Source organism: Saccharothrix stipae, from assembly GCF_054781895.1.
This window is the reverse complement of sequence record NZ_BAAGTN010000022.1, coordinates 1-230,686: the sequence shown is the minus strand read 5'-3', so window position 1 is coordinate 230,686 and position 230,686 is coordinate 1. Positions and strand designations below refer to the sequence as shown.

Annotated in this window: 203 protein-coding genes and 1 pseudogene (1 of these 204 cut by a window edge); 103 read left to right on the top strand and 101 right to left on the bottom strand. The window is 72.7% G+C overall.

What is annotated here, in order from left to right; translation table 11 throughout:
* Positions 1-3,790: the 5' portion of a hybrid sensor histidine kinase/response regulator gene (locus ACYVLT_RS36020; RefSeq protein ID WP_461124635.1), read on the bottom strand. 653 nt of this gene lie to the left of the window's left edge; the window shows 3,790 of its 4,443 coding nt (coding positions 1-3,790); the start codon lies at positions 3,788-3,790; its stop codon lies beyond the left edge, outside the window.
* 95 nt (positions 3,791-3,885) lie between these two features.
* Here ACYVLT_RS36020 and ACYVLT_RS36015 point away from each other — a divergent pair, with 95 nt between their 5' ends.
* Entirely contained in the window at positions 3,886-5,319 is a 1,434-nt protein-coding gene (locus ACYVLT_RS36015; protein WP_461124634.1) for a PP2C family protein-serine/threonine phosphatase, read from the top strand.
* A gap of 72 nt (positions 5,320-5,391) precedes the next feature.
* Positions 5,392-6,129, top strand: coding sequence for a maleylpyruvate isomerase family mycothiol-dependent enzyme (locus ACYVLT_RS36010; RefSeq protein ID WP_461124633.1), 738 nt, complete (start codon positions 5,392-5,394; stop codon positions 6,127-6,129).
* Between the two features lie 37 nt (positions 6,130-6,166).
* Here the strand turns inward: ACYVLT_RS36010 and ACYVLT_RS36005 are convergent, their stop codons facing one another.
* The 3 genes from ACYVLT_RS36005 to ACYVLT_RS35995 form a co-directional block, all read right to left on the bottom strand.
* The gene (locus ACYVLT_RS36005) at positions 6,167-7,579 is read right to left on the bottom strand and encodes a High-affinity nickel-transporter (RefSeq protein WP_461124632.1); all 1,413 of its coding nucleotides are present in this window, start codon (positions 7,577-7,579) and stop codon (positions 6,167-6,169) included.
* Entirely contained in the window at positions 7,576-8,838 is a 1,263-nt protein-coding gene (locus tag ACYVLT_RS36000; RefSeq protein WP_461124631.1) for a tetratricopeptide repeat protein, read from the bottom strand. The genes ACYVLT_RS36005 and ACYVLT_RS36000 overlap by 4 nt, the downstream gene beginning before the upstream one ends.
* Positions 8,839-8,904: 66 nt before the next feature.
* The gene (locus ACYVLT_RS35995) at positions 8,905-10,476 is read right to left on the bottom strand and encodes a DUF4331 domain-containing protein (RefSeq protein WP_461124630.1); all 1,572 of its coding nucleotides are present in this window, start codon (positions 10,474-10,476) and stop codon (positions 8,905-8,907) included.
* A gap of 258 nt (positions 10,477-10,734) precedes the next feature.
* Here ACYVLT_RS35995 and ACYVLT_RS35990 point away from each other — a divergent pair, with 258 nt between their 5' ends.
* Genes ACYVLT_RS35990 through pcaC form a run of 7 tightly spaced genes read left to right on the top strand, consistent with a single transcriptional unit; the run spans position 10,735 to position 16,082 of the window.
* Positions 10,735-11,532 carry a CoA transferase subunit A gene (locus tag ACYVLT_RS35990; RefSeq protein WP_461124629.1) on the top strand — a complete coding sequence of 266 codons (798 nt, stop codon included), beginning with the start codon at positions 10,735-10,737 and terminating at the stop codon, positions 11,530-11,532.
* A gap of 23 nt (positions 11,533-11,555) precedes the next feature.
* Positions 11,556-12,278, top strand: coding sequence for a CoA-transferase subunit beta (locus tag ACYVLT_RS35985; protein WP_461124643.1), 723 nt, complete (start codon positions 11,556-11,558; stop codon positions 12,276-12,278).
* A gap of 36 nt (positions 12,279-12,314) precedes the next feature.
* Entirely contained in the window at positions 12,315-13,037 is a 723-nt protein-coding gene (gene pcaH / locus ACYVLT_RS35980; RefSeq protein ID WP_461124628.1) for a protocatechuate 3,4-dioxygenase subunit beta, read from the top strand.
* Entirely contained in the window at positions 13,030-13,629 is a 600-nt protein-coding gene (pcaG, locus tag ACYVLT_RS35975; protein ID WP_461124627.1) for a protocatechuate 3,4-dioxygenase subunit alpha, read from the top strand. Before pcaH ends, pcaG begins: the two co-directional genes overlap by 8 nt.
* Positions 13,604-14,977: a 3-carboxy-cis,cis-muconate cycloisomerase gene (pcaB, locus tag ACYVLT_RS35970; protein ID WP_461124626.1), complete on the top strand. Its 1,374-nt coding sequence runs from the start codon at positions 13,604-13,606 to the stop codon at positions 14,975-14,977. Before pcaG ends, pcaB begins: the two co-directional genes overlap by 26 nt.
* Positions 14,974-15,723, top strand: coding sequence for a 3-oxoadipate enol-lactonase (pcaD, locus tag ACYVLT_RS35965; RefSeq protein WP_461124625.1), 750 nt, complete (start codon positions 14,974-14,976; stop codon positions 15,721-15,723). Before pcaB ends, pcaD begins: the two co-directional genes overlap by 4 nt.
* A complete protein-coding gene (gene pcaC, locus ACYVLT_RS35960) occupies positions 15,720-16,082 on the top strand; it encodes a 4-carboxymuconolactone decarboxylase (protein WP_461124624.1) in 363 nt (120 codons plus the stop codon). The genes pcaD and pcaC overlap by 4 nt, the downstream gene beginning before the upstream one ends.
* Before the next feature lie 87 nt (positions 16,083-16,169).
* On the opposite strand, the gene ACYVLT_RS35955 is transcribed toward pcaC, so the two are convergent.
* The 6 genes from ACYVLT_RS35955 to ACYVLT_RS35930 all read right to left on the bottom strand — a co-directional run bounded on the left by ACYVLT_RS35955 (position 16,170) and on the right by ACYVLT_RS35930 (position 20,042).
* Positions 16,170-16,868 (bottom strand): DUF3618 domain-containing protein, encoded by a 699-nt coding sequence (locus ACYVLT_RS35955; RefSeq protein ID WP_461124623.1) that lies wholly within the window; start codon positions 16,866-16,868, stop codon positions 16,170-16,172.
* Positions 16,844-17,302, bottom strand: coding sequence for a phage holin family protein (locus tag ACYVLT_RS35950; protein WP_461124622.1), 459 nt, complete (start codon positions 17,300-17,302; stop codon positions 16,844-16,846). The genes ACYVLT_RS35955 and ACYVLT_RS35950 overlap by 25 nt, the downstream gene beginning before the upstream one ends.
* The gene (locus ACYVLT_RS35945) at positions 17,289-17,975 is read right to left on the bottom strand and encodes a hypothetical protein (RefSeq protein WP_461124621.1); all 687 of its coding nucleotides are present in this window, start codon (positions 17,973-17,975) and stop codon (positions 17,289-17,291) included. Before ACYVLT_RS35945 ends, ACYVLT_RS35950 begins: the two co-directional genes overlap by 14 nt.
* A 216-nt stretch (positions 17,976-18,191) precedes the next feature.
* On the bottom strand, positions 18,192-18,566 hold the full coding sequence (locus tag ACYVLT_RS35940; protein WP_461124620.1) for an SSI family serine proteinase inhibitor: 375 nt from the start codon (positions 18,564-18,566) through the stop codon (positions 18,192-18,194).
* A 124-nt stretch (positions 18,567-18,690) separates the two neighbouring features.
* A complete protein-coding gene (locus ACYVLT_RS35935; RefSeq protein WP_461124619.1) occupies positions 18,691-19,440 on the bottom strand; it encodes an SDR family NAD(P)-dependent oxidoreductase in 750 nt (249 codons plus the stop codon).
* 62 nt (positions 19,441-19,502) lie between these two features.
* Entirely contained in the window at positions 19,503-20,042 is a 540-nt protein-coding gene (locus ACYVLT_RS35930; protein ID WP_461124618.1) for an MOSC domain-containing protein, read from the bottom strand.
* 82 nt (positions 20,043-20,124) lie between these two features.
* On the opposite strand from ACYVLT_RS35930, the gene ACYVLT_RS35925 reads away from it, so the two are divergent.
* Both ACYVLT_RS35925 and ACYVLT_RS35920 read left to right on the top strand, forming a co-directional pair.
* Positions 20,125-20,361 (top strand): hypothetical protein, encoded by a 237-nt coding sequence (locus ACYVLT_RS35925; RefSeq protein ID WP_461124617.1) that lies wholly within the window; start codon positions 20,125-20,127, stop codon positions 20,359-20,361.
* A gap of 168 nt (positions 20,362-20,529) precedes the next feature.
* A complete protein-coding gene (locus ACYVLT_RS35920; RefSeq protein WP_461124616.1) occupies positions 20,530-21,516 on the top strand; it encodes a LacI family DNA-binding transcriptional regulator in 987 nt (328 codons plus the stop codon).
* Positions 21,517-21,552: 36 nt separating this feature from the next.
* On the opposite strand, the gene ACYVLT_RS35915 is transcribed toward ACYVLT_RS35920, so the two are convergent.
* From ACYVLT_RS35915 to ACYVLT_RS35905, 3 genes are all read right to left on the bottom strand, one after another.
* On the bottom strand, positions 21,553-22,188 hold the full coding sequence (locus ACYVLT_RS35915; RefSeq protein ID WP_461124615.1) for an MBL fold metallo-hydrolase: 636 nt from the start codon (positions 22,186-22,188) through the stop codon (positions 21,553-21,555).
* A 322-nt stretch (positions 22,189-22,510) separates the two neighbouring features.
* Complete coding sequence (locus tag ACYVLT_RS35910; protein ID WP_461124642.1) at positions 22,511-24,238, bottom strand: ABC transporter ATP-binding protein; 1,728 nt, start codon at positions 24,236-24,238, stop codon at positions 22,511-22,513.
* The gene (locus tag ACYVLT_RS35905) at positions 24,235-25,947 is read right to left on the bottom strand and encodes an ABC transporter ATP-binding protein (protein ID WP_461124614.1); all 1,713 of its coding nucleotides are present in this window, start codon (positions 25,945-25,947) and stop codon (positions 24,235-24,237) included. The genes ACYVLT_RS35910 and ACYVLT_RS35905 overlap by 4 nt, the downstream gene beginning before the upstream one ends.
* A gap of 177 nt (positions 25,948-26,124) precedes the next feature.
* Here ACYVLT_RS35905 and ACYVLT_RS35900 point away from each other — a divergent pair, with 177 nt between their 5' ends.
* The 5 genes from ACYVLT_RS35900 (at position 26,125) to ACYVLT_RS35880 (ending at position 44,354) form a co-directional block, all read left to right on the top strand.
* Positions 26,125-27,453, top strand: coding sequence for a lysine N(6)-hydroxylase/L-ornithine N(5)-oxygenase family protein (locus ACYVLT_RS35900; RefSeq protein WP_461124613.1), 1,329 nt, complete (start codon positions 26,125-26,127; stop codon positions 27,451-27,453).
* A gap of 116 nt (positions 27,454-27,569) precedes the next feature.
* Positions 27,570-28,580, top strand: coding sequence for an iron-siderophore ABC transporter substrate-binding protein (locus tag ACYVLT_RS35895; protein WP_461124612.1), 1,011 nt, complete (start codon positions 27,570-27,572; stop codon positions 28,578-28,580).
* A gap of 88 nt (positions 28,581-28,668) precedes the next feature.
* A complete protein-coding gene (locus ACYVLT_RS35890) occupies positions 28,669-42,096 on the top strand; it encodes an amino acid adenylation domain-containing protein (RefSeq protein ID WP_461124611.1) in 13,428 nt (4,475 codons plus the stop codon).
* Entirely contained in the window at positions 42,093-42,287 is a 195-nt protein-coding gene (locus tag ACYVLT_RS35885; protein WP_360450460.1) for an MbtH family protein, read from the top strand. Before ACYVLT_RS35890 ends, ACYVLT_RS35885 begins: the two co-directional genes overlap by 4 nt.
* A 297-nt stretch (positions 42,288-42,584) precedes the next feature.
* A complete protein-coding gene (locus ACYVLT_RS35880) occupies positions 42,585-44,354 on the top strand; it encodes an nSTAND1 domain-containing NTPase (RefSeq protein WP_461124610.1) in 1,770 nt (589 codons plus the stop codon).
* 1,140 nt (positions 44,355-45,494) lie between these two features.
* Here the strand turns inward: ACYVLT_RS35880 and ACYVLT_RS35875 are convergent.
* Complete coding sequence (locus tag ACYVLT_RS35875; protein WP_461124609.1) at positions 45,495-46,076, bottom strand: snapalysin family zinc-dependent metalloprotease; 582 nt, start codon at positions 46,074-46,076, stop codon at positions 45,495-45,497.
* Between the two features lie 199 nt (positions 46,077-46,275).
* On the opposite strand from ACYVLT_RS35875, the gene ACYVLT_RS35870 reads away from it, so the two are divergent.
* Together ACYVLT_RS35870 and ACYVLT_RS35865 are read left to right on the top strand one after the other, a co-directional pair.
* The gene (locus ACYVLT_RS35870) at positions 46,276-46,857 is read left to right on the top strand and encodes a PadR family transcriptional regulator (protein ID WP_461124608.1); all 582 of its coding nucleotides are present in this window, start codon (positions 46,276-46,278) and stop codon (positions 46,855-46,857) included.
* Positions 46,854-48,029 carry an FAD-dependent oxidoreductase gene (locus tag ACYVLT_RS35865; protein ID WP_461124607.1) on the top strand — a complete coding sequence of 392 codons (1,176 nt, stop codon included), beginning with the start codon at positions 46,854-46,856 and terminating at the stop codon, positions 48,027-48,029. Before ACYVLT_RS35870 ends, ACYVLT_RS35865 begins: the two co-directional genes overlap by 4 nt.
* Here the strand turns inward: ACYVLT_RS35865 and ACYVLT_RS35860 are convergent.
* Positions 48,016-48,486, bottom strand: coding sequence for a GNAT family N-acetyltransferase (locus tag ACYVLT_RS35860; protein ID WP_461124606.1), 471 nt, complete (start codon positions 48,484-48,486; stop codon positions 48,016-48,018). The two genes, ACYVLT_RS35865 and ACYVLT_RS35860, sit on opposite strands and share 14 nt — an antisense overlap.
* Positions 48,487-48,546: 60 nt before the next feature.
* Here ACYVLT_RS35860 and ACYVLT_RS35855 point away from each other — a divergent pair, with 60 nt between their 5' ends.
* Positions 48,547-49,206, top strand: coding sequence for a TetR/AcrR family transcriptional regulator (locus ACYVLT_RS35855; protein WP_461124605.1), 660 nt, complete (start codon positions 48,547-48,549; stop codon positions 49,204-49,206).
* Here ACYVLT_RS35855 and ACYVLT_RS35850 read toward each other — a convergent pair.
* A complete protein-coding gene (locus tag ACYVLT_RS35850) occupies positions 49,133-49,702 on the bottom strand; it encodes a TetR/AcrR family transcriptional regulator (RefSeq protein ID WP_461124604.1) in 570 nt (189 codons plus the stop codon). The two genes, ACYVLT_RS35855 and ACYVLT_RS35850, sit on opposite strands and share 74 nt — an antisense overlap.
* A gap of 91 nt (positions 49,703-49,793) precedes the next feature.
* On the opposite strand from ACYVLT_RS35850, the gene ACYVLT_RS35845 reads away from it, so the two are divergent.
* Entirely contained in the window at positions 49,794-50,219 is a 426-nt protein-coding gene (locus tag ACYVLT_RS35845; protein WP_461124603.1) for a DUF4267 domain-containing protein, read from the top strand.
* Here ACYVLT_RS35845 and ACYVLT_RS35840 read toward each other — a convergent pair.
* Together ACYVLT_RS35840 and ACYVLT_RS35835 are read right to left on the bottom strand one after the other, a co-directional pair.
* On the bottom strand, positions 50,137-51,027 hold the full coding sequence (locus ACYVLT_RS35840; RefSeq protein WP_461124602.1) for a class I SAM-dependent methyltransferase: 891 nt from the start codon (positions 51,025-51,027) through the stop codon (positions 50,137-50,139). The two genes, ACYVLT_RS35845 and ACYVLT_RS35840, sit on opposite strands and share 83 nt — an antisense overlap.
* A 138-nt stretch (positions 51,028-51,165) precedes the next feature.
* Complete coding sequence (locus ACYVLT_RS35835; RefSeq protein WP_461124601.1) at positions 51,166-51,765, bottom strand: TetR/AcrR family transcriptional regulator; 600 nt, start codon at positions 51,763-51,765, stop codon at positions 51,166-51,168.
* 141 nt (positions 51,766-51,906) lie between these two features.
* Here ACYVLT_RS35835 and ACYVLT_RS35830 point away from each other — a divergent pair, with 141 nt between their 5' ends.
* The 3 genes from ACYVLT_RS35830 (at position 51,907) to ACYVLT_RS35820 (ending at position 55,646) form a co-directional block, all read left to right on the top strand.
* Positions 51,907-53,037: an NADH:flavin oxidoreductase gene (locus tag ACYVLT_RS35830; protein ID WP_461124600.1), complete on the top strand. Its 1,131-nt coding sequence runs from the start codon at positions 51,907-51,909 to the stop codon at positions 53,035-53,037.
* Positions 53,038-53,418: 381 nt separating this feature from the next.
* Positions 53,419-54,279 (top strand): WXG100 family type VII secretion target, encoded by an 861-nt coding sequence (locus tag ACYVLT_RS35825; RefSeq protein ID WP_461124599.1) that lies wholly within the window; start codon positions 53,419-53,421, stop codon positions 54,277-54,279.
* On the top strand, positions 54,279-55,646 hold the full coding sequence (locus ACYVLT_RS35820) for a hypothetical protein (RefSeq protein ID WP_461124598.1): 1,368 nt from the start codon (positions 54,279-54,281) through the stop codon (positions 55,644-55,646). The genes ACYVLT_RS35825 and ACYVLT_RS35820 overlap by 1 nt, the downstream gene beginning before the upstream one ends.
* Before the next feature lie 39 nt (positions 55,647-55,685).
* Here the strand turns inward: ACYVLT_RS35820 and ACYVLT_RS35815 are convergent, their stop codons facing one another.
* Together ACYVLT_RS35815 and ACYVLT_RS35810 are read right to left on the bottom strand one after the other, a co-directional pair.
* Positions 55,686-57,185, bottom strand: coding sequence for a hypothetical protein (locus ACYVLT_RS35815; protein WP_461124597.1), 1,500 nt, complete (start codon positions 57,183-57,185; stop codon positions 55,686-55,688).
* Positions 57,186-57,283: 98 nt separating this feature from the next.
* Positions 57,284-58,189, bottom strand: coding sequence for an NADP-dependent oxidoreductase (locus tag ACYVLT_RS35810; protein ID WP_461124641.1), 906 nt, complete (start codon positions 58,187-58,189; stop codon positions 57,284-57,286).
* A 60-nt stretch (positions 58,190-58,249) separates the two neighbouring features.
* Here ACYVLT_RS35810 and ACYVLT_RS35805 point away from each other — a divergent pair, with 60 nt between their 5' ends.
* Both ACYVLT_RS35805 and ACYVLT_RS35800 read left to right on the top strand, forming a co-directional pair.
* Positions 58,250-58,879: a TetR/AcrR family transcriptional regulator gene (locus ACYVLT_RS35805; RefSeq protein ID WP_461124640.1), complete on the top strand. Its 630-nt coding sequence runs from the start codon at positions 58,250-58,252 to the stop codon at positions 58,877-58,879.
* 91 nt (positions 58,880-58,970) lie between these two features.
* Positions 58,971-59,588 carry an FMN-dependent NADH-azoreductase gene (locus tag ACYVLT_RS35800; protein WP_461124596.1) on the top strand — a complete coding sequence of 206 codons (618 nt, stop codon included), beginning with the start codon at positions 58,971-58,973 and terminating at the stop codon, positions 59,586-59,588.
* A gap of 20 nt (positions 59,589-59,608) precedes the next feature.
* Here the strand turns inward: ACYVLT_RS35800 and ACYVLT_RS35795 are convergent, their stop codons facing one another.
* Positions 59,609-60,655 (bottom strand): helix-turn-helix transcriptional regulator, encoded by a 1,047-nt coding sequence (locus ACYVLT_RS35795; protein WP_461124595.1) that lies wholly within the window; start codon positions 60,653-60,655, stop codon positions 59,609-59,611.
* Positions 60,656-60,742: 87 nt separating this feature from the next.
* Between ACYVLT_RS35795 and ACYVLT_RS35790 the strand changes: the two genes are divergently transcribed.
* Entirely contained in the window at positions 60,743-61,195 is a 453-nt protein-coding gene (locus ACYVLT_RS35790; RefSeq protein WP_461124594.1) for a cupin domain-containing protein, read from the top strand.
* Entirely contained in the window at positions 61,183-61,596 is a 414-nt protein-coding gene (locus tag ACYVLT_RS35785; protein ID WP_461124593.1) for a DUF1304 domain-containing protein, read from the top strand. Before ACYVLT_RS35790 ends, ACYVLT_RS35785 begins: the two co-directional genes overlap by 13 nt.
* Here ACYVLT_RS35785 and ACYVLT_RS35780 read toward each other — a convergent pair whose 3' ends face one another.
* Positions 61,597-63,159, bottom strand: a complete 1,563-nt coding sequence (locus ACYVLT_RS35780; protein ID WP_461124592.1) for a PstS family phosphate ABC transporter substrate-binding protein — start codon at positions 63,157-63,159, stop codon at positions 61,597-61,599. It abuts the gene before it with no gap.
* A gap of 175 nt (positions 63,160-63,334) precedes the next feature.
* Here ACYVLT_RS35780 and ACYVLT_RS35775 point away from each other — a divergent pair, with 175 nt between their 5' ends.
* Genes ACYVLT_RS35775 through ACYVLT_RS35765 form a run of 3 tightly spaced genes read left to right on the top strand, consistent with a single transcriptional unit; the run spans position 63,335 to position 66,167 of the window.
* Positions 63,335-64,336, top strand: a complete 1,002-nt coding sequence (locus ACYVLT_RS35775) for a FecCD family ABC transporter permease (RefSeq protein WP_461124591.1) — start codon at positions 63,335-63,337, stop codon at positions 64,334-64,336.
* The gene (locus tag ACYVLT_RS35770) at positions 64,333-65,361 is read left to right on the top strand and encodes a FecCD family ABC transporter permease (protein WP_461124590.1); all 1,029 of its coding nucleotides are present in this window, start codon (positions 64,333-64,335) and stop codon (positions 65,359-65,361) included. Before ACYVLT_RS35775 ends, ACYVLT_RS35770 begins: the two co-directional genes overlap by 4 nt.
* Complete coding sequence (locus tag ACYVLT_RS35765; protein ID WP_461124589.1) at positions 65,358-66,167, top strand: ABC transporter ATP-binding protein; 810 nt, start codon at positions 65,358-65,360, stop codon at positions 66,165-66,167. The genes ACYVLT_RS35770 and ACYVLT_RS35765 overlap by 4 nt, the downstream gene beginning before the upstream one ends.
* A gap of 38 nt (positions 66,168-66,205) precedes the next feature.
* On the opposite strand, the gene ACYVLT_RS35760 is transcribed toward ACYVLT_RS35765, so the two are convergent.
* From ACYVLT_RS35760 to ACYVLT_RS35750, 3 genes are all read right to left on the bottom strand, one after another.
* Positions 66,206-67,033, bottom strand: coding sequence for an SDR family NAD(P)-dependent oxidoreductase (locus tag ACYVLT_RS35760; protein ID WP_461124588.1), 828 nt, complete (start codon positions 67,031-67,033; stop codon positions 66,206-66,208).
* A gap of 3 nt (positions 67,034-67,036) precedes the next feature.
* On the bottom strand, positions 67,037-67,807 hold the full coding sequence (locus ACYVLT_RS35755) for a carbon-nitrogen hydrolase family protein (protein WP_461124587.1): 771 nt from the start codon (positions 67,805-67,807) through the stop codon (positions 67,037-67,039).
* A gap of 142 nt (positions 67,808-67,949) precedes the next feature.
* Entirely contained in the window at positions 67,950-69,482 is a 1,533-nt protein-coding gene (locus ACYVLT_RS35750; RefSeq protein WP_461124586.1) for an MFS transporter, read from the bottom strand.
* Between the two features lie 127 nt (positions 69,483-69,609).
* Here ACYVLT_RS35750 and ACYVLT_RS35745 point away from each other — a divergent pair, with 127 nt between their 5' ends.
* Genes ACYVLT_RS35745 through ACYVLT_RS35725 form a run of 5 tightly spaced genes read left to right on the top strand, consistent with a single transcriptional unit; the run spans position 69,610 to position 75,690 of the window.
* Positions 69,610-72,771 (top strand): BTAD domain-containing putative transcriptional regulator, encoded by a 3,162-nt coding sequence (locus ACYVLT_RS35745; protein WP_461124585.1) that lies wholly within the window; start codon positions 69,610-69,612, stop codon positions 72,769-72,771.
* 48 nt (positions 72,772-72,819) lie between these two features.
* Complete coding sequence (locus ACYVLT_RS35740) at positions 72,820-73,164, top strand: lycopene cyclase domain-containing protein (protein ID WP_461124584.1); 345 nt, start codon at positions 72,820-72,822, stop codon at positions 73,162-73,164.
* Positions 73,146-73,466, top strand: a complete 321-nt coding sequence (locus ACYVLT_RS35735) for a lycopene cyclase domain-containing protein (RefSeq protein ID WP_461124583.1) — start codon at positions 73,146-73,148, stop codon at positions 73,464-73,466. The genes ACYVLT_RS35740 and ACYVLT_RS35735 overlap by 19 nt, the downstream gene beginning before the upstream one ends.
* Positions 73,463-74,161, top strand: a complete 699-nt coding sequence (locus ACYVLT_RS35730; protein WP_461124582.1) for a class I SAM-dependent methyltransferase — start codon at positions 73,463-73,465, stop codon at positions 74,159-74,161. The genes ACYVLT_RS35735 and ACYVLT_RS35730 overlap by 4 nt, the downstream gene beginning before the upstream one ends.
* Complete coding sequence (locus tag ACYVLT_RS35725; RefSeq protein ID WP_461124581.1) at positions 74,158-75,690, top strand: FAD-dependent oxidoreductase; 1,533 nt, start codon at positions 74,158-74,160, stop codon at positions 75,688-75,690. Before ACYVLT_RS35730 ends, ACYVLT_RS35725 begins: the two co-directional genes overlap by 4 nt.
* 109 nt (positions 75,691-75,799) lie before the next feature.
* Here the strand turns inward: ACYVLT_RS35725 and ACYVLT_RS35720 are convergent, their stop codons facing one another.
* Positions 75,800-75,934 (bottom strand): hypothetical protein, encoded by a 135-nt coding sequence (locus ACYVLT_RS35720; RefSeq protein ID WP_461124580.1) that lies wholly within the window; start codon positions 75,932-75,934, stop codon positions 75,800-75,802.
* A gap of 157 nt (positions 75,935-76,091) precedes the next feature.
* Positions 76,092-76,808, bottom strand: coding sequence for an LLM class flavin-dependent oxidoreductase (locus ACYVLT_RS35715; RefSeq protein WP_461124579.1), 717 nt, complete (start codon positions 76,806-76,808; stop codon positions 76,092-76,094).
* Positions 76,809-76,876: 68 nt separating this feature from the next.
* Here ACYVLT_RS35715 and ACYVLT_RS35710 point away from each other — a divergent pair, with 68 nt between their 5' ends.
* Entirely contained in the window at positions 76,877-77,155 is a 279-nt protein-coding gene (locus ACYVLT_RS35710) for a GNAT family N-acetyltransferase (RefSeq protein ID WP_461124578.1), read from the top strand.
* 9 nt (positions 77,156-77,164) lie between these two features.
* Positions 77,165-78,163 carry an MBL fold metallo-hydrolase gene (locus tag ACYVLT_RS35705; RefSeq protein WP_461124577.1) on the top strand — a complete coding sequence of 333 codons (999 nt, stop codon included), beginning with the start codon at positions 77,165-77,167 and terminating at the stop codon, positions 78,161-78,163.
* Between the two features lie 180 nt (positions 78,164-78,343).
* Here the strand turns inward: ACYVLT_RS35705 and ACYVLT_RS35700 are convergent, their stop codons facing one another.
* A complete protein-coding gene (locus ACYVLT_RS35700) occupies positions 78,344-79,099 on the bottom strand; it encodes an alpha/beta fold hydrolase (protein WP_461124576.1) in 756 nt (251 codons plus the stop codon).
* Positions 79,100-79,173: 74 nt separating this feature from the next.
* Here ACYVLT_RS35700 and ACYVLT_RS35695 point away from each other — a divergent pair, with 74 nt between their 5' ends.
* Positions 79,174-79,785 (top strand): TetR/AcrR family transcriptional regulator, encoded by a 612-nt coding sequence (locus ACYVLT_RS35695; protein WP_461124575.1) that lies wholly within the window; start codon positions 79,174-79,176, stop codon positions 79,783-79,785.
* On the opposite strand, the gene ACYVLT_RS35690 is transcribed toward ACYVLT_RS35695, so the two are convergent.
* From ACYVLT_RS35690 to ACYVLT_RS35680, 3 genes are read right to left on the bottom strand one after another with little or no spacing between them, the layout of a single operon-like run.
* On the bottom strand, positions 79,782-80,219 hold the full coding sequence (locus ACYVLT_RS35690) for a response regulator (protein WP_461124574.1): 438 nt from the start codon (positions 80,217-80,219) through the stop codon (positions 79,782-79,784). The two genes, ACYVLT_RS35695 and ACYVLT_RS35690, sit on opposite strands and share 4 nt — an antisense overlap.
* Complete coding sequence (locus ACYVLT_RS35685; RefSeq protein ID WP_461124573.1) at positions 80,216-81,706, bottom strand: sensor histidine kinase; 1,491 nt, start codon at positions 81,704-81,706, stop codon at positions 80,216-80,218. The genes ACYVLT_RS35690 and ACYVLT_RS35685 overlap by 4 nt, the downstream gene beginning before the upstream one ends.
* A complete protein-coding gene (locus ACYVLT_RS35680) occupies positions 81,706-82,896 on the bottom strand; it encodes a PP2C family protein-serine/threonine phosphatase (RefSeq protein WP_461124572.1) in 1,191 nt (396 codons plus the stop codon). Before ACYVLT_RS35680 ends, ACYVLT_RS35685 begins: the two co-directional genes overlap by 1 nt.
* 132 nt (positions 82,897-83,028) lie before the next feature.
* On the opposite strand from ACYVLT_RS35680, the gene ACYVLT_RS35675 reads away from it, so the two are divergent.
* Positions 83,029-83,730: a lysophospholipid acyltransferase family protein gene (locus ACYVLT_RS35675; protein WP_461124639.1), complete on the top strand. Its 702-nt coding sequence runs from the start codon at positions 83,029-83,031 to the stop codon at positions 83,728-83,730.
* Between the two features lie 3 nt (positions 83,731-83,733).
* Here ACYVLT_RS35675 and ACYVLT_RS35670 read toward each other — a convergent pair whose 3' ends face one another.
* Positions 83,734-84,186: a YkvA family protein gene (locus ACYVLT_RS35670; protein ID WP_461124571.1), complete on the bottom strand. Its 453-nt coding sequence runs from the start codon at positions 84,184-84,186 to the stop codon at positions 83,734-83,736.
* Positions 84,187-84,305: 119 nt separating this feature from the next.
* Here ACYVLT_RS35670 and ACYVLT_RS35665 point away from each other — a divergent pair, with 119 nt between their 5' ends.
* On the top strand, positions 84,306-84,947 hold the full coding sequence (locus ACYVLT_RS35665) for a jacalin family lectin (RefSeq protein WP_461124570.1): 642 nt from the start codon (positions 84,306-84,308) through the stop codon (positions 84,945-84,947).
* Entirely contained in the window at positions 84,947-86,314 is a 1,368-nt protein-coding gene (locus ACYVLT_RS35660; protein ID WP_461124569.1) for a trypsin-like peptidase domain-containing protein, read from the top strand. Before ACYVLT_RS35665 ends, ACYVLT_RS35660 begins: the two co-directional genes overlap by 1 nt.
* 138 nt (positions 86,315-86,452) lie before the next feature.
* Here ACYVLT_RS35660 and ACYVLT_RS35655 read toward each other — a convergent pair whose 3' ends face one another.
* From ACYVLT_RS35655 to ACYVLT_RS35625, 7 genes are all read right to left on the bottom strand, one after another.
* Entirely contained in the window at positions 86,453-87,256 is an 804-nt protein-coding gene (locus ACYVLT_RS35655) for a hypothetical protein (protein ID WP_461124568.1), read from the bottom strand.
* A gap of 4 nt (positions 87,257-87,260) precedes the next feature.
* Positions 87,261-91,670: an nSTAND1 domain-containing NTPase gene (locus ACYVLT_RS35650; protein WP_461124567.1), complete on the bottom strand. Its 4,410-nt coding sequence runs from the start codon at positions 91,668-91,670 to the stop codon at positions 87,261-87,263.
* A 249-nt stretch (positions 91,671-91,919) separates the two neighbouring features.
* Positions 91,920-92,642: a D-Ala-D-Ala carboxypeptidase family metallohydrolase gene (locus ACYVLT_RS35645; RefSeq protein ID WP_461124566.1), complete on the bottom strand. Its 723-nt coding sequence runs from the start codon at positions 92,640-92,642 to the stop codon at positions 91,920-91,922.
* Between the two features lie 249 nt (positions 92,643-92,891).
* A complete protein-coding gene (locus tag ACYVLT_RS35640; protein ID WP_461124565.1) occupies positions 92,892-94,649 on the bottom strand; it encodes an NAD(P)/FAD-dependent oxidoreductase in 1,758 nt (585 codons plus the stop codon).
* The gene (locus ACYVLT_RS35635; protein WP_360450623.1) at positions 94,646-95,485 is read right to left on the bottom strand and encodes a ferredoxin; all 840 of its coding nucleotides are present in this window, start codon (positions 95,483-95,485) and stop codon (positions 94,646-94,648) included. Before ACYVLT_RS35635 ends, ACYVLT_RS35640 begins: the two co-directional genes overlap by 4 nt.
* A gap of 221 nt (positions 95,486-95,706) precedes the next feature.
* Entirely contained in the window at positions 95,707-96,459 is a 753-nt protein-coding gene (locus tag ACYVLT_RS35630; protein WP_461124564.1) for a DUF4142 domain-containing protein, read from the bottom strand.
* Between the two features lie 12 nt (positions 96,460-96,471).
* Entirely contained in the window at positions 96,472-97,050 is a 579-nt protein-coding gene (locus ACYVLT_RS35625) for a hypothetical protein (protein WP_461124563.1), read from the bottom strand.
* 178 nt (positions 97,051-97,228) lie between these two features.
* Here ACYVLT_RS35625 and ACYVLT_RS35620 point away from each other — a divergent pair, with 178 nt between their 5' ends.
* The 3 genes from ACYVLT_RS35620 to ACYVLT_RS35610 all read left to right on the top strand — a co-directional run bounded on the left by ACYVLT_RS35620 (position 97,229) and on the right by ACYVLT_RS35610 (position 99,754).
* On the top strand, positions 97,229-97,792 hold the full coding sequence (locus tag ACYVLT_RS35620; protein WP_360450632.1) for a sigma-70 family RNA polymerase sigma factor: 564 nt from the start codon (positions 97,229-97,231) through the stop codon (positions 97,790-97,792).
* Positions 97,793-97,796: 4 nt separating this feature from the next.
* Entirely contained in the window at positions 97,797-98,531 is a 735-nt protein-coding gene (locus ACYVLT_RS35615; RefSeq protein WP_461124562.1) for an anti-sigma factor family protein, read from the top strand.
* A gap of 314 nt (positions 98,532-98,845) precedes the next feature.
* Entirely contained in the window at positions 98,846-99,754 is a 909-nt protein-coding gene (locus tag ACYVLT_RS35610) for an NAD(P)-dependent oxidoreductase (protein ID WP_461124561.1), read from the top strand.
* Here the strand turns inward: ACYVLT_RS35610 and ACYVLT_RS35605 are convergent.
* The gene (locus ACYVLT_RS35605; protein ID WP_360450641.1) at positions 99,707-100,051 is read right to left on the bottom strand and encodes a DUF742 domain-containing protein; all 345 of its coding nucleotides are present in this window, start codon (positions 100,049-100,051) and stop codon (positions 99,707-99,709) included. The two genes, ACYVLT_RS35610 and ACYVLT_RS35605, sit on opposite strands and share 48 nt — an antisense overlap.
* A 483-nt stretch (positions 100,052-100,534) precedes the next feature.
* Between ACYVLT_RS35605 and ACYVLT_RS35600 the strand changes: the two genes are divergently transcribed.
* A complete protein-coding gene (locus ACYVLT_RS35600) occupies positions 100,535-101,293 on the top strand; it encodes an ABC transporter ATP-binding protein (RefSeq protein WP_461124560.1) in 759 nt (252 codons plus the stop codon).
* Positions 101,293-103,830, top strand: coding sequence for an ABC transporter permease (locus ACYVLT_RS35595; protein WP_461124559.1), 2,538 nt, complete (start codon positions 101,293-101,295; stop codon positions 103,828-103,830). The genes ACYVLT_RS35600 and ACYVLT_RS35595 overlap by 1 nt, the downstream gene beginning before the upstream one ends.
* 82 nt (positions 103,831-103,912) lie before the next feature.
* Here the strand turns inward: ACYVLT_RS35595 and ispH are convergent, their stop codons facing one another.
* From ispH to ACYVLT_RS35570, 5 genes are all read right to left on the bottom strand, one after another.
* Positions 103,913-104,839, bottom strand: coding sequence for a 4-hydroxy-3-methylbut-2-enyl diphosphate reductase (gene ispH, locus ACYVLT_RS35590; protein ID WP_461124558.1), 927 nt, complete (start codon positions 104,837-104,839; stop codon positions 103,913-103,915).
* 240 nt (positions 104,840-105,079) lie between these two features.
* A complete protein-coding gene (locus tag ACYVLT_RS35585) occupies positions 105,080-106,120 on the bottom strand; it encodes a family 2 encapsulin nanocompartment cargo protein polyprenyl transferase (RefSeq protein ID WP_461124557.1) in 1,041 nt (346 codons plus the stop codon).
* 214 nt (positions 106,121-106,334) lie between these two features.
* Positions 106,335-107,744 (bottom strand): family 2B encapsulin nanocompartment shell protein, encoded by a 1,410-nt coding sequence (locus ACYVLT_RS35580; RefSeq protein ID WP_461124556.1) that lies wholly within the window; start codon positions 107,742-107,744, stop codon positions 106,335-106,337.
* 30 nt (positions 107,745-107,774) lie between these two features.
* Positions 107,775-109,181: a family 2B encapsulin nanocompartment shell protein gene (locus ACYVLT_RS35575; protein WP_461124555.1), complete on the bottom strand. Its 1,407-nt coding sequence runs from the start codon at positions 109,179-109,181 to the stop codon at positions 107,775-107,777.
* A gap of 434 nt (positions 109,182-109,615) precedes the next feature.
* Entirely contained in the window at positions 109,616-110,479 is an 864-nt protein-coding gene (locus ACYVLT_RS35570; protein ID WP_461124554.1) for an alpha/beta hydrolase family protein, read from the bottom strand.
* Positions 110,480-110,649: 170 nt separating this feature from the next.
* Here ACYVLT_RS35570 and ACYVLT_RS35565 point away from each other — a divergent pair, with 170 nt between their 5' ends.
* The 4 genes from ACYVLT_RS35565 to ACYVLT_RS35550 are packed head-to-tail and all read left to right on the top strand — an operon-like array spanning position 110,650 to position 115,546.
* Positions 110,650-113,142 carry a LuxR C-terminal-related transcriptional regulator gene (locus ACYVLT_RS35565; RefSeq protein ID WP_461124553.1) on the top strand — a complete coding sequence of 831 codons (2,493 nt, stop codon included), beginning with the start codon at positions 110,650-110,652 and terminating at the stop codon, positions 113,140-113,142.
* Between the two features lie 12 nt (positions 113,143-113,154).
* Positions 113,155-113,571 (top strand): acyl-CoA thioesterase, encoded by a 417-nt coding sequence (locus tag ACYVLT_RS35560; protein ID WP_461124552.1) that lies wholly within the window; start codon positions 113,155-113,157, stop codon positions 113,569-113,571.
* Positions 113,568-114,668 carry a zinc-binding dehydrogenase gene (locus ACYVLT_RS35555; RefSeq protein WP_461124551.1) on the top strand — a complete coding sequence of 367 codons (1,101 nt, stop codon included), beginning with the start codon at positions 113,568-113,570 and terminating at the stop codon, positions 114,666-114,668. The genes ACYVLT_RS35560 and ACYVLT_RS35555 overlap by 4 nt, the downstream gene beginning before the upstream one ends.
* A 59-nt stretch (positions 114,669-114,727) precedes the next feature.
* Positions 114,728-115,546 carry a cyclase family protein gene (locus ACYVLT_RS35550; RefSeq protein WP_461124550.1) on the top strand — a complete coding sequence of 273 codons (819 nt, stop codon included), beginning with the start codon at positions 114,728-114,730 and terminating at the stop codon, positions 115,544-115,546.
* 61 nt (positions 115,547-115,607) lie between these two features.
* On the opposite strand, the gene ACYVLT_RS35545 is transcribed toward ACYVLT_RS35550, so the two are convergent.
* Positions 115,608-117,068 (bottom strand): protein adenylyltransferase SelO, encoded by a 1,461-nt coding sequence (locus ACYVLT_RS35545; protein WP_461124549.1) that lies wholly within the window; start codon positions 117,066-117,068, stop codon positions 115,608-115,610.
* A 118-nt stretch (positions 117,069-117,186) separates the two neighbouring features.
* Here ACYVLT_RS35545 and ACYVLT_RS35540 point away from each other — a divergent pair, with 118 nt between their 5' ends.
* From ACYVLT_RS35540 to ppk2, 3 genes are all read left to right on the top strand, one after another.
* Positions 117,187-117,396 (top strand): DUF2795 domain-containing protein, encoded by a 210-nt coding sequence (locus ACYVLT_RS35540; RefSeq protein WP_360461047.1) that lies wholly within the window; start codon positions 117,187-117,189, stop codon positions 117,394-117,396.
* A gap of 200 nt (positions 117,397-117,596) precedes the next feature.
* On the top strand, positions 117,597-118,739 hold the full coding sequence (locus ACYVLT_RS35535) for a trypsin-like serine peptidase (protein ID WP_461124548.1): 1,143 nt from the start codon (positions 117,597-117,599) through the stop codon (positions 118,737-118,739).
* A gap of 139 nt (positions 118,740-118,878) precedes the next feature.
* The gene (gene ppk2 / locus ACYVLT_RS35530; RefSeq protein WP_461124638.1) at positions 118,879-119,847 is read left to right on the top strand and encodes a polyphosphate kinase 2; all 969 of its coding nucleotides are present in this window, start codon (positions 118,879-118,881) and stop codon (positions 119,845-119,847) included.
* Positions 119,848-119,963: 116 nt separating this feature from the next.
* Here the strand turns inward: ppk2 and ACYVLT_RS35525 are convergent, their stop codons facing one another.
* On the bottom strand, positions 119,964-121,280 hold the full coding sequence (locus tag ACYVLT_RS35525) for a serine/threonine-protein kinase (protein ID WP_461124547.1): 1,317 nt from the start codon (positions 121,278-121,280) through the stop codon (positions 119,964-119,966).
* A 132-nt stretch (positions 121,281-121,412) separates the two neighbouring features.
* Between ACYVLT_RS35525 and ACYVLT_RS35520 the strand changes: the two genes are divergently transcribed.
* Both ACYVLT_RS35520 and ACYVLT_RS35515 read left to right on the top strand, forming a co-directional pair.
* Positions 121,413-122,390 (top strand): hypothetical protein, encoded by a 978-nt coding sequence (locus ACYVLT_RS35520; RefSeq protein ID WP_461124546.1) that lies wholly within the window; start codon positions 121,413-121,415, stop codon positions 122,388-122,390.
* Between the two features lie 171 nt (positions 122,391-122,561).
* Entirely contained in the window at positions 122,562-122,957 is a 396-nt protein-coding gene (locus ACYVLT_RS35515; protein ID WP_461124545.1) for a bacteriophage spanin2 family protein, read from the top strand.
* Positions 122,958-123,438: 481 nt separating this feature from the next.
* Here the strand turns inward: ACYVLT_RS35515 and ACYVLT_RS35510 are convergent, their stop codons facing one another.
* Positions 123,439-123,672 (bottom strand): hypothetical protein, encoded by a 234-nt coding sequence (locus ACYVLT_RS35510; RefSeq protein WP_461124544.1) that lies wholly within the window; start codon positions 123,670-123,672, stop codon positions 123,439-123,441.
* Positions 123,673-124,124: 452 nt separating this feature from the next.
* Between ACYVLT_RS35510 and ACYVLT_RS35505 the strand changes: the two genes are divergently transcribed.
* Positions 124,125-124,766 (top strand): hypothetical protein, encoded by a 642-nt coding sequence (locus ACYVLT_RS35505; RefSeq protein ID WP_461124543.1) that lies wholly within the window; start codon positions 124,125-124,127, stop codon positions 124,764-124,766.
* Positions 124,767-124,884: 118 nt separating this feature from the next.
* Entirely contained in the window at positions 124,885-125,604 is a 720-nt protein-coding gene (locus ACYVLT_RS35500) for a hypothetical protein (protein WP_461124542.1), read from the top strand.
* Between the two features lie 25 nt (positions 125,605-125,629).
* Here the strand turns inward: ACYVLT_RS35500 and ACYVLT_RS35495 are convergent, their stop codons facing one another.
* Positions 125,630-127,141: a diguanylate cyclase domain-containing protein gene (locus tag ACYVLT_RS35495; protein WP_461124541.1), complete on the bottom strand. Its 1,512-nt coding sequence runs from the start codon at positions 127,139-127,141 to the stop codon at positions 125,630-125,632.
* A gap of 58 nt (positions 127,142-127,199) precedes the next feature.
* Between ACYVLT_RS35495 and ACYVLT_RS35490 the strand changes: the two genes are divergently transcribed.
* Positions 127,200-127,718, top strand: coding sequence for a MarR family winged helix-turn-helix transcriptional regulator (locus ACYVLT_RS35490; RefSeq protein WP_461124540.1), 519 nt, complete (start codon positions 127,200-127,202; stop codon positions 127,716-127,718).
* A 133-nt stretch (positions 127,719-127,851) separates the two neighbouring features.
* Here the strand turns inward: ACYVLT_RS35490 and ACYVLT_RS35485 are convergent, their stop codons facing one another.
* The 6 genes from ACYVLT_RS35485 to ACYVLT_RS35460 form a co-directional block, all read right to left on the bottom strand.
* The gene (locus ACYVLT_RS35485; protein ID WP_461124539.1) at positions 127,852-129,303 is read right to left on the bottom strand and encodes a glutamate synthase subunit beta; all 1,452 of its coding nucleotides are present in this window, start codon (positions 129,301-129,303) and stop codon (positions 127,852-127,854) included.
* On the bottom strand, positions 129,296-133,825 hold the full coding sequence (gltB, locus tag ACYVLT_RS35480) for a glutamate synthase large subunit (RefSeq protein WP_461124538.1): 4,530 nt from the start codon (positions 133,823-133,825) through the stop codon (positions 129,296-129,298). The genes ACYVLT_RS35485 and gltB overlap by 8 nt, the downstream gene beginning before the upstream one ends.
* Positions 133,826-134,223: 398 nt before the next feature.
* Positions 134,224-134,436 (bottom strand): hypothetical protein, encoded by a 213-nt coding sequence (locus tag ACYVLT_RS35475; protein ID WP_461124537.1) that lies wholly within the window; start codon positions 134,434-134,436, stop codon positions 134,224-134,226.
* Between the two features lie 141 nt (positions 134,437-134,577).
* Positions 134,578-135,282 (bottom strand): VIT1/CCC1 transporter family protein, encoded by a 705-nt coding sequence (locus tag ACYVLT_RS35470; protein WP_461124536.1) that lies wholly within the window; start codon positions 135,280-135,282, stop codon positions 134,578-134,580.
* A 134-nt stretch (positions 135,283-135,416) separates the two neighbouring features.
* The gene (locus ACYVLT_RS35465) at positions 135,417-135,953 is read right to left on the bottom strand and encodes a hypothetical protein (protein ID WP_461124535.1); all 537 of its coding nucleotides are present in this window, start codon (positions 135,951-135,953) and stop codon (positions 135,417-135,419) included.
* Between the two features lie 141 nt (positions 135,954-136,094).
* Positions 136,095-136,457 carry an ArsR/SmtB family transcription factor gene (locus ACYVLT_RS35460; protein ID WP_461124534.1) on the bottom strand — a complete coding sequence of 121 codons (363 nt, stop codon included), beginning with the start codon at positions 136,455-136,457 and terminating at the stop codon, positions 136,095-136,097.
* Between the two features lie 93 nt (positions 136,458-136,550).
* Between ACYVLT_RS35460 and ACYVLT_RS35455 the strand changes: the two genes are divergently transcribed.
* A complete protein-coding gene (locus tag ACYVLT_RS35455) occupies positions 136,551-137,282 on the top strand; it encodes an SDR family NAD(P)-dependent oxidoreductase (protein ID WP_461124533.1) in 732 nt (243 codons plus the stop codon).
* Between the two features lie 308 nt (positions 137,283-137,590).
* Here the strand turns inward: ACYVLT_RS35455 and ACYVLT_RS35450 are convergent, their stop codons facing one another.
* Positions 137,591-138,373: an SGNH/GDSL hydrolase family protein gene (locus ACYVLT_RS35450; RefSeq protein ID WP_461124532.1), complete on the bottom strand. Its 783-nt coding sequence runs from the start codon at positions 138,371-138,373 to the stop codon at positions 137,591-137,593.
* A 135-nt stretch (positions 138,374-138,508) separates the two neighbouring features.
* Here ACYVLT_RS35450 and ACYVLT_RS35445 point away from each other — a divergent pair, with 135 nt between their 5' ends.
* The 4 genes from ACYVLT_RS35445 (at position 138,509) to ACYVLT_RS35430 (ending at position 142,013) form a co-directional block, all read left to right on the top strand.
* Positions 138,509-139,060 carry a TetR/AcrR family transcriptional regulator gene (locus ACYVLT_RS35445; protein ID WP_461124531.1) on the top strand — a complete coding sequence of 184 codons (552 nt, stop codon included), beginning with the start codon at positions 138,509-138,511 and terminating at the stop codon, positions 139,058-139,060.
* Between the two features lie 48 nt (positions 139,061-139,108).
* On the top strand, positions 139,109-139,789 hold the full coding sequence (locus tag ACYVLT_RS35440) for a response regulator transcription factor (protein WP_461124530.1): 681 nt from the start codon (positions 139,109-139,111) through the stop codon (positions 139,787-139,789).
* On the top strand, positions 139,786-141,066 hold the full coding sequence (locus ACYVLT_RS35435) for a HAMP domain-containing sensor histidine kinase (RefSeq protein ID WP_461124529.1): 1,281 nt from the start codon (positions 139,786-139,788) through the stop codon (positions 141,064-141,066). Before ACYVLT_RS35440 ends, ACYVLT_RS35435 begins: the two co-directional genes overlap by 4 nt.
* A 242-nt stretch (positions 141,067-141,308) precedes the next feature.
* The gene (locus tag ACYVLT_RS35430) at positions 141,309-142,013 is read left to right on the top strand and encodes a CAP domain-containing protein (RefSeq protein WP_461124528.1); all 705 of its coding nucleotides are present in this window, start codon (positions 141,309-141,311) and stop codon (positions 142,011-142,013) included.
* Here ACYVLT_RS35430 and ACYVLT_RS35425 read toward each other — a convergent pair.
* Entirely contained in the window at positions 141,995-142,486 is a 492-nt protein-coding gene (locus ACYVLT_RS35425; RefSeq protein WP_461124527.1) for an Lrp/AsnC family transcriptional regulator, read from the bottom strand. The genes ACYVLT_RS35430 and ACYVLT_RS35425 overlap by 19 nt on opposite strands.
* A 121-nt stretch (positions 142,487-142,607) precedes the next feature.
* Here ACYVLT_RS35425 and pdhA point away from each other — a divergent pair, with 121 nt between their 5' ends.
* Genes pdhA through ACYVLT_RS35395 form a run of 6 tightly spaced genes read left to right on the top strand, consistent with a single transcriptional unit; the run spans position 142,608 to position 147,541 of the window.
* On the top strand, positions 142,608-143,681 hold the full coding sequence (gene pdhA, locus ACYVLT_RS35420) for a pyruvate dehydrogenase (acetyl-transferring) E1 component subunit alpha (protein WP_461124526.1): 1,074 nt from the start codon (positions 142,608-142,610) through the stop codon (positions 143,679-143,681).
* Complete coding sequence (locus ACYVLT_RS35415; protein ID WP_461124525.1) at positions 143,678-144,697, top strand: alpha-ketoacid dehydrogenase subunit beta; 1,020 nt, start codon at positions 143,678-143,680, stop codon at positions 144,695-144,697. Before pdhA ends, ACYVLT_RS35415 begins: the two co-directional genes overlap by 4 nt.
* Entirely contained in the window at positions 144,690-146,012 is a 1,323-nt protein-coding gene (locus ACYVLT_RS35410) for a dihydrolipoamide acetyltransferase family protein (RefSeq protein ID WP_461124524.1), read from the top strand. Before ACYVLT_RS35415 ends, ACYVLT_RS35410 begins: the two co-directional genes overlap by 8 nt.
* 50 nt (positions 146,013-146,062) lie before the next feature.
* Positions 146,063-146,644: a GNAT family N-acetyltransferase gene (locus ACYVLT_RS35405; protein ID WP_461124523.1), complete on the top strand. Its 582-nt coding sequence runs from the start codon at positions 146,063-146,065 to the stop codon at positions 146,642-146,644.
* A gap of 7 nt (positions 146,645-146,651) precedes the next feature.
* On the top strand, positions 146,652-146,903 hold the full coding sequence (locus ACYVLT_RS35400) for a hypothetical protein (RefSeq protein ID WP_461124522.1): 252 nt from the start codon (positions 146,652-146,654) through the stop codon (positions 146,901-146,903).
* Between the two features lie 11 nt (positions 146,904-146,914).
* The gene (locus tag ACYVLT_RS35395; protein ID WP_461124521.1) at positions 146,915-147,541 is read left to right on the top strand and encodes a histone deacetylase; all 627 of its coding nucleotides are present in this window, start codon (positions 146,915-146,917) and stop codon (positions 147,539-147,541) included.
* On the opposite strand, the gene ACYVLT_RS35390 is transcribed toward ACYVLT_RS35395, so the two are convergent.
* Genes ACYVLT_RS35390 through ACYVLT_RS35375 form a run of 4 tightly spaced genes read right to left on the bottom strand, consistent with a single transcriptional unit; the run spans position 147,516 to position 152,327 of the window.
* The gene (locus ACYVLT_RS35390; protein WP_461124520.1) at positions 147,516-148,559 is read right to left on the bottom strand and encodes a GDSL-type esterase/lipase family protein; all 1,044 of its coding nucleotides are present in this window, start codon (positions 148,557-148,559) and stop codon (positions 147,516-147,518) included. The two genes, ACYVLT_RS35395 and ACYVLT_RS35390, sit on opposite strands and share 26 nt — an antisense overlap.
* Positions 148,560-148,565: 6 nt before the next feature.
* Positions 148,566-149,210, bottom strand: coding sequence for an ABC transporter ATP-binding protein (locus ACYVLT_RS35385; protein ID WP_461124519.1), 645 nt, complete (start codon positions 149,208-149,210; stop codon positions 148,566-148,568).
* Positions 149,207-149,872 carry an ABC transporter ATP-binding protein gene (locus tag ACYVLT_RS35380; protein WP_461124518.1) on the bottom strand — a complete coding sequence of 222 codons (666 nt, stop codon included), beginning with the start codon at positions 149,870-149,872 and terminating at the stop codon, positions 149,207-149,209. Before ACYVLT_RS35380 ends, ACYVLT_RS35385 begins: the two co-directional genes overlap by 4 nt.
* Positions 149,865-152,327: an ABC transporter permease gene (locus ACYVLT_RS35375; protein ID WP_461124517.1), complete on the bottom strand. Its 2,463-nt coding sequence runs from the start codon at positions 152,325-152,327 to the stop codon at positions 149,865-149,867. Before ACYVLT_RS35375 ends, ACYVLT_RS35380 begins: the two co-directional genes overlap by 8 nt.
* 157 nt (positions 152,328-152,484) lie before the next feature.
* On the opposite strand from ACYVLT_RS35375, the gene ACYVLT_RS35370 reads away from it, so the two are divergent.
* Both ACYVLT_RS35370 and ACYVLT_RS35365 read left to right on the top strand, forming a co-directional pair.
* A complete protein-coding gene (locus ACYVLT_RS35370; protein WP_461124516.1) occupies positions 152,485-152,679 on the top strand; it encodes a hypothetical protein in 195 nt (64 codons plus the stop codon).
* 26 nt (positions 152,680-152,705) lie between these two features.
* Entirely contained in the window at positions 152,706-153,896 is a 1,191-nt protein-coding gene (locus ACYVLT_RS35365; protein WP_461124515.1) for a phage tail sheath family protein, read from the top strand.
* Here the strand turns inward: ACYVLT_RS35365 and ACYVLT_RS35360 are convergent.
* Together ACYVLT_RS35360 and ACYVLT_RS35355 are read right to left on the bottom strand one after the other, a co-directional pair.
* Positions 153,893-157,414 (bottom strand): nSTAND1 domain-containing NTPase, encoded by a 3,522-nt coding sequence (locus ACYVLT_RS35360; protein ID WP_461124514.1) that lies wholly within the window; start codon positions 157,412-157,414, stop codon positions 153,893-153,895. The genes ACYVLT_RS35365 and ACYVLT_RS35360 overlap by 4 nt on opposite strands.
* Positions 157,415-157,478: 64 nt before the next feature.
* A complete protein-coding gene (locus tag ACYVLT_RS35355; protein WP_461124513.1) occupies positions 157,479-157,667 on the bottom strand; it encodes a DUF3072 domain-containing protein in 189 nt (62 codons plus the stop codon).
* 139 nt (positions 157,668-157,806) lie between these two features.
* Between ACYVLT_RS35355 and ACYVLT_RS35350 the strand changes: the two genes are divergently transcribed.
* Complete coding sequence (locus ACYVLT_RS35350) at positions 157,807-159,318, top strand: chitinase (protein WP_461124512.1); 1,512 nt, start codon at positions 157,807-157,809, stop codon at positions 159,316-159,318.
* Positions 159,319-159,320: 2 nt separating this feature from the next.
* Here ACYVLT_RS35350 and ACYVLT_RS35345 read toward each other — a convergent pair whose 3' ends face one another.
* The gene (locus tag ACYVLT_RS35345; protein WP_461124511.1) at positions 159,321-159,644 is read right to left on the bottom strand and encodes a hypothetical protein; all 324 of its coding nucleotides are present in this window, start codon (positions 159,642-159,644) and stop codon (positions 159,321-159,323) included.
* Between the two features lie 135 nt (positions 159,645-159,779).
* On the opposite strand from ACYVLT_RS35345, the gene ACYVLT_RS35340 reads away from it, so the two are divergent.
* Entirely contained in the window at positions 159,780-159,974 is a 195-nt protein-coding gene (locus tag ACYVLT_RS35340; protein WP_461124510.1) for a hypothetical protein, read from the top strand.
* Between the two features lie 12 nt (positions 159,975-159,986).
* On the opposite strand, the gene ACYVLT_RS35335 is transcribed toward ACYVLT_RS35340, so the two are convergent.
* Together ACYVLT_RS35335 and ACYVLT_RS35330 are read right to left on the bottom strand one after the other, a co-directional pair.
* Positions 159,987-161,489 carry a methionine--tRNA ligase gene (locus ACYVLT_RS35335; protein WP_461124509.1) on the bottom strand — a complete coding sequence of 501 codons (1,503 nt, stop codon included), beginning with the start codon at positions 161,487-161,489 and terminating at the stop codon, positions 159,987-159,989.
* Between the two features lie 184 nt (positions 161,490-161,673).
* Positions 161,674-163,158 (bottom strand): alpha/beta fold hydrolase, encoded by a 1,485-nt coding sequence (locus ACYVLT_RS35330; protein ID WP_461124508.1) that lies wholly within the window; start codon positions 163,156-163,158, stop codon positions 161,674-161,676.
* Positions 163,159-163,580: 422 nt separating this feature from the next.
* Here ACYVLT_RS35330 and ACYVLT_RS35325 point away from each other — a divergent pair, with 422 nt between their 5' ends.
* Entirely contained in the window at positions 163,581-163,982 is a 402-nt protein-coding gene (locus tag ACYVLT_RS35325; RefSeq protein WP_461124507.1) for a hypothetical protein, read from the top strand.
* Positions 163,983-164,114: 132 nt separating this feature from the next.
* On the opposite strand, the gene ACYVLT_RS35320 is transcribed toward ACYVLT_RS35325, so the two are convergent.
* Both ACYVLT_RS35320 and ACYVLT_RS35315 read right to left on the bottom strand, forming a co-directional pair.
* Positions 164,115-164,891 carry a hypothetical protein gene (locus tag ACYVLT_RS35320; protein ID WP_461124506.1) on the bottom strand — a complete coding sequence of 259 codons (777 nt, stop codon included), beginning with the start codon at positions 164,889-164,891 and terminating at the stop codon, positions 164,115-164,117.
* A 137-nt stretch (positions 164,892-165,028) separates the two neighbouring features.
* Positions 165,029-165,649, bottom strand: coding sequence for an L-threonylcarbamoyladenylate synthase (locus tag ACYVLT_RS35315; protein ID WP_360464345.1), 621 nt, complete (start codon positions 165,647-165,649; stop codon positions 165,029-165,031).
* A gap of 496 nt (positions 165,650-166,145) precedes the next feature.
* Between ACYVLT_RS35315 and ACYVLT_RS35310 the strand changes: the two genes are divergently transcribed.
* From ACYVLT_RS35310 to ACYVLT_RS35300, 3 genes are all read left to right on the top strand, one after another.
* Complete coding sequence (locus tag ACYVLT_RS35310; RefSeq protein WP_461124505.1) at positions 166,146-167,183, top strand: hypothetical protein; 1,038 nt, start codon at positions 166,146-166,148, stop codon at positions 167,181-167,183.
* Positions 167,184-167,411: 228 nt separating this feature from the next.
* Positions 167,412-167,750, top strand: coding sequence for a YciI family protein (locus ACYVLT_RS35305; RefSeq protein ID WP_360464334.1), 339 nt, complete (start codon positions 167,412-167,414; stop codon positions 167,748-167,750).
* Between the two features lie 121 nt (positions 167,751-167,871).
* On the top strand, positions 167,872-168,690 hold the full coding sequence (locus ACYVLT_RS35300; RefSeq protein ID WP_461124504.1) for a siderophore-interacting protein: 819 nt from the start codon (positions 167,872-167,874) through the stop codon (positions 168,688-168,690).
* Positions 168,691-168,767: 77 nt separating this feature from the next.
* Here the strand turns inward: ACYVLT_RS35300 and ACYVLT_RS35295 are convergent, their stop codons facing one another.
* The gene (locus ACYVLT_RS35295) at positions 168,768-169,400 is read right to left on the bottom strand and encodes a TetR/AcrR family transcriptional regulator (RefSeq protein ID WP_461124503.1); all 633 of its coding nucleotides are present in this window, start codon (positions 169,398-169,400) and stop codon (positions 168,768-168,770) included.
* 92 nt (positions 169,401-169,492) lie between these two features.
* Here ACYVLT_RS35295 and ACYVLT_RS35290 point away from each other — a divergent pair, with 92 nt between their 5' ends.
* Complete coding sequence (locus ACYVLT_RS35290; RefSeq protein ID WP_461124502.1) at positions 169,493-170,419, top strand: NAD(P)-dependent alcohol dehydrogenase; 927 nt, start codon at positions 169,493-169,495, stop codon at positions 170,417-170,419.
* Here the strand turns inward: ACYVLT_RS35290 and ACYVLT_RS35285 are convergent, their stop codons facing one another.
* Positions 170,420-171,565 carry an acyl-CoA dehydrogenase family protein gene (locus ACYVLT_RS35285; RefSeq protein ID WP_461124501.1) on the bottom strand — a complete coding sequence of 382 codons (1,146 nt, stop codon included), beginning with the start codon at positions 171,563-171,565 and terminating at the stop codon, positions 170,420-170,422.
* 160 nt (positions 171,566-171,725) lie between these two features.
* Here ACYVLT_RS35285 and ACYVLT_RS35280 point away from each other — a divergent pair, with 160 nt between their 5' ends.
* The 4 genes from ACYVLT_RS35280 to ACYVLT_RS35265 all read left to right on the top strand — a co-directional run bounded on the left by ACYVLT_RS35280 (position 171,726) and on the right by ACYVLT_RS35265 (position 175,487).
* Positions 171,726-172,229: a SigE family RNA polymerase sigma factor gene (locus ACYVLT_RS35280; RefSeq protein ID WP_461124500.1), complete on the top strand. Its 504-nt coding sequence runs from the start codon at positions 171,726-171,728 to the stop codon at positions 172,227-172,229.
* Positions 172,226-173,050, top strand: a complete 825-nt coding sequence (locus tag ACYVLT_RS35275) for a hypothetical protein (protein ID WP_461124499.1) — start codon at positions 172,226-172,228, stop codon at positions 173,048-173,050. The genes ACYVLT_RS35280 and ACYVLT_RS35275 overlap by 4 nt, the downstream gene beginning before the upstream one ends.
* A 127-nt stretch (positions 173,051-173,177) precedes the next feature.
* Complete coding sequence (locus ACYVLT_RS35270; protein WP_461124498.1) at positions 173,178-174,560, top strand: FAD-binding oxidoreductase; 1,383 nt, start codon at positions 173,178-173,180, stop codon at positions 174,558-174,560.
* Between the two features lie 177 nt (positions 174,561-174,737).
* Positions 174,738-175,487 (top strand): GH12 family glycosyl hydrolase domain-containing protein, encoded by a 750-nt coding sequence (locus ACYVLT_RS35265; protein ID WP_461124497.1) that lies wholly within the window; start codon positions 174,738-174,740, stop codon positions 175,485-175,487.
* Between the two features lie 110 nt (positions 175,488-175,597).
* Here ACYVLT_RS35265 and ACYVLT_RS35260 read toward each other — a convergent pair whose 3' ends face one another.
* The 3 genes from ACYVLT_RS35260 to ACYVLT_RS35250 are packed head-to-tail and all read right to left on the bottom strand — an operon-like array spanning position 175,598 to position 178,324.
* Positions 175,598-176,149, bottom strand: coding sequence for a cysteine hydrolase family protein (locus tag ACYVLT_RS35260; protein ID WP_461124496.1), 552 nt, complete (start codon positions 176,147-176,149; stop codon positions 175,598-175,600).
* A 20-nt stretch (positions 176,150-176,169) separates the two neighbouring features.
* Entirely contained in the window at positions 176,170-177,507 is a 1,338-nt protein-coding gene (locus tag ACYVLT_RS35255; protein ID WP_461124495.1) for a multicopper oxidase family protein, read from the bottom strand.
* Positions 177,500-178,324, bottom strand: coding sequence for a cupredoxin domain-containing protein (locus tag ACYVLT_RS35250; RefSeq protein ID WP_461124494.1), 825 nt, complete (start codon positions 178,322-178,324; stop codon positions 177,500-177,502). The genes ACYVLT_RS35255 and ACYVLT_RS35250 overlap by 8 nt, the downstream gene beginning before the upstream one ends.
* Before the next feature lie 185 nt (positions 178,325-178,509).
* Between ACYVLT_RS35250 and ACYVLT_RS35245 the strand changes: the two genes are divergently transcribed.
* Positions 178,510-179,433 carry a hypothetical protein gene (locus ACYVLT_RS35245; RefSeq protein WP_461124493.1) on the top strand — a complete coding sequence of 308 codons (924 nt, stop codon included), beginning with the start codon at positions 178,510-178,512 and terminating at the stop codon, positions 179,431-179,433.
* A gap of 13 nt (positions 179,434-179,446) precedes the next feature.
* Here ACYVLT_RS35245 and ACYVLT_RS35240 read toward each other — a convergent pair whose 3' ends face one another.
* Both ACYVLT_RS35240 and ACYVLT_RS35235 read right to left on the bottom strand, forming a co-directional pair.
* A complete protein-coding gene (locus ACYVLT_RS35240) occupies positions 179,447-180,637 on the bottom strand; it encodes an MFS transporter (protein WP_461124492.1) in 1,191 nt (396 codons plus the stop codon).
* On the bottom strand, positions 180,634-181,410 hold the full coding sequence (locus tag ACYVLT_RS35235; RefSeq protein ID WP_461124491.1) for a DeoR/GlpR family DNA-binding transcription regulator: 777 nt from the start codon (positions 181,408-181,410) through the stop codon (positions 180,634-180,636). Before ACYVLT_RS35235 ends, ACYVLT_RS35240 begins: the two co-directional genes overlap by 4 nt.
* 235 nt (positions 181,411-181,645) lie before the next feature.
* Between ACYVLT_RS35235 and ACYVLT_RS35230 the strand changes: the two genes are divergently transcribed.
* Positions 181,646-183,616 carry an endo-1,4-beta-xylanase gene (locus ACYVLT_RS35230; RefSeq protein WP_461124490.1) on the top strand — a complete coding sequence of 657 codons (1,971 nt, stop codon included), beginning with the start codon at positions 181,646-181,648 and terminating at the stop codon, positions 183,614-183,616.
* A 4-nt stretch (positions 183,617-183,620) separates the two neighbouring features.
* Here the strand turns inward: ACYVLT_RS35230 and ACYVLT_RS35225 are convergent, their stop codons facing one another.
* Positions 183,621-184,139 (bottom strand): hypothetical protein, encoded by a 519-nt coding sequence (locus ACYVLT_RS35225; RefSeq protein ID WP_461124489.1) that lies wholly within the window; start codon positions 184,137-184,139, stop codon positions 183,621-183,623.
* Positions 184,140-184,323: 184 nt separating this feature from the next.
* Between ACYVLT_RS35225 and ACYVLT_RS35220 the strand changes: the two genes are divergently transcribed.
* On the top strand, positions 184,324-184,911 hold the full coding sequence (locus ACYVLT_RS35220; RefSeq protein ID WP_461124488.1) for a superoxide dismutase: 588 nt from the start codon (positions 184,324-184,326) through the stop codon (positions 184,909-184,911).
* A gap of 4 nt (positions 184,912-184,915) precedes the next feature.
* On the opposite strand, the gene ACYVLT_RS35215 is transcribed toward ACYVLT_RS35220, so the two are convergent.
* Positions 184,916-185,221, bottom strand: a complete 306-nt coding sequence (locus ACYVLT_RS35215) for a GNAT family N-acetyltransferase (protein WP_461124487.1) — start codon at positions 185,219-185,221, stop codon at positions 184,916-184,918.
* 140 nt (positions 185,222-185,361) lie between these two features.
* Here ACYVLT_RS35215 and ACYVLT_RS35210 point away from each other — a divergent pair, with 140 nt between their 5' ends.
* Complete coding sequence (locus ACYVLT_RS35210; protein ID WP_461124486.1) at positions 185,362-185,991, top strand: GNAT family N-acetyltransferase; 630 nt, start codon at positions 185,362-185,364, stop codon at positions 185,989-185,991.
* Here ACYVLT_RS35210 and ACYVLT_RS35205 read toward each other — a convergent pair.
* From ACYVLT_RS35205 to ACYVLT_RS35185, 5 genes are all read right to left on the bottom strand, one after another.
* Positions 185,914-186,822, bottom strand: coding sequence for a S1C family serine protease (locus ACYVLT_RS35205; protein WP_461124485.1), 909 nt, complete (start codon positions 186,820-186,822; stop codon positions 185,914-185,916). The genes ACYVLT_RS35210 and ACYVLT_RS35205 overlap by 78 nt on opposite strands.
* A gap of 102 nt (positions 186,823-186,924) precedes the next feature.
* Positions 186,925-188,142 carry an SGNH/GDSL hydrolase family protein gene (locus ACYVLT_RS35200; RefSeq protein WP_461124484.1) on the bottom strand — a complete coding sequence of 406 codons (1,218 nt, stop codon included), beginning with the start codon at positions 188,140-188,142 and terminating at the stop codon, positions 186,925-186,927.
* A gap of 248 nt (positions 188,143-188,390) precedes the next feature.
* Positions 188,391-189,536, bottom strand: coding sequence for a glycosyltransferase (locus ACYVLT_RS35195; protein ID WP_461124483.1), 1,146 nt, complete (start codon positions 189,534-189,536; stop codon positions 188,391-188,393).
* A 93-nt stretch (positions 189,537-189,629) separates the two neighbouring features.
* The gene (locus ACYVLT_RS35190) at positions 189,630-190,724 is read right to left on the bottom strand and encodes a glycosyltransferase (protein WP_461124482.1); all 1,095 of its coding nucleotides are present in this window, start codon (positions 190,722-190,724) and stop codon (positions 189,630-189,632) included.
* Between the two features lie 99 nt (positions 190,725-190,823).
* A complete protein-coding gene (locus tag ACYVLT_RS35185) occupies positions 190,824-191,315 on the bottom strand; it encodes a MarR family winged helix-turn-helix transcriptional regulator (RefSeq protein WP_461124481.1) in 492 nt (163 codons plus the stop codon).
* Between the two features lie 74 nt (positions 191,316-191,389).
* Between ACYVLT_RS35185 and ACYVLT_RS35180 the strand changes: the two genes are divergently transcribed.
* From ACYVLT_RS35180 to sigJ, 3 genes are read left to right on the top strand one after another with little or no spacing between them, the layout of a single operon-like run.
* Positions 191,390-193,405: an MMPL family transporter gene (locus ACYVLT_RS35180; RefSeq protein ID WP_461124480.1), complete on the top strand. Its 2,016-nt coding sequence runs from the start codon at positions 191,390-191,392 to the stop codon at positions 193,403-193,405.
* A 23-nt stretch (positions 193,406-193,428) separates the two neighbouring features.
* On the top strand, positions 193,429-194,082 hold the full coding sequence (locus ACYVLT_RS35175; protein WP_461124479.1) for an SDR family oxidoreductase: 654 nt from the start codon (positions 193,429-193,431) through the stop codon (positions 194,080-194,082).
* Positions 194,079-195,011: an RNA polymerase sigma factor SigJ gene (gene sigJ, locus ACYVLT_RS35170; RefSeq protein ID WP_461124478.1), complete on the top strand. Its 933-nt coding sequence runs from the start codon at positions 194,079-194,081 to the stop codon at positions 195,009-195,011. Before ACYVLT_RS35175 ends, sigJ begins: the two co-directional genes overlap by 4 nt.
* 9 nt (positions 195,012-195,020) lie before the next feature.
* Here the strand turns inward: sigJ and ACYVLT_RS35165 are convergent, their stop codons facing one another.
* Positions 195,021-195,599 (bottom strand): TetR/AcrR family transcriptional regulator, encoded by a 579-nt coding sequence (locus tag ACYVLT_RS35165; protein ID WP_461124477.1) that lies wholly within the window; start codon positions 195,597-195,599, stop codon positions 195,021-195,023.
* 107 nt (positions 195,600-195,706) lie between these two features.
* Between ACYVLT_RS35165 and ACYVLT_RS35160 the strand changes: the two genes are divergently transcribed.
* On the top strand, positions 195,707-196,726 hold the full coding sequence (locus ACYVLT_RS35160; protein ID WP_461124476.1) for an aldo/keto reductase: 1,020 nt from the start codon (positions 195,707-195,709) through the stop codon (positions 196,724-196,726).
* Between the two features lie 276 nt (positions 196,727-197,002).
* Entirely contained in the window at positions 197,003-197,125 is a 123-nt protein-coding gene (locus ACYVLT_RS35155; RefSeq protein WP_461124475.1) for a hypothetical protein, read from the top strand.
* On the opposite strand, the gene ACYVLT_RS35150 is transcribed toward ACYVLT_RS35155, so the two are convergent.
* Positions 197,122-197,868 carry an SAM-dependent methyltransferase gene (locus tag ACYVLT_RS35150; protein WP_461124474.1) on the bottom strand — a complete coding sequence of 249 codons (747 nt, stop codon included), beginning with the start codon at positions 197,866-197,868 and terminating at the stop codon, positions 197,122-197,124. The two genes, ACYVLT_RS35155 and ACYVLT_RS35150, sit on opposite strands and share 4 nt — an antisense overlap.
* 210 nt (positions 197,869-198,078) lie before the next feature.
* On the opposite strand from ACYVLT_RS35150, the gene ACYVLT_RS35145 reads away from it, so the two are divergent.
* The gene (locus ACYVLT_RS35145) at positions 198,079-199,950 is read left to right on the top strand and encodes a hypothetical protein (RefSeq protein WP_461124473.1); all 1,872 of its coding nucleotides are present in this window, start codon (positions 198,079-198,081) and stop codon (positions 199,948-199,950) included.
* 119 nt (positions 199,951-200,069) lie between these two features.
* On the opposite strand, the gene ilvD is transcribed toward ACYVLT_RS35145, so the two are convergent.
* The 3 genes from ilvD to dacB form a co-directional block, all read right to left on the bottom strand.
* The gene (gene ilvD, locus ACYVLT_RS35140; protein ID WP_461124472.1) at positions 200,070-201,767 is read right to left on the bottom strand and encodes a dihydroxy-acid dehydratase; all 1,698 of its coding nucleotides are present in this window, start codon (positions 201,765-201,767) and stop codon (positions 200,070-200,072) included.
* 139 nt (positions 201,768-201,906) lie between these two features.
* Positions 201,907-202,671 (bottom strand): hypothetical protein, encoded by a 765-nt coding sequence (locus ACYVLT_RS35135; RefSeq protein WP_461124471.1) that lies wholly within the window; start codon positions 202,669-202,671, stop codon positions 201,907-201,909.
* 88 nt (positions 202,672-202,759) lie between these two features.
* On the bottom strand, positions 202,760-204,316 hold the full coding sequence (gene dacB, locus ACYVLT_RS35130; protein ID WP_461124470.1) for a D-alanyl-D-alanine carboxypeptidase/D-alanyl-D-alanine endopeptidase: 1,557 nt from the start codon (positions 204,314-204,316) through the stop codon (positions 202,760-202,762).
* A 135-nt stretch (positions 204,317-204,451) separates the two neighbouring features.
* Here dacB and ACYVLT_RS35125 point away from each other — a divergent pair.
* Together ACYVLT_RS35125 and ACYVLT_RS35120 are read left to right on the top strand one after the other, a co-directional pair.
* Positions 204,452-205,071: pseudogene (locus ACYVLT_RS35125) on the top strand (SAM-dependent methyltransferase).
* Positions 205,072-205,166: 95 nt separating this feature from the next.
* On the top strand, positions 205,167-205,580 hold the full coding sequence (locus tag ACYVLT_RS35120; RefSeq protein WP_461124469.1) for a cold-shock protein: 414 nt from the start codon (positions 205,167-205,169) through the stop codon (positions 205,578-205,580).
* Between the two features lie 67 nt (positions 205,581-205,647).
* On the opposite strand, the gene ACYVLT_RS35115 is transcribed toward ACYVLT_RS35120, so the two are convergent.
* Positions 205,648-206,826, bottom strand: coding sequence for a sensor histidine kinase (locus ACYVLT_RS35115; protein WP_461124468.1), 1,179 nt, complete (start codon positions 206,824-206,826; stop codon positions 205,648-205,650).
* Complete coding sequence (locus tag ACYVLT_RS35110; RefSeq protein WP_360460818.1) at positions 206,826-207,479, bottom strand: response regulator transcription factor; 654 nt, start codon at positions 207,477-207,479, stop codon at positions 206,826-206,828. Before ACYVLT_RS35110 ends, ACYVLT_RS35115 begins: the two co-directional genes overlap by 1 nt.
* 120 nt (positions 207,480-207,599) lie before the next feature.
* Between ACYVLT_RS35110 and ACYVLT_RS35105 the strand changes: the two genes are divergently transcribed.
* Positions 207,600-208,994, top strand: coding sequence for a S41 family peptidase (locus ACYVLT_RS35105; RefSeq protein ID WP_461124467.1), 1,395 nt, complete (start codon positions 207,600-207,602; stop codon positions 208,992-208,994).
* Positions 208,995-209,065: 71 nt separating this feature from the next.
* Here the strand turns inward: ACYVLT_RS35105 and ACYVLT_RS35100 are convergent, their stop codons facing one another.
* From ACYVLT_RS35100 to bla, 5 genes are all read right to left on the bottom strand, one after another.
* Complete coding sequence (locus ACYVLT_RS35100) at positions 209,066-209,317, bottom strand: hypothetical protein (RefSeq protein ID WP_360460807.1); 252 nt, start codon at positions 209,315-209,317, stop codon at positions 209,066-209,068.
* 16 nt (positions 209,318-209,333) lie between these two features.
* Positions 209,334-210,464 carry a glycosyltransferase family 4 protein gene (locus ACYVLT_RS35095; RefSeq protein WP_461124466.1) on the bottom strand — a complete coding sequence of 377 codons (1,131 nt, stop codon included), beginning with the start codon at positions 210,462-210,464 and terminating at the stop codon, positions 209,334-209,336.
* Positions 210,461-212,614, bottom strand: a complete 2,154-nt coding sequence (locus ACYVLT_RS35090) for an amylo-alpha-1,6-glucosidase (protein WP_461124465.1) — start codon at positions 212,612-212,614, stop codon at positions 210,461-210,463. Before ACYVLT_RS35090 ends, ACYVLT_RS35095 begins: the two co-directional genes overlap by 4 nt.
* 137 nt (positions 212,615-212,751) lie before the next feature.
* Positions 212,752-213,324, bottom strand: coding sequence for a D-alanyl-D-alanine carboxypeptidase family protein (locus tag ACYVLT_RS35085; RefSeq protein ID WP_461124464.1), 573 nt, complete (start codon positions 213,322-213,324; stop codon positions 212,752-212,754).
* A complete protein-coding gene (gene bla, locus ACYVLT_RS35080; protein WP_461124463.1) occupies positions 213,324-214,268 on the bottom strand; it encodes a class A beta-lactamase in 945 nt (314 codons plus the stop codon). The genes ACYVLT_RS35085 and bla overlap by 1 nt, the downstream gene beginning before the upstream one ends.
* An 82-nt stretch (positions 214,269-214,350) precedes the next feature.
* On the opposite strand from bla, the gene ACYVLT_RS35075 reads away from it, so the two are divergent.
* Both ACYVLT_RS35075 and ACYVLT_RS35070 read left to right on the top strand, forming a co-directional pair.
* On the top strand, positions 214,351-215,232 hold the full coding sequence (locus ACYVLT_RS35075; RefSeq protein WP_461124462.1) for a LysR family transcriptional regulator: 882 nt from the start codon (positions 214,351-214,353) through the stop codon (positions 215,230-215,232).
* A complete protein-coding gene (locus ACYVLT_RS35070) occupies positions 215,229-216,128 on the top strand; it encodes a serine hydrolase (RefSeq protein ID WP_461124461.1) in 900 nt (299 codons plus the stop codon). The genes ACYVLT_RS35075 and ACYVLT_RS35070 overlap by 4 nt, the downstream gene beginning before the upstream one ends.
* A 103-nt stretch (positions 216,129-216,231) precedes the next feature.
* On the opposite strand, the gene ACYVLT_RS35065 is transcribed toward ACYVLT_RS35070, so the two are convergent.
* Complete coding sequence (locus ACYVLT_RS35065; RefSeq protein ID WP_461124637.1) at positions 216,232-217,398, bottom strand: MFS transporter; 1,167 nt, start codon at positions 217,396-217,398, stop codon at positions 216,232-216,234.
* A 30-nt stretch (positions 217,399-217,428) separates the two neighbouring features.
* The gene (locus ACYVLT_RS35060; protein ID WP_461124460.1) at positions 217,429-217,998 is read right to left on the bottom strand and encodes a sigma-70 family RNA polymerase sigma factor; all 570 of its coding nucleotides are present in this window, start codon (positions 217,996-217,998) and stop codon (positions 217,429-217,431) included.
* A gap of 63 nt (positions 217,999-218,061) precedes the next feature.
* Here ACYVLT_RS35060 and ACYVLT_RS35055 point away from each other — a divergent pair, with 63 nt between their 5' ends.
* Positions 218,062-218,781, top strand: coding sequence for a zf-HC2 domain-containing protein (locus ACYVLT_RS35055; protein WP_461124459.1), 720 nt, complete (start codon positions 218,062-218,064; stop codon positions 218,779-218,781).
* Between the two features lie 11 nt (positions 218,782-218,792).
* Here the strand turns inward: ACYVLT_RS35055 and ACYVLT_RS35050 are convergent, their stop codons facing one another.
* The 3 genes from ACYVLT_RS35050 to ACYVLT_RS35040 form a co-directional block, all read right to left on the bottom strand.
* Positions 218,793-219,974, bottom strand: coding sequence for an ATP-grasp domain-containing protein (locus tag ACYVLT_RS35050; RefSeq protein WP_461124458.1), 1,182 nt, complete (start codon positions 219,972-219,974; stop codon positions 218,793-218,795).
* Entirely contained in the window at positions 219,971-221,023 is a 1,053-nt protein-coding gene (locus ACYVLT_RS35045) for a cysteine synthase family protein (RefSeq protein ID WP_461124457.1), read from the bottom strand. The genes ACYVLT_RS35050 and ACYVLT_RS35045 overlap by 4 nt, the downstream gene beginning before the upstream one ends.
* A gap of 182 nt (positions 221,024-221,205) precedes the next feature.
* Positions 221,206-222,375, bottom strand: coding sequence for a PucR family transcriptional regulator (locus tag ACYVLT_RS35040; protein WP_461124456.1), 1,170 nt, complete (start codon positions 222,373-222,375; stop codon positions 221,206-221,208).
* Between the two features lie 280 nt (positions 222,376-222,655).
* On the opposite strand from ACYVLT_RS35040, the gene ACYVLT_RS35035 reads away from it, so the two are divergent.
* From ACYVLT_RS35035 to ACYVLT_RS35025, 3 genes are all read left to right on the top strand, one after another.
* On the top strand, positions 222,656-223,882 hold the full coding sequence (locus tag ACYVLT_RS35035) for a YncE family protein (protein ID WP_461124636.1): 1,227 nt from the start codon (positions 222,656-222,658) through the stop codon (positions 223,880-223,882).
* A 107-nt stretch (positions 223,883-223,989) separates the two neighbouring features.
* Complete coding sequence (locus tag ACYVLT_RS35030) at positions 223,990-224,601, top strand: cyclodeaminase/cyclohydrolase family protein (protein ID WP_461124455.1); 612 nt, start codon at positions 223,990-223,992, stop codon at positions 224,599-224,601.
* Positions 224,598-225,506, top strand: a complete 909-nt coding sequence (locus ACYVLT_RS35025; RefSeq protein WP_461124454.1) for a bifunctional methylenetetrahydrofolate dehydrogenase/methenyltetrahydrofolate cyclohydrolase — start codon at positions 224,598-224,600, stop codon at positions 225,504-225,506. The genes ACYVLT_RS35030 and ACYVLT_RS35025 overlap by 4 nt, the downstream gene beginning before the upstream one ends.
* A 33-nt stretch (positions 225,507-225,539) precedes the next feature.
* On the opposite strand, the gene ACYVLT_RS35020 is transcribed toward ACYVLT_RS35025, so the two are convergent.
* Positions 225,540-226,673 (bottom strand): hypothetical protein, encoded by a 1,134-nt coding sequence (locus ACYVLT_RS35020; RefSeq protein ID WP_461124453.1) that lies wholly within the window; start codon positions 226,671-226,673, stop codon positions 225,540-225,542.
* 281 nt (positions 226,674-226,954) lie between these two features.
* On the opposite strand from ACYVLT_RS35020, the gene ACYVLT_RS35015 reads away from it, so the two are divergent.
* Together ACYVLT_RS35015 and ACYVLT_RS35010 are read left to right on the top strand one after the other, a co-directional pair.
* The gene (locus ACYVLT_RS35015; RefSeq protein ID WP_461124452.1) at positions 226,955-227,503 is read left to right on the top strand and encodes a hemerythrin domain-containing protein; all 549 of its coding nucleotides are present in this window, start codon (positions 226,955-226,957) and stop codon (positions 227,501-227,503) included.
* A 164-nt stretch (positions 227,504-227,667) separates the two neighbouring features.
* Positions 227,668-228,609: a DUF3048 domain-containing protein gene (locus ACYVLT_RS35010; protein ID WP_461124451.1), complete on the top strand. Its 942-nt coding sequence runs from the start codon at positions 227,668-227,670 to the stop codon at positions 228,607-228,609.
* 19 nt (positions 228,610-228,628) lie between these two features.
* Here the strand turns inward: ACYVLT_RS35010 and ACYVLT_RS35005 are convergent, their stop codons facing one another.
* Positions 228,629-230,485 (bottom strand): cellulase family glycosylhydrolase, encoded by a 1,857-nt coding sequence (locus ACYVLT_RS35005; RefSeq protein WP_461124450.1) that lies wholly within the window; start codon positions 230,483-230,485, stop codon positions 228,629-228,631.
* Positions 230,486-230,686 lie beyond the last annotated feature (201 nt).

Below are 230,686 nucleotides of genomic sequence, written 5' to 3'. Positions count from 1 at the left end.
CCTGCTGGAACGCCTCGAAGATCACCGACAGCTTGTCGGCCGGGATGCCGATGCCGGTGTCCTGCACGTCGAACGCGACCGACTCCTCGACCGCCCGGATCCGCAGCTTGATCTCCCCTTCATGGGTGAACTTCACCGCGTTGGACAGCAGGTTGCGCAGGATCTGCTGCAACCGGTGCTCGTCGGTGTGCAGCGTGGACGGCATGTCGGGCTCCACGACGACCTCGAACGCCAGCCCCTTCTCCGCGGCCAACGGCGTGGTCATCGCCTCCACGTAGCCGACCACGTCGGACACCCGCACCGGGTCCGTCTGCACCTGCATGTGACCGGCCTCGACCTTGGTCAGGTCCAGGATGTCGTCGATCAACTGCAGCAGGTCGGTACCGGACGAGTGAATGGTCTTGGCGAACTCCACCTGCTTCGGGTTCAGGTTCCCGTCGAGGTTGTCCGCCAGCAGCTTCGCCAGGATCAACAAGCTGTTCAACGGCGTGCGCAGCTCGTGCGACATGTTCGCCATGAACTCCGACTTGTACTTCGACGCCGACGACAGCTGCCGCGCCCGCGCCTCCAGCTCCACCGAACCGGCCCGCAGCTCCTCGGTCAGCCGCTGCGACTCGACCAGCAGGCTGTCGGTCCGCGCGTTGGCGAGCATCGTGTTCAGGTTGACGCCGATGTTCTCCTTGAGCTGGTCCAACAGGTCCAGGTGCACCTCGGTGAAGTCGCCGAACGACCCCAGCTCGATCACGCCGAGCGTCTCGCCCTGGAACACGATCGGCAGGATCACCAGGTTCGCCGGTGGCGCCGACCCCAGTCCCGACCCGATCTCGATGTACCCCGGTGGCACGTCGGTGACCAGCACCGTCCTCTTCTCCACCGCCACCTGCCCGATCAGCGACTCGCCGCGCATGAACCGCGTGGGACGTCCGCCACGCGGCGCGTACCCGTAGGCGGCGGTCAGGTCCAGGGCGTTGGACTCGGCGTCGACCAGGAAGAACGCCCCGTGCTGCGCCGACACCAGCGGCGTCAGCTCGCTGATCACCAGCGACGCCATGGCGTTGAGGTCGCGGTGGCCCTGCATCTGGCCGGACAACCGCGCCAGGTTCGTCTTCAACCAGTCCTGCTCCTGGTTGGCGCGCGTGGACGCCCTCAGGTTGCCGATCATCCGGTTGATGTTGTCCTTGAGGTCCGCGACCTCGCCGGACGCGTCCACGGTGATCTGCCGGGTCAGGTCGCCCGCGGTCACCGCCGTCGCGACCACGGCGATCGCGCGGACCTGCCGGGTCAGGTTCCCGGCCAGCTCGTTGACGTTCTCGGTGAGCCGCTTCCAGGTGCCCGAGACGCCTTCCACCTCGGCCTGACCACCCAGCTTGCCCTCGGTGCCGACCTCGCGCGCGACCCGGGTGACCTCCTGGGCGAAGGACGACAGCTGGTCGACCATCGTGTTGATCGTGGTCTTGAGCTCCAGGATCTCGCCGCGCGCGTCCACGTCGATCTTCTTCGACAGGTCGCCCAACGCCACCGCGGTCGTCACCTGGGCGATGTTGCGGACCTGCGAGGTCAGGTTGTTCGCCATGAAGTTGACGTTCTCGGTGAGGTCCTTCCAGGTGCCCGCCACGTTCGGCACCCGCGCCTGACCGCCCAGGATGCCCTCGGTGCCGACCTCGCGGGACACGCGGGTGACCTCGTCGGCGAACGCGCGCAGCGTGTCGACCATGCCGTTGATGGTGTCCGCCAGCGCCGCGACCTCGCCCTTGGCCTCGACCGCGATCTTCTTGGACAGGTCACCGCCCGCGACCGCCGTCGCCACCGCCGCGATGGACCTCACCTGCGTGGACAGGTTGTCGGCCATGACGTTGACGTTGTCGGTGAGGTCCTTCCACGTCCCGGCCACCCCGGGCACCCGCGCCTGACCGCCCAGCCGCCCGTCCGTACCCACCTCGCGTGCCACGCGCGTGACCTCGTCGGCGAACGACGACAGCTGGTCGACCATCGTGTTGATGGTCGACTTGAGCTCCAGGATCTCGCCGCGCGCGTCGACGGTGATCTTCTGCGACAGGTCGCCACCCGCCACCGCCGTCGTGACCTGGGCGATCGACCGCACCTGCGCGGTCAGGTTGTTGGCCATGAAGTTGACCGAGTCGGTCAAATCCCGCCAAGTACCCGCGACCCCCGGCACCTGTGCCTGACCGCCCAGCCGCCCGTCCGTGCCCACCTCACGCGCCACACGCGTGACTTCGTCGGCGAACGACGACAGCTGGTCCACCATCGTGTTGATGGTGTCCTTCAGCTCCAGGATCTCGCCCCGCGCGTTGACCGTGATCTTCTGCGACAGGTCACCCCGCGCGACCGCCGTCGCCACCTGCGCGATGTTGCGGACCTGGGACGTCAGGTTGCCCGCCATGAAGTTGACCGAGTCGGTCAAATCCCGCCAAGTACCCGCGACCCCCGGCACCTGCGCCTGACCGCCCAACCGCCCATCACTGCCGACCTCCCGCGCCACGCGCGTGACCTCGGCCGCGAACGACGACAGCTGATCCACCATCGTGTTGATCGTCGTCTTGAGCTGGAGGATCTCGCCGCGCGCGTCCACGTCGATCTTCTGCGACAGGTCGCCCTGCGCGACCGCCGTCGTCACCTGTGCGATGTTGCGGACCTGGGACGTGAGGTTGCCCGCCATGAAGTTCACGGAGTCCGTCAGGTCCCGCCAAGTACCCGCGACCCCCGGCACCTGCGCCTGACCGCCCAGCCGCCCGTCCGTACCCACCTCGCGCGCCACGCGCGTGACCTCGTCGGCGAACGACGACAGCTGATCCACCATCGTGTTGATCGTCGACTTCAGCTCCAGGATCTCGCCCCGCGCGTCGACCGTGATCTTCTGCGACAGGTCGCCCTGCGCCACCGCCGTCGCGACCTGCGCGATGTTGCGGACCTGCGAGGTCAGGTTGTTCGCCATGAAGTTCACGTTGTCGGTCAGGTCCCGCCAGGTGCCGCCGACCCCCGGCACCTGTGCCTGACCGCCCAGCCGCCCGTCCGTGCCCACCTCGCGCGCCACGCGCGTGACCTCGTCGGCGAACGACGACAGCTGGTCCACCATCGTGTTGACGGTGTCCTTCAGCTCCAGCATCTCGCCTGCCACCGTCACGGTGATCTTCTGCGACAGGTCGCCCTGCGCCACCGCCGTCGCCACCTGCGCGATGTCACGCACCTGCTTGGTGAGGTTGTCGGACATGAAGTTGACCGAGTCGGTCAGGTCCTTCCAGGTGCCCGCCACCCCCGGCACGACCGCCGTGCCACCGAGGCGCCCGTCCGTGCCGATCTCGCGCGCCACCCGCGTGACCTCGCCCGCGAACGTCCGCAGCGTCGCGGTCATCGAGTTGAAGCTCTCGACCAGCGCGGCGACCTCACCCCGCGCGTCGACCACGATCTCCTGCGACAGGTCGCCCTCGGCGACCGCGGCGAGCACGCGGCTCAGCTCGGCGGTCGGTCTGGTCAAGTCGTCGACCAGGCCGTTCACCGCCTCACCGGCGGTCGCCCAGCCGCCGGTCGCGGTGCTGGGCGCCAGCCGCTCGCCGAGTCGGCCCTCCTGGCCGACCGACTGGCGCACCCGCACGAGCTCGCCGACCAGCCACTGGTTGCGCTCCGCGATCTCGTTGAAGACCTGGGCCAACTCGGCCGACGCCCCGTCGCCGGGCACGACGAGGCGACGGCGGAAGTTGCCGTCCTTCATCTCCCGCATCGCGGTCAGCAGTCGGGACAGGGTCACGTCCGTGTCGTCCTGGGCGGTCGTCACACGAGCCTCCGATGTCAGCGCAACTGCGCCAAGCCTGCCACTGTTGGAGGCAACTTGTCCGATAGGTTGGGTCGACCCGACACACAGGAGCCGTGATGGCCCAGGGCTACCGGCAAGGCGCCGACACGGGCCTCGACCTCGACGCGTGGCGTCGCGTGGTCGACGGCTTCCACGAGGCCGTCGTCGTGCTGGACCCGGAAGGGGTCGTCCGGCTGGTCAACCGCCTCGCGTCCGCGCTGTTCCCGCAGGCGCGGACCGGCTCCACGCTGCCCGGCGGGGCGCTGCCCGGCGACGTCGGCCACGGCGGTCGGCGTGACTTCGGCGGTCGGCGGCAGGACCTCGGCGGCGGGTGGGTCGCCTGGTACCGGGGCATCGACGACTACCTGGACGAGCTCACGCGGCGGACGGCGTTGTCGCCGCACCACGCCGACACCGTGCGGACCGTCGTGGAGATGGCGCCCGCCGAGCACACCGTGGTGGTGCTGCCGGGCGTTCGCGGGCGGCTGGAGTGGTGGCGGCGCACGCCGGCGGGCGACGTGGCGGTGGTCCGCAGCACCCGGCAGGTCGCCGGCACCGCGCCCGGCCTCACGGGGGTGCTGGAACGACTGGTCGACCACGCCGAGCTCACCGAACTGGGTGATGGTCCGTGGGGCGTGTCGGGGGTGGGCGTGGCCGTGCCGCTGACCGAGGGCGGTGCGCTGGTGTGCTTCGGCGGCACGTGGAACGCCGACCTGCTCAAGCGGTACGCGACCCGCGCCGCCGCGGCGGTCGAGGCGAGCGCCCGGTTCGCCGAGCAGCAGCGGACCGTGGAGGCGTTGCGGGCGAACCTGCTGCCCACCCCGTTGCCCGAGGTGCCGGGCGCCCGCCTGGCCGGCGTCTACGAGCCCGCGCACCGGGGCGTGCTGATCGGTGGGGACTTCTACGACGTCCACCCGCGCGAGGACGGCAGCGCGGCGTTCGTGCTCGGTGACGTGGCGGGCAACGGGTTGGAAGCGGCGGCGCACAGCGGCCGGGTGCGGCAGAGCCTGCACACGCTGCTGGTGGTCGAGCAGCGGCCGGCGCAGCTGTTGCACCTGCTCAACGCCGCGCTGAGAGCAGCGGGCAGCCGCCTGTTCACCACGCTGGTGGTCGGCACGCTGCTGCCCGTGCAGGCCGGTGGCCTCCGCCTGACCCTGGCCGCCGGTGGCCACCCCGCGCCGCTCGTGCTGCGCGGGGACGGGCGGGTGGACGAGGTGGCGGTGCACGGCGGGATCGTCGGCGTGCTGCCGGAGGTGCGGTTCCACCAGACCACGGTGACCCTCCTGCCCGGGGAGACGTTGCTGCTCTACAGCGACGGGTTGACCGAGGCGCGCAAGCACGGCGACCGGCAGGAGCTGTTCGGCGACGTGCGGCTGAAGGCGGCGCTGGCCGACTGCGCCGGGCTGTCCGCCGAGGCGGTGTCCGACCACCTGCGGCGGGTCGTGTTCGACTGGCTCGGCCCGGCCGAGCACGACGACCTGACCCTTCTCGTCCTCCAGGCGGCGCACTGAGGCGGCCCGTGACGCCCGGGAAAGCACGAACGGGCAGGTGCCGGGACGTCGTCGAACCTAGGATCGGGTGACGTGGAGCCACCTCTCGCCGCGGTCGCGCAAGCCCACCGCCGGCTGTTCGACGCGATCGCCGACCTGACCGACGACCAGGTGGCGCAGCCGTCGTCGCTGCCCGGCTGGACACGGGGGCACGTCCTCGCCCACCTGGCCGACGCCGCCCGCGCCCGCAGCCGGGTGATCGAGCACGCGGCGCGCGGCGAGCAGGTCGCGATGTGGGAGCCCGGCGAACGGGACGCGATCATCGAAGCCACCGCGACCCGCACCGCCGCCGAGCACCGTGCCGCCACCGCCGAGCACTCCGAACGCCTGGAACGGGCCTGGGCGGGTATCTCCGACTGGTCGGACCCGGCCGCCGCGGATCTGACCGCCGCGGATCTGACCGCCGCGGATCCCGTCACCACAGCTCCCGTCGCTACGGATCCCGTCCCGCACGTGTTCACCCGCTGGCGCGAGGTGTGGATCCACCTGGTCGACCTCGACCTGGGCGTCCGACCGGCCGAGTGGAGCGCTGACTTCGCCGTGCACACCATCGGCATCCTGCTCGCGCGACTGCCCGACGGCGTGTCGCTGCGCGCGACCGACGTGCCGCGCACGTGGGGCACGGGCACCGAAGTCGCCGGCGGGGTGCGCGACCTCGCCGCCTGGCTCGCCGGCCGCGTGCCGGACGAGCCGCCGACCTCCGCCGGGCCGTTGCCCGAGCTCGGCCCGTGGCCCGCGTACCCGTCGCGCCGGCAGGACCTGCCGGACTAGTCCGACGCCGGCCGACCCAACGACCCCGGCACCGTGCTCACCACCCCCAAGCCGCTCGCACGGCCAACCCGACCCCGACGACCACCACCAGGGCGGCGGTGATCACGGGCAGGGCGGTGAAGCGGTCCCGCAGGCGTTCGACGGCGGCCAGTCGATCCCGCAGGCGGACCAGGAGCAGGCCGACGGCGGTCAGGGTGGCGGCCATGCCCAGGCCGTAGCCGAGCACTAGCACCACGCCGAACCACGTCCGACCCAGCGCCACCGCGCCGAGGAGCACGACCAGCGCGGACGGACTGGGCACCAGGCCACCCGCCACGCCCATCCCGATCAGCCCGCCCCGACCGACGCCATGCCCGTGCCCGTGCGCATGTCCATGTCCATGTCCGTGCCCATGCCCATGCCCATGCCCGTGCCCGTGCCCGTGCCCGTGCCCCACGAGGACCGGTCGGCGCACGGAGGCACGCAAGAGCGTGACGCCCACCGCCGTCACCAGCACACCGCTCACCACACCCAGCCAGCGCAGCACCGAGTCACCCGCCACCGCACTGGTCGCGCTGATCAGCAACCCCAACGCCAGCACACCGGCCGTGTGCGTCAGGGTCACCGTCGCGCCGACCACCAGCGCGTCACGAGGCGTCCCGGCCCGACCGGCCAGGTAGGCCGCGATCACCGTCTTGCCGTGGCCCGGCAGCGCCGCGTGGGACGCGCCCAGGACCAGCGACAGCAGCACCGCCAACACACCGACCAACGGCGTCAGGTCGCGCCCGCCCGCCAACGACGTGAACGCCTGCGTGGCCACACCCAGCAGCGACGAACCACCCACCTCCGACCCACCCACCACCGCACCCCCACCGACCACCGGCGCGGACGACCCCGCGCCCACCCGCAACACCACCGAACGCACGTCCAACGGGTCCGCCAGCAGGTCGTCGGGGTACTCCCGCAACTCACCCGTCACGCTCACCCCGGGCACGGGCGGGTCGAGCAACGCGACACCGTCACCCACCGCCGTCATCTCCCGCCAGCCGACGCGGTCGTCCCGGTAACCGGCGCGCACCGCCACCGTCTCCCCGGACGCCCCGGCCTCCACCACGCACGTCAACCGCGTCGTCGGCAGGCCCCCGTCACCGGGCGGGAACTCGACCGCGCTGGACCGCACCTCGACCGGCACACCCCGGCCGTCCACCTCCACCGACGTGGCCCGCGACAACACCGCGCACTCGCGTGACGCGTAGTCACCCACCTCCGCCGGCCGTTCCTGCAACGTGGGGATCTCGGCCGTGTCCACCACCGCCCGCACGGTCACGCGATCCGGGTGCACCGTGATGCCGTGGTAGTGGTTGACCGTGAAGTTCCCCAACGGGTGCGCCGCCGCCTGAGCCGGGAACAGCAGCAACCCCGACGACAACACCAGCAAGCCCGACAACACCAGCAAGCCGAGAACCCTCACCGCAGACCGCCCAGCACCTCGCGGGCGCGCGGAGCGTCCACGAACGAGAAGTGCGGGTTGATCCGCAACGCCTCTGCCACCACCCCCGCCGCCTCGGCGTCACGTCCCAGCGCCGCCAGGATCACGCCCCGGTGGTACAGGAACGCGGCGTTGTGCCACCCCGCGGACACCGCGCGGTCGGCGAAGGACAACGCCTCCTCGTGCCGACCGTTCAGGTGCAGCGCCCACGCCAGCGCATCGGCCACCAGCACGTGCTGCCGCCGTCCCCACTCGGCCTCCGCCAGCCGCAACGCCGACGCCGCGTCACCCCGGTCCGCCGCCGCGACCGACGCCGCCAGGTCGTCCGGCGCCAGCGCGAACTGCCGTTCCAGCACGGCGAACTGCGGCGACGGGTCACGTCCCGCCGCACGCAGCATGTTCGCGTACTCGTGCACCAGTTGCGGCAGCGGTGTGCGCTGCACCAGTTCCGAGTACATCCGCAGCGCCTCGTCCACCGACCCGCGCGCGAACTCCACCTTCGCCTTGCCCTGCAACAGCATCACGTCGCGAGGGTCGACCGCCAGCCCTTGCGAGTACTGCGACAGCGCCTCGTCCAGGTCACCGTTGTCGAACGCCAGCTCACCGAGGCGGTAACGGCAGAACACCACGTCCGGCGAGGCGGCCGCCGCGCCCGACGCGCGTTCCAACGCCGCCCGGGCACCCGCCACGTCCCCGCGTTGTTCCAGGTCGTAGGCCGCGCGCGTGAACGACGGGACACCGGGCTCCAGGTCGAGCATCCGCTGCACCGCGGCCGTGGCCTCGGCTGTCATCCCGAGCTGCGTCAACGCGTCCGCCAGCACCCCGTACACCGCCGCGGTGTCCGGGAGCAGCGCCTGCGCCCGGGCCGCGTGGTCACGAGCCGCCGCGAAGTCGTGCCGGGCGTTGGCCAGCGCGCCCAACCCGATCGACGCGAGCCCGTTCCCCTCGGGTCGGTGTCGCAACGACGTGTCCAGCGCGCCCTGCGCCTTCTCGTAGTACGACGGGTCACCGGTGATCCGCGCCCGCTCGACGTAGGCCGAGCCCAGCGCGGCCCAGGCGTCCGCGTCCGACGGCGTGCGGCGCAGCTTGTCCTGCAACGCCGAGACGGTCCGGTGCGTGGCGACCTCGGCCACCGCGCCCGCCGGCTGGGCCGGTGCGTCCGAAGTGGACAGTGAGGTCACGGCCGTGACGAGCAGGGCGAGGCCGCCCACGACGGCGGTGATGGCGACGAGTCGGATCATGGCGGCCTCCAACGAGGACGAAGAAGCCCCCTTGGAGGGCGGGGGACCCTCCAAGGAGGACGAGGACTACTCGGTCGGGGGCTCCTGCTGGGCACGGTGGCGCAGGACCCATGCCCCGGCGCCGATCAGCAGGAGGGCGAGTAGTCCGCTCAACAGGGGCGCGGTCGGAACGCCACCGCCCGCTGTCGGCTTGATCGCGACCTCCGCCCCACCGGCGTTGACCGCCGTGTTGTTGGGCAGCGCCACGTACGGGAACTGCTTCTCGAACGCGTTCTCGTTCGCGTCGACCTTGTCACCGGCGGCCAGCGCCTCGACCACGCCGTTGACCGCCGCGCCCTCCAACGCCTGCAGGCCGATGTCCAGCACGTCGTCGGTGAGCCTGCGCCCGTTCGGGAAGCCCTGGTTGTCCTGGGCCAGCACGCCGAGCCGGTTCGGCTCGGCCGCGGGCGCCACGGACATGTTCAGCCGCAGCTGCTCGGACGGCACGAACTTCCGCTTGTCCACGTCGGCGTTGACGACCTGCGAGTTCAGGTCGGCCTTGATCGGCCCGCCGAGCTCGGTGGTGATGCCGGTCAGGAAGATCTCCACCAGGTCGTCACGCCGACCCTTGGGCGCCGGGATCCGGTAGATGCCCTCGACGAGCGCGGGCAGCTCCGGGTTGGTCACCCGGTCGACGAGCTCCTTGACCTTGGCGTCCTGGTCCGGCGTCAACGAGTTGAACTTGTCCTTCAACCCCGCGGGCACGACCACCTCGTTGACCAGCGGGTTGCCCAGCCGGGACACCTGCACCCAGTCGCCGTGCGCGCGGTAGCGGCCGGGGCTGAGCTCCATCGACCGCCGCTCGGTGTCGCCCCACACGCCGATCACCGGGTTGCGCTTGGCGTCGCCCTTCAACGCCACCCACGCCTTGGGCACCTGCAACGCGATGGTGTTGGCGTTGAAACCGCGCAGCGTGTCCTGCCCGACCTCGGACAGGTCGCCGCCGTAGAGCAGGTCGAACACCCGCAGGTCGAGGAAGAACGAGTCGTCGGCCTGCCCGACGTAGGCCTTCGCGCCGCCCTGGATCCCGGTGACGGCCTGGTCGCGCAACGCGCGGTAGTCGGGCATCGACTTCGGTCCGGTGTTGGACGGCGCGACCTTGCCCTTGTGCACCAGCTTGGTGGACGCGCCGCGCTGGTCGACCAGCTCCAGCGTGTAGGTCTGCCGGAACAGCAGGTTCTCGTCGTCCAACGAGGTCACCGCGCCGTTGTTGTACAGGAACGTCGACTTGCCGCGCCGGTCGTCGTTCTGGAACGTGAACCGGTAGGTGATGTCGGCGCGGGCGTCGCCGTCGTTGTCGACGTTCAGGTCGTACCGCGCGTCGGTCGCCCACGGGTAGAAGTTCGGCCCGCCGTTCGGCTCCTGGAACGGGGAGAAGTTCGCGATCAGCGTCACGGTGTCCGGGTGGTCGGGGCTGACGAACGCGTAGACGTCGGTGTTGTCGACCGCCGGGTCGCCCGCGATCAGCGGCGCCTCGCGGTGGCTCGACGCGCCCGCACCGGACGCGCCGAGCAGGCCGGTGGCCAGGGCCGTGGCGCCGACCGCGGCCAACGCGGCGACCACCTTGGCGGCGCGGCGGTTGGTGAGCGGTGTGGACATGCTCGATCCCTTCATCGGATTCGCGAGCGTGCTGACACCGAGCAATTCGTCCCGCGAGCACCTCCGGTTCAGAACGTAGGGGTTCCGGACCCCCGGACGCGGGGGTTCCCGACCTCCGGACGCAGGGGTTCCCGACCTCCGGACGCAGGGGTTCCCGACTTCCGGTGAGTGGAAGATCCGTTGACCCCCGGCGAACGTGCTCAATAGCGTTCGCCGCACGGAATCGCCGGTTCCGGCCGTGCCCAACCGGAGGTCGGATTGGCCACCATCGCCCCGCTCGCGGAGGCCGTCGCACACGTCGTGCGCGACGGCGACACCGTGGCCTTCGAGGGCTTCACCCACCTGATCCCGTTCGCCGCCGGGCACGAGGTGATCCGGCAGGGCAGGCGTGACCTGACCCTGGTCCGGATGACCCCCGACGTGCTGTACGACCAGCTCATCGGCGCGGGCTGCGCGCGCAAGCTGGTGTTCTCGTGGGGCGGCAACCCCGGCGTCGGCTCGCTGCACCGGTTCCGCGACGCCGTGCAGCACGGCTGGCCGCGGCCGCTGGAGCTGGAGGAGCACAGCCACGCGGGCATGGCCAACCGGTACGTCGCCGCGGCCTCCGGGCTGCCGTTCGCCGTGCTGCGCGGCTACACGGGCACCGACCTGCCCGCCCAGACCGCCAACATCGCGCCGGTGACCTGCCCGTTCACCGGCGAGGTGCTGACCGCCGTGGCCGCGCTGCGGCTGGACGCCGCGGTCGTGCACGCGCAGCGCGCCGACCGGCACGGCAACGTGCAGCTGTGGGGCATCACGGGCGTGCAGAAGGAGGCGGTGCTGGCCGCGACCCGTTCGCTGGTCACCGTCGAGGAGGTCGTGGACGAGTTGGAGCCGCGGCCGGGCGGGGTGGTGCTGCCGTCCTGGGTGGTCGACTACGTCGCCGAGGTGCCGGGCGGCGCGCACCCGTCCTACGCGCACGACTACTCGGTGCGCGACAACGACTTCTACGTGGCGTGGGACGCCATCAGCCGGGACCGGGACCGGTTCGCGCAGTGGTTGGGGAGTCTGTCGTGACCGCGGACCACACCTCCGACGAGATGATGACGGTCGCCGCGGCACGGGCGCTGCGGGACGGCGCGGTGTGCTTCGTCGGCATCGGGCTGCCCAGCACCGCGGCCAACCTCGCCCGCCGCACGCACGCGCCGGACCTCGTGCTGATCTACGAGTCCGGCACGATCGGCGCGAAACCGGACCGGCTGCCGCTGTCGATCGGCGACGGCGTGCTGGCCGAGACCGCGGTCAGCGTGGTGGGCGTGCCGGAGATCTTCAACTACTGGTTGCAGCCCGGCCGGATCGACGTCGGCTTCCTCGGCGCGGCCCAGCTGGACCGGTTCGGCAACATCAACACCACGGTGATCGGCGGCGACTACCGCAACCCCGGCGTGCGGCTGCCCGGCGCGGGCGGCGCGCCCGAGATCGCCGCGTCGTGCCGCGAGGTCGTCGTGGTGGTGCGGCAGACCGAGCGGGCGTTCGTGGAGCGGGTCGACTTCGTGACGTCGTTCGGGTTCGGCTCCGGACCCGGCGGGCGGGAGGCGCTGGGCCTGACCGGCGCCGGGCCGCGACTGGTGATCACGGACCTGGGCGTGCTGCGGCCCGACCCGGACACCTGCGAGCTGGTGCTCACCGCGCTGCACCCCGGCGTGGACCTGGCAACCGCGCGCGAGCGCACCGGTTGGGACCTGCGGGTCGCCGACGACCTCGGCCGCACCGAGCCGCCGACCGAGGGGGAACTCGCCGTGCTGCGCGAGCTCACCCGCTAGACCACTCCGCCTCGGCACGACGAACAGGAGACCGCGGTGCCGACCTACGAGCCGCACACCTATCGGCCGGACCCGGATTCGCACCCGCCCGTCGCCTTCCCCGAGTACCGGTCCAACGTGCTCCGCGCGCCCCACCGGCCGTTCGTGCTGCTGCCGCAACGGCTGGGCGAGATCACCGGCCCGCTGCTGGGCGAGGGCCGCGTCGGCCCCCACGACAACGACCTGACCCTCGGCCACGACGGCGAGCCGCAGGGCCAGCGGATCATCGTGTCCGGTCGGGTGCTCGACGGTGGCGGTCGGCCGGTCGCGGGCACGTTGCTGGAGGTGTGGCAGGCCAACGCGGCCGGCCGGTACCGGCACGACGCCGACCGCCACCCCGCGCCGCTCGACCCGAACTTCACCGGCGTCGGCCGCGTCGTCACCGACGCCGACGGCCGCTACTCGTTCACCACGGTCCACCCGGGCGCCTACCCCTGGCGCAACCACGACAACGCCTGGCGGCCCGCGCACATCCACTTCTCGCTGTTCGGCACCGCGTTCACCCAGCGGTTGATCACCCAGATGTACTTCCCCGGCGACCCGCTGTTCGCCCAGGACCCGATCTTCAACTCGGTCCGCGACCCGAAGGCCCGCGAGGCGATGGTCGCCCGGTTCGACCTGGGCACCACGGTGCCGGAATGGGCGCTGGGCTACCAGTGGGACATCGTGCTGCGGGGCAAGAACCCCACGCCGCTGGAGGAGGAGGACGACGATGAGTGAGCTCCAGACCACCCCGTCGCAGACCGTCGGCCCGTTCTTCTCGTTCGGCCTGGTGTGGTCGGACGGCCCGTTCGTGGTGCCCGAGGGCACGCCCGGCGCGTTCCGGATCGGCGGCACGGTCTACGACGGCGCGGGCGTGCCGGTGCCGGACGCCGTGGTCGAGACCTGGCAGGCCGACCCCGACGGCCGGTTCGACCACCCCGACGACCCGCGTGGTCCGGTGCGCTGGAAGGATTTCCGCGGCTTCGGTCGCAGCGCCACGGACCCCGAGGGGCGGTACTCGCTGTTGACCGTCAAACCCGGGCCACTGCCGGTGGCCGGGAGCGGCGGCGGCGTGGTCGGGGGAGGATGGGAGGCACCCCACCTCAACGTGTCGGTGTTCTGCCGGGGCATGCTGGTACGGCTGGTCACGCGGATCTACTTCCCGGACGAGGAGGCCAACATCGCGGACCCGGTGCTGACCTCGATCGACGACCCCGCCAGGCGGGCGACGCTCATCGCCGGGCGCGACCCGTCGCGGACCGGCCCACCCGGCTACCGCTTCGACATCCACCTGCAAGGGGACCATGAGACCGTCTTCTTCGACCTCTGAGCACGGCGCCCGCTCGGCGGGCCCCCGCTCGCTGTTCGGCACGCTGTTCACCGACCCGGACGTCGAGACCGAGACGTGCGACCGGGCGTGGTTGCGGGCCATGCTGGACTTCGAGCGAGCCCTGGCGATCGTGCAGGCCAGGGCGGGCATCGTGACCGAGGAGGCGGCCCGGATGGTGGTGACCGCCATCGACGTGGGGCACTACGACCCGGTCGTCATCGGCGAGGGCGCCCTCACCTCCGGCACGCCGGTCGTGCCGCTGGTCCGCGCGATCGGCGCGCACGTCACCGCCGAGGGTCGTGCGGCCGTGCACAACGGCGCCACCAGCCAGGACGTGCTGGACACCGCGTTGTCGCTGGTCGCCTCCCGCGCGCTCGGGCCGATCCTGGTCGGGCTGCGCGGCGTGGCCGCCGAGTGCGAACGGCTCGCCGAACGGCACCGGGACACGCTCATCGCCGGTCGGACCCTGGCCCAGCACGCGCTGCCCACCACGTTCGGGCTCAAGTGCGCCGGTTGGCTGGTCGCCGTGGACGAGGCGGAGGCGGCGCTGACCAGGGTGCGCACGCGGCGGCTGGCCGTGCAGTTCGGCGGCGCGGTGGGCACGATGGCCGCCGTGCGCGAGGGCGGTGACCTGACCGAGCAGCTGGCCGCCGAGCTGGGCCTGGTCGCGCCGCTGATCCCGTGGCACACCAACCGGACCAGGGTGGCGGAGCTCGCGGGCGCGCTGGGCGAGGCGTCGGGGGTGCTGGCCAAGATCGCGCAGGACGTGGTGCTGCTCGCGCAGACCGAGGTCGCGGAGGTGGCCGAGGCGGACGGCGGCACGTCGTCGGCGATGCCGCACAAGCACAACCCGGTGCGCGCGGTGCTGGTGACCGCGGGCACCAGCCGGGTGCCGGGGCTGGTGGCCACGGTGCTGTCCGCGATGGCTCAGGAGCACGAACGGGCGGCCGGCGCGTGGCACGGCGAGTGGCAGACCGTCACCGAGCTGCTGAGGCTGGTCGGCGGGGCCGTGCGCGGCACGCGTGAGCTGCTGTCGAAGCTGCGGGTCGACCCGGAGCGGATGCGGCGCAACCTCGACCTCACCGGCGGGCTGCTGATGGCCGAGAACGTGGCCGTGCGGCTGGCGGGGCGCATCGGCCGGTCCGAGGCGCAGGAGCTGGTCGCCGAGGTGTGCCGGAGCGCGGTCGCGGCCGGTCAGCCGCTGCGCGAGGCGTTGCTGGCCGACCTGCGGATCGGGCTGTCGGAGAAGGAGGTCGACGACGCGCTGGACCCGGCCGGGTACACCGGCAGCGCGGGCGAGTTCACCGACCGCGCCCTCGCGGCGCACCGGGGGAGGGGCCGGCCGTGAAGCCGCACTACGAGTTGAGCGGGCCGCCGGACGCGCCGGTCGTCGTCCTGGGCAACTCGCTCGGCACCACGACCGCGATGTGGGCGCGTCAGCTGCCCGTGCTGCGACGCCGGTTCCGGGTGCTGCGCTACGACCACCGCGGCCACGGCGGCTCGCCCGCGCCGGACGGCCCTTACCGCATCGACGACCTCGCCGACGACGTGCTGGAGCTGCTGGACGCGCTGGGGCTGGCGCGGGTTTCGTACTGCGGTGTGTCGATGGGCGGAATGGTGGGCATGTGGCTGGCCGGGCACGCGCCGGAGCGCATCGAGCGGCTGGTGCTGTGCTGCACGGCGGCCACGTTCCCGGCGGCGCGGCCGTGGCTGGACCGGGCGGCGACCGTGCGGGCCTCCGGCACCGGAGCCATCGCGCCCACCGCGGTCGACCGCTGGTTCACCCCGGCGTTCCGTGAGAGCTCACCCGAGGTGGTGGCCGCGTTCGAGACCGATCTGTCCGAAGTGGACGACGAGGGGTACGCCGGGTGCTGCGAGGCGTTGGCGGTGCTGGACCTGCGGTCCGTGCTGCCCGCGATCGAGGCGCCGACGGCCGTCATCGCGGGTGCGGCCGACGAGGCCACCCCGGCGGACTGCGGGCGTTTCGTCGCCGACTCGATCCCCGGCGCGTCGTTCCACCTGGTGCAGGCGGCGCACCTGGCGAACGTCGAGGCGGCCGACGAGGTGTCGACGATCATGGAGGAGCACCTGTGAGCTTCGAGGAAGGCATGCGCGTGCGGCGGGAGGTGCTCGGCGACGAGCACGTGGACCGCGCGGTGGCCGACACCGACGCGTTCACCGCCGATTTCCAGGACTTCATCACGCGGTACGCGTGGGGCGGGGTGTGGGCCAGGCCCGGACTCGACCGGCGGGTGCGGTCGTGCCTCACGTTGGCCGTGCTGGCGGCGCTCGGGCACGAGCGGGAGCTGGCGATGCACGTGCGGGCGGCGTTGCGCAACGGCGTGACGGCGGACGAGATCAAGGAAGTGCTGCTGCACGTGGGCGTCTACGCGGGCGTCCCCACCGCGAACCGCGCGTTCACCGTGACACGACCGATCCTGGCCGAGAGCTGACCGCCAGGCCTGGGGCCGGGGTCGCGGCACGGGGGTGAGCGAGCGGCGCCGACCGGGAACGTGGTCGGCGCCGCTCCGTCGCGCGGGCTACTGGTTCCTGACCTCGGACTTGACCTGCTGACCCGACTCGCGGGCGTGCTGGCCGACCTCCTGGGCCGAGCCCTTGGCCTGCTCCACGGTCGTCTGCGTGGCCTCCTGGGCCACCTGCTTGACCTGGTCCGCCGCCTCGCTGACGGCGGTGCTCGCGTCGTCCTTCAACTTCTGCGCGGACTCGGTGAGGGCTTCCTTCACCGGTTCCACGGCACCACCGGCGCGCTCGCCGAGCTGGCGGATGGCGTCCTGCTCGGCCCTGGTGGCCGGGATCAGGGTGGCGATCAGCGCGCCCGCGCCGAACGCGATCAGGCCCGCCGCCAGCGGGTTGCCGCGCGCCTGTTGCCGTGCCTGCTCCGGCGCGTTCTGCACGGCCTGCGCGGCCTCCTGCGCCTTCTCGCCCACGGCGGACGCGGCGTGCTGAGCCTTGTCGCCGACGGTCGAGGTGGCGTGCTGCGCCCGCTCACCGACGGCGGACGCCATGCCCGCGGTCCGGTCCTGCACCGATGCCGCGGTCTCCGGAACCGTGCCCATGACTCGCTCCTTCAACGTGCCCATGCGGTGCCGGACCCGGTCCACCCGGCGTTGCGCGATGTTGCGTGGCCTGGTGTGGTCGACGATCCGGTTCGCGTCGGCCACCAACTCGGCACGCGTGCGGTCGATGTCGTGCCTTATCTGGTCGGGTGACGGACCCATTCCGCGTCCTCCTTCAAGGTCTCGATGGTGCGCTCCGGCTTGGGGTTCACCTTGCGCAGTCGCGTGCGCCCGGCGGAGAACAGGGCGAAACCGGCGATGCCCCACAGCACGGCCACGACGAGCGTGGCCCAGCCCAGCCCCATGAACGTCGCCAGGCCGAACGCCAGCGCCAGGCTCAGCAGCACCGCGGTCATGTACCCCGCGAACCCGGCCGCGCCCAGCATCCCGGCCGCCTTGCCCGCCTTCGTCGCCTCCTGCCGGATCTCGGCCTTGGCCAGCTCCAGCTCCTGGCGCATCAGCCGCGACAGGTCCTCGGTCAGCTCACCGACGAGCTGGCCCAGCGAGGCCTCGCCGTCGGGCGGCGGCACGGCGCCGGTCGGCACCCGGCTCGGCGGCACGACGCCCTCCGTCAGCCGGGGCTCAGCGCTGGACATACGGCGCCCCCTCCGATTGGTAGGGCGCACGCGGCGACGGCGCCGGCGGACCCGACGGCGCCGACTGCGGCAACGTGCCGTACTGGGACGGCGGCACCGGCGAGGGTGACGAAGGCACGGCGGTCGGCGTGGTCACCGGGGTCGTCGGCGTCTGGTCGGTGTAGCCGCGCTGCGGCTGCGCCTGCTGACGCGACTGGTCGGGCGCGTTCATGCTCTTCGCGGCGCGGGCGACCAGGAAACCGGCCACCGCCGCGCCGATCAGGAACGTCCCGGGCTTGCGCCGGGCGAAGTCCTGCGCGGAGTCCAGCAGTCCCCGCGCACCCCGTTCGTCGAGGTAGCGGGCGGCCTGCCGGCTCGCGTCGGACACCTGGCGCAACGCGCCCGCGGTCAGCGAGTCCGGGCCGGAGCCGTCGGCCATCGTGCCCAGCTCGTCGGCGATCCGGTCGATCTGCCGCGACACCCGCTTGGCCTGCTCCTCGGCTTCGGTGGCGACGCGTTCACGCATGTCGTGCGCGACGTGCTTGGCCTGGCCCTTCGCCTCGTGGGCCACCTGTCCGACCTGTTCACGCGCGGTCGCACGCACCTCTCCGGCGGCCTGCCGGGCGTGCTGCGCCACGGCGGTGCCTTCCTGCTCGGCGGTCTCGCGGACCGCACCCACCTGGTTCTCGTCCACGACGGACTCCTCACGGTCGGCGTGTTCTCGCCTACCGACCTACCCCCACGGCGGAGGGTTAACCTCCTTCGCAACAACAACCACCTCGGTGCTCGGCGGCGCACCGCGCGCTCGCGCGGAATCGGCGACAAATGTGCGACGACCCCGCGACCGGGTTCCGGTCGCGGGGTCGTCCTGGATGGTCGGTCGGTTATCGGGTGGTATGCGGTCGACGGGTCAGAACGAGAAGACCGTGCCGGTCTCCTGCTCCATCACGCACCGGTTCGGGAATTGCTCGACGTACTGCACGGGTTCACCCCGCCACGAGCCGAACGCGGTCACGGTCACCGGCGTGTAGTCGAAGGTGCAGACCTGCGGCTCGGTGCCGGTCAACTGCGTGAAGTCGCCGTTCGCGGCCTCGATCTCGTCGCACGCCACCCGCGCCAGCCGGTGGTCACCCGCAGCCGGGTCGCAGGTCAGCCGGGTGCTGTCGACCCCGGTCTGCTCCTGGTAGACCGCCAGCAGGAGGTCGGTCTCCGGCGCCGCGGCGGACGCCGGGCCCGCCCCGATCAGCGGCGCGGCCAGCAGGCTGGATGCGAACAAGGAAGCCATGAGGGTTCGTGTTCGTCGCATGGCACCGGGATGACCCGATCGAGTGGATCGTATTCGGCCGGATTCGCATCTCACCGGGATGTCGTAATCTGTGAATTAACGTTTCCAATTCGCACCGAATAGGTCACCAGGTAGGTCGCGCGGTGATCCCGCCATCCACTACCAGGTCGTTTCCGGTGATCCAGGACGCCATCGGCGAGGCGAGGAAAACGCAGGCGTCACCAACGTCCTCGGGTCGACCGAGCCGACCCAGCGGCGCGGCCCGGGTCCACCGGTCGACGCCGTCCGGCCAGTCCCGCGCCAGCCCCGGCCGGTCGATCAGGCCGGGGGAGACGGTGTTGACCCGGATCCCCCGCGGCCCGTACTCCAGGGCGGCCGACCGGGCGTGCATGATCAGGGCGGCCTTGGACGCGCCGTAGTGCGCGTGCCCTGCGGCGGGGTGGGTGCCCTCGATCGAGGCGACGTGGGTGACCGACCCTCCGGCCGGCAGCACCTCCGCCGCGGCCTGGGTGCAGGCGAAGGCGCTGGTGAGGTTCAGGTCCACGACCGCGCGCCACTGCGCGGCCGTCATGCCCGCGAGGTCCTGGACCGGTTGCACGCCCGCGTTGTTGACCAGCGCGTCCAGCCGCCCGCCCCACTCGGCCGCCGCGCGCACCAGCCGACCGCACGCCTCGGGGTCGGTGAGATCGGCCCGGATCCCGGTCGCCCGCCCACCGGCCGCGGTGATCTCCGCGACCAGGGCGTCCACGTCGCCCCGGTGGCCGTGCGCCACCACCGCCGCCCCGGCCCGCGCGAACCGCAGGGCGATGCCGTGCCCGATGAGCCCGCTGGCTCCGGTGACGAGCCCGACCGTGCCCACGAGAAGACCTGTCACGGGCACGGAGAGTAGCGCGGGGTGGTGGGCGGATCAGCTCGGCGTGACCGACGAGCGCCCGATCAGACCGGCACGAGGGGGCTGTGCGGTTCGGCGGGCAGTTCGACGCGGATCTCGTCGCCCGGGCGGACCTCGCCGCCGACCAGCACGACGGACATGATGCCGGCCCTGCGGACCACGTTGCCGTCCTCGTCGCGGCCGACGACCTCCTTGAGCAGGCCGCTCCGGAACGCCTCGATCTGCGGGCACGGGTTGCGCAGGCCGGTCACCTCGACCACCGCGTGCGGGCCGAGGTGCAGGCGCGTGCCGGTCGGCAGGCCGAGCAGGTCGACACCGCGCGTGGTCACGTTCTCGCCCAGCTGGCCCGCCGCGACCGCGAAACCGGACGCGTTCAGCTCGTCGTGCAGCTCCGCGTGCATCAGGTGCACCTGCCGCAGGTTGGGCTGCGTGGGGTCGCGCCGCACGCGCGACCGGTGCTTGACCGTGACGCCCTGGTGCACGTCGCCCTCGACGCCCAGGCCCGCCACGAGCGTGATCGAGTCCTGGTTGGGCTTGGTGAACGTGTACTCCCCGCTCCGGCTCACGGCCGCGACCATCCCCATGTGATCGACCCTACCGGTAAGACTTCGCCCGGCTCCGGCGATAAACCCAGTGCACAACCTCTGGGGACGACGGTGATTGATCATGGTTGACGAGTTGAACCACCGGGCACGGGCACTGCTGCGGGCGATCGCGGCCGGGCGTGCCGAGGTGACCCGCAGCAGCGAGCCGGACCTCAAGGTCGACGGGTTGCTGTGCAGTGACCAGGTGGCCGCGCGCGAACTGGCCCACGCCGGGCTGCTCCGCCCGGCGCGACGCGACGCGTCCGGCCCGTGGGTGCCCGCCGAGCTGACGCCCGCCGGCCGCGCGGTCCTCGCCTGACCGGCGCGGCACGCCGCCCGAACGGGCCGCGCCCGACCGGTGCGTCCGCCTCCTCGCTGGTCGACGCACTCTTGACGCTGCGTGCACGGAGCGGTTGACTGCGTGTCCGTAACCGGTTTCGGTACCGGTTACGGACCCGTTCCAGTGGCTGCTGCCGAGGAGTGCACCGTGCGAGTCACGATCGCCGAAGTCGCCCAACGCGCCCAGGTGAGCAAGGCGACCGTGTCCCGCGTGCTCAACGGCAAACCGGATGTCGACGCGGCCACGGCGGCGCGGGTGCGGCAGGTGATCGCGGACGTCGGCTACGTGCCCAGCGCGCGCGCCGTCGGTCTCGCCCGCGGCCGTGCCCGCACCGTCGGCATGCTCGTGCCCTCGTTGACCTGGCCGTGGACCGGCGAGGTGGTGCAGGGCGCGGTGGACGAGTTGGAGGCCGAGGGGTACGGCCTGCTGCTGTACACGGTGAACCGGGGTTCGGAGTCGCTGGCGCAGTTCGCCAGCCACGTGTCGGCGAAGGCGTTCGACGGGCTGCTGGTGATCGAGCCGCCGGACACGTTGAGCTACATCGAGACGCTGCACGACCAGGGCCTGCCCGTGGTGATGATCGACGACCGGGACAGCAGGCCGGGGTTCCCGTCGGTGAGCACCACCAACCGGGAAGGCGCGCAGGCGGCGGCGCAGCACCTGGTGGCGGCCGGCCGCACGGCGTTCGCCGTGGTGACGGGGCCGGCGAACTTCGGGTGCGTGCGGGAGCGGCTGGACGGCTTCCTCGACGCGCTGGGCGACGCGGGCGTGCACGTCGACCCGCGACTGGTGGTCGAGGGCGACTTCACCACCGACCGCGGCGCGGTGGCCACCGAGAAGCTGATGGCCACCGGCCTGCGCTTCGACGCCGTGTTCGCGCACAACGACCTGTCCGCGCTCGGCGTCCTGCGGGCGTTGAACGCGGTCGGCCGCAAGGTCCCGGACGACGTCGCGGTGGTCGGCTTCGACGACATACCCATCGCCGCGCACGCCGAGTTGACGACCGTGCGGCAGCCGATGCGGGAGATGGGCGAGGCGGCCGCACGCCTGCTGCTGTCCAGGCTGGAGGGCGCGACCCTGGCCGCCGAACCGGTCGTCCTGCCCACCGCGTTCGTCGCCCGCCGCTCGGGCTGATCGCCTGCCGCTCGGGCTGATCGCCCGTCCCGAGGCTCAGCGGCCGGCCAGGAGCGGGTCGCCGTGGCCGACGCACAGGACTTCCGGCTCCAGGTCCAGCAGCCGCCGCACCGACTCCAGCAGCCGCGGCCGGTCGGTGTTGAAGACGCCGGGGATCGCCGCGCCCTCCCAGGTGGCCACCGTGTCGCCGGTGAACAGGATCCCGTGCGCGGGCAGGTGGATCGCGATGCTGCCCGCCGTGTGGCCGGGGATCGAGAGCACCCGCGCGCCGCCGCCGAAGTCCAGCTCGTCACCCTCGTCCACCTCGTGGTCCACCGGCGAACGGGGAGCGGCGGGCACGCCCGGCGTGACGCGGTCGAACAGTTCCCGCTCCTCGGGCGGGATGACCGGCGCCGGCGGCGTCACGGCGCCCCGGATCACGGGCGCCTCCAAGCGGTGCGCGTACACCGGCGCGCCGGTCAGCGAGCGCAGTTCGGCGGCCGAGCCGATGTGGTCGTCGTGGTAGTGCGTCAGCACGATCCGCTCGACGCGCCCCAGCTCGGCGATCCGGGACGCGTGCCCGGCGGTGCCGGTGTCGATGACGGTGAGGGCGTCGCCGTCCTGCCACGCGTACCCCTGTCCGATCGGGAACCTCAACATCCGCAGGCCCGGCACCACGTCGATGATCTCCACGCCCGCAACGCTAAACGCCAGGCCGGGGGTGTCGCGCCGGGTTTCGCCACGAGCGCAGCGACCGCCTTCCACCACCCGAAGGTGTTCACCGCGCCGGTCCTGGGTACCAGAGGTCCAAGCATGGGGGACAACACGATGTTGGGAGCCGAAATGCCTTGGGTCCAGCGACACCGTCGCCGTGTGCCGTACAGCTGGTTCCGCACGACCTCGGTGCAGAGCCACTACCGCCGCTCGCCCGCCACCATCCCGACCATCATCGCCGTCATCCTGGCGATCGTGCTGCTGATCGTCCTCTTCTAGTTCCCGGGCCTGGTCGGGCCCGCTAGGACCGGGTGCCCGACCAGGCCGCCCACAGCTGCGCGTAACGGCCGCCGGCGGCGAGGAGCTCCTCGTGCGTGCCGCTCTCCACCACCCGGCCCACGTCCATCACCACCACGCGGTCCGCGGTCACGGCCTGGGTGAGCCGGTGCGCCACCAGCAGACCGGTCCGGCCGTCCAACGCCCGGGCCGCCGCCTCCTCCAGTTCCCGCGCGCCCGCGCTGCCCGCGTCGGCCGTCGCCTCGTCCAGGATCGCCACCGGCGGGTCGGCCAGCACGAGCCTGGCCAACGCCAACTGCTGCGCCTGCGCCACGGTCAACCGGTGGCCGCCCTCGCCGACCACGGTGTCCAGGCCCGACGGCAACGCCGAGGCCCACCCCAGCGCGCCGACCCGCGCCAACGCCGCCGCGATCAGCTCGTCGTCGGCGTCCGGACGGGCCAGCCGGAGGTCGTCGACCAGCGGACCCGCGAAGACGTGCACCTCCTGCGTGATCAGCGCGACCGACCGCACCGCGGACCCCAGCTCGACCCCGCCGATGCTGATGCACCCGGTGGTCGGCTCGTGCACGCCCGCGATCAGCTTGGCCAACGTCGTCTTGCCCGCGCCGGACGCGCCGACCAGCGCCACCCGTTCGCCCGCCGCGAGTTCCAGGTCGATGTCCCGCAGCACGGGATGTCCGTCCACGTAGGAGTAGCCGACCCCGGCGAGCTTGATCGTCGTGTCCGCGGGCCGCACCCGTCCCTCGGTCGAGGGCATCGGCTCGTCGGTCACGCCCACCAGCCGCGACAACGACGCGGTGGCGGCCTGGGCGTCGTCGGCCAGCGCGAGGGCCGCGTTGATCGGGTTGAACAGGCCGTGGAAGTACAGGGCCGCCGCGGTCGCCGTGCCCACCGACGCGGAACCGGCGCCCACCAACCAGAACCCGGTCACCAGCACGCCCGCCAGACCGATGAACTCGGCCACGTTCAGCCGCCCGTAGAACCGGGTCAGCAGCCGGATGCCGCGCAACGCGAGGTCCACCGCCTCCTGCGACCGCGACCGCACCCGCGCCACGTGCGAGGAGGCCAACCCGAAGGTCCGCACGGTCGCCGCGCCGCCGATCGAGTCCAGCAACTGCTGCTGCTGCACGCCCACGGCGACGCGCTGCGCCGCGTACAGCCGCACCGCGCGCCCGCCGTACCAGCGCACGGTGTGCACGTGGATCGGCATCGCCAGCAGCACGGGGATCAGGAACCGCCAGTCCAGCACCGCGATGCCGACCACGGTCAACCCGATGGTCAACGCCGACCGCGCCATCACCGGCAGCGCGTTGCGCACCGCGTCCGCGATCACCTGCACGTCCCGCGTCACCCGCGAGGTCAGGTCGCCCGCGCCGGCCTTCTCCACCCGCTCCAGCGGCAGGTGCAGCGCCCGTTCCACGAACTTCTCGCGCAGGTCGGCGAGCATCCCCTCGCCGAGCCGCGCCACCAGGGACGTGCCCAACGCCGTCGACACGCCCTGCGTGATCGCCACCAGCACCAGCAACGCCACGGGCCAGGCGATGGCGGACGACCCCGCGCCCACCACGTCCACGATCCGGCCCAGCACCGGCGCGGTGAGCAACCCGACCGCCGTGCCCGCCAACAGCACCAGCAGCGCACCCCACGCCAAGCCGCGCCGCGGCCGCACCAACCCGCCGACCGCGGCCCAGGTCCGCGCGCCCGACGCGGTCGCCAGCAACTCGCGCATCAGCTCAACACCACCAGTCGGTAGTCGTCGTCCGCCACCAGGTCCGCGTGCGCGCCGGAGGAGACGACGACGCCGGAAGCCAGGAACACCACGCGATCCGCGGCGGCCAGCAGCGCCGGGCTCGTCGCCACCACGATCGTGGTCCGGCCCGACCGCACCCGCTTGATCCCCGCGGCCAGCGACACCTCGGTCACCGCGTCGACCGCGGTGGTCGGGTCGTGCACCACCAACACCGGGGGAGCGGCGGCCAGGGCACGGGCCAGTGCCACCCGCTGCCGCTGCCCGCCGGACAACGACCGGCCGCGCGCCGAGATCACCGTGTCCAGCCCGTCGGGCAGAGCCCGCGCCACGTCGTCCACCCGCGCCGCGTCCATCGCCTCCCGCAGCACGACCTCATCGACCTGGGCCACACCACCCTGGGCCACACCACCCTGGGCCGCGCCGGCCGCGACGTTGTCCCGCACCGAACCCTCGAACAAATCCGCGTCGTGCGCCGCGACCAACACCGCCGACCGCAACGCAGAACCCTCCACAGTGGACAAGGGAACGCCGTCCAACGTCACCGTGCCGCCCGAGGGGTCGACCTCGCGCGCCAGCACGGCCAGCAACGACACGGCGTCCGCCGGATCACGCGCCACCACGCCGACCAGTTCACCGGGCTCCGCCGTCAACGACACGCCGCGCAGCGACCCGGACACCACCTCGGCCAGCTCCACGCGCCCGGCCACCGGGAGCGGCAACGGCGCCGAACCCGGCGGCACGGCCGGGGGAGCGGCCAGCACCTCGGCCACCCGGGCGGCCGACGCACGGCCCTGCGCCAGCAGCCCGTTGACCCACGAGAAGATCGACAGCGGCCACAGCAGGAACTGCGCCAACCCGACCGCGGCCACCAACTGGCCCACGGTGATCGTCCCGGACGCGGCCAGGTGCCCGCCGACCAGTGCCACGACCGCCAGGAACACGCCGGTCATCGCCAGCATCGAACCGTCCAGCCAGGCTCGCGACCGGGCGGCGCGGATCGCGGCCGCCATGGACGAGCGGCTGGTCACCCGGTACCGGCGTGCGGCGGTCGCCTCCGCGCCGATGCCCTTGACCGCCCGCAGCCCGGCGACCAGGTCGGCCGCCACCCCGGACGCCAGCGCGGCCCGGTCCTGCTCGGCGTCACTGCGCCGTTCGAGCGGCTTGCCCAGCAGGTGCGCGAGGCCGAGCAGCACCGGGGCGGCCACCAGCACCAGCAGCCCGAGCACGGGCGAGACGCGCAGCAGCGCCACCGCGCCGACCAGCACGCCGACGACCGCGGAGAACGCGATCGGCAACGCCAGGTTCACCTGGCCGACGCGTTGGGCGTCGCTGGTCGCGATGTTCGCCAGCTCGCCGGACAGCCTGCCGTGCGCCGCGCCGCCGTCCGCCGACAGCACCCGCTCGGCCAGCCGCGACCGCACCTCGTGCGCGGCCTGGTGCGAGGCCTTCTCCCCGCTGCGCAAGGAGAAGCGGAAGCTCAGCGACAGCGCCACGAACACCGCGGCCAGCACGCCGATCCAGAACACCAGCCGCCCGCTCGCGCCGGTGCGGACCGCCTCGTCGATCACCACGCCGACGAGCAGCGGCACCGCGGCCTCGCCGGTCTGGTGCGCCGCGCCGAGCGCGGAGGCGGCGGTCACCGATCTCCACTGCCCGGTGACCGCCTCCTTGAGCACTGCCCCCCTGGGCACTGCCCCCTTGAGGACGCCCGCCTTGAGGACGGTTTTCACCCCGGTGCCCGCCTTCCGCTGATTGCTAGGTGAGGCTACCCTAATCAGAAGAGAGGCCTGGATCACTCCCGCGAACGATCGACTTAGGTTAGGGTAACCAAAGTTCGATCACCCTGTACTCGCACCGATGGGACAGCCATGCCACAGCCACCGGTCTTCGACGTCCTCGGCGTCGGCTTCGGGCCGTCCAACCTGGCCCTCGCGATCGCCGTCACCGAGTACAACGCCACCGCGCGCGCCGAAGACGTGGTGACCGCCCACTTCCTGGAGCGCCAGCCGCGGTTCGGCTGGCACCGCGGGATGCTGATCGAGGACGCGACCATGCAGGTGTCGTTCCTCAAGGACCTGGTGACCCTGCGGAACCCGAACAGCACGTTCACCTTCCTCAGCTACCTGCACGGCAAGGGCAGGCTGGTCGACTTCATCAACCACAAGAACCTGTTCCCGCTGCGGGTCGAGTTCCACGACTACTTCGAGTGGGCCGCCGGCCGGGTGGACGACCTGGTGTCCTACGACCACGACGTGGTGGACGTGCGGCCGGTGACCGAGGACGGCGTGATCACGCACTTCGACGTCGTCTCGCGCACGTCCGCGGGCGAGGTGGAGCTGCGCCGCGCCCGGAACCTGGTGCTGGCCACCGGTCTGCGGCCGGCCCTGCCCGAGGGCGTCCAGCCGTCCGGACGGGTCTGGCACAACCGGGACTTCCTGCACCGCGTGGAGTCGTTGACCGACCCGCGCCGGCTGGTCGTGGTCGGCGCCGGGCAGAGCGCCGCGGAGGTCACCGCGTTCCTGCACGAGCGGTTCCCGTCCGCCGAGGTGTGCGCGGTGTTCGCCCGCTACGGCTACAGCCCCGCCGACGACAGCCCGTTCGCCAACCGGATCTTCGACCCGGGCGCCGTCGACGACTTCTTCACCGCGCCCGAGCAGGTCAAGCGCAAGCTCATGGACTACCACGGCAACACCAACTACGCGGTGGTCGACAACGACCTGATCGCCGAGCTGTACCGGCGGGTGTACCGGGAGAAGGTGGTGGGGCGGCAGCGGTTGCGGCTGCTCAACCTCTCCCGGGTGGCCGAGCTGGACGACCGCGAGGACGGGCTCACCGTCACCGTCGAGTCCTTGGGCACCGGTGCGCGCGAGGTGTTCGACGCCGACGCGATCGTCTACGCCACCGGCTACCGGGAGGCCGACCCGACCGCGCTGCTCGGCGACCTGGCCGGGCACTGCGTCCGTGACGCGCACGGCAGGCTCAGCGTCGGTCGCGACTACCGCCTGGACACCGACGACGACCTCCTGGCGGGGCTGTACCTCCAGGGCGGCACCGAGCACACGCACGGCATCTCGTCGTCGTTGCTGTCCAACACCTCCGTGCGGGTGGGGGAGATCCTCCAGTCCGTGCTCGGTCGCCGCACCCCGGTGGTGCCGGTGCAGCCCGAATACGCGATCAGCGTCTCACGCGTGAGCTGAAACCCCTCGCCGTTTGTTAGGTTATGCAAACCTAATGAATAGCTAGCACTAGCCCGAATACCTAGCACTAGCACGGTACAGCGGCGCGCCGCCGCGCCTCCGAAAGGGAAACCCTGATGTCCACGAAGTTCAAGCTGGTCGCGGTCGTCTCGGCCGCAGCGCTGGCGCTGGCCGCCTGCGGGGGCGGCGGCGACGCCGGCTCCGGCGGGACGAGCCCCACCAACGCCGCCTCCACCGGCGCGTTCCCGGTCTCGGTCGAGCACAAGTACGGCACCACCGAGATCAAGTCCGAGCCGAAGAAGGTCGTCACGCTCGGCCTGTCCGACCAGGAGCCCGTGCTGGCCCTGGGCGTCAAGCCGGTCGGCGTCGTGGACTGGTTCAAGGAGCGGCCGTTCGGCAACTGGCCGTGGACCAAGGAACTCTGGGGCACCACCCAGCCCGAGATCGTCGGCGAGCGCGACGAGTACAACCTGGAGAAGGTCGCCGCCCTCAAGCCCGACCTGATCATCGCGGTCTACTCCGGCATGAAGCAGGAGCAGTACGACACGCTGTCCAAGATCGCGCCCGTGGTCGCGCAGCCCAAGGCGTTCCCCGACTACGCCGCCCCGTGGCAGGACCAGACCCTGCACATCGGCAAGGCGCTGGGCAAGCAGAAGGAGGCGCAGGCGCTCATCGACGGCGTGGCCAAGCGGTTCGCCGACGCCAAGGCCGCGCACCCCGAGTGGGCGGGCAAGACGATGGTGGTGGCCGACAGCTTCAAGCCCGGCCAGTACTCCGCGTTCGCGCCGACCGACCCGAAGGCCATCTTCATGAAGGAGCTGGGCTTCACCCTCGTGGACGAGATCGGCAAGCTCGCCGGCCAGCTGAACGTGGCCGAGTTCAGCGAGGAGCGGTTCGACCTGCTCGACGCCGACCGGCTGGTGTGGCTCATGTTCGACCAGAGCGCCTGGGAGCGGGTCAAGTCCGTGCCCGCCTACCAGCGGCTCAAGGTCGTCAGCGAGAAGCGCGACCTGTTCCTCACCTACATGGACCCGCCGATCGGCGCGGCCATGTCGTTCAACACCGTGCTGAGCGTGCCCTACGGCATCGAGCAGGTCGTGCCGCTGCTCGAAGCGATCAAGAACTAGTTCGGCGGTCCACCGCGGGTGGGGGTGCCGTCGTGCGCCCCCACCCGCGGTGTGTGCGGGGAAGTCGGGAAGAAATGGAAGGTCGACCATGGTGCTGCCCTTGACCGGTGCTCAGACGGGTGTCTGGTTGGCACAGCAGCTGGAGCCCGACAACCCCGTCTACAACGTCGCCTGGTACCTGGAACTGCGCGGCCCGGTCGACCACGACCGGCTGGAGGCGGCCGTCCGCCGGACCATCGGGGAGACCGGCGCGCTGCACGTCCGGTTCACCGACGAGGGCCAGGTGCCGGCGCCGCCGACCACCGACGTGACGCTGCTGTCGTTCGACTCGCTCGCCGACGCGCGGGCGTGGATGGACGACGACATGGCCCGGTTGACCGACATCGCCGCCGGCCCGCTGTTCCACCACGCGCTCCTGCGCATCGCCGACGACCACGTGCTCTGGTACCAGCGCTACCACCACCTCGTGGTCGACGCCTACGGCTGCGTGCTGATCACCCGCCGCGCCGGCGAGCTGTACGCCGCCGCCGGCGACCACCGCCCCAAGCCCGTGCAAGCGCTGGTCGACGCCGACCTCGCCTACCGCGACTCGCCCGCGCGCGAACGGGACCGGGCGTTCTGGCACGCGAAGATGGCCGACCACCCCGAACCGGTGCGGCTCGTGCCGCGGGCGACCGGGCAGGTGCGCGAGGTCATCCGCCGCACCGTCGAACTGCCGAACCCGTTGACCTCACGGCAGGTCATCGCCGCCGTCGCCACCTACACCCACCGCGTGACCGGCGCGTCCGACCTGGTGCTGGCCATGCCGGTGACCGGTCGGCGGGATGACGTCAGCCGCGTCACGCCCGGCATGGCGTCCACCGTGCTGCCGCTGCGCGTCACCGTGCGGCCGGACAGCACCATCACCGGCCTGATCGCCGACGTCGACCGGGAGATCCGCGAGGTCATCCCGCACAGCGCCTACCGGGGCGAGGACCTGGCCCGCGAACTCGGCCTGCGCGACGGCATCCCGGAGCTGGTCGGTCCCACGGTCAACTACCTCGGCTTCGGCCGGGAGATGGGGTTCGCCGACCTCGACCCGGCGTTCCACATGCTGTCGCTGGGCCCGGTCAACGACCTCACCACGTCGTTCCTCCAGCGCGCCGACGGCCGGCTCGTCGTCACGTTCGAGGCGAACGCCGCCGTCTGCACGCCGGAGGAGCTGGCCGACCACCAACGCCGGTTCCTGCGCGTGCTCGACGCCGACCCAGACCAGCCGGTGGCCCTGATCGACCTGGTCGACGACGCCGAACGCGCGCAACTGCTGGAGTTCGGCACGTCGCCGCGCGAGGTCGACGAGGTGACGTGGCCCGGCGCGGTCGAACGCCAGGCCGCGCTGCGCCCGGACGCCCTCGCGGTCGTGTGCGAGGACGTCCGGTTGACCTACGCCGAGCTGAACACCGCCGCCAACCGGCTCGCCCGTGCGCTCGTCGCCGCCGGCGTGCGGGCGGAGGACGTGGTGGGCGTGGCCCTGCCGCGGTCGGCCGACCTCGTCGTGACGCTGCTCGCGGTGATGAAGGCGGGCGCGGCCTACCTGCCGCTGGACCTCGACCACCCGCGCGACCGCGTCGACCACATGATCGCCGACGCGGGCGCGAAGCTGGTCGTCACGCCGGAGACCCGGGTCGAGCTGCCCACCGACGGGTCCGACCTGGGCCTGCCCATCGCGCTGGACCAGGCCGCGTACGTGATCTACACGTCCGGCTCGACCGGGCGGCCCAAGGGCGTGGTGGTCACGCACGAGGGCATCGGCAGCCTCATCGCCACCGCGCTGGACCGGATCGGCGTCACCCCGGACAGCCGGGTCGTGCAGTTCGCGTCGGTCGGGTTCGACGTGGCCGTCTGGGACCTGTGCATGTCGTTGGGCGTCGGCGGCACGGCGATCGTCGTGCCGTCGCACCGGCGGGTCGCGGGCGAGGCGTTGACCTCCTACATCGCCGCGCACGAGGCGACGCACATGATCCTGCCGCCGTCGCTGGTCGCCGCGCTGCCGCCGGAGTGCGAGCTGCCCGAGGGCGCGGTGCTGGTCGTCGGCACCGAGACCGTGCCGACCGAGCTGATCGCGCGGTGGGCCCGGCGGTTGCGCGTGGTCGCCGCGTACGGCCTCACCGAGGCCACGGTGAACTCGACGCTGTGGGCCGCCCGGCCGGACTGGACAGGCCCGGTGCCGATCGGCGTGCCCGACCCGAACACCCGCTGCTACGTCCTCGACTCGGCGCTGCGACCGGTGCCGGTGGGCGTGGAGGGCGAGCTGTACGTCGGCGGGCGCGGGCTCGCGCGCGGCTACCTGGGACAGTCGGCGTTGACCGCGTCGCGGTTCGTGGCCGACCCGTTCGGCCTGCCCGGCGCCCGCATGTACCGCACGGGCGACCGCGCCCGGTGGCGCGCCGACGGCACCATCGACTTCCTGGGCCGGTCCGACGGCCAGGTGAAGATCCGCGGGTTCCGGATCGAGCCGGGCGAGGTCGAGAGCGTGCTCATGGCGCACCCGGACATCGCGCAGGCCGCCGTGCTGGTGCGGGAGGACCACCGGCGGGTCAAGCGGCTCGTCGCGTACGTGGTCGGCTCGGCGTCGCCGGCGGACGCGCGGGAGCACGTCGCGGGCGTGCTGCCGGAGTACATGGTGCCGTCGGTCGTCGTGCCGATGGCCGGGCCGTTGCCGTTGACGCCCAACGGCAAGCTCGACCGCGCGGCGCTGCCGGCGCCGGACTGGACCGCGCTGGGCGGTGACGCGCCGGCCACCAATCCCGTCGAGCAGGCGTTGGTCGACCTGGTGGCGGCGGTGCTGGGGCTGACGCCGGGCATCCACGACAACTTCTTCGAGCTGGGCGGCGACAGCATCGTCACCATGCAGCTGGTGTCGCGGGCCCGGGACGCGGGTCTGGAGATCACGCCGCGCGAGGTGTTCGAGCACCGGACCGTGGCCGGGTTGGCCCGCGTCGCCCGGGTCGCCGAGGTCCGCGAGGTCGAGCTGAGCGCGTTCTCGTCGGACGTGCTGCCGGTGTCGCCGTTGCAGGAGGGGTTCTTCTTCCACGCCCAGTACGACGCCGACGACTCCTACGTGGTGCAGGAGGTGCTGGCGCTGGACGTCGGCCGGGAGGCCGTGCAGGGCCTGCTCGACCGGCACCCGTTGCTGCGGGCCGGTTTCCGGCAGACCGACCGGGGACGCGTGGAGCAGGTGATCGCCTCGGCGCTGACGGTGCCGTGGCGCGAGTACCCGGCTTCCGACGACGTCGAGGACGTGCTGGCGGCCGAACGGGCCGAGGGCTTCGACCTGTACCGGCCGCCGCTGATGCGCGCCGCCCGGCACCGCGACCGGCTGGTGCTGACGTTGCACCACATCCTGCTGGACGGGTGGTCGGTCGGCCTGCTGCGGCGGGAGCTGGTGGGCGGCCGGGTGGAACCGGTCGACCACCGGCGCTACTTCGCGTGGCTGGCGGGCCGGGACCGGGACGCGGCGCACGAGGCGTGGCGCGCGGCGCTGTCCGATGTGGACGAGCCGACCCGGATCGCGGGGTTGTCCACAACCGCCCTCGCTCCGCCCGGAACCGTCGGTGCCGGCCGGCAGGATAAAAGCAGGGGTCCCCTTGGCGGGGACGCGCGCGAAGCGCTGCCGTCGGCGGAGTTCGAGGTCTCGCCGCGGCACGGTCAGCACCGGGTGCGGCTGCCCGCGGCGTTGAGCGCGGCGCTGGTCCGCGAGGCGCGTCGGCGCGGTCTGACGCTCAGCACCGTCCTGCACGGCGCGTGGGGGCTGCTGCTCGGCGGGCTCACCGGGCGGGCCGACGTCGTCTACGGCACCACGGTGGCCGGGCGGCCGGCCGAGGTGCCGGGGATCGAGAACGCGGTCGGCCTGTTCATCAACACCGTGCCGGTCCGGCAGCGGTGGCGCGGCGCGGACAGCCTCGCCACCGTCTTCGCGCACCTCCAGGACGAGCAGGCGCGGCTGCTGGACCACCAGCACCTCGGGCTGGCCGAGATCCAGCGCGTCACCGGGCACGGCGAGCTGTTCGACACCCTCGTGGTGGTCGAGAACTTCCCCGACCTGGTGGACGACGTCGAGATCCGCGACCAGCTGCACTACCCGCTGGCCCTGGTCGCGCTGCCCGGCGAGCGCCTCGAACTGCGCCTCAAGCACCGCCTCCCCGACGCCGAGGTGGCCTCGGTCGCCGAACGGCTGGTGCGGCTGCTGTCCGCGTTCGCCACCACCCCCGACCGGCCGGTGGCGAGCCTCGACCTGGTCTCCGCGCGCGAGACCGAGTGGTTCGCCGAGCTGAACGCCACCACCGCCGACGTGCCGGAAGGCACGCTGGTGAGCCGGATCGCCGACCGGACGGCCCGCACCCCGGACGCCGTCGCGGTGGTCTACGACGACGTCACCCTCACCTACGCGGAACTGGACCGGCGCTCCACCGCGCTGGCGCGCAGGCTGCGGGCGGCGGACGCCGGTGACGTCGTCGGCGTCGCCGTGCCGCGGTCCGCCGAGCTGATGGTGGCGCTGCTGGGCGTGCTCAAGTCCGGTGCCGCCTACCTGCCGCTCGACCTGGACTACCCGGCCGAGCGCGTCGAGTTCATGCTGGCCGACTCCGGCGCGACCACCGTGGTCCGGCCGCAGGACTGCCTGGACGACACCGCGCCGGACGTCGAGCTGCCCACCGCGCGACCGGACCGGCCCGCCTACCTGATCTACACCTCCGGCTCGACCGGCCGGCCCAAGGGCGTCGTGGTCACGCACCGCGCGATCGTCAACCGGCTGGCGTGGATGCAGCACGAGTACGGCCTCACCGCCGACGACCGCGTGCTGCAGAAGACACCGTCGAGCTTCGACGTGTCGGTGTGGGAGTTCTTCTGGGCGCTGTGCGAAGGCGCGGCCGTCGTGCTCGCCAAGCCGGACGGCCACCGCGACCCGGCCTACCTGGCCGACCTGATCCGCCGCGAACGCGTCACCACGCTGCACTTCGTGCCGTCGATGCTGGCCGCGTTCCTCGGCGTGCCCGAGGTGTGCGAGGACCCGACGTGGTCGGCGAGCCTGCGCCGGGTGTTCAGCAGCGGCGAGGCGCTGACCGGCGAGGTGGCCGGTCGGTGGCTGGAGCTGACCGCCGTGCCGCTGCACAACCTCTACGGACCCACCGAGGCCGCCGTCGACGTCACGTACTTCGCCTGCGACGGCGCGCCCGACCCGGCCGTGCCCATCGGCCGCCCGGTCTGGAACACCCGGCTGCACGTGCTGGACCCGTTCCTGCGGCCCGTCCCGACCGGTGTGCCGGGCGAGCTGTACCTGGCGGGCGTGCAGCTCGCCCTCGGCTACCACGGCCGGTTCGGGCTCACCGCAGAGCGGTTCGTGGCCGACCCGTTCGGCGCTCCCGGCGAACGCATGTACCGCACGGGCGACCTGGTGGTGCGCCGCCCCGACGGCGTGCTCGTCTACCTGGGCCGCACCGACCGGCAGGTCAAGGTGCGCGGCAACCGGATCGAGCTGGGCGAGGTCGAGTCCGCGCTGGTCAAGCTGCCCGGCGTGGCACGGGCCGCGGTGATCGCCCGCGACAACCAGCTCCTGGCGTACGTGACACCGGCCGACGTCGACCCGGACGCGGTGCGTGCCGGGATCGCCGACGCGCTGCCCGCCGCGATGGTGCCGCACGCGATCGTGGCGCTGCCGGACTTCCCGCTCACCCCCAGCGGCAAGCTCGACCAGAACGCGCTGCCCTCGCCCACCCCGGCCAAGACCGTGCGCCGGGCACCGGGAACCGAGCGGGAACGCCTGCTGGCCGACGTGTTCGCCGACGTCCTCGGCGTGACCGAGCTCGGCGTCGACGACGACTTCTTCGTGCTCGGCGGCGACAGCATCACCTCCATCGCGGTGTCCAGCCGGGCCCGCCGGCTCGGCGTCGAGATCAGCCCGCGTGACGTGTTCGAGCACCGCACGGTCGCCGCGCTCGCCGCCGTCGAGACCGTCACCGGCACCGCCGACGACGCCCCGCTGCTCGTGCTGACCGACGAGCAGCGCCGCGCCCTGCCCGACGCGGAGGACGTCTGGCCGCTCTCGCCGTTGCAGGAGGGCCTGTACTTCCACTCCAGCTACGACACCGGCGCGCTGGACGTCTACCTCTCCCAGGAGACCATGGACTTCGCCGGCCGGCTGGACGTCGACCGGCTGCGCCGCGCGGGCGCCGCCCTGCTGGCGCGCAACCCGAGCCTGCGGGCCGGGTTCACCAGCGACGGCGTGCCGGCACCGGTGCAGTTCATCGCGCCCGGCCCGGAGGTCCCGCTGCGCGTGGTCGAGGCGCGGGACGCCGACGTGCCGGCGCTGCTGGCCGCCGACCGGCGCGAGCGGTTCGACCTGGCCGCGCCGCCGCTGTGCCGGTTCCTGGTGCTGCGGCTGCCCGACGGCCGCGACCGGCTCGTCATCACCCACCACCTGATCCTGTGGGACGGCTGGTCGGCGTGGCTGTTCCTGGAGCAGCTGCTGGAGCTGTACCGCGACGTCGACGCCGAGCTGCCGCCGCCCGGCTCCTACCGCGACTACCTGGCGTGGCTGGCGCGGCAGGACCACGACGCCGCGCGGCGGGCGTGGCGCACCGCGCTGTCCGGCCTGCGCGAGCCGACCCTGGTCGCGCCCGTGGACCGGTCCCGCGAGCCGGTGATCCCGGCCGAGTTCCACGAGGAGCTGACCGAGGAGCTCACCGACCGCGTCCGGGCGCAGGCCCGGCGGCACGGCCTGACCGCCAACGCCGTGTTCAACGCCGCGTGGGCGAGGGTGCTGGCGAGCCAGGTCGGCCGGGACGACGTGGTGTTCGGCACCGCCGTCGCGGGCCGCCCGGTCGAGGTCGACGGCGTCGAGCACGTCATCGGCATGTTCCTCAACACCATCCCCACCCGGATCGCGCTGAACCCCCGCGAGACCGTGCTGGAGCTGCTGCGCCGCATCCAGGCCGAGCGGACCGCGCTCATGTCCTACGAGCACGTCGGCCTGGGCGAGATCCAGCAGGAGGCCGGGCACCGGCAGCTGTTCGACACGTTGTTCGTGCTGCGCACCGGCGACGGCGACGACCGCCAGGGCGAGCTGGCCGAGCGGCACGGCGTGCTCGACGTGTCCAACGTGGACGGCACGCACTTCCCGCTCACGCTCATCATCACGCCGGGCACGCGGACCCGCGTCACGCTGGCCTCCCGCCCGGACGTCTTCGCCGCCGACGCCGCGCGAGCGCTGCTCACCCGCTACACCACCGTGCTGCAACGCCTGGTCGACGCCCCGGACGCGCTGGTCGGCACGCTCGACGTGCTGCCCGAGCACGAGCGGCGGGCGTTGGCGGCCGAGTGGGACGCCGGCGCGCACCCGATGGTCGAGGACACCATCGCCGACATGCTCGCCGCCCAGGCCCGCCGGACACCGGACGCGACGGCGCTGGTGTTCGGCGACCAGCGGCTCACCTACGCGCAGTTGCAGGACCGCGTCGACACCCTGGCCCGGCTGCTGATCGGCCGCGGCGCGGGACCGGAACGGGTGGTCGCGCTGGCGTTGCCGCGCACCACCGACATGGTGGTGGCGTTGTTCGCGGTGCTGCGCACCGGCGCCGCCTACCTGCCGCTGGACCTCGACCACCCGGCCGACCGGCTGCTGCTGATGATCGAGGACACCCGGCCGCTGTGCGTGCTGTCGACCACGGCGGTCGGGTTGGTGCCGGACGCGCTGTGCCTGGACGACCTCGATTTCGGGGACGTGCCGGAGGTCGTGGAGTGGCCCCGGTTCTCGCTGGAGCACCCGGCGTACGTGATCTACACCTCCGGCTCGACCGGGCGGCCCAAGGGCGTTGTCACGCCGTACCGCGGCCTGACGAACATGCAGCTCAACCACCAGGAGGCGATCTTCGCGCCCGCCATCGCGGCGGCGGGCGGTCGGCGGCTGCGCATCGCGCACACCGTCTCGTTCGCGTTCGACATGTCGTGGGAAGAGCTGCTGTGGCTGGTCGAGGGCCACGAGGTGCACGTGTGCGACGAGGAGCTGCGCCGTGACGCGGCGGCCCTCGTGGCGTACTGCGACGAGCACCAAATCGACGTGGTCAACGTGACGCCGACCTACGCGCAGCTGCTCATCGAGGAGGGCTTGCTGGCGGGCCACGTGCCCGCGCTGGTGCTGCTGGGTGGCGAGGCGGTGCCGGAATCGGTCTGGCAGCGGCTGCGCGAGACGCCCGGGACGTACGGCTACAACCTGTACGGCCCGACGGAGTACACCATCAACACGCTCGGTGCGTCTACAGAGGACAGTGAGACCGCGACCGTAGGCAAGGCCATCCGGAACACCCGGGCGTACGTGCTGGACTCCCGCCTGCGGCCGGTGCCGCCCGGCTCGCCCGGCGAGCTCTACATCGCGGGCGTCGGCCTGGCCCGCGGCTACCACGACCGGTTCGGCCTGACCGCCGAGCGGTTCGTCGCCGACCCGTACGGCCCGCCCGGAACCCGCATGTACCGCACGGGTGACCTGGTGCGGGCGCGCACCGCGTCCTCGCTCGACCCCGCGGGCAGGTCTTCGGCCGGCAACCTCGACTTCCTCGGCCGCACCGACGACCAGGTCAAGATCCGCGGCTACCGGGTCGAGCTGGGCGAGGTCGAGTCCGCGCTCGCGGCCCGGCCCGGCGTGACGCACGCGGCGGTCGTCGTGGACGCCGGTCCGGGCGGGGTGAAGCGGCTCATCGGGTACGTGGTGTCCGGCGTCGACCCGGCGGTGCTGCGCGACGGCCTCAAGTCCGTTCTGCCCGACTACATGGTGCCCGCCGCCATCATGCCGGTGGACGCGCTGCCGCTGACCGTCAACGGCAAGCTCGACGTGCGCGCCCTGCCCAAGCCCGTGGTGACGAGCGCGGCGTCGTCCCGTGCCGCCGCTACCCGTGAAGAGGAAGTGCTGTGCGGGCTGTTCGCCGACGTGCTGGGCGTGCCGTCGGTAGGCGTGGACGACAACTTCTTCGACCTCGGCGGCCACTCGCTGCTCGCCACCCGGCTGATCAGCCGGGCCCGGTCGGCGTTGGGGGCGGAACTCGCGATCCGCGACCTGTTCGACGCGCCGACCGTGGCCGAGCTGGCGTTGCGGGCCGGTGGCGGGGTGGTGCGACCGGCGCTGGTGCCGGTGGAGAGGCCCGCGGAGCTGCCGTTGTCGTCGGCGCAGCAGCGGTTGTGGCTCATCCAGCAGATGGAGGGCACGTCCGCCGCCTACAACTTCCCGTTGGTGTTCAAGCTCGCCGGCGCGTTGGACGTGGACGCGTTCACGGCGGCCGTCGGTGACGTGGTGGAGCGGCACGAGGCGCTGCGGACGGTGTTCGGCGAGCACGAGGGCACCCCGTTCCAGCGGGTGCTGAGCGACGTCACGCCCGTGGTGGTGGTGCGTTCGGCTCGTGAGGACGACGTGCCCGGCATCGTGCGCGAGGAGGTCGACCGGCCGTTCGACCTGCGCACCGAGCTGCCGCTGCGGGTGACGATCGCGTCGCTGCGGGACGACGAGCACCTCGTCGTCATCCTGCTGCACCACATCACCACCGACGAGTGGTCCGACCGGCCGTTCCTGCGCGACCTCGCGGAGGCGTACCGGGCACGACGCGGCGGTGGGGCTCCGCGGTGGGAGCCGCTGCCGGTGCAGTACGCGGACTACACGGTGTGGCAGCGCGACGTGCTCGACGTCGTCGGCGAGGAGCAGTTGGACTTCTGGGCGCGGGCCTTGGCCGGTGCTCCGGAAGAACTGGAACTACCGGTGGACCGGCCCCGTCCGGGACGGCCGACGTTCCAGGGCGCGGACCTGGAGGTCGTGCTCGACGCCGGTCTGACCGACGGGCTGCGGGCGCTGGCGCAGACGTCCGGCGCGTCGATGTTCATGGTGTTGCAGGCCGCCGTGGCCGCCCTGCTGGGTCGGTTGGGCGCGGGCGACGACATCCCGCTCGGCGCGCCGATCGCGGGTCGCACGGACGAGGCGTTGGACGACCTGGTCGGGTTCTTCGTCAACACCCTCGTGCTGCGGGCCGACCTGTCCGGCGACCCGAGCTTCACCGAGCTGGTCGGGCGGGTGAAGGAGACGTCGCTGGCCGCGTTCTCGCACCAGGACGTGCCGTTCGAGGCGGTGGTGGACCGGCTCAACCCGGTCCGGTCGGCGGCGCGCAACCCGTTGTTCCAGGTGATGGTCGGCTACCACAGCCGGGGACGCGAGGCGGGCTCGTTCGACGGGCTGCCGGTGACGTGGGTCGGCCATGAGACCACGACGGCGAAGTTCGACCTGGTGTTCAGCTTCACCGAGGTGGTCGACGGGCCGGTGGTGTGCCGGCTGGAGTACGCGACCGACCTGTTCGACCGGGTGACCGTCGAGCGGCTCGGCGCGCGGCTGACCGCGTTGGTGCACGCCGTGCTGGCCGCGCCGTCCGCGCCGGTGAGCGCGGTGGACCTGCTGGCGCCCGACGAGCGCCGGCGCGTGGTGGACGAGTTCAACCGGACCTGGCGCGAGGTGCCGGAGGAGACGTTCACGACGATGTTCGCCCGGTGCGTGGCCGAGAAGCCGGACGCGGTCGCGGTGGTCGACCGCAATCGTTCGGTCAGCTACGCGTGGCTGGACGCGCGGTCGGACCGGATCGCGCGGCTGCTCGCGGCACGCGGTGTCGGCCACGAGTCGGTGGTGGGCATCGCGGTGCCCAAGTCGGCGGACATGGTCGCCACCGTGCTGGCGGTGCTCAAGCTCGGCGCGGCCTACCTGCCGCTGGACCTCTCGCACCCGGCCGACCGGATCGCATACATGATCCAGGATTCCGCCGCCAAGCTGGTGGTCACCACCCGGACCGCGCCCGTTCCCGACGTCGCCGAGATCGTGGTCCTCGACTCGGATTCCGTATGCGAGGAACTGTCCGCAGAATTCGGTCGTGTGTCGACTGTGGACAATCGACCGATGGGCGATGATGCCGACGATCGGATGTTGCAGACTGCATACAGTGGACCGTTGTCGTTGGACTCGGCGATGTACGTGATCTACACGTCGGGCTCGACCGGTCGGCCCAAGGGCGTGGTGGTGCCGCACGAGGGCATCGCCAGCCTCGCCGCGACCGCCATCGACCGGATGGGGCTGACCGCCGACAGCCGGGTGCTCCAGTTCGCCTCGGTCGGCTTCGACGTGGCGGTGTTCGAGCTGACCATGGCGCTGTGCGTGGGCGGCCGGCTGGTGTTCGCCCCGGACGAGGTGCGCGTCGCCGGCCCGGAGCTGACCGACTTCCTGCGCGACCGGCGGATCACGCACATGATCCTGCCGCCGTCGCTGGTGTCGGCGCTGCCCGCCGACTGCGAGCTGCCCGAGGGCTCCACCATCCTGGTCGGCACCGAGACCGTGCCACCGGACGTGATCGGCCGCTGGGCCGGGCGGCTCAACCTGCTCGCCGCCTACGGCCTCACCGAGGCCACGGTCAACTCCACGCTGTGGAGGGCCGTGCCGGGGTGGGACTCGGCCGTGCCGATCGGCGTCCCCGACCCCAACACCACCGTCTACGTGCTGGACGACCGGCTGCGACCGGTGCCGCCGGGCGTGGTCGGCGAGCTGTACGTGTCCGGTCGCGGCCTGGCGCGCGGGTACATCGGCCAGGCCGCGCTGACCGCGTCCCGGTTCGTCGCCAACCCGTTCAGTGCCGCGTCCGACTCCTCGGCGGGCTCCCGCATGTACCGCACGGGCGACCGGGCGCGCTGGCGGGCCGACGGCAACCTGGACTTCCTCGGCCGCGTCGACACCCAGGTCAAGATCCGCGGCTACCGGATCGAGCTCGGCGAGATCGAAGCCGCCCTGGCCCGGCACCCGGACGTGGCGCAGTCCGCCGTCGTCGCCGACCGCACGGGTGACGTGACCAGGCTCGTCGGGTACGTCGTCGGCTCGACCGAGGACGACCTGCGGGCGTTCGTCGCCGAACGGCTCCCCGAGTACATGGTCCCCGCCACTGTGCTCTTCCTCGACGGCCCGCTGCCGTTGACGCCGAACGGCAAGCTCGACCGCCGTGCCCTGCCGCAGCCGGACTGGTCGGCGCTGACCGGCGACGACCGGCCGGTGACGCCGGAGCAGAAGGCGATCGCGGAGCTGTTCGCCGAGCTGCTGGGCGTGTCACCGGGCATCCACGACAACTTCTTCACCCTCGGCGGCCACTCGATGGCCTCCATGCGGCTGGTCGGCCGGATCCGGTCGGTGTTCGGCGTCGACATCGCGTTGCGCGACGTGTTCGACTCGCCCACCGTCGCGGGGCTGGCCGGGCGGCTGACCGGCGCCACGTCGGCCCGACCCCGGCTGCGCCGGTTCGACCGGCCGGTGGACCTGCCGCTCGCGCCCGTGCAGCGGGGGCGTGAGTCGTCGTGGGACCACGCGTTGGCGTTGCGCGCGCGGACGCCGTTCGACGTGCCCGCCCTGATCGCCGCCTACGCCGACGTCGTGGGTCGCCACGAGCCGTTGCGCACGGTGTTGGACGGTGAGGTGCAGCGCGCCGTCCCCGTGCCGCCGCTGGCGGTGGAGCCGGTGGTGGCGCTGGACGAGGCGCTGCCCGCGTTCGCGGCCGAACCGGTGCGACCGGGCCACCCGCCCGTCCGCGCCAGGCTGGTCGTGGACGCGTCCGGCGCGCAGGCGCTGCTGCTGACCATGAGCTACCTCGCGGTGGACGAGTGGTCGGTCGTGCCGCTGTTCCGCGACCTCCAGCACGCCTACGCGGCCCGCCGGCGCGGTGAGGCTCCACAGTGGACCGATCTGCCGGTGACCTACGCGGACTACACGCTGTGGTCGCTGGAGGTCCTGGAGTCGGTGGGGGAGGAGCAGCACGCGTTCTGGCGCGACGCCCTGCGTGACCTGCCCGAGCTGGCCCTGCCCTACTCGGGGGAGCGGCGGTCCGGGCGCCACCCCGCCGCCGTGATCCCGTTCACGCTGTCGGCGGAGCTGCACGCGGCCGTGGACCGGCTCGCCACCCGGACCGGCACCAGCATGTTCATGGTGGTGCAGGCCGCCGTGGCCGCCGCGCTCACGCCCTATGGCACGGACCTCCCGATCGGCACGATGGTGGCCGGGCGGACCGAGGAGGCGCTGGCCGACCTGGTCGGCTGCTTCTTCAACCGGGTCGTGCTGCGCACCGACACCGCCGGTCGGCCCGGCTACACCGAGCTGCTGGCCCGCATCCGCGCCACCGACCTGGCCGCGTTCGACCACGCCGACGTGCCGGTGCCGGTCGAACCGCAGGTCATGATCGTCCACCACGAGAAGGCGGTGTTGTCGACGCTGGAAGGCGACACCGGCGCGCTGGTGGCCGTGCCGACCGGCACCACACCCGCCGAGCTGACCGTGAGCTTCTACGAACCGCAGGACGACGGCCCGGTGCCGTGCTACCTCGTCTACGCCACCGACCTGTTCACCCCAGCCACCGCCCAACACCTGGCCGACGCCGTGCTGAACCACCTGCACCGCGCGACGACCGAACCCGACCGGAGGATCGAGCCGTGACCAACCCGTTCGAAGACCCTGAGGGCCGTTTCCACGTCCTGGTGAACGACGAGGGCCAGCACTCGCTGTGGCCGTCGTTCGCCGACGTCCCGGCCGGCTGGACCACCAGGTTCGGCCCCGACACGCGCGAGGCGTGCGTCGCGTACGTGGAGGAGCACTGGACCGACCTCCGCCCCCTCAGCCTCCGCTGACCCGCGACCCGAGGCCGCCCGTGACGGGATCCGGCGGTGGTGGACCCCGTAACGGGCGGTGATCGGAGGTGGTCCCCCAGGCCTCGTACCGTCGGACGTGAACGCGGTTCCGCCCGCCCTCGGCGGAACCGCATTCGGAACAATGCCCGGCGGCGTGGAATTCGACGTGCCCCCGAAGCCCTGCCGTTGACGTTATGCGGCCTGGTTTGTTCAGTGTCCGGGTTCGGGTGTTGAACACCGTTGTGTGGACAATGGTCGGGGGCGAAGGGGGCACCGGTGCCGCGTCAGGAAACTCCATTGGCGTCCGAGGAAACGGCGCTGCTCCGGTTCGCGAGTGATCTGCGCCGGCTGCGCGAGAGAGCGGGCCGGCCGACCTACCGCGAGCTGGGCAGACGCACGAACTACTCGGCCGCCGCGCTGTCCGCGGCGACCGCGGGCCGCAAGCTGCCCAGCCTGGCCGTGACGTTGGCGTTCGTCCGGGCCTGCGGCGGTGACGTCGCCGAATGGCGCGCGCGGTGGTCCGCCATTGCCGCCGAGGACGTTCCGGAACCGGACCAGGGCGCAATTCCCTATGTCGGCCTCGCCAGTTTCCAGACCAGCGACGCCGATCGGTACTTCGGTCGGGAGGCGCTCACCGAGACGTTGGTCGACATGGTGCGCAGGCGGCGGTTCACGGGCGTGTTCGGCGCGTCCGGCTCGGGCAAGTCGTCCCTGCTGCGAGCCGGGCTGGCGGCCCGCAGCGACGACCCGGTCGTCATCATCACGCCCGGTCGCGACCCGGTGGAGGAGTGCGCGGTCGCGCTCGCCGGGCTGACCGGCGAGTCCCCGGTGGCGGTGAAGGCGGACCTCGCGGCGTCGACGGAGAACCTGCACCTGTGGATCCGCCGCGCCGTGGCCGATCGGGACCTCCTGCTGGTGGTGGACCAGTTCGAGGAGATCTTCACCCAGTGCGCCGCGGCAGAACGCGACTGGCTGGTGCGGGCCCTGACCTTCGCCGCGAACGCGGACAACAGCCGGGTGCGGGTCGTGCTCGGCGTCCGCGCCGACTTCTACGGGCACTGCGGCCCGTACCCGGAGCTGACGGCCGCGCTGCACGGCAACCAGGTGCTGGTCGGGCCGATGTCGCCGGACGAGCTGCGGCGGGCGATCACCGAGCCCGCGGCGAGGGCGGGCGCGACGGTCGAGACGGCGCTGGTGGTCCGGCTGGTCGCGGACGTGACCGGCCGCGCGTCCGCCCTGCCGCTGGTGTCCCACGCGCTGGTGGAGACGTGGCGGCGGCGGCGCGGCATGACCCTGTCGCTGGCCGGGTACGAGCAGGCGGGCGGGGTCGAGCACGCCATCGCCCGCACCGCCGAGGAGGTCTACGGCGGGCTGACCCCGGACGGGCAACGCGCCGCGCGGTCGTTGCTGCTGCGGCTCATCGCGCTGGGCGAGGGCACCGAGGACACCCGCCGCAGGGTGCGGCGGCACGAGCTTGACGTCGACCAGGCGCTGCTGGACCGACTGGCCCAGGTCCGGCTGATCACGCTCGACGACGACGCGGTCGAGCTCACCCACGAGGCGGTGATCCGGGCGTGGCCCCGGCTGCGGGAGTGGCTCACGAGCGACCGGGACGTGCTGCGGCGGCACCGCGAGCTGACCGCCGCCACCGAGACGTGGGAGGCGCACGACCGCGACCCCGACGCGCTCTACCGGGGCGCCCGGCTGGAGCAGGCGCGCGGCCTGCGGGAGTGGCTCACCGGCCGCGAGCACGACTTCCTCGACGCCTCGATCGCCGCCGAGACTCCCGCCGCGCCGTCGAACGCAGGCGGACCCGCAGGCTCAAGCAGTACGTGGCGCTCCTCGTCGGCCTCGTGGTGGTGCTGGCCGGCACCGCCGTGTACGCCGTGGTCGCCGAGAACAGCGCGGGCAAGCAACGCAACAGCGCCCTGTCGCTGCGTGCCGCCGACGCCGCCCTGCGCCTGCTGCCGGACCGACCCGACGACGCGGTCCGGCTCGCCCTGGCCGCCTACCGGGTGTCGCCCACGGCCGAGGCGCTCAACGCGGTGCGGGTGGCGTGGGCGGTGAAGAACGCCGTGCCGCTGGCCGCCCGGCCACCGTGGCGGTGGATGTCGTTGGCGCCGACGGGTGACATCGCGATCTCCACCGACGCGGAGGCCCGGTCGTCGTCGGTGTGGAAGGTCGAGCGCGGCACGGCGAGCCACCTGGCCGACGTGCCCGCCGAGGGCCGGGTCTCGATGATCAGCCGCAGCGGCGGCGTCTTCCTGCTGACCGACGACCAGGGCGCCACCCAGGTCTGGACCATCGCCGAGCCGAGCGCGCCGAGGCGGCTCGACACCATCCAGCACGCGATCGTCCAGACGATGAGCGACTCGGGGCGGGTGCTGGCCGGCGTCGGCATGCGCCGCGAGCCCCGGCGCTTCGACCACCCGGCCAACGTGCTGTCCGGCAACGGGATCGCGTCGATGTGGCGGCAGGGCGACGACGGCCGGATCAGCGAGGTGCCGTTGCCCGGTATGCGGGTCGAGAGCGTCGCGCTGCGCGGTGACGCCCGCGCCATGGTGACGGTGAGCCTCAGCAAGGACTACTTCGAGCGCTACGTGGAGCTCTGGCACCTGGACGAGGGGGGCTCGCCGACCCGCGCCGGCCCCATGCTGGTCGAGCAGGGCCAGGTCCGCGCGGTGTTCAGCCCGGACGGCCGGTTCCTGGCCCTGGTCAACGAGACCGCCAAGACCATCGACGTGCTCGACGTCGCCGACCCGTCGGCTCCCCGGCACTGGGCCCGGCTGACGGACCTGTCGCTGTCCGAGCTGGTGGTGGACTTCGCCGCGGACAACGCGGCGTTGGCGATCGGCGGCCGACCGGAGCTGGTCCAGGTGTGGGACATCGCCACGCCGGGGGAACCGCGACAGGTGGCGGCCATCGAGGGTCTGCCCGCCGCCGTGGACTACTCGCACTACCACCCGGCGTCGCGGGAGTTGACGGTCTCCGACCCCGCCGGCACCCAGTGGCGGTTCGACCTCGACGACGCGCGCCTGTTGGGCGAGGCCTGTGCGTGGCCGGGCGTGGACGACGACGACGTGAGCTGGCACCGGACCTTCCCCGGCGTGGAGCAACGGTCCCTGTGCCCGTGAGACGGCGCTGAGGCGCGCGTTGTCCGCGCTGCGCCCGTGAGGCGGCTCGCGCCACCTCACGGGCGGTCACGCGTCAGTACACGAAGCACTCCGCGCGCGTGTGCACGGTCGCGTCGTACCCGGCGGCACGCACGTCGGTCGCGGCGAACTGGCCCGCGAACCGGCGCTCGACCTCGGCCCGCTCGGCCGCGTTCGGCAGGTCGTTGCGGCACGAGATCGGCGCGCTGGAGCCCGACATCAGGTCGGCGCACAGCCCGGTCCGCCGGTCCGGCAGGCCGAGGATGTGCCCGATCTCGTGGGTGGAGATCCGGGGCCGGTAGTAGCCCTGCTGCACGGCCTGGCGTCCCATGTAGACGGTGCCGTTGCCGAGGGACGTGACGTAGGCGCGCGGCCAGCCGTTGTCCGCCAGGATGCGGATGTTGACCGGCGTGCCGGTGGCCCGGCGGGCGAGCTTGACGTTGCTGACCGAGTTGTTCCAGTTCGTCGCGGCACGATCCCAGTCCGCGACGAACTCCTGGGCCTGGCTCACGTCGTAGTACAGCGTGCGCACCAGAGCCTGCGGCTGCGCCGACGCGCTGGGCGCGGCCACCGCGATCAGCGGCAACAGCAGGCCCAGCACGCTGACGAGGACACGCGCGGCCTTTCGTACGAGCATGGTGGTCTCCTTGGGGTACAGGGAAGGGAGCCGTGTGACAGGGGAGGCTCCCGCCACCAACGAACCAGCAGGTAGCCGGTTGTCACCAGCCCCATACGTAGGGTTGTTCGGACCACTGCCCGGCGGAACCGTTCGTCGACACCGATAGTTGACCCTGACTAGTTGCTCGTGGATAGTCAGAGCTGACTAGGAGGTGGCGGTGGCGTCCAAGCGCAAGGTCGGCAACCTGCTCGGGTTGGCCGTGCTCGGCTATCTCGTCCGCGAGCCCATGCACCCCTACGAGCTGAGCCGGCTCATGCGGGCGCACGGGGACGATCGCAGCATCAAGTTCACCCACGGCTCGCTCTACATGGTGTTCGGGCAGCTCGCCAAGGCCGGGTTCATCGTGGAGCGGGAGACGTCCCGGGAGGGGCAGCGGCCGGAGCGGACGGTCTACGCGTTGACCGACGCCGGGCGGGCGGAGCTGAAGGACTGGATGCGCGAGCTCGTCGCCGAACCGCGGCCCGAGTACCCGCGGTTCGTCGCCGCGCTGTCGATGATCGCGGCGTTGCACCCCGACGAGGTCGCCGGCCTGCTGCGGGACCGGCTGGACGGGCTCGCCGGGCAGCTGGCGGAGGCCGAGGCGGTCATCGCGGGAGCCGACGCGCACCCGCTGTTCCTGGTCGAGGAGGAGTACCGGATCGCGCTGCTGAACGCCGAGGTGGCGTTCGTGCGGCACTTCCTGGAGCGCATCGAGGACTGGCGCCCGCTGTGGGCGGGCTTCCACGAGGAGGAACGATGAGAGCGACCGTCATCGGCGGCGGCATCGGCGGACCCGTCGCCGCGATCGCGTTGCGCAAGGCCGGGATCGAGGCGAGCGTCCACGAGCGCTACGACCGCACCGCCGACGGCTCGGGCGGCGCGCTGAGCATCGCGCCGAACGGGTTGCAGGCGCTGGACGTCCTGGGGTTGGCCGACGCGGTGCGCGGGATCGGCACGCCGATGACCGCGATGGAGTTGCAGACCTGGACGGGTCGCACGCTCGGCCGGTTCGGCAGCGAGCCGCCGCAGTTGCTGGTGTGGCGGTCCGACCTCCACCGGGTGCTGCGCGAGGAGGCGGTGGGGCGCGGCATCACCATCGAGCACGGCAAGGAACTCGTCGACGCCGTCGACCGCGGTTCGCACGTCACCGCGCGCTTCGCCGACGGGTCCGAGCGGGACTCCGACCTCCTGGTCGGCGCGGACGGCATCCGGTCCACCGTGCGCCGGATCGTCGACCCGGATGCGCCTGGCCCGCGTTACGCCGGTCTGCTCGGCTTCGGCGCCCGGGTGGCGCGCACCGGCGAACCGTCGACCGGCGGCGCCATGCGGCTGGTCTCGGGCAAGCGGGCGTTCTTCGGCTACCAGGTCGACGACGACGGCTCCGGCGGGTGGTTCGCCAACCTGCCCCGCAGGACACCGCTGACCACGGCGCAAGCCCGCGCCACCGAACCCGGGCGGTGGCTGGACGTGCTCGGCGAGGCCTTCGCGGCCGACCGCACGCCCGCCGTCCGGATGATCGGGGCCACCGACCCGGCCGCTCTCGTGGTGACCGGCGCGTTGGAGGACGTGCCGAGCGTGCCCCGGTGGAGTCGTGGCCGGATGGTGCTGATCGGCGACGCGGCGCACGCCACGTCACCCAGTTCGGGGCAGGGCGCTTCGCTGGCGTTCGAGAGCGCCGTGCAGCTGGCCCGTTGCCTGCGCGACCTGCCGCACGAGGACGCGTTCCGGGTCTACGAGACGCTGCGCCGGGGGAGGGTGGAGCGGATCATCGCCCAGGCCGCGCGGACGAACCGCGACAAGGCCGCCGGTCCCGTCGGCCGGGTGCTGCGCGACGCGCTGCTGCCGCTGGCGTTCAAGTTCGTCGACCCGGCCAGGTTCACCTGGCAGTTCGACCACCGCATCGAGTGGGACGACACCCTCACGCCCGCGTGACGGCGGGCAGCCGGCGGGCGTAGCAGACCGACTCCGGCTCACCGCGGTACGGGCCGAAGTTGTCGATGCGGTGGTAGCCCTCGCGTTCGTAGAAGCGCATCGCGTCCGGCTGCCGGGTACCGGTCTCCAGCAGCAGGTCCACCACGCCGGACCGGCGCGCCTGGTCCTCCAGCGCCCGCAGGATCCGCGCGGCCGCCCCCGTGCCGCGTGCCGCGGGCTCGACGTACATCCGCTTCACCTCGGCCGTGCCCGGTTCGAGCAACCGCAGGCCGCCGCACCCGACGGCACGCCCGTCCCGGTCACGGGCCACCACGAACACCGCGACGTCGTGCGCTCCCGGCGCTTCGCCCGGCTCGTGGTCGTCCGTGCCGTACCGGACGTCGAGCTCCGCGCGTTGCGCCGCGCGCAGCCGCGTGCCGTCGGGGCCGTCCCACGGTTCGACGATGACTTCGATCACTGCCGCCTCCTTCGTAACGATCGTTACCGTAACAGGCGGTACGATAAGGCGGGAGCGCTCGTGGGGGAGGACACAGTGGCCAGGAAGAAGGACGTGCAAAGGGCTCGGGAGCGCCTGTCCGCCGCGGTCTGGTCCGTGCTGGCCGAACGAGGGCTGACCGGGCTGACCCTGCGCGCCGTCGCCGAACGGGCGGGGTGCACCACCGGGCTCGTGCTGCACACGTTCCCGGACAAGCGGGCGTTGCTCGTGCACGCGCGGGAGACGTTGCACCGGCGCACCGCCGTCCGGGCGGACGCCGCCGAGCAGGGCGCGCCGGACGCGGTGGGCAAGCTCGAAGCCGTGCTGTCGCAGGCGGTCACGCCGACCGACAACCACGACGAGTCGCGCGTGTGGGTGGGGTTCCTGGCCGCCTCGCTCGCCGACCCCGTGCTGGCCGACGTGCACGTCGCCCACAGCCGCGCGTTCCTGCGCCGGTTGGAACGGCTGCTCGTACCGGTCCGCCCGGAGTGGGACGACGCCCGCCGCGCCCAGGCGGCGAAATCGCTCGTCGCCCTGGTCGAGGGCTTCAACGTGCTCGCCGTGCGCGATCCCGACACCTACGCGCAGGACGTGAAGGACACCGCGATCAAGGCGGCGGTCGCCGGGCTCAGCCGAACCGGCCCAGCAGCAGGTCCAGCCGGGCCCGGTGGTGGTCGGGGCGCAGCCGTCCGCCCCGGTTGAGGGTGGCCTGGCCGTGCAACGCGCTCCACAGGACCTCGACCAGGGTCTCCGGGTCGTCGTCGCCGGCCACCGGTACGACGACGGCGAGGAACTCGCCGTACGCGGCACGCAGTTCGGGCGGTGTCTCGGTCGTGCCGAACGACAGGTCGACCTCCCGCACGAACATGGCGTCGTAGAGCGCGGGCCGGGTGGCGGCGAAGTCCGTGTAGGCGTCCGCGAGCGCGCGTAGGGCCTTCTTGGGCGAACGGTGGGCCGTGCGGGCGTCGCGCAGCCGTTCGGTCAGATCGCGGAAACCCTGCACGGCGACGGCGCGCACGATCGCGTCCTTGCCCTTGAAGTGGCTGTAGAGCACCGGCTGGCTGTACTCGACCCGCTCGGCCAGGCGGCGGGTGGTGACCGCGTCCCAGCCCTCGGCCTCCGCCAGTTCCCGGGCCGCGTCGACGATCAACCGGTGGCGTTCGGCGCGTTCGCGCTCACGGCGTTCCTGGATGGACACGCCTCGGATTCTAGCAGTGCTAGACATTCGAGCGCGGTTCACGTTAGTGTTGCTCTCGTACCTAGCACTGCTAGAAAATGGAGTCGGCATCATGTCCCACCAGCGGATCAACACCGTTCTCGCCGCGCTCGTCGTCCTCGCCGGCTTCTACTTCGGCCTCGGCTTCCTGCTCGACCCGCAGTCCGCGGCGGCCGGGTTCGGGATCGACCCGTGGCCGGAGGGATCGGGCTACTTCGTGGTCAAGGGCGTCCGCGACATCGCCTACGCGCTGACCGCGCTCATCCTGCTGCTGTCCGGGCACCGCCGGGCCCTGGGCTGGGTGGTGCTGGCGGACGCGATCATCCCGATCGGTGACTGCATCGCGGTGTTCACCAACGGCGGCACGGTGGCCTACGCGCTGGCCGTGCACGGTTCGGCCGCCGTGCTGGTCGTCGTCATCGGTGCGTCGCTGCTGTGGGAGACCCGGAAGCGGTCAGCAGGAACGCGGGCGACCACCAGTAGTCGTGCAGCCGGGTGACCCGGACGTCGGTGAACCCGGCCCGTTCGACCTGGTCCGCCCACCGCGACGCGGGCTGCTCCCAGGTCGACCGGGTCGCGCCCGGCACCAGCTGGCCGGTCAGCACCGGCATCAGGAAACCCTGCGCCACCAAGGCCCGGTCGGCGTCGTACTCGGTCACCCCGCGCTCGTAGGCCTCGGCCAGGAACCGGCGGTGCTCCGGGCTCGCGTGCGGCAGGTCCGGCACGTCGAACTCGACCACGGCGAGCACGCCGACGTGCCCGACCAGGTCGGCGAGCACGCCGTCGCGCACCTCGTGCGGCAGCGTGTGCAGGGCGAACGTCGACTGGGCCACGTCGAACACCGCGGTTGCGGGCAGTGCCGCCGCGAACGGCTCGACCCTGGTGTGCCGTGCGTCCACCCGGGGTCCGTCGCCCTCGAACCCGGCCAGCGCCCGTACGGCGGTGTCGAGCAGCGCGGCGGAGGGCTCGACCAGCGTCACGGACGCGGGGGCGTGCGGCGAGGCCAGCGCGGGCAGCAGCGTCCGGCCGTCACCGCAGCCGATGTCCAGCAGGCTCGCCGGTCGGGCATCGGCGTAGACGTGCCCCAGCGCACCGGTGACCGCCTGGTAGAGGCCCACGTTGCCGCCGCCGTCGATGAACGCCTCGAACGCCGCCGGCTGGTCGTACAGCGACCCGTTCCGCATGGCGTCCAGGTGCTCGGCCAGTTCCCGGGCCAACGGCGTGTCGCCACCGCGTGCCGCCACCCTGGCCCGGTCGATGTCGCCGTCGGCCAGCGCTCGCAGGGCTTCGTCGATGTAGGTCGTCACCGCACGAGCTAACCAAACCACCGCCGTTCGCGTTCCGAGCGTTGAACTCGGGGGTCCTGAACGTAGGACACGCGCGTTCTGAACGTAGGACACGCGCGTGCTGGAGGTGGCGCTCTTGGCGGGAGAGGCGGCGGGGCCTCACGCCGTCGGCAGTGCCGTGGTGTGGGTAGGTCGAAGACCGTCGAGGGCGATGCGCAGTTGCCGTTGCCACACCCGTGCACCGTGGTCCCCGACCAGCTGCACGGTGTGGCTCAACGTGGCCAGCAGCAGTGCCAGGTCGCCCGTGGTCGCATCGGCGCGCAGCTCCCCGGCCTCCTGGGCGCGGGTGCGCAGGTCGTCGAGCACGGGGTACAGCAGGCGCGCGCAGTCCAGGGCCGGGCCGCTCCAGTTGTGGCCGTACGCCTCCACGACGGCCCGGTGGCACGCCTGCGTCGCCAGCGCGTGCTCGTAGAACCCCTCCAGCGCGGCCCGCGGGTCGTCGGTGCCGGCGGCCGCCTCGCGCGCCGCGCCCGCCCAGGCGGTGAACTCGCGGTCGAGGACCGTGCCGAGGAGGTCCTCCTTGGTGGGGAAGTGCCGGTAGAGCGTGCCCATGCCGACACCGCTGCGCTGGGCGATCTCCCGGACGTCCACCCCGCTGCCCTGCTCGGCGAGCACCTCGGTGGCGGCCTCGATGATCGCCGCGCGGTTGCGCTCGGCATCGGCGCGGAGGGGGCGCCGGGACGACGTGTCGGTGGCCACACCGCCAGCATAGTCCGTGGTCGCCCACTAGCGGAGCACGTGCTCCGCTAGTGCTAGCCTCAAGAGGAGCAAGCGCTCCGCTTCTTTTCCCTGAGATCCACCGTCAAATCCCGTCGAGGGCTTCTACCGCCGAGGATGCACATGACCACGCCCGCGCGCACCGCGATCGACACCGCGCCGCTGTTCCGGCCCTTCTCCGCCGGCTCGCTCGACCTGCCGAACCGGGTCGTGATGGCCCCCATGACCAGGCAGTTCTCCCCGGGTGGCGTCCCGGGTGAGAACGTGGCCGACTACTACGGCCGCCGGGCCGCGGGCGGCGTGGGCCTGATCGTCACCGAGGGCACCTACGTCGGGCACCCCAGCGCCGGCGAGAGCGCCGACGTGCCGCGCTTCCACGGCGAGGACGCCCTGGCCGGCTGGGCGCGCGTCGTGGAGCGCGTGCACGCCGAGGGCGGCCGGATCGTGCCGCAGCTGTGGCACGTGGGCGCGGCCCGCACGCCCGGCGCGCCGCCCGTGCCGGAGGCACCCGTGTTCACCCCGTCGGGCCTGAAGCTGGACGGCACCCCGATCGGCGAGGCCGGCCCGGTGCCGACCGCCGCCGACCTGGAGGCCGTGGTCACCGCGTTCGCCGAGGCGGCCGCGGCCGCGCAGCGGCTGGGCTTCGACGGCGTGGAGCTGCACGGGGCCCACGGCTACCTGCTCGACAACTTCCTGTGGGAGGTCACCAACCGGCGCACGGACGCCCACGGCGGCAGCCCGGTCGCCCGGACGCGCCTGGTCGCCGAGGTCGTGGCGGCGGTGCGCGCCGCGACGTCGCCCGACTTCCCGGTCATCCTGCGCCTCTCGCAGTGGAAGCCCACCGCGTACGACGCCAAGCTGGCGCACACGCCGCAGGAGCTGGAGGCGGTCCTGACGCCGCTGGTGGAGGCCGGGGTGGACGTCTTCCACGGCTCGACGCGCCGCTACTGGCAGCCCGAGTTCGAGGGTTCGGCGCTGAACTTCGCCGGCTGGATCAAGAAGATCACCGGTCGGCCCACCATCTCCGTCGGCTCGGTCGGCCTGGACGGCGAGTTCCTGGCGACCTTCGCCGGCCAGACCCCGTCGCCCACGGGCATCGACCAGCTCGTGGAGCGACTGGCCGCGGACGAGTTCGACCTGATCGCCGTGGGCCGGGCGCTGCTGGCCGACCCCGAGTGGGCCCGCAAGGTCGAGAAGGGCGACGTCGCGGGCGTCACCCCGTTCACCCGGGACGCGCTGGCCTCGCTGGTCTGAGCCGGACCGCACCTCGGCCACACCTGGACCCGTGCGGCCGAGGTCGGCGAAGGGTTCGTCCCCGGCTCCGACGACCGCGACATGGCGGTGGGCGCCCTGGAGCCCGCGTTCCGCGCAGGGCCGCCTGCGTGACCCCGGTGCCGACCTTCGCCGAGGCGGCCGACCGCCCGCACCTCGGGGCCAGGCCACGCCCCTGGGCACGCCACGGGGCGCGCCCCGCTTCCGCCGCCACCCCGCACCGTCGCCGTGACCTGCGGCGTTGCCCGGGAGTTGGTCGGACGTTGGTGTGTCGTTGGTGCGCCGCGCTCCACTGCACGTGCAGGAATCCGAGCAGGGGGAGAACTCCGTGGGAACGCGCGCGACCCGGGCAGGTGGCAGGCGATGACGGACCAGTGGACCGGCGCCGGCATCTTCGAGAGCTACGCCAGTTTCGTCAAGACGATCGAGGGCGACGCCCAGAGCGAGACCGAACGCGTCCTGGACATCACGTTCGGCGCGATCGACGTGGTCGCCTCGACCGTCGCGCTGGCGATCGACCCGATCGGCACCCTGCTGGCGGCCGGCATCGGGTGGCTGATCGAGCACGTCAGCTTCCTGCGCGAGCCGCTGGACATGCTGATGGGCGACCGCGACGCGATCCAGGCGCACATCGAGCTGGTCAAGGCCGACGCCAAGCAGATCCGCGACCAGGCCGAGGTGCACAAGAGCGCGATGGCGCAGTTCACCGGCTGGGAGGGCAAGGCGGGCGAGGCCTTCAAGAAGAGCATGGACCGCCTCGGCGGCGAGCTCGACTCGTTGGCCGAGGTGGTGGACGGCACGGCGCGCGTCACCGCGGTGACCGGCACGCTGATCATCATCCTGCGCGACATCGTGCGCGACCTGATCGCCGGTCTGCTGGCCCAGCTCGTCAAGGGCGCGCTGATCGCGGCGGCGGCCGCGGTGTTCACCCTGGGCGCCTCGATCGTCGGGTTCATCGGCTACGCGGTCGGCGCCGCCACCGCGCTGGCGGTGCAGATCGGCGCCCGGATCGCCAAGCTGATCGCCGCGCTGGGCAGGCAGGCCGGGCGGCTGGGCAAGCTGGGCGGGTCGATGGGCTCGCTGGCGCAGGGCTTCTCCCGGTTCGGCGACGCGGGCGGCATCGTGCACGAGACCACCAAGGCCGGTGGCGGGTACGGCGACTTCTACGGCGACAACAAGAACGGCGCGCCGCAGTCCGGTGACCAGACCAAGGCGGCCGTCTGATGGCCCGCACCGGAGGCGGTGGCGGCTCCTCGCCGCCGCCCGGCAGCCCCGACAGCACCACCAGCACGACCAGCAACCCGTTCAGCGACAAGTACGAGGTCAGCCCGCCGCCGTCGCCGCAGAACCCGTTCGACGACTTCTACCAGATCAGCGACAACGGCAGCGCGATGAGCCTGGACAACCTGGACTGGGCGGCGCAGAACCTGGACAACGTCGGCCACGGCCTCACCACGACGAGCCAGAACCTCGGCTCGCACCAGGCGACGGCCGAGGCCTACGGCGCGTTCGGCAGCATGATCGCGTCACCGCTGAACTCCACGATCACCCAGGGCGGGGACACGACCAAGGCCGCCGCGGACGCCGCTGCCGCCGCCGCGCAGAAGGTCCGCGACTCCGCCGAGACGATGCGCACCACCGACAGCGACATCTCGGACAACCTGAGCAGCATCGGCCAGGGCGACAACGGCTACCAGGGACCGCCCGGCTCCTCCGGCGGTCGTCCCGGAGGCGGCGACGGCCGACCGGGCGACAACGGCCAGAACGACACCGTGCCACCGCCGCCCGAGGTGTCCGGCGACAGCACGATGCCGCCACCGCCGAACGCCACGCAGATGCCGAACCCGGATCCCCGGCCGCTCGGCGACCGCATCGGCGACATCCGCCAGCAGCTCGGCGTCGGCAACGACGTCGGCGGGGTCGTCGTGCCCACGGGCAACCGGCCCGGCGGTGGCCCGTACACCCTGGACACACCGGTCATGGACCTGCCGCCGGGCAACCGCCACGGGTTGACCCCGGAGCAGCAGCGGATGACGCTCGGCGAGCTGATGGGGCTCCCGCCGGAGGCCATGGCGGATCCGGAGTTCGCGGGCAGCCCGGCCAGGGACATGCTGGACATGCAGGGCGGTGGCGGCTACAACGCCGACAGCAACCTGCTCATGCTCGACGACAAGCACAACGACAACACCACGTTGCTGCACGAGATCGGGCACGCCAGGCAGAACGAGCACGGCTTCAACGACCACAACTCGCAGCGGACGTTGCTGGAGTTCCAGAACGTGCTCATCAACGAGAACGCGCACCACGGCGCGAACGGCAACCCGGACCGGCTGGCGTACGTGCCGCAGCCCGGAGCGGTCGCGCCCACCGACTGGAACGGCCTGCGCGACTACGTCCAGGGCAACCCGATCACCGTCAACGGCCAGCAGCTCACGATGAACCCCGCGCAGCGCGACCAGAGCCTGGTGCTGCTCAACCAGATCGAGCAGCTGACCGGTCCCGGCGGCCAGTACGCGGCCAACGGCGCCCAGGTGCGCGACAACCTGATCAAGGAGTTCTTCGCGAAGGAGAAGGAGATGCAGGGGCGATAGCCGCTGGGGGAAAAGGGGGGTGGCCCGGCCCCCGTGCCGCTACCCGCGGCCGGGGGCCGGGCTGCGCATCACGATCAGGTCGCCGTGCCCGCCGTACCCGAGGACGGGCTCGGCGTACTGCGTGCCGTCGAACGTGATCAGCCACCACTCGCGGCCGACCGGCAGCAGCACCGGGTGCGGGATGTTCGTGCCGTAGGGCGCGTCGAGGGTGCCGAGCTTGCGCATCGACCGGTCGTACACCGGGTACTGCCGGGCGTCGCCGTCGCTGGCGAACACGTACCACTCACGGCCGACCCGCTGGATGATCGTGCCCTCGGTCTGGTCCACCGAGGTGTCCGCGCCCACCAACCGCGTCCGCGTGTAGTCCGCGCCGGGTGCCGCGACGGCGAGCGCCGGGTGGAAGACAAACGCCGGCTGCTGCGCCTCGCTCTCCACGAACGCGAGGTGCCAGCGGTCGTTGATGCGGGTCAGCGCGGGGTCCCAGGAGCTGACCGCGGTCGGCAGCGGCAGCCGCTCGGTGCGCAGCACGTGCACGCCCTGCAACACGTTCACGGTGGTCGTGGTGTGCCGGATGTGCACGCCCCGGAACGCGAAGTCGCCCCACGAGCTCATGAGCAGGATGAACCGGCCGGTGCGGTCGTCGTACACGATCTGCCCGGCGTGGTCGCCGAGCACGACGCCGTCGCGCTCGAAGAACAGGACCGCGACCTGGTCCAGCCGCGAGGGGTCGGCCAGGTCGATCGTCCACACCGCCCAGTGCGCCTGCTGGAAGAACCCCAGACCCGCGTTGGTCATGGTCACGTACAGCTTGCCCGCGCGGATGAACGGCCTGCCGTCGGCGTGCTGCACTACGTGCGGGTCGCGGACGCCCGCCTGGCCGAAGTACCCCGCCCGCACCCGGCCCAGCCGCACGTCGCCGCCGCGCCCGCCGTAGACGTAGTCGAGGGAGCCCAGCACTGCGGGTACCCGCAGGTCGACCAGCGCCCGCACGCCGTCGCGCTCGGTCAGCACGGGTTGCCAGCCGGTGCCGGTGCCGGTGGTGTCGACCAGGACCGTGACCGCGTTCTCGTTGACCACGACGGCGAACCGGAACGCGCCGGTCACGCGCACGTCGGCGGTCTTCACCACGGTGGTCGCGCCGCCGGTGGTCACCTCGATCGTGGCCCGACCGGCGGTCGCGTCGAGCGTGCCGAGCACGGACGTGGCGCCGCCCGCGAGGCCCGCCACCACCACGCCTTCCGCGCGCTGGACCTCCACGAGCACCGAGCCGAACGGCGCCCGCGGGCGCACACCGGTGCTGACCAGCGTGCCCGCGGTGGCCGACGGCGGGGTGATCGCGCTGTCGTACTGCACGAACCGCGGCGCGACCAGGTCGAACGGGCGGTGCTTGTGCGTCACCGCGAAGTGCAGGTCGAACGGAGTCGTGGCCGGCTGACCCATCGCGGGCACGCTACCGAACAGCGTCGACACCGCCCCGACCGCGCCCGCCGCCCCGGCGTGGCGCAGCAGCGTGCGTCGATCCATGTCCCGTGCCGCCATCGGACCTCCTCGGACTCCTGCCGGTACTTGTTAACCATGTGTTACAGGCAGGTGTGACTCAGTGTCCATAGGCCGTTCGGTCCAGGGGGCGGCGCCGCTCAGGTGGTCAGCACGAGCTTCCCGCGCACGTGGCCCGCGGCGCTGACCCGGTGCGCCTCGGCCGCGTCGGCCAGCGGGAAGGTGGCGCCCACGGCGATCACGAGCTCGCCCCGCGCGGCCATGCCCGCCAGTTCGGCCAGGCGTTCGGGTGACCGCTGCTTCGGGCCCCCCGAGAACACCACGCCCAGCTCGGTGGCCGCGTTGTCGGCGATGGTGACGATGCGGTCCGTGCCGCCGCGCAGCTCGATCGAGTCTGGCAGCGCGCCCCTGCCCGCCACGTCGAACACCGCGTCGACGCCCTCGGGCGCCAACGCCCGCACCCGTCGCACCAGACCCTCGCCGTACGTGGTCGGCGTGGCCCCGAGCGCGGCGACGTGCTCCTGGTTGTCCGGGCCCGCGGTGCCGATGACCCGCAGCCCCGCCGCCACGGCCAGCTGCACGGCCATCGTGCCCACGCCGCCCGCCGCGCCGTGCACCAGCAGCGTCTCGCCCGCCCGGACGTCGAGCAGGCCGAGCACGTGGTCGGCGGTCTCGGCGGCGATGGGCAGCGCGACGGCCCGCTCCCACGGCAGGCCGGCGGGCTTGCGCGTGAACCCGCCGGCCAACGCGTACTCCGCGTACGCGCCGGTGTCGGCCCAGCCGAGCACCTCGTCGCCGACCGACGTGCCGGTGACGTCCGGTCCGACCGCGTCGACCACGCCCGCGAGCTCCAGGCCCAGGATCGTCGGCAGCGGCGTGCGGAAGAAGGCCTCCATCGCGCCGGAGCGGACCTTCACGTCGAACGGGTTCACCCCCGCCGCCCGCACCTGGATCCGCACCTGGCCGGGACCGGGCTCGGGCAACTCGACCTCGTCCGGGCGCAGCTCTTCGGGGCCGCCGAAACGGCTCAGCACAACGGCTTTCATCACGATGTCCCATTCTGTCAGTACCGGCGGACCGGACTACAGTCCGCCTCCATGACGGACATGTCCGCGCCCGGCGGTGGTGTGCACGTGGAACTGGCCCGGCTGCGGGAGTCCCCGCCCAGGGAGCGGGCGGACGCGGCGCGCAACCGGGCCAAGATCCTCGACGTGGCGGCACGGCTGTTCGCCCGGCACGGCGTCGCCGAGGTGTCGATGGACCAGATCGCCGCCGCGGCCGAGGTCGGCAAGGGCACGTTGTTCCGCCGGTTCGGCGACAAGGCGGGCTTGGCCTCGGCCCTGCTGGGCGCCCGTGAGGAGGAGTTGCAGGGCGCGATCCTGAGCGGGCCGCCGCCGTTGGGGCCGGACGCGCCGGCGGGGGAGCGGCTGATCGCGTTCACCACCGCCTACGCGGCTTTCCTGGAGGCCAACCTCGACCTCGTGCGGTTGTCGGAGACGGCCAACCCCGGCGCCCGGTACCGGACCGGCGCGTACCGGTTCTGGCACCTGCACGTGCGCATCCTGCTGACGGGGGCGCGGCCCGACCTCGACGCCGACTACTTCGCGCACGTGCTGCTCGCCCCGCTGGCCGCGGACCTGCGGCACGCGACCGCCGACGCGTTCCCCGCCGAGCGCGTCGCCGCCAACGTCGCCGACCTGGCCCGACTGGTGCTCACCGGTCGGATCGGGACGTGACCGGCGTCTCGACGCAGAAACGGACCATGGTCCGTTACAGTGGGAGTCAACCGGACTTCGGTCCGGTTCCACTGTGACGGAGGACTGGACCATGACGACCCTGCTGCACATCTCCGCGTCACCGAGGGGCGAGGCCTCGGAGTCGCGGTCGATCGCCCGCACGTTCCTTGACGCCTACCGGGCGCGCCACCCCGAGCACCGGGTGGAGGAGCTCGACCTCTGGGACGGCACGCTGCCCGCCTTCGGCCCGGACGCCGTGGCGGCCAAGATGGCGGTGTTCGCCGGTCAGGAGCCGGTCGGAGCCGCCTGGGACGCGGTGACCAGGACGTTCGACCGCTTCGCCGCCGCCGACGCCTACCTGTTCAGCGTGCCCATGTGGAACGCGGGCGTGCCGTACGTGCTCAAGCAGTTCATCGACGTGGTGAGCCAGCCCGGCCTGGTGTTCGGGTTCGACCCCGAGCGCGGCTACTCGGGTCTGCTCCAGGGCCGGAAGGCGGCCGTCGTCTACACCAGCGCCGTGTACGGGGACGGGCGCGACCCGGCGTTCGGCGCGGACTTCCAGCGGCCGTTCCTCGGTGGCTGGCTGCGCTGGGCCGGCATCACCGACCTCACCGAGGTCGAGTTCCGGCCGGACCTGGTGGCCGCCGACGTCGACCAGCGGCGCAAGCAGGCGCATGAGGACGCGGTGAGCGCGGCCGAGCGCTTCTGAGGCCGCGGCGGACCCGCACGTCACGACGGGACCGCGGGCTCCTCGGGTCGGAGCTTGGCGACCAACTCGCCCCGGCTGCGCACGTCCACCTTGGCGAACACCGACTTCAGGTGGTCCTGGACGGTGTGCGCGGAGATGGCGAGCCGGGCCGCGATGTCCGAGGTGGACCGCCCGGCGATGACCTCGTGGCACACCTCGCGTTCCCGGGTGGTGAGGCCGTAGGCGGCCAGCAGCAGGCCGAGCAGTTCGCCGCCGGACGCCCGCGCGACGGTCACCACCGTCTCCTGGTCGCCCTCGTCCTCGGCGAGCAACCGACTGGCCCGCAACAGGACCCAGCCGCCGGACGCGTCACGCACGCGGGCCCGGAACGTGCCCGACCCCGAGGACCGCGCGCCGGCCACCACGGCGCGCAGCATCACCGCGAACCGGCCCGGCGCGACCTCGTCCAGCTCGTCGCGCCAGGTCCGGGCGGCGGCCGTGGCCGCCCGCGGCGTGCCGTCCGGGCCGACCACGACGATCGCCGGGTCGCCACCGGTGCGGTGGCCGCCGCCGCGGGCCGCGACCCTCGTCGCGGCGGCCAGCGCCGGTGCGACGGAGGCGATGAACTCGGCCTCGCGGTCGGTGAACTCGCCGCTGCGCACCAGGCCCGCCGCGCCCCAGCACGTGCCGTCCACCCGGAACACCGCGCGCAGCTCGTGGTGCAGGCCGAGGGGCCGCCACACCTCGTTGAGCCGACCGCTGCGGGCGACGTCGTGGCGCGGCACGTCGGACAGCCGCGCCACCACCCCGGGGCGGCGGGCCAGCTCGGCGAACGTGTGCGGCTCGGCGCCGCTGTACTCGTAGGTCGCCAGCAGCGGCTCGTACTCGGCCGGGATGCGGGTGGGGCCGCTGGTCATCGAGCTGATCACGGCGGTGTCCGGGTCCAGCGACGCCCAGCAGGTCAGGTCGGTGGGCACGACCCGCTCGACCACGTCGATCGCGGCGCGGTGCAGCTCGGCGACACCGAGGCCCGCCGTCGCGAGCGCCGCGACCTCACGCCGCGCGCCGGTCGCCCGACCTTCCCACATGCTCGGAGTATGCGCCTGCCCGCGCGGCTCCTCCATCCCACATTTCCGGGATGGGCGGGTCGCGGCACGGGCTCCTACCGTCGGCTCATGAAGACACACCTGAGCACCGCGGGCGAGGGCTTCGAGCTGAACTCGCCGGACGCGAAGATCACCGTCAAGGTCGACGCCGCGCACACCGACGGCGCCTACGAGCTGTTCGAGGTGGACGCGCCGCGCGGACCCACCGTGCCGCCGCACGGCACGCCGTGGGCCAAGGCGTTCTACGTGCTGCACGGTCGGATGGCCGTGCTGGTGGACGGCGAGGTCTACGACGTGGGGCCGGGTGCGTCGATCACCATCCCGCCCGGCGCGTCGCACACGTTCACCGTGCACTCGCCGTCGGTGAAGTTCCTGGCGATCAGCCTCACCGACGCCATGGGTCGGTTCTTCCGCGACGTGGACCGGGCCGTGCCCGTCGACACGCCGTCGGCCGACCTGGGGCCGTTGCTCCACGAGGTGGTCGGGCGGCACGGGATCACGATGGGGGAGTGGTCGTCGTGAACGTCGTCGCGCAGGTGGCCGCGGCCGTGGCCGTCCTGGTCCACCTCACCGCGTTCGTGTGGGAGACGCTGCTGTTCCGCCGACGGGGCGTGCACTGGGGCGTGTTCAAGGTGCCGACCGAGGACGTGGGACCGGTCCGGCTGTGGTCGTTCAACGTGGGCCTCTACAACCTGTTCCTCGGCTCCGGCACGGTCATCGGCCTGGTCGCGCTGAACACCGGCGACGAGGCGGTCGGCCGCGCCCTGGTGTTCTACACGTGCGGCTTCATGGTGCTGGCCGGCATCGGGCTCGCCGTGTCCGACCGGCTCGCGATGAGCCGCCCCAAGGGCACCGGGATGGGTGGCGCGATCGCCCAGACCACGCCGGCGCTCGTGGCGATCGTCGCGCTGGCCCTGGCCTGACTACCGCTCGGGACGGCACAGCATCGGGTTCTCCAGGTCGGCGCACGGCTTGTCGCCCGCGTTGCGGATGATGTCCTGGCCGACCTCGTTGGTCAGGTAGCGCAGGAAGCTCGCGGCCGTCGAGTCGGCTGCCGGCTCGCCGTGGGTGTAGGCGTACTCGGTCTCCCAGAACGGGTACGCGCCCTGGTCGGCGCCTTCCAGCGTGGCCGGTTGGCCGTCGATGCGGACGAGCACCACGCCGTCGACGTCGGTGGCGGCGGCGACCTCGTTGTAGCCGATCGCGCCCCGCGTGCCCGCGACGGTGGCCAGCACGTCGGCGGAACTGCCCTTCTCACAGCGCGGCGGTCCGGGCTGACCGCCGGGCTCGACGGCGAGGCAGTCGTAGGAGTTGGCGGCGAGCTCCCACGCGCCGCCGAGCACCTGCCGCTGGAACGCCTGCCGGGTGCCGGAGTCGGGGTTGCGGCTCACCACGGAGACCGGCACGTCGTGGCCGCCGAGCTCCGACCAGTTGCGGATCTCGCCCCGGTACAGCCGGCGGACCTGGTCCAGGGTGAGGTCCTCGACGCCCGCGTCGTCGTTGGCCACGAGCGTGAACAGGGTGAACGCGATGGGACGCGGCAGCAGCCGGGGGTGGCCGTCGCGCTTGGGTCCGTCGGAGAACGCCAGCAGCGCGGGGTTGGCCTCGCCCTCGCGCTGCAACCGGTCGATGCCCTCGCCGCTGCTGTTCGGCTCGATCGCGAACGACGCCTTCGGACAGCGCTTGCGGTAGGACTCGGCGGCCTCGCGCACCACGGGCGCGAACGCGGTGGAGCCGGTGACGGTCAGCTTGCCCTCCGCGCAGTCGAGCGGCGCGGCGTCGTCGAACGCCGACAAGGTGAGCTGACCCGCGATGACCAGCGCCAGGAACGCGATGAGCGCGTAGGTCTTGCGCGACGGTCCGGTGCGGTTGACCGTGTGCCGCAGGGTGCCGCCCTTGATGTTGGCGTCGACCCGCGCCTCGCCGAACGGCACCAGGCCGCTCTCGGTGCTGCCCGGCTTGACCGGGATGCGGTCGAGCGCGAACAGCACCTTGTAGTAGTGGCCCCGGTTGATGGTCACCTTGGGCAGTTCGACCACACCGACCGGGCCGCCCTCGTCGGAGTTGCGCAGCTCGACCGCGCCCTCCTGCTTGAACGGCAGGCCGAGGCCCGGATCGCTCAGCTCGGTCACCACCATGCCGCGCACGCGTCGACCGGGGAACACGACCTCGACGCCGACGTTGTCGGCCTTGGAGTTGTAATCGCCTTCCTCGATGGTGCTCACGCCCGCGTTCTCGATGCGCAGCAGCACCAGCGACGGCGCGATCAGCCGGTCCTCCTCGTCGTCCTGGTTGAGCAGCCGCAACGCGCCCGCGTGCTCCAGCACCTCCGCCTCGGTGACCGGGATCGCCCCGGTCGCGGGCGTGTCCATCTGGATCCGGTAACCCAGCCGCTTGCGACCGACGAACACGAATTCCCGCAGGAATGCGGCCAAGGTGACGAGCACACCCAGGATTCCGACGATGATCCCGACGACTTCCGCCACGATTCGATCGTTCCAGCGGACTTCACGCGCCGGAGGGCAGTTCGCCCGATGTTCACCCGCGTCGCCCGGAAGCCGTCACCTCGCCGCGGTGTCGTCCTCGGCCACGTCGTCGGGGCTGACCGGACAACCGACCCGGTGTGTCGGTTAGCCTTACCTAAACTTCGGGGAGGTGCGGGTGTCGCGCGAAGCGGTGCGGGGGGTCGGCTTGCTCCTGTCGATCGGTGTGCTGGGCCTGGTCGTGCTGCTCAGCCTCTGGATCGGCACCAAGAGCATCCCGTTCACCGACACCTTCGCCCTCCTGCTCGCCGACGACGGATCCGGTGACGCGGCCATCGTGCGCGACGTCCGGGTACCCCGAGCCGTCCTCGGCCTGCTCGTCGGCGCGGCGCTCGGCCTGGCCGGCGCGGTGATGCAGGCGTTGACCCGCAACCCGCTCGCCGACCCCGGCCTGCTCGGCGTGAACATGGGCGCGGCAGCGGCGATCGTGTCGGCCATCGCGTTCCTCGGCATCACCAGCCCGACCGGCTACATCTGGTTCGCGCTGGCCGGGGCGGCGGGCACGGCGACCGTCGTCTACGTCCTCGGCGCGGCGGGCCGGGGCGCGGCCACCCCCGACCGGCTGGTGCTCAGCGGCGCGGCGCTGACCGCCGTGCTCTACGCCTACGTCTCGGCGATCCTGCTGCTGTTCACGCACACGTTCGACGCGTTCCGGTTCTGGAACGTCGGCTCACTGGCCGGTCGCGACTTCGAGCTCATCGGCCAGGTCTCGCCGTTCGTGCTGCCCGGCATCCTGATCGCGTTCCTGCTCGCCCGCAGCCTCAACGTGCTGGCGCTGGGCGACCACACCGGCAAGGCGCTGGGCGCGAACGTCAACCGCACCCGGGCGTTCGGGGTCCTCGCCGTCACGCTCATGGCGGGCGCCGCGACCGCCGCCGCCGGGCCGATCGCGTTCGTCGGCCTGACCGTGCCCCACGTGGCCCGCATGATCGGCGGCAGCGACCAGCGCTGGGTGCTGGCGTACTCCGCGGTGCTCTCGCCGATCCTGCTGCTCGGCTCGGACGTGGTCGGCCGGGTGGTCATCGCACCGCAGGAGATGGAGGTCGGCATCATCACCGCGTTCATCGGCGCGCCCGTGTTCATCGCGCTGTGCCGGCGGCGGAAGCTGGCCACGCTGTGAGGACCATCCGCACCCCCGCGGTCTCGCTGCGGGTCAGCGAACGCGCCCTGCTCGTGAGCACGGCCATCGTCGCGCTGACCGCGGTCGCCGCCGTCGCCACCATGGTCACCGGCGACTTCCCGCTCACCGTCGGCGAGGTGCTGGCCACGTTCGCCGGGCAGGGCGACGGCTACGCCGACTTCGTCATCTTCACGCTGCGCCTGCCGCGGCTGATCACCGGCCTGCTGGTCGGCGCCGCGCTCGCGCTCAGCGGCGCGATCCTGCAGAGCCTGTCCCGCAACCCGCTGGCCAGCCCCGACATCATCGGCTTCACCCAGGGCGCGGCCACCGGCGCGATCGCGGTCCTGGTGCTGGCGCAGGGCAGCATGGCGGCCACCGCGCTGGGCGCGACCGCCGCGGGCCTGCTCACGTCCGCCGCCGTCTACCTGTTGGCGCTCAAGCAGGGCGTGCAGGGCTTCCGGCTGGTGCTCATCGGCATCGGCGTGAGCGCCATGATGCTCGCGGTCAACTCCTACCTGCTCACCCGGGCCACGCTGGAGAGCGCGTTGGCCGCGCAGACGTGGCTGGTCGGCGGCCTGAACAACCGGGGCTGGGACCAGGCCCAGGTGGTCGCCGCCGCGCTGGCCGTGCTGCTGCCGTGCGCCTTGGTGCTCGGCCGCCGGCTGGCGTTGCTGGAGATGGGCGACAGCGCCGCGACCGGCCTGGGCGTGCCCGCCGAGCGCACCCGGCTCTCGCTGCTCGCGGTGAGCGTGGGCCTGGCCGCCGTCGCCACGGCCGCCGCCGGGCCGATCAGTTTCGTCGCCCTGGCCGCGCCGCAACTGGCCCGACGGCTGACCGGCGCGTCCGGGCCCGGCCTGGCCGCGTCGGCGCTCATGGGTGGCCTGCTGCTGGTCGTCAGCGATTTCGCGGTGCAACGGCTGTTCCCGACGACCCAGTTGCCGGTCGGCATCGCGACCGGTGCGATCGGCGGGCTCTACCTGGTGTGGCTGCTGGCGCACGAGTGGCGGAAGGGGAGCACGACATGACGAGGCTGCGGGGTTCGGGGCTGACGCTGTCCTACGACGAGCGCGTGGTCGTGTCCGGGTTGGACGTCGAGATCCCGGACGGCTCGTTCACCGTCATCGTGGGTCCCAACGCCTGCGGCAAGTCCACCGTGCTCAAGGCGTTGGCGCGGATGCTCAAACCACGCACCGGCGCCGTGTACCTGGACGGCGAGGCGATCTCGACCTACCGGTCCAAGGAAGTCGCGCGCCGCCTCGGCCTGCTGCCGCAGTCGTCCATCGCGCCCGGCGGGATCACGGTCGGCGAGCTCGTCGCCCGGGGGCGGTACCCGCACCAGCGGCTGCTGCGGCAGTGGTCGGTCGAGGACGAGGCGGTGACCGGGGAGGCGATGAGGCTGACCGGCGTGCACGACCTGGCCGACCGGTTGGTCGACGAACTGTCCGGCGGGCAGCGGCAGCGCGTGTGGCTGGCCATGGTGCTCGCGCAGCAGACGTCGATCCTGCTGCTGGACGAGCCGACCACGTTCCTCGACATCGCGCACCAGGTCGAGGTGCTGGACCTGTGCGCCGACCTGCACGAGGACGGCAACCACACCCTCGTGGCCGTGCTGCACGACCTGAACCAGGCGTGCCGCTACGCCACCCACCTGATCGCCATGAAGCCGGGCGAGGGCGTGGTGGCCCAGGGCCGACCGTCCGACATCGTGACCGCGGAACTGGTCGAGGACGTCTTCGGCCTCCCGTGCCGGGTGATCGCGGACCCGGAGACCGAGACACCGCTGATCGTGCCTCTGCGCCGGCAACGCGTCACCCAGCCGTCCAACGCCTGACGATCACTCGAGCAGACGGCCCGAGGAATCGCGCGAAGTCATACCTGCCACCGGACGCGGCCCGGGGGTTCGGTGGTCAGGTCGGTTTCGAACGCGGCGGCGATGGAGTCGAGGTCCCAGGATTCCCGGGTCAGGACCGGCTGCTTCACGGCGTACTGCGAGATCACGTGCAGCTTGTCCGGCAGGAAGCGGATCAGTTGGCTGGTCACGTGTTCGGACCGGTCGCTGAGCAGGTACGTCACCAAAGGCGCCATCAAATCCGGTGTCTGATCAGGTGAGCTGATCTGCTCGGCTCGCGGGTCGAGGTCCATCATCGGGGTCCACGCCAGGGGTGCGATGGCGTTGACCCGCACGCCCCGCGCCGCCAGCGAGCCCGCCCACGACAAGGTCAACGACGCCACCGCACCCTTGGACGCCGAGTACGCGGCGGCGCCGGCGCGGCCCAGCATCGCGCCCGACACGACGTTCACGATCGAGCCGCCCCGCATGACCTTCGCCGCCGCCGTGCCGCAGTACATCGTGCCCAGCACGTTCACCTCGACCACCGACCGCAGCACGTCCGGCTCGTCGTCCCACGGCTCGGCGAAGTGCGTGACGCCCGCGTTGTTCACCAGGCCGTCGACCCGCCCGAACGCCGACGCGCACAACTCCACCAGCGCCGACGCGACCGCGGGATCGGTCACCGACCCGGTGTGCGCCACCGCCTCACCGCCCGCCGCCACGATCGACGCCACGACCTCCGCCGCACCCGAGACGTCGTTCACCACCACCCGCGCACCCGACGCCGCCGCGTGCCGCGCGTACGCCTCACCCAACCCGCGACCCGCGCCGGTCACGATCACGGCCTTGCCGTCCAGCACTCCCACGCCCTACCCCCGATACCCGGCCACGACGTCGGCCGCACGCAACCGGTCGAGTTCCGCCCGCGCCAACCGGGCCGTCACCACCCGCGGCCCGGTGCCCGCCCGCGCCACCAGCCGACCGTCCGGGTGCCACACCCCGCTCCCGCCGCACGACCGCCAACCCGGACCCGCGCCCGCCAGGTTCGCCACCAGCACGTACATCCGGTGGTCCAGCGCACGGGCCGCCGGGTGGACGTCCAGGCGCCGCTCCTGCCCCTCGGTGTACAACGCCGACACCGCGTAGACGTCCACGCCCCGCCGCGCCACCTCCACCGCGTGCTCGGGCGCCGCCGCGTCGTAGCAGACCGCCGGAGCCACCCGCCACCCGTCGACGTCCAGCACGGGGAACGACTCACCCGGCTCGAACACCTCCCGCTCGGCCCGGCTCAGGTAGTGCTTGCCGACCACCTCGACCGCGCCGTCCGGCGACAGCGCCAGAGACGCCAGCAACCGCCGCCCGTCCGGCCCCAGCCACGCCCCGCCGACCACCACCGTCACCCCGTGGGCCCGGCTCGCCTCGCGGACGACGTCCAGGCGCGGGTCGTCCGAGGTCACCCAGCACGTCGAGTCGGCGAAGCGGTCCAGGTCGTAGCCGGTCAACGACAGCAGCGGGAACAGCAGCAACCTCGCGCCCGCCGCATCGGCGACCGCCCTGGCCGCACGGCGGGCGTTCTCCGCGACGTCACCGGGCACGGGCGCGTGCTGCGCCACGGCGACCACCAACTTGTCGGATTCCACCCGACCGATCATTCCACGCGCGCACGACCGCCCGGAGCGGAACGGGCGCTCGTCGAACCGCGCCGTCCCCGATCACCGGGCACCGGTCGGCCGCACCGGAAAGCCGGGGACGCGGCAGTCCGCGTCCCCGGCACCGACCTGATCAGGCGGACACCGCCACCTCGGGCTCGTCCGCAGGCACGGCCGTCGGCGGCACGCGCCGCAGCACGGTCAGCGCGAGCACGGCCGCCCCCGCGACCAGCGCCGCCGCCACCACCGCGGCGACGTTGAGCCCGTTGGTGAACGCCTCCCGCGCCGGTTGCACCAACTCCCGCGCCGCGTCGGCGGGCAGCGCCGCGGCGGCGGCCAACGCGCCCGGCAGCGAGTCCGCGGCCTCGGCGGGCACCCCGGACGGCATCGCCGCGTGGTACACGGCCGTGCCGATGCTGCCCATCAACGCGATGCCGAGCGAGACGCCCAGGTCGCTGGCGGTGGTGTTGACCGCCGACGCGGCGCCCGCCTTCTCCGGCGGCGCGGCCGTGATCACCAGCGTGGTGGTCAACGCCATCGTCGGCGCGATACCGGGGTAGAGCAGGTAGAACCCGGTGATCAGCAGCGGCAGCCCGGCCACGCTCTCGACCTGGGTCAGCACCAGGTACCCGGCCACCGAGAACACCGCGCCGCCCGCCACCACGTACGCCGGCCGCACCCGTCGCGCCAGCATCGGCGACAGCGTCGACACCGCCACCAGCGCCAGCGCCGCCGGCAGGATCCACAACCCCGCGGCCAACGGCGACAGCCCGGCCACCAGCTGGAGGTACTGGGTGAACAGCAGGTAGATGCCGCCGAGCGCGATCGCGGACAGCAGGAACACGCCCAACGCGCCGCTGAACGTCCGGTTCGCGAACAGCCGCACGTCCAGCAGCGGGCTGTCGAGCCGGAGCTGACGGCGGGCGAACACCACCGCGAACGCGACACCGGCGACCACCGCCACGACCGCCGTCGCGGTCGGCCCGACCTTGGAGAACTCCTTGATCCCGTAGACGAATGGCAGCAGCGCGGCCATGGACAGCAGCACGCTCGGCACGTCCGGCAGCCCGACGCCGGGAGCGCGGTACTCCGGCACCGACAGCGGCGCCACGACCACCACGAGCGCCATCACGGGCACGCCGATCAGCAGCGCCGCGCCCCACCAGAACGACTCCAGCAGCAGCCCGCCGACCAGCGGGCCGACCGCGACGCCGACCGACACCGACGCGGCCCACAGCCCGATCGCCGTCGCCCGCTGCCGCGCGTTCCGGAACATGGTGCTGACCAGCGACAGCGTCGACGGCATCACGGCCGCCGCGCCGACGCCCATCAACGCCCGCGCCCCGATCAGCAGCTCGGCGTTCGGCGCGAACGCGGCCAGCACCGAGGCCACGCCGAACGTCACCGCGCCGAACAGCAGCACCCGGCGCCGGCCGACCCGGTCCCCGACGGTGCCCATCGCCACCAGCAGCCCCGCCATCACGAACCCGTACACGTCGTTGACCCACAGCAGCTGGTCGCTGCTCGGCCGCAGGTCGGCGGCGATGTGCGGGGTGGCCAGGAACAGCACGGTCATGGCCAGGAACAGCAACGCGGTCGGCAGCAGCAGCACCGCGAGTCCGAGCCATTCCCTGGTCCCGGCCCGGTCACCGACATCGACAGACATGGTGTTTCTTTCCCTTTGCTCGAACCGCTCGGGCGGTTGGTCCCGCCCGTCTGCGACCCACGCTGTCCGCCGCGGCTCCAGGAACCGTCCAGATCGACTTCGGACGCCCTTCGGGTACGGTTCGACCGTGCGTTTCGGGGTGCTCGGCCCGCTCGCGGCGTGGACGTCCGACGACCGCCCCGTCCGCGTTCCCGAGCTGAAGGTCCGCGCGCTGCTCGCCCAGTTGGCCGTCGCCGCGGGCCGCGTGGTGCCCGCCGACCGGTTGATCGACCGGCTCTGGGGCGACCGCCTGCCCGCGAACCCCGCCGGCGCGTTGCAGACCAGGGTCTCCCAGCTGCGCGCCGCGCTGGACGAGGCCGAGCCGGGCGCGCGGCGGCTGGTCGTCTCACGCCCGCCCGGCTACCTGCTCGACGTCGCACCGGACGCGGTGGACGCCGGCCGGTTCGAAGCGCTCGTGACCCGGGCGACCGGCGATCCGCGCACCCGGGTCGCGCTGCTCGATGACGCGCTGGCGCTGTGGCGCGGACCGGTGCTGGCCGACTTCGCCGACGAGGAGTTCGCCCGCGAGGTCACCGCCCGGCTGGTCGAGCTGCGCCTCACCGCGTGGGAGCAGCGCGCCGAGGCGCGGCTGGAGTTCGGTGAGCCCGGCGTGCTGGCCGACGAGCTCGGCGACCTGGTCGCCCGGCACCCGCTGCGCGAACGCCTCCGGGCCGCCCACCTGCGCGCCCTCTACCAGGCCGGTCGGCAGAGCGAGGCGTTGGCGGGCTACCGCGACCTGCGCGCCGGGCTGGTCGCGGAACTCGGCGTCGAGCCCGGCCCGCGCCTGGTCGCGCTGCACCGGGCGATGCTCGACCAGGACCCGTCCCTCGGCGGCGCGGTGGAGCCGCCGACGAACCTGCCGCACCCGCTCGGCGACCTGGTCGGCCGGGACGCCGACGTCGGCGAGGTGCGGTCGCTGCTCGCGGCGGACCGGCTGGTCACCCTCACCGGACCCGGCGGCGTGGGCAAGACGCGGCTCGCCCTGGCCGTGGCGCGGGACCTGGTGGGCGGGTTCCCGGACGGCACGTGGCTGGTCGAGCTGGCCGCGCTGCCGGCGGGCGCGCCGCCGGACGAGGTGGCCGCGCTGGTCGCGGCGAACGCGGGCATCCGCGACTGCGTGGCGTCGGACCTGGCGGGCAAGCTGGCCGAGGCGGTGCGGGCCAAGCGGATGCTGCTCCTGCTGGACAACTGCGAGCACGTCGCACCGGCCGCGGCGGAGCTGGCCGCCGGGCTGCTGCGGGCGGCGCCGGGGCTGCGGGTGCTGGCCACCAGCCAACGCCCGCTCGGCGTGGCGGGGGAGCTGCTGTGGCACGTGCCGACGTTGGCCGAGCCCAGCGCCGTCGAGCTGTTCGTGGCCCGCGCGGCGGCCGGCTCGCCCGGCTTCACCCTCCGCCAGGACAACGCCGAGGCCGTCGCGGCGATCTGCCGCCGGCTCGACGGCATCCCGCTGGCCCTCGAACTCGCCGCCACCAGGGTCCGCGCGTGGGGCGTGCACGAGGTCCTGGCGCGGCTGGACGACCGGTTCCGCGTGCTGACCGCCGGGCACAGCGGCGCGCCCGCCCGGCAGCGGACCCTGCGGGCGGTGCTCGACTGGAGCTGGGACCTGCTGACCGAGGCCGAGCAGGTCGTGCTGCGCCGGCTGTCCGTGCACGTGGACGGCTGGACGTTGGGCGCGGCGGAAGCCGTGGCGGGCGGCGACGGCCTCGACGTGCCGGACCTGGTGGCCCGCCTGGTGGACCGCTCCCTGGTCACGACCACCGGGGTCGACCCGCCCCGGTACCGGCTGCTGGAGTCGGTCGCCGCGTACGGCGCGGCGAAACTGCGCGAGACGGGCGGTGCGGACGAGGTCGCCGACGTCGAGCGGCGGCACCGCGACCACTACGCGCGGCTCGCCGCGACCGCCGACCCGCACCTGCGCGGACCGCGGCAGTCCGAGTGGCTGCGCCTGCTCGACGCCGAGGCCGCCAACCTGCGCGCCGCGCTCGACCACGCCGCCCGCGACGGCGAAGCGCTGCCGGTGGTCGAGTCGTTGGCGTGGTACTGGGTGCTGCGCGGGCGCCTCGGCGAGGGGCGCCGGGCGCTGACCGCGGCGTTGGCCGCCGGCGGTCCCAGCGACGTGGCGGGCACGGTCCAGGTGTGGCACGCCGCGTTCAGCCTGCTCATGGGCGTGGCGTCCGGGCTGGTGCCGCCACCGGCGACCCGTCCGACCGGACCGGAGGACGCGGCACGGCGGGCGCGGGCCGAGTGGTTCCTCGGGTTCGCCGGTCTGGGCATCGGTGAGCTGAGCGTCGGCCACGACCTGGTCGCCTCCGCGCTGGCGGTGTTCCAGGGCCAGGGCGACCGGTGGGGCACGGCCGCCGCGCTGGGCACGCTCGCGCGGTACGCGTTGGCGCGCAGCGACCTGGACGCGATGGCCGAGCACGGCGAGCGCAGCATGGCCCTGTTCACCGAGGTCGGCGACCGGTGGGGGCAGCTGCACGCGACGTTCGGGCTCGGCACGCACGCCGAGGTCGTCGGCGACTACGACCGCGCGGCCCGGCTGCACCGCGAAGGCCTGCGGATCGCCGAGGAGCTGGGCTTGAGCACCGAGGTGTCCGACAAGCTGTCCGCGCTCGGCCGGATCGCGCTGCTGACCGGCGACCACGAGCAGGCCGACGAGCTGCACGAGTGCGCCCGCGAGCAGGCCGTCGCGCAGGGCTACACGGTCGGCGAGGAGTTCGCCGAGCTCGGCCTGGCGTTGGGCGCGCGGCGGCAGGGGCGGTTCGACCAGGCCGAGGCGTTGTTGCGCAAGTGGCTGGTGTACGACCGGCGGCTGGAGTCCGACATCGCGGTCGCCCTCATCGTCGCCGAGCTGGGCTTCATCGCCGAACAACGCGGTGACGCCGACGCCGCCCGCGCCCTGCACCTGGAGGGGTTGGCGGCGGCGCGCAAGGCGGCCGACCCGCGTTCGGTGGCGCTGGCGTTCGAGGGGCTCGCCGGCGCGGAAGCCCTGTCCGGCGACCACGAGCGGGCGGCACGGCTGCTCGGCGCCGCCGCCGCGCTGCGCGAGCGGGTCGGGGCGCCGCTGCCGACCGGTGAGCGCGGCGACGTCGACCGGATCACCGCGACCTGCCGCTCGGCGTTGGGCGAGGAGGCGTTCACCTCGGTGTTCGCCTCGGCGTTCACGTCCGCGGTCACCTCCGAGTCCACCTCCGCGGCCGACGGCGGTCGGCCGCGCCGCGAGTCCGAAGTGGACCTCGTGCTGCCCTGAGCCGCCGCTGTCATGCGGACCGCTGCCACCCGCCTTACGGTGAACCGCATGGACGATCGGTGGGAGTACCTGTCGGTGCTCGTCGTCTGCCTCTTGTTGACCGCGCCGCTGGAGTACCTGGGCGCGGGCGTGTACCGGCGGTTCGACGCGTTGGCCCGCGCGGTGCTGCCGGTGGTGGTGCTGTTCGGCGCGTGGGACCTGGTGGCCATCGCGCGCGGGCACTGGACGTTCAGCGAGCGGTTCACGCTGGGGTTCGTCCTGCCGGGCGGGATGCCGGTGGAGGAGGCGTTGTTCTTCCTGGTGATCCCGCTGTGCGCGCTGCTGACCTACGAGGCGGTGGGCGCCGTGGTCGTGCCCCGGGTGGAGGGCGCGCGGTGGGTCCGGAATACCTGATCGCCGCGGTGGCGTCGGTCGGGCTGACGGTCGCCGCCGAACTGCTCCTGCTGCGCACCGGCCTGTTCCGCCGTCCCGCCTACTGGCTGACCATGGCGATCGTGTTCGCGTTCCAGGTGCCGGTCGACGGCTGGTTGACCAAGCTGAGCGCGCCCGTCGTCATCTACGCGCCCACCGCGATCAGCGGGCTGCGCGTGCCGTGGGACATCCCCGTGGAGGACTTCTTGTTCGGCTTCTCGATGATCACCCTGACTCTGCTGCTGTGGGAACGCGCCCGTGCCCGGAAGGCGGCGGCCCGATGACCGGGTTGGCGGTGGACGCGGTGCCCGCCGCGTTCGACTCGGCGGCGCGCGGCTACGACCTGCTGGTCGGCGCGAACCCGGGCTACCACCGGGAGCTGCGCAGGTCGGCCACCGCGCTCGGCATCGCGCACGATGGTGCCGGACAGCGCTTGCTCGACCTCGGGTGCGGCACCGGCGCGTCCACCGCGGCGCTGCTCTCGGTCGCGCCGAAGGCGGAGATCGTCGGCGTGGACGCGTCGGCCGGGATGCTCGACCGGGCGCGCCGCAAACCGTGGCCGGACACCGTGTCGTTCGTGCACGCCCGAGCCGAGGACCTCACCGCGCACGGCCCGTTCGACGGGATCTTCGCCGCCTACCTGGTCCGCAACCTGGCCGACCCCGACCCGGTGCTCGCCGCGGTCCGGGGTCTGCTCAAGCCGCGGGCGAGGTTCGTGGCGCACGAGTACTCGGTGCGCGACTCGCCGGTGGCGGGCGCGGTCTGGACCGCCGTCTGCTGGACGGTGGTCATCCCCGGTGGCGTGGTGGTGACCGGGTCCCCGGCGCTCTACACGTACCTGTGGCGCAGCGTGCTCGACTTCGACGGCGTCCGCGCGTTGCGACACCGGCTGCGGCGCAACGGGTTCACCGACGTCCGCGTGCTTCCCGCCGCCGGGTGGCAGCGGGGGATCCTGCACACGTTCGTGGGGCGCGCGTGAGGCGGGACCGCAAGGCGGTGCGCGTTCCGGGGCCGACCGGGCGGCCGACGTGCGAGCGGGACGTGGTGGTCGTCGGTGGCGGGATCGCGGGGTTGGCCGCGGCGACGATCCTGGCCGAGCGCGGCGCGCGGGTGGTGCTGTGCGAACGGGAGGACTACCTCGGCGGCCGCGTGGGCGGCTGGCCGACGCGGTTGGCCGACGGCAGCCACGCCACCATGACCCGCGGCTTCCACGCGTTCTTCCGCCAGTACTACAACCTGCGGTCGCTGCTGTCCCGGGTCGACCCGGACGGCTCGGCCCTGGTCGGGCTGCCGGACTACCCGCTGTGGCGCGCCGGTGGCCACCGCGAGGGCTTCGCCGGGCTGCCGCGCGCGGTGCCGTGGAACGCGGCCGGTTTCCTGGTGCGCAGCCCCGCGTTCGCGTGGCGCGACCTGGCCGCCGTGGACGCCCGTGCCGCCCTGCCGCTGCTGGACGTCTCCGTGCCGCGCACCTACCACGACCTGGACGACCTGGACGCCGCCACCTACCTGGACCGCGTCCGCTTCCCCCGGGCGGCGCACGCGTTGGCGTTCGAGGTGTTCTCCCGCAGCTTCTTCGCCCACCCCGGCCGGATGTCCGCCGCCGAACTCGCGACCATGTTCCACATCTACTTCCTCGGGTCGAGCGAGGGCCTGCTGTTCGACGTGCCCGCCGACCCGTTCCCGCACGTGCTATGGCAACCGCTGGCCCGTTACCTGACGGGTCTCGGCGTGACCGTGCGGACCGGCACGCCGGTGCTGCGGGTGGACGCGGGTGAGCGGTTCACCCTCCACCTGCCGGACTCGGTGCTGGAAGCGGACGCCGTGGTGATGGCCCTGGACGTCGAGGGCTTGCGCCGAGTCGTGGGTGGGTCGGATCTGGGCACACCGCAATGGCGCGCGGACATCGCGAACCTGGAGTGCGCGCCGCCGTTCCTGGTCTCCCGCTACTGGCTGGACCGCCCGGTGCGCCGCGACCGGCCGGGGTTCCTCGGCACCACCGGCTACGACCTGCTGGACAACGTCTCGGTGCTCGACCGCTACGAACGCGAGGCCGGCGAGTGGGCCACCCGCACCGGCGGCTCGGTGGTCGAACTGCACGGCTACGCCTTGCCGTCCGCCGTGGATCCCGCCGACGCCCAGGCCCGCCTGTTGGCGCAACTGCACGCCGTCTACCCGGAGACCCGCGCGGCACGGGTCGTCGACGCGCGGCACGAGCTGCGTGCCGACTGCCCGCTGTTCCCACCCGGCGGCTTCGCCCGCCGGCCCACCGTGCGGACGCCGGTGGACGGCCTGGTCCTGGCCGGCGACCTGGTCCGGATCGACCTGCCGGTGGCGTTGATGGAACGTGCCGCGACCACCGGCTTCGCCGCCGCCAACCACCTGCTGTCGCGGTGGGGCGTGGCGGGCACGGACCTGTGGAGCGTCCCAACCACGGGCAGGGGTCCGGTCCTGCGCGCCCTGGCCCGCCGCTTCGGCCGCAACCCGACCAGCACCCCGGTCCCGATCTGACCAACCGGCTTCTCCTCGCACCGGCCTCGGCTCTCGAAGTGCGCATCACGACCACCGGTGGTGCTCAGGGCGCTGTTCGTCATCACAACACCCTGAGCACCACCACCCCTCACGTCGGCGTGGGCGGCTCCGGCGTGGGCGGAATCGGCGGCTCGGTAGCGGGCGAGGGCTCGGGCCCCGGCGGCTGGGGCACCGGCTCCGGCACGGGCACGGGCCGCGGTTCGGGCGTCTGAGGCTGGACCATGTCGACCTCCTTCACCCCACCGGGTTACCCAACCCACCCACCTCCTACCTCCACCCCCGCCTCCTCCCTCCAATCCCCACGTGTCCTCCCTCCAGAACGCGCGTGTCCTACCTCCAGAACGCGCGAGTCCTACGTTCAGAACACCCGAATTCAACGCTCAGGACGCGCGGGGTGGGTCCGTGGCACGACGGGCGACCGACGGTGACGGGGTCAGGTTCGGCAGGACCTCCCGGCTGAACAGCCGGATCGTGTCGAGCACCGCCCGGTGCGGCAGACCGCCGATGTCGACCATGACCAGTTGCGCGTCCAGGTTCAGCAGCTCGGTCAGCCGGTTCAACCGCAACGCCACCCGTCCCCGCTCGCCCATCGCCTCCCGGTAGCGCTCCACCACCGGTCGATGCGTGCACGGGTCGCGCAACGTGCTGGGCAGCATCAACGGCCGGGGTGCTGCACGGGACGCGGAGTCGTCGTGACGTCCTCCAGCGGACTGCGGTGCTTCCTGCACCGCGAACGCCACGTCGGTCCGCTGCGACACGCCCCGCGCCACGATCAGCTCCGCCCGTCCCTGCGACAGCACGTCCAGCGTGGCCAGGTTCTCCGCCACCCGAACGGGGGCGTGGTGCGCCGGCAGCGTCACCCCGGTGGACAGCCGCAACCCGGACGTGCGCTCGGCGATCGTGGCCAACAACAGTTCGGGCGCCGAGACGATGTACCGGGTGAAGTGGTGCTCGCCGATCGCCACCCCGACGAAACCCGCCTCCTCGGCCGCGACGGCCTGCTCCACGATCGCCCGCATCCGGTCGCACTCGGTGACCGCCCGGCCGGTGTGCGGGTTGGGCAGGTGGTCGCCCAGCATCGGCAGGTAGACGTCCATCCGCCGATCTTGTCCGCACGGCTACGGTGGCACCGGTCGAGAACCCGTCCGAGCGTCAGGAGTGCGATGTGACCGCGGTGTCCGTGTCCGACAACCCCGAGCTGTCCCGCTACGAGGTGCGCCTGGACGGCGAGCTCGGCGGCTTCGCCGAGTACACCTCGGTGGACGGCGTGGTCACGTTCACCCACACCGAGGTCGCCATCGAGGGCAAGGGTCTGGGTAGCGCGCTCGTCCGGCAGGCGCTGGAGGACGTGCGTGCCAAAGGCCGGACCGTGGTGGCCCAGTGCCCGTTCGTGCGCGGCTACCTGGAGAAGCACCCCGAGCTAGCCGAGGTTACCGGCAAGTAGTATCCGGGGATGGAGTGGACAGAGCCCGGCGTCTTCGAGGTCGCACCCGGTGTATACAGAATACCGCTGCCACTGCCGAACGATGGGTTGCATACAGTCAACGTGTATGCAATCGACGATGGTGACGGCCTCGTCCTGATCGACTCGGGCTGGGCGCTCGACGAGGGCGAGACGGCGCTGGAAACGGCGCTGGGCGCCCTCGGGCACGGGTTCGAGGACGTCCGCCGCTTCCTGGTCACCCACGTCCACCGCGACCACTACACGATGGCCGTGGCACTGCGCCGCCGGTTCGGCACCAGGATCGCGCTGGGCGCGGGGGAGCAGCCGTCCCTGGCCAAGGTCATCGGCCGTCGCCGGGACGGTTTCCGCGACCTGGCCACGTGGGGCGCTCCGCACCTGGCCGAACGGTGGCGCGCGGTGGTGGCGTCGGTCGGCGAGGCCGAGTTGCGCGACTACGAGGAGCCGGACGAGTGGCTCCACGCCACCGACCTGGCCCTGGACAAGCGCGTGCTGCGCGTCCTGCCGACCCCCGGCCACACCCGGGGGCACGTGGTGTTCATCGACGTCGACGCGTCGCTGCTGTTCGCCGGCGACCACGTGCTGCCGCACATCACGCCGTCCATCGGCTTCGAACCGGCCCGGCCCGCGCTGCCGCTGGGCGACTACCTCGACTCGCTCCGCCTGGTCCGCGACTACCCGGACCTGCGGCTGCTGCCCGCGCACGGGCCTGTTACCGAGTCCAGCCACGCCAGGGTGGACGAACTGCTCGCCCACCACGAGGACCGCCTGGCGGCCACGCTGGATGCCGTGCGCGCGGGCACGGGTACCGCCTTCGAGACCGCCCGCAGGCTGGGCTGGACCCGGCGGAACCGGACGTTCGCCGAGTTGGACCTGTTCAACCAGGTGCTGGCGACCGGCGAGACGGCCGCCCACCTCGACGTGCTGGTCCACCGCGGCGTGCTGACCGCCGACGAGGACGACGGCGTGAGGCGGTACGCGATCGGCTGAGCTCCCCCGGACGGCTGGGGCGCCGGGTCGGCTGAAGTCCGCGGTTGGCTGTATGCCGGATCGGCTGGGTGCCGGATCGGCTGGAATGCCCGGTCGGCTGGAATGCCCGGTCGGCTGGGGTGCCGGATCGGCTGGGGTGCCGGTCAGCGGAATTGCTCAGGCCGCCGAGGGGCCGCCGGGTCAGCGGAAGTGCTCGGCGAGGACGGGGGCGAGGACGTCCGGCGCGATGTCGTGCCAGCGGCCGTCCAGGGTGCGACGCCGGGCGTTCGGCAGGCGTTCGGCGACGCCGTCGGCCCAGGCGCGCAGCCGTTCGTCGCTGCCCTCGCTGTCCAGCACGAGCGTCGGCACGTCGACCGAGGCCAGGTCCGGGACGGTGCCGGTGATCGTCAGGTCGTAGGCGGTGGTGTGGGCCAACGCCTCCAGTACTGGCCAGGCCGGTGACCGCCGCATCCCCGCGGTGACCTCCTCCGGCACGCCGCACGCGACGTGGAACCGGCTCATCGCGTCACCACGCCGACCCTCCGCCACCAGGGCGTCGATCTCGGCGCTCACGTCCGGCCCGACCTGCTCCTCGAACGACAGCGGCGGCTCCAGCAGCGCCAACGCGGTGATCGGCACCCCGGCCGCCGCCGCGTGCAGGGCCAGTACCGCACCGGACGAGAAACCGTATACAAAAGCCGATCCACCGGCCGCGTCCACGACCGCCGCCAGGTCCTCGACCTCGCGGTCGATTGCATACGGTCGACGGTCGCCACTCTCGCCACGACCCCGGCGGTCGTAGGTGTATGCGGTATACCCCCGCAACGCCTCGGCCAGCGCGGGCATCGGCCCCGAGCCGCGGAAGCAACACGCCGGATCCACCAACACCACCGCCGGACCGTCGCCGACCCGCGTGTACCCGATCGTGGTGCCGTCCTTCGAGGTCACGGTGCTCATGACCACTCCTCCAGTCGGGGAACTGGACGGTACGGTACTCGTCGCAGTACTGGACGGTCCAGTACTGTCAGCCCGTGGAGGAGAGACGATCCGACCGCAAGCGCCGAGCCATCCTGGACGCCGCCCGCACCGTGTTCCTGCGGCACGGCTACGTCGGCGCGAGCATGGACGAGGTCGCCGCCCTGGCCGAGGTGTCCAAGCAAACCGTCTACAAGCACTTCGCCGACAAACAACGGCTGTTCACCGAGGTCATCACGGCCGACATCCGAGCGGCCGAACAACGGTCCGACGACGTGGTCGACGGCCTGGCCGACACCGCCGACCTGGCGCGCGACCTGCGCGAGATCGCCCGCAAGCTGGTCACCGTGGTCACCCAACCGCACCTGGTCCGGCTGCGGCAGGTCGTCATCGGCGAGGCCGACCGGTTCCCCGACCTGGCCCGCACCTGGTACGCCTCGGGCCCGCACCGCGGCTACGAGCGGCTGGCCGAGCGGTTCGCCCGCCTCACCGAGCAGGGCAGGCTCCGGACACCGGACCCGCTGCTGGCCGCACAGCAGTTCACCTGGCTCGCGCTGTCGGTGCCGCTGAACCGGGCCATGTTCGACCCCGAGCCCTACCCCGAGGACGAACTGCTCAGGTTCGCCGACGAGGGCGTGCGCGTCTTCCTGGCCGCCTACCAGCCCTAGCGGGGCAGCTTCACGACGGTCACGAAGAAGTCGTCGATCTGCCGCACGACCTCGATGAACCGGTCGAAGTCCACCGGCTTGGTGACGTAGGCGTTGGCGTGCAGGTTGTAGCTGCGCAGGATGTCCTCCTCCGCCTCCGACGTGGTCAGCACCACCACCGGGATGGGCCGCAGCGCCGCGTCCGCCTTGATCTCGGCCAGCACCTCGCGGCCGTCCATCTTCGGCAGGTTGAGGTCGAGCAGGATCAGCCCCGGCCGCGGCGCGTCCTCGTACTGGCCCTCGCGGCGGAGGAACTCCAGCGCCTCGACGCCGTCGCGCACCACGTGCAGCTGGTTGCGGATCTTGTGGTGCTCGAACGCCTCCTGCGTCATCAGCGCGTCGCCGGGATCGTCTTCGACCAGCAGGACGTCGATCACGTTCAGCGGGTTGGTCATTGCTCGTCGTCCTCTACAGCCGGCAGCGTGAACTTGAAGGTGGTCCCGGTGTCGTTCGTGGTGTCCAGCCAGATCGTGCCACCGTGGTACTCGATGATCTTGCGGCACATGGCCAGCCCGATGCCGGTGCCGGGGTAGTCGTCCTTGTGGTGCAGGCGCTGGAAGATCACGAAGATCCGCTCAGCGTACTCGGGCTCGATGCCGATGCCCTGATCACTGATCGTGAACGTCCAGAATTCGCCCGTCCGCTCCACGTCGACGCGCACGTGCGGCGGCTCGTCGCCGTGGAACTTCAGCGCGTTGCTGATCAGGTTGCCGAACACGCCGCCGAGCAGCGACTCCTCGCCGCGCACCGTCGGCAGGTCGGCCGCCTCGACCGTGGCGTTGGTCCGCTCGATGACCTCGGAGTAGTTGTCCAGCACCTGGGAGACCAGCTCGTCGCAGTCCACCAGCGTCTGCTCGCGGCTGATCCGGCCCACCCGGGAGAACGCCAGCAGGTCGTTGATCAGCACCTGCATCCGCTTCGCGCCGTCGACGGCGAACCGCAGGTACTGCTCGCCGCGCTCGTCGAGCTGACCGGAGTAGCGCCGCTCCAGCAGCTGGCAGAAGCTCGCCACCTTCCGCAGCGGTTCCTGCAGGTCGTGCGAGGCGACGTAGGCGAACTGCTCCAGCTCCGAGTTGGACCGCCGCAGCTCCTCCAGGTCGGAGAGGATGCGCACCCGCATGGCCTCCACGTCCTGGCCGAGCATCACCGTCTCCTTCGGCCCGCCCGCCTCGACCGCGTGCTCGAAGTCGCCCGACGACACCTGCCGCACGTCCGCGGCCAGGCCCGTCAACGGCGCGATGACGATCCGGTACAGCATCACCGCCACCCCGGCGATGATCAGCACCAGCAGCAGGCCCAGGCCGACGACCAGCCACAACGCCTGGCGAGCGGTGTCCGTCACGTTCTGCCGGCCCTGGGCGGAGGCGTCCGCGAGCTTGGCCTTCAGCGCGGCCAGCGCGGTGCGGGCCCGGTCGAACAGCTCCTTGCCGCGCTCGGCTTCGGCCAGGGTGGTCTGCGGGTTGCCCGACACGTACACGAAGTCGACCAGCGGCTGGGCGTAGCTCTGCCGCCAGTCGGCCGCCAGCTGGTCGACCTCGTCCAGGTCGCGGAGCAGGTCGGGCCGCGCCTGCGACAGCAGCGACCGCGCGGACTGCACGGCGTCGTGCTCGGCCTTGCCGCCCTCGGTGTAGGGGGCCAGGAAGTCCTGGTTCGCGGTGAGCACGAACCCGCGCAGCCCGGTCTCCTGGTTGGCCAGTGCGATCTCGACCTCGAACAGCTCGCGGCCCGCCGGGTCGATCCGTTCCAGCAGCTCGGTGCGGGCGTCGGTCAGACCGTTCAACGCGACCACGAGGCTGCCGATGGCCCCGGCGCAGACGACGATCAGGACCGCGACGGCCGCGATCAACAGCTTGCTGGCCGGCCAGCGGGTGCGGTAGTCCATCAGTCGCGGTCCGAGATCAGCAGCACGGCCATGTCGTCGTCCAGCTCTCCGCCGTTGAGTTCCTTGACCTTGCTGATCAGGCTGTCCAGCAGCGTCGCCGGTGTGCGCGTCCAGTCCGGCCGTGCCGCGGTGATGTCGCCGATCAGGTCGATCAGCCGCTCCGAGCCCAGCCGCTCGGTGTCGCCGTGCACGCGGCCCTCGACCAGGCCGTCGGTGTAGAGCAACATCGCCCACCCCGGCGGCAGCGGCACGTCCAGACCGCTCCACGTGCTGTCCGGCAGCACGCCCAGCGGCAGCCCGGCCCGGTCGCGCGGCAGCTCCACCACGCGGTCGCCGACCAGCAGCATCGGCTCCGGGTGCCCGGCCAGGTAGACCCGGGCCCACCGGCGGTCCGGCGAGATCGTCACCATGCAGGCGGTGGTGAACAGGCCCGGCTGGTGGCGTTCGTGCTCCAGGATCTCGTGCAACGTGCGCAGCACCCGCGACGGCTCCTGGTCGGCCAGCACGAGCGCCCGCCACGCGATGCGCAGGAACACGCCGATCGCGGCTTCGTCCGGCCCGTGCCCGCACACGTCGCCGATCAGCACCTGCAACGTGCCGTCGGAGGTGCGCACCACGTCGTAGAAGTCGCCGCCCAGCAGCATCCGGCTGCCGCCGGGCCGGTAGCGGACCTGCCAGCCGATGTCCTCGCCGTGCATGATCGGCGACGGCAGCAGGCCGCGTTCCAGGCGGGTCTTCTCCGCCGCGAGCAGCTTCTCGTCGCGCAGTTGGCGCTGGGTCTCCTCGACGCGCTTGCGGCCGACCGCGTACCGGATGCTGCGGGCCAGGCCGACACCGTCCACCTGGCCCTTGACCAGGTAGTCCTCCGCGCCCTGGGCCACCGCCTGGGTGCCCTGGCGCTCGTCGTTGAGGCCGGTGAGCACGATGATCGCCACCGGCGCCGGGTCGGCGAGCAGCCTGGTCAGGCCGTCGAGGCCGGTCGTGTCGGGCAGCCCGAGGTCCAGCAGCACGCAGTCGGCCTTGGGCAGCAGGCCCTCGGCCTCGCGCAGGGTCCGCGCCCGGTGCAGGGCGACGTCCGCCTCGACCTCGTCCAGCAGGGCTTCGACCAGCACGGCGTCGCCCTCGTCGTCTTCGACGAGGAGCACGTTGATCCGGTTCACCGCGGTCCGCGGTGTGGGAAGCCCTGCCACGGGGGAGGAGATTAGTCGAACGCGATCAGGCCTGGGTGACGGCGGTGCGGCGGGTCGGCGGAACCGACGGGGTGGGGCGCGGTGCGCGGCCCGGACGCCATGACCGAAGATCCTGGCGTGACGTTCTCCCAGATGGTGGCGCTGACGACCCGTTTGCCCCGGCGGGGCCGCGGTTTCTGGTACTCCGTGGCGATCGACCTGCTGTGGCCGCTGGTGGTGCTGTTCGTGCGCATGCGGATGGCGGGTAGGACCAACATCCCGCGCGAGGGCGCGGTGCTGCTGGCCTCCAACCACCTGTCCTTCGCCGACCCGGTCACGTTGACCGCGTTCGCGCTCGCCTCCGGCCGGGTGCCCCGGTACCTGGCCAAGGCGAGCCTGTGGAAGGCGCCGGTGATCGGGTGGGTCATGTCGTCGGGGCGGCACATCCCGGTCGACCGCGACAGCGTGCGCGCGGGCAAGGCGCTGGACGGCGCGCGGACCTCGTTGGACGCGGGGGAGTGCGTGATCGTCTACCCGGAGGGGACCTTCACCAACGATCCCGACGGCTGGCCCATGCGCGGCAAGAACGGCGTCGCGCGGCTGGCGCTGACGTCCCGCACGCCCGTGGTGCCGGTGGCCCAGTGGGGCACCAGGGAACTGCTGCCGCCGGGCAGCTTCGTGCCCCGGCCGTGGCGGAAGGTGACCGTGGTGGCGGGCGCGGAGGTCGACCTGTCCGACCTGTACGGGCTGGAGCCGACCAAGGTGGTGCTGGACGAGGCGACCGCGCGGATCATGGGCGCGGTGACCGCGCTGCTCACCGGTGTGCGCGACCTGCCGCACCCCGGCGGGCGGTGACCGTCAGCGGGTCTTCTTCGCCTGGCGCTCGCGTTCCCACCGCAGGTACTGGCCCGTGACGGTGGACACGCTGGTGAGCAGCCACACGGCCACGCCCGCGTCGTCCGTGACGCCGATCAGCGGCAGCAGCTCGGGCAGCAGGTCGATCGGGGAGACCAGGTAGACGACGGCGAACGCCCACGTGGCCAGGGTGGTCGTGGGCAGGCCGTAGGCCTTGCGCTCGCGCAGCAGCCGGGGCAGCGCCCTGGCCCGGTCCACGACGTTGCCGACCGGGCGCGGCTCGCCGTTGCGCTCCCACCGCCGACGCCGGCGCACGACCCACAGCACACCGGCCGCCACGCCGAGCACGACCAGGCCGGAGCCGACGACGGCGGGCGGCAGGCCGACCAGCTCGTCGTCACGCCACAGCAGCGTGCTCAGCCCGACCAGGGTGAGGACCACGCTGAGGAAGATCACACGTCCATGGTAGTGGCGGCGGGGCGCTCGCGGGGGTGGGGCGGGCGTCAAGTCACGGCGCGGAAACTTCCGCGTCGACCTGGGCGCGGCGCGGGCGGGTCGATCAATACGATGGCTCGGTGAGCGATTCCCCCCGGTTACCGGCGAGATCGGTCGTCGTCGCGCTGTTCGTCGTCGCCGCCTGTGCGGTCCTCGCGGCCGGTGGCCTGACCGCCGTGGTCCTCGCCGACGACCGGCCAAGGCCGACCGTCCAGGCGTCGGCCGGGCGGCCCTCGCCCAGCGCCCGGGAGGACACCTCCCGGGCGCTGGGGCCGCCGTTGTGCCTGGTCGGCTCGTGGCGCACGGTGGACGAGCGGTTGATGATCAAGTTCTACAACAACGAGGACCCGATCCCGTTCACGGTGAGCGGCCGCGCCTACGACTTCCGGCCCGACGGCACCGGGACCGAGCGGATGGACAACGTCGTGTTCACCGGCACGTTCCAGGGCAACCAGCTGCGGTTGGTGGGCAACGGGTTCAGCGAGTTCACCTGGACCGCCACGGACAAGGTGATCACCTACGGCAACCGGACCCGTTCCGAGGCCTCGTTCTCGTACTACGACCAGCGCGGGTTCCTCGAAACCCAGCCGTTGCCGGGCGACCGCCCGATGAACGAGGTGAACGACTACGCCTGCCAGGGCACGCAGCTCGTGGAGAGCAACGCGGGTCTGGGCTTCCAGTCGGCGTGGGTGCGCACCGCCGCGTCCGGGGTGTACGGCTGATGCGCGCGGTGTTGACGGCGGTGGCGCTGCTGGCGTTGATGGCGGCGCCCGCGCCTGCCGCCGCTGCGGCCGCTGCCGCCCAGCCGTCGAGCCCCGAGGAGCTGGCCGCCGCCATCGCCAGGCCGGCCATCGTGTTCATCACCGTGGAGTGGCACGGCTGGGTGCGCGACAAGCGCTCCGGCGAGGTGTTCGGCGGTGAGAAGGGCTACGTGGTGAAGGCGACGTGCAGCGGGGTGGTGATCCGGCCGGACGGGCACGTGGCCACCGCCAGCCACTGCGTCCACACCGGACCGCAGGGTGGCGCGGGCGCGTTGTTCGACGCGGCGATCGCGGACCTGGCGGCGGTCGGTCGGATCGGCGACCGGGCGAAGGCCAGGCAGCAGATGGCCGAGCACGCCGTGGCCGAAGGGGCGAACCCCGACCGCCCGATCGACCGCGCGATCCAGGTGGAGCGGATGGAGGCCACCGGTGACGGTCCGATCCGCGACATCGCGCCGGCCACCGTGGTGGACCTGGTCGCCCCGACCGACGGTGACGTGGCGGTGCTGAAGGTGCCGCGGGACAACCTGCCGTCGTTGGAGGTCAGGGAGGAGCAGACGGCGGTCGGCACGCCGATCCTGGCCATCGGGTACCCCGGTTCGGCGAGCGCGGCGGTCGACCCCAGCCTGGAGCCGAGCAACAAGAACGGGCAGGTGTCGGCGCGGCGGACGCAGAACGAGCGGCCGTTCTACGAGTTCAGCGCCGCGGCCACGCAGGGCATGAGCGGCGGGCCGGTGGTGGACATGGAGGGGCGGGTCGTCGGTCTGGTGAGCCAGGGGTCGCCGGGGGAGACGCAGTCGTTCAACTTCGCCGCCGCGTCGTCGACGCTGCTGGACGTGCTGGCGGGCAAGGACGTCAAGGCGGAGCCGGGCGCGCACGACCGTGCTTACCGGGCCGCGTTGGACAGCTACTTCGCCGAGGACTTCGACGGCGCGGTGGAGGGGTTCGACGACGTGCTGGCGGCGTCGCCCGGTCACCTGCCGGCCGCGGAGTACCGGCGGTCGGCGGTCGATCGCGGTGGGTCGGCCGGAGGTGGCTCGGTGCTGCTCATCGGGCTCGCGGTGCTGTGCGCCGGTGTCGCGGTCGCGACCGCGACGGCGGGCACGGCGATCGCGCTGGCCCGCAGGCGGCGGTCGTCCGTCGGTGCCGTGCCGCCCGGGCCGGTTCCGGTTCCCGGGCCGGTTCCGCCGGTGGCGTCCGGTGTGGACACGCCGCCGTTCGGCATCCCGGTGCAGGTGGCGCCCGTCGTGCCGCCGCCGGCGGACGCGGACACCGTCAAGGTGGAACGGCCGGAGGACGGGCCGACGACGCCGCGGCCGTCGTCCTGAGCGTTGAACTCGGGGGTCCTGAACGTAGGACACGCGCGTTCCGAACGTAGGACACGCGCGTGTTGGAGGTAGGACTCTCGGGACGTGAAGGTAGGACTCTCGGGGAGTGAGGGTGAGGGGGAGGGTGGGGGCGCGGGGTTAGGGGTGGCGGGATCTGGCGGTGCGGTTGGCGTCGGCCAGGTCGGCGGCGGTGACGAGGCGGACTTCGGCGGCGCGGCGGGCGACGGCGAACCTGGTGTTCTGCAGGCGGCCCGCGTGCGGTGCGAGGAACGGGTCGTCGGCGGCGCCGAAGGCGATCGCCGAGATCGCGCGGATCGCGTCGTCGACCCGTTGCGGCCGGTGGAGGTTCCACGCGTAGCCGTGCCAGTCGAGGACCCGTTCGAAGATCTCCCGGTTCGACGGCGGCCGGGGGTAGTCGTCCGCGCCCACCAGCCACGGTTCGCACAACGCCAGCGCGACGAACCAGTCCCGCCCGCCGCGCACCAGCCCCGGACCGGTCCGCGTGTCGTCACCGGCCGACCGGAACGGCACCTCCGGCGCCACCGGCGAGTGCTCCACGTCGAGGGTGATCAGCAGGTCGGCGAACCCGTCGCCGCCACCGCGCCTGCCCCGCAGCAGCACCAGCTGGTTCTCGCCGGCGTCCAGCAGCGCCGCCGCCGACCGGGTCAGGATCACCCGCCGCGCCCCGCCCGGCGCGTCGAACAGGCTCGACAGCTGCGCCTCACCCGCGCCCAACCACGTCAACGACACCACGTCCGCGCCGACGGCCAGCTCGCCGACCAGCCGCGACACGTGCGGCGCGCAGTCCGGCAACGCCACCACCACCCGACCCGGACCGGCCGGACCCACCACACCGTGCGGCGCTCGCCCGAACAGCAACGACTCGCCCGGCCCCAACACCACCGAGGCCAGCCCGGCGCCCCGCACCACCACCCGCGGCACGGCGCTACTCCGGGCACCGGGGCGGGTCGCCCCGGTCCGGTCCCAGCGCCCGCCACTCCTCGGCCAGCGTCGCCGGGTCGAGCGCACCGCACAGCACCTCGACCGCGTGGTCCGGCACGAGGTCCCACAGGTGGGCGGCGCCGTCGGCGCTCACCGACGCGATCAGCTCGCCGTCCGGGTGGAACGCCACGTCGTTCAGCTCGGCGCCGTGCCGGTCCAGCCGCGCCAACTGCCGGGCGCCGTCGACCTCCCACAGCCGCACCACGGTGTCCTGGCTCGCGGTGGCCAGCGTCCGGCCGTCCGGGCTCCACGCCACCCGGCGCACCGGCGAGTCGTTGCCGGTGAGCCTGCCGATCTCGACACCGTCCTTGATCCGCCACAGCCGCACCAGCCGGTCGCCACCACCGGTGGCCAGCACCGAGCCGTCCGGGCTGAACTCCACGTCGATCGCGATGCTGTCGTGGCCGGGCAGGATCCGCCACTCCGAGCCGGGGTCCACGAGGTCCCACAGCCCGATCCGCCCGCCCGCCAACGTCACCGCCAGCGTGCGGCCGTCGGGGCTGAACGACACGCCGGTCGGGTAGTTGGGCTCGACGCCGTTGACCGGGGTGTTGCGCGGCTCCTGGGCCGTCGCCCGGCGGGTGACCAGCTCCAGGTCGGCGGCGTCGAACAGGAGCGTCTCGTCGCGCTCCTCCTTCGACCCGGGCGGGGTGCGCCCCGCGACGGCGATCGTCTTGCCGTCCGGGCTGAACCTCACCGCGGTGAACTCCGTGCCGGGCCGGGAGAACCGGCGCGCCTCCGCGCCCGTCTCCGCCTTCCACACCACGAGCAGGCCGTCCACGTCCACCGTGGCCAGCTCGGTGCCGTCCGGGCTGAACGCCACGTCGTAGGCGTTGTCGCCGTGGGCCGTCAGCTCGTGGACCACCTTCGAGTTCCGGTGGTCCCACAGCCGCACCACGCCGCTGCCGCTGGTGGTGGCGAGCAGGTTCCCGTCGGGGTGGAAGGCCGCGCTGAGCACCGCGGAGTCGCGCCGGCTCAACGTCGTGCGCTGGTAGGACCACACCGTGATCACGCCGGTGGAGTCGGAGCTGAGCAGCGTGCGGCCGTCGGCGGGCATCGCCACGCCGAACGTGGTCACCGAACCGGCCGCGTACTGGGTCAGCAGGTCACCGGTCGCGATGTCCCACGAGTAGACGCTCGCACCGACCGCGCCCGCCACCACGGCCGAGCCGGACGGCGTGAACGCGACGGAGCTCAGCCCCACCTCGGGCGCGGTCACCACCTTGCGCGTGGCCCACGTCGCGGTGTCCCACAACCGGATCGTCGCGTCCATCCCGGTGGTGGCCAGCAGCCCGCCGTCCGGCGCGAACGCCAGCGAGTTCACCTCGCCGGTGTGCCCGGTGAGGTTCGCGACCACCGCGCCGTCGCTCGCCCGGTGCACCACGACGTCGTTGCCGTTGGTCAACGCGATCAGCCCGGGGTCGGGCAGCAGCGCCATCCGGATCGAGGGCGCCGCCGTGAACACCGCCCGCTCGGTGAACCCCGCCGTCTCCCACACCACCACACCGCGATCGGTGTAGGCGACCAGCGTGCCGCCGTCGGGGGAGAGCGCGGTGTCGACGGCCTCGCCCGGCACGGTGAACACCCGCTTGCGCGCCGGCACGTCCCACAGCTCGACCTTCGAGGTGGTCGGGTCGGCGGTGGCGAGCAGCCGGCCGTCGGTGCTCATCGCCGCCGTGCGGTACCAGCCGCCCTTGTCGTCCAGCACGGCCAGCTCACGGCGCGTGGGCACGTCCCACAGCCGCAGCGTGCCGTCCCGGCCGCCGGACGCCGCGGTCTTCCCGTCACCGCTGACCACGAGCGCGTTGATCGCGCCGACGTGCCCGGTCATCCGACCGCGGTAGGCGTCGGTGCTCGCGGACAGCAGCGCGCTGCGCCCCTCGACGGTCGGGCTCGCCCGCCACGCGCCGAATGCCGCCAACGCCGCCCGCCGCGGGTCCACGGTCTGGGCCAGCGCCGACTCCGCCGCCAGCTGCCGCGACAGGTTCTGCTGCCGGCCGGTGTCCGCCCGGTCCCGTTCGGCCTGCGCCGACTGCTGCAACCGCGTGGCCACCACGACCGCCACCGACGCGATCACCAGCAGCAGGCTCAGCGCCACCACCAGGCCGCGCAACCGGTTCGTGCGCCGCCGTGCCGCCAGCTGACCGGCGTGCTCGGCCGCGGTCGACCGGTTCAGGAACTCCTGCTCCGCCGGCTGCAACCGCACCCGGTCCCGCGCCGACTCCAACCAGGCGCTCAGCGACGCCAACCGGACACCCCGGTACAGGTCGTCGTCGTGCTGCCCGGACTCCACCCACACCCGGACCGAGTCGGTGAACCGGCGGTGCTGCACCAGCCCGGCGCGGTCCTCCTCGATCCAGTCCCGCAGCCGCGGCCACGCGGTGAACAACGCCTCGTGGCTCAACCGCGCCCCCGAGCCGTCCACGGTCACCAGCCGCGCCGCGATCAACCGGTCCAGCACGTGCCGCTGCACGGCGAACTCGCGCGGGTCCACCCGCCGCCGGACCACCGCGCCGTCGTCCAGCACCGCCACCAGCCGCAGCAGGATCGCCCGCAACGCCTGCCGCCCGGCCGGGTCGAGCGCGGCGTGGATCTCCTCGGCGGTGCGCGACACCGCGCCGTCGATGCCACCCGCACGGCGGTAGGCGGCCAGCGTCAGCACCGGGCCGTCGCGGTGCAGCCACGACTCGCGCAGCGCGTGCGCCAACCGGGGCAACGCGCCGGGGTCGTAGCCGATCTCGCCGCGCACGCCCAGGTCGGCGATCATCCGCTCGGGCAGGCCGGGCTCGACGTCGACGCCGAAGTCCTTGGCGGGGCTGACGATCGCCTGCCGCAGCCCCGTGGCGTCCAGCGGTCCCAGCAGCACCGGCGCGGCGAGCGCGGGGCGCAGCGGCGCGAGTTCGATGCACCGGTCCAGCAGGTCGGCCCGCACGGCCAGGACGACCAGCGCCGGTCGTGCGGCGGTCAGGGCGGTGGCGAACGCCAACCGGGCCGCCTCCGGCGCGTTGAACACCTCCTCGAACTGGTCGACCACGATCACCGGCCGCGTCGGGCCGGCGCAGAACTCGCCGAACCGCAGCGGCGTCTCCCAGATCAGCCGCGTCCACTCCGCGACGCCGACCGGGGTGTGCGCGGCCATCGCGGCGGCCAGGTTGCCCACCGGGTCGACGCCCGGCGTCAACACCACCTGCGGCCACGTGTCGTCGCCCTCCGAGCTCAGCGCGGGCAGCAGCCCGGCCTTGAGCACGGACGACTTGCCCGCGCCGGACGCGCCGACCACCACCACCGGCTCGCCGCCGCCGACCTGCTCGGCCAACCGGACCAGCAGTTCGGTGACGACGTGCTCGCGGCCGTGGAACAGGTCGGCGTCGGCCCGTTCGAACCCGCTCAGACCCGGGTACGGGGTGGCCTGCGGCCGGGTGCGCGGGGTGCGGGGCCTGTTGGCGGAACGCAGGATCGCGCGCACCAACCGGCCCTGGTCGTCCCCCTGGCCGGGCGAGGTGGGCCGGGCGGCCCGCGCGGTGTCACCGTCGTACGCGGCGGTCCGGGCGGCGGCGATCAGCGCCGCGGCCGACTCGAACCGCCGTGCCGGGTCCTTCGCCAGCCCGCGCAGGACCACCGCGTCCAGAGCAGGGGTGACGGTCGGGCTGAACACCGACGGGGCGGGCGGCGGTTGCAGGAGGTGGGCGGCGACCTTCGCGGCCGGGTCGGTGGCCGGGTGCGGCAACCGGCCGGTCAGGCACTCGAACAGCACGCAGGCCAGGGAGTACTGGTCGGACCGGCCGTCGACCGCACCACCGGATAGTCGTTCCGGGGCCATGTAGTCCCAGGAGCCGATGAGGTCGCCGGACCTGGTCAGCGCGGTGGCCTCGGGCGAGGTCTCCCGCGCGATGCCGAAGTCGGCCAGGTACGCGTGGTCCTCGGCGGTGATCAGGATGTTGGACGGCTTGACGTCCCGGTGGACCAGGCCGCGCTCGTGGGCGGCGTCCAGCGCGGCGGCGACCTGGGCGAGGATCTCCAGCGCCCGCACCGGGTCCACCTCGCCCGCGCCGAGCGCGCGGCGCAGGTCCGTGCCCTCGACCAGCATCATGTCGAGGTAGAGGTGGCCGTCGATCTCGCCGAAGTCGTTGACCGGGATGACATTCGGGTGGCGCAGCCCGGCGGCGATGCGCGACTCGCGCTGGAACCGGGCGCGGTACTCGTGGTCGGTGGCCGAGGCGGAGAGGCGCTTCAGCGCGACGACCCGGTCGTTGGCGCTGTCGTAGGCGCGGTGCACCACGCCCATGCCGCCCTGCCCCAGCAGGTCGCGGATCTCGTACCGCCCGAAGTCCGCTAAGCCGGACCGCGCCCCCATAGCGCCCCCTCACCCTGAGCCCGCCCAAACCCTACTCGGCCGCGCTTGCCCGGTGATCCGCGCTCGACCCCGATCGGAAGGGGTGTGCCGCGGGCCCCGGACGGGTGTGGGACGCCCGCCCGCGGCCCGCGGTTCCTCGTGGACCGGACCCCGCCGGTCGAAGGGGTGGTGCCGGCGGGGTCCGGGGGAGCGGCGCCCGCGGGGCGAGGGGTGAACCCGCGGACGCCGGGTCGTGCCCTGTCGGATCGGTCAGATGCCGCAGGACGACGCCGACCAGAAGCGGCTGCCCCGGTGGTCGACGTGGGTGTGGTCGCCGTGACCCGGGTAGCCCGGGCCGAGGATGCCGTTGAAGCCGTGGTTGCGGGCCTGCTGGGCGAGCCGGCACAGGGAGTGCGGTCCGGCGCCGAGGTCGACCGCGTCGCCGTAGAGATGTCGGGAGTCGGACGCGCCGCCGGCCGCGTCGTTGCACGCGATGCTGCGGAACCCGCTGGTCACCCGGATCGCCTGGTCGCCCAACGCGTGCCGCATCGCCTGGAGCTTCCACATCGACACCAGGGCGTTGAACTTCGCGGTCGCCGCCGACACCTTGCCGCCGCCCCAGGTGGAGTTGCAGTTGTTCAACTCCGCGTAGGAGAAGTTGATCGGCGTGCAGTCGTCGTCCTGCAGGGCGTAGAGCCGCGAGTACGTCGCGCTGCCCGCCACTCCGTCCGCCCCGAGCCCGTACGCCTGCTGGAAGCGCACGAGGGCCGACCTGGTGGCCGGGCCGAACTGGCCGTCGATGCCGAGCACCGCGCCGTAGCCGGGGTAGCCCGACAGCCGGATCTGCAACTGCCGCACGTCCTCGCCGGACGCGCCCGAGGAGAGGGTTCGGTTCCACGTGTAGCAGCCATCGGCTTGCGCCGTGCCGCCACCAGTCACGAGCACCAGGGCGACGAGCGCCAACGAGGCCAGATAGGAAACTAGTCGGAGCACAGGGACCTCCAGACCGGGTTGGGGGACGGCTCTGGAGCCTGTCGGAGAGGTAAACTTGCGTCAATCTGTCCTCGATGTCCGAATATTTCACACATCAAGAACAGTTTGTGAACGGGCGGGTCGTGCCGGGACGAGCCTTCGGTGCCGCGAAGTCGGGCCACCGCGCGACGGGCGGTGACCCGACTTCCCTGTCCCGGAACCGGATGGTCGACGGTCGGGGTTACCGCGACACGGCGTCCAGGTGACGTGTCACCGTGGTCTGGCCTTCGGTCCGGTGCGGGCCAGCGACCGGGTGTGCGACCGCGAGCGCACCACCGGCGCGTGCGAGGGCGGGATGGGCAGCGGCTGGGACTCCTGCTGCTGGCGCGGCACCCGGGCCAGCTCGACCGGGTCGGAGAACCGCGTGTGGTTCGGTCCCGGCTGGGCGCGCACGGATTCCGCGCTCGCCGACGCGGCGCGCGCCGACTCCGAACGCGCCGACTCCGAGCGCGCGGCCTCGGACCGGACCGCTTCCTGGAGCAGCGCGTTCTCCAGTCGCAGCGCCTCGGACCGGACGGCCTCGAACCGCATGGACTGCTCCGACCGCGTCGGCTGGGACCGCCTCGGCGCCTCGAAGTGCACCGCCTCGGTGCGTGGCGCCTCGAATCGCACCGACTCCTCGATCCGGGTCGGTGCTGCCATCGGACCCACCGCCGCGACCGGCGCCGGTTGCGCGGGTGGGGCCGGTTGCGCCGGCTGCACGGGTGGGGCGGGCGGCGGGGTCTTCGCCACCGCGTCCTGCTGGGGCACGTGCTGCGGACGACGCCGCTGCGATCCGTTGTCGGTCACCCGGTTGTGCCGCCACAGCTCGGTCGACAGCTTGATCATCGCGGTCGGCGCGTCCAACCCGACCATCCCGACCAGGCGCCCGTCGTTGATGAACCCGGTGATGGTCCGGTGGTCCTTCTGCGAACCGGCCAACGTCGTGGTGTCCGTGCCCATCGCCGGCAGCCCGGACCCCTGGATGCGCATCCCGTACTGCTCGGTCCAGAACCGGGGTACTGGGGTGAACGGCCGCGAATTCTCCCTGCCCGCCAACAGGTTCTCCGCGGCCGCCCGCCCCATTTCCACCGCGTTGAGCCAGTGCTCCACCCGACGCGGTTGTCCTCCGAACCGGAGGTTCGGCCACCGCGCGACGTCACCCGCGGCCACGATGTCGGTCCCGCCGACCACGTGGCACGTGGGGTCGCACAGCACGCCGTCCTCCAGCACCAGACCCGACCCGCGCAGCCAGGCGATCGACGGCGAGGCGCCCACCGCGATCACCACGACCGCGGCGAAGAACACCTGCCCGTCGGAGAGGTGGATCGCCACCCCGCCCGCCTGGCGCACCCAGTGCCGGATCTTCACGCCCATCGCCATCCGGACACCGCGCACCCGGTGCGCCTCGGTGACCGTGTCGGCGATGTTCTTGCCGACCGCGTTGCCCAGCAACGTGGACGACCGGCTCACGATGGCCACGTCACGGCCCATCATCTTCACCGACGCGGCCATCTCGCAGCCGATGAGGCCGCCGCCGATGACCACGATCAGGCCCTGCGTGGAGTTGATCGCCTGCTTGATCGCGATCGCGTCGTCCACCGTGCGCAGCACGTGGATGCGCGGGTCCTGGCGCGGCGCGCCCGCCAGGTGGCGCGGCTCGACGCCGGTCGCGATGATCAACCCGTCGTAGCGCAGCTCCTCGCCGCCGGGCAGGCCCACCACGTGCCGGTCCGGCTCCAGGTGCGTTGCCGCGGTGCCCAGCCGCCACACCGCGTCCAACTCCCGGCTGATGGTCAACCGCAGGTCGGACGCGATCAGCTCGCCGTTGATGGCCTCCTTGGACAGCGCGGGTCGGTGGTAGGGCAGGTGCCGTTCCGCGCTCACGATGGCGATCTCGCCGCGGAAGCCCAGCTCCCGCAGCCGTTCGCCCGCGCGCAGCCCGGCCAACCCGCCGCCCGCGATGACCACCCGTTCCTCGTTCTTCACCGCACACGCTCCCGCAGCTCGATCGCCCGCATCGGGCAGGCACGCGCGGCCGCCCGCGCCTGGGCGAACTGCTCCGGCGGTGGCCTGCGCTCGTAACGCAGGCGCTCGTCGTCGACCAGCTGGAACAACCCGGGCGCCTCCGCCTGGCAGATGCCGTAGCGGTGGCAGCGCTCGTTGTCGACGCTGATGTCCAACGCGCTGCCGCCCGCGCCGTCCGGCTCCGGCTCGAAACCGGGCTCCGGCTCCAGCATGCCCAGCCGCACCAGCCAGTCCGGCGGCAGGAAGCGGGCGATGGCGATGGTCGCCGTGGGGATCAGGATGGTGAGGCCGGCCAGCCACAGCACGGCCAGGTTGCCGTTCGCGATCGCGCCGAACCAGGAGTGGACCACGGTGACGGTGACCGCGACGTAGGCCAGCTGGTGCAGCCTGAGCCACTTGCGGTAGTAGACCTTCTTGCGCAGACCCGCGGTGACCGCGATGGTCAGCATGATCTCCAGGCCGAGGGTGCCCAGGGCGTGCCGGAACAGGCCGCCGTCGTAGAACGGCACCAGGACCTTCAAGTACGAGAACGCGCCGAGCTGCAACAGGGTGAACGAGATGGCGTGCAGCGACCCGAACGTCAGGGCCATGGTCGCCAGCACCATGTGGCTGTTGCGCAACCCCTGTCTGCCGGAGATCTTGTTGGCCCAGCCCGTCGCGATCAGCACGCCCCAGCACAGGGTGGCGCACATGGTCGCGTAGGCCAGACGCGCCGAGATCTGCGCGACGTGGCGCACTCCGGCGTCGTGGTCGCCGCCGGTCGCCTGGGCGATCAGCAGCGGAACCTGGGTGAGCACTGGTCTTACCTCCGAGATGGCGGGAGAGAACTCGCAGGCGGTGGGAGAGGCCGACCCGTGGCCGACCCCGCGGGGCCGGCCCTCAGGGGCCGACCCGCCCGGCGGGCCGCGCAGGAGTGGTCACGACCTGCCGGGCGGGTTCGAGGGTGTGGAAGTCTCCACGCGATGGGAGACGCGCTGGTAGTGCGACTGCGTTATCCGTTCTGACGGACCACCTCCTCTCACTTGACGTTGCCGCGAGGCCGCAGCAGGCGCAGGATCCCGATCGTCACCACCGCGCCTGCCAGGCACATGAGGAGCACGACGAGGGGACTCGGGCCGTCCGACGGGATCTGGGCCGCCGCGCGCACCGGGTCGGCGTTCACCGCCGCCGCGGGCGCCGCACCGGCGGCCACCGGCTTGGACAGGCCCATGTCGGTGACCATGTTGGTGCTCTCCAACAGGGTCATGTGCTTGAGCACGATCTGGTTGCACACCTGGGCGAACTGCCGGATCGCCTCGTTGCGGGTGGTGGCCCGCACCGCCGCGATGGCCGGGAAGATCGACCCGTGCGCGGCACGCAGCCGGTTGGCGAACGAGTCGTCGAACGCCGCGCCCGTGCGGGACCGCATCTCCGCCATCCACGACTGCTGGTCGGCGTTGGCCTCGTCCGGCAGCGGCACGCCCATCTGGGACGCCAGCCGCACCACCCGCTCATCGAGGAACGTGTGGTCACTGGCCAACTGCGCGCCGACCTCCTTGACCCGCGTGCTGGCCGCACGGGTCTGCGCCTCCTCACCCATGGGCATCTCCCACAGGCCGGCCAGTCGCACCTTGACCAGCAGTTCCTTGTCCGAAGCGGTGATCGGGCCCAGCGGTGTCTGCTCCACCGGCCCCGCACCGGGCGGGTCGTCGGCGTGCGCCACACCGGGCAACGCGGGCAGCACCAGCAGGTTCAGGGCCAGCACGACCGCCGCGAAACGCTTGGCTGACATGGGGTTCTCGTCCTAGTAGCCGTCGCCGGTGGACGGTTGGCCGGGCGCCGCGCCGTCGTTGGCCTGCGCCTTCTTGCCCTCGGGCGTCACCGCGAACCACGCGCCGCCCTTGCCCTGCCCGGCGATGTCGCCCGCCTTCTTGTCGCCCGCGTACCGGTACAGGGGCCAGCCGGCCAGCGTGACCTGCTTCTTGCCGTCCGCGCGGGCCACCGAACCCACCAGCGTCGGGTCGACGCCCGAGGTCATGGTGTGGTCGCTGACCAGCACCGGGGGCCACATCTTCAGGCACTCGCCATCGCAATTGGACTTCGCCGGTTTCGCGGTGTCCTTGTCGTAGCGGTACAGCGCGAAGCCGCCCGCGTCCGCCACGAACCACCCGACCTGCTTCGACTCGGTCGCCGACAGCATCTGGTGCGGCTCCTTGCCGAATTCCGGCTGCTGTTGGAGAGTCGTCGAACCGGAACCGGCGCCGGCCGCGGGGTTCTGGTTGGCAGCGTTGTTGATCCCGGCCGCGCCACACGCGCTGACCAGCATCAACGCCGCTGCCGCCGGAGCCAGCAGCAACGCCTTCGCCGAACGTCGACTTCGCATCCTTGGTCCTTTCTCCTGCTGGCGGGTCCGCCAAAAGGCCTAGGGACCGGGGACACCGGGTCCGAGCCTTTGAAGCGGATACCGTGGAGTACGGACACGATGCGATGACGGTTCACGAACAAATCAACGACTTTTTTTGCGGCCAAACCCTCGACGCGGCGGCCTCCGGCGCGCTTGGATGCTCGGCGTGGCGCGGCACAGACGCAGCACTTCCCCCCAAAGAGATCACAGTTGGCCGGACTTGAGTCTGGAAGACGAGCTGATCCGCAGGCTCTACCAGGAGTTCGGCAGCGCGCTGCTCGGGCATGCCATGAGGCTGACCGGCAGCGACCGGCAGTGGGCAGAGGACATCGTCCAGGAGACGCTCGTACGGGCGTGGCGCAACGCCGAGAAGCTGGAGCGGGACCCCGTCCTGCTGCGCTCCTGGCTGTTCACCGTCGCCCGGCGGCTGGTCATCGACGACCGTCGCAAGCGGAGCGTCCGACCGCAGGAGTCGGAGTTGACGCCGTCCGACGAGGCCCCGCAGCGGGACGAAGCGGACCGCACGCTGGCGGCCATAGTCGTAGCCGAAGCGATGAACGGACTGACGGAGGAACACCGGGAGGCTATTCTCGAGACGTACTTGAGGGATCGGACCGTCGGGGAGGCCGCAGCGGTGCTCGGGGTACCGCCCGGCACGGTGAAGTCCAGGGTGTACTACGCGCTTCGCGCCCTGCGGCGTGCTTTGCAGGATCGGGGCTGAACAGGTGACTTCGCTGCCGAACCACATCGACGTGGCGGCGTACGTCCTCGGTGTCCTCGATGAGGACGAGGTCGACGCGTTCGAGAACCACCTCGCCCAATGCCGTCGATGTGCGCTCGACCTGCGCGATTTCGCCGAACTGCCCGATCTGCTCGACGAGGCCGACGCCAACGGCATGCTGCGCGCCAACGCGGGGGAGCGGCCCGACGGCCGTTCGGTGCGCGCGATGCTCGACTCGGTCTCGGAAACCAGGGCGCGCAAGCGCCGCAACGTCGCGCTGCTGGCCGCCGCCGCCGCGGCGGTGCTCATCGCGGTGACCGCGGTCGTGTCGGTGAACGTCGCCGCACCGTCCGACCCGGTCGCCGGTTCCTCGTCCACACCCGCGGTGCCGGAGCAGTCCAACGTGGCGAAGGGCGCCCCGGACGCTTCCGGCACCATCACCCGCACCGATCCCGCGACCGGCGTGTTCGCCCGGCTCTCGGCCAGCCCCGAGCCGTGGGGCACGTCGTTGCAGGTCGAGGTGAAGGGCGCCAAGGGGCCCACCCGGTGCGAGCTGGTGGCGAAGTCGCGCACCGGCGAGGCGATGGTCATCGGCTCGTGGCTGGTGACAGGGTCGGGTCCGAGCAAGGACCCGGTCACCCTCCAGGCCTCGGTGGGCATGCGCTGGCACGACATCTCGGAGTTCGTCGTGCGCGACACCAAGGAAGGCGCCACCCTGGTCCGCCTCCCCACCTCCTAACCCCCACCCCACCCCCCACCCCTCGCGTGTCCTACCTTCAGAACGCGCGTGTCCTACCTTCAGAACGCGAGAGTCCTACCTTCAGAACGCGAGAGTCCTACGTTCAGAACGCGCGTGTCCTACCTTCAGAACGCGCGTGTCCTACGTTCAGAACGCGCGAGTCCTACCTTCAGAACGCGAGAGTCCTACGTTCAGGACCCCCGAGTTCAACGCTCAGGACGCGCGCGGCGCACCACCGTTCAAGACCGGCAGCACCGGCACGGCGTTGAATCCCGCCAGGGGACGGCGCCGTGCCGTCGTGTGAGGAGGTCTCGGTGGAGGTCGGTTTCGTCGGTCTCGGCATCATGGGTCAGCCGATGGCGCTCAACTTGGCCCGGTCCGGCCGGCCGCTCGTGGTGTGGAACCGCTCGCCGCACCGGACCGAGCCGCTGCGCGCGGCGGGCGCCCGGGTCGCGCGGACCCCGGCCGAGGTGTTCGCCGACGCCGAGGTCGTGATCCTCATGCTCGCCCACGAGGGTGCGATCGACGCCGTCCTCGACCGCGGCACGGACCGGTTCGCCGACCACGTCAACGGCCGCACCGTCGTGCACATGGGCACGACCTCCCCCGGCTACTCGCGCGACCTCGCCACCGACGTCCGCGCCGCCGGCGGCGACTACGTCGAGGCCCCGGTCTCCGGCTCACGCGGCCCGGCCGAGGCCGGCGAACTGGTGGCCATGCTCGCGGGCGACCCCGAACCCGTGGCCCTGGTGCGCGAGGTGATCGCGCCGATGTGCGCCGAGGTGGTCGACTGCGGCCGGTCGCCCGACGCCCTGCTGATGAAGCTGGCCGTGAACCTGTTCCTGATCACCATGTCCACCGGCATCGCCGAGGCGTTCCACTTCGCCGAACGGCACGACCTGGACCTCGGCACGCTGGTCGAGGTGCTGGACAAGGGCCCGATGGCCAGCAAGGTGTCCCGCGCGAAGGCCTCGAAGCTCCTCGCCGCCGACTTCGAGGCCCAGGCGGCGGCCCGCGACGTGCTGACGAACAACCAGCTGATCGCCGACGCCGCCCGTGCCGCCGGGGTCGCCTCACCGCTGCTGGACGCGTGCCTGGCCCTGTTCACCCGCGCCGTGGACCTCGGCCACGACAAGGAGGACATGATCGCCGTCGTGCACGCGTTGCGGGAACGCTCAGATCTGGCGCAACCCCATCAGGACGCGTTCCATCAACTCAAGTGACGGCCTGCCCTTGTCGTCGATCGCGTGACCCTCGTGCACGTTGATCAGGCTCATGTCGGACATATCCGCCAACAGCACGCGAACCACGCCGAGCGGCAACCGCAACGTCGCCGCCACTTCCGCGACGGAATGCGGATTGCGGCACAGATCGCTGATCACGCGGTGTTCCGCGGTCGACGTGAGGGCGTCTCGCGCCGCCCTTTCATTCGTCGTCACGATGGTCTCGATGGCCAGCGTCGTCGCGGAGCGCGTACGCCCGCCGGTTCTGGTGTAGGGGCGCACCCGGAGGGTCGACACACCAGCTCCTCAAAGCGGTCGGCGTTGATCTTGGTCGCGCGGGGTCAGGTTCGCTGACGCCGGTAGACCCTACGAGCGATCACGCCTCCTGTCTCGGTTTTCCCGACATGTGGGAGAGTCGGCGTGTCATCGCGACGGTGTGTGCCCAGTCGCTTCCGGGCGGTGTCCGCCGCTGTGCCGGGCCTGTGCCCAGGCATCGGATGATCGGGTCGCTTCACCTCTCGTTCGCCCGCCGTTCGGCTCCCGATCGCCGGGGACGGATCGGCCGAAGCGATCACCAAGTGCACCGGGCGGTGCGAGATCCGTGATCACGCCGACGCCGCGGAACACTTGAGGGGATTGAAGTTCGGCAATCCCGCAACCGCCTCCGGGAAATACCCCGACCACGATTCCGGGGTCATTCCCGACGCGCCGCCACCCACTGATCCGCCACATTTGCTCCCGTGACGGCGAGCGCCGTCCGGGCACAGGGGTGGAGGACCGGTGACGGGCAAGGCAGGGGCTGCCGCGAGAGCGGTGGACGTGTGGAAGTCCTACGGCACGGGGGAAGCCGCGGTCACCGCGCTGGCGGGGGTGAGCGTCGAGTTCGACCGCGGCCGGTTCACCGCGATCATGGGACCGTCCGGGTCGGGCAAGTCGACGCTCATGCACTGCCTGGCCGGACTCGACGTGATCGACTCCGGTGAGGTGTGGATCGGCGGCACCAGGGTCGACGGCTTGGGGGACAAGGCCCTCACCGACCTGCGCCGCAACCAGGTCGGCTTCATCTTCCAGCAGTTCAACCTGCTGCCGACGCTCACCGCCGAGGAGAACATCACCCTCCCGCTCGCCATCGGCGGCCGGCAGGTCGACCGCGCCTGGTTCGACGTCGTGATCGACACCGTCGGCCTGCGCGACCGGCTCACGCACCGGCCGACGCAGCTGTCCGGCGGTCAGCAGCAACGCGTGGCCTGCGCCCGCGCCCTGGTCGCCCGGCCCGACGTCGTGTTCGCCGACGAGCCCACCGGCAACCTCGACTCGCGCTCCGGCGCCGAGGTCCTCGGCTTCCTCCGGCGCTCGGCCCGCGACTTCGGCCAGACCGTCGTCATGGTGACCCACGACCCGAACGCCGCCTCCTACGCCGACCGCGTCATCTTCCTGGCCGACGGCCGGATCGTGCGCGAACTGCACGAACCCACCGCCGCCGCCGTGCTCGACACCATGAAGGCCCTCGACGGCGACGACCGGCTGGTCGTGGCCTGATGCTGAAGGCGACGCTCAAGAGCGTGCTCGCACGCAAGCTGCGGCTGGTCCTGTCCGGCCTGGCCGTCGTGCTCGGCGTGATGTTCGTGTCCGGCTCGTTCGTGCTGACCGACACGCTCGACCGCTCGTTCAAGGACCTCTTCGCCACCGTCTACTCCGAAGTGGACGTCCAGGTCGCGGTGCGACCCAAGATCGACGAGGACGACCCCGAGGCCGCACTCGCCGGCACCCTGACCGCCGACGACGTCAAGGCCGTCGCGTCGGTCGACGGCGTGCGCACCGCGGTCGGCGACGTCACCGGCTCGGCCCGACCCATCGGCGAGAACGGCAAGGTGCTCACCACCTCCGGCGCGCCACGCGTCGGCACCGCCTGGCGCGACGACGGCCAGGAGGAGCTGCGCGAGGGCACACCGCCCCGACGCGACGACGAGGTGGCGATCAGCGCCTACCTGGCCGAGACCGGCGGGTTCCAGGTCGGCGAGCGGATGTCCGTGCTCACCCTGGAGCCGAAGCGCACGTTCACCGTCGCAGGGATCTTCGGCTACCCCGGCGACCGCGACTCCCTGGGCGGCGAGCTCACCACCGCCTTCACCGAGACCACGGCCCAACAACTCCTGCTCGGCACGCCCGGCGCGTACAGCACCATCACCGTGCTGGCCGACGAAGGCGTGTCGCAGGCCGCGCTGCGCGACCGCGTGCAGGCCCGACTGGGTGACGCCTACCAGGCCAAGACCGGCGAGCAGCTGGCGAGCGAGTCGGCCGACGAGATCGGCGAAGGGCTCGCGTTCTTCAACTACGTGCTGCTCGGCTTCGCGGGCATCGCGCTGTTCGTCGGCATCTTCATCATCCTCAACACCTTCTCCATCATCGTCGCGCAACGCACCCGAGAGCTGGCGCTGCTGCGGGCCATGGGCGCGAGCCGCAAGCAGATGATCGCCTCCGTCGTGATCGAGGCGGTGGTCATCGGTCTCGTCGCCGCCGTGGTCGGCCTGGCCGCGGGCATCGGCGTCGGCGCCCTGCTGGCGAACCTGTTCAGCACCATCGGCGGCGGCAGCCTGCACCTCGCGGGCCTCTCGGTGCCCTCCTCGGCGATCATCTCCTCGTTCGCGGTCGGCATCGTGGTCACCGTGCTGGCGGCGTTGCTGCCCGCCGTGCGCGCCTCCCGCATCGCACCGGTCGCCGCACTGCGCGAGGCCGCCACCCCCGACCGGCCGCTGACCAAGCTGACCGTCACGGGCGCCGCGCTGTCGCTGGTCGGCGGCGGGATGCTCGGCCTCGGCTTCGCCGACGGGACGCTGTGGCTCATCATGGCCGGGCTGCTGGTCTCGTTCGTCGGCGTCGCACTGCTGACACCGTTGATCAGCAGGCCCGTCGTGTCCGTGATCGGCAAGCTGCTCGCCTGGTCGGTGCCCGGCACGCTCGGCCGGCGCAACTCCGCGCGCAACCCGCGCCGCACCGCCATCACCGCCGCCGCGCTGATGGTCGGCATCGCCCTGATCACCGGCGTGAGCGTGGTGCTCACCTCGGCCACCACCAGCATCACCAAGGTCGCCGACACGCAGATCAAGGCCGACCTGATCATCTCCGGTGAGTCGGCCAACGGCGAGACCAGCGGCACGTTCACCGCCGACCGGATGGACCGGGTGCTCGCCACGCCGGGCGTGGAGTCCGGGTTCGGCTGGTACAACGACGGTGTCGTGATCGACGGGCAGCGCAAGTTCGGCACGGTGGTCACCGACGTGCCCGCGATGGAGCGCATCTTCGGGCTCAGCACCACCAGCGGCACGATCGGCGACCTCGGCGACGGCGAGATCGGCCTGGACGAGGCCACCGCCACCGCGCTGAACCTGCGCCAGGGCAGCACGGCGGAGGTGCAGACCACCAAGGGCGGGCCGCGCAGCTACACGGTCGCGTTCGTGCTGGCCAAGAGCGTGGTGGTGACCGATGCCGTCATCCTGCCCCGGTCGGCGGTCGACGAGTTCGCGCTGCCGCAGATCAGCAGCGCGTTCATCAAGGCCGACCCCGGGGTGAACGTCGCCGACCTGCGCCAGGGCATCGAGCCGCTGTTCGCCGACAACCCCGAGGTGTCCGTGCAGGACCTCGGTTCGTACGCGGAGCAGCAGGCCGCGCAGCTCGACACCGTGCTGATCATGATCCAGATCCTGCTCGCCCTGGCCATCCTCATCGCGGTGCTCGGCGTGATCAACACGCTGGCGCTGTCGGTGATCGAGCGGACCCGTGAGCTCGGGCTGCTGAGGGCGATCGGAATGCGCCGCGCGCAGGTGATGCGGATGATCACCGTCGAATCGGTGGTGATCTCGGTGTTCGGCGCGCTGCTCGGCCTGGTGGTGGGCACCGCGCTGGGCGTCGCGGCGGTCCGGGCGCTCGCGGACCAGGGGTTCACCGACCTCGGCATCCCGTGGGCGCAGCTGGGCAGCTACCTCCTGATCGCCGCCGTGGTCGGCGTGGTCGCGGCGATCCTGCCCGCGATCCGCGCCGCCCGGTTGAACGTCCTGCAGGCCGTCTCCTACGAGTGAGGCGGGTACGAGCGAGGCGGGTTGCGCCGCTTGCGGTTTCCGCCGCCCGGTCGGTCCACTGAGGACCGACCGGGCGGTGACGTCACCGGGGTCGGACCGCGGTCGGCAGGGTGAACTGGATCGTCTCCCGTGCCGTCTCGCGCACCTGGACGTCCCACGCGCCCAGCGCCTCGACCACCTCGTCCACCAGCCGCGGCGGCGCCGAGGCGCCCGCGCTCACCCCGACCACCCGCGCGCCGTCCTGCCACTCCGCCCGGATGCCGGACGCGTCGTCGACCAGGTGCGCGGGCGTGCCCATCCGACGGGCGGTCTCCACCAGCCGCACCGAGTTCGAGGAGTTCTCCGAACCGACCACCAGCACCAGGTCGGCGTCATGCGCGATCTCGCGCACCGCGTCCTGCCGGTTGGTGGTGGCGTAGCAGATGTCCGCCGCCGACGGCCCTCGCAACGCCGGGAACTTCTCCCGCAACGCGGCCAGCACCTCGGCCGTCTCGTCCACCGCGAGCGTGGTCTGGGTCAGGTAGGAGACCCTGGTCGGGTCCGGCACCTCCAGTGCCGCCACGTCCGCGACGGTCTCCACCAGCACCATCTGCTCGGGTGCCTCGCCGAGCGTGCCCTCGACCTCCTCGTGCCCGGCGTGCCCGATCAGCACCACCGTGTCGCCACGCGCCGCGTACCGCTTCGCCTCCGCGTGCACCTTCGTCACCAGCGGGCAGGACGCGTCGACCACCTCCAGCCCTCGCCGCGCGGCCTCCTCCCGCACCGCGGGCGACACCCCGTGCGCGGAGAACACCACGACCGCGCCGTCCGGCACCGCGTCCAGCTCGTCCACGAACACCGCGCCACGTGCCTCCAGCTCGGCCACGACGTGGGTGTTGTGCACGATCTGCTTGCGCACGTGGACCGGGCCACCGCGCTGGTCCAGGAGGCGGTCGACGATCTCGATGGCCCGTTCGACCCCGGCGCAGAACGACCGGGGTGAGGCCAGCAGCACTAAGGGAAAGGCCACGGCGGGGCTCCTCGTCGGATCTGGGTGACTCGTCAGGCCGGCTGTCGGGATTCGGAGGGTGCGGTGGGCGCGGGGTGGTGGGTGGCAGGGCAGGGGTTGGTTGCCGGCCTCGTTGTTTCAACCGACGTTTCACCTGGGCGATAACGGCGTTTTCTTTGGTCCTTCTTTTATGTTCACTCGTTCGTAGTTCCTCTCCGCAGAAAAACCGCAGGTCGGAGGCTATTGGAGGTCGCTCGGCGCTCAGTGGTCACGGCGAGTGGCCAAGCGGGCGACGGCGTCCAGTTCGCGTGCGGCGCGCTCGGCTGGTCCCGCGGCACGCAGGTGCTCCCGCGCGCGGACGAGGAGGTCGTCGGCGCGGCTTTGTGCCCACGCACGGGCGCCCGACTCCTCGATCAGCTCCGCCGCACGCGCCAGCTCGACCGGGGTGAGTTGGTGCTCGGCGTGGTAGAGCGAGTGGAGTTCACGGCCGGCGGGGGTGTCCGACGTCAGCGCGGCCACCACCGGCAGGGACTTCTTGCGGTTCTGCAGATCCGAGTACACCGGTTTGCCCGTCACCTCCGAGTCGCCCCAGATGCCGAGCAGGTCGTCCACGAACTGGAACGCCAAGCCGACCCGCTCGCCGAACGACCGCAGGTGCTCCACCTGCTCGGGCCGACCGCCGCCGAACAACGCGCCCAACGCGCACGACGCACCCAGCAGCGCACCGGTCTTGCACTCGGCCATCCGCACGCACTCCGCCAACCGCACGTCGGCGCGCTCCTCGAAGGACAGGTCCGCGCTCTGCCCGTCCAACAACCGCTGCACCGCAGCCGACAGCACCCGGATCGCCTGCTGCGCCTGCGGGTGACCACTGCCCGCCAACACGTCCATCGCCAACGTCAGCAGCGCGTCACCGGCCAGGATCGCCGGGTTCACGCCGAACACGTGCCACGCCGTCGGCCGGTGCCGCCGGGTCGTGTCGCCGTCCATGACGTCGTCGTGCAGCAACGAGAAGTTGTGCGTCAGCTCCACCGCCACCGCGGTCGGCAGCGCCGCGTTCACCGCGCCGCCCACCGCCTGCGCACCGAGCAGCGCCAGCGCGGGCCGGATCGCCTTGCCCGCGTCCGCGCCCGTCGGCCTGCCGTGCTCGTCCCACCAGCCGAAGTGGTAGCCCGCGATCGTCCGCATGGAGTCCGGCAACCGGTCGACCGCGCTCCGCAACGCCGGGTCGACCCCGGCACGGCTCCAGTTCAACACCTCGTGCGCGGACCGGTGATCGAGGCTCACGTCCAGGTCGGTCATCGCCACAGCTCCTGTTCGGGGGGGAAGCGCCCTCCTCCGGAGGATTGGCGCCGGCCGCGCGGGCGCGGAAGTGAGGGCAGGGGGAGAAAGCGCAGAAGGGGACGGGAGAGAAAGGCAGGGAAGAAGGGCACGGGAGAGCCGCAGGAGAGGAGCAAGCGGCAGGGGAGGAGTGGCAGCCGGGTGTGGTGGCCCGGCTGCCGTCGACTCCGAGTGGTCAGGACCGACCGATCTCCACGTGCTCAAGGATGCCGAGCGCGTCCGGCACCAGCACGGCCACCGAGAAGTAGGCGCTGACGAGGTAGGACACGATGGCCTTCTCGTCGATCCCCATGAACCGGGCGTTCAGGCTGGGCTGCACCTCGTCCGGGATGCCGGGCTGGTGCAGGCCGATCACGCCGCTGTCCTCCTCGCCGATCCGCATGGCCAGGATCGAGGTGGTGTGCTGCGGCGAGATCGGGATCTTGTCCGACGGCAGCAGCGGCACACCCCGCCAGGTGACCACCTTGGTGCCGTCCACGTCCGCCGTCCCCGGGTACACGCCGCGCTTGCTGGCCTCCCGGCCGAACGCGGCGATCGTGCGCGGGTGGGCCAGCATGAACGCCGTCTTGCGCCGCCGGGACACCAGCTCGTCCAGGTCGTCCGGGGTGGGCGGGCCGCCCCGGGTGTGGATGCGCTGCTTGAGGTCCGCGTTGTGCAGCAGCCCGATCCGGCGGTTGTTGAGGATCTCGTGCTCTTGACGTTCGCGCAGGGCCTCGATGGTCAGCCGCAACTGCTGCTCGGTCTGGTTCATCGGGTGGTTGTAGAGGTCGGCGACGCGGGTGTGCACCCGCAGCACGGTCTGCGCCACTTCCAGCTCGTACTCGCGCGGCGCCAGCTCGTAGTCCACGTACGTCGCCGGCAGGTCCGGCTCGCCCTCGTGGCCGGAGGCGATCTCGATCGCCGCCTCGCCGTGCTTGTTCTGCGGCTTGCCCGCCTGGCGCGCGAACGCCTCGATGTGCTCCCGCAGCGCGTCCGCCCGATCCCCGAGCTCTTGCACCGACTGCCACGACAGCACCAGGACGGTCACCGGCGTGATCGCCTTGACGGTGTAGTCCCAGGTCAGCTCGTCGCCGTACAACACCTCGCCACCGAAGTGGTCGCCGTCGGCCAGCGTGCCGAGCACGGTCTGGTCGCCGTACTGGCCGCGCCCGATCTTGCTCACCTTGCCGTGCGCGACCAGGACGACCTCGTCGGCCCGCTCACCGGAGGACACCAGGAGCTCGCCGGGCTGGAACTCCCGCTGCCGGCACCGGTCCGCCAGCGCGGTCAGGACGTCGTCGTCCGGGAAGTCGCGCAGCATCGGCAGCTCGCGCAGCTCCTGCGGGATGACCCGGATCTCGGCGCCGGTGCTGGTGAAGCTCACCCGCCCGTCGCCGACGGCGTAGGTGAGGCGGCGGTTGACCCGGTACGTGCCTGCCCGGGTGGCCACCCAGGGCAGCTTCCGCAGCAGCCACCGCGGCGAGATGCCCTGCATCTGGGGGGTGGACTTGGTGGTGCTCGCCAGGTTCCGCGCGCTCGCGGTGCTCAGGCTCTGCCGCTGCTGCTCGGCCTCTTCGGGTGCGAGGCCGGGGTCTGTCACGGTCACGTCAGCTGCCCAATCTGGTCAGGGGGATGGTCAGTCTTCGCGGCCGAGCTCCACGTGTTCCAGCACGCCGATCGCGTCCGGCACGAGGATCGCGGTGGAGTAGTAGGCGCTGACGAGGTAGGAGATGATCGCCTTCTCGTTGATGCCCATGAACCGCACGTTCAGACCGGGCTGGTACTCGTCGGGCAGGCCGGTCTGGTGCAGGCCGATGACGCCCTGGTTGTGCTCGCCGGCGCGCAGCAGCATGATCGAGCTGGTGCGGGTCTTGGTCAGCGGGATCTTGTTGCACGGCAGCACGGGCACACCGCGCCACGCGGGCACGTGGTGGCCGTTGAGGTCGATGGTCGACGGGTAGATCCCCCGCTTGGTGCACTCGTTGCCGAACGCCGCGATGACCCGCGGGTGGGCCAGGAACGCGGTCGGCTCCTTCCACACGGTGGCCAGCAGGTCGTCCATGTCGTCCGGGGTGGGCGGGCCGCTGCGGGTGTGGATGCGCTGCTTGAGGTCCGCGCTGTTGAGCAGCCCGAAGTCGCGGTTGTTGACCATCTCGTGCTCCTGGCGCTCGCGCAGCGCCTCGATGGTCAGCCGCAACTGCTGCTCGACCTGGTCCATCGGGTGGTTGTAGAGGTCGGCGACGCGGCTGTGCACCCGCAGCACGGTCTGCGCGACGCTGAGCTCCAGCTCGCGCGGCGCGACCTCGTAGTCCACGTACGTGCCGGGCAGGTCCGGCTCGCCCTCGTGGCCCGAGGCGATGTCGATCTCGGCCTCGCCGTAGGCGTTGGACTTGCCCTCGCCGGCCGCGAACATGCGCTGGATGTGCGCGCGCAGCCCGCCCGCCTCGCCGTTGAGCCGCTCGAACACGTCCCACGGCAGCACCAGGGCGATGACCGGCGTGACGGCCTTGAACGTGCGGTCCCACTCGCCCTGCGGCCCGGCGAGCACCTGGCCGCCGAAGTGCTCGCCGTCGGCGAGCGTGCCGAGCACGGTCTGCGAGCCGTACTCGCCCTGGCCGATCATGTTCACCTTGCCGTGCGCGATGAGGTAGACCGCGTCCTGCGGCTGGTCGACCTGCACGATGACCGCACCCGGCTCGTACTCGCGCTGCTCGAACCGGTCGGCCAGCGCGGCCAGGGCCTCGACGTCCTCGAAACCGCGCAGCAGCGCCAGCTCGGTCAGCTCCTGCGGGATCACGCGGACGTCGGCGCCGATGTTGGTGAACGTCAGCCGCCCGTCGCCGACGGAGTAGCTGAGCCTGCGGTTGACCCGGAAGGCACCGCCCTTCGCCTCCACCCAGGGCAGGAGCTTGAGCAGCCACCGCGAGGTGATGCCCTGCATCTGGGGAACGGACTTCGTCGTCGTCGCCAGGTTCCGCGCCGCCGCCGTGCCGAGGCTGAGCCGAGGTCGCTCGGTGTCCAAGTCCGAATCGGTCACAGTCACCGCGTCACACCGCCAATCGGAATTCGTTCATTGGTCCGGGTTGACGGTAGTGAGCCTGAACGGGGCACGGGAAGCGGCCGATGTGACGACCCCCCTGAGGGTCAACCAGCCCCCGTTTGCGCACTCACCGTGGACGTTGTCCACCCCGCAAGTAATTAACGGGTGATCTTCCGGTACCGGCGAGGGTTTATTCCGCACGACAGGGAATGACTAGCTCAATGATCGTAACCGATTTCACTGAAAAGTGTCGTTGACGCCGACGAGACCAATCGCTGGGTGGGCATTCCGCATGTTTGCGGACCAAAATTCACTCGCAAGTGGGTACGACGAAACACGCGGTGCCGGCGGGTAGCCGACACCGCGTCAACGGACGTGGAACGGGCGTGGCGCCGCGGTCGACCGCGACGCCACGCCCGGGTCTGCCGACCCGCCGCTCAGACCGAGTGCGGGCAGGTGTCCCGGTAGTCCGAGATCAGCGAGCTGTCGGGGGGCGAGGGGCACAGGAACTGCTCGTAGCGGGTGTCGTTGTCGATGAACCGCTTGAGCCACGCGATGCTGTACTTCGCGATCGTCGTGTTGGAGCTGTTGGGCGCGAAGTGGCTGGCGCCGTTCAGCTCCAGGTACGCCTTGTCCAGGGTGGACGGCAGCGAGGTGTAGAACGGGATGGAGTGCGACGACACCGGCGCCACCGAGTCGTCCTCGGCGCCGACGACCAGGGTCGGCACCCGGTTGTTGCCCCAGGACTTGTCGGTGTGCCACCCGGTCAGCGGGATCGCCGCCTGCAGGGACGGGCGCTGCTCGGCGGCGCGCATCGTGCCGCCGCCGCCCATCGAGTGACCCATCAGACCGAGCCGGGAGGCGTCGATCCGGGTCCGCACCGAGCTGCGCTGGGTCAGGTAGTCCAGCGCGGACAGCAGCTGGCTCGCCCGGCTGTCGGGCTGGTCCAGGGTGCTGTTGGTGTCGATGGTGAACACCACGAAGCCCTGCGACGCGATGCGCGGGCCCAGCCACGAGATGGTGGACTGCGTGCCGGTGAAGCCGGGCGAGATGGCGATCGCGCCGAAGGTGCCCTCGGCGGTGCTGGTCGGGTAGTAGATCGTGCCGCCGCCGAAACCGGAGACCGACAAGGAGGACACCGTGGTGGTGGCCGTGGCGAACGGGCCGCGGGACGCCTCGATGCTCGAACTGGTCGGCGCGGGACCGCGCCGGTACTCGACCTCGGCGTTCGCCGGCGTCACGCCGACCAGGGACAGGGCCAGCGCCGGGATCAGCGCGGGGATCAGTTTGCGGAGTTGCACGTCGGTGTACACCTCGCTTGGCAGGGAACTACGGACAGCAATGACCCTGCGCCACCGGGTGAGCGCCGCGCATCGGTGCAACCACCGGTCCGGGGCCGAAAACTAACACTGGTAGATAATTTTGCCCCGAGCCCTTCCGCTCGCCGCGGAACTCCCGACAGACTGGCCGCATGCTGCGCGGACGTGACCGGCAGCGCGTCGCCGTCGACGCGTTGCTCGCCCGCGCCCGCGCCGGTCACGGTGGGGCGCTGGTGCTGCGGGGCGGCCCGGGGTCGGGCAAGACCGCGATGCTCGCCGCCGCACGGGAGGCCGCCGCCCCGACCGACCGCGAAGTGCTGCTGTGCGTCGACGACGCGCACCTCCTGGAGGACACCGACTGGCTGGTGGAGCTCGCCGCGCACGCCGCCGACGAGCCGGTGGCCCTGCTGGTCGCCACGGAGGGCGGGCCGCTGGGCCTGCCGTGGGTGCGGCTGGACCCGCTCGACCACGGCGACAGCCTGCGCGTGCTGCGCGACCTGCGCCCCGGCCTCGCGCCGGGCCTGGCCGACGACGTCGCCGACCTGGCCCGGGGCAACCCGCTCGCGCTCACCGAGCTGGCCCGCGCGCTGACCTCCGAGCAGCTGGGCGGCACCGCGCCCGCGCCGGACGCGCTGCCCGAGGACAGCTCGCTGCGGGCCAGGTTCAGCGCCCGCTTCCACGCCCTGTCCCCGCAGGCCAGGCACGCGGCGGCGTTGAGCGTGGTGGACGACGAGGTCGACGCCGACGCCCTGGCCCGGCTGCCCGACCTCGACCTGGCCGCGGTGGAGGAGGCCGCCGCCCTGCTCGACGGCGGCCCCCTGGTCCGGTCCACGCTGCGCACCGAGATCCCGCTGGCCCTGCGCTACGCCGCGCACGCCGCCCTGGCCGAGCACCTGCCGCCCGGCCCGCGCCGCACCTGGCACGAGGCCGCCCGCGCGCCCGGCGTGCGCGACGCGTTCGCCGAACGCCTCGTCGACTCCGCGAGCCGGTCCCGCCGCTGTGGCGACTACCCGGCCGCGGCCCGGGACCACGACCGCGCCGCCGCGCTCACCACCGACCCGGACGCCAGGGCGCGCCACCTGATCGCCGCCGCCACCGACCACTGGGCGTCCGGTGCGCCCCGCCGGGCCCGCGTCGCGCTGCGCACCGCCGCCCGGCTGACCGACAGCGGCGAGCTGCGGGCCCGCACCGAGCTGCTGCGCGGCGGCATCGACCTCGGCAACGGCCTGCCCGACGTCGCGGTGCGCCGACTGCTGCACGCGGCGGGCGAGCTCGTCGGCACCCACCGCTCGCTGGCCATCACCGCGCTCGGCTTCGCGGGCGAGGCGGCCAGCATCGCGGGCGACCACGCCCGGTACGCCGAGACCGCCGCGTTCGCGGCGAGCCTGCGCCGACCCGACGAGCCGGACGACACGCGGATCACCCTGGACCACCTCGCGGGCATGGCGGCCACGTTCGCCGGACGGCACGAGGAGGCCCTGCCCGTGCTGCGCTCGGTGATCGAGCTGGCCGAACGGGTGCCGCACCCGCAGGCCAAGATCTGGGGCGGCCAGGCCGCCTACACCCTCGGCGACGCGTCCCGGGCGCACGAGCTGGCCACCAGCGCGGTCACGGCGGCGCACGAGCACGGCCTGACCGCCCTGGTGCCGTGGGCGCTGGTCTACCGCGCGTTGTCGGCGTTGCTGCTGGACCAGCACTCGGCGGCGCTGTCGGCCGCGTTCGAGGGCGTGCACGCGGCCACCGCCATCGGCCAGCACAACGCCGTGGTCGACCACCTCACGATCCTCGCCCTGGTCGCCGCCCTGCGCGGCGACACCGACACCGCGATGCACCGCATCGACGCCGCCGCCGAGCAGATCGCCGAGCGTGGGCTGGGCCGCTCCGGCACGTTCGGCGCGTGGGCGTTCGCCTGCGTCGACCTCGTGCTGGACCGCCCGGCCGACGCGCTGGACCGGCTGCGGCTGATGGCCGCCGGGTCGGGCGGCGTGCACACCGGCATCAAGGTGATGGCCGCGCCGCACGTGGTGGAGGCCGCCGTCGGCTGCGGCCGGCCGTCCACCGGCGACCGGGCGCTGCGCCGGTACGAGAAGTGGGCGGGCACCACGGGCAGCGCGGCGCGGCTGGCGTTGTCGCACCGCTGCCGCGGCCTGCTCGCCGACGGCCCGCGCGCCGAGGAGCACTTCCGCGAGGCGATCCGGCTGCACCGGGCCAGCGGCACCGCCATGGAACTGGCCAAGACCGAGCTGTTCTACGGCCACCGGCTGCGGCGCGACCGCAAACCGCGGGCCGCGCGCGACCTGCTGCGCGACGCGGTGAAGATCTTCCAGCGCTACGACGCCGACCGCTGGGTCGTCCGCGCCCGCGCCGAGCTGCGCGCGGCGGGCGAGGCGGTCGGGCCGACCCAGGCCGACCGGACCGCCGACCGCGCCGCCAACCGGGCCGCGGGCCGCTCCGACGTCGACCCGGCCGCGGGTCTGACCCCGCAGCAGGCGCAGATCGCCCGCCTGGTCGCCGAAGGCGCGACCAACCGGGAGGTCGCCGCCCGGCTGTTCCTGAGCCACCGCACCGTCGAGCACCACCTGCGCAACATCTTCGCCAGGCTCGAGGTGCGGTCCCGGGTCGAGCTGACCCGGATGCTCGACTGATCAGGAGGATGGGTGCGACAGGACTACCGGCACTGGCAGCGGATACCGACCCGGTGGCACGACAACGACGTGTACGGGCACGTGAACAACGTCGTGCACTACGCCTTCATGGACACCGTGATCAACACGTGGTTGATCACCGAGGGCGGGTTGGACATCCACCACGGCCAGGCCATCGGCCTGTGCGTGGAGTCCCACTGCAACTACCGCGCGTCCATCGCGTTCCCCGAGGCGGTCGACGCGGGCCTGCGGATCGGGCACCTCGGCCGCTCCAGCGTCCGCTACGAGGTCGGCTTCTACCCGGAAGGACGGGACGACGTGGTCGCCGAAGGGCACTTCGTGCACGTGTTCACCGACCGCGAGACCCGCAAGCCGGTGGCCATCCCGGCCGGTGTGCGCGCCGCGATGGAAGGGCTGGTGGTGGCGTGAGGACCAGGGGCGCGGTGCTGACCGAGGTGGGCGGTCCGCTGGAGGTGCTCGACCTCGACCTGGACCCGCCGGGCGCCGGCGAGGTGCTCGTGGAGGTGCGCGCCACCGGGTTGTGCCACTCCGACCTGTCGGTGATCGACGGCTCCCGGCTCCGGCCGCTGCCGATGCTGCTCGGCCACGAGGCCGCGGGCGAGGTGGTCGAGACCGGGCCGGGCGCGTCGGACTTCGCCGTCGGCGACCGGGTGGTGCTGTCGTTCGTGCCCGCGTGCGGTTCGTGCCGCCGGTGCGTGTCCGGGCGGCAGGCGCTGTGCGAACCGGGTGCGGCGGCCAACCGCGAGGGCACGCTGCTCGGCGGAGCGCGGCGGCTCCGGCTGCCCGACGGCACGCGCGCGCACCACCACCTGGGTGTGTCCGGGTTCGCCGAGTACGCCGTGGTGTCGGAGAAGTCGGCCACCCGCGTGCCCGCCGACCTGCCGTTCGAGATCGCCGCCCTGTTCGGCTGCGCGGTGCTCACCGGCGCGGGCGCCGCGTTCTACAGCGCGGCCGTCACGCCGGGTGACCGGGTCGCGGTGTTCGGGCTCGGCGGCGTGGGGTTGGCCGCGCTGCTCGCCGCACGGGCGGCGGGCGCGACGCAGATCGTCGCGGTGGACGTGGTGGCGCACAAGCGCGAGCTGGCCCGCAAGCTCGGCGCGACCCACGACGTGGCCGGTGGTCCGGACGCGGTGGCGGAGGTGCGCTCGTTGACGGGCGGTGGCGCGGACAAGGTCATCGACACCACTGGTGTGGCGGCCGTGCTGGAGCAGGCGTACCTGGCCACCGGCGCCGGCGGCACCACGGTGACCGTGGGCCTGCCGCACCCCGACCGCACCGTCTCGCTGCCCGCGTTGAGCCTGGTCGCCGAGCAGCGGACGTTGAAGGGCAGCTACCTCGGCTCCTGCGTGCCGCGGCGGGACGTGCCCCGGTTCGTCGACCTGTACCGGGCCGGTCGGCTACCCGTCCAGGAACTGCTGTCCGGCCGCCTCGCGCTGGACGAGATCAACACCGGGTTCACCCGTTTGGCGTCCGGAGAAGCCGTCCGGCAGGTCGTCGTTTTGTGATCACCCAGCCGGTACGGTTGCCCGGATCGGGTGACGGCTAGGCAGAGGAGTGGTCGGCGGTGCGCAGACGGTCGATGCTCGCGGGTGTGGCGACAGCGGTGGGCGGCATGATCGCGGGCGGGGGGTCGGCGGGGGCCTCGGGCCGGACGGGTGCGCTGAGCCTGGCCGACTACCGACTGGTCAACCTGGCGCACGTGAACGACCCGGACCGGACCAACGTGTACCCGGGCGACCCGGCGTTCACCCTGACGACCGTGACCACGGTGCCGGAGCACGGGTTCTACCTGCAGTACGTGCAGCAGGGGGAGCACACCGGCACGCACTGGGGCGCGCCCGCGCACTTCAACGCCGACCAGCCGCACGCCGACGAGCTCGACGCCGAGGACCTGTTCCTGCCCGCCGTCCGGATCGACGTGCGGGACGAGGCCGCGCGCGACGCCGACTACGAGGTGAGCGTCGCCGACCTCCAGCGGTGGGAGAGGCGGCACGGTCGCATCCCGAACGAGGCCGCGGTCGTGCTGTGGACCGGGTGGGAGGAGCGCTGGGGCACCCCGGCGTTCTTCAACTTCGACGCCGACGGGCAGATGCACCAGCCCGGGTTCTCGCTGGCGGCCGTGCGGTGGCTGGTGGACACCGGCCGCCTCGGCCGCCGGGGCGCGCTGGGCACCGACACGTTCAGCCCCGAGTCGGCCCTGGACGTCGAGTACCGGGTCTCCAAGCTGCTCTACCGCGAGCACCGGATCAGCCTGGAGATCCTGGCGAACCTGGCCGAGCTGCCGCCGACCGGCGCGCACGTCCTGGTCGGCGGCACGGTCAACCGACGTGGCTCCGGCTCGCCGGCCAGCATCTACGCCTTCGTGCCGAGGGTGGCGCGCTAGTTCCCGGACGGTCGTCGCCCACCGACGACCGTCGCTCCCGGTGGTGCTCCGCGCGCGGACCTCAGGTGCCGCAGAAGGTCTGGTAGGCGGCGGCGAACCCGTTCGGGGCGGGTTCGGCGTAGCGGTCGAGGCCGGGGCGCTCGTCGTAGGGGGCGGTCACCGCGTCCAGGAGGCGTTCGAGCGGACGCTGGTCGCCCTCGGTCGCGGCGTCGAGCGCTTCCTCCACGAGGTGGTTGCGGGGGATGTAGGCGGGGTTGACCCGGCCCATCGCGTCGGCGTCCGGTTCGAGGGCCCGCCAGCGCGTCAGCCAGCCGTCGATCGCGGCGAGGTCGAGGAACAGCTCGCGCGCGGGCCCGGTGTCGCCGCCGGCCGCCGCGCCCAGGCGGCGGTGGAACGACGTGTGGTCGACGCGGTTGTCCTGGAGGAGGGCGAGCAGTTCCTCGACCAGGGGCCCGGTCACCGCGTGGTCGACGTGGTCGGGCAGGCCGAGCTTGGCCCTCATCCCGGCCGACCAGGAGTCGTCGTACCGCCCGCGGAACGTGCCGAGCGCCTCGACCGCCAGGGCGATCGCCTGCTCCTCGTCGTCGGCGAACAGGGGGAGCAGCGCCTCGGCGAGCCGGGCGAGGTTCCACTCGGCCACGCGCGGCTGGTTGCCGTAGGCGTAGCGCCCGCCGTGGTCGATGGAGCTGTAGACGGTGGCCGGGTCGAACGCCTCCATGAACGCGCACGGCCCGTAGTCGATGGTCTCGCCGGAGATCGTCATGTTGTCGGTGTTCATGACGCCGTGCACGAACCCCACGAGCATCCACCGCGCCACCAGCGCGGCCTGTGCCGCGACCACCGCCTCGAACAACGCGAGGTACGGGCGCTCGGCCCGCGCCGCGCGGGGGTGGTGGCGGGCGATCGCGTGGTCGGCCAGGCGGCGCAGCAGGTCCACGTCGCCGGTGGCCCTGGCGTACTGGAAGCTGCCCACGCGCAGGTGGCTGCGGGCGACCCGGGCGAGCACGGCTCCCGGCAGCACGGTCTCGCGGCGCACCGGCCGGCCGGTCGCCACCACGGCCAGCGAGCGGGTCGTCGGGATCCCGAGCGCGTGCATCGCCTCGCTGACCACGTGCTCGCGCAGCATCGGGCCGACCGCCGCCAAGCCGTCGCCGCCACGGGAGAACGGCGTGCGCCCGGAGCCCTTGAGGTGCAGGTCGCGCGGCTCGCCGTCGGCGTGGACGACCTCGCCGAGCAGCAGCGCGCGCCCGTCGCCGAGCCGCGGGGCGTAGTGCCCGAACTGGTGCCCGGCATAGGCCTGCGCCACCGGGGTCGCGCCGTCGGGGACGTGCTCGCCGACGAGCAGGCGGAGGCCCTCGGCGCCACGCAGCCACGCGACGTCCAGCCCGAGTGCCGCGGCCAGCCGCTCGTTGAGCACGAGCAGGCGTGGCGCGGGAGCCTGCTCGGCCTGCCAGGCCAGAGCCATCTCCGGGAGATCCCGGGCGAAGCGGTCGCCCAGGGTGACGGTCGGTGCGGTGCTCACGCGGTCCACGGTACGTCTTGCCGGCGGCCGGCCCGTCGGGGTCGGGGGCGAGGGTCGGGTGTCGGCGCACGACGGCCGGGTAACCGGTGGGCGACCGCCGATGCTTGAAGGGAGAGCGATGAGCGACACGACGACGGTGGGCAGGTTGCGCACCGTGCTGGGTGACGTCGCGTACCCGGCGGACAAGGGGCAGTTGGTCGACCACGCGTCGCGCAACAACGCCGACGAGGACACCGTGCACGCGCTGCACTCGATCCCGCAACGCCGCTACGAGTCCTTCGACCAGGTGGTCGAGTCGGTCGCGATCGACCAGGACCGCGACGCCTGACCGCACGCCGAACGCCCGGTGATCACGGACCGTCCGATCACCGGGCGTTTCCGCGTGCGCGAACGGGATCGTTCTCTGTCCCTTGTGGACGGACCAACGTCGCCGGAACGCTACCCGACGTTCGGCGGGCTGACACTTCCGAGTGAAAGGAGCAGCATCACGACCTGTCACCACCCCTGCTCACAAAGTGAGGTGAACCAGTGCGGAGAACCCTGCAACTCCTCGCTGCTGCCCTGCTCCTCATACCCCTGTTAGGAGCAACCGCCACCGCCACCGCGGCCCCGGAGCACTTCCAGCAGACCCAGAAGGTGGGCGAGGACGAGGTCGTGTCGACCGTCCTCGGCCGCAAGTCACCGTCCACGACCGTCGAACGCCCCGGCTCGTGGTACCTGAAGACGCACTTCACCGGCCTGCGCCTGATCGCGGGCGACGTGCTCACGGTGTCCGACCCGACCGGCGCCGAGACCTACCGCTACACCTCCGACGTCACCGCGTCGGGCACGGCCACCCCGGACGCGACCGGCTTCTGGGCCATGTCGGTCACCGGTGACAAGGCCGTGATCAGCCTGCGCGGCCAAGACGGCGGACCGGCGCACCCGGCCAGCCGGGTGCGGCTCGACAAGATCACCCGCGGGTACACCGACGCCGAACTGGCCGCGGCGGCGGAGATCGCGCCCCAGAGCATCTGCGGCACGAACGACTACCGCGACGCGGTCTGCTACCAGTCGAGCAACCCCACCGAGTTCGGCCGCACCAGGGCGGTGGCCAAGCTGCTGCGCAACGGCGGTTCGCTGTGCACGGCGTGGCGGGTCGGCGCCGACAACCGGATGCTGACCAACAACCACTGCTTCACCAGCGGCACCGGGATCGAGGTGTGGTTCAACTACCAGTGCCCGACCTGCGGCGGCACCACCAGCGCGGCGGTCACCAAGGTGTTGGTGTCGTCGGTGCTCAAGACGAGCGCGGCGCTGGACTACACCCTGTTCAGCGTCACGAACTTCGCCTCGCTGGCGTCGTTCGGCTACCTGGAGCTGGACGCGCGGGTGCCGGCGGTCGGCGAGGAGATGTACGTCGTCGGCCACCCGGCGGGCAAGCTCAAGAAGCTCTCCCTGCGTGACGACCAGAACGGCGGCGGTTACTGCGTCGTCTCGGCGGTCCGGGTGAACGGCAGCTCGTCGCAGTCCGACATCGCCTACCGGTGCGACACCGAGGGCGGCTCGTCCGGCTCGCCGGTGCTGTCCCGCCGCACGCACAAGGTGATCGGGCTGCACCACTACGGCGGCTGCCCGAACCAGGGCGTCCGGATCGACCTGGTCGCGGCGCAGATCGGCACGTTGCTGTAACCGCTCGGTCGGCGTGAGGCCGCGTTCACGTGCACGAGCACGAACGCGGCCCGCGCCGTCGCCGTCGCCGTCGCCGTCGCCGTCGCCGTCGCCGGAGTTTGCCCGGTGGCGGCGTGGGTACGTCGAGACCGTGGACAGCGTGCCCGACATCTCCCGACTCTTCCCCGGCCTGAGCGTGGACGACCTCCTGGTGGACTACGACGACGGGGACGACCCCGTGCTCCGGCACCCGGACGGCACCGAGATCGACACCTGGCGGGAGAACTACCCGTACCCGACGCGGCTGACGCGCGAGGAGTACGAGCTGTCCAAGCGGTTGCTCCAGATCGAGCTGCTCAAGCTCCAGTACTGGATCAAGGACACCGGCGGGCGGATGGTCGTCGTGTTCGAGGGCCGTGACGCGGCGGGCAAGGGCGGCACCATCAAGCGGTTCACCGAGCACCTCAACCCGCGCGGCGCGCGGGTGGTGGCGTTGAGCAAGCCGACCGAGCGCGAGCAGGGCGAGTGGTACTTCCAGCGCTACGTCAACCACCTGCCGACCGCCGGTGAGATCGTGCTGTTCGACCGGTCCTGGTACAACCGCGCCGGTGTGGAGCGGGTCATGGGCTACTGCACCGACGAGCAGTACGAGCGCTTCATGCGGCAGGCGCCGACGTTCGAGCGGATGCTCGTGGACGACGGGATCGTGCTGGTCAAGCTCTGGTTCTCGGTGTCGCGGGCGGAGCAGCGGACGCGGTTCCTGATCCGGCAGGTCGACCCGGTGCGGCAGTGGAAGCTCAGCCCGAACGACATCGAGTCGCTGGACCGGTGGGACGCCTACACCGAGGCGAAGGTGGCCATGTTCCGCACCACCGACACCGAGGCCGCGCCGTGGACCGTGGTGAAGAGCAACGACAAGAAGCGGGCCCGCATCGAGGCCATGCGCAGCGTGCTGGCGCGGGTGGACTACGCCGACGCGGACCCCGAGGTGGTCGGCGTGCCGGACCCGCGGGTGGTCGGTCCGGCGGCCACGCTGCTGGAGGAGGGCGAGGACGAGGCGTCGCTCAGCCCGACCCGCATCGCACCGGACCCGGATCCCGACCACGGGCCGGGCGTCCACCCGTCCTGAGGATCGTTGCCGCGCAACGCGGTCGAGGGCGGCCCCCATGGCCGGATGTCGCAGTACCGGATGTCGCGGGGCCGGGATCCGACTCCGGTGACCTCGGCCGGAGTCGGATCCCGGGCTCAGCTCCCGTCGGCGTTCTCGTCCTCGGTGGGCTCGCTCGGCGGGTCGTCGGGGTCGGGGCTGGGCTGCGTGGTCTGGGGGGCGCTGGTCGGCGGGATCGAGGTCTGCTGTCCCGTGGTGGTGGGCACGGGCGGGGTGGTGGTGACCTGACCGGTCTCGGGTGCCGGCGCGTCGCCCACGGCGGCGTCGGCGGGTGCGGGCGTCGAAGTCGTGGGTCGCGGCGCGACGGGCGCCTGCGTCGTGCCGGCGGTTTGCTGCGTGCCCACGAACCTGGGCTCGGCCTGGTCCTGCGGCGTGTCCGACGGGCCCGGCTGTTGCGGTGCCGCCTCCTGCGTCGAGGACGCGGGCGGCGAGGAGGTCGCCGGCGGCTCGCCCGACGTCGCGGCCATCGTGATCGCGAACGCGCCGAGGAGCGCACCCGCCGAGGCGGCGAACGTCTTCCACGACGGACGGGCCGCCGGTGGGAGCTCCTCGGTGGCTTCGCCCGCGCTCGGCTCGGCCGCGGGTTCCAACGGGACGAGCCCCGCGCCCAGGACCACCGCGCAGTCCTGCGCGGTGGGGCGGTCCTCCGGCGCGGACGACGTCATGCCGGCCAGGAGTGCCCGGACGTCGACCGGCAGGTCCACCGGGACGACGGGCGGGCGGTGCAGCCGGGCGACCGCCGCCTCCACGTCACCGCCCTGGTACTCGCGCTGCCCGGTCAGGCACTCCAGCAGCACCAGGCCCAGGGCGTAGACGTCGGCCGGGTGGTCGACCTCGCCGCCGAGCACCTGCTCCGGGGCGAGGTAGGCGGCGGTGCCGACCAGGTGGTCGGTGCGGGTCAGCCGCGTGGCGCCGGTCAGGTGCGCCAGGCCGAAGTCGGCGAGGTAGGCCTCGCCCTCGTGGTCGAGCAGGATGTTCGACGGCTTCACGTCCCGGTGCACCAGGCCGTGGGCGTGCACGTGCGCCAACGCGTCGGCCAGCCGGGCGCCGAGCCGTCGCGCCTGGTCCAGGGGCAGCGGTCCGCCCAGGGCCAGTCGCTCGTGCAGGGTGCTGCCCTCCACCAGTCGCAGCACGACGAACGGCGTCGCGGCGGTGGTGTCGGCGTCGTACACGGAGACCAGACCGGGGTGCGAGAGCCCGGCCAGGACACGGACCTCGTTGTCGAACCGCTGCGCGCCCGCCGGGTCGAAGCCCGGCTGGAACAGCTTGATCGCGACGTGCCGCCGCAACACGGTGTCCCAGGCGCGGTGGACCTCGGCCATCCCGCCGGTCCCGATCGGCTCGATGAGCTGGTAGCGGTCGGCCAGGACGTTCTCGCTTACCGAGGGTGACACCGTCCATACCTCCGGTCGCGTGAGCAGGACACTTCCGAATGCCCGGACCGCGCCGGCGGCAAACAGGTGAGCACGCCTCGGCTCGGCGGTCGTGCCCGCCGCCGACGGGTGATCATCCCCTACGCTGCCCGCATGGCGAGAGCGCTCCGCGTCGTCCCGCTCCTGGTCGCACTGCTGCTCGTCGGGTGCGGCACGCAAGTGGCCGGCACCGCGGTGCCGGTGCCCGACCCGACGTTCCCCGAACCGCCCGCGCCCACCGCCGAACGGCTGCTGGGCGACCTCGCGTCGGTCGACCCGTGCGGACAGGTCGAGCCGGCGGACGTGGCCGCGTTCGGCGAGGCCTCGGTCGCGCCGGTCGAGTCCTGGGACTACTGCCTGCTCAAGCTGTCCGCGGGCGGCGTGGTGCTCGACGTGTTCGCGGGTGGGCTCGACCGGTTGCGGCACGAAGCCGTGCTCGAAGGGCCGAAGGTGCCGTACAAGGAATTGCGGATCGCCGAGATACCGGGCGGCGGCGTGCAGTGCCAGCGCGGCTTGCTGTTCGCCGACCTGGTGGCGCTGAACGTGACGGTCGAGAACCCCTCCACCGACGGGGCGGACGCGGCGAGGCTGTGCGAGATCGCCGACGTCCTGGTGCGTGCGATCGCGGACCGGGTGCTGGCGGGGGACGTGGCGCACCGCCGGTTCCCCGCGAAGTCCCTCGGCCCGGTCGACGCCTGCGCCGGGCTGTCGGAGGCGGCGGTCGGGCGGCTGCCCGGCTTGGCGGGCGCGAGTGCCTGGCCCTACCCGGCCGGCCACCAGTGCCGGTGGAGCCCGAGCGGCACCACGACACCGCCCAGGGTGCGGGTCGTGCACTCGGTGGGCGTGCCGACCGAGCCGAACGGCGGGAACAGCAAGCGCGAGGACATCGCCGGGCGGCCCACCGTGATGTCGTCGTTGACCACGTCGTCGTTCGTGCTGTGCGGCGCGGAGACCACGCACATCCCGTTCGCGGACGGGCTGAGCGAGCTCGCGCTGGTGACCGTCGCCCTGCCGACCGGTGCGACCGAGCAGGACGCCTGCGCCGCGACGAGGACCGTCGCGGCGGAGGTGTGGGCGGCGCTGCCGGGGTAACCCACGTCACTTTGACCGGCACCCGGTTCACCGGCACTCTGGTGGCAGAGGGGAGTACCCACTCTGCGCGTGATCGTCATTACGGCCGCTCCACAGCGGTCCGGTCACGGCGCCACCGCGTGCGGTGGTCGGGGAGACCTCTGGTTCGGGTCAGAGCCGGAGGAGCCAGCCATGCGCGTCACCAGCCGCGTCGTCGCCGCCATCACCACGATCACCGCCGTCACCGCGCTGAGCGCGTGCGGATCGCTCCAGGAAGCGTCCGACGCGGCCGCCGCCGTCGCCGACACGGCCTCCACCGTCCAGGTGTGCACCGAAGCCCTGTCGCAGGCCACGGCGGTGTTCGACACCGCGAGCCCGGACCGGGCGGTCGAACAGGCCCACACCGCCGCGGACTCCCTGACCGACCTGGCCGCGAACGCCGCGGACACGACGGTGAACGAGGCCATCACCGCGATGGCCGCGACCCTGCGCGAGGTGACCCTGGACGACCTGGTCCTGCGCCCGGCCGCCTGGCTGGAGGACAAGGCCACCCGGGTCGCCGACCTGACCGCCGCCTGCACCACCTGAGCGGGCGCCGGCCGGGTGTCCGGTCCCGCCGCAGACCGGGTGGGCACCGGCCGCACCAGGTGACACCGTCGCTCAACGCCGCACGCGCACCCAGCGGGGGCGGGACTGGTTCCCGCCCCCGCTGTCGTGGTGCGGCGGAGGTCGCCCGGCCGTCGGCGGCAGGCGGGTCCACCCGTGCTCTGCTTCCGGACTCACGACGTGGTGGTCGTGCCGGTGAAACCCGGTCAGACCTGCTCTTACCTTCGGGTCGACCGCCGACCGTGCGATACGCCCTCCGTGCTCACATGGCGTAACCCAAATGCCGGTCGAGGCGCGCACATTCACCCGGACGTGGGATACGCGAACGAGTCGGGTGCGAGGATGCGGTGGCGGTTCCCGGCGCGCGACGCGGGCCGCGGCGGGCCGGCCACGGCACTGGAGGGTCTCGCCGGGATGTGTGGGCGGTGATGCCCGGTCGGTGGGGTTGCCAGGCGGTAGGGGGTCACTCGGAGGCGGGTCCGGTCCGGTGTTGCGTTCCGGGTTGCGTCACCGCCGCCCGGACCGCGTGCCCACCGAGCTCCCGCAGCCGATCCGCCGCGGCGGCGGTGGCCTCGATCAGGTCGGCCAGCGACAGGTCGGACCGCGGTGAGGTCCACCCGCGGGCGAGGAAGCGGATGACCTCGGCGTTGTCCCGCACCTGGACCGCGAGCGCCTCCAACTGCAGGGGGAGCGCCACCTCCGACCGCTCGGCCAGCCGCCGGGCCCGGAACGCGCGCTGCCGGCACGTGGACGAGCAGTACCGGCGTGGTCGGCCGGTGGTCCGTGCCGTGAACTCCTGCCGGCACTCCTGGCAATTCAATTGGCGCGCTTTCGTTACGGGCGGTCCGCGGTCTCCGCGTTACGAAAAGGCGCCGGGCGCCTGCGGAAAAGCCGGTCCAGGTGACTCCGGACGTCGACATATCGGGTGATGGCGGGCGCCTTGACGCCCGTGGGCGCGGCGGCGTCTACTGGTTCTCGACGGAATACCGGTCAGCAGGAATCGAAAAGGGAATGGCCTTCCGGGTTTTCCCCTCGGCCGGTCGTCCGTGAATGCGCGAAACCGGTGAGGTCCGCCGGCCCGGAACCGGACATCCCGCGGCTGAGTCGGAATTCATTCCCAATCGTCTCCTTGCGAAGGAGTTGTCTGCCATGCCCACCAAGTACTCGCTGACCGTCAGCAATGAATCTACCCAGTTCCAGAACCTCTGCGTCTACCAGCAGCCGGTGGACCTCGGCGTGCGCAACGCCATGTCGCTCGCCTGGCTGACCGCGCCGGCCTGGCCGCACACGACGGTGACCTTCGAGTGGAACGTCGACTACTGCTTCACCTGGTCGTACACCGGCACGCTGAAGCCGGGCGTGAAGTTCCGGGCGCAGGAGGTCCGCAAGGCCAACCCGCAGGACCTGACCGCGAACCAGGTCCTGTTCGACTACGCCGACGGCGCGCACCGGTTCCTGTCCGGCCGGGCCTTCGGCACGGCGGAGCTGGACACCCTCTACATCCGCGAGCTGCCGACGGTGCCCGCCGACACGGCCGCGGTCGGCATCGGCATGTCGAACTCCGGCGTGTTCGCGGTGCAGGCGCAGCCCAACGAGAACCTCGTCTTCACCCCGCACCCCAGCTACTGGCTCACCGCGGGCACCTACACCCACGGCGAGGTGCTCGACATCGAGCAGATCAGCAACTCGGTGGAGCTGCAGTACGACGCGGGCTTCGAGATGAACGCGGTGCTGCGGCCGGACAACACGTGGTCGGTCACCACCGGCTCCGGCGTGAGCAACGCCGCCTGACCACCCCACCCCGGTCGACCGGGCAACTCTCCCCTGCCCGGTCGACCGCTCCACCCGCGGACCCGTGCGCCGGAACCCCCGGCCGGCGCACCGCGGAGGACGACGGGGTCGAGGTCCGGTGGCGCCCACGTCCGCCCCGCTCGACGACCGCGTGCCCGCCCCACGCCGGCCCGCCGTCCCAGGCGCAGAGCGCGACTCCCCCCGGCGCGCTCTGCGCCTCCTCTCCACTCCCTCTTTCCCCTTCCCCAGGAGCGAAGTCATGCCCTACCTCATGCTCAACCCGTACCAAGCCGTCGACAAAGTCGTGGAGTGGATCGGAGAGGAGGAGTTGCTGATCGACGAAGTGTTCCGTTTCGCCGGTGACTGGGACGGTTGGGCGCACAACCAGTTCTCCCTCTGGTTGCAGCGGAAGTTGCGCGCGCCGGGCAGCGACGATCCGCTCGACGTGCGGACCGATGTCGCCCGCATTTGGACCGGTGACGCCGCCGTGCCGGTCTTCCAGCGGCAGCCGGGCGAACCCGTCAAGCGCGCGAACCTCGTTTTCAACGCGACCGAGAACATCGACGAGCAGGCGCCGCCGCTCATGGTCGTGCAGATGAGGTGCGAGGCGTCCCCGCAGAAGTGGGACGATTTCCTTTCCGGACTGAGCGCGGACGTGGCCCGGCTCTACCGGGTCGACCCGGCCCTGCGCCCCGATCCGGCGGAGCGGGGCCGGGTCGTGATGGCGCTGGGCATCAGCCGCTTCGATTCCGACCACGGCGTGGCCCCGGGCTTCTTCGTCAAGTTCGCGGGCCAGAAGTACGTCGTGCAGTGGTGGACCGACGTCGAGGTCGACTGAGCCGCCGGCCGGGTCCGCCCGGTCGCTACGAGTGGATGACCAGACCCCGGCCACCGTCGCGCTTGGCCTCGTACATGGCCTTGTCGGCCCGGCTGAGCACGGACGCGGCGGTGGCCTCGGGGTCGGGGTCCGCGCAGATCACCACGCCGACCGACGCGCTGATCTCCTCGCCGAGCGCGTCCAGGACGCGGAACGCCACCTTCTCCGGTTCCTCGACGCCCTCGACCAGGACGCCGAACTCGTCACCACCCAGCCGGGCGACCACGTCGGTGTCGCGGACGCACTGCCGCAGCCGCCGCGCCACCTGTTCGAGCATCGCGTCGCCGTGCGCGTGACCGGAGACGTCGTTGACCGACTTGAAGTCGTCCAGGTCCACGAACAGCAGCCCGAACGGCGTGCCGTCGCGGTGGTGCTCGTCCATCGCCTCGTCCAGCCTGCGCTCGAACAGCGCCCGGTTGGCCAAGCCGGTCAACGGGTCGTGGTGCGCCTGGTGGGTCAGGGTGCGTTCGGACTCGCGCAGCAGCAGCACGAGCTTCGTGTTGTCCACAAGGGTCACCAGCTGCCGCAGGATCACCGCGACGAACACGGTGAAGCCGCAGCCGATCTCCACCCCGTCCAACGGCCCGAGGTCGCCGATGATCGTGCGCCGGAGCACCAGCACGGTGCTCATCAGTAACGGCACGTACGGCATCATCAGGTAGGCCCACTGCCACGGGCGGCGGTTGCGGCCCGGGCCGGTCGGCGGCGACGGCACCGGCGCCAACGCGGCCAGCGCGATCAACGCGGGCCCCACCACGAACCCGGCGTTGGCCAGCGGCGGCACCTCGGGCGCCTGGATGCTGACCAGGTAGGCGAACGCGAAGTCGGACGCGGCCAGGCCGACCAGGCCGAGCCCGAGCAGCCGCAGCTGTGGTTGCAGCACGACCTTGCGGTCCGCGCTGAGCACCACCACGATCACCAGCAGCACGAGGTCGGTCACCGGGTAGGCGATGGCCACCAGGAACGCCGCCGAGCTCGGGTTGCCCACCTCGACCAGCCCGCCCAGCACGGTGGTCCAGGTCAGCACGAACAGCGACCCGACCACGATCACGCCGTCGAGCAGCAGCACCAGCCGGGCACTGTGCGAGCGTCGGTCCAGCAGCGCGTCGGGCGAGTCCGAGCGGCGGAAGTTGCCGATGACCAGCAGCGCGATGAGCGCGAACGGCACGATGCTGAGGTAACCGGCGTCCGCGGCCGACGGCGAGGGCACCGCGCGCCGTTCGACCAGCTGGTACCACGTCCACAGCGCCTGACCGGTGGACCAGCCCGCCATGCCGAAGCCCGTCGCGAGCCGCCAGTGGCGGTCCGGCCCGGTCGCCCGGCGCGCCGTCCACCAGCAGCAGCCGGTCGCGAACAGGCCCGTGGCGAGTTGGGCCAGGTCGTCGAGGACCACCGCGCCCTCGCCCTTGACCAGGTCGAAACTGGCGGCCACGGACGCGGCGGTGGCGAGCACCAGCACGACCGCGGCCGTGATGGCGAACCGCCTCGTCCCGATCACGTCGGTAGTGTGCCGTATTCGCGACCCTTCGGCCGGGTCGCCCTGGGAGGATCAGCAGGTGGCAGAGCAGGAGCTTCCCGTCGCCGACGACGTGGCGACGGAGCAGGAGTACGAGCGGTTCGCCCGGCACCGGATCAGCGAGTCGGGCGGCGACGCGGACGCGTTCGGCCTGTCGTACAACGTGCTGCACCTGGCGTACATGATGATCACCGACTACGAGGCGCTGGTGCACCGCGAGCAGGGGTGGACCATGCCCGGGTTCCGGTTGATGTTCAAGCTGTGGCTCCTGGGGCCGACGCAGCCGGCCAGGCTCGCGGACCTGTCCGGCACGACGAGGTCGGCGATGTCCAACCTCATCAACACGCTGGAGCGGGCCGGGCTGGTGGAGCGGACCAGGGACGACCAGGACCGGCGGGTGGTGTTCGTGGCGCTCACCGAGGAGGGCCGCACGGCGGTGTCGCGGGTCTTCCCCCGGCAGAACGCCCGCGAGGGGCGGTGGTTCGCCGTGCTGGACGACGACGAACGCGCACAGATGGTGCGGTTGATCCGCCGAGTGGTCGCGGCTCGCCCGAAGTGACCGGTTCGGTCACCGCGGCGACGACCGGCCCGCCCCCGGGTGCGGCGCGACGTCGGTTCGGGGTGCCGCACGCCCCGGCGCGGACAGGGCGTCCCCGGTGGCCGGACCACGCTGTCCGGCCACCGGGGACGAGTCACACGAGCGGCCGGTCGGTGGGCTCGATCGGCCTGGGCAGCACGGCGCGGCCCGTCAGGTAGGCGTCCACGCCGGCGGCGGCCGAACGGCCCTCGGCGATGGCCCACACGATCAGGGACTGGCCGCGGCCCATGTCGCCCGCCACGAACACGCCGTCGACGGAGGTCGCGAAGTCCTCGTCACGCGCCACGTTGCCGCGCGCGTCGAGGTCGACGCCCAACTCGGCGAGCAGGCCGGCCCGCTCCGGACCGACGAAGCCCATCGCCAGGGTCACCAGCTGCGCCGGGATCTCCCGCTCGCTGCCGGGCACCGGCTCGAACCGACCGCCGGAGGCCTCGACCTCGACCAGCTTCAACGCCCGCACCGCGCCCTCGTCGTCACCGAGGAACTCCACCGTGGACACCGAGTACAGGCGCTCGCCGCCCTCCTCGTGCGCCGACGACACCCGGTACAGCATCGGGTAGGTCGGCCACGGGTGGACCTCGGCGCGCTTCTCCGGCGGCCGGGGCATGATCTCCAGCTGCGTCACCGAGAGCGCGCCCTGCCGGTGGGCGGTGCCCACGCAGTCCGCGCCGGTGTCGCCGCCGCCGATGACCACGACGTGCTTGCCCTCCGCCGTGATCGGCGGCACGTCCAGGTCGCCGCGCGCCACCCGGTTCGCCCACGGCAGGTACTCCATCGCCTGGTGCACCCCGGACAGTGACCGGCCCGGCACCGGCAGGTCGCGCCACGCCGTCGCGCCACCGGCCAGCACCACCGCGTCGTAGGACTCCCGCAACCGCTCGACCGTGACGTCGACGCCGACGTTCACGTTCGTCTTGAACCGGGTGCCCTCGGCCCGCATCTGGTCCAGCCGGCGGTCCAGCCGCCACTTCTCCATCTTGAACTCGGGGATGCCGTACCGCAGCAACCCGCCGATGGCGTCGGCCCGCTCCAGCACCGTCACGTCGTGGCCGGCGCGGGTCAGCTGCTGCGCGGCGGCCAGGCCCGCGGGCCCGGAACCCACCACGGCCACCGAACGGCCGGTGCGGGTGGCCGGCAGCTGCGGCGTCACCCAGCCCTCGTCCCACGCCCGGTCGATGATGGAGATCTCGACCCGCTTGATGGTGACGGGATCGCCGTTGATCCCCACCACGCACGCGGCCTCGCACGGTGCGGGGCACAACGTCCCGGTGAACTCCGGGAAGTTGTTGGTGGCGTGCAGGCGTTCCGACGCCAGCAGCCAGTCCTGCTTCCACACCAGGTTGTTCCACTCGGGGATCAGGTTGCCCAGCGGGCAGCCCTGGTGGCAGAACGGGATGCCGCAGTCCATGCACCGGCCGGCCTGCTTCTCCAGCTTGGGCCGCTCGAACTCCTCGTACACCTCGCGCCAGTCGCGCAGGCGCAGGAAGACCGGACGGCTGCGGGGAGTCTCACGCTCGGTGGTGAGGAACCCACGAGGGTCAGCCATGAGACGCCTCCATGATCGCTTCGTTGACGTCCCGGCCCTCCAGCTCGGCCCGGGCCTGTGCCGCCAGCACCCGCTTGTAGTCCTTCGGCATGACCTTGGTGAACCGGTCCACCGCCAGGTCCCAGTCGGCCAGCAGCGAGTGCGCCACCGCCGAGTCCGTCTCCAGGTAGTGCTTCTCCACCGCGCGCCGCAGGAACTCGCGGTCCGACTCGTCGAGCGGGTCGAGGTCCACCATCTCCGGGTTGACCCGCTGGACGGCCGCGTCCAGCACGTAGGCGATGCCGCCGGACATGCCCGCGGCGAAGTTGCGCCCGGTCGGGCCGAGCACGACCACCCGCCCACCGGTCATGTACTCGCACCCGTGGTCGCCCACGCCCTCCACCACGGCCAGCGCGCCCGAGTTGCGCACGCAGAACCGCTCGCCGACCTTGCCGCGCAGGAAGACCTCGCCGCCGGTCGCGCCGTAGCCGATCACGTTGCCCGCGATGATGTGCTGCTCGGCGGCGAACCGCGCGTCGGGCACCGGCCGCACGACGATCCGCCCGCCCGACAAGCCCTTGGCCACGTAGTCGTTCGCGTCGCCGACGAGCCGCAACGTGATGCCGCGCGGCACGAAGGCGCCGAACGACTGCCCGGCCGTGCCGGTGAACGTGATGTCGATCGTGTCGTCGGGCAGGCCCTCGCCGCCCCACCGCTTGGTCACCGCGGAGCCGAGCATGGTGCCGACCGTGCGGTTCACGTTGCGCACCGGCAGTTCCAGCCGCACCCGGTCACCGGAGGCGATCGCGCCCTCGGCGAGCTGGATCAGCGTGTTGTCCAACGCCTTGTCCAGTCCGTGGTCCTGGTCGGTGGTGCGGTGCCGTGCCGCGCCCTCGGGCAGCGCGGGTACGTGGAAGATCGGCGACAGGTCGAGCCCGGCCGCCTTCCAGTGGTCCACCGCGGCCCGCGTGTCCAGCAGGTCCGCGTGCCCGACGGCCTCGGCCAGCGTGCGGAAGCCCAGTCGCGCCAACAGCTCGCGGACCTCCTGCGCGACGAACTCGAAGAAGTTCACCACGTGCTCGGCCTTGCCCGCGAACTTCGCCCGCAGCACCGGGTTCTGCGTGGCCACGCCCACCGGGCAGGTGTCCAGGTGGCAGACCCGCATCATGATGCAGCCCGACACGACCAGGGGAGCGGTGGCGAAGCCGAACTCCTCCGCGCCGAGCAGCGCCGCGATCACCACGTCCCGCCCGGTCTTGAGCTGGCCGTCGGTCTGCACCACGATCCGGTCGCGCAACCGGTTGGCCAGCAGCGTCTGCTGCGTCTCGGCCAGGCCCAGCTCCCACGGACCGCCCGCGTGCTTGATGGACGACAGGGGAGAGGCGCCGGTGCCGCCGTCGTGGCCGGAGATCAGCACGACGTCCGCGTGGGCCTTGGACACGCCCGCCGCGACCGTGCCGACGCCGACCTCGGAGACGAGCTTCACGTGGATGCGCGCCGCCGGGTTGGCGTTCTTCAGGTCGTGGATGAGCTGCGCCAGGTCCTCGATCGAGTAGATGTCGTGGTGCGGCGGCGGCGAGATGAGGCCGACGCCGGGCGTGGAGTGCCGGGTCTTGGCGATCCACGGGTACACCTTCGCGCCGGGCAGCTGCCCGCCCTCGCCGGGCTTCGCGCCCTGCGCCATCTTGATCTGGATGTCGTCGGCGTTGACCAGGTACTCGCTCGTCACGCCGAACCGGCCGGACGCCACCTGCTTGATCGCCGAACGCCGCGAGTCGCCGTTGGCGTCCCGGGTGAAGCGCTCGGCGTCCTCACCGCCCTCCCCGGTGTTGGACTTCGCGCCCAGCTGGTTCATCGCGATCGCCAGCACCTCGTGCATCTCCTGCGAGATGGACCCGTAGGAGATGGCGCCGGTGGCGAACCGCTTGACGATCGAGGAGACCGGCTCGACCTCGTCGATCGGCACGGGCTCGCGCACGCCCTCCTTGAACGCGAACAGCCCCCGCAGCGTCAGCAGCCGCTTGGCCTGCTCGTCCACCGCCCGCGTGTACTCCTTGAAGATGTCGTAACGGCCGGTGCGGGTGGAGTGCTGGAGCTTGAACACGGTCTGCGGGTTGAACAGGTGCGCCTCGCCCTCGCGGCGCCACTGGTAGTCGCCGCCGACCTCCAGCTCGCGGTGGTGCGCCCGGACGCCGTCGGCCGGGAACGCCATCCGGTGCCGCCGCGCCACTTCCTCGGCGATGATGTCGAAGCCGACGCCGCCCAGCCGCGAGGTGGTGCCGGTGAAGCACGTGTCCACGACCTCGTTGCCGAGGCCGATCGCCTCGAAGATCTGCGCGCCGGTGTAGGACGCCACGGTCGAGACGCCCATCTTGGACATCGTCTTGCGCACGCCCTTGCCCAGCGCCTTGATCAGGTTCCGGGTGGCCACCTCCGGCTCGACGTCGGCCAGCTCCTCCACCGACGCCATGGCCAGGTACGGGTTCACCGCCTTGGCGCCGTAACCGATCAGCAGCGCGATGTGGTGCACCTCGCGGGCGTCACCCGCCTCCACGATCAGGTCGACCTGCGTGCGGGTCTTCTCGCGCACCAGGTGGTGGTGCACGGCGCCGGTCAGCAGCAGCGACGGGATCGGCGCGTGCTCCTGGTCGACACCGCGATCGGACAGCACGACCAGCCGCGCGCCGTCGCGGATCGCCTGCGACACCTCGGCGCGGATCTCGTCCAGCCGCCGCACCAGGGCCTCGCCGCCACCGGCCACCTCGTAGAGGCCGCGCACGCTGAACGTGCGGAACTCCGGCAGCGTGCCGTCGTCGTCCACGTGCACGAGCTTGGCCAGCTCGTCGTTGTCCACCACCGGGAACGGCAGCGAGATCCGCCGGCACGACGTCGCGTCCGCGCTCAGCAGGTTGGGCTCCGCGCCGAGCGTGGCGTGCAGCGAGGTCACCAGCTCCTCGCGGATCGCGTCCAGCGGCGGGTTGGTCACCTGGGCGAACAGCTGGGTGAAGTAGTCGAACAGCTGCCGCGGCCGGTCCGACAGCGGCGCGAACGGCGCGTCGTTGCCCATCGAGCCGATCGGTTCCGCGCCGGTGCGGGCCATCGGGCCCAGCAGCAGCGCCATCTCCTCCTCGGTGTAGCCGAACGCCTGCTGACGACGCACCAGGGACGAGTGCGTCGGCACCTCGCGCTCGCGCGCCGGGAGGTCGGCCAGGTGCAGGATGCCGTCGGCCACCCACTCCTGGTACGGGTGCTCGGCCGCGAGCTGCCCCTTGATCTCCTCGTCGTCGATGATCCGCCCCTGGGCGGTGTCGACCAGGAACATCCGGCCCGGCTCCAACCGGCCCTTGCGCACGATCGTGGCCGGGTCGAACTCCAGCACGCCCGCCTCGCTGCCGAGCACGACCAGGCCGTCCTCGGTGACCCAGTACCGGGCCGGGCGCAGACCGTTGCGGTCCAGCACCGCGCCGATCAGCGTGCCGTCGGTGAAGGCCACCAGCGCCGGGCCGTCCCACGGCTCCATGAGCGTGGAGTGGAACTCGTAGAACGCGCGCCGCTGCGCGTCCATCTCGGCGTGGTTCTCCCACGCCTCGGGGATCATCATCAGCACCGCGTGCGGCAGGCTGCGCCCGCCCAGGTGCAGCAGCTCCAGCACCTCGTCGAACGTCGCCGAGTCGCTCGCGCCGCGGGTGATGACCGGGAAGACCCGGGACAGGTCGCCGGGGATCAGGTCGGTGGCGAGCACGGACTCGCGCGCGTCCATCCAGTTCCGGTTGCCGCGCAACGTGTTGATCTCACCGTTGTGGGCCACGTACCGGTACGGGTGGGCCAGCGGCCACGACGGGAACGTGTTGGTGGAGAACCGCGAGTGCACCAGGCCGATCGAGCTGGTGACCCGCTCGTCGGTCAGGTCCGGGAAGAACCTCTCCACCTGGGGCTCGGTGAGCATGCCCTTGTAGACGATCGTCCGCCCCGACAGGCTCGGGAAGTACACGCCCGTCGCGTGCTCGACGCGCTTGCGCACCACGAACGCCAACCGCTCCAGCTCCAGCCCTGCCGTGCCCGCCGGACCGGCGAGGAAGAGCTGGCTGAACACCGGCATGGTCGTCTTCGCGGTCGGGCCGACGTGGTCGGCGTCCACCGGCAGTTCGCGCCACCCGAGGACGGTCGCGCCCTCTTCCTCGGCGATGCGCTCGATCCGCGCCCTCACCTCTTGGGCGGTCACCTCGTTGGCCTCGATGCCGTCCTGGCCCTCCCCGGGGAGGAACGCGGTGCCGACCGCGTAGCCGCCGGGCTCGGGCAGCGGGAAGCCGACGACCTCGCGGTAGAACGCGTCGGGCACCTGGATCAGGATGCCCGCGCCGTCGCCGGTCTCCGGCTCGGCGCCGCGCGCCCCCCGGTGTTCGAGGTTGCGCAGCGCCACCAATGCCTGGCTGACGATCGCGTGATTCCTGCGACCGGCCAGGTCGGCGACGAACGCGACACCGCAGGCGTCGTGCTCGTACTGCGGGTCGTAAAGGCCTTGAGGCTGGTGGTGGTGGGTCACAACGGGCCCTCCCGTGGCGTCGTCAGTCGCCCTGCTTTTGGGCGCACGGAGACGGCCGAACGCCCGCGCGCGGCTTTACGCGGACAACTCGGCCTGCAGGTACTGGCTGTGGATCCACGCCCGAGAGATCGTCGGCGTGGGGACCGCACTCCGTTGTGCGGGGAAACTGCACTTCCTTGTGCGCGCGCCTCGCGGCCCGATGGGGCCGTTCGTGAGCGCCTGGCGGTGCACCGGGATTGCCGGGGTCTTGTGACGATAGTGTGAATTCGCGGTTATGGCGCTAGTCCGAGAGGGCGTCGTGGTGAATCACACCCCTACTTGACGCCGTTCCTACCAACGGGGTACGCCCGCTCGGACCAGAGTTTCGCTCGGTTTCGATCCTTCAGTGTCAGGTGAAGTCAGCTGCCGGCTCTTCTGGACCGCACCGCGCAGCCGACCGCGACCACGAGGCACAGCGCCGCGACGGCACCCTGCAACCACGCGGCCTCGCTCACCGCGAGGATCACATTGACGCCCGAGACCAGGGCGAACAGTGCGGACAGCAGTGCCCAGAGCCGTCGTTCGGCCTTCTCGCCGCGGAACACGAGCAGGGGTGTCGGTGGGTGGGTCACGGCGGGCACCTCCAGTCCGGGCTTGTCGCGCTCAACGTCGACAAGTCAGACGCCGGGTACCCGCACTTTGCGTACCTCACACCTCCGGGTGCCGACTTTTTGGGACCGGCTCCGGACGGTGTGCGCGGTGCGTGATCGCACTCACCCGACCGTTACTCCGAACAGGAGGCCGACGTAGTAGGTGACGACCATCGTCAGCGACCCGACGACCACGTTGCGGCGCACCGCGCGGCCCGTGCGGCTCGACCCGAGCCGGGCGCTGATCACGCCGGTGAGCACCAGGCCGACCAGCACGGCCAGGGCGCACGCCCACACCCGCCACGGCGTCGGCGGCAGCACGATCGCGACCACCGGGATCGACGCGCCGGCCGCGAACGCCAGCAGCGACGTCCACGCCGCCTGCCACGGGCTGGTGAGGTTGTCCGGGTCGATCTGCAGCTCGGCCTCGGCGTGGGCGCGCAGGGCGTCCTGCTCGGTCAGCTCGCGGGCCACCTGCGCGGCCAGCGCCTCGGACAGCCCCTTGTCCTGGTAGATCTCGGCGAGCTCGCGTTCCTCCTCCTCGGGCATCTCGCGCAGCTCGCGCTCTTCGAGCTTGAGCGCGGCCCGCTCGGTGTCGCGCTGGGTGCTGACCGACACGTACTCACCGCCCGCCATGGACAGGGAGCCCGCGACGAGCCCGGCGACCCCCGCGGCGAGGATGGCGGTGCGGTCGGTGGTGGCGCCCGCGACGCCGACCACGAGGCCGGCGGTGGACACGAGGCCGTCGTTGGCGCCCAGGACGCCGGCGCGCAGCCGGTTGAGCCGGCCGGAGAGGTCGTCGTGGTGCGGTTCGCCGGGATGCGTCATGACCGTGATCGAACCACCGCTCGGCCAACGGGTGGCGGCCCCGTCGCGAACGGGTGAAGGCCTGGACAGCGGGAGGATTCCACCTCCGGGGGTGCGGGTGATCGACTCCCGGCTGACGAATCGGGGCGCGGCGGTCAGCCCGCCTCCACGATCCGCCACTGCGGTCCGCCGACCCAGGTGGCCTCCAGCCGGGACCGGTGGCCGGCGCTGGTGAACTCGACCACGACGGCGTCCGCGGGCTGCTCCACGGTGGCGGCGAAGCCCTGGCGCGGGGTGGCCGAGATCGGCTCCATGCCCTTGGCGGAGAAGCGGATCGCGGCGACCCCGCCGTGCAGGCCGAAGCTGCGCAGGTACACCGGTTCGCCGTTCTGCTCGGTCCACGTGCCGTTCTCCGACGGCAGGGGCTGGGTGGTCGTGGTGGGTGCGACCGTCGTGGTGGTCGGGGCGACCGTGGCGATCACCGCGACCGTGGTCGTCGTGGTGACGGGTGCGGCGGTGGTGGTCCTGGCGGTGGTCGTGGCGATCGCGGACGACTGCGTCGGTCCGGCGACGACGCGCGGCAGTTCGGGTGCGCCCGCGTCCAGCACGAACCGGATGCCCAGCCAGGACAACGCCACCGCGACCGCGGTCGACGCCGACCACGCGGCGAAGTACTGCAGGCCCCTGGTCACGCGGTCATCCTGCCGGCGGGGCCGGCGCCGCGGACCCTTCGGTCGGTGGAACCGGCGTCGCGGGCCCCACTGCCGGTGGAACCGGCGTCGCGGACCCTCCGGCGGCACGACCGGCTCCGCGGACCCCTGACCGCCGTTCGATCAGCACCCGGTTCCGGGTTCGCCCGGCGTGGTGCCGACGTGGCTGCCGACGTCGTCCTGGTCGGCGGCGGCGAGCACGGTGTCGAGCAAGTTGGGGAACCGGGCGTCGACGTCCGCGCGGCGCAGCCGGACGTAGCACCGGGTGCCCTCGTCGCGCCGCCAGGTCAGGCCGGCGGTGTTGAGCACCTTCAGGTGGTGGCTGAGCGTGGACTTGGCGACGGGGACGGCGAACTCGCCGAAGTTGTGCTCCTCGCCGTCGGCGAGCAGGCGGACCAGGCCGACGCGCAACGGGTCGCTGAGCGCCGCGAGCACGTCGGTCAGCATCAGCCGATCGAGGTCGGGGTTGGGTTCGGGGTGGCGCACACCACCAAGTCTAGATGTTCGATAGTTTGCGAACATCGAAGTCGCGCGAGTAGGTTGTTCGTTGTTCACCGAACTTCGAACAAGGCGGGGATCATGGAGTTTGACGGGCAGGTCGCACTGGTCACGGGCAGCACCTTGGGCATCGGTCGGGAGGCCGCGCGACTGCTGGCGCTCGGTGGTGCGACGGTGATCGTCACGGGGCGGGACGTGGCGCGCGGTGGGGAGACCGTGGCGATGATCGAGGCCGACGGCGGGCGGGCGAAGTTCATCGCGGCGGACATGGCGGACCTGGACTCGGTGCGCGAGTTGGCCGAGGCGGTCGGCGAGGTGGACGTGCTGGTGAACAACGCGGGCATCTTCCCGTTCGCGCCGACGGTGGAGCAGGACGTGGAGACGTTCCAGCGGCTGTTCGACGTGAACGTGCGGGCGCCGTTCTTCCTGACCGCCGCCCTGTTGCCGCGGATGGCGGCGCGTGGCAAGGGCAGCGTGGTGAACGTGTCGACGTCGCTCACCACGTTCGCGTTGCCGGGCGGTGCGGTCTACGCGGCGACCAAGGCGGCGCTGGAGTCCCTGACCCGGACGTGGGCGGTGGAGTTCGGCGGCACCGGCGTGCGGATCAACGCCATCGCGCCGGGTGCGACGGACACCGAGGGCGCGTTGGCCCTGAACTCGGACGCGGTGGCCGCCGTCGGCGACCAGTCACCGCTGGGCCGCACGGCCTCGCCGCGCGAGATCGCCGAGGCGATCGTCTTCCTCGCCTCGCCGCGCTCCAGCTACATCCACGGCGAAGTCCTCCAAGCCGACGGCGGCCGCACCATCGGCTAACCCCCACCCCGCGCGTGTCCTACCTCCAGAACACGCGTGTCCTACCTCCAGAACGCGAGAGTCCAACACTCAGAACGCGAGAGTCCTACGTTCGGAACGCGAGTGTCCTACGTTCGGAACGCGCGTGTCCTACGTTCAGAACGCGAGTGTCCTACGTTCAGGTACCCCGAGTTCAACGCTCAGGATCGCCAGACCTGTTCTGAGCGTTGAACTCGGGTGTTCTGAACGTAGGACACGCGCGACGCGAACGTAGGACACGCGTGACGTGGAGGTAGGACTCACGAGGGGTGAAGGTAGGACTCTCGCGGTTAGGTGGTGGCGGAGTTCAGCAGGGGGAGGTAGCCCTGGGCGTAGCCGGTGGCGTTGGGGTGGAAGGACTCGACCAGTCGGAACAGGGAGAACTGGTTGATCCACGGGGAGTTGCCGCACGCGCCGTGGCCCGCGAAGTGGGCGCGGGCGTCGACGTAGCGGACGCCGGCGGCCGCGGCGCGGGCGGCGATCACCTCGTGGAGGTTGTCGGCGCCCCGGTTGAGGGCGGAGCGCTTGGTGGCGCTCATGCACGTGCCGGCCGGCTCGACCAGTCGCGGGTAGCCCAGGACGACCACGGTCGCGTTCGGGGCGCGGTCGCGGATCGTCGCGTAGGTGGCGTCGAGTCGCCCGGGCAGGGTGGTGCGCGCGGCCTCGATGCCGTTGTTCACCGCGTTGACGCAACTGGCGTCGCTGCCCGTGACGCAGGTGATCATGGTGTTGGCGAAGCCGACGTCGTTGCCGCCGATGGTGATCGAGACCAGGTCCGTGCCCGCGTCGAGCGAGGCGAACTGGTCGGTCATGCTCTGCGTGGTGGCCCCGCCGCAGGCGGCGTACTTGAACGACGACACCTCGTGGGTGTTCGCCCACAGCTGGGCGTACCCGCGCGAGCTGCGGTAGCACGACCCGCTCTGGTACGGCGGCGCGCCCGTGCCGGAGGAGTACGAGTCGCCCAACGCGACGTAGTCGACCGGAGCGGCGGCCTGGGCCCCGGTCGAGGTGAGCATGACAGCCAGGGCGGCGGGCAGCACACCGCACACGACCCTGAGAAGACGTCCGCGCACGTCGAGTCCTTCCTCGAAACATCACCTGCGTGAAGGCGGCAGGTCGCCGACGTTACGAAGGCGTTCCGAGGGATCACAGACGGTGCTATTCTCATTACCTGCGAGTAACCTGGACCGCTTCGCCGGGGTGCCGCCATGACCGTTCCGCGCCGCAGCGACGCCCTGAGGAACCGGGCGTCGATCATCCGCGCGGCCGAGCAGCTGGTGGTCCGGGGCACCACCCCGTCGCTGGCGCAGGTCGCCCGGCTGACCGGCCTCGGCCAGGCGACGGTGTACCGCCACTTCTCCGACCGCCGCACGTTGCTGCTGGCCGTCGCCCGGGAACACCTCGGCGTGCTGGTCGAAGCGGCCGAGCGCAACGCCGACGACCCCGCCGCGTTCCGGGCGCTGCTGGGCGCGGTGATGGCCTACCAGGTGTCGATGCGCCCGCTGGTCGACGAGATGCGCCGGTTCCCCGAGCCGGACCGACGCGGCCACCTGCGCCGGCTGCTCGACGCGCTGCGCGGCCCGTTCGACCGCTCGCAGGCGGCGGGCCACCTCCGCCACGACGTCGTGCTCACCGACGTGGTGGTGGTGCTGACGATGCTCCAGGCGGCGGTGGACCGGACACCCGATCCGAAGCGCGCGATCCCCGTGCTGCTGGACGGCCTGTTCCTCCCGCAGACCGAACCGCGCCGGCTCGGGTGACGAGCCCGAGCGCTCGGACGTGCACCGGCCCGCGTTACCGTGCGCGCCATGGTCTCGGTGCTGCTCGTCGAGGACGATCCGGTGGTGCGGTCGGCGGTGAGCCGGGCGCTGACCGGGCTCGGCCACGCCGTGCTGCCGGTCGGCACCGCGCTGGAGGCGTTGCGGGAGATCAGCGGCGGCGCCTTCGACCTCGTCGTGCTCGACCTCGGCCTGCCCGACATGGACGGCGCGGACGCGTTGCGGATGATGCGCGGCGTCTGCGACGTGCCGGTCATCGTCGCCACCGCCCGCGACGACGAGACCGAGATCGTCCGCCTCCTCAACGCGGGCGCGGACGACTACCTGGTCAAGCCCTTCTCCAGCGAGCACCTCGCGGCCCGGCTGGCCGCGGTGCTGCGCCGGGCGCGCAAGGACACCGCGCCCGCGGCGCTGCGGATCGGCCGGCTCACCGTGGACCCCGACCGCCGGGAAGCCCGGCTGGACGGCCGCGAGCTCAACCTGACCCGCAAGGAGTTCGACCTGCTGGCCTACCTGGCCGCGCGCGAGGGCAAGGTGGTGCCGCGGGCCGAACTGCTGGCCAACCTGTGGAACCTGCCCGGCAGGCACGACGACCAGACGCTGGACGTCCACCTGTCCTGGCTGCGCCGCAAGCTCGGCGAACGCGCCGCCGAACCCCGCTACCTGCACACCGTGCGCGGTGTCGGGTTCAAGCTCACGGCGGCCGAATGAGGAAGTCGCTCGCCCTGGTCTCGCTGGCCGTCACGTCGATGGTCGCGCTCGCGTTCCTCATCCCGCTGGCCCTCGTGGTGCGCCAACTCGCCGAGGACCGCGCCATCGCCGACGCCCAACGCCTCGCCGGCGCGCTCACCCCCGTCCTGGTGATCACCACCGACCCCGCGTCGGTCGGTCAGGCGCTCATGAGCACCGCCGGCCGGGTCGCGGTGCACCTGGCCGGCGGCGAGGTCGTCGGCGTGCCGGTGGCGACCGACGAGCAGCTCCGCACCGCCCGCGAGCAGGGCCTGTCGTTCACCCAGCCCATCCCGGCCGGTTACGTGCACCTCCAGCCCGTGCTGCTGGACGAGGGCCGGGTGGCCGTGGTGGAGGCGTTCGTGCCGCGGTCCGAGCTGTACCGCAACGTGGAGCAGGCGTGGCTCGCGCTCAGCGGTGTCGCCGTCGCACTGGTGCTGGGTTCCGTGCTGGTCGCCGACCGCCTCGGCGCACGAGTCGTCAAAGCCGCCGCCGCGCTCGCCGAGGGCGCGCGCAGAATGGGCCAGGGCGATCTCACCACCCGGGTGACGCCGAGCGGACCGCCGGAATTGCTCGACGTGGGTGCGGCGTTCAACCGGATGGCGGATCGGATCGGCCAACTGGTCGCGAACGAACGCGAAATCCTGGCCGACCTGTCGCACCGCCTGCGCACCCCGCTCACCGCGTTGCGGCTCGATTCCGAAACACTCGGGCAGGAACCCAACGCCAACCGCGTCCGACAGGCCGTGCACGCGCTCGAACGCGAGGTCAACGAACTCATCCGGGCCGCCCGCCGCGAACTCGACGACCCCGACGGCGGCCGCTGCGACGCCGCTCGGGTCGTGCACGACCGGCTCGTGTTCTGGTCCGCCCTGGCCGACGACCAGCGGCGGCTGTGGAACCTGCGCGGCACCGAGCGGCGCGCCCTCGTCCCGCTCACCCGCAGCGACCTCGCCGCGGCGATGGACGCGGTGCTGGGCAACGTCTTCCGGCACACCCCCGAGGGCGTCGGGTTCGTCGTGGCGCTGTTCCGCCGGGCCGACCACGTGGTGATCGTCATCGAGGACGCCGGGCCCGGCATCGAGGACCTGGAGGCGGCGGTGCGGCGGGGGAGCAGCGGCGCGGGCTCGACCGGCCTCGGCCTCGACATCGCCCGCCGGGCGGCGGAGTCCACCGGCGGCTCGCTGGTGGTCGACCGGGGACCGCTCGGCGGCACGCGGGTCCAACTGCGGCTGGGCCTCGCGGAGGAGCCAGTCTGACCGCCGATCCCTTTTCGGCGCCTGATGACACCTTTAAATGTTCCTTAAATAATTAGTCGTTGACACTTCCTCGTTCCCGGATAAAGTGATTCACGGAATTGAGGTCGGACGCAGCGCTCTCCCCCTTGCCCGGTCCGCCCGGTTCCCACTTCGGTGCGGTGACCGCGTGCGCTTACCCTGCGAAGAAGCGCCCGCGGTCGCCGCGCCCGAAATGCCGCCGAATGCAGATTGAGGTTTTTCGCGTGTCGCGCAAGAGCAGTGTGCTGCCGGTCGTCGCCGTCCTCGCCGGGCTGGTCCTGACCGGGTGCGAGCACCCGGACGGCATGGCGCTGGTCGCGGCGAGCGCTACCCCCACCACCCGCACCACGTCCGAGGTGGGCGTCGAGCCGACCGCCGTGACCACGTCGGACCTCGCCTCGTCCGCACCCGGCACCACGACCACGACGACGAGCGAGCCGCCGCCCGCCACCACGACCACCACCGCGGTCACGACCACCGCCGAGCCGCCGAGGCAGGTCCAGCCCCCGCCCGCCCCGCCCGCGGCCGCCACGCCGACCAGGACCGACGTCGAGTCGGCCGAGGCGGAGGTGGTCGAGCTGACCAACGGCGAACGCGCCGCGCACGGCTGCCCCGCGTTGGCCGCCGACGACCGGTTGGCCGCCGCCGCCCGCGCGCACAGCGCGGACATGGCCGCCCAGAACTACTTCGACCACGTGTCCAAGGACGGCCGCAGCTTCGTCGACCGGGTCAAGGCCGCCGGCTACCCCGCGCCCGGCGCGGAGAACATCGCCGCCGGTCAGCGCACCGCCGAGGCCGTGGTCAAGGGGTGGATGGACTCGCCGGGCCACCGCGCCAACATCCTCAACTGCAAGCTCAAGGCGTTGGGCGTGGGCATGGCTCGCGGCGGTTCCTACGGCATCTACTGGACTCAGAACTTCGGCTGGTGACCGTCGCGGTCGTTCCCGCCCGCCGGCAGCTCGTCCAGGATGAGCACGGTGTGGCTGGACGTCACGTCCGGCATCGTCTGCAACCGGGACAGCACCAGGTCGCGCAGGCTGTGCGCGTCCGGCGCGCGGACCAGCAGCACGAGGTCGTAGTCGCCCGACACCAGCGCGCCGTGCCACACCTCCGGGATCTCCAGCACCCGTCGCCGCACCGCCTTCCACGAGTGCTGGCTGATCTTGAGGTAGACGTAGGCGGAGATGCCGAACCCGTAGCGCTCCGGGTCGACCACCGCCGTGTACCCGGTGACGACGCCGTCGCGGTGCAGCCGTTCCACCCGCGAGTACGCGCTGGCCCGCGAGATGTGCAGCTTCTCCGCCAGCGACCGCATCGACAGCCGACCGTCCGCGCGCAGCTCCTCCACGATGCGCCGGTCGAGCGCGTCGAGGGGTGCCGAATGTCCAGCCCGCACCGTCATGTGGCCGACCCTAACCCGTCCGCCCGGCCATTCGTCCGGATCGAGGGCCGGGATCTGGAACATTGGCCGGTGTGAGCTGGACCATGCCCTCCATCTCGACCCTTGAGACACCGGAGGCGTTATGGCCCGCACCCGCGCGCCCGAGCGGACGTTGCTGCCCAGCGACGAACCGCTGTCGCTGCTGCGCAAGGACGGCTCACCGGTGCCCGACTCGCCGCTGGCGATGCCCGACGACGACGTGCTGGTCGAGTTGCACCGCCGGATGGTCGTCGGCCGCCGCTTCGACACCCAGGCCACCGCGTTGACCAAGCAGGGCAGGCTGGCGGTCTACCCGTCGTCACGCGGCCAGGAGGCCTGCGAGGTCGGCTCGGTGCTCGCGCTGCGCCCCACCGACTGGCTGTTCCCGACCTACCGCGACTCCGTCGCGCTGGTCACCCGGGGCGTCGACCCGGCCGAGACGCTGACCCTGCTCCAGGGCGGCTGGCACCTGGGCTACGACCCCTACGAGCACCGCGTCGGCCCCCAGTGCACCCCGTTGGCGACCAACACGCTGCACGCCGTCGGCTTCGCGCACGCGGCCCGGCTCAAGGGCGAGGACACCGCCGCGCTCGTGCTGCTCGGTGACGGCGCCACGTCCGAGGGTGACACGCACGAGGCGCTGAACTTCGCCGGCGTGTGGCAGGCCCCGGTGGTGTTCCTGGTGCAGAACAACGGTTACGCGATCAGCGTGCCCATGTCCAAGCAGAACGCCGCGCCGTCGTTGGCGCACAAGGGCATCGGGTACGGCGTGCCGTCGGTGCTGGTGGACGGCAACGACGTGGCCGCCGTGCACGCGGTGGTCCGGGAGGCGTTGGCGTCCGGCGGACCGACGTTGATCGAGGCGCTGACCTACCGCATCGAGGCGCACACCAACGCCGACGACGCCACCCGCTACCGCACGTCCGACGAGGTCGCGGCGTGGTTGGACCGGGACCCGGTGGACCGGATCGAGGCGTACCTGACGTCGCGGGGGCTGCTGGACAAGGCGCGCCGGGCGGCGGTGGCGGCCGAGGCGGAGGAGTTCGCGGCGTCCGTGCGGGCGAAGATGAACGCCGACACCGTGCCCTCGCCCGACGAGCTGTTCGAGCACGTCTACGCGACCACGCCGCGCCACCTGCGCGAGCAGGCCGCGGCGCTGCGGGAGGAGCTGGCATGACCGCGCCGTCCACGCAGGCGCCCCAGGTGTCCATGGCGGGCGCGTTGAACCGGGCGCTGGCCGACGCGTTGGCCGAGGACCCGAGCGTGCTGGTGTTCGGCGAGGACGTCGGCGCCCTCGGCGGCGTGTTCCGGGTGACCGACGGCCTGGCCGCGCGGTTCGGCGAGCAGCGCGTGTTCGACACGCCGCTGGCCGAGTCCGGCATCGTCGGCACCGCCATCGGCATGGCGATGAACGGGCTGCGGCCGGTGGTGGAGATGCAGTTCGACGCGTTCGCCTACCCGGCGTTCGAGCAGATCACCAGCCACCTGGCCAAGATGCGCAACCGCACGCGCGGCCGAGTGTCGTTGCCGGTGGTGATCCGGGTGCCCTACGGCGGCGGCATCGGCGGGGTCGAGCATCACTGCGACTCGTCGGAGGCCTACTACACGCACACGCCGGGGCTTCGGGTCGTCACGCCCGGCACGCCCGACGACGCGTACCGGTTGCTGCGCGACTCGATCGACTCGCCTGATCCGGTGATCTTCCTGGAGCCGAAGCGGCGGTACTGGGCCAAGGGTTCCCTCGACCCGGCGAACTCCGTCGGGTTCGACCGGGCGCTGGTGCGGCGGGCCGGGCGGGACGTCACGCTGATCGCGTACGGGCCGATGGTCGCGACCGCGCTGGAGACGGCCGAGGCGGCCGCGGAGGAGGGCTGGGACGTCGAGGTGGTCGACCTGCGGTCGCTCTCGCCGTTCGACGACGAGACGGTGTGCGCCTCGGTGGTGAAGACGGGTCGGGCCGTGGTCGTGCACGAGGCGTCCGGGTTCGGCGGGTACGGCGCGGAGGTCGTGGCCCGGGTGACCGAGCGGTGCTTCCACCACATGCACGCGCCGGTGCTGCGGGTGACCGGGTTCGACATCCCCTACCCGCCGCCGAAGCTGGAGGAGCACCACCTGCCGGGGGTCGACCGCATCCTGGACGCGATCGCCCGGCTCCAGTGGGACGACCAGGTCGTGGGAGGCCCCGGTGCCTGACTTCCGGCTGCCCGACCTGGGCGAGGGGTTGACCGAGGGCGAGATCGTCACGTGGCTGGTGTCGGTCGGCGACCAGGTGACCGTCGACCAGCCCGTGGTGGAGGTGGAGACGGCGAAGGCCGTGGTCGAGGTGCCGTGCCCGTTCGAGGGCGTGGTGAGCGCGCGGTTCGGCGAGCCGGGGGAGAAGCTGGCCGTCGGCTCGGTGCTGCTGACCGTGGGCGCGCCGGAACCCGCGTCGGAGTCCTCCGGCAACGTCCTGATCGGCTACGGCACGTCCGACTCCCCGCGCCGCCGACGCCGCCACACCCGCGAGTCCCACACCCGGAACGCGCGTGTCCTACGTTCGGAACACCCGAGTTCAACGCTCGGAACACCCGAGCCGGTCGCCACCGGTGCCGCGCGCACCGCCGCGCCCGCCGTCATCTCGCCGTTGGTGCGGCAGCTGGCCCGGGAGAACGGGCTGGCGCTCGACCGGATCCCCGGCACCGGGCCCGGCGGCGTCATCCGGCGTGCCGACGTGGAGCGGGAACTGGCCGCCCGCGCCGCGCCGGACACGCCTGCCGCGTCGGCCCCATCCGCTGTGCCTGCCGCGCCTGCCGTGCCGGACACGCCTGCCGCGTCGGCAGTGCCCGTAGCGCCTGCCGCGCCTGGCCGCCGCATCCCGTTGCGCGGTCTGCGCGGCGCGGTGGCGGAGAAGCTGGCCACGTCACGTCGGGAGATCCCCGAGGCGACCGTGTGGGTCGACGTCGACGCCACCGGCCTCCTGGCCGCACGGGCCGCGATGCCGTCCGTGTCGCTGCTCGCGCTGCTGGCCAGGTTCACCGTGCTGGGCCTCAAGAAGTTCCCCGAGCTGAACTCGCGCGTCGAGGGCGACGAGATCGTGGTCCTCGACCAGGTGCACCTCGGCTTCGCCGCCCAGACCGACCGCGGCCTGGTGGTGCCGGTGGTGCGGGACGCGCAGTCCCTGACCACCGCCGAACTCGCGGCCGCGATCGCCGCGCACACCGCGTCGGCACGCGAGGGCAAGCTCACGCCCGCCGCGATGACCGGCGGCACGTTCACGGTCAACAACTACGGCGTGTTCGGCGTCGACGGCTCGGCCGCCATCATCAACCACCCGGAGGCCGCGATCCTCGGCATCGGCCGGATCATCGACCGGCCGTGGGCGGTGGACGGGCAGCTCGCCGTGCGCAAGGTCGCCCAGCTGACGCTCGCGTTCGACCACCGGGTGTGCGACGGCGGCACGGCGGGCGGGTTCCTGCGGTTCGTCGCCGACTGCGTCGAGTCCCCGGTCACCGCCCTGGCAGACCTGTAGATCCGGCGGGATGACGACGGCGGTGGCGGTGGTTTCGTAGATTGTCCGATGTGACCAAGCCCGACTACCCCGTTCGGACCCGGCGCCTGACCCTGCGCCCCTTCACCCTCGACGACCACGCCGCGCTGCACTCGTGGATGTCGCGGCCCGACGTCGTGCGCTACCTGTACGGCGAACCCCGCACCACCGAGGTGACCGCCGCGAGCCTGGCGCTCAAGGCGTCGGTGTCGTGGCCGGAGAAGGAGGGCGACCACCTCGCGCTGGCCGTGGAGCGCGACGGCGAGGTGATCGGCGAGGCGGTGCTCAAGTGGCTCAGCGAGACGCACCGGCAGGGCGAGGTCGGCTACATCCTGCACCCCGACCACCACGGCCGCGGCTACGCCACCGAGGCCGCCGCGGCCGTGCTCGACCTCGGCTTCACCCACCTGGGCCTGCACCGGATCGTGGCGTCGTGCGACGCGTTCAACGAGCCGTCGTGGCGCGTGATGGAACGGCTGGGGATGCGCCGCGAAGCCCACTTCCGGCACAACGAGATCTTCAAGGGCGCGTGGGGCGAGGAGTTGATCTACGCGATCCTGGAGGACGAGTGGCACCGGATGGGGGACAGCCGGTGGTGGGCGGGCGGCGGATGATGGCCCGATGCAGAGGTTCATGGAGGACAGCGGCGCCTACGAGCACTGGCTGGCGGACAACCAGGACCAGTACGTCATCAACGCGGAACGCAGCCTGAACCCGGGCAACCTCGTCCTGCACCGAGCCGACTGCACCACCATCACCGGCGTCCCGGCCCGCGGCGACCGGTGGGTCGGCAGCTACGTGAAGCTCGTCGGCACCCGCGCGGAGCTGCAGACCGAACACCCGACCGCGCGCCCGTGCCGCCTCTGCCTGTAGGCGCCGCGGTCATGTCGAGCCGGTTGGTCTGGTACGTCGGCTACGGGTCGAACATGCACGCCGAGCGGTTCGCGTGCTACCTCGCCGGTGGCACGCCGGTCGGTGCGGCGCGGGGCTACCCGGGCTGCCGGGACACCAGTCCACCCCTCGACACGAGGGCCGTGGAGGTGCCCGGAGGCATCTACTTCGCCACCGAGTCGCCCGTCTGGCTCGGCGGTCGGGCGTTCTACGACCCGGACCTGCCCGGCACCGCCGCCGCCCGCGCCTACCTGGTCACCGCCGGGCAGTTCGCCGACGTCGCCGCCCAGGAGATGTACCGCGACCCCGGCGTCGACCTCGACCTGACCGCGGTCACGGCCCACGGCAGGCACGTGCTCGGACCCGGCCGCTACGAGACCCTGCTCCACCTCGGCGAGCACGACGGCCACCCGGCGCTGACGTTCACCGCGCCGTGGCGCGCGGCCGACGTCGAGCACACCAAACCTTCGGCCGCCTACCTCACCATGCTCGCGTCCGGCCTCACCGAGGCACACGGTTGGACCGCCGGACGCGTCGCCGACTACCTCGCCCGCAGCACCCCATTCTGGACCTCGGCCCAGATCGCGGCGCTGATCAGTCCTTCGCCACCACCGCGTTGAGGTTGCCGTCGTCCCCGGCGAGGCACGACGCCTCCCGCGCCGTCATGGCCAGGAACTCCGTCATGCACCGGCCGAACTGCTCGTAACCCCGGTCGTTGGGGTGGAACGACTCCTGCAACGCGTGCCGGGCCCGGGCCTCGTCCCGCAGGCCGTCGAAGTCCACCGTGAGCCGGGTGAACCACTCGTCGGACTGGTTCTCGCCGCCCATGCACGCCTCGCGGTGATCACCGGCCTTGGACAGGTCCAGGAACCGCGCCTCCGCCGCCTTCGCCGCCGTCCGCAGGCCCTCCGACAGCTGCTCGACCGCGTTCTCCCGCACCCACCGCAGATCACCGGTGCGCAGCGGGCACCCGGCCAGGTTCTGCAGGTCGAACGGGAGCCCGGGCGCGACCGGCGCGGCGTAGGACTGGAGCACCAACGTGTACGAGCGGGGCGTGTAGCCCTCGTCCTGCAACACCCGGCGGACGTCGCGCAGCGCGCGCTCCACCTTGGGCGTCATCCGCTCGACCCGGGCCTTCCACTCGTCCGCCATGGCCTGCGCGCAGTCGGTGCGGCGCTCGATCCACGCCCGCAGGCACGCGCCGAGCACGTCGGCGAACCTCGGGTCGTCGTTCGCGCCCACCGCCACCACGACCACCGACACCCGGTACTCGCGCGCGATCGCGGCCAGCTGCCTGGCCTGCGACCCCTCGGTGTTGCGGACCTGGTCGGTGACGCCGACCTGCTCGGCGTTCGCGCCCGAGCAGGCCAGGTTGAACACCCGGTCCACGCCCGCGACCTTCGTGTGGTGCACCGAGGCCTTCGTCGACCGGTGGCACCAGTTGCCGTTCTCGCCGTTGGTGCCCGGCTCGTACGAGCCCGCGCCCTCGCCGGCCATGGTGCTGTCGCCGAGGGCCACGATCGCGCGGGGCGCGTCGCGCTTGGGCCCCGGCAGCGCCGGGTACGGCGAGTCGCTGACCAGCAGCAACAGGGCGAGCAGCGGGAACACCAGGGCGACGGTGGAGAATCGGCGCGACATCGACGCCTATCCTACGGAGATCCGCCCGCCGCCGAGCACCAACGTGCGGTCCGCCGCGCGGTGCACCTCGTCGTGGTGCGTGGCGACCAGCACCGCCGAGCCCTCGTCGGCCGCGCGGCGCAGCACGCCCACCGCCGTCGGCGCGCTGCGCTGGTCGAGGTGCGCGGTGGGTTCGTCGGCCAGCAGCACCCCCGGCCCGCCGACCACGGCACGGGCCAGCGCGGCCCGCTGCTGCTGCCCGAACGACACCTCCTCGGGGTACCGGTCGGCCAGCTCCGCGATGCCCAGCTCCGCCAGCAGCCCGGCCACCCTGGTCAACGAGCCGCCGCCGCGGCCGAGCCGGAGGGGCAGCGCCACGTTCTCGGCCAACGTCAGCTCGCCCGCCAGGCCCAACGCCTGCGGCAGCAGGGCGCACACCTGCCACGACGGCGGCGACGTCAGCACCTCGCCGCCCATCTCCACGGTGCCCTCGTCCGCCTGGTCGAACCCCGCCAGCACGGCCAGCAACGCGCTCTTGCCCGACCCGGACGGCCCGGACAGCGTCACCAGCTCGCCGGGCGCCACCTCCAGGTCCACGCCGCGCAGCACGTGCACCGGTCCGCCGGCGTGCCGGAACGTCCGCTCGATCCCCTTCACCCGCAAGGCCGTCATGCCACCAGCGCTCCGTTCCGCAGGTCGAACCGGGTGTCGGCGAGCGCGATCAGCCGGGGGTCGTGCGAGGCCACCACGACCGGCACGCCACCGCGCGCCAGGGCGGCCAACGTCTCCAGCACCAGGTCGGCCGACGCGGTGTCCAGCTGCGAGGTCGGCTCGTCGGCCAGCACGACGCTCGCCTGCCGGGCCAGCGCGCACCCGAACGCCAGCCGCTGCTGCTGCCCGCCGGACATCGCCGACACCCGCCACCCGGCCGTGCCCGGCAGCCCCAGCCGCTCCAGCACCTCGTCCACCCGGGCGACCCGGCCGGCCGCCTGCGCCGCCGCACGCAGGTTGTCGCCCACGTCCAGGTGGCCGATCAGGTTGTCCGCGGGGTGCTGGAACACCAGCGCGACGTCGCGCCGCCGCAGCTCGCGCCGCGCGCCGGAGGACAACCGCGCCGTGCCCTTCCCGCGCAGCTCGACCGCGCCCCGCGTGGGCCGCTCGACCAGGCTCAACACCCGCAGCAACGTCGACTTGCCCGATCCGGACGGCCCGGCCAGCACCGTCATGCCCCTCGCGGGCACGTCCAGCGACACGTCCGACACCGCGGTCACCGCGCCGGCGGGCGTGCGGTAGTCCACACCCACCTCGCGCACCCGCAACACGTGCTCAACCACGGATGAGCTCCCCGATCCTCGCCGAACGCACCGCGCGCACCGCGATCCACGCCGCCACCAGCACCACCAGCACGCTCCCCGCGACCGTCGTCACCAGCAGCGGGAGGACGTCCGGGACCTCCGGGGCCGGCGTGAGGCGTGGCGCGGGATCCAGCTTCGGCACGGTGACGGCGCTGCTCACCCCGCTCGCGGCCAAGCCGACCACGACCGCCGCCGCGGCCACCGCGCCCAGCTCGACCAGGTGGCTGCGCAGCATCGCGGCCGGCCCCAGCCCCATCCTGGTGCTGAACGCGCCGGACAGCGCGTTCTGCCGCCGCCGCACCTCCACCGCCAGCAGCAGCGCGATCGACGCCACCACCGCGAGCACCGAGCCCAGCGCCGCGACGAACCCGAACGTCCACTGGATCGTCAGGAACGGCAGGCCCTGCACCGCCTTCTCCTTCTCGCCGACGTTGCGCGACAGCTTCACGCCCGCCGCCGACAGGGCCTCGGTCACCTCACCCAACGGCTTGCTCGACCACACGTACCAGGAGCCGACGTCACGTCGGTCGGCGATCCGGTCGACCGGCACCACCCAGCCGGACCCGCCGAGCTTCGGCAACGACGGCACCCACGCGTCCGGTTCCACCGGCGGCAGCCCCGGCAACCGGACCTCGCCGCGCGGCACGTCGCCCACCCGCAGCGGCTCGGCCAGCAGCGCCGGGTCCACCTCCGACGGGAACGCGCCGTCGCGGAACGTCCGCGGGTCCACCACCAGCGCCGCGCGCTCGTACTGCTTGACGAAGCCCACGATGGTGGAGTTGCCGCGCAACGCCTCCGGCAGTTCGGTGACCCCCGCCGGGATCTGGGCGTAGCTGTTCGCCCCCGCGTACGTGCCGGACTTCACCTCCAACGCGGTCCGCTGCGATCCGGCGATGGCCGCGCCGACCGCGATGGTGCCCACGGCGAGCACGCCCACCAGCAGCACACCGGTCACCGGACCGGCGCCCGCCGCGAGTCGCCGGATCGCCAACTGCGCGGCCGGCTTCGACCACAGCCGCACCCGGTGCGACGCGCCCAGCGCCCACCTCGCCACCCGGGCGGCCAGCAGTGCCGCCGTGAGCACGACCAGCAGCGGGAACGCCAGCGCGGCGGCGTCGATGCGCGGCAGCGCGCCGATCCGGGGCGTGGTGGCCAGCCCGCTGTGCTGCACCCGGTTCCACGCCCAGACCGCCAGGGCGGCGGTGGCCAACTCCCACGGCAGGGCGGCCAGCGCCTTGCGCAGCCGGTTGCCGCGCCGCGCGACCTGGAACATCCGGTGCGTGCGCAACGCGCCGGTGGCGAAGGCGACCACGAGGCTCAGCGCCACCACCACGACCACCGCCAGCGCCGCCGTCGTCACGGTGCCCGGCGGCAGCAGGTCCGAGGGCGCGTACCAGGGCAGCAGCAACCGGGCCGTGCCCAACCCGGCCACACCGCCGACCACCAGCGGCAGGCCCAGTTCCAGCACGCCACGACCGCCCAGGGCGAACGGCCCGGCGCCGCGCACCCACAGCAGCCGCAGTTCCCGCTCCCGGCGCTGTGCCCACTGGACGGTGACCGTGGCGATGCCCGCCAGGCCGATGAGCAGGCTGATCAGGGTGAGCGGCAGCACGGCGGACGCCACGTTGGTCACGGTCTGCCGGGCGTTGTCCACCGGCAGGTCCAGCAGCGAGATCGTGCGGTTGAAGTGCCTCTCGACCGGGGCGACGCGCGCCGTGCCCTCGGCGAGCAGGGCCGCGGCCTCGTCGACGGTGCGCGGCGGGTCGGCGGGGAAGCGCACGGTCACGTCCGTCAGGCCGGCGATCTCCGGCGGCAGCGCGGCGAACGACTCGGCGCTGGGCAGCCACACCACGGCGGTCGCCAACTCGTCGCGGTCGAGCACGTTGGGCACGACGAAGTGGCGTTCCGAGCACCACCACCCAGGCAGCGGGTCGAGGATGTCGGCGTAGACCGCGGTGACCGGCGGCAGCCGCCCGCCCATGCCGCGCTCGCCCAGCCGCAGGTCCGTGGTCACGGCGATGCTCTTCGGCACCCACAGGCCGTCCTTCGAGCCGCCTTCCAGCACCTTGAGCCGGTCGGTGGCGCCGGGGCGGTAGCCGAACTTCGCGTCGGTCGGCCGGCCACCGAAGTCGACCCGCTGCTCCCGGAGGTAGGTGCCGATCAACGGTGCGCGGTCCGGCACCGACTCCTCGACGGCTCGGATCATCTCGGGAACGCGCTCGTGGGGTACCCCGGTGGCTTCCAGCGACGGGTGCAACGCCTCCGTGCACAGCCGGTCCTGCTGGTAGTCGATCGCGGCGCTGCCGGACGCCGCCGAGTGCATCACGGCGGCGGCCACCACGAAGCTCAGCAGCAGCGCGGTGACCACGCTGACCAGCAACGTCAGCGGACTCGACAGGGCCGCGCGCGGGGCGGCCCTCCACGGGATCTGCACCCGCGAACGGTAACCGGCGTCCGGTCCACACAGGAGCCCCTTCGTGAACGCCGTTCATGATTCCGGACAACGTCCGGACAACGCGGTCCGTTGTCCGGGATCGACGGACCGGCTCGGACGCGGGTTGACGCCGACCGGTTCCGGGTACCGGGACGGCATGAGGCCGAACGTGCTGAAGAAGTCGCTCGCGGTGGTGGTCAGCGGCGCGGCGTTGTTCCTGACCCTCGGCGCCGGGTGCCAGAACGAGGGCGACGGCGAGAACGGCGACCAGCCGGGCGTGGAGCAGCAGGACGAGCAACAGGACGAGCAGGACGGCGAGCAGCAGGACGGCGAGCAGGAGGGCGACAACTGACCGGTGCCGGGCGCTAATGTGCGCCCATGCCGACATACCTGCGCCCGGGTGTGTACGTGGAAGAGGTCGATGTCCTGGACCGGGCGACGTACGGCCACCCGCTGCGCGACGTCGACCGGTCCGAACCGACCGCGCCCCGGCGGATCGCCGAGCACGGCGTGGCGGCGTTCGTCGGGCTCGCCCCGCAAGGACCGGCGCACGTGGTCACGCTGATCCGGAGCTGGACCGAGTTCCAGCAGCGGTTCGGCGGTGTGGTGGAGGGCGCGTACCTCGGCCACGCGGTGCACGGCTTCTTCACCAACGGTGGCCGGGAGTGCCACGTCGTGCGCGTCAACGACGGGCGGTTCGACCAGGTCACCCTGGACGACGTGGTCGGCAGCGCCGACGAGCGGACCGGGATCGCGAGCCTGGAGGCGGTCGAGGACGTGTCCGTGATCGCCGCGCCCGACGTGATGGCGCTGCGCGACCGGTTGGGCGAGGAGGGCGTGAAGGCGGCGCAGTTCGCGCTCTTGTACAACAGTGAGCTGATGGGCGACCGGATCGCTCTCATCGACTGCCCGCCCGACCTGTCGCCCCAGGAGGTCCGGGACTGGCGCACTTACGTCGCGGGCTACGATTCGAAGTTCGCGGTGCTCTACTACCCGTGGCTCAAGGTGTCCGACCACTGGGACGAGTCGACCGTCGTGCCGCCGTCCGGGCACTTGGCCGGCGTCCACGCCCGGATCGACCTGCACCGCCACGCCGCCAACGAGCCGGTGCGCGGCACGTTCGCGCTGGAGCGCGACCTGCTGCTGCAAGAGCAAGAGCTGTTGCACCCGTTGGGCGTCAACGCCTTGGTCCGCGCACCCGGCGGGCCGGTCGTCTGGGGCGCGCGCACGCTGTCGAGCGATCCGAAGTGGCGGTACCTGAGCTCCCGGCGGCTGATGAACTTCCTCGTGCGCAACATCCGCGCGGGCGTGGCGTGGGTCGTGTTCGGCCAAGCCCACGACCGGGAGGTGTGGCGGCGGGTCCGGCGCGAGCTGGAGGAGTTCCTGTCGATGGTGTGGCGGTCCGGCGCGCTGCGCGGCGAAGACCCCGACGAGGCGTTCTACGTCAAGTGCGACGAGGAGACCAACCCGGCCGAGAGCGTCGACGCCAACCTGATCGTGGCGGACTGCGGGGTGGCCGGGCACGACGGCGCCGAGTTGAGCTTCCGGGTCGTCTGCTACCTGGGTTAGTCGATCTCGGGCAGCAAGCCCAGTTCGGACAGCCCGAACACCGCCGCGGGCGTGCCGATGTCGGTCAGCACGGCCACCGCCAGGCCGCGCAACCCGTGGTCGGACATCCGGGTGAGCCGGATCAGCTCGGGCACGGCGGGCTCGCCGATGAGGCGCAGCGCGTGCCCGGCGGCGGTGCGGGCGGCGACGTCCGGGCGTTCGACGATCCGCAGCAGCAACGGCAGCGCGGCCACGCCGAACCCGCCGAGCGCGGTCGCGGCGGCCAGCCGGACGGCCTCGTCGTCGCGCAGCAACCTGCCCAGCGTCGACCGCGCCGTCTTCGACCGGCTCGCGCCGAGCGCCTCGACGGCCGTGCGCCGGACCGAGGCGTCGGGGTCGGACGTCAGCTCGGCCAGGGCGGGCAGCGCGGCGTCGCCGACGGCCTGGAGGACGGCCGCCGCACCGCGCCGCCGGCGTCGGTCGGCACCCCGCACGGTGCGCGCGGCGGCGGGCACGACCTCCGCGCCGCGTCCGGCCAACGCGTCCACCGCGGGCATCCACCGCTCCGCGTCGCCCCCGAAGGCCAGCAGCACGGTGATGCCCTTCGGCCCGGAGGCGGCCAAGGCCTTCGCCGCCCGCGTGCGGACGACCAGCGGGTCATCGGACTTGAGCACCGGGATCAGCGGGTCGACCGCCGGCTCCCCGATCCGGGCCAGCGACCGGGCGGCCTGTTCGGCGACTTCGGCGTCGACGTCCGCCAACGCCGCCACCAGGCCGGTGGTGGCGGCGGCGTGCCCGCCCAACGCCCGAGCCGCCGCCCGGCGCACGGCCGGGTGGTCGTCGGTCAGCGCGGCGAGCAGCGCGGGCACGGCCCGCGGATCGCCGCCCCGGGCGGCCAGCACCTCCGCCGCCCGCCACCGCACGTCCACGTCGTCGTCACCGAGCGCCCGCACCAGCCCTGTGGTGGCGTTGACCTCGGCCAGCACCTCGGCGGCGGCGGCCCGCAGCCGGGGGTCCGGGTCGCGCAGCGCGTCCACCAGCGGGTCGGGGTAGGTCGCGCCGATCGCTTCGAGCGCGGCGGACGCGCCGGCCCGGACCCGGGCGTCGGCGTCGCCCGCCGAGAGCAGCAGCGGCCCCACCGCGGCGTCCCCGAACGCGCCCAACGCGCCGACCGCGCGCCACCGCACGTCGAGGTCGTCGTCCGACGTCGCCTCGGTCAGCACCGCGACGGCCTCGGGGAAGTCCATCGCGGTGAGCGCGCCGACCGCCAGCGACCGGACCCGCTCGTCGTCGTCCCGCAGCGCGCTCGCGAACGCGGGCACCGCGTGGGCGTGGTTGAGCTGCCTCAGCGCGCCCAACGCGGTCAGCCGCACCTCGGGCTCCGGGTCGCGGGCACGGTCGACCAGACCGGGTACCGCTGCCTCGCCGATGCGCACCAACGCCGTGCCCGCGGACGTCCGCACGGCCACGTGCGGTGATCGCAGCGCGCCGAGCAGGCCCGGGATGGTGCCCGTGCCGATCGACACCATCCGGTCGGTCAACGCCTGCCGCCGGTAGGTCGGGATGGCCGGGTCGAGGAACGTCGGCAGGAGCCGTTCGTGCTCGGGCCGCAGGAAGTCGGCCGGCACGGTGTCCGCCGAGGGCTCCAGCCGTTCCAGCGTCTCGTAGACCGGCGCGAGGCGTTCGTGCTGCCACAGGTACGCCTCGGCGCGACCGCTCTCCTCCCACTCGCGGGCCGCCGCGCGGACCCGGCGCAGCAGGCGCAGGTCGTCCTTGATGACCTCGATCCACTCCCGCAGCCGGGTCCAGCCCGCGAACAGCGCCTCGTGCGCCACCGAGACCAGCGGCCGCTGCGCCGGACCCGCGTCGCGCACGAACAGCCTGGCCTCGGTGAACACGTCCACGAACCGCCGGGTGTGCTCGTCCACCGCGATCCGGTCGAGCGCGACCCTCCGGCGCACGGGCACCCCGGACTCGTCGATGTCGGAGAGCTCCCGGAAGACGCGGGTGAACGTGGCGCGGGTGTCGTCGTCCAGGAGGTCGCGGAACACGCCCTCGGCCCGCGTGCCGACCGCGCCGCGCACGCCACCGAGCCGCTGGTACGCCTCGTGGCTCAGGGTGCGGGTCGCGCCCCGCGTCCGGTACAACTCGTCCAGCGTGTAGGCCAGCAGGGGCAGCGCGCCGGGGTCGCGGCCGGTGTCGGCGAGGATGCGCCCGGCGAGGCCCTCCTCGAAGTCCAGGCCCGCCCGTTCGGCCGGTCGGACGATCATGTCGAACAGCGTGTCGTGCGGCGCCGAGAGCGGGAACTGGCCGCCCGCGAGCAGGTCGGCGAGGGCGGGGATGGCCACGCAGCGGTGGTAGAAGTCCGACCGGACGGTCACCACGACGTGCGCGGTGGTGGTCCGCAGCAGGTCCAGGAACGGCTCGACGTGCTTGGCGTCGACCGTGGTGAACAGCTCCTCGAACTGGTCGACGAACAGCAACGCGCGCCCGCGCCCCGCCAACGCGCGGTCGAGGTACCCGGCCAGGCCCCCCGGCCCGCGTTCGAGGTCGGCCGCGATGTCCCGCGCCGTGCCGCCGACCAGGGGCGCGAGCTTCACGGCCAGGGCGAGGAACGGGTTGTCGCCCAGCTCGCCGGGCGTGATCCGCAGCCCGGTCCACTGGTTGGTCGCGGGGTCGTGATCGGGCAGCAGCCAGCCACCGCTCAGCGCGCCCGCGGCCAGCCGGGGGATGAGGCCGGCGCCCACCAGCGAGGACTTGCCGGAGCCGCTCGCGCCCACCACGGCGAGGAACCGGCTCTCCGCGAGGCGGACCAGCAGCTCGTCCACCTCGCGCCCGCGGCCGAAGTAGATCGGCGCGTCGCGCGGGGTGAACGCGCGCAGGCCGGGGAACGGCGAGCCGTCCCACAGCGGCGGTGCGGGCGGGCCGCCGGACCCGGGCTTCGCCGCGACCATCCTGCCGACCAGCGCCCGCAGGTCGGCCTCGAACTCGACCCGGAACGCGTCGGGCGTCCGGCACTCCTTGTGCCCGCCCAGGATCGCGCCCGTGCCCGGGTCGCGCCGGCGCTCGAAGAACTCCCGCACCGCGCGGGCCTGCCGCCAGCGCTCCTCGGCGTCGTGCTGGTCGGGGTCCAGCGGCGCCATCGGCACCCGGCGGTAGAGCAGCACGGCGGGGGTGCCGCGCGCCCCGGCGCCCCGGACGGCGTCCTCGAACTCCCACTCCGTGCCGGACAGGTACGGCTCCCCGTTGTCCTTGCGGTACTCGGGGTGCGGCAGGGGAGTGCCCATGCGCGACCAGAACAACACCACGACCACGTCGCACTCGGACGGGCGCGGCAGCCCCTCGTCGATCGACGCCTGCGGTGTGCGGGTGGCCAGGATCGGCGGGCCGGCGCCGACCCGGTCCCACGCGACGGCCTCGAAGTCCACCCGGCCACGCAGGTCGTGGTCGTACCTCAGGCGGTCCAGCACCTCCAGGGCGATGGCCCGCTCGGCCCTCACGTCACCCGGCGAGGAGAGGAAGACGCGGACCCGGCGCACCGGCCCATCGTAGGGTCACCGGCGCGGCCAGCCGCGGTGGTTCCCGCGGATGGCCGCGCGGGGGTCAACGCCCGCGACCCGTCTTCTCCTGCAACCGGTCGATCAACTGCGAAGCCTCCACCTTGGTCAACCCTCCCGGCACCTCTTCGCCCGCCTCCTGCGCCAACGTGTGCAGGTAGGACTCCTGCGGACCGGTCATCGGCTCGTCGCCGGTGGTCCACTTGCTCGGGTCCTTCTCCGGATTGCGGTCCACGTGCGGCTCCTTCCCTCGAACGCTCGTTCGAGGTACCCGCTGCGCCGTTCGGTCAACCACCCCGGGCTCACCCTTGACACGACGTAGGTGGTCTAGTCCAATTTCCCCACCTGGAGGCCGCCACCGCTAGGAGGGGACGATGTCGCGCAGGATCCTGTTCGCCAGGGCGGCGGCGGTGGCGGCGTTGGTGGTGGCAGCGGCGGCGGTCGGCTTCACGCCCGCGTACGCCGCGTCGGTCACCGCGACGTTCACCAAGACCGCGAGCTGGGACACCGGCTACACCGCGCAGTTCTCGATCAAGAACGAGACCAGCGCGGCGATCTCGGGGTGGAAGGTCGAGTTCGACCTGCCCGCCGGGACGGCGGTCGGCGCCTACTGGGACGCGTTGCAGACCACCGCGTCCGGCCACTACGCGTTCACCCACCGCGAGTACAACGGCGCCGTCGCGCCCGGCGCCTCGGTGACGTTCGGCTTCAACGCCTCGGGCACCGCGAGCCCGGCCAACTGCAAGATCAACGGCGCGTCGTGCGCCGGTTCACCGACCACCACGACGACGACGACCACCACCACGTCGCGCACCACGACTACCACCACGACCACCACCGGTCCGACGACCACCACGACGACTCCGCCCACCGGGCTGCCCAAGCGCGTCCTGGTCGGCTACCTGCACGCGAGCTTCGCCAACGGCTCCGGCTACATCCGGATGAAGGACGTCTCCGACGACTGGGACATCGTCAACCTGTCCTTCGCCGAACCCACCTCGGCCACGTCCGGCGACCTCCGCTTCGCCCAGTGCCCGGTGGCCGAGTGCGCGGGGGTGGAGTCCGAGGCCGAGTTCATCGCGGGCATCCGCGACAAGCAGGCCAAGGGCAAGAAGGTGCTGATCTCCATCGGCGGCGCGAACGGGCAGGTGCGGCTGTCCACCACGGCCGCGCGCGACGCGTTCGTCCGCTCCGCGTCGGCGATCATCGACAAGTACGGCCTCGACGGCCTGGACATCGACTTCGAGGGCCACTCGCTGTCCCTCGACGCGGGCGACACCGACTTCCGCGCGCCGACCACACCCGTGGTCGTCAACCTGATCCAGGCGTTGAGGACGTTGAAAGCGCGCTACGGCGCGAGGTTCGTGCTCACCATGGCGCCGGAGACGTTCTTCGTCCAGGTGGGTCACCAGCACTACGGCGGCAGCGGCGGCGCCGATCCCCGCGCGGGCGCGTACCTGCCGGTGATCCACGCGTTGCGCGACGACCTGACCCTATTGCACGTCCAGCACTACAACTCCGGCCCGATCATGGGCCTGGACGGCCAGTACCACTTCATGGGCGGCCACGATTTCCACGTCTCGATGGCGGAAATGGTGATGGCTGGGTTCCCGGTGCGCGGTGACGCGACGAAGGTGTTCCCGGGACTTCGTCAGGACCAGGTGGCGATCGGCCTGCCGGCGAGCATCAACGCGGGCAACGGCTTCACGTCCGTCGCCGAGGTGCACCGGTCGCTCGACTGCCTGATGAAGGGCGTGAACTGCGGCACGTACAAGCCGAAGGCGGTCTACCCGAACCTGCGCGGGCTGATGACGTGGTCGGTCAACTGGGACCGCCACGCCGGCTTCGAGTTCTCCCGATCACACCGCGCCTACCTGCCCAGGTGACGTCACCGGACCCGCCGGGGTGCCACCCGGCGGGTCCGCGGCGGGGGCCACCAGCAGCTGCTCACCACCGCGAGCACCCAGGAGGACAACCCGGTGATCATCGTCCGCCGGAGCCGGTCGTCGTCCTCCAAGCGGGGTCCGCGGTAGAGGAGGAACGCGGCCACCCCCGCGAGCAGCGCGAGCAGCAGGGTGGCGACGAGCACCAGCCGGCCGTACTGCATGACGCGCACGCACGTCAGCTGACGGCCGGCGTAGCGCGCGGCGCAGGACGTGAAGTGCGGGTTCGTCCCGACCTCGACGGTCAGCGGCCGACCGGCGACGGGCACGGCGCAGGTGGTCAGCACGTCGGCCGCGGCGCAGTCGAAGCCGTCGACGACGGAGAACTCGGGGGGTGTCGACGCGGTACGGCCCGTCGGTCGCCCTGGCGGGTGCCACCGGGCGCCGACGACGATTTCGGGGCGATGCCGGTGCTCGCCACGGTCGCGGTGGCCGTGCCCGCGGGCGTGATGGCGTGCCGGCAGTACGTCGCGGCCGGACCGGACGGCGGCCGGCTGCGGGAGCGGTTCGGGCAGGTGGCTAACGCGTTCACCGCCACCCTGCTGCTCGGCGCCGTCCGACTGCTGTGGCTGGGGCTCGCCGCGGGTCTGCTCGACTGAGCCTTCCCCGCGTCACAGCCTGGGGAACAACGGCTGCGGCTGGGGTAGTCGGTCGGCCAACGTGACGCACTGCTCGGAGATCCGCGCGGCCAGCGCCGGCACGAACGGCGTGAGTTCGCGGGCCAGCACCCGGCACGCGGTCAGCAGCGCGGTGACGGCCGCGTCCAGCCGCCTGCCCGCCTCGGCGTCACCGCCGCGCTCGGCACGGGCCAGGTCCCACGGTCGCACCCGTTCGACGTACCGGTTGGCCTCCTCCACGATCCGCCACACCGCCGCCGTCGCACGCCTGAAGTCGAAGTCGGTGACGGCGGCGTGCACGAGGTCGGGCGCCTCGCGGCACGCGGCCGTCAACGGCTCGGCGTCGGCGTCCGGCTCGGTGCCGCCGGGCGGCCTGCCCTCGCGGTAGCGGTGGACCATGACGGTGACGCGGTTGACCAGGTTGCCCAAACCGTTGGCCAGGTCCTCGTTCGCCCGGGCGACCAGGCGGGCCTCGGTGAAGTCGGCGTCGCCGACGCGCGGCACGTCGCGCAGCAGCCACCACCGCACCGCGTCGGAGCCGTACCGGTCCGCCAACGCCACCGGGTCGACCACGGCGCCGGTCGACTTGCTGATCTTGCGGCCGTCGGTGGTGAGGTAGTCGTGGACGAGGATGTCGGTCGGCAGCGGCTCGCCCGCGGACAGCAGCATGGCGAGCCAGTACACGGCGTGGAACCGGACCACGCCCTTGCCGATCACGTGCACGCGCCGGTCGTTCTCCACCCACCAGCGCCGGTAGTTCGAGCCTTCCCCGCCGTAGCCGAGGCTGGTGATGTAGTTGCCCAGCGCGTCCCACCACACGTAGACCACCTGGTCCGGATCACCCGGGACCGGGATGCCCCAGCCGTGCGCGCGGGCGCGTGACCGCGAGATGGAGAAGTCCCGCAGGCCGGCCGCGATGAACGCCAGCACCTCGTTGCGGCGGGCGGCGGGCTCGACCCGGACCACGCCGTCGCCGATCAGCTCGCGCAACCGGTCGGCGTAGCGGGACAGCCGGAAGAACCAGTTCTCCTCGGCCACCGGTCGCGGCTCGACCTCGTGCTCCGGGCACTTGCCGTCGACCAGCTCGGCGGGGGTGTAGAACTGCTCGCAGCCCACGCAGTACAGGCCTTCGTAGTGCTTGCGGTAGAGGTCTCCGGCGTCCGCACAGGCCTGCCAGAGCCGTTCAACGCCGGTGCGGTGCCTGGGGTCGCGGCTGGTGCGGATGAAGTCGGTGAACGACAACGCCAACGGGTCGCGCAACGCCGCGAACGCCGCCGCGTTGCGGTCGACCAGTTCCCCGGTCTCCAGCCCCTCCGCCTCGGCGGCCAGCACGTTCTTGAGCGAGTTGTCGTCGGTGCCGGTCAGGAACCGGACCCGGTGGCCGCGCAGGCGGTGGTGCCGGGCCAGCACGTCGGCCTGCACGATCTCCAGCGCGAAACCCAGGTGCGGGCGCGAGTTGACGTACGGGATGGCGGTGGTCACGTAGTACCGCGACATCGGAACCTCCTGGTGCGGGGGTTCCCGGTCGAGACCCCCTGGGACGGGGGCCTCGGACTCGTCATCCGTGCAGCGTCGGCGGCCCCGCGTGGCGGGGCGTCATGACGGCGGACGACGGGGACATGGCGGCGACGCTAGCAGCGCCACCGCCCGTCTCGCGCCTGGTTTTCGGTCGCGCGACCACTCAGGAGCCGGGAACCGCCGTCCGCCCCTGGCACCGCGTGTCGGCGGGCTTCGTCCCGTCGAGGAGGAAGGCCTCGATCGGGCGGGCGACGCAGTCGCGGCCGGTCCGGTGCTCGATCGTGGCGTCGTAGGCGCCGTGCCCGAACCCGTTGTAGCTGATCAGCGGAGCGGAAGGGGCGGACGCGAGCCGCCGCGCCCAGACCTGGGGCGTGGCGCCGTCGTACCGCATCGAGGCGACCACCAACGGCACCTGCCCGGGGAACGGCCCGGGACGCCACTCGCCCAGGTCGGTGCCCAGGCACGCCCGCGCCCAGGTCCAGTGCCACGAGGAGGTCCGGACTATCGGCGCAACCTCACGGCTGCTCCGCCACAGGTCCCGCCACTGGTCGTCGGTGGTGATGGTCCGGTCGAAGAAGTCGTTGCAGCGCAACAGCGTCTGCGCGTCCGGGGTGGGCTCGTCGACCGTTCGGGCGGTGGTGTCCCGCCCGTGTCCGGCTCGCCACGTCGCGAGGACGTCGGCTTGCTCCTCGAGGGAGAAGCTGCTGTCTTTGTTGTGGTGGAGGGATTGGAACACGGCCGTGAGCGTGTCGGGAGTCACGAGCTCGCCCTGGCCGTCCCGGAGCTCCCCGGCCTCGGCCAGGGAGCGCAGCCCGGCCAGGTGGTCGAGCACGTGCTTGGCCGTGATTCCGACGCCCTTGCCGATCGTCCGGGCGAGGGTCCGGCACGACCCCTTCTTGGGTCGGGTGAACTGGTGTGCCTGGCACCAGCGGGCGAACCCGTGCACCACGTCCTCGACGCCCGCCGCGGCGGTGACGAGGTAGTCGCGGGTGCTCAGCCGCGGGTACTGCGGGCTGTCGAGCACCATCGACCGGACGGTGTCCGGGAACAGCTCGGCCGGCGCCTGCCCGGCCACGGTCCCGTAGGACACGCCGTAGAAGCCGACCACGTCGACGCCGAGGCCCCGGCGGAGCGCGTCCAGGTCCCTGGCCCGGTCCACCGAGTCGACCGTCTTGAGGCCGGGCGGTCGGCAGCTCTTGGCGTAGCGGTCGTTGTCGGCGGTGAGGACGGTGAAGGTGCTCAGCGACGGGTCCAGCGGCAGTTGCTCGTTCACCCGAGGGCCTTGGCAGGCGATCCTGCCCTCCCGCTGGTTGATCGCGACGATGTCGAAGGCACGGCGCACCGGCTCGGTGAACTTCCGGTACCCGTCGTGCTCCAACGCGTCGGCCGATCCGCCGTCCGGGCCGCCGTTGTCGAAGAGCAGCACCCCCTTGTACGCGCCGCCCGATCCGCTCGCCTCCCGCTTCACCACCTTGAGCCCGATGACGTCGGCCAAGTCCACCGCGTCCCACCGCTCGGGCACGGACAACGTCGCGCACCGCGCCTTCGGGTCGTCCTGGCACGGCTCGAAGTCGGACAACGAGGACGCTGACGCGACCGCCTGAGGTGCGACGACCGCGGCGGACAGCGCGGCCGCGGTCGTCGCCACGGCGATCCTCCGTCTGCGTTCCGCGCCGATCCCGGGGCCGGCCTGACCTTCTTGTGCGGTAGACATCGACTGTCCCCTCTCCTTGTCGGTTCGAGTCGATCGAAACGACTTGGCGGGCGTTCCGGGGACGTCGTCCGCGAAGGTGCGCTATCGGGCCGTGAAACCGCCCGGTACGGTACTCGTGAACCACGGAGTGTGCCCTGTGGTCATTGTGGGTGACCACCCCCTCCTTGTCGGGGTGATGGCACCGGAAATCGCGACGGTCGCTTCTCGGATCGTGCCGACCGCGAATACCGCCACGGTAATGAAGATCCCGGATCGGGTGAGATCCGTGAATTCGCCTTCCCCGTCGATGGCCGGACGGTTCCACTGGACCGCGAGGGCTCCGGTTCGGAGTCGATCACGAGAGGACCGCAATGCACATGTTCCGCAAGATTGCCGGTGTCGTGTTCGCCATCGCGGCCGCCGCGTTGATGTTGACCGGTGTCAGCGCCGCGGCGCCCGCCGCGGAAGTCGACGACCGGGTCAACGGCGTCTGTGTGAAGAGCTATCCCGCGGGCACGACCGTCAAGTTCGTCTGGAAGAGGAACGCGCCCACCTACTGCCTGCCGGACGTCAAGAAGCAATGGGGGTCGATGTCCGGCGGGAACGAATACTTCTACTGCCAGAAGAAGACGGACAAGAAGGTGACGGTGGGGCAGTACTGGAACAACTGGTGGGCGCTGACCGATGACGACAGCGGGAACGTCCGCGTGTGGCTGAACGTTGTCTACATCTCGGGAGGCAACAACGGAGAACCGGTGCCCAACCTGAAAACATGCTGATCGGGTTCTTGACCCGGGCCGGCCGACGAGGGCGGTGATATCGGCGAGGAAGGCGGGTCTTTCGGCGGCGGTCGGGAGGTTCGACCACACCGGCCACCGAGCCGAAAGGCCCGCCTTCGCGTTACCGCACGCCTAGCAGCCGATGCGCCGGGCGCCCAACGCGATGTCGTCCAGCCAGATGTCGTAGCTGCCCTCGTTGGGCTGGTAGAGCTGCCAGCCGAGCTTGACCGTGTCGAACTTCGGGAACAGGAAGTCGACCTGATTGCCGCCGTGCTCGCGGGTCGAGACGGTCAGGTCGGGGTTCGGCACGCCGTCGAACCACAGCGTGATCCGGTTGTCCGAGGCGTCCATCCGCCACTCGACGCACGTCCACGCGCCGGCCTTCGACGGCGCGGACTCGCGCCAGTTCGTCCAGTCGCCGGTCGGGCCGCCGTCCGCGCCCACGCCCCACAACGCCTTGTCCAACGTGGGCACGTACTGGCCGCCGAGCGGCCGCACGACCTCGGGGCCGTCACCGGTGGCCTCGACCAAGGTGTAGTGCGCCCAGTCCGGCGCGTCCGGGAACGCCTCGACCTTCACCCGGACCCGGCCGTAGAAGCTGTTGCCCGGTGCGGCGAAGTCGTCCACCTTGAGGAACGCCCGGCCGTTGCCCTCCGCCCGCACGTGCAGCACCTTCTGGCCGCGCCGGTCGCGTTCGACCTCCAGCGAGCCGTTGCGGGTGTCCACACCCCACTTCAGGCTCGTGCCCGCGCCGGTGGGCACCTGCTGGAAGTCCTCGCAGAACAGCAGACCCGGCTTGGCGCAGGTCTTGAGCCGGTGATCGTGGTCCGGGCCGGCGGCGTCCGCGACCGGGAGGGCGACGACCGAGAGCAGGACGGCGAGGACCGCCGAGGACAACCGTTTCCGCACGGGGAGCTCCTTCTGCGCTGAGGGGTAGCAGGAAGTTACCGACTCTGGGAACGCTCCCATACCTCTGTGCGGCGCAAACCCGGTGATCCGTTGGCAGGCAGGCCGGCGTCGGACGCCGGAGGCGGGCGGGTCCGGGATCAGGCGAAGCGGGCCGGGTCGCCCGCGCCCAGCCGGACGATCTCCGGCTCACCCTGGGAGAAGTCGACCACGGTGGTCGGCTCGGTGCCGCAGTCGCCCGCGTCCAGCACCGCGTCGACGACGTGGTCCAGCCGCTCCTTGATGTCCCAGCCGTGCACCAGCGGCTCTTCCTGGTCGGGCAGCAGCAGCGTGCTGGACAGCAGCGGTTCGCCGAGCTGCGCCAGCAGCGCCTGTGCCACCGGGTGGTCCGGGATGCGCGCGCCCACGGTCTTCTTCTTCGGGTGCATCAGCCGCCGCGGCACCTCGGTGGTCGCCGGGAGGATGAACGTGTAGCTGCCCGGCGTCGCCGCCTTGATCGCCCGGAAGACCGCGTTGTCCACGTGCACGAACTGCCCCAGCTGCGAGAAGTCGCGACACATGAGCGTGAAGTGGTGCCGGTCGTCCAGGTGCCGGATCTGCCGGATCCGGTCCAGCCCCGCCTTGTTGCCGAGCCGGCAGCCGAGCGCGTAGCACGAGTCGGTCGGGTAGGCGATCAGACCGTCCGACTTGATCAGCTCCACCGCTTGGTCGATGGACCTGCGCTGCGGGTTGACCGGGTGCACGTCGAAGTACCTCGCCATGCGGGGAGCCTAGTCTCCCGACCGGCCGACGGTGGATCAGGTGAACGCGGGTGCTGTGCGGGGAGCGTGTCGGAGGGCCTCGCCCCGGCCCTGCGGGTGGGTTGGCCGCTCGTGCCGAGCGCGTACCGGGAGGGCGTGGTCGAGGCCGAGCGGTACGCCGACTTCGACGACCGGCATCGCCGAGGGTGTCGCCATCGTCGCCGACGTCCTCCGCTGATCGGTAACGATGATTCCTTTCGTCACGCGGGTTTCCGCGTGCGGGCAACGGGTTCACACGAACGCGTGGATGATGTGCACGGTGGGATTTCCGTGATCATCCTAAGTGGACAGGTGGCGTCCGGCCCGGTCAGGATGCGGTGGACGCCGGGTAGTCGGGCGCGGAGATCCTGCGGCACTCCCGGGCGTGCCATGCTTCGTCTCGTTCGAAAGCAGAAGACTCATGTCCCGCACGACCGTAGATGCACCCACTCAGGCAGACGACCAAGCACACCGCCCGTTGCCCGTCCACCTCGTCGGCTCGCTGCCGCGTCCGCTGTGCGACGACCCCGCCACCGCCATGCGCTGGTTCATCGAACACCGGGGCGAGGCCGAGCTGACCGCCCTGCCGTCCGACCGCGACCCGCGGTGGATCATCGACTGGCTCACCCACCACATGTCGTCCGTGCCCTCGCTCGAACAGGTGCGCGGCGGCGAGAGCCGCGGCTACGACGACATGCCGTACTACCGCGTCCGGCCCGGGCGGCGGCTGAGCGAGCAGGAGGTCGGCCTCGGCCGCGTCGAACAGGCCGAGGCGGCCTTCGCGGCACTGGACCGGTTGTGCCCCGGCGGTCCGGGTGAACGGCCGCGCGTGCAGGTCGGCATACCCAACGCGCTGGACCTCGCGCTGTTCGCGTTCGGCTCGATCGACGCCGCCCGCGAGTGGATGCCCACCATGCAGGCCGCGGTGCGGCACGAGGTGGCCGAGCTCGACGCCCGGTGGGGTGACCGGTTGCAGCTCCAGCTGGAGACGCCCGCCGTGCTGGTGGCCTACCACCTCGCGCCACCGCCCGCCTGGGCGATGCTGACCGCCGACCTCACCCGCCAGGTGGCCGGGGTGCTCGACGCCGCTCCGCGCGCCCAGTGGGTGCTGCACCTGTGCTACGGCGACCTGGAACGCGTGCCGGTGTTCACGCCGACCGACCTGCGGTCGGCGGTGCGGTTCCTCAACGCGCTGGCCGACCTGCTGGCCGAGCAGGGCGCGCCGATGCCGACCGTGCACCTGCCGGTGGCCAGCGGCCAGAGCCCGCCGCCCACCGATCCCGCGTTCTACGAGGAGCTCCGGCACCTGCGGCGAGGGATCGGGATCATCGCGGGCGTGGTGGTCGAGGACTACCCGGAGGAGACGCGTGAGGCGCTGCGGCTGACCGCGGAGGCGCTCGACGCGCCCGTGACCGGTGTCGCCGCCGCGTGCGGCTACGGGCGGCGCACCGAAGAGGCCGCCGCGGCGAACCTCGCGCTGGCCGCCCGGTTGGCGCGGGAGTGGGACGTGCGCTGACCCACGGGGCGGTGGGACGTCACACGGCGTCCCACCGCCCCGTCGTGGTCACCTGACGGGACGTCACGCCGGTGGCGCCGGTTGTGCTGTCCTTTGTGGACTGTCCAAGGCTCCCGGTGTCGGTTGTGACCCGCGTCATAGATCAAATTTGTCCGTCCTCGCCACACCCGCAGCCCATCCTCTGGTTGAGTGATAACAGCATTACCAAACGTTCGAGGAGCTCATTCAATGAAGTTCATGCTGTTGATCAACGAACTGCCCGAGGTCTACAACGGGCTCGACGACGCCGAGCTCCAGGCCATCTCGGCCGAGTACATCGCGTTGATGTCGGATGAGCGCGTGATCGGCGGGGAACGGTTGCAGCCGGCCGAGACCGCGACCACGCTGCGCGTCTCGGACGGCGAGCGCTTACTGACCGACGGGCCGTTCGCCGGCACCAAGGAGGTCCTGGGCGGGTACTACATCCTCGACGTGGCCGACCTGGACACGGCGCTGGACATCGCCGCCAAGACCCCGGCCGCCCGGCTCGGTGGCGTGATCGAGGTTCGACCGCTGGTCGAGCGGTAGGTCGTGCCGGCTTCCCCGGCGGGGGCGTCCTCGCCGGGGAAGCCTCGCGGGCGGTCACGGCCCGACCGTCACGTACGGTGAGAGCTGATTGCTCCGTTGGAATCAGCGAGGGGTGCGCGACATGGCCGAACGTTCCCGGGGCAGGAGCGGGCGAGTGGTGCGCACCGAGCGGATCGCGCCGCAGATGGTCCGCGTCGTGCTCGGGGGAGAAGGGCTCGCGGATTTCGCCGTCGGCCCCTACACCGACAGCTACGTCAAGCTCGCCTTCCCCTTGGCGGACGTGCTCTACCCCGAGCCGTTCGACCTCGGTGCGATCCGCGCGGCGATGCCGCGGGACAAGTGGCCGCGGACCCGCACCTACACCGTGCGCAAGTGGGACGGCGATGCAGGTGAGCTGTGGATCGACTTCGTCACGCACGGCGACTCCGGCGTGGCCGGGCCGTGGGCGGCCAAGGCGCAGCCCGGTGACGTGCTCCACTTCGCCGGACCCGGCGGTGGGTACGCGCCCGACCCGGACGTCGCCTGGCACCTGATGGCCGGTGACGAGAGCGCCTGGCCCGCCATCGCGGCGGCCCTGGAGGCGTTGCCCGCGGGCGCTCGGGCCGAGGTGTTCGTCGAGGTCGACGGACCGGAGGACGAGCAGGTCGTGCGGACGGCGGGACAGGTCGACCTGCGGTGGCTGCACCGCGGCGGCGGCCCGCGCGGCCGGCTGGTGGTGGCGGCGGTCGAGGCGCTGCCGTTCCCCGAGGGCGTGGTCGGGGTGTTCGTGCACGGCGAGGCGAACATGGTCAAGGACCTGCGCGGGCACCTGAAGCTGGACCGGGGCGTGCCGCGCGAGCAGATGTCGATCTCCGGCTACTGGCGGCTCGGCGCGGACGAGGACGGCTGGCAGTCGGCCAAGGGCGAGTGGAACCGGCGGGTCGAGCAGGAGCAGGGCTAGCGGCTCGCGGGCCGTGACGTCGGAGGCGTGACCTCGCGGGTGCACCGGTAGGAGCAAGCCGAACGGCGCGCTCCTGGTCACCGCGGCCGATGTCGGCCGAGCGCCTCGCGCAGCCCGAGGCGGACGGGCGGCGGCAGCGGGTCGCGTGCTTGGAAGGCCTGGAGGAAGTACGCGACCAGGCGGCGTGCGGCGGCCACGGCCGCGTCCACCGAGTCGGTGACCAGACCGTTGTTGGCCATCAGCACCAGCGTCAGGTCGTCGGTGGTGAAGTCGGGGCGCAGCCTGCCCGCGGCCTTGGCGCGCGACACCAGCCCGGCGAACACCTCCTCCGCCGACGCGCGCTTCTCGTCCACCGGCACCGCGTCGGGGAAGGCGGTCAGGAACGCCGCGCTGAACCCGCGGTCCCGCGCCTGCATGTCGCAGAGCCCCGCCACCACCCGGCAGAAGCCACGCCACGGGTCCGGGTCCTCCGCGGCTCGGTGCACCTCGGCCGTGCAGGCCTCCAACTGGTCCGCGAACACCTCGGTGACCAGCGCCTCCTTCGTGGGGAAGCGGCGGTAGAGGGTCGCCACGCCCACGCCGGCGCGTCGGGCGATCTCGGTCATCGACACGTCCAGCCCGTCGGCGGCGAACGCCTCCCGCGCCGTGGCGAGGATGCGGTCGCGGTTCTCCCGCGCGTCCACGCGCAACCGAGTCGTCTCACCGGGCACGTCTCTCACTTTAGCTCAAGTGGAGGGCACCTTCCGCTTGTCCTGCTAGCGTCGAAGTGGAGGAGAGCTTCCACTTGTGCGAGAGGTGACGGATGCGTGCAGCGCTGTTCGACCGGTACGGGCCGCCGGAGGTCTTGTACGAGGGTGTCGTGCCCGACCCGGATGCCGGGCCGGGGCAGGTGGTGGTGCGCGTCCACGCGGCCAGCGTGAACGGCGGCGAGCTCATGGGCCGGTCCGGCCGGCTGGGGTTCCTGCTCGGCCGGGGGTTCCCCAAGCGCGTGGGCATCGACTTCGCGGGCGAGGTCGTGTCCGGCCCGGGTTTCCCGCCCGGTACCCACGTGTGGGGAGGCCTGCCGCGCGGCCGGTTCGGCAGCGCCGCCGAGTACGTCGCCGTCCGCCCGGACCGGCTCGCGCCCAGCCCCGCCGGTCTCGACCTGGTCCAGGCCGCCGCGCTGCCCGGCGTCGGCACCACCGCGATCACCGCCCTGCGGGACAAGGCCCGGTTGCGCCGGGGCGAACGACTCCTGGTGCGCGGTGCGAGCGGGGGAGTGGGCAGCGTGGCGGTGCAGGTCGGCAAGGCCTACGGCGCGCACGTCACCGCCCTGGCGAGCGGGCGCAACCTCGACTTCGTCCGCGGACTGGGCGCCGACGAGGCGATCGACTACCGCACCGACCCCGCCGACCTCGGCCGGTTCGACGTCGTCCTGGACACCCACGGGAGCACGCCGCGCGCCTACCGCCGCCTGCTCGGCCCCGGTGGCCGCATGGTCGGCATCGCCTTCCGCTCCGCGGCCGATGTCGGCTACGTCCTCGGGTCCGCGCTGTTCGGGCCGCGTCGCGTCCGGTTCTTCAGCGGCAACCCCGGGTCCGACCTGTTCGCGGACCTCACCGCGCTGGTGGAGAGCGGCGCGGTCCGGCCGGTGGTCGACGCGGTCCACCCGCTCGCCGACGTCGCCGCGGCGCACCGCGCGTTGGAAGCCGGTGGCGTGCGCGGCAAGCACGTGATCCGGATCGGGTGATCAGACGAACGGGCTGACGGTGTTCTCCGCGCCCACCAGGGTCGAGCCGTAGAGCTCCAGGTTGACCTGCGGGAGCAGCATGCCGTGGCGGGCGGCCACGTTCGCGTCGCGCCAGATCCGTTGCAGCGGGCTGGCGTCGGCGAAGCCGCGCGAACCGTGCGCGTACATCAGCGTCTCCAGGGCGCGGGTCACGTAGCGGACGGCCACGGAGGCGTCGGCACGACAACGGGTGCGCAGCAGCTCGGGCGGGTAGGTGGCCTCGGCGGCGTGCCGGTCGAGGGCGTCGGCGGCGCGGTAGGCGTGCAGCTCGGCGCTGTCCACCGCGCAGGCGGCCTCGGCGACCAGGAGCTGGAAGGCGGCCGAGTCGCGCTGGCTGGCGAAGCCCGTGTACGCGATGCCCTTGTCCGGCGCGGCGTCGATGACGTGCGCCAGTGCCGCACGGCCGAGGCCCAGCAGCGGACCGGTGATCATCACCACCAGCGACGGCACGAACGCGGCGCGGAAGGTGGGTGCGGTGGCCGCCGTGACGTTGGCGCCCGCCATCACCTGTTCGATCCGCAGCACGCGGTGCTCGGGCACGAACGCGTCCTGCACCACGAACCGGTTGCTGCCGGTGGACCTCATCCCGGCCACGTGCCACTCGTCCACGACCTCGAAGTCCTCGCGCGGCACCAGCAGCCACGCCAGGCCGTCGTCCAGGACCGCCGCCGCAAGGCCCCACGACGCGTGCCCGATCCCGGAGGCGTAGGTCCAGGCGCCGCTGAGCCGGTAACCGCCCGGCGCGCGCTCGGCCCTCCCGCTCGGCATCAACGTGCCGCTGGTCAGGGCGTCGGGGTCGGCGCCCCACACGTCCTGCCGCGCCTGCTCGGGGAACAGGGCGACGATCCAGTTGCCGCCGTTCCACAGCGCCGTCGACCAGCCCGCGCCGCCGTCGATCGCGGCCACCGCCGACGACAGGTCCAGGTGCGTGCGGATCGAGGCCTCCGCACCGCCGTACCGCGCGGGCCGGGTGGCGCGGAACGTGCCCGCGTCCCGCAACGCCGCCACGGTGTCGTCGGCCAACCGGCGGTCCTCGTCGGCCCGCGCGGCGGCGCCGGTCAACCGCGGCGCGAGGGCCGCGATGGCGGTCAGGACGTCGGAACTCATCGGGAAACCCCCTGGGACTCGGCGACCGCGGCGAGTGGTCGATCGTCCCACCGCCGGTCGTCGGACCGGAGCGGCCATTCGCGTGGCCCGGCGCGCCGAACGGGTCGGCGGCAACCGAACGGCGGCCGCACCTCGTCGTGGTGGTGGAGGGGGTGGACGGGTGAAGGACAAAGATGCCGAGTTCGTCGCGTTCGTCCGGGCGAAGCACGGCCACGTGCGGCGGACGGCGTTCCTGCTGTGCGCCGACTGGCACCTGGCCGAGGACCTGGCGCAGGCCACGCTGCTCAAGCTGTACCGCTCGTGGTCGCGCGTGCGGCGGGCCGACTCGGTCGACGCGTACTGGCGCACGGTGCTCGTGCGCACCGTGATCGACCACCGGCGGCCGTTGAAGCGCTCGGAGAGACCGGTCGCCGAACCGCCGGACCTGCCCGCCGTCGAGGTCGAGCACGAGCACGGCGTCGACGTGCAGCGCGCGTTGGCGACGTTGCCGCCGGGTCAGCGCGCGGCGGTCGTGCTGCGGTACTGGGAGGACCTGTCGGTCACGCAGACGGCGACGTTGCTCAAGTGCAGCGAGGGCACCGTCAAGAGCCAGTGCGCCAAGGGCCTCGCGGCGTTGCGGCGGGAACTGAACGGCAACCTGGACAAGGGAGGAGTGGCGTCGTGAACGACGTGGACGAAGTGCGCAGGATGCTCGCCCCGGCGCTGGAAGGCGACACCGGGCCGCTGCACTCGCCGGAGGAGGTGCTGCGGTCGGCGCACCGGGCGTCGGCGCGACGGAAGGCGGTGGTGGTCGCCGCGTTGTCGGTCGGGGTGGTGGTCGCGACGGTGACGAGCGTGCTCGTCGGCGTGACCCCGTCGTCCACCGTGGCGTCCGCGACGAGTGCCGTGCTCACGACCACGGCCCAGCCGCCGACCGACGTGCGGCCGGTGCGGACCACGCTCGGGCACGCCGACGACCTGACCGCGGCACTGGCCGCGGCGGACGTCGTCCCGGACGGCTTCGACCTCGTCGCCACGCTCCCGGACGGCGCCGCGCCGGAAGTACCGCCGCTGCACTTCCGCCCGTTCGGCGAGGACACCTCGGGCGGCTACCTGGCCTCCGCGGTGTTCGTCGACGCCAAGGGGCGTGCCACGTTGACGGTGTACGTGCGGTCGGCCACCGCACCGGAGAAGTGCACGGCGGAGAGCCGCTGCCCGCTCTTCACCGCGGCGCGGGCCACGAGGGTGGGAACACCGACCGTGACGTCCGTCGACGGCGTCGAGGTCGCGGTGGCGCGTGACCACGACACCGGCCTGCCGGGCATGGTGTCGGCGACCGCGCGCCTCCCCGACGGCACGGTGGTGCAGGCGACGATCATCACCGAGGTCACCGTGCTGTCCCAGGGCGTGCCGTACCCGGAACCCGCCACTCGCGACAGCGTGCCGTTGACCGAGCGGCAGCTGGTCGACCTGGTCACCAAGCCCGGGTTCCGCTACCAACCGTGATCGCCGCGGGGGTTCGAGTCGGGCGGTCGCCTCCCGCGACCTGGATCGGTACCCCGACCCGAACTCCGACCGTTCGGCGGAGTGGCGTGCGGGCCGGCGGCGGGACCATGGGTCGGGGGTAGTACTCATGGAATTCGGTCGCAGAACCTTCATCCAGGCAACCGGACTCGTCACGCTGGGGGCGTGGGAGCGCGATTGGGACCGGCTGCGCCGCAAGCTCACCGGCAGGCTGGTGCTGCCGGGCGACGACGCCTACGACACCGTGCGCCGGCCGTACAACACGGTGTACGCGCACCGCAGGCCCGCGGCCGTCGCGCTGTGCGCCGACGAGTCCGACGTCGCCCGGTGCCTGGAATTCGCCGCGCGGGAAAGGATCCCGGTCGCCGCGCGCAGCGGCGGGCACAGCTACGCCGGCTACTCGGTGCCGGAGAACGGCCTCGTCGTCGACCTGTCCGCGCTGCGCGCGATCCGGGTGGACCACCGGGGCCGGGCCGAGGTCGGCGCGGGCACCCGGATGATCGACCTGTACGACGAGTTGGCCCGGCGCGGTCGGCTGCTGCCCGCCGGCTCGTGCCCCACGGTCGGCATCGGCGGGCTGGCGCTGGGCGGCGGGATCAGCGTCGTGGGCCGCAAGTACGGCCTGACGTGCGACCACCTGCGCGCCGCGCGGATCGTGACACCGGGCAGCCGGGTGCGCCGGACCGACGCGCACACCGAACCCGACCTGTTCTGGGCGCTGCGAGGCGGCGGTGGCGGCAACTTCGGCGTCGTCACGTCGTTCACCTTCGACACCGCGCCCGCACCGGACGTGACCGCGTTCCTCCTGGCGTTCCCGACGGGTGCGGCGACCGACGTGCTCGGCGCGTGGCAGGAGTGGGTGGTCGGCACACCGGACGGCCTGTGGTCGGCGTGCAACGTCGGCGCGGGCAGCCCGCCGACCACCAACGTCATCGGCAGCTGGATCGGCCCGGCCGACGAGCTGACCCGGCTGCTCGACCGGTTCGCCGCGAAGGTCGCGCCGACCAGCCGCACGGTCCTGCCGATGGACTACGGCAGCGCCATGCGGTTCTTCGCCGGCTGCCTGCCCGCGTGCCAACCGGACGACGGCTCGCCGTTCGTGGCCTCCTCCCGGATGCTGTACCGGCCGGTCGACCCGGCGCGCGTCGTCGGCCTGCTGGACGGGCGGCGGACGGGTCGGGCGCAGTTCGACACGTTCGGCGGCGCGATCGCGCGCGTGCGGCCGGAAGCCACCGCGTTCCCGCACCGGCACGCCATCGCCAGCGCCCAGGCGTACGTCGACGTGGTCGGCGTCGACGAGGCCGAGGCCCGCCGCATCCTGGCCGACCTGCGCGACGGGATCGGCCACGGCACCGGCTACGTCAACTACATCGACCCGGACATGCCGGACTGGCCGACCGCCTACTACGGCCGCAACCTCCCACGACTGCGCCGCGTCGCGCGTCGCTACGACCCGGACCGCGTCCTGGCGTTCCCCCAAGGGCTCGCCTGACGCCTGAGGGCCGGCAAGGGCTGGACGAGCACGTGCCGGTGGAAGTGCGCGACCCGGCGACCGTGCCGCGCGATCGGAACCGGTTCCGGCTCGACGTGTACGGCGGGGGCAATCCGGTCTACTCTGGGAGCGCTCCCGGAGATTCCCCGCCGTCGTGGACCCTTCGAAAGGAGTTCCATGCGTAGCACCGTCCGAGCTCTCGTGCTGGCCGGACTGATGGCCGCCAGTGTGGTCGTCACGACCGGACCGGCCGCCCAGGCCGACACGACGATCTGCCAGCAGTACGGGTCGACCACCATCCAGGGCCGTTACGTGGTCCAGAACAACCGGTGGGGCACCTCGGCGACCCAGTGCATCAACGTCACCTCGACCGGTTTCCGGATCACCCAGCAGCAGGGCTCGGCGCCGACCAACGGCGCGCCGCTGTCGTACCCGTCGGTGTTCCTGGGCTGCCACTACACCAACTGCTCGCCGGGCAGCAACCTGCCGATGCAGGTCAGCCGGATCCGCAGCGCGACGTCCTCGATCAACTACAGCTACGTGGGCGGCACCTACAACGCCTCCTACGACATCTGGCTCGACCCCACGCCCAAGACCAACGGGGTCAACCAGATGGAGATCATGATCTGGTTCAACCGCCAGGGCTCGATCCAGCCGATCGGCAGCGCCGTCGGCAACACCACCATCGGCGGCCGCAGTTGGCAGGTCTGGCGCGGCAGCAACGGCGCCAACAACGTGATCTCCTACGTCGCGCCGTCGCCGATCACGTCGTGGTCGTTCAACGTGCTCGACTTCATCAACGACGTCCGCAACCGCGGCGCGATCACCACGTCGTGGTACCTGACCAGCATCCAGGCCGGTTTCGAGCCGTGGAACGGCGGCGTCGGCCTGGCGGTCAACAACTTCTCGGCCTCGGTCAGCGGCTGACCCGCGCCACCCGGTCGCCGGGGCCGGTCCGGGACGACACCCCGGACCGGCCCCCGCCGTGCACGTCGACATCGCGACCGGTCCTCCCGCGTCACGCCGGCGGCCGTGCGTCAGGCGGGCGGCCGGAACACGACGTCGGACGCGGCGCGCAGGAGCAGCGTCCCGCCGGGGTGGATCGCGGTGCTGAGGATCCGGTTGTGCCGGTCGACGACCTGCTCGGCGGTCAGGCCCGCCGCCGGGTCGCCGTCGGCGGCCGGTGCGTGCCCGTCGCTGACCAGCACCACGTCCAGGCCGTGGCTCAGCGCGGACCGCGCGGTCGTGTCGACGCAGTAGTCGGTGGCGAGGCCGGTCAGCACGACGGTGTCCACGTGCCGCTCGGCGAGCACCGCGGCGAGCTCGGTGCGGTAGAAGGCGTCGGTCGCGGTCTTGCGGACGACCACGTCCGTCGGCTCCAGACCGAGGCGGGGGCTGAGCCGCGTGCCCGGCTCGTCGGGGTCGAAGTCCGTGCCTGCGGGCCCGACCTGCCGCAGCGCGATCACCGGCACACCCTGCCGCCGGGCCGCGCGCGCCAGGGACGCGATGCGGTCGGCCAGCTCGTCACCCCGCCAGACGAGCGGGATCAGCACGTCCTGCATGTCGACGATGACCAGCGCCGGCTCCATACCGGTGCAGCCTATCGACGTCAGGTGACCTCCAGCACGCCCATCATGCCCAGGTCCTCGTGCGAGGCGATGTGGCAGTGGTAGACCGTGCGGCCTCCCTCGCCGCGCAACGGCACCGCGATCGTCACCGTGCCGCCGGGCGGGACGTTGACGGTGTCGCGCCAGGCCCGCCGCGGTTCGCGCACGTCGTCGCGTGCCAGCACCTGGAACGAGTAGCTGTGCAGGTGGAACGGGTGGTCGGTGGTGTGCTCGTTGACCACGTCCCAGACCTCCAGCGTGCCGAGCCGGGCCCGGAGGTCCACGCGGTGGTGGTCGAAGGTCCGGCCGTCCACCGTGAAGCGGTCGGTCCCGTCGCCGCCGAGCACGATCCGCCTGCGCCGCACCGCATCCGCCTCGTCCAGCACCTCGACGTCCCGCAACCGCGCCGGCAACGCGACCGGCGCCAACCCGGCGGGCACCTCCAGCGCGGCCAGCCGGAACGCGGTGCTCGTCGCGCCGCCGGGGCCGTAGACCGAGTACGGCAGCGCGGTGAGCTCCAGCCGCCCGGCCGCGCTGGTGTCCACCAGCACGTCGGCGCGTTCGCCGGGTGCGAGCAGGACCTCGGTGATCCCGACCGGTTCGGCGACGAAACCGCCGTCCGTGGCGACCAGGTGCAGGGCCGTGCGATCGCCCGACCGCAGCACGCCGACCAGGAGGTGGTCGCCCGCCGTGGCGTTGAGCAGGCGCAGCCTGGTCCGGCCGGCGGTGGGGGTGAGCACGGGCCGGACCACGCCGTTGACGCTGATCTCCGCCCCGGTGCGGGTGAACACCAACACCCTGTCGTCGCACGGCTCGAGCAGCTCGTCGGTCGGGCCGGTGACGACGATCGGCCCGGCGAGGCCCGCCAGGAGCTGCCGTTCGACGTCGCCGTGCGCGTGCGGGTGGTACCAGTAGGTGCCGGCCACGCCCGCGGGCACGTCGAACTCCTGCACGCTCGTCGCGCCGGGAGCCACGTGGGCCAGCGGTGCGTCCACGGCGGGTGCCAGCGGCAGGCCGTGCAGGTGCAGGCTGCTGTCGGTGTCGAGGTCGTTGCGGAACTCCAGTCGCACCCGGTCGCCCTCGCGGAGCATCACCAGCGGGCCGGGGGCGGAACCGTTGTAGCGCAGGGAGTTCCCCGCCTGCGCGGCGACCAGCTCACCGCGCAGCACACCGTCCGCGCCCGCGCGCAGCGGCAGGGTGGGTGGTCGGGGGAGCGGCGGGCCGTCGGCGGGTCCGGCGAGGGCGGCGCGCAGGAGCGGCACGCCACCCGCGACGAGGGCGCCCGCGGTCAGGCCGCCCGCGATCAGCGCGGTCCGGCGGGACACCTTCCGCTCAGCCATGGTGGTGCGCACCGGAGGTCTCGCCGGCGGTCGGGGAGGACGGTGCCGGGAGCGCGCCGTCGGTGACGGTCAACCGGCCGACCATGCCCTTCTCCCGGTGGTCGCCGGCGGCGCAGTGCACCGCGTACCGGCCCGGCTCGGCGGCCACCACGGTGATCCGGGTGCGGCCGCTGGGCACCTCGACGTCCACGCCCAGCTCGGTGATCGTGAACGTGTGGTTGTCGTCGGTGTCGTTGGTGAACCGGAACGCCACCGGTCGCCCCCGGTCGACCCGCAGCTGGGCCGGGGAGAACTTGAAGTTCTCCATGTCCACGGTGGGCAGCGCGGCGATCTGCTCGTCGGTCAGCGACCCGGTGTCGTCGGCCTGCGGCCACACCACCAGCAGGGTCGCCGCGAGCGCCACACCGACCGCCGCGCCACCGCCGAGCACGACGAGCCGTTCGCCGCCGACGCCACGACCACGGCCCGACATCAGCACCACCGACGACACCACGGCCACGCCGGCCGCCGCCACCAGCACCGCCGCCACCGCGAACGGCGGCACGTCGCCCGGTCGGCCCAGGTCGAACGCCAGGTCGACGGGGTGGAAGAAGACCGTCGCCACCGCCACGACGATCGTCACGACCGGGGCGAACCGGACGCGTCGCCACAACAGCGCGGCGGTGGCCAGGGGGAGGGCGGACACGGCGGCCATGCCGGGGTTGGGCTGCCCGGCCAGGACAAGGAAGTAGGACGCGTTCGCCGCCGCGAGCACCGCGGTCGCGAGGAGGGCGGTGGTTGCGGCACCGGTCGACCGTTCGGCCGTTCGGGTGGTCATGGTTTCCTCCGAAATTGTGTGACTGGTCAGTCACTCACTCTTGCTACAGCTCACCGCACTGCACGATCGCCTGTCAAGCGGCAAGTGGAAGATTTGTGAGTGTTCAGCCACTCTCTTTCGGTGGTAACAGAGCGTAGAACCGGCTCGATGACCGGCGTACATCCGTTCGGTGTAAGGAGCACGCTGTGGTGGAGAACTCCGCATTAGGTCTGGTCATGCTGGAGACCGGGGTCCCGGTCGTGGTGACCGGCGAGGAGCACCACCAGGAGTGGTTGGCGAGGTACCCGGTCGCGCCCGGCGAGCAGCGACGCGTCGCGGTCGCGCTGGCCTGGTGCACCATCGGCTCGGGCAAGCACCGCGGCCAGTACGCCATCGAGGTGCGGTTGGACGGGCAGCGCGTCGGCGAGCTGACCTACCTGATGTCGCGGCGCTACGCCGACGTGCTCGGCCGGGTGATCGAGGCGGGCGGCACGCCGGGCTGCGAAGCGGTGATCCGACGGGGCAACCGGGGCTCGGAGGTCGTGCTCCAACTGCCGCGTGACACGTCCGCCGCGGGCGTGCCGCCGCAGCCCGCGGTCTACGCGCCGCAGGCGAAGCGCAAGTCCCACCGTCCGGCGTGGATCGCCGCCGCCGCGGTGGTGTTCCTGTTCATCGTCATCGGCGCACTGGCCGACGACTCACCGTCCACTCCGGACTCGGCCGCCCCGCTGACCACGACGCGGACGACCGTGCCGACGACGACCACTACCGCGCCTACGACCACCACCACCACCACCACCACGACTACGACCACGACCACGACGACCACCACCACCACCACCACCACGGTCGCGGCGCCGGCTCCGAAGCCGCAACCCAACCCGCAACCGAACCCGCAACCGAACCCGCAGCCCAACCCCCAGCCGAACCCGGCGACCCAGGCCCCGCCGCCGCCCGCGCCGAACCAGGGCTGCCACGCCAACTACAAGCCGTGCGTGCCGATCGCGAGCGACGTCGACTGCGAGGGTGGTTCGGGCGACGGGCCGGCCTACGTGCGCGGGCCGGTCACCGTCGTCGGCGCGGACCCGTACCGCCTGGACCACGACAAGGACGGCATCGGCTGCGAGTAGCGCCGCGCGCGGGTCAGCGGCTCGGCGAGGTGACGGGTTGCGCGGTCGGCGCCGGGCGGGGCGCCAGGACGCCGGCGAAGACCACCCCGAGCAGGCACAGCGCCACCGGGACGAGGAACGCCACGTTCAACGGGATCCAGTGCGCCAAGCCGCCGATCAGCGCCGGACCCGCGAGCAGGCCCACGTAGCCGAGGCCGACGACCCGCGCCATCAGCGCGCCGGACGACCGCTTGTCCAGGTTGCCCGCGGCGGAGAACAGCTGCGGCACGCTGCCGGACAGGCCCAGGCCGAACAACGCCCAGCCCGCGAACGCGAGCCCCACCCACGGCGAGAACACCACGAGCGTGAGCCCGAGCGCGGCCAGTGCCGCCCCGTACCGCACGATGGCGACGGGACCGACGGCCGCGGCGACCCGGTCGGTGGCGAACCGGCCGACGGTCATCGCCACCGCGAACGAGCCGTAGGCGAAGGCGGCGGTGCTGGTGGAGGTGCCCAGGACGTCCTCGGCGTGCAGCGCGGCCCAGTCGTTGGCGACGCCTTCGGCGAGCATCATGGCGAACGCGATCGCGCCCAGCAGCCACACCAGCTTGGTCGACGGCTTCGCCGCCGGGGCCTCGGACGCGCCCTCCGCCCGCTCCTCGGTGTCGGCGTCGATCAGGAACCGGCCGGTGAGCAGCGACACGACGATGGTGAACGCACCGCACGCGCTCAACGTCACCGCCGTGGGCACGGCCGCACCGAGCGTGACCGCGCCGACCACCGCCGCGATCGCGCCGCCGATGGACCACATGGCGTGGAACGACGCCATGATCGGCCGCGGGTAGGCGCGTTCCACGACCACGGCGTGGGAGTTCATCGCCACGTCGATCGTGCCGTTGCCGAAGCCGAACAACAGCAGCGCCAGTCCCAGCGCCCACCACGTGTCGGCCAGGCCGGGGAAGAACAGGGCGACGCCGAGCAGCACGCCCGCCGCGGGCAGGAGCTTGCGCTGGCCCAGCCGGTCGGCGAGCGGACCGGCGACCTGCATGCCGACGAACGCCGCACCGCCGAGCACGAGCAGCAGCGCGCCCAGGGCGCTGTGCGAGATGCCGGTCGCGCGCTCGATGTTCGGGATGTGCACCACCCACAGGCCGACGGCGAACCCGTTGAGGGTGAAGTAGATCCAGGTCGCGACGCGGGCGGCGCGCGGCAGGGGGGTCGTCACGGGTTCTCCAGTCGTTCGGCTACGTGCACGAGCACCCCGCGTGCGTCGAGCTCGCGGCGCACGTCCGCAGGGGTGTCGGGGTCGGTGACGAGCACGTCGGGTCGGTCGGCGGGGCAGACGTGGGCGAGCGCGGTGCGGCCGAACTTGGTGCTGTCGGCGAGCACGACCGTGCGCGCGGACACCGCCATCGCCTGCTGCTTGACCTCGGCGTCGGCGAGGTTGTGCGCGGTGAGCCCGGCGTCGAGGTCGATCGCGCACGGGCTGAGCAGGGCCACGTCGAAGCGAAGCGCCCGTAGCGACGCCAGCGCCAGTGGGCCCACCATGGCCAGCTCGCCGGGCCGCGGCTCGCCGCCGGGCAGCAGCAGGCGCACCTCGGGCGCGTCGAGCAGCTCGCGCACCGCGTGCAGGGACAGCGGCATCACCGCCACCGGGCGGCCGCGCAGCAGCTTCGCCACCTCGACCGCCGTCGAGCCGCTGTCCAGCACGATCGTCTCGCCGTCCCGGACCAGGTCGACGGCGGCCGCCGCGATGGCGCGTTTCGCCGCGGTGGCGGTCGCGGTGCGCGCCGTGAACGGCGGCTCGACCCCCGCCGGGCTGAGCGGCACCGCCCCGCCGTGCACCCGGCGCAACACACCGCCCGCCGCGAGCAGGTCCAGGTCGCGGCGGATGGTCATCTCCGACGCGCCGGTCGCGGCCGCCAGCTCCGCCACGGCGACCTGTGCGCCGGAGCGGAGCCGTTCGACGATCACGCGGTGGCGGTCGGTGCTCTTCACGTGAGCAACCTTCGCAAAGGATGTTCATTCGAACAAGTGCTTTGTGCTTCCGCTCGCATTCGGCCGTACCCGGGCGTGGCCCGGCCACCCATGTCGGTCGTGCGGGCCGTGCGAGCGCCGGTGCGGGTGCTTTGGGCTGAACGGTGGCCGGCCGGCGGTCGACGGGCCTGCCTATAGTCCGGACGAGGAGTTCTGGGAGCGCTCCCAGAACCGTTCGACGGAAGAGGGATTCTCGATGAGGAGAGTTCTCGCCGGTGTGCTCGCGACCTCGGTCGTGGCCGGCCTGGTCACGTTGGCGCCGCACGCGAGCCCGCGGGCCGTCGCCGACGAACCCGTGGTCGTGGTCTCCAGCACGTTCGACGACGGCACCGCACAGGGCTGGACGTCCCGCGCCGGCGAGGTGGTCGAGCCGAGCACCGCGGTGGCCCGCAGCGGCACCCACGGCCTCGCGATCACCGGCCGTGCCCAGACCTGGCAGGGGCCGACGCTCGACCTGCTCGACGAGGTGCGGAAGGGCGTCCGCTACGACCTGTCGGTGTGGGTGCGCCTGGCGGCGGGCGAGGCGGCCACGCAGGCCCGGCTGTCGGTCGAGCGACGCACCGCGGGCACGCCGAGCTACGACCAGGTCGTGGGCGACACTGCGGTGAGCGCGGACGGCTGGGTCAACCTGCGCGGCAGCTACACCCTCGCCGCCGACGTCGAGTTCCTCGCCACCTACGTCGAGCTGGGCAGCGCCACGGCGGCCCTGCACATCGACGACTTCTCCCTGTCCCACACGCCGTTGCCGCCGATCCAGACCGACATCCCGTCGGTCAAGGACGTGCTGGCCGACCACTTCGCCGTGGGCGCCGCCGTCGAAGGCGCGCAGGTGTTGGACAACCACGGTCAGCTGCTCGCCAAGCACTTCGACTCGATCACGCCGGGCAACACGCTGAAGTGGGACGCCACCGAACCCACCGAGGGCGCGTTCCGCTTCGGCGACGCGGAGACCCTCGTCGCCTGGGCGAAGGCCAACGGCTCGGCCGTGCGCGGGCACACGCTGGTGTGGCACCAGCAGACACCGGCGTGGGTGTTCAAGGACGCCGCGGGCAACGACATGACCGCGACCCCGGAGAACAAGGCCCTGCTGCTGTCCCGCCTGGAGGCGCACGTCCGCGCGGTCGTCGGCCACTTCGGCGAGGACATCCCGGTGTGGGACGTGGTGAACGAGGTCGTCGACGAGGCCCAGGCGGACGGCATGCGGCGCAGCAAGTGGTTCGAGATCACCGGCTTGGACTACCTGCGCACGGCGTTCCGCGTGGCCCGCGAGGTCGCGCCGAACGCCCGGCTGGTGATCAACGACTACAACACCAACGTGCCGGCCAAGCGCGACAAGCTCTACGACCTGGTGGTGCGGCTGCGTGCCGAGGGTGTGCCGGTCGACGCGGTGGGCCACCAGATGCACGTCAACGTGCAGTGGCCGGCGCTGCCGGAGACCGAGGCGATGCTGGCGAAGTTCGTGCCGCTGGGCATCGACCAACAGATCACCGAGATGGACGTCTCCGTCTACACCGACAGCGGCCAGTCCTACCCGACGCCGCCGCGCGAGGTGCTGCTCACCCAGGCCTACCGGTACCGCGACTTCTTCGAGCTGTACAAGAAGTACTCCGACCACATCAGCTCGGTGACCTTGTGGGGACTGGCGGACGACAGCACGTGGCTGGACAGCTTCCCGGTGACCCGCAAGGACCACCCGCTGCTGTTCGACACGAGGTTGCAGGCGAAGGACGCCTACTGGGGCGTGGTGGACCCGGGTCGGATCGGCGGTCCGACCAGCACGACGACGACCACTACGACGACCACGACCACCACGACTACGACCATGACGACCACCACGACTTCGCCCCCGGCGTTGTGCGCGGTCGCCTACACGATCGGCGGGCAGTGGCAGGGCGGTTTCCAGGCCGAGGTCCGGATCACCAACCGGAGCACCGCGCCGATCACCGCGTGGACGCTCGCCTGGTCGTTCGCCGACGGTCAGCGGATCACCCAGCTCTGGGCCGCCACCCACACCCAGGACGGCGCGGCGGTGAGCGTGCGCCACGCGTCCTGGAACAGCATGATCCCACCGGGCGGCTCGGTGTCGTTCGGGTTCCTGGGCAGCTGGGCGGGCGCGAACGGCAAGCCGACCGCGTTCACCCTGAACGGGACGCCCTGCCAGAGCTGACGCGTCAGCCCTCGACCACCTTGTGGTAGCGCAACGGGGTGTAGGCGCCCGCCGTCCGCGCCGTCCACTTCCGCTCCACCGGCGGCTCGCCGTCGGGGCCGGTCTGCTCGCGCACGACCGGCTCCGACCTCGCGTCGTCCGCCCAGCGGACGAACAGCGCCGCGTGGCCCGCGTTGACCAGGGCGTCACCGGGCAGCAGTTCGGCGTGCGCGATCTCGGTGGCGACGTCGCGCAGCGTGGTCGTGGTGCGGGAGTGGGTGAGGCCCCACGCCATCGAGACGTAGCCGGAGCAGTCGGTGCGGTAGTTGCCGTGCTCGTTCTGGTGGCAGGCCTGCTGGCTGTACGGCACCCGGGCGTCCAACCAGGACTGCGACCGGGTCTGCGTCTCGCCGCGCGTGGTCGCGCGGTCCTCCGGCGTCGTCCCGCACGCGGCCAAGCCGCCCGGGTCGTCCACCGCGTGCGCGACCGGTGCCACGAACGCCGCCGTGCAGGCGATGGCGGCGACCAGCGTGCGGGTGCTCATCGGACCCCCTCGGGTCGTGGGTGCGCCGCGGACGGCCCGCGGCGTTGGCACCACGAGGTTTCCCGCCGTTCGGTGGCATAGCGCCAAACCACTCGGCCGAGTGATCTGCCGCGCGCGGAGGGTTCACCCGGAGCGGCGAGGGTAGTTCGACGGTGCTCTCGGCGGACGTCCGAAGGGGACCGGTATGCGCTTCGTCATCGTCGTGGCCGCGCTGTGCGCCGCGGTGGGGTGCGGCGGCGACCCGGAAGCGGGCCGGGCCAGGTCGTCCGCGGCGGAGGTGGGCAGCCGGGAGATCGGCGTCCTGGCGCCGGCCGAGGCGGCCGGCGCCGCCTTCACCTACGACCCGGTCGCCGCGCCACCGGGCGCGGAGCTGGAGCTGGAGGTGGTCGGCGGTGACGGCACGACGACCGTGCGGCTGAGCGCCGACCTGCTCCAACCCGATCGCGGTTACGCCGCCCACGCGCACACCGATCCGTGCGGCCGCAAGGGCACCGACGCCGGCCCGCACTACCAGCACGAGGTCGACCCCGCCGCGACGCCCGAGCGGCCGTCGGTCGACCCGGCCTACGCCAACCCGCGCAACGAGATCTGGCTCGACCTCACCACCGACGGCCGGGGCAGCGGCACGGCCGAGACCACGGTCCCGTTCGCCTTCGGCGACCGCGCGCCGTCCTCGATCGTGCTGCACGAGCACCCGACCACCGAGACCCGGCAGGGCCGGGCGGGCAGCGCGGGCGCCCGGATCGCCTGCTTCACCGCCCCGTTCCGCTGACGGCTCAGTCCACGGCGGTGGTCTTCGGCGAGCGGTAGACGATGTCGACGTACTCGCGGTGCCGTTCGACGTAGCCCTTGATGAACGGGCACAGCGGCAGCACGGGCAGCCCCCACGCCCGCGCCTGGTCGAGCGCGCCGCGGGCCAGGGCGCTGCCGACGCCCTTGCCCTCGAACGCGGGGTCGACCTCGGTGTGGGTGAACACGATCAGGTCGGGTGTGCGGATGTAGACCGCCTTGCCCGCCGCCGTGCCGTCGACCACGGCCGCGAAGTGCTTCTCCGCGGGAACGTCGTGCACCTCGATGACCATGACGCGATCCTCGCACGGCGGCCCTCGCCTCGTCCGACGCACGCACGTGCGCACGCACCGGTCGGGGCGCACGGGTGATCGCCGTCGGCCGGTGGAGAAATCGGTACACCCGCGCGACGGCGATCGGGCAGGCTGTCGCGATGGGGTACGCGGTGCGCGACTACGTCGCCGAGGACGAGCGGTCGTGGCTGCGGTGCCGGGTGTCGTCGTTCCTGGGCACCGCCCTCCGCGACGACGTGGTGGCAGCCAAGCCCGAGGTCCGCGGTGCGGAACTGGTGGCGGTGGACGGGGCGGTGGTCGTCGGCATCCTCGACCTGGCGGTCGACGGCGACCTGGCCACCATCGAGACGATCGCGGTGCACCCGGACCACCAGCACCGGGGGATCGGCGGCGCGCTGCTGTCGCGGGCCCGCGCCCGTGCCATCGCGCTCGGCGCGACCACGCTGGACGCCTGGACCCGGGACGACCCGCCGACGTTGCGCTGGTACCGCGCCATGGGCTTCGGCGAGAGCGACCACCACCTGCCCGTGCTCGCCGACCAGCGCACCTCGCCCGACGAGCCGGCCCGTGCCGTGGCCGCGCGACCCGACCGGCGCGCGGCGAAGGCGTTCCGGCACGCCGACGTCACCGAGGAGGCGCGGTCGCGCCGGGAGTTCGCCCGCGTGCACGCGCGCCGGCGGTTCGCGATGCCGTTACGTGGTGAGCTCCGTGGGCGTGGCGATGACGTCGACCATGGCGCCGTTGCGCAGGACGGTCACCGGCAGCGGTAGGCCGATGGCCTCGGCGAACAGCTGCCGCTGGATGCCCTGGGCGTCGTTGACCGGTGTCCGGGCCACGCTCAGCACGAGGTCACCGTCGCGCAGGCCCGCCCGTTCGGCCGGACCGCCGGGCACGACCTGCACCAGCCGCACGCCCGCGCGCTGCCCGGTGCGTTCGGCGACGGCGTCGGGCAGCGGCGCGGGCGCGCCGACCAGGCCCAGGTAGGCCCGCCGCACCCGGCCCTCGACCAGCAGGGTCGACAGGATCCGCTGGGTGGTGCTGTTCATCGGGATCGCCAGCCCCAGGCCGATGCCCGCCAACGCGGTGTTGATGCCGACGACCTCGCCCGCGGAGTTGGCCAGCGCGCCGCCGGAGTTGCCGGGGTTGAGCGCCGCGTCGGTCTGGATCACGTCCTCGATCACGCGCCCCATCCGGCCGTTGCTCACCGGTACCGCGCGGCCCAGCGCGCTCACCACGCCCGCGGTCACCGAACCGGCCAGGCCCAGCGGGTTGCCCACGGCGATCACCAGTTGGCCGACCTGGAGGTGGTCGGCGTCGCCGAACTTCGCCGGGCCGGGCGCGTCCGCCGCCGCCCGCAGCACCGCCAGGTCGGCCAGCGGATCGGTGCCCACCACCGTGAACGGCGACTCGGAACCGTCCGCGAACACCGCCGTCCCGTCCCGCGCGCTGCCGACCACGTGCGCGTTGGTCAGCAGGTGGCCGTCATCGGTGAACACCACCGCCGACCCCGTGCCGCGCGGCATGCGCACGCTGGCCACGTGCGGCGTGACCGACTTCGCCACCGCGATCACGGCCTGCGAGTAGGCGTCCAGCGGGTCCATCGGCGCCTCCTGATTACACGATTACACCTCAATCGTGCGCTCGGGGAGGCCGTGCTGTCCGGGGCGTTCGCCGACAGCGGATTCACCCCGGACAGCGGCGGGTCAGCGGTCCAGCAGCATGTCCAGGTCGACGGCGTCGGCCATGGCTTCCGTGCCCGCGTCGTTCGGGTGCAGGTGGTCGCCGCTGTCGTAGGCCGGGTTCAGGGTGGCCGGGTCGCCGGGCACGGCGGTCGCGGCGGCGAAGTCGACCACGCCGTCGAACTCGCCGGACGTGCGGATCCAGTCGTTGAGCGCCCGCCAGGTCGCCTCGCGCTCCTCGGTCCAGATGAACGAACCCTTGAACGGCAGGATCGTGCCGCCGTACACCCGCACGCCCTTGGCCCGCGCCTGCGCGATCACCTCGCGGTGCCCGGCGATCAGGTCCTCGGCCGACGCGCTGTAGCCGATGTCGTTCACCGCCTCCAGCAGGATCATCGCCTGGACGCCGGTCTGCGACAGCACGTCCCGCCGCACGCGCGTCACGCCGGCCACGCCCCAGTACGGCTCGTCGCGGTCGGCGATGAGGCGGTTGCCGCCCAGGCCCGCGTTCACCACGGACAACGTCCGACCCGGCACCGCGTTCAGCCGCCTGGCCAGGAAGTCCGGCCACCGGCGGTTGGCGTTGCCGGTGGTGCTGGCCGTGTCGGTGATCGAGTCGCCGAACGCCACCACCGTGCCCGCGACCCGCCTCGCGGGTGCCACGTCCACACCGTCGACGACCATCCAGCACGGGGTGTCCTGGAACCCGCCCGACAGCGCGCCGGTGCGGTCACCCGGTGCCAGGTAGTTGCCCTGGGCGGTGAACGGGTGGTTGGTCAGCGGGCCGGTGGCGTCCGGCAGGTACGCGCTCACCAGCAGCGTGGACAGCGCTTTCACGTCCAGCGCGACCGGGTCGCTGAACAGCTCCCGGCCGACCGGCACCGTGACGCCGCGCTTGCCCTTGAACGTCAACGCGCGCAACGTGCCGGGCACCGCCGCGTCACCGGACGCCTGCACCGCGACCGACGCGCGGCCGACCCGCAACGGCGTGGCGCCGAAGGTGTTGGTCAGCCGGACCCGCACCGAGTTGCCGCCGGCGCTGAGGAACACCACGTTGCGCACGGTCTGGTCGCGCAACCCCTGACCCGCCGGGCAGTCGCTCCACGGTATGTCGCTGCCCACCACGGGACTCGCCGCCCAGCCGGCCACCCAGGGCTTGCCGTGCGCGGTGGCCGTCGGTTGCAGCACCGCCGTCGCCACGAGCGCGGCCGTCACGGCCAGCTTCCCCACGTGTCTTGCCATGAAGGTCTCCCAACGCCGGTCGTCATCGGTGACGTCGCCGACGGTGGCAGCGATCAAATTAACCGGTCAAGCACGCCACGACGAGTGGCGCGATCGTTGCGACGAGTGGCTCGACTTACGTGTTAAGCCCGAGGTCCGGTTGGTCGCACCGGTGCGCCGCGTCGATCGTGGCCACCGCGCCGGGTGGCGGTTCCGCACCCTGCCCGCCTGACCACGCCCCCCGGTCGTGGTCAGGCGGGCCTGCGGGGTCAGACGTGGTCGGGCAGCGAGCGGGCCACGTCGTGCGGTGACGGCATGGCGGCCACCTCGTCGGCCATCGCGCGGGCCGCGTCGCGCACGGCCTCGTCGGCGAGCAGGCGCCGTGCCGTGGTCGTGATCGCCTCGGCGGTCGTCTCCGCGCCCACCAGCCGGTCGCCGAGCCCCGCCTCGGCCACCATCGCGGCGTTGTTGAACTGGTCGGCCCCCTGCGGCACCACGAGCTGCGGCACGCCCGCGCCGAACGAGCCCATCGTCGTCCCGCTGCCGCCGTGGTGCACCACCAGGTCCACGTGCGGCAGCAGGTCGGCCTGCGGCACCCACGGCCGCACGACGACGTTGGCCGGCAGCTCGCCGAGCGCGTCCACCTCGACCGTCGGCCCGGCGGCCACGAGCACCCTCGCGTCCAGCGCGCCGAGGCCTTCGATCGCCGTGCGCAGCACGCCCGCGTCACCGAACGCGGTGCCCAACGTGAGGTACACCAACGGCTCGCGGTGGTCGAGCACCCACGACGGCAGCTCGCCGGGCTCGGCGAACGGCACGGGCCGCAGCGGGATCCGGTGCCGTGCCGCGGCCAGGAACCGCGGGTCCTGCACCGACGGCGGGCAGATGTCGACGTACGGGTTGCCCAGCACCATGAAGTCGTCGTCCGGCAGGTCGACGCCGAGGTCCGCGGCGACCGCGGACAGGTGCTTGCGCACGGGGTCGGAGAACTCCTCGGCCTCCCACATCCGGCCGAACGAGTGGCACAGCGCGGGCACGCCCGCGACCTTCGCGGCCAGCCCCGCGCCGGGGTTGCCCAGCTCATGCACGACCAGGTCCGGCTTGCGGTCGGCGATGATCGGCGCCAGGTCGGCGGCGAAGCGGCGCGGCAGCACCGAGCCGAACACCGCCGAGATCTGGTCGGCGCCGACGTCCTGCGCCTGCACCCCCTCCGCGCCCTCGAACGCGGCGGTGAACGCCTCGTGGATGCTCAGGCCGCCGACGACGTGCTCGACACCGTGCGGGGTTAAGGCGTTCGCGAACGCCTCGGAGGTCACGAAGATGACCTCGTGGCCGACCTCGCGCGCGGCGATCGCGAGCGGCAGCAAGGGATAGGTGTGTCCGTGTGAGCCGAGGCTCGAAAAGAGGATTCGCACCGGTTCGAGCGTAGCGAGATTTTTCTACGTCGGGTGAATTTCGTCCGGATTGGGGTGCTTGCCGCGACGAGGCGAAGATCACCCCGGCGTGGTTCAGGCGTAGTCGGGCAGCAGACCCGCCACGTCGTGCGGCGACGGCATGGCGGCCACCTCGTCGGCCATCGCCCGCGCCGCGTCGAGCACGGCGTCGTCGGTGAGCAGGCGGCGTGCCTTGGCGGCGATCACCTCGGGCGTCACCTCCGCGCCGAGCACCCGGTCGCCCAGGCCGGCCTCGGTCACCATGGCGGCGTTGGCGAACTGGTCGGCGCCCTGCGGCAGGACCAGGTGCGGCACCCCCGCGCCGAACGTGCCCATCGTGGTGCCCGCACCGCCGTGGTGGACCACGAGGTCCGCGTAGGGGAGCAGGTCGCCCTGCGGCAACCACGCCCGCACGACGACGTTGTCCGGCAACTCGCCCAGGTCGTCCACCTCCACGGCCATGGCGGTGGACACGAGCACCTTGGCGTCCAGCGCGCCGAGGCCCTCGATGGCGGTGCGCAGCACGCCCGCCGTGCCGAACGCCGTGCCCAACGTCAGGTACACCAGCGGTTCGCGGTGGTCGAGCACCCACGACGGCAGTCCGCCGGGCTCGGCGAACTGCACCGGTCGCAGCGGGACGCGGTCGGTCGTGGTGGCCAGGAAGTCCCGGTCCTGCACGGACGGCGGGCAGAGGTCGAGGTAGGGGTTGCCGAACCGCATGACGTCGCCGTCGGGGACCTCGACGCCGTACTCGGCCGCGACCTCGGCCAGGTGCAGGCGGATGTCCTCCAGGGGGCCGCTGGGCAGCCAGTACTTGCCGAACGAGTGGCACACCGCGGGCGTGTCCGCCGCCTTCGCCGCGAGCGCCACGCCGACGTTGGCCACCTCGTGCACGACCAGGTCGGGCTTGCGGTCGAGGATGATCGGCGCCAGGTCGGCGGCGTGCCTGCGGGCCAGGATCGAGCCGAACACCGCCGAGACGCGCCTGGGGTCGAAGTCCTTCGCCTTGCGCGCCGCGGGGCTCGCGTTGCCCAGTTCGAACGCCTCGAGCATGTCCATCCCGCCCGGGACGTGCTCGATGCCCTGCGCGGTCAGCGCCTGCGCGAACTTGTCCGTGGTCACGAACGTGACGTCGTGGCCCAGGTCGCGCGCCGCGACGGCGAGGGGCACGAGGGGGAATGTGTGTCCGTGCGAGCCGAGGCTCGAGAAGAGGATTCTCACGGTGAGACCCTGTCGCTTTTCGGCCGGCGCGATCGTGCTACCCGTGGGTCACTGCGGACCGGGCGGAGATGACTTCGGGTCCGGCGGCGCGGCGAGCGCCGCCCGCACGGCGGTGGTCGCGTCGATGCTCGCGGCCAGGAACCGGGCGATCACCTCCTTGTCCGCGTCGCCGAACCGCTCCCACGCGCGGGTGTACGCGACGTCGAGCGGCTCGAAGAAGTGGCGTCCCAGCTCCAGCGCCTTGGCCGACACGTGCAGCTCGACCTTGCGCCGGTCGTGCGGGTTGCGCGTGCGTTCGACGTGCCCGGAGGCCTCCAGCCGGTCCAGCACCGATGTCGTGGCGGACGTGCTCAGGTGCAGCGCCTCGGCCAGCCTGGTCGGGGACATCGGCGTGCCGCCCCACCGCGCGTCCATGATCAGCGCGAGCGCGTTGAGGTCGGTGCGGTGCATCCGCTGCTTCTCGCCGAACATCTCCACGAACCGGTCGGTTTCGACCGTCAACTGCCGGAGCAACCTGACCAGGGCCGAGTTGTCGGCCATGCGCCCTCCCGTTATTCTTTCGACGGTCGAACTATTGGATCGTCGAACTTTGTGGCCTCGGAGGTCATTGTCCCGTGCACGCGACCCGGAACCGCACCCGCTGGTTGTTGCCCGCCCTGGTGGCGGTGGCGTGGCTCGCGCTCGGCGGCTTCTCCGGCCCGTTCGCGGGCAAGCTGAGCGAGGTCGCGGTCAACGACAGCACCGCGTTCCTGCCCGCCTCCGCCGAGGCCACCGAGGTCTCCGAGCGGGTGAAGGCGTTCGGTGACGCACGCGGCCTGCCCGCGATCGTGGTCGCCGAGCGCGCCTCGGGGCTCACCCCGGCCGACCTGGAGTACCTGGGCGGCCGCGGCTTCGCCGGCGAGGCGTCGCCGGTGATCCCGTCGACCCGCGACGACCAGGCCGCGCAGGTCGTCATCGCGGTCGACCCGGTCGACCCGGCGGGTGCGGTGGAGGACATCCGGGCGAAGCTGACCGACCCGCCCGACGGGCTCACCGTGCTGGTCGCCGGGCCGGCCGCGCAGGTCGCCGACCTCAAGGAGGCGTTCGGCGGCATCGACGGCCTGCTGCTCCTGGTCGCGGGCGCGGTCGTGGCGCTGATCCTGGTGCTGGTCTACCGCAGCCCGCTGCTGCCGCTGGTGGTGCTGCTGTCCGGGGTGTTCGCGCTCGGCCTGGCCAGCCTCGCGGTCTACCTGCTGGCCGACCGCGACGTGATCGACCTCAACGGCCAGAGCCAGGGCATCCTGTTCATCCTGGTCTTCGGCGCGGCCACGGACTACGCGTTGCTGCTGGTGTCCAGGTTCCGCGAGGAACTGCGCGACACCGAGGACCGCTACCGGGCGATGCGGGTGGCCTGGCGGGCCACCATCGAGCCGATCGCCGCGTCGGCGGGCACCGTCGTGCTCGGCGTGCTGTGCCTGCTGTTCAGCGACCTCAACTCCAACAAGGGCCTCGGGCCGGTGGCCGCGATCGGCATCGGCGCGGCGCTGCTGGCCTCGGTGACGTTCCTGCCCGCCGTGCTGGTGCTGCTGGGCCGGTCCGCGTTCTGGCCGCTGCGGCCGAAGCTCGGCTCGCCGCACCCCGAGACGAGCGGGGTGTGGGCGCGGGTCGCCGGGATGATCTCGGCCCGGCCGCGGGCCACGTGGGTCGTCACCGCGGTGGTGCTGCTGATCGGCGTCGCGTTCGTGCCGCAGCTCAAGGCCTCCGGCACGGCGCAGTCCGACGTGTTCCTCACCGAGGTCGACTCGGTGGCCGGGCAGGAGGTGCTGTCCCGGCACTTCCCGGGTGGCACCGGCGCGCCGACGGTCGTGCTCGCCCGGGCGGGGCAGGCGCGGGCCGTGACGGAGGCGGCGGACGTGGACGGTGTGTCCGAGGTGCGGCCGGCGGGGGAGGCTTCGGGGTTGGTGCGGCTCGACGTCGTGCTGGAGGACCCGGCCGACTCCGAGGCGGCGTTGGCGACGGTGCAACGGCTGCGTGACGCCGTCCGGGCGGTGCCGGACGCCGACGCCAAGGTCGGCGGGCCCACCGCCACGCAGTTGGACACGCAGACCACGTCCGAGCGCGACCGGCTGGTGATCATCCCCATCGTGCTGCTGGTGATCTTCCTGGTCCTGGCGCTGCTGCTGCGGTCGCTGCTGGCGCCGTTGCTGCTGATCGCCACGGTCGTGCTGTCGTTCGCCGCGACCATGGGCGTCTCGGCGCTGGTGTTCAACGGGATCTTCGACTTCCCCGGCGCCGACCCCGTGGTGCCGCTGTTCGGGTTCGTGTTCCTGGTGGCGCTGGGCATCGACTACAACATCTTCCTGATGACGCGGGTGCGGGAGGAGTCCGGTGAGCTGGGCACCCGCGCGGGGGTGCTGCGCGGGCTGACCATCACCGGCGGCGTGATCACGTCGGCGGGTGTGGTGCTGGCGGCGACGTTCTCGGCGTTGGCGGTGCTGCCGATCCTGTTCCTCGCGCAGATCGCGTTCATCGTGGCGTTCGGCGTGCTGCTGGACACGTTCGTGGTGCGGTCGTTGCTGGTGCCGGCGTTGGGCGTGGACGTGGGCAGGCGCATCTGGTGGCCGTCGAAGCTCGCTCGCGGCAAGGACTGACACCGGGCGATGTCACAGTCCGCGTGGCCCGGATCGTCCTGACCGTGGCGGGTCTGGCGGAGGAGGGCACGATGAGGATCGCGGTGGTGGGCGGCACGGGAGCGGGCGGGCGCCGGGTGGTCGACGAGGTGGCCCGGTCCGGGCACGAGGCGGTCGTGGTCGGCCGGTCGGCCGGGGTCGACCTGCTGACCGGCGCCGGGCTCGACGCGGCCCTGGCGGGGTGCGGCGCGGTCGTGGACGTGTCGAACTCGCCGGGCTGGAGCCGTGACGAGGTGGAGCGGTTGTCGACCCGGGGCACCGGGAACCTGCTGGACGCCTCGGTTCGCGCGGGCGTGCGGCACCTGGTGGTGCTGTCGGTCGTGGGATCGGACGAGGCCGACCTCGACTACTACTTCGGCAAGCGGCGGCAGGAGGCGCTGGTGATGTCCGGGCCGGTGCCGTGGAGCGTGCTGCGGACCACCCGGTTACCCGAGCCCGCCGCCGGGTCGCCGGCGGGCGTGACCGGGCCGGTGCCGCCCCGGCCGGTGCCCGTGGCGGACGTGGCGGACGTGGCGGCCCGGCTGGTCGAGCTCGCGGTGGGGCGGCCGCAGGGGTTCGTCCTGCCCCTCGTCGGCCCCGATCTGCCGCGGCCGGCCGAGGGGGAGTGCGCCCGGTGCCTGGACGTGGTGTGCTCGTGACCGACCACGCCGAGGGATCCGCGACCGGACGCGCCACCGGGCCTTCGGCCGACCGGGTCGCCGAGTTGGCCGCGGAGTACACCCGCATCAGGCCGCGGCTGGTGGGCGTGGCGTACTCGCTCGTCGGCACGTTGGCCGAGGCGCAGGACGTGGTGTCGGACTGCTGGTTGCGGCTGACCGCCGCCGACGAGCAGGAACCCGTCCGCGACGTCGAGGCGTGGGCCGTGGTGGCGGTGGCGCGGCGCGCGGTGGACGTGCTGAGGTCGGCCCGGGTGCGGCGCGAGGAGTACGTCGGTCCCTGGCTGCCGGAGCCGCTCGTGGGCGCCACCGCGGACGACCCGGCGGAACGGGTGACGCTGGACGATACGGTGAGCTTCGCGCTCATGGTCGTGCTGGAGACCCTGACCCCCGCCGAACGCACCACGTGGGTGCTGCACGAGGTGTTCGGGATGCCGTTCCCGGAGATCGCCACCGTCGTCGGCCGCAGCCCGGCCGCCGTGCGGCAGTTGGCCGTGCGGGCCCGCGCGCACGTCGCGGCCGGCGCGCCCCGGGTCGACGTCGGCACCGCCGAGCACCGCTCGGCCGTCGACGCGTTCGTCCGCGCCGTCGGCCAGGGCGACCTGCGCGGCCTGCTGGCCGTGCTGGACCCGGACGTCGTGCTCACCAGCGACGGCGGTGGCGTGGTGGGCGCGGCGCGGCGCCCGGTCCACGGCGCGGACCGCGTGGGTCGGTTCCTCGTCGGAGTGCGCACCAAGCTGCCCGCCGGGGCGCGGATCGCGCCGCTGACCGTGAACGGCGGGCCCGGCCTCGTCGTGCTGGTCGGCACGACCCCCTGGTTCGTCTGCTCCTTCACCCTCCAGGACGGTCGGGCCAGGCGGGTCGACCTCGTGGTGACACCGCACAAGCTGCCGCGCGACCTGAAGGTCTAGCGCCAGGGGTCAGGCTCGGCGCAGTCCGGCGATGAGGAGCCCGACCAGCCGACGCGCGTCGTAGTGGGGGTCGCGGTCGGCGCCGATGCAGAGGTTGCCGACGCCGCGCATGAGTTCGAGGGCCTCGACGTCGGCACGGATCTCGCCGGCCTCGGCGGCGGCGTCGAGCAGTCGGGTGCACACGGGCACCAGGCGGTCCAGGAAGTACGCGTGCAGCGCGTCGAAACCGGCGTGGTCGGACCTCAGCACGGCGGCCAGCCCGTGCTTGGTCACCAGGAAGTCGACGAAGAGGTCGATCCACCGCCCGAGCGCGGCGTACGGGCCGGGGCCGTCCGCCAGCAGGGCGGGCCCGGCCTCGGCACAGGCCTCGACCTGGTGCCGGTACACGGCGATGATCAGGTCCGCCCGGGTCGGGAAGTGGCGGTAGATCGTGGCCGTGCCGACCCCGGCCGCCGCCGCGATGTCGCGCACCGGTGCTTCGACGCCCGAGGCGACGAAGACCGCGGCCGCCGCGTCGAGCAGGGACTCCTCGTTGCGCCGGGCGTCGGCCCGCTTCGGCTTGGCCGCGGGCCGGTCCTCGTCGTTCACGCGCGTTCCCTCCAGAGCCGTGGTTGCTAACCGGGACACTGTTCCGTATCGTCAAACGGGACAGCGTTCCGCTTGTTCAGGATGCCAGATCAGGAGACGACACGGTCATGCAGTACCGCACTTTGGGCCGCACCGGTGTGCAGGTCGGCACTCTCGCGCTGGGCGCGATGAACTTCGGCGCGATCGGGCGCACCGCCCAGGACGAGGCCACCGCGATCGTCGACGCCGCCCTCGAAGGCGGCATCAACGTCATCGACACCGCCGACTGGTACAGCGCCGGCGAGTCGGAGGTGATGGTCGGCAAGGCCATCGCGGGCCGCCGCGACGACATCGTGCTGGCCACCAAGGCGAACATGCCGATGGGTGACGAGCGCAACCACCGGGGCAGCTCGCGCCGCTGGCTGGTCACCGGGCTGGACCACAGCCTGCGCCGGCTGGGCGTCGACCACGTCGACCTCTACCAGATCCACCGGTGGGACCCGGCCACGAGCGACGAGGAGACGCTGTCGGCGCTGACCGACCTCCAGCGCGCGGGCAAGATCCGCTACTTCGGCTCCTCCACCTTCCCTGCCTACCGCATCGTGCAGGCGCGGTGGGCGGCCCGCGAGCACCACCTCGGCCGTTACGTCACCGAGCAGCCCAGCTACTCGATCCTCCAGCGCGGCATCGAGGCGCACGTGCTCCCGGTGGCCCAGGAGTACGGGCTCGGCGTGCTGGCCTGGAGCCCGTTGGCCTCGGGCTGGTTGTCCGGCGCGGTCCGCGCCGGGCGGGAGGTCGCCACCCACCGCTCGGCGATCCTGCCGGAGCGGTTCGACCCGGCGATCCCGGGCAACCGGGCCAGGCTGGACGCGGTGGAGCGGTTGGTCGAGGTCGCCGCCGAGGCCGGCCTGACCCTGATCCAGCTCGCCCTCGGGTTCGTCACCGCGCACCCGGCCGTGACCGGCGCGATCATCGGGCCGCGCACGCTCGACCACCTGCACTCGCAGCTGGCCGCCGCGGACACCGTGCTCCCGGCGGACGTGCTGGACGCGATCGACGCGATCGTCGCACCCGGCGTCGACCTCGCCCCGCAGGAGAAGTTCGACACCCCGCCCGCGCTGCTCGACGCGTCGCTCAGGCGCCGCTGAGGACATAGCGCGGCCGGGGTGGCGCGACGGGGTGGCGCCGGCGGGGGTGGCGCGGCCGGTTGGTCGGACCGGCGACTCCGTGTGGTCCCGTGCGGTGGATCTCCGCCACCTCGACACTGGGACCATGGGACTTCGCCCGATCCTCGCGTGCGCCGCGCTCGTCCTCGGCTTCGGCGCGGTCCCCGCGCTGACCGGGGCGCCGATGGCGAACGCCGACGCGGTGGACTGCATCGACTACCTGTACTGGAAGCACTTCGACGGCTTCATCATCAGTGCGTGCGTGCGTGCGGGCTCGGCGAGGACGGCAACGTGCGGAGCTGCGAAGACATCCTCACCTGGGCGAACGTGCGACCGCAGGACGTCGTCGAGGAAGCGTGCGGGTCGGCGGCCCAGCCCTAGGGCGTCGGCCGGAGCACCAGGGTGACGAAGCCCAGCACGCCGCGGTAGCCGTTGAGCCAGCTGTCGCGGTGCGCGGCGGACGTGGCCAGGACCTGCTCGCGGTCCGGGTGGTCGGGGTGGTCCAGCGCCCACGCGGCCAGCGAACCCGTCCAGCTCCACTCGTACTCGTCCCACTCCGCCGTCGTGCTCACGTGCCCGTGCACCGGCGTCCAGCCGTCGGCGACCACGCGGGCGACCGTGGTCGACAGGTCCGCGTACTTCTGCGGACCGTCCTCCAACTCCGCCCGGACCGCCGGGCTCGGCTCGCGTTCCCAGAAGCAGTCGCCGAGCACCACCACGCCGTCCTCGGCCAGGTGCTCCCGGGCGGCGGCGAGCGCGGGCAGCAGCTCGCCGAAGGCGTAGGCCGCGCCGATGCTGAGCACCACGTCCGCCCGGCGGGACGACCGGTACCCGTTCACGTCCCGGCACACCAGGTCGAGCCGGTCGGCCACGCCGAGCCGGTCGGCGTCGGCGAGGGTCGTGTCGAAGCCCGAGTCGGAGATGTCGACGCCGACCGCGGTGATGCCGTGGTGCACCTGCACCGCGCGCAGCAGCCACGCGCCCTCGCCGCACCCCAGGTCGAGCACGTGGGCGTCGGGTCGACGGATCGCCCGGTCCAGGATCTCGGTGACGGCGCGGTCGCCGACGGGCGCCGAGATCGGGTGTTCCGCGTGCGCCAAGGCGGTGAGTGTCTGTCGATCCACGATCAGTGACTAACACACCGGCCGGCGCGACCGCGCCTGTTTTTCCGGTCCGTACCGGTCCTTACCGGTACGGATTGGTGTCGGCCGGGCATGGCGCGGGAGCGGATCGTGAAGTAAAAATAGCCAACTCAACATCGCCGACGCCCTGACTCCGCCGGACCTGAGAGAGCGCTCTCTTGCGCGGCGGTCGGCGTCACTACCCCCAGAGGCATGTCAATGACGATCATGCGCCACGCCAGACGTGAGAGCGCTCACACGAGACTGCGCCGGGTGTTCGTGCTCGGCCTCGCCTTGGCCGCCGCGACCGCCGCGACGCCGGCCGTGAGTGCGGACCCGCCCCGGCGCACGCAGGACCTCGGCGTGAACGTGAAGGTGTTCGACCCCTCCATGCCGGTCGCCGAGATCCAGGCGGCCCTCGACGCGACGCACGCCGCCCAGGTCGACAACGAGATGGGCACGCAGCGGTACGCGTACCTGTTCAAGCCGGGCCACTACGGCACCGCCGAGCAGCCGCTGCAGATCAAGGTGGGCTACTACACCGAGATCGCGGGCCTCGGCGCGTCGCCGACCGACGTGGTGATCAACGGCAAGGTCGAGGTCTACAACCGCTGCCTGGCCGACGGTGGCACGGGCAACTGCCTCGCGCTGGTCAACTTCTGGCGCACGCTGGGCAACCTGACCATCAACATCGACGGCAAGGGCCAGGACGGCTGCCGGTCCGGGGCGAACTTCTGGGCCGTCTCGCAGGCGGTCTCGCTGCGCCGGCTCAACGTCACCAGCGGCACCTTCACCCTGATGGACTACTGCACGGCCGGCCCGCAGTACGCCAGCGGCGGGTTCATCGCCGACTCCAGGCTGCCGTCGGTCGTCAACGGCTCGCAGCAGCAGTGGCTGACCCGTGACAGCGAGCTCGGCAGCTGGTCGAACGGCGTGTGGAACCAGGTGTTCTCCGGTGTCGCGGGCGCCCCCGACGACGCGGCGTTCCCGAACCCGCCGTACACCACGCTCGACGCCACGCCGCTGAGCCGGGAGAAGCCGTTCCTGTTCGTCGACGGCGCCGGCCGCTACCAGGTCCGCGTCCCGGCCGCCCGGCGGAACACCAGCGGTGTGTCGTGGGCCGACGGCCCGACGCCCGGGCGCACGGTCCCGCTGTCCGACTTCTTCGTCGCCAAGCCTGGCGACTCGGTGCGCGACATCAACAACGCGCTCGCGCGCGGCAAGCACCTGCTGCTCACGCCGGGCGTGTACGACATCGCCCGCAGCATCGAGGTCAAGCGCCCCGACACGGTGGTGCTCGGGCTCGGGCACGCCACGCTGACCGCCGTGCACGGCTCGACCCCGCTGGACGTCGCGGACGTGCCCGGTGTCGTCATCGCCGGTGTCACGGTCGACGCGGGCACCGAGCTGTCCCCGGTGCTGGTGCGGGTGGGCAAGAAGCACGGCAACCGGCCGGGCAAGCCGCTCAACCCGACCACGCTGTCCGACGTGTACTTCCGCGTCGGCGGGCCGCACGTGGGCAAGGCGGACACCGCGCTGGAGGTCAACAGCGACCACGTGCTCATCGACCACACCTGGGTGTGGCGGGCCGACCACGGCGTCGAGGGCTTCACCGACACGCAGCGCTGGAACACCAACACCGGCCTCACCGGCGTCGTCGTCAACGGCGACGACGTGACCGCGACCGGTCTGTTCGTGGAGCACTTCCAGCGGCACAACACCGTCTGGAACGGCGAGCGCGGCACCGTGGTGCTCTACCAGAACGAGCTGCCCTACGACCCGCCGACGCAGGCCGACTGGATGAAGGGCGACGTCGAGGGCTGGGCGGGCTACAAGGTCGGCGACCACGTGCGCACGCACACCCTGCACGGCGGTGGCGTCTACGTGTTCAACCAGAACAACCCGGAGATCCACACCGAGAACGGCTTCGAGGTCCCCGAGACGCCCGGGGTGAGGCTGCACCACATCATGACCGTCAACCTCAGCGCCGGCGTGATCGACCACGTCGTCAACGGGGTCGGCGGCGCGGCGGACATGACCAAGATCGGTGTCCCGATCTACGTCGCGGAGTACCCGGCGCCGTGAGCCGGACGCCGTGACGCGGGTGCGGTGAGTCGGCGGCGGTGGGACAGACGCCGTGAGCCGGACGCCGTGACACGGATGCGGTGCCCGACCCCGTCCGGGGCCGGGCACCGCACGTCCGCCTACCCGCAGACCGCGCCGCCGGAGGCCGAGCCGACGAGCTTGGCGTACTTCGCCAGCACGCCCCGCTGGTACCGGGCGGGCAGCGGCGCCCAGCCCTCGCGGCGGGCGGCCAGTTCGGCCGGGTCCACGCCGAGGTCCAGCGTGCCGTTGGCGACGTCGAGCGTGATCGGGTCACCGTCGCGGACGAACGCGATCGGCCCGCCGTCCACCGCCTCCGGCGCGACGTGGCCGACGCACAAGCCGGTCGTGCCGCCGGAGAACCGGCCGTCGGTGAGCAGCAGCACGTCCTTGCCCAGCCCCGCGCCCTTGATCGCCGCGGTGACGGCGAGCATCTCCCGCATGCCTGGCCCGCCCTTGGGGCCCTCGTAGCGGATGACGACCACGTCGCCCGCGGTGATCGTGCCCGCCTCCAGCGCGTCCATCGCCGCGCGCTCGCGGTCGAACACGCGGGCGGTGCCGGTGAACACGTCCGAGTCGAACCCGGCGGACTTCACCACGGCGCCTTCGGGCGCGAGCGACCCGCGCAGGATGGTGATGCCGCCGGTGCGGTGGATTGGCTCGCTCATCGCCCGCAGCACGGTGCCGTCGGGGTCGGGCGGCGCGATGTCGGCCAGGTTCTCCGCGACGGTGCGGCCGGTGACGGTCAGGCAGTCGCCGTGCAGCAGCCCCGCGTCCAGCAGCGCCTTCATCACCACGGGCACGCCGCCGATGCGGTCGACGTCGGTCATCACGTGCCTGCCGAACGGCTTGACGTCGGCCAGGTGCGGCACCCTCGCGCCGATCCGGGTGAAGTCGTCCAGGCTCAGCTCGACCTCGGCCTCGTGCGCGATGGCCAGCAGGTGCAGCACCGCGTTGGTGGAGCCGCCGAACGCCATCACCACGGCGATCGCGTTCTCGAACGCCTCACGCGTCATGATCTGCCGCGCGGTGATGCCCCGGCGCAGCATCTTGACCACGGCCTGACCGGACTTGCGGGCGAACCCGTCGCGCCGCCGGTCCGTGGCGGGCGGCGCCGCGCTGCCGGGCAGCGACATGCCCAGCGCCTCCGCCGCGCTCGCCATCGTGTTCGCCGTGTACATGCCGCCGCACGCGCCCTCACCGGGGCAGATGGCCCGTTCGATGAGGGCGACGTCCTCGCGGCTCATCAGGCCGCGGGAGCACGCGCCGACCGCCTCGAACGCGTCGATGATGGTCACCTCGCGCTCGCTGCCGTCGGTCAACGTCACCCGACCGGGCAAGATCGAGCCCGCGTAGAGGAACACGCTGGCCAGGTCGAGCCGGGCGGCGGCCATCAGCATGCCGGGCAGCGACTTGTCGCAGCCCGCGAGCAGCACGGACCCGTCCAGCCGCTCGGCCTGCATGACCGTCTCCACGCTGTCCGCGATCACCTCGCGCGACACCAGGGAGAAGTGCATGCCCTCGTGGCCCATCGAGATGCCGTCGGACACCGAGATCGTGCCGAACTCCAGCGGGTAACCGCCGGCCGCGTGCACGCCGTCCTTGCTCGCCTTCGCGAGCCGGTCCAGCGGCAGGTTGCACGGCGTGATCTCGTTCCACGACGAGGCGACACCGATCTGGGGCTTGACCCAGTCGTCGTCACCCATCCCGACCGCCCGCAGCATCCCGCGCGCGGCGGTGCTCTCCAGGCCGTCGGTGACGTCGCGACTGCGCGGCTTGATGTCCGGGGTCTCGTTCATGGCAGGAAACCTAGTCGAACTCGGCGCGGCGGATCCGCCGCGGGCTCGTGGACCGGCTCGGATCCCCCGGTCAGGTGCATCGGGGTCGGTGCCCGGCCTCGACCGGCCGGCGGGGTCGGTCGAGGCCGCGAGGCGGCCGTCAGAGCTCGGTGTAGCTCTTCAACCCCACCAGCGTGGTGAGCTCCATCGAGTTCGCGCCGGCGGGGGAGGGCAGGCCGAACCGCTTGTCCACCAACCGGCCCAGGCCGCCGCAACCGTGCGTGGCGGGCACGGCGAACGCGTTGTCCTCGATGGTGAACCTGAGCACCGGCGGGTTGGCGGAGATCCGGTCGGGTCCGCTGGTCCGGATGGGCCGGAACACGAGCGGGTCCGCGTCGTCGCCGATCGTGCAGGTGCCCGGCAGCAGGTCGTTGAGCACGCGGAGCTTCAGGTGCTGCACGCCCATCCGGTCGCCGTCGGAGAGGAAGTCGGCGAACCCGGCGTACTCGATGCGCAGGTCCGTGCGCAGCAGCGGGTTGCGCCCGGGCACGCCGAGCAGGCCGCCCGGCACGCGGGTCGGCTCGGCCCGCAGCGCGCCGAAGACCTGCGCGAACTTCCCGTCCAGCTGCCCCTCGGCGAACGTGAGCCGCATCGCGCCGGTGCCCTGCTCGCCGAGGTTGCCGAACCTGATGGAGCCACTGGACACCAGCACCTCGCAGCGCCACTGCGCGGGGTCGGCCCCGGCGGGGATCGCGGGGCAGTCGGCGAAGTCGAACGCGGGCACCGGCTCGGACCGCGCGGCGGCGGGCTGCGGCGGCACCGGCCCGGGTTGCGCGCCGGCGGTCTGCGGCACCGCCGCGGCGAGGCCGATCAGCGCGGTGCTCGCCAGTGCCGCGACCGCGGCGCGGCGGAAGGTTCTCGTCATGCCGCAGAGCCTTCCGCCTCGCGCCGCTCCCATGATCCGGTAGACCCCCGGGATCACCCCCGGTTCGACCCCGAGGCCCGGCCGGGGGTCAGCAGGACCTGGTCCAGCTGCACTCCACCTCGGCGCGCTGGTCGGTGGCCGGCTCCACGGTGATCCTGACCGGGGGCGCGGTCTGCCCGTCGCGGTGGCCCGCCAACCGCACGGCGACGGCGTCCTCGACCGGCTTCGCGGACGTGAGCGTGTTGTTGCTGATCATGGCGAACACCAGCGGTGTGCCGTCGGCGGTGGTCACGTAACCGGACAGGGCGCTGACGCCGGTCAGGGTGCCGGTCTTGGCCCGGACGTTGCCCTCGGCCGGCGTGCCGCGCATCCGGTTGCGCAGCGTGCCGCCGACGGCCCGGTCGCCGACGCCGGCCACCGGCAACGCCTCGTACCAGGTCCGGAACCAGGGCTTGCGCTTGGCCGCGAGCAGCAGCGCGGCCAGCTGGTCCGGCGCCACCTGGTCCATCCTGGACAGGCCCGAACCGTCCCGCAACGACAGCGCCGCCGGGTCGACGCCCAACCCGCCGAGCGTCGCCGACATCGCCCGCAGGCCCGCGCTCCAGCTGCCCTCGTCGAAGACGGCCCGGCCGGCGGTCTTCACCAGGATCTCGGCGTGCATGTTGTTGCTGAGCTTGAGGAACGGCGCCATCAGCCCCGACAGCGGCATCGACAGGTGCTCGGCGAGAACCCGGGCGTCCGCCGGGGTCGCGCCCGCGGCCGTGCCGCCGAGCACGTGGACCCCGTGCCGGGTGAGCGCGTCGTGGAACAGCGAGGTGACCAGCCCGGTCGGCTCCCAGACCGTGCTCCACTCGGTCTCGACGGCGCCACCGGCGGGCACCGCGCCCCGCACGTCGATCACGTTGGCGCCGTGCCGCCGTTCGACGGACACGCTCGACGCCGAGCCGGGCGGTCCGGTGACGGCGGTGTTGGCGATCGTGACGTAGCTCGTCGGTGGCTCGGTGGTGACCGTCGCGGGCTCGCCCGGCGCGCCGGGGGCGACCCGCACGATGACCGTGCCGGCGTCGTAGTCGGTGTCCGGCGAGACGGTCAGCGCCGAGATCTGGGCGTTGTAGTAGTACGGCTCGTCGTCCCAGGCCCACCCGGTGCCCAGCCGCACGGAGTCGAACCAGGTGTCGTCGGCGACCAGCCTGCCGCGGACCACCCGGATGCCGCTGCCCGCGACCCGGGCGGCCAGCGCGTCGTAGTCGGCGGCGAGCACGGTCGGGTCGCCGGTGCCCCGCAGGTGCAGGTCACCTGCCAGCACCCCGGCGCGCACCCGGCCCGCCGCCGACACGGTCGTGCGGAACCGGTGGTCGGGACCCAGGACCTCCAGCGCCGCGGCGGAGCTGAGGAGCTTGCCGTTGGACGCCGGTTGGCCGCGCCGGTCGCCGTCCCTGGCGAACACCACGGCTCCGGTCTCGGCGTGGCGGACCACCAGCCCCACGTCCGCGCCGTCGAGGCTCGGACCGGTGATGAGCGCCGCGAGGTCCCGGGCGAGCGTGCCGTCCGCCTGCGCCGACGCGGGTGTCGCCAGGTCGGCGGTGGGCACCGCGGCGAACACCGCGGCGGCCAGGACGAGCGCGAACGACCGTGATCCGGGCATGGGGACTCCTCCGCGACGGCGAGTGTTAGCCAAGGATTCTCCACCTAGCCGGGTGGCTTGTGAAGATTTGACGTTCGTTCGGGGGTGGGTGTCACCCCGTCCCGGGCCCGGGCGGCGGAGCACATCACCGCCGTCATGCCGGACCTGCCGCGGATCCTGCGGGCCTACCGGGCGTTCCTGCGCCGGGCCGTGCGCCACCTGGTCGACCAGGGCGTCACCCGGTTCCTCGACCTCGGGTCGGGCATCCCCACGGTCGGCAACGTGCACGAGGTCGCGTGGGCTGCGAACCCCGACTGCCGGATCGTCTACGTGGACGTCGACCCGGTCGCGGTCGCGCACAGCCGGGCCATCCTCGACGAGGGCGACTCCCCGAGACGCGGCGGATGCTGGACTTCACCCGCCCGGTCGGCGTGCTGATGTTCGCGGTGCTGCACTCCGTGCCGGACACCGACCGGCCCGCCGAGATCATCCGCGCGTACCTGGACGCGGTGGTGCCGGGCAGCTACGTCGCCTTCTCGCACGCCGGCCTGGAAGGCGACGCGGACAAGGCGGAGGAGGCGACCGAGCAGTTCCGGAGCCGGGTGACCGACTTCGCGACGCGCACCCGTGCCCGGATCGCCGACCTGTTCGCCTGCGTGGAGCTGCTCGACCCCGGCGTGGTCTACCTGACCGAGTGGCGCCCGGACGCCGGCGACGAGGACGAGGACCCGAAGCGGATGTCCACGTTCGCGGGCGTCGGCCGCAAGACCGGCTGACGGGTTGCGCGCCGCCGCGGCCCGGGTGGCGGACGGGATAGGATCGTGGTGATGTCGTCGCGTGTCGCGGCGCGTGCTGCTGGTAAGGGGTTGCGGTGGTGGTCAAGGGCAAGGTCGTCCGGTTCGACGAGGTCCGCGGGTACGGGTTCGTGTCGCCGGACGAGGGTGGCGAGGACGTGTTCATCCACGTCAACGACATCGACTTCGACAAGCGGCTGATGGCGCCCGGTGCGCTGGTCGAGTTCCTGGTGGAGATGGGCGACCGCGGCCCCAAGGCCTCCCGGGTGAGCCTGGTGCGGGAAGCGCCCGCGCGGACGTCGGCCTACCACTCGGGCGACGAGCCCAACGGCAGCGACGTCTTCTGCGAGGTCGTGTCGACCAAGCGGTACCTGCAGGAGGTCACCGAGACGCTGTTGGCCGCGGCTCCGGGCATGACGGCCGAGCAGATCCTCAACGTGCGCAGGAACCTGGTCGGGATGGCGCGCAAGTACAACTGGATCGACGACTGACCTCCGGCGGCCCGTCCACTGTGGAGGGGCCGGGTTCCGGGGCACCCGGTGGTCGGGTCGGCCGGCCTCACGCCGTCCCGGTGAACGCGACCGTGACGGCCAGGCCGCCGTCCGGTCTCGGCGTCACGTCGACGACCGCGTCGTGCGCGGTCGCGATGGCGTGCACGATCGACAGCCCCAACCCCAGTCCCGGCCCCGTCCGGGCCGGCCGCGGCCGGTGGAACGGCTGGAAGAGGCGCCGCACCTCGTCGGCCGGCACGACCGGACCGGTGTTGACCACGGTCAGCACACCGCGGTCGCACGACACCTCGACCCACCCGCCGGGCACGTTGTGCCGGATCGCGTTGTCCACCAGGTTCACCACCAGGCGCTCGGCCAGCGCCCGGTGCCCGGACACCACGCTCGGCTCGACCGACGCCCGCAGCTCCACCTCCGGCGGGCGGCGGACCTCGACCACCTCGGTGACCACCTCGCCGAGGTCGAACGGGTGGCGCACGTCGAGGCCGGCCTGACCGCGGGCCAGCGTGAGCATGGCCTCGATCAGCCGTTCCTGCTGCGCGCCCGCCGCGAGCACCCGTTCGTGCGCCGCGCGCAGGGCCGCCGCGGTCGCGTCCGGGTCGTCCAGCGCCACCTGCCCGATCGCGCGCTGGCGGGCCAACGGCGTGCGCAGCTCGTGCGAGGCGTTCGCGACGAACCGGCGCTGCGCCTCGAACGACGCCTCCAACCGGCCCAGCAGCTCGTCGAACGTGTCGCCCAGCTCCTTCAGCTCGTCGTCCGGCCCGGTCAGGGCCAGGCGCCGGTGCAGGTTGGTCGCCGAGATCTGCCGTGCCGCGGCGGTGATCGTGCGCAGCCTGCGCAGCACGCGGCCCGCCACCCACCAGCCCAGCGCGAGCGCGACCACCATCGTCATGCCGAGCGCGACCACGGACTGGAGCAGCAGTTGGCGCAGCACGTCGCGCCGCTGCTGCTGAAGCGCCTGCTCGGCCTCCGCGACGATCCGCCCGGTCGTGCTGTCGGGCGGTGGCAGGCGCGGGCCGCGCGGTGGAGGGGGCTCCGCCGCCGTGCCGGGGTACCGGAACAGCGTCACGTCGTCCATCGGCGTCACCGCGTGCCGCACCAGGAAGAAGGTGGCGGTCAGCAGCGCCGCGCCGCAGAGCAGGAAGAGCCCGCCGTAGAGCAGGGTCAGTCGCAGCCGCACGGTCCGGCGCGGCCGGAGGCGCGCGGCGAGCCGGGTGCGCGTGCCCATCAGATCCGGTACCCGCTGCGGGCCACGGTCTCCACCACCGGCGGGTCGCCGAGCTTGGCGCGCAGCCGGCTGACGGTGATCTTCACCGCGTTGGTGAACGGGTCGGTCGCCTCGTCCCACACCCGTTCCAGCAACTCCTCCGCCGACACCGCGCGGCCCGCCGCGGCCAGCAGCACCTCCAGCACGCCGAACTCCTTCGGCGCGAGGTCCAGCGGCCGGTCACCGCGCGCGACCCGGCGGCGCGCGGTGTCGACCACCAGGTCGCCGTGGCGCAGCACCGGCGGCACGGCCGGGTGCGCCCGCCGTGCCAGCGCACCGATCCGCGCCACGAGCGCCCGGAAGTCGAACGGCTTGGGCAGGTAGTCGTCCGCGCCGAGGCCGAGCCCGTCGACCAGGTCGTCGGTCGTGGCCGCCGCGGTCAGCATCAGGACCCGACCCCGGCAGCCGGCCGCGATCAGCGCCGCGCACACGTCGTCGCCGTGCGTCCCGGGCAGGTCGCGGTCCAGCACGATCACGTCGTAATCCGTGCACAGCGCGCGTTCCAGCCCGTCGGTGCCGTCGAACGCGACGTCGACGGCCATGTGCGCCCGGCGCAGTCCCGTCGCGACCGTCAGCGCCATTTCCTCGTCGTCCTCGACCACCAGCACGCGCATGCGCACCAGTATCGGCGGCCCCCGGTTTCGCCGAGGTCTCGTCGGCGGTGAAACCCTCCCGAAACTCCTCCTCGCGTAGAACTCGCCTCGCCAGAACCGGCTACACCAAGGGGATTTCTCGTGAGAATCAGATGGCGTCCGCTCGCCACCGCGACGGCGCTGCTCGCCGTGACCGCCGCGCTCGTCGGCCTGGGGGTCGGCACCTCGTCGGCCGGCGCCGAACGGCCTCCCGCCTGCGCCCGGCCCACTCCCGAACAGCCGCCGCCGACGCCGAAGCCGGCCACGCTCACCACGGTCGGCCAGGCGTACTACTGCATCTTCGACAACTACTACAGCGGCCCGGTGCTCGACAGCCGCACGCTGCTCGTGCCCGCGTTCGCCGCGATCACGCAGGAGCTGCAACGCCGCGGCCTCGACCGGTCCGACGCCACCCTGCCCGCGCTCACCGGCCGCAAGGACGCCGACTGGTCCGCGTTCGGCAAGGTCTACCGGCGGATCGCCGACGCCATGCCGGACGACGACACCCGGGCGGCCATCGCCGCGGCGGCCATCCGGTCCATGGTGGACGCGCTGGGCGACAACCACGCCCGGTGGTTGTCGACGTTCGTGCCGAACCTCTACGGGTTCGACCTCTCGGTGACGGTGGGCCCCGGCGACATCGACCCGGTGGCCGCCGAGCCCGCCCACGTCAACCGGATCGCGGCGGGCGGACCGGCCGAGGCCGCCGGCCTCAAGCTGGGTGACGAGGTCGTGGCGATCAACGACGTGCCGGTGTTCGTGAACGGGATCCTCAACACGGCCGTGCTGTCCTGGCTCACCGACGGCCAGGTCGGCTCGACGGTGCGGCTCACCGCGCGCCGCCCGGTCACCGGCGAGACGTTCACCGCCACCGCGACCGCCGCCCGGTTCTCGTCGCCGCGGCCGGGCGTCCAGTCCCGGCTCGTGGACGGGGACGTCGCCCACGTCACGCTGCCGGGCTTCGCGCCGCCGTTGGCCGACGAGGTGCTCGCCGCGATCGCCAAGCTGCGTGCGGGCACCGCGCTGCGCGGCGTGGTCCTGGACCTGCGGGGCAACGGCGGTGGCAGCCCGGAGGCGGTCGCCAAGCTGCTCGGCGCGCTCGCGCACGGCGAGATCACCAGCTACTGGTGCGACGTCAAGGACCGCTGCACGCCCAACCGCACCGACGACTCGGTCGAACTGCTGAACGTGCCGTTCGTCGCGCTCACCGACCGCCGCTGCGCGTCGGCCTGCGACTCGTTCTCCAGCGCGGTCAAGGACCTCAAGCTCGGCACGCTGGTCGGCACGCGCACCGCGGGCGCCGTGTCCGGCCCGGGGCAGGGGTACCTGCTGGACAACGGCACCGGCCTGATGCTGCCCAAGCTGCACGAGGTCGCCGCGAACAAGGAGGTCGTGAACACCATCGGCGTCGCGCCGGACCACCACGTCCCGACGACGGCGGCCGACCTGTCCGCCGGTCGTGACCCGGCCCTGGACAAGGCGGTCTCGCTGCTGTGACCGATCGGTGGCCGGGCCGGACGCGGCCCGGCCACCGCCGGCGCACCGCTCGTCGCGGGTGCCGGCAGCCCTTACGACCGCCGTGCGAGCAGGTGCGCGCGGAGTCGTTGCAACGGCGGCATGAGCCCGTAGATGACGATCGGCACCGCGACCGTTGCCAGGACCAGGGTCCGCACGACGGTCGGCGCGCCGTCCAGCAGGTCGCCGAGCAGCAGTTGCAGCACGGTCAGGGTGGGGAAGACGGCCAGCCAGATCATGAGGGCCAGGTGGTGGCGGGGCGGCGGCCCGACCCGGGTCACCGCCGCCGCGTTGTTCTCGGTCATGACGCCAGGTTGCGCCTCAGGTGTCGAGGTCGACGACTCCTGTTGCCGTTTCCGGGACGAGCCCGCGTCGCACACCCGTGCCGGCCCGCGCCGCGGGTGGGTTCGCGGCCACGTGCCGACGCCCGCCGACGGCCTCGCAGTAGACGTCCTCGTACCGGGCGGCCATCAGGTCGACGTCGAACCGCCGGACCACCTCGGCGCGGCACCGGTCGGGTGACAGCTCGTCGACCCGGCGCAACGCGGCGACCAGCGACTCGTGGTCGTCGCACACGAAGCCGGTCTCCCCGTGCGCGACCACCTCCGGGACGGAGCCGCGGCGGGTGGCGACCACCGGGGTGCCGCACGCCATCGCCTCGACCATCACCATCCCGAACGGCTCGTCCCAGCGGATGGGGAACAGCAGGCACCGGGCGGCGGTCAGCAGCGCCAGCTTCTCCTCGCGGTCGACCTCGCCGAGCCACTCGACGCCCGCCCCGAGCAGCGGCTTGACCTCGCGGTCGAAGTACTCCTGCTCGTCGGGCTGGCGGCACTTGGCCGCGATGCGCAGGGGGATGCCCGCCCCGGCCGCGGCGGCGATCGCCTCGGGGATCCCCTTGCACGGCGCGGCCCGGCCGAGGAACAGCGCGAAGTCCTCCTTGTCCCGCCGGAACGGCACTCGGTCGACCGCGATCGCGTTGTGCACGGTGCCCGCCCAGTCCAGGTCCGGCGCCTGCCGCCGCTGCGCGTCGGAGATGGCCACGAGGTGCACGCTGCCGTTCAGACGCCGGTAGTAGCGGCCCTGGTCACCGGTCACGGGCAGGTGGGCGGTGACCACGGTGGGCGTCGGACGGCCGCGGGCCAGCAGCGGTCCGGCGAAGCTGTGGTCGTGCACCACGTCCACGTCCAGGTCGGCCAGGATGGCGGGCAGCGCGGCGGCGTGCACCACGTCCGGCACGCTCTGGCCCAGCCGGTCCGGCTGCGGTCGGTCCGCGGTGGACCGGAACTCGGCGGCCGTGCCGTTGCGGCCGACGCCGACCAGGACGACGTGGTTGCCGCGGGCGACCAACCGGTCGACCAGCTCGGCGCACATCGACTCGATGCCGCCGTAGGCCGACGGGGGCAGCTCGAACCAGGGCGGGGCGATCATCGCGACGCGCAACGGGGTCACCGGTTCCGCCCCCTCTCCAACCCGGGGTGCACGCCCACCGGCTCCCGGACCAGCTCGACGTCGTCGGGCAGGCCGGTCAGCCGCACGTCGTCGCCGTTGACCTCCAGGTCGACCCGCGTGCCCAGCATCGGTATGCCGTCGAGCGCGAGCGGCTGGAACGACTCCGGCAGCACGGGGGCCAGCCACACCTTGCGCCGCGGCGCGTACGGCTCCACCCGCAGCAACACGCGCAGCAGGTGCACGGGGGTCGCCGACGCCCAGGCCTGGGGCGAGCACGACGTCGGGTAGGGGATCGGTTCCGGGTACTCGGCCCGGTCGAAGCCGCACAGCAGCTCGGGCAGCCTGCCGCCGAACGCCTCGGCCGCGTCCATCACCGCGGACGCCACCCGCTGCGCGTACTCCACGAAGCCGTACCGCATGAGCCCGTGCGCGATGAGGGCGTTGTCGTGCGGCCACACCGATCCGTTGTGGTAGCTCATCGGGTTGTACGCGCCCATCCCGGCCGCGAGGGTCCGCACGCCCCACCCGGTGAACATCTCGGGGGAGAGCAACGCCTCCGCCACCTGCTCGGCCTTGTCGTCGTCGACGATCCCGCTCCACAGGCAGTGGCCGATGTTGGAGGACAGCGCGTCCACCGGCTGCTTGTCGCCGTCCAGGGCGATCGCGTAGTAACCCCGTTCGGGCAGCCAGAATCGCTCGTTGAACCGCGCCTTGAACTCCGCCGCGCGGTCGCGCCAGCGCCGTGCCCCCGCCAGGTCTTCGAAGTCCTCGCACATGCAGGCCCGTGACAGGTAGGCGTTGTAGACGTACCCCTGGACCTCGCACAGCGCGATCGGACCGCGCGCGATCCGGCCGTCGGCGAAGTTCACCCCGTCCCAGGAGTCCTTCCACCCCTGGTTGGCCAGTCCGCGCTCGGTCGCGCGCTGGTACTCCACGAACCCGTCGCCGTCCCGGTCGCCGTAGTGCTCGATCCACTCCAGCGCGCGGTCCACGTGCGGGAGCAGCGTCTCGACCTGGTCCCGGTCGATGCCCCACCGCGACAGCTCGCCCAGCAGCATCACGAACAACGGGGTGGCGTCCGCGGTGCCGTAGTAGACGTTGCGGCCGCCCAACGCCAGCGACGCGTCCGCGCCGAACCGCATCTCGTGCAGGATGCGGCCCGGCTCCTCCTCGCTGTCGGGCTCCACCCGCGTGCCCTGGTGGTGGGCCAGGGTCCGCGCCGTGCCGAGCGCCAGGGTGGGGTCGATGGGCAGCGACATCAGCGAGGCCAGGATCGAGTCGCGGCCGAACAGCGTCATGAACCACGGCGCGCCGGCGGCGACCGCGGTGTCCGAGGGGCGATCCGGGTCGAAGATCCGCAGCGCGCCCAGGTCCTGCCTGCTGCGTTGCAGCGTCGCGGCCAGCGACGGCTTGCCCGAGTACCTCAGGACGGGCACGGCCTCGCGCCACCGCCGGGCGCGCAGCATCGGCACGGACTCGTCGATCGGCTGCTCGCGCGGGAACATCGGCTCGGTCGCCTGGCCGTCCACCACCGGTTGCACCGTCACGCGCGTCGACCACTCGCCCTTCGGCGGGATGACGGCCCGAAAGGTGAGCGCGGCCGGCGAGTAGTCGGCGCCGTCCGCCCGCACCTGCACGCCGCGGCTGCGCCCGTCCAGCCGCCGGGTCAGGCGCAACTCGTCCGGCTGGACGTCGGAGTCGGGCGCGCCGCGTTCGCGGACCCGGCCCTCCTTGACCTCGAACAGGTCGGCGAAGTCGGCCTCGACGTGGACGGTGACGACGTGCTCGACGGTGTCCCGGCCGAAGTTGCGCAGCGTGATGTCCTCGCGCATGCCCGTGCCGACGTACCGCTCGCGCCGCACGAGCAGGGTGCTCTCGGCGCCGTGCGCCCGGGACCGCCCGCGGCCGACGAACGTCATCCGGAACGGGTCGCGGGTGATCGTGGTGATGTGCTCGACGCCTCCGCCGTCCACCCGCAACGCCCAGCCGGAGACGATCCTGGTGTCCTGGAAGAACACGCCCTGAGCGGCGGCGCCGTCCACGTTGCCGTCGCTGCCGCACACGCAGAACGACGTCCCGTGGACCAGCGTCACGGTATCGGGTGACAGCGTGACGGGCTCGCCGTCGTAAGCCCAACCACCCTGGGTCATCATCGCCTCCTCCGCCGGGTGTTCTCCCCGCCGTTCAGGTGCAGTACGGGTGCCACCCGCGCCGGTCGACAAACAACCGCCATCCCTCCGGGTGTGCCTCGCGGTGCTCCAGGCGACGGTCCCGTGGGCCTCGGCGCTCAGCCGCCGTTGGCGCTGGGCAGCATCACCGGGCAGCCCGCGGTGGCGTAGCCCGGGTCGTACTCGAAGTGCCACTCCTCGTTCAGGTAGCGGCGGCACCAGCCCAGCGCGGGTCCGTGCCGCTGCACCCAGGCCGCCGACTCCAGCGGTTGCACGTCCACCGCGATGCCCTTGACGTGCATCGACTTGTCCGGCGGCAGGACGTATCGCGCGGCCAGCTCCTCGGTGCCGAACCGCCGCACCGCGTCCTCGAACTCCCGCCGCTGCTGGCCGGTGCTGCGCTTGCCGTCGTTCAGGCACAGCCCGACCCCCTGCCCGCCCGCGGCGGCGTCGAGCCGTTGCCACGCGGCCAGCACGTCCGGGCGCAGGCCGTCCGGCTGCTCGTCGACGTACCGGCCGTCCAGCGGACAGGGCGGCCCGGTCTCCGGACCCGGGACCTCCTCGACGATCGCCACCGGTCGGCCGGTGACGGGGTGGTGGACGAGGACCAGCCGGCCCGTCGCGCCCAGCGCCCCGGCCGAGGCGACGGCCAGCAGCAGCGCGACCAGCACGCCGATCACGGTGCGTCGCATCAGGCCAGGGTCTCCACGACGTACGCGGCCGCCTCGGCGAGCAGCGCCTGGTCGTACTTCGCGTCCGCGGCGGCCTTGCTGGACATGATCGAGAGCACCAGCGGCGCGGCGTCCGGGGGCCACACGACGGCGATGTCGTTGACCGTGCCGTAGTCGCCGGTACCGGTCTTGTCGGCCACGGTCCACCCCCGCGGCACGCCGGCCCGGACGCGGAGGGCGCCCGCCTTGGTCGCGTTGCGTTCGAGCAGGTCGCGCAGGAAGGCGCGCTTCTCGGGCGCCAGGGCGTCGCCGAGCACGATCTGCCGGTAGTCGGCGCCGATGGCGCGGGGCGAGGTCGTGTCGCGGAGGTCGTCGGGCACGGCGGTGGTGAGGTCCGGCTCGACCCGGTCCGACCGCGTGACGGTGTCGCCGAGGTCGCGCGCGTACGCGGTCAGCCCGGCCGGGCCGCCGAGCTCGCGCAGCAGCAGGTTGCCGGCCGTGCCGTCGCTGTGGCGGACCGCCGCGTCGCACACCTGCCGGATCGTCATACCGGTCGCCACGTGCTGCCTCGTGATGGCCGAGCTCGCCATCAGGTCATTCTCGGTGTACCGCACGACGGTGTCCAAGTGGGACAGCGGGTTGCGGTGCAGCACCGCCGCGGCCGCCAACCCCTTGAACGTCGAGCAGAACGCGAACCGCTCGTCCGCCCGGTGCGCGATGGTGGCACCGGTGCCGGTGGCCACCGCGTACACGCCCAGTCGTGCGTCGAACTTCCGTTCCAACTCGATCAGGTGATCGTGCGACACGACGGGAGGCGTGGTGGTGACGGGAGGAGTGGTCGTGACGACCGGTTCGGACGACGGCGCGGGCGCCGCCTCCGGCTCTTGGGCGCAGGCCGCCAGCGGGAGGAGCGCGACCGCGCCCAGGAACGCGCGACGGCTGGTGGTTCGGTACGGCGGTGTCACGGAAGAGAGCTTCACAGGCGACCGCGGATGCTGTCCAAGACACGAACGCGCCCATCGATGCCGATCTGGCATAGTCGGGCCGGTGGACGTGGTCGAGGCGTGCAAGGCGTTCGTGGCCGTCAGCGGGCACGGCAGCTTCACCGTCGGCGCCGCCGCCGCGCGGATACCGCAGTCCGTGGCGAGCAGGCGCATCGCGGCGCTGGAGAAGCACTTCGGGGCCCGGCTGTTCACCCGTACGTCCCGCAGCGTGGCGCTGACGCCGTTCGGCCGGGAGGTGCTGGCGTCGGCGCGGCGGCTGGTCGAGCTCGCCGAGGCGATGGAGCACGACGCCGAGCGCGCCAAGCTGCGCCCGTTCCGGCTGGCCGTGCCCGAGATCTGCGCGCCTCGCCCACTGGCCCGGCTCGTCTCCGACGCCCGCCGCCACGACCTCGACCTCGACCCGCGCCCGGCCGGGCCGGTCGACCGGGTCGAGCTGGCCCGGGCCCTGGACGTGCGGGCCGCGCTGGTCGCCGTGCCGCCGGACGAGGGCGCGTGGCGGGTGCCGTTGGGCCTGGCCGGTCACGCCGACCCGGGCACCGGCGCCGCGGTCTACGTGGAGACCCTGCGCGCGGGCCGGGCCGACCGCGACGCCCGCCGACGACGGATCCGGATCCAGCCGGAGGACGACGTGCCGCACGTCCGCGACCGCGTCACCCGGCTGCGTGACGCCGTCGGCCTGCAACCGGCCCAGGTGGTCGTGGCGGCCTCGCTGGTCGCCGCCGCGGCCGAGGTGCTCGGCTCGACCGACCTCCTGCTCTGCTCACCGCGCCAGGCCGAGGAGCTCGGCCTGCACTGGCGGCCGATCGGCGAGCTGGACCTGGCCCGCGGCTACGACGTCACGGCCGGGCTGCGCGAGGACGCCGACCGGATCCGCGACCTCCCGCCCGCCGCGATCGGCCGATGCCTGGGCGGTGACGGTTCGTGACGGGCACGACCAAGGTCCTGCGTGACGCGCGGGCCGCGCTGGACGACGCCGGTCTGCGCGGCTCGTTCCTCGTGCGCGACCTGGACACCGGTGACGAGCTCGGCATCGACGCGGACCTGGAGTACCCGGTCGCGTCGCTGGTGAAGGTGCCGCTCGCGGTCGCCACCCTGGAACGCGTCGAGCGCGGTGAACTCGACGCCTCGACCCCGGTCGTCGTGCCGCCCGACCGGGTCGCCGCGCCGGGTCCGATCGGGCTGCCCAAGTTCCGCCACCCGGCCACGATCGCCGTGGACGACCTGCTCTACCTGAGCGTCGCGATCAGCGACAGCACGGCCGCGGACGCCCTGTTCGCGCTGACCCCGCCCGCGGCCGTCGCCGCCGAGCTGCGCCGGCTCGGCTGCGCCGGCATCGCGGTGCGCCACCTCATGCGCGACCTCGTCGACACGCCCGCCGAGCGGTTCACCCCGGCGGAGGGCCACCTCGCCCACTCGCTGGCCATCGCGGCGGCCACCGAGGGACGTGGGCACCCGGTGACCCAGCTGGACATCAGCCGTGCGAACGCCGGTTCCGCCCGCGCGTTCGTGGACCTGCTCCAGGGCCTGTGGCGACCGACGACGATCCGGCCCGCGGTCGCCGCGCGGGTCCGGGAACTGATGGGGGACAACGCGCTGCGCCACCGGCTCGCGCCCGACTTCAGCTCGGACGCGTCCCGCTGGTCGTCCAAGACCGGCACGCTGCTCAACCTCCGGCACGAGGTCGGGGTGGTGGAGCACGCCGACGGCCAGGCGTTCGCCGTCGCCGCGCTCACCGAGTCCCGCGTGCCCGCAGTCGTGCAGCCCGGGGCGGAGGCGCTGATGGCACACGTCGCCCGTACGTTGCGCGACCAGTTGCGCTGAGCCGGCGGAATGTGGGCGCGGGCCGGGTCCGAGGAAGTCGTGAGCGCCGGGTCGGCGGAAGTCGTGTGACGGCTGACCCGGCGGAAGTCGGGGCGCGGGCCGGTCAGCGGAAGTCGCGTGCGGACGGCACGAGCGCGGCGGCGGCCGGTGCGGCGAAGCAGACCACCGCGCACACCGCGAGGACGGTGCCCGCGCCGAACCCGTCGATCGCCGGCGCGATCAGGGCCAGGCCGACCGGCGCCAGGCCGTAGGACAGCAGGAAGTCCAGGGACGACACCCGCGCCAGCACCGACGGCTCCACCTCCCGTTGGGTGGCCGTGAACCAGGGCACGTTGAACAGCTCGATCCCCGCGCCCGCCACCACGTACGCGGCGATCACGAACACCGCGTGCACGGGCAGCAGCAAGGTCAACGGCACGAACCCGTAGCACGCCAACCCCGCCAGCGCGGTCCAGCCCTGCGCCCCGGAACCCCGCCGTGCGGCGATGACCGCGCCACCCAGCGCGCCCACCGTGTACGCGGTCATGGCGGCGGCGAGCACCGCCCCCGTGCCGTAGCGGTCGCGGCTCACCAGCGGCAGCACGACACCCGTCGCGGAGTAGCCCGTGGCGATCACCGCGGTCAATGCGCCTAACCCGGCCACGAACCACGGGTGCCGCCGGGCCTCACGGATGCCCTCGACGAACTCGGCCACGAACCGCCGACGGGCCACCGGGACGACGACCCCACCCGCGGGCGGGATCACCGCGGCGCCCAACCACAGCACCGCCGTCCCGACGATCAGCGTCGGCGTGTCCACGACCAGCGCCAGCAACGCGGTCAGGCTCGGCGCCACCAACGTGGTGACCCGCACCGCCAAGGTCATCGCCGCGTTGGCCCGCCGCCGCCGGTCCTCGGCCACGACCTCCGCCGTGAGCGCCTGGAACGCCGGCCGGCACGCGCCCTGCCCCGCCCCGACCGCGGCCGCCGCCACGGCCATCAGCACGACCGACCGCCCCAACCCGACCGCGATCAGCGGCGTGGCGAGGCCCGCGACCAGACCGGCCCACAGCACGACCCGCCGCCGGGGGTGCCGGTCGGCCAGCACACCGGCGATCGGCACCGCGACCAGGAACCCGACCGTCCGGGCGGCCAGCACGACTCCCAGCTCGACCGCGGTCATCGACCGCTCCAGCACCGCGAACGCGAGCACGAACGGCAACGCCCAGGTGGCCAACCCGGACGCGGTCGTCCCGGTCCACAACCGCAGGAACGCCGCGCTCCGCAGCAGGGTCGTGCCCGGTCCGGGGTGCACGGACGCTCAGCCGACCTCGGTGGCGCCCGACCGGCCGGTCGCCCGCACGAGGTCTTCACGCGCCCGCGCGACCCGCGACCGGATCGTGCCGATCGGACAGCCCGCGACCTCGGCGGCCTCCGCGTAGGACAGACCCAGTACCTGGGTGAGCACCAAGGCCTCCCGGCGGTCCGGGTCCAGCGCGTCCAGCAGCATGGTCAGCTCGACGGTGCCCTCGAAGCCGGACTCGACCGGACGCCGGTCCGCCTCGCGCTCCCAGTCCGCGCCGGACGAGAGCCGCGGCCGTGACCGCGCCATGCGGACCTGGTCGACCACCACCCGGCGGGCGATCGACAGCAGCCAGGTGCGGGCCGACGAACGCCCGGCGAACCGGCGCAGGCTCACCAGGGCACGCGCGTAGGTCTCCTGGGCGAGGTCGTCGGCCACGCCGACGTCGGCGAGGTGGGCGATGAACCGCCACACGTCCCGTTGCGTGGCCCGCACGAACCGCTCCAGCGCGTCCCGGTCGCCGGACCGGGCCCGCAACGCCCAGCGCGTCACCTCGTCATCGGGGTCGGTCACGTTGGGGAAGCTCACGATTCCGGATCGTAACCACAAGGTGCCGGGAACCGGTGCGCCGAATGGAGCGACTACTGGGACGTGGACTGCCGAACCTGCCGCGAAGCGCTGTCCGCGCGCCTCGACGGCGAAGCCGAGCCCGTACCCGCCGCCGAGGTGGACGCGCACGTCGAGCAGTGCGCGGACTGCTCGGCGTGGCTCGTCCGGGCGCAGGCGCTGACCAGGACGATCCGGGTGCGCCCGGCCGAGCCGGCGCCGGACCTCGTCGCCGCGGTGCTGGCGGACGTGCCGCCGCGCCACGTCGCCCTGGTGCCGCGCCTGGCGCTGGCGGCGGTCGCGATCACCCAGCTGTGGCTGGCGCTGGCGCAACTCCTGGCCGGCGCCACGTCGCCGGCGCACGGCGAGGGCATCGCCGGGCACCTGTTCAACGAGGGCGCGGCGTGGAACCTGGCGTTGGGCATCGGCCTGCTCGTGGCGGCCGTGCACGCCCACCGCGCCGCCGGACTGCTGCCCACGCTCGGCGGGTTCGTCGCGGTGCTGGCCGCGTTCTCCGTGCACGACCTGCTGACCGGCACGGCGACGACGGCGCGCGTGCTGTCCCACCTGCCCTTGGCGGCCGGCCTGGTGCTGCTGTACCTGGTCCACCGCGCGCACCGGGACCAGCCGACGCCGGGCACGCCGGCCCAGCACGACCACGACGAGCACGACGGCACGGGCGAGTCCGACGACGAGCGTCCACCGCGGGCGGACAAGCGCCGTCGGGGCGGCCTGAGGCCGACGGCGCACCGCCGTGCGGCCTGACGCCCGCCGGATCACGACACGACCGGCGTGATCGCGCCCGCGGCGGCCAGCGCCCGGTGGAGGGCCAGTTCGGCGGTCGGGCCCTCGGCGAGCACGATCCCGGTGCACGACCGCTGGTCGGTGAGGTGCTCGACCACGTCACCGGGGCTCGCGGTCGGGTACCACTCCGGCGAGCCGGGCAGGCCCGTCACCCGGTCGAGCCCCGACCACCCGGTCAGCACACCGGCCCGACCGGGGTAGGCGAGCACGAACGCCACCCCGGTGCCGGGCTTGAGCGGTTCGGTGAGCAACGCCGGTTCCTCGTCCAAGGCGATCGACACCATCGCGTCGTAGACGTTGGTGTCCAGCGACCGGCACAGCGCCTCGCCCACGAGCGCGCCGCCGATTCGCGCGTTGACCTCGACCACCTCGGGGCCGTCGGCGGTCAGCACGAACTCGGTGTGCGCGAACCCGCGTTCGTGCCCGGCGGCGGTCAGCACCCGCTCGATCCACCGGCCCAGCTCGGCGAGGTCGGCGGCGGGGAACGCGACCGGGAACGCGGCGGCCTCCTCCCGCCGCACGGGCTCGGGGGAGAGCTGGCGGCTCAGCACGCCCAGCAGCCGGGTGCGGCCGGCCCACGTGACGGTCTCGGCGCTGTAGAGCGGACCGGCGAAGTACGGCTCGGCGATCAGCCGACCCTTGAGCGGCGTGCGTTCGGCCTCCCGCAGCGCGGCGTCCAGCTCGGCCCGGGTGCGGACCAGCCACACGCCGCGCGAGGACGTGCCCGCGGCGTCCTTGACCACCAACGGGAACCCGTCCGCCGAGCCGGGGTCGACGGGTCCGCTCCGGCTCAGCCCGTGCTCGTGCAGCAACGCCCGGACCGCGCCCTTGTCCCGCAGCACGAGCACCGCCTCCACCGCCGGTCCCGGCAGGCCGAGGCGCCGCGCCAGCTCCGCGCCCGGGACCGCCCACGTGTCGGTGGAGCTGATCAGCCCGGCCAGGTCCGGCATCCCGCGCACGGCCGCTTCGCACGCCGTGACATCGGTCGTGTCGATGTCGACGACGCGCACGCGGTCCGGGCCGAGGCCGGCCAGCTCGTGGGCGTAGATGGACCGGTCGCCGGTGAGCAGGCACAGGTCGTGGCCCGCGTCCTCGGCGGCGTCGGCGAGCCGGCCGAGGCCGAAGGTGAGCGCTTCCAGCAGCACGATGGTCACGGCACGGGGTCCTTCCGGCGTTCCTGCAGGGGGACGAGCGTTTGCCGGGCCCAGTCCATCGCGGCCCACGGTGGCGTGAGGTCGTCCAGCGAGGCGATCTCCACCGGCTTGAGCAACGCCGGGTCGAGGGCCTCGCGGTGGCGGGTGAACACCCGCGCCGCGTAGCGGTGGCCGGTGTCCGCGCCGATCACGACGTGCGTGCGGTCGGGGTCGCGTTCGGCTTCCCAACGCGCGGCGAGGTGCGCCGCGCCGGTGGACAGGCCCGCGAACACCGCGTGGTCGCGCAGCAGGCCGACGGTGGCGGCCATGGCGTGCTGGAAGTCCAGCCAGTGCACGCGGTCGTACAGCTCGTGGTGCACGTTGGCGAACGGGATGGCGCTGCCGATGCCCGCGATGATGGCGTCGGGGTCGGTGAACCGCTCGCTGCCGAACGTGACGCTGCCGAACGGTTGCACGCCCACCAACCGCACCAGCGGGTCGTGCTCGCGCAACGACCGGGTGAGGCCGCCGGTGGACGCGCCGGTGCCGACGCTGCCGACCACGGCCAGCGGCTCACCCGGCAGCGCGCGGCGCAGCAGGTCGGCCAACTCCGCGTACCCGAGGTGGTGCACGGGGTCGTGGTACTGGCGCATCCAGTGCAGGTCCGGGTCGCGGGCCAGCAGCTCGCGCACCCGGGCGACCCGGCGGTTCTGGTCCAGCCGCAGGTCGTCCGACGGTGGCATCTGGTCCACCGTGACGCCCAGCACCTCCAGCTGGGCGCGGATCGTGTCGTCCACGGTGGTGGAGGCGACGATGTGGCAGCGCAGCCCGTGCCGGTGGCAGGCCATCGCCAGCGCCAGCGCGTAGATGCCGCTGGAGCTGTCCACCAGGGTCTGTCCCCTGTGGACGGTCCCGGTGTCGAGGAGGTGCCCGACCGCGCCCAGCGCGGCGTACACCTTGAGCGTCTCGAACCGGATCAGCACGGTGTTGGGCGAGAGCCGGACGAGCGAGGGCGTCTTGAGCGCGTCGGTGATGTGGTCGTGCACGGGTAAGCCGACCTGGTCGAGCACCGCCCTCACCGCCCGGTCGGACGCGGGTGGGTGGCCGGCGGCAGGGCGGTGGTGCGCGTCAGGGTCATAGGTGGATCCCCTCGTACTCCGGCCGGTTACCGGTTCGCCCCAGTGGTCGGTCGGGATCCCCGTGCGGTTCCCGGGTCGACCATTTCTATAACTTCAGTGTTGATCGAAGTCGGCTATCGGCGGGGCGGCCGGTGGTCGAGCCAGGTCCGCAACGCCCACCAGTGGCGCAGGGTGCCCAGGACGGTGGGGTCGTCGGCGCTGTCGTCCCACGGCGTGCCGGTGACCTCGGCCAGCCGGTCGAGCCGGTACCGGACCGTGTTGGGGTGCACGTGCAGCGCGGCGGCGGCGTGGCCGAGGCGTTGGCCGTGGTCCAGGTAGACCAGGGCGGTGCCGACAAGTTCGCGGTGGAAGTCGTCGTCGTGGTCGAGCCCGGCGAGCGTGCCGCGCAGCAGGTCGGCGAGCACCGGTTGGGCGGCCAGCGCGACCTCGCCGGACAGGTCGGTGAGGCCGCGCAGGCCGCGCGTCCCGGCCCGGCCGGCGATCCGCAGTGCCGCCACGCACAACGGGTGGACGTCGCGCATGAGCGCGAGCCCGGTGGCGGGGGCGGCCACGAGCAGCACGTCCGGTGCGAGGTCGGCGGGGGTCGGTGGGCGCGCGGACAGCCCGGTCAGGCGTCCCTCGACCAGCCCGTAGACGCCGCCGTGCTCGCGCAGGCGTTGTTCCAGCGCACGCGCCCGGTCGGGTTGCGCCACGTCGGAGACCAGGCAGTGGTAGGGCTGGTCGGAGGACAGGCCCGCGCGCCGCAACTCCTCGGGTTGGGGTGGCGGGCCGTCGCCGTGCAGGAGCAACCGCCGCAGGAGGTGGGTGTCGGCGTCCCGGTTGGTGCGGGACAGTTCGAGTTCGGCGGTGTGGTAGCCGTTGATGACGTGCCGTTCGAGGGCGCCGGTGTAGCGGTCGAGGTCGACCATCCCCTCCAGGAGCGCCTCGTCGGGCACGCCCGCGTCCCGGCTGCGCGCGATGGCGATCCGCATCGCCAGGGTGCGGCCCGCCTGGACGCCGCGCAGCAGGCCGTCGATGGAGATGCCCTGGGCCGCGCGGTCCGCGCCCAGCGCCTCGGCGGCCCGGAAGTCCTGGGCCGCGGGCTCGGTGGACCGCTCGAAGAAGTCGAGCCCGGTGGCCAGCAGGACCTCGACGTGGCGGCGGTTCTCCGCTTCCGGCAGCCGGGCCACCTCGGGTGAGTGGCCGCGGGCGGCGCGGACCAGTGCGTCGACCACGTCGCGATCGGTCGCCATGGCCCTGAGCACCTGCCCGAGCAGGCGACCCCGGTCGTGTGCCGCCGACACCGGCCCTCCTCCCGCCGCGACGTTGTGGCAGTGGCATAACGAGCACCGGGCTCGTTGGGCATCGGCCCCTACCGCGTGCGGACCGCGAGCCGGTATCTATTGCCTACTGAACGGTAACAGCCCGGTCGGACTCGGTGGCCCGCGAGTTCGCCGTAGTGGCGTGGCCGAATCGAACCCTGCACGGATGTGACGATTCCGCATCCGGTTTGGAGCTGTCGTGGACAAGAAATCCGTTTCGAAGGGGCGGAAGCGCGGCGGCCGCACGCGGCTGCTCGGCGTCCTGGCCACCTGCGCCCTGGTCGCCACCGTCGCACCGGCCGCGGCCGGTGCGCCTGCCGCCGCGCCGCCTGCGGGTGCGGCGCTGCGCGAGGTCATGTTCGTCGGCAACAACTGGGACGGCACGGCCGACGTGATCGCGTCCAGTGGCGATTTCGCGCGGATCGGCCGGGTGAACATCATCCCGGACCGCTCGGAGCGGCTGTGGGAGATCTACCTGAACCCGATCAAGCTCGCGTTCTTCCTCGGCATCCGGTCGGGCCCCGGTGAGGGTCACGACCAGTTCGTCGACGACATGTACACCACGCCGGACGGCCGTGCCGTGGTCGCCTCACGGCCCAGCTTCGCCGACGTGGTGTCCATCGATCTGGCCACCGGTCGGGTGAACTGGCGCTTCCCGGTGTCGGGTTTCCGCTCCGACCACATGGCCGTGTCGCCCGACGGGCGCCGGGTGGCGGTGTCGGCTTCCACGTCCAACACGGTGCACGTGCTGGACATCGAGAGCGGTCGTCAGGTCGGCTCGTTCGCCACCGGCGACAAGCCGCACGAGAACGTGTTCACCGACGGCGGCCGGTACCTGTGGAACTCCTCGATCGGCGAGGTCAACACCGCGCTGGACGACCCGGCGTTCGACTTCACCAAGGGCGACCGCCGCATCACCGTGGTGGACACGGCGACGTTCCGGCAGGTCGAGGTGATCGACATGCGGGCGCGGTTGGACGCCTTCGGCCGGTCGGACCTGTCGGACTCGGTGCGGCCCGTGGCGTTCACGCCCGACGAGTCGAAGCTGTACTTCCAGGTGTCGTTCTTCAACGGGTTGGTGGAGTACGACGTCGCCGCGGACCGCGTGACGCGGGTCAAGGAGCTGCCCAAGAACCCGGCCACGAGCGAGGACCGCACGACCTGGGTCAACGACTCGCGCCACCACGGCATGTCGATGAGCCCGGCCGGTGACAAGCTGTGCGTCGCGGGGACCATGGACGACTACGCGGTGGTCGTCGACCGGGCGAGCCTGCGTGAGGGTGCGCTCGTGCCGGCGGCCAAGCCCTACTGGGCGACCGTGAGCGGTGACGGGCGCAGTTGCGTGATCTCGGAGAGCGGGTCGGACCAGGTGACCGCGATCGACTTCGCCACCGGCCGCAAGGTGGTCTCGGTACCGGTCGGCGACCACCCGCAGCGGGTGCGCCTCGGGCACGTTCCGACGGGCTGGACCGGCCCTTCGGTCGGCTGATCCGCGCGGGCGGCGGTGGTCGGCGACCCGTCGACCACCGCTGTCCCGGGTGCCGGGGTGGCGCACGCGGGGTGGCAGCCGGCGGCGGGGGGAGCGATGATCTTCGGGTGACACCCGGCCTGTGGGACCTGAGTTCGGCCGACCTGCGCGCGCGGACGGCGAGTGCCGATCCCACCCCCGGTGGCGGATCGGTCGCCGCGGTCACGGCGGCGTTCGGTGGCGCGTTGGTGCTCATGGCCTTGGAGATCACCGCCCGACGCGATCCGACCCCTGCGGTCGAGGACGCGCTCGCGACGGGCAGGGCGCTGGTCGACCGGCTCGGTTCCGCCGCCGACCGCGACGTCGAGCTGTTCGAGGACTACCTCCGGGCGCGCCGGCTGCCGCGGTCCACCGACGAGGAACGCGCCGCGCGGCGGGCGGCGGTGGCGGCGGCCTCGGCGGCGGCCACGGAAGGTCCCCTGACCGCCGCCGGCGACGCCGTGCGGGCGCTGGAGTGGGCGTTCTCCGTGCTGCCCGTCGTCAGTGCCCCGGTGGTCAGCGACGTCCGGGCCGGCGCCGACCTCCTGCTGGGCTCCGTCCTGGCCACCCTGCGCGGAGCCGAGGCCAACGTGGCGCTGATGGGTGCCGACGACCCGGCGGCGCACGCGTTCGGCGTCCGACTGCTAGCCGTTCGACGCGCCGCCGCGGCCGCGCACACCCGCATCGAGGAGCACCGATGACCGCCCGCACCATCGACCCGGCCGACCTGGCCGAGTCCATCCGCGCCGAGATCCGCGCCGACCTCGCGGCGCTACCGCAACGCCTCACCGTCGTCGGCTTCCTCGTCGACGGGGACCGGCCCGCGCGCACCTACGCCGAGTACACCCGGCGGGCGTGCGCCGAGGTCGGCATCGACTTCGACCTGCGCACACCCCGTGCCGACGACGTCGAGAACGCCGTGCGCGACGCGGGTGCGGACGACGGGGTGCACGGCGTGTTCGTCTACTACCCGGTCCGCGACCCCGAGCGCGACCGCTGGCTGCGCGAGCTGGTCGACCCGCGCAAGGACGTCGAGGGCCTGCACTCGTTCTGGAGCCGCTGCCTCTACGAGAACCGGCGCTTCATCGACGACGCGGGCACGCGCCGGGCCGTGCTGCCGTGCACGCCGCTGGCGGTGATGAAGCTGCTGGGCGAGGCGGGCGCGTTCCGCGGCGACGGCGACACCCCGTTGGCGTCGGTGAAGGCCTGCGTGTTCAACCGCAGCGAGATCGTCGGGCGCCCGCTGGCCGCCATGCTCGCCAACGACGGCGCCGAGGTGACGTCGTTCGACGTCGCCGGAGCCCTGGCGTTCCGGCACGCGGCCGGGATCCAGGGCCACCACGTGGACGCCGTCGACGTCGACCGCGCGACCGCCCTGGCCGAGGCGGACGTCGTGGTCACCGGCGTGCCGTCACGGGACTTCCCGCTGGTCCGGGCGGACGAGATCAAACCCGGCGCGGTGTGCCTGAACTTCTCCACGATGAAGAACTTCGCCGACGACGTGGTGGACCGCGCCTCGGTCTTCGTGCCCCGGGTCGGCTCGATGACGGTGACCATGGCGATGCGCAACGCCGTCCGCCTCTACCGCAACGCGCGGACCGGCTGACCGGGTCCCGGGTGGCCCGGGACCCGGCGACGGTCAGCGAACGGGGGTGTTCGCGACCGGGGTCCAGCGGACGCCCTTCACCGAGCCGTCCGCGGTGCTGCTCCGGCCGACCACGACACCGTGGTTGTTCATCGCCACGGGCATGCTGTAGTCGCCGCCCAGCGAGTCCAGGTAGGTGACCCGGCCGTTGCGCCAGACGAACGTGCGGGTCACCGAGTAGTCCGGCGTCGAGGTGTGCCCGACCACCTCGCCCCGCTCGTTGATCGCGACCGCCGACGACGGCGCGGGCACGTCGAGGTGGACCTGCTTGCCGCCGGCGGGCCACAGCACCGCGCGGCTGGTGCCGCTCGCGTCCACCACCCAGCCGACCGCGTCACCGCGCTCGTTGAGCGACTGCTCGCCGTGGGCGAGCCGGCCGGTCTCGGACAGCACGGTCAGCTCGTCGCCCTCCCAGCGCAGCGCCACCATGCCCCGGTTGCCGACGACGACACCGTTCTCGTTGATCGCCTCCGGGTCGTACGGCCCGTAGCCGGGACCGGACGCCAGCTTGGTGCAGCCGCCCTCGGTGCAGCGCACCGCGGCGAACTCCTGGAGGGTGGCCGACGAGTAGTTCCCGGCCACGACACCGGCGTCGTTGATCGCGTACGCCGACACGTACTCGTTGGTCAACGGCAGGTCCACGTGCCGCGTGCCGTCCCAGACGGTGGCGCGCTGCGGTCCCCGGGCGGACGTGGCGTAGGACATCGGCACGCGGCCGCTCTCGTTGATCGCCTGGGACAGCGCCCACGCCGCACCGGGCGGCAGGATGGAGCGCCGCTCACCGCCGAACCACGTCCACGGCCGCTGCGTGTCCTGGATGCCGTCGCTGTCCAGGCCGAGCACCTGGCCGTGTTGGTTGATCGCCCCGGCCACCCCGGGACCGAGGTCGGTCACCCCGCCGCGCGGAGACCACAGGACGGCGTGCGCCCGAGCGTCGCCCTGGGCGCTGCCGACGACCTGGCCCAGGTCGTTGACACCGGTCGGGTGGTGACTGGCGTAACCGGGCAGGCCGGGCAGTTCGGCGACGACCGCGGTCGGCGTGACGTCGGCGATCGCCGACGGCGCGGCCGCCAGGGACAGGCTGGTCGCGAGGGCCACCACGGCCAGCGACGCGCGTAACTCGGGCATGATCGCTCCATTGCGAGGATGTCCTGCGGGAATGGTTCTGGATCGATCCGAACCGTAACCCCGGCACACCCGCGGCGGCGTCGGCCGGACAGCGCAACGAGCCGGGAAACCCCTGCGCCTGAAGGCGGACGCCCGCCGCCGTGGCGGCATCCCGGTCGGATGAATTGGCGGACAACGGTGTCGCGGTGCGCCGGAGGAATTCGTTTCCATCACCACGTCCGCGCGAAAACGGGTACTGCAAGGGCTCGTTTCGCGGTTCGACCGGCGGGTAATCCGTCGCCATGAGCGAACAAGAAGACGTGGTCGGGCTGCTGGTCCGGCAGCACGGCGAGCTGCGCGCGCTGTTCGACGAGGTGCAGACCGCGAAGGGCAGCGAGCGCATCGACGCGTTCCACCGGTTGGTCCGGCTGCTCGCGGTGCACGAGACCGCCGAGGAGGAGATCGTGCACCCGGCCGCGCGGCGCGGCGAGGGCGGTGACGCGATCGTCGACGCCCGGGTCGCCGAGGAGCGGCGGGCCAAGGAACTGCTGGTCACGATGGACAAGATCGGCGTGGAGGCGGAGGGGTTCGACACGCTGTTGGCGCAGCTGCGCGAGGACGTGCTGGCCCACGCCGAGCACGAGGAGCGCGACGAGTTCCCCCGGCTGCGCGAGCAGTACGACGACGACCGGCTGCGGGCGATGGCGAAGGCCGTGCGCGCCGCCGAGATGATCGCTCCCACCCGTCCGCACCCCGGCATCGAGTCGCCCGCCGCGGCCATGCTGCTCGGCCCACCGGTGGCGTTGTTCGACCGGGCCCGCGACCTGGTTCGCGACGCACTGCGCAAGTGAGCACCTCCCGCCGCCCGTTGGCCGCCGCGTGACGCTGGGGCGACACCCTGCCGCCATCGCGTGATGCGTGAAGACCTTCCGCCGAGCCGCGAACGCCCTGGTGCCGGGGGCGTGCGCGGGCGGATGATGGGGGTGGTCGGGCGCTTCCGCAGGAGGTGGGTCCGATGGGTTCGCGGCAGAAGGTCGCCCTCGGTGTCCTCGCGATCCTGGTGGTCCTGGCCGGGATCATCGGCGCGGTGGTGCTGCGGCTCGGCGACGACGGCTCGGGCGGCGCCGTCGCGACGAGCTCGGCCGGGCCGGTCCTGCCCGGTGCGCTCGTGGTCAAGGTCGACAACGCGCCGGCCGCCCGCCCGCAGACCGGGATCGGCACGGCCGACGTGGTCTACGTCGAGCCCGTCGAGGGCGGCGTCACCCGGTTCGCGGCGGTGTACCTCGGCGAGGTGCCCGCGGTCGTCGGGCCCGTGCGCAGCGCCCGCGAGACGGACCTGGAACTGCTCGCGCAGTACGGCACGCCCGTGCTCGCGTTCTCCGGCTCCGCGCCGGAACTCGCCCCGCTGCTCGACCAGGCCCGGCTGACCAGGGCGTCACCGCAGGAGGCCGGCTCGGCCTACACCCGTGACGGGAACCGGCAGGCGCCGCACAACCTCTACGTCCACCCCGAGGGCCTGCCCGACCCCGAACCCGGTGGCCGCGCGCCGTCGGTCGGGCCGGCGCCCGCCGGTGGTCGACCCACCTCGACGTGGTCGGTCGACTACCCCGCGGCGGCGTTCGACCTGGCGTGGTCGGCGATCGGGGGCGGTTGGGCGATCTCGGTCGACGGCGTCCCGCTGGTGGCGACCGACTCCGGCGCGGTGGAGGCGGCCAACGTGGTCGTGCAACGGGTGCCGATGCGGGCGGGCCGGTTCGTGGAGGACGCGTCGGGCGCCGTGTCGCCGGTGGCCGGGACGGTCGGCTCCGGACCGGCGGCCGTGCTGCGGGACGGCGTCGTGTTCGAGGGCAGCTGGTCGCGCCCGACCCCCGACGAGCCGACCGGGTTCGCCACCGCCGACGGCGCCGACCTGCCCCTCGCGCCCGGTCGGACGTGGGTGTTCCTCGTCCCGATGTGACCGATGGGACCGATGTGAGCTAGCGGAAGGTCGCCGCGACCCATGCGGCCAGCTCGGCCCGTGCCGCGGCCACCGACCCGGTCGACGCGCCGTTGGCCACCAGGGCGAAGTGCGGCCCGGAGTCCCTTGTGGACAGCAGCAGCCGGTGCACCCCCGACGCGCCCGGTTCCGGCGCGACGGCCACCGGCTCGGCGCCGGTGTAGGCGGGCGGCCCGGTGACGGTCGCGAGGTCGCTCACCACCGTGGTCGACGCGGGCGGGAACGACGACGGCAGGTGCAGCTCCGTCGGCGCCGCGACACCGTTGCCACGCCACACCAGCACGCCGAACTGCCCCGTGCCGACCAACGCGCGCACCGCGGGCATCGACTCCGGGATCCGGTTCCACGACAACACCGTGCCGCCGTCCCGGGCGCGTTCCTCGTAGGTGAACGCCGCCGCGCGGCCCGCCACGGCACGCGGGAACAACCGGTCGACCACCCGGCCCTCCACCGTGAGCACGTGGTTCCCGCCGTCGTCGACGCGCACGGCGGAGAAGTGCTCGTCGTTCATCGCGTCGCCCTCGGTGCGGACCTTGTCCGGGTTGCCGTTCATCAACTCGTGGTGCCGCCCGTAGTTCACGTCCCAGTGCCACTGGCTGCCCGACAGCACCGGGCCGGACCCCGCCGCGTCCGCCCACCACCGGGCACCGGGCAGCCGGGAGTCCAGCGCCTGGTACATCGCCTTGAGCACGGTGGGGTTCTTGTCCGAGGTGAACCCGGCGACCGGGTGCCCGAACTCCGACACGATCGCCGCCGTGCCCAGCGCGGCCGCCCGATCGCGGATCCTGGCGAAGTCCGCGCTGTACTCGCCGTCGCCCGCCTTGCCCGGCTTCAGCAGCCCCGACTGGGCCTTGCCGTCGTAGAAGTGCGAGTTGAACACGAAGCGGTCGCCGAGGGTCGGCACGGCCGGGAACCCACCCGGCTCGGCGAAGAAGTCCACGTTCTGGTTCCAGAACACCAGCGGCTCCACGAACGCGGGCTTGTCGGCCCAGCCCGCCTCGTCCATCCGCTGCCGGAACTGACGGTAGAACGGCATGAGCAGGTCGCGTTCCCAGGCGACGCCGTCCTGACCCGGGTCGTACCGCCCGGCGTAGGGCTCGTTGAGCGGGTTGACGCCGAGCACCAACCGGAACGCGTCGGCCGGCAGCGCGGACCTCAGGTGCCGCATCGCCTCGCCCGCCTGGTGGAGGAACTCGTCGCGGACGCGGATCGGCCCGGCCGAGGTGGTCACCTCGCGGTTGTGCCAGAAGTCGTGCACCGCGGCGGTGACCGCGTTGTTGTTCTTCATGTTCTGGCCCCAGTGCACGCAGATCCCGCACGACTCCTTCGGGTAACCGCCCGCGCGCACCACCCACTCCGGCGCGCCGTCGCCGGTGTACCAGCTGTCGCGGTTGAACAGGTAGCGCGAGTAGAGGTCCTGGTGGAAGTCGACGTAGACCCGGACGCCCTGGTCGGTGAAGGCGCGCACCTGCTCGGCGACGCGGTCGAGGTAGGCGTGGTCGATCCGGCGCGGCTCCGGCTCGACCCAGGCCCACGTGACGAGGAAGCGCACCGCGTTCGCACCGGTCATCCGCCGCATCGCCACCGCGGAGGACCGCGCGTCCGCCGTGCTCGCGAACGGCAGGCCGCGGTGCTCGGCGAGCTTGGCGGTGCCGGACACGTTGAACCCGCGCAACACCACCTCCCGGCCGTGCTGGTCGCGCAACGCCCCGTCGGCCACCACGACGGTGGAGTCGTCGAACCACAACGCGTTCGGCGCGGCCGCGACGGGTGTCGTCAGCGACGCCAACAGGAGCACGACCACGAACACCATGCGCTTCACCACGTCCGCCCCCACACCGAAAGTGAACGAGTTTCGCGTTAAGCGTATCGGAACGCGGGCGTCGCACAAGTGCGCCGAGCCGGAGGGGCCGGGTTAGGCTCGCCCGGTGATCCCGCACGACCCGCAGACCCCGGGCGGTGACCAGGAGGCATCGCTCCGGCCGCAGTCGTTGATGTTGAGCTTCCTGGGCATCCACGTGCTCAACCGCGACCTCGC

Coding starts and splice junctions, on each gene's coding strand:
- ACYVLT_RS36015 (WP_461124634.1), top strand. CDS start 3,886: ATGGCCCAGGGCTACCGGCAAGGCGCCGACACGGGCCTCGACCTCGAC.
- ACYVLT_RS35690 (WP_461124574.1), bottom strand. CDS start 80,219: ATGACCAACCCGCTGAACGTGATCGACGTCCTGCTGGTCGAAGACGAT.
- ACYVLT_RS35285 (WP_461124501.1), bottom strand. CDS start 171,565: ATGAGTTCCGACGTCCTGACCGCCATCGCGGCCCTCGCGCCGCGGTTG.
- ACYVLT_RS35685 (WP_461124573.1), bottom strand. CDS start 81,706: ATGGACTACCGCACCCGCTGGCCGGCCAGCAAGCTGTTGATCGCGGCC.
- ACYVLT_RS35145 (WP_461124473.1), top strand. CDS start 198,079: ATGTCAATGACGATCATGCGCCACGCCAGACGTGAGAGCGCTCACACG.
- ACYVLT_RS35865 (WP_461124607.1), top strand. CDS start 46,854: ATGAGAGCGACCGTCATCGGCGGCGGCATCGGCGGACCCGTCGCCGCG.
- ACYVLT_RS35210 (WP_461124486.1), top strand. CDS start 185,362: ATGGGGTACGCGGTGCGCGACTACGTCGCCGAGGACGAGCGGTCGTGG.
- ACYVLT_RS35390 (WP_461124520.1), bottom strand. CDS start 148,559: ATGTCGCGCCGATTCTCCACCGTCGCCCTGGTGTTCCCGCTGCTCGCC.
- ACYVLT_RS35385 (WP_461124519.1), bottom strand. CDS start 149,210: ATGACGGCCTTGCGGGTGAAGGGGATCGAGCGGACGTTCCGGCACGCC.
- ACYVLT_RS35700 (WP_461124576.1), bottom strand. CDS start 79,099: ATGAGCACCGTGACCTCGAAGGACGGCACCACGATCGGGTACACGCGG.
- ACYVLT_RS35305 (WP_360464334.1), top strand. CDS start 167,412: ATGAAGTTCATGCTGTTGATCAACGAACTGCCCGAGGTCTACAACGGG.
- ACYVLT_RS35220 (WP_461124488.1), top strand. CDS start 184,324: ATGCGCTTCGTCATCGTCGTGGCCGCGCTGTGCGCCGCGGTGGGGTGC.
- ACYVLT_RS35290 (WP_461124502.1), top strand. CDS start 169,493: ATGCGTGCAGCGCTGTTCGACCGGTACGGGCCGCCGGAGGTCTTGTAC.
- ACYVLT_RS35750 (WP_461124586.1), bottom strand. CDS start 69,482: ATGTCTGTCGATGTCGGTGACCGGGCCGGGACCAGGGAATGGCTCGGA.
- dacB (WP_461124470.1), bottom strand. CDS start 204,316: ATGCCCGGATCACGGTCGTTCGCGCTCGTCCTGGCCGCCGCGGTGTTC.
- ACYVLT_RS35650 (WP_461124567.1), bottom strand. CDS start 91,670: ATGGGGGCGCGGTCCGGCTTAGCGGACTTCGGGCGGTACGAGATCCGC.
- ACYVLT_RS35110 (WP_360460818.1), bottom strand. CDS start 207,479: ATGCGCGTGCTGGTGGTCGAGGACGACGAGGAAATGGCGCTGACGGTC.
- ACYVLT_RS35205 (WP_461124485.1), bottom strand. CDS start 186,822: ATGGACCCGCTGGACGCCTACTCGCAGGCCGTGATCGCGGTGGCGAAG.
- ACYVLT_RS35135 (WP_461124471.1), bottom strand. CDS start 202,671: ATGACGAGAACCTTCCGCCGCGCCGCGGTCGCGGCACTGGCGAGCACC.
- ACYVLT_RS35925 (WP_461124617.1), top strand. CDS start 20,125: ATGGTTGACGAGTTGAACCACCGGGCACGGGCACTGCTGCGGGCGATC.
- ACYVLT_RS35020 (WP_461124453.1), bottom strand. CDS start 226,673: ATGCCCGAGTTACGCGCGTCGCTGGCCGTGGTGGCCCTCGCGACCAGC.
- ACYVLT_RS35730 (WP_461124582.1), top strand. CDS start 73,463: ATGACCGGGTTGGCGGTGGACGCGGTGCCCGCCGCGTTCGACTCGGCG.
- ACYVLT_RS35995 (WP_461124630.1), bottom strand. CDS start 10,476: ATGTCCACACCGCTCACCAACCGCCGCGCCGCCAAGGTGGTCGCCGCG.
- ACYVLT_RS35625 (WP_461124563.1), bottom strand. CDS start 97,050: ATGCGAAGTCGACGTTCGGCGAAGGCGTTGCTGCTGGCTCCGGCGGCA.
- ACYVLT_RS35800 (WP_461124596.1), top strand. CDS start 58,971: ATGACGACCCTGCTGCACATCTCCGCGTCACCGAGGGGCGAGGCCTCG.
- ACYVLT_RS35565 (WP_461124553.1), top strand. CDS start 110,650: ATGCTGCGCGGACGTGACCGGCAGCGCGTCGCCGTCGACGCGTTGCTC.
- ACYVLT_RS35445 (WP_461124531.1), top strand. CDS start 138,509: ATGACCGTTCCGCGCCGCAGCGACGCCCTGAGGAACCGGGCGTCGATC.
- ACYVLT_RS35440 (WP_461124530.1), top strand. CDS start 139,109: ATGGTCTCGGTGCTGCTCGTCGAGGACGATCCGGTGGTGCGGTCGGCG.
- ACYVLT_RS35370 (WP_461124516.1), top strand. CDS start 152,485: ATGAGGCCGAACGTGCTGAAGAAGTCGCTCGCGGTGGTGGTCAGCGGC.
- ACYVLT_RS35740 (WP_461124584.1), top strand. CDS start 72,820: ATGGACGATCGGTGGGAGTACCTGTCGGTGCTCGTCGTCTGCCTCTTG.
- ACYVLT_RS35720 (WP_461124580.1), bottom strand. CDS start 75,934: ATGGTCCAGCCTCAGACGCCCGAACCGCGGCCCGTGCCCGTGCCGGAG.
- ACYVLT_RS35200 (WP_461124484.1), bottom strand. CDS start 188,142: ATGGCAAGACACGTGGGGAAGCTGGCCGTGACGGCCGCGCTCGTGGCG.
- ACYVLT_RS35400 (WP_461124522.1), top strand. CDS start 146,652: ATGCAGAGGTTCATGGAGGACAGCGGCGCCTACGAGCACTGGCTGGCG.
- ACYVLT_RS35895 (WP_461124612.1), top strand. CDS start 27,570: ATGTCCACGAAGTTCAAGCTGGTCGCGGTCGTCTCGGCCGCAGCGCTG.
- ACYVLT_RS35350 (WP_461124512.1), top strand. CDS start 157,807: ATGTCGCGCAGGATCCTGTTCGCCAGGGCGGCGGCGGTGGCGGCGTTG.
- ACYVLT_RS35890 (WP_461124611.1), top strand. CDS start 28,669: ATGGTGCTGCCCTTGACCGGTGCTCAGACGGGTGTCTGGTTGGCACAG.
- ACYVLT_RS35255 (WP_461124495.1), bottom strand. CDS start 177,507: ATGGCTGAGCGGAAGGTGTCCCGCCGGACCGCGCTGATCGCGGGCGGC.
- ACYVLT_RS35620 (WP_360450632.1), top strand. CDS start 97,229: ATGCTCGGCGTGGCGCGGCACAGACGCAGCACTTCCCCCCAAAGAGAT.
- ACYVLT_RS35415 (WP_461124525.1), top strand. CDS start 143,678: ATGACCGCGCCGTCCACGCAGGCGCCCCAGGTGTCCATGGCGGGCGCG.
- ACYVLT_RS35955 (WP_461124623.1), bottom strand. CDS start 16,868: ATGGGTCCGTCACCCGACCAGATAAGGCACGACATCGACCGCACGCGT.
- ACYVLT_RS35265 (WP_461124497.1), top strand. CDS start 174,738: ATGCGTAGCACCGTCCGAGCTCTCGTGCTGGCCGGACTGATGGCCGCC.
- ACYVLT_RS35340 (WP_461124510.1), top strand. CDS start 159,780: ATGCCGGTGCTCGCCACGGTCGCGGTGGCCGTGCCCGCGGGCGTGATG.
- ACYVLT_RS35185 (WP_461124481.1), bottom strand. CDS start 191,315: ATGGCCGACAACTCGGCCCTGGTCAGGTTGCTCCGGCAGTTGACGGTC.
- ACYVLT_RS35270 (WP_461124498.1), top strand. CDS start 173,178: ATGGAATTCGGTCGCAGAACCTTCATCCAGGCAACCGGACTCGTCACG.
- ACYVLT_RS35300 (WP_461124504.1), top strand. CDS start 167,872: ATGGCCGAACGTTCCCGGGGCAGGAGCGGGCGAGTGGTGCGCACCGAG.
- ACYVLT_RS35325 (WP_461124507.1), top strand. CDS start 163,581: ATGTTCCGCAAGATTGCCGGTGTCGTGTTCGCCATCGCGGCCGCCGCG.
- ACYVLT_RS35025 (WP_461124454.1), top strand. CDS start 224,598: ATGACCGCCCGCACCATCGACCCGGCCGACCTGGCCGAGTCCATCCGC.
- ACYVLT_RS35985 (WP_461124643.1), top strand. CDS start 11,556: ATGATGACGGTCGCCGCGGCACGGGCGCTGCGGGACGGCGCGGTGTGC.
- ACYVLT_RS35085 (WP_461124464.1), bottom strand. CDS start 213,324: ATGCGACGCACCGTGATCGGCGTGCTGGTCGCGCTGCTGCTGGCCGTC.
- ACYVLT_RS35765 (WP_461124589.1), top strand. CDS start 65,358: ATGACGAGGCTGCGGGGTTCGGGGCTGACGCTGTCCTACGACGAGCGC.
- ACYVLT_RS35160 (WP_461124476.1), top strand. CDS start 195,707: ATGCAGTACCGCACTTTGGGCCGCACCGGTGTGCAGGTCGGCACTCTC.
- ACYVLT_RS35810 (WP_461124641.1), bottom strand. CDS start 58,189: ATGAAAGCCGTTGTGCTGAGCCGTTTCGGCGGCCCCGAAGAGCTGCGC.
- ACYVLT_RS35540 (WP_360461047.1), top strand. CDS start 117,187: ATGAGCGACACGACGACGGTGGGCAGGTTGCGCACCGTGCTGGGTGAC.
- pdhA (WP_461124526.1), top strand. CDS start 142,608: ATGGCCCGCACCCGCGCGCCCGAGCGGACGTTGCTGCCCAGCGACGAA.
- ACYVLT_RS35660 (WP_461124569.1), top strand. CDS start 84,947: ATGCGCGCGGTGTTGACGGCGGTGGCGCTGCTGGCGTTGATGGCGGCG.
- ACYVLT_RS35015 (WP_461124452.1), top strand. CDS start 226,955: ATGAGCGAACAAGAAGACGTGGTCGGGCTGCTGGTCCGGCAGCACGGC.
- ACYVLT_RS35115 (WP_461124468.1), bottom strand. CDS start 206,826: ATGGGCACGCGCACCCGGCTCGCCGCGCGCCTCCGGCCGCGCCGGACC.
- ACYVLT_RS35100 (WP_360460807.1), bottom strand. CDS start 209,317: ATGACCGAGAACAACGCGGCGGCGGTGACCCGGGTCGGGCCGCCGCCC.
- ACYVLT_RS35595 (WP_461124559.1), top strand. CDS start 101,293: ATGCTGAAGGCGACGCTCAAGAGCGTGCTCGCACGCAAGCTGCGGCTG.
- ACYVLT_RS35470 (WP_461124536.1), bottom strand. CDS start 135,282: ATGACGCATCCCGGCGAACCGCACCACGACGACCTCTCCGGCCGGCTC.
- ACYVLT_RS35940 (WP_461124620.1), bottom strand. CDS start 18,566: ATGGCTTCCTTGTTCGCATCCAGCCTGCTGGCCGCGCCGCTGATCGGG.
- ACYVLT_RS35675 (WP_461124639.1), top strand. CDS start 83,029: ATGGTGGCGCTGACGACCCGTTTGCCCCGGCGGGGCCGCGGTTTCTGG.
- ACYVLT_RS35930 (WP_461124618.1), bottom strand. CDS start 20,042: ATGGGGATGGTCGCGGCCGTGAGCCGGAGCGGGGAGTACACGTTCACC.
- ACYVLT_RS35950 (WP_461124622.1), bottom strand. CDS start 17,302: ATGTCCAGCGCTGAGCCCCGGCTGACGGAGGGCGTCGTGCCGCCGAGC.
- ACYVLT_RS35365 (WP_461124515.1), top strand. CDS start 152,706: ATGCCGACATACCTGCGCCCGGGTGTGTACGTGGAAGAGGTCGATGTC.
- ACYVLT_RS35815 (WP_461124597.1), bottom strand. CDS start 57,185: ATGGCGGCACGGGACATGGATCGACGCACGCTGCTGCGCCACGCCGGG.
- ACYVLT_RS35825 (WP_461124599.1), top strand. CDS start 53,419: ATGACGGACCAGTGGACCGGCGCCGGCATCTTCGAGAGCTACGCCAGT.
- ACYVLT_RS35715 (WP_461124579.1), bottom strand. CDS start 76,808: ATGGACGTCTACCTGCCGATGCTGGGCGACCACCTGCCCAACCCGCAC.
- ACYVLT_RS35900 (WP_461124613.1), top strand. CDS start 26,125: ATGCCACAGCCACCGGTCTTCGACGTCCTCGGCGTCGGCTTCGGGCCG.
- ACYVLT_RS35225 (WP_461124489.1), bottom strand. CDS start 184,139: ATGAGCACCCGCACGCTGGTCGCCGCCATCGCCTGCACGGCGGCGTTC.
- ACYVLT_RS35455 (WP_461124533.1), top strand. CDS start 136,551: ATGGAGTTTGACGGGCAGGTCGCACTGGTCACGGGCAGCACCTTGGGC.
- ACYVLT_RS35820 (WP_461124598.1), top strand. CDS start 54,279: ATGGCCCGCACCGGAGGCGGTGGCGGCTCCTCGCCGCCGCCCGGCAGC.
- ACYVLT_RS35505 (WP_461124543.1), top strand. CDS start 124,125: ATGCCCACCAAGTACTCGCTGACCGTCAGCAATGAATCTACCCAGTTC.
- ACYVLT_RS35335 (WP_461124509.1), bottom strand. CDS start 161,489: ATGTCGCGGTACTACGTGACCACCGCCATCCCGTACGTCAACTCGCGC.
- ACYVLT_RS35435 (WP_461124529.1), top strand. CDS start 139,786: ATGAGGAAGTCGCTCGCCCTGGTCTCGCTGGCCGTCACGTCGATGGTC.
- ACYVLT_RS35315 (WP_360464345.1), bottom strand. CDS start 165,649: ATGGCGAGGTACTTCGACGTGCACCCGGTCAACCCGCAGCGCAGGTCC.
- ACYVLT_RS35395 (WP_461124521.1), top strand. CDS start 146,915: ATGTCGAGCCGGTTGGTCTGGTACGTCGGCTACGGGTCGAACATGCAC.
- ACYVLT_RS35515 (WP_461124545.1), top strand. CDS start 122,562: ATGCGCGTCACCAGCCGCGTCGTCGCCGCCATCACCACGATCACCGCC.
- ACYVLT_RS35630 (WP_461124564.1), bottom strand. CDS start 96,459: ATGTCAGCCAAGCGTTTCGCGGCGGTCGTGCTGGCCCTGAACCTGCTG.
- pcaG (WP_461124627.1), top strand. CDS start 13,030: ATGAGTGAGCTCCAGACCACCCCGTCGCAGACCGTCGGCCCGTTCTTC.
- pcaB (WP_461124626.1), top strand. CDS start 13,604: ATGAGACCGTCTTCTTCGACCTCTGAGCACGGCGCCCGCTCGGCGGGC.
- ACYVLT_RS35795 (WP_461124595.1), bottom strand. CDS start 60,655: ATGTGGGAAGGTCGGGCGACCGGCGCGCGGCGTGAGGTCGCGGCGCTC.
- ACYVLT_RS35250 (WP_461124494.1), bottom strand. CDS start 178,324: ATGACCACCCGAACGGCCGAACGGTCGACCGGTGCCGCAACCACCGCC.
- ACYVLT_RS35485 (WP_461124539.1), bottom strand. CDS start 129,303: ATGGCTGACCCTCGTGGGTTCCTCACCACCGAGCGTGAGACTCCCCGC.
- ACYVLT_RS35425 (WP_461124527.1), bottom strand. CDS start 142,486: ATGACGGTGCGGGCTGGACATTCGGCACCCCTCGACGCGCTCGACCGG.
- ACYVLT_RS35705 (WP_461124577.1), top strand. CDS start 77,165: ATGGAGTGGACAGAGCCCGGCGTCTTCGAGGTCGCACCCGGTGTATAC.
- ACYVLT_RS35090 (WP_461124465.1), bottom strand. CDS start 212,614: ATGACCCAGGGTGGTTGGGCTTACGACGGCGAGCCCGTCACGCTGTCA.
- ACYVLT_RS35010 (WP_461124451.1), top strand. CDS start 227,668: ATGGGTTCGCGGCAGAAGGTCGCCCTCGGTGTCCTCGCGATCCTGGTG.
- ACYVLT_RS35585 (WP_461124557.1), bottom strand. CDS start 106,120: ATGACCGACCTGGACGTGAGCCTCGATCACCGGTCCGCGCACGAGGTG.
- ACYVLT_RS35830 (WP_461124600.1), top strand. CDS start 51,907: ATGACCACGCCCGCGCGCACCGCGATCGACACCGCGCCGCTGTTCCGG.
- ACYVLT_RS35230 (WP_461124490.1), top strand. CDS start 181,646: ATGAGGAGAGTTCTCGCCGGTGTGCTCGCGACCTCGGTCGTGGCCGGC.
- ACYVLT_RS35875 (WP_461124609.1), bottom strand. CDS start 46,076: ATGCTCGTACGAAAGGCCGCGCGTGTCCTCGTCAGCGTGCTGGGCCTG.
- ACYVLT_RS35260 (WP_461124496.1), bottom strand. CDS start 176,149: ATGGAGCCGGCGCTGGTCATCGTCGACATGCAGGACGTGCTGATCCCG.
- ACYVLT_RS36000 (WP_461124631.1), bottom strand. CDS start 8,838: ATGATCCGACTCGTCGCCATCACCGCCGTCGTGGGCGGCCTCGCCCTG.
- ACYVLT_RS35520 (WP_461124546.1), top strand. CDS start 121,413: ATGGCGAGAGCGCTCCGCGTCGTCCCGCTCCTGGTCGCACTGCTGCTC.
- ACYVLT_RS35845 (WP_461124603.1), top strand. CDS start 49,794: ATGTCCCACCAGCGGATCAACACCGTTCTCGCCGCGCTCGTCGTCCTC.
- ACYVLT_RS35790 (WP_461124594.1), top strand. CDS start 60,743: ATGAAGACACACCTGAGCACCGCGGGCGAGGGCTTCGAGCTGAACTCG.
- ilvD (WP_461124472.1), bottom strand. CDS start 201,767: ATGAACGAGACCCCGGACATCAAGCCGCGCAGTCGCGACGTCACCGAC.
- ACYVLT_RS35805 (WP_461124640.1), top strand. CDS start 58,250: ATGTCCGCGCCCGGCGGTGGTGTGCACGTGGAACTGGCCCGGCTGCGG.
- ACYVLT_RS35215 (WP_461124487.1), bottom strand. CDS start 185,221: ATGGTCATCGAGGTGCACGACGTTCCCGCGGAGAAGCACTTCGCGGCC.